Source organism: Mycolicibacterium moriokaense (assembly GCF_010726085.1).
Classification (GTDB): domain Bacteria; phylum Actinomycetota; class Actinomycetes; order Mycobacteriales; family Mycobacteriaceae; genus Mycobacterium; species Mycobacterium moriokaense.
Genome location: NZ_AP022560.1, coordinates 5,232,887 through 5,458,862, shown reverse-complemented (window position 1 = coordinate 5,458,862; position 225,976 = coordinate 5,232,887). Strand labels below are relative to the sequence as shown.

General features: G+C 66.5%; 222 protein-coding genes, 4 pseudogenes and 1 riboswitch (1 of these 227 only partly in view). Of the genes and pseudogenes, 149 read left to right on the top strand and 77 right to left on the bottom strand.

Going from position 1 to position 225,976, the window contains the following annotated elements; translation table 11 throughout:
- The 7 genes from rplF to sppA form a co-directional block, all read left to right on the top strand.
- Nucleotides 1–53: the end of a 50S ribosomal protein L6 gene (gene rplF, locus G6N43_RS26640; protein ID WP_083156007.1), read on the top strand. It extends 487 nt beyond the left edge of the window; only the last 53 of its 540 coding nucleotides appear in the window; its start codon lies off the left edge, out of view; it ends in the stop codon at nt 51–53.
- Between the two features lie 2 nt (nt 54–55).
- Nucleotides 56–460: a 50S ribosomal protein L18 gene (gene rplR / locus G6N43_RS26635; protein WP_083156005.1), complete on the top strand. Its 405-nt coding sequence runs from the start codon at nt 56–58 to the stop codon at nt 458–460.
- Between the two features lie 34 nt (nt 461–494).
- On the top strand, nt 495–1,163 hold the full coding sequence (gene rpsE, locus G6N43_RS26630) for a 30S ribosomal protein S5 (RefSeq protein WP_179967927.1): 669 nt from the start codon (nt 495–497) through the stop codon (nt 1,161–1,163).
- Between the two features lie 2 nt (nt 1,164–1,165).
- Nucleotides 1,166–1,345: a 50S ribosomal protein L30 gene (rpmD, locus tag G6N43_RS26625; RefSeq protein WP_083156001.1), complete on the top strand. Its 180-nt coding sequence runs from the start codon at nt 1,166–1,168 to the stop codon at nt 1,343–1,345.
- Nucleotides 1,346–1,347: 2 nt separating this feature from the next.
- On the top strand, nt 1,348–1,788 hold the full coding sequence (rplO, locus tag G6N43_RS26620; RefSeq protein WP_083155999.1) for a 50S ribosomal protein L15: 441 nt from the start codon (nt 1,348–1,350) through the stop codon (nt 1,786–1,788).
- Between the two features lie 121 nt (nt 1,789–1,909).
- Nucleotides 1,910–2,254, top strand: coding sequence for a DUF732 domain-containing protein (locus G6N43_RS26615; protein WP_083155997.1), 345 nt, complete (start codon nt 1,910–1,912; stop codon nt 2,252–2,254).
- Between the two features lie 121 nt (nt 2,255–2,375).
- A complete protein-coding gene (sppA, locus tag G6N43_RS26610) occupies nt 2,376–4,172 on the top strand; it encodes a signal peptide peptidase SppA (protein ID WP_083155996.1) in 1,797 nt (598 codons plus the stop codon).
- A 45-nt stretch (nt 4,173–4,217) separates the two neighbouring features.
- Here the strand turns inward: sppA and G6N43_RS26605 are convergent, their stop codons facing one another.
- Together G6N43_RS26605 and G6N43_RS26600 are read right to left on the bottom strand one after the other, a co-directional pair.
- Nucleotides 4,218–4,874 (bottom strand): L-fuculose-phosphate aldolase, encoded by a 657-nt coding sequence (locus G6N43_RS26605; protein WP_083155994.1) that lies wholly within the window; start codon nt 4,872–4,874, stop codon nt 4,218–4,220.
- Complete coding sequence (locus G6N43_RS26600) at nt 4,871–5,845, bottom strand: NAD(P)-dependent oxidoreductase (RefSeq protein WP_083155992.1); 975 nt, start codon at nt 5,843–5,845, stop codon at nt 4,871–4,873. The genes G6N43_RS26605 and G6N43_RS26600 overlap by 4 nt, the downstream gene beginning before the upstream one ends.
- A gap of 30 nt (nt 5,846–5,875) precedes the next feature.
- On the opposite strand from G6N43_RS26600, the gene G6N43_RS26595 reads away from it, so the two are divergent.
- On the top strand, nt 5,876–7,201 hold the full coding sequence (locus tag G6N43_RS26595; protein ID WP_083156144.1) for a xylulokinase: 1,326 nt from the start codon (nt 5,876–5,878) through the stop codon (nt 7,199–7,201).
- Here the strand turns inward: G6N43_RS26595 and G6N43_RS26590 are convergent.
- The 3 genes and pseudogenes from G6N43_RS26590 to G6N43_RS26580 form a co-directional block, all read right to left on the bottom strand.
- Nucleotides 7,198–8,098 (bottom strand): annotated as a pseudogene (locus tag G6N43_RS26590) (class I SAM-dependent methyltransferase). The gene G6N43_RS26595 and the pseudogene G6N43_RS26590 sit on opposite strands and share 4 nt — an antisense overlap.
- 5 nt (nt 8,099–8,103) lie before the next feature.
- On the bottom strand, nt 8,104–9,015 hold the full coding sequence (locus G6N43_RS26585) for a class I SAM-dependent methyltransferase (RefSeq protein ID WP_083155990.1): 912 nt from the start codon (nt 9,013–9,015) through the stop codon (nt 8,104–8,106).
- On the bottom strand, nt 9,012–9,950 hold the full coding sequence (locus tag G6N43_RS26580) for a class I SAM-dependent methyltransferase (RefSeq protein ID WP_179968064.1): 939 nt from the start codon (nt 9,948–9,950) through the stop codon (nt 9,012–9,014). The genes G6N43_RS26585 and G6N43_RS26580 overlap by 4 nt, the downstream gene beginning before the upstream one ends.
- A gap of 265 nt (nt 9,951–10,215) precedes the next feature.
- On the opposite strand from G6N43_RS26580, the gene secY reads away from it, so the two are divergent.
- The 10 genes from secY to G6N43_RS26530 all read left to right on the top strand — a co-directional run bounded on the left by secY (nt 10,216) and on the right by G6N43_RS26530 (nt 19,357).
- Entirely contained in the window at nt 10,216–11,553 is a 1,338-nt protein-coding gene (gene secY, locus G6N43_RS26575; protein WP_083155988.1) for a preprotein translocase subunit SecY, read from the top strand.
- Nucleotides 11,550–12,098: an adenylate kinase gene (locus G6N43_RS26570; protein ID WP_083155986.1), complete on the top strand. Its 549-nt coding sequence runs from the start codon at nt 11,550–11,552 to the stop codon at nt 12,096–12,098. The genes secY and G6N43_RS26570 overlap by 4 nt, the downstream gene beginning before the upstream one ends.
- 3 nt (nt 12,099–12,101) lie before the next feature.
- Nucleotides 12,102–12,905, top strand: coding sequence for a type I methionyl aminopeptidase (gene map / locus G6N43_RS26565; protein WP_165761895.1), 804 nt, complete (start codon nt 12,102–12,104; stop codon nt 12,903–12,905).
- A gap of 162 nt (nt 12,906–13,067) precedes the next feature.
- The gene (locus G6N43_RS26560; protein WP_083156133.1) at nt 13,068–13,592 is read left to right on the top strand and encodes a sigma-70 family RNA polymerase sigma factor; all 525 of its coding nucleotides are present in this window, start codon (nt 13,068–13,070) and stop codon (nt 13,590–13,592) included.
- Nucleotides 13,589–14,317, top strand: a complete 729-nt coding sequence (locus G6N43_RS26555; RefSeq protein ID WP_083155984.1) for an anti-sigma factor family protein — start codon at nt 13,589–13,591, stop codon at nt 14,315–14,317. The genes G6N43_RS26560 and G6N43_RS26555 overlap by 4 nt, the downstream gene beginning before the upstream one ends.
- 48 nt (nt 14,318–14,365) lie before the next feature.
- Complete coding sequence (locus G6N43_RS26550; protein WP_083155982.1) at nt 14,366–16,096, top strand: thiamine pyrophosphate-binding protein; 1,731 nt, start codon at nt 14,366–14,368, stop codon at nt 16,094–16,096.
- Complete coding sequence (locus G6N43_RS26545) at nt 16,077–16,748, top strand: SRPBCC family protein (RefSeq protein WP_083155980.1); 672 nt, start codon at nt 16,077–16,079, stop codon at nt 16,746–16,748. The genes G6N43_RS26550 and G6N43_RS26545 overlap by 20 nt, the downstream gene beginning before the upstream one ends.
- Nucleotides 16,749–16,755: 7 nt before the next feature.
- Nucleotides 16,756–17,766 carry a 3-oxoacyl-ACP synthase III family protein gene (locus G6N43_RS26540; RefSeq protein ID WP_083155978.1) on the top strand — a complete coding sequence of 337 codons (1,011 nt, stop codon included), beginning with the start codon at nt 16,756–16,758 and terminating at the stop codon, nt 17,764–17,766.
- Entirely contained in the window at nt 17,766–18,800 is a 1,035-nt protein-coding gene (locus tag G6N43_RS26535; protein ID WP_083155977.1) for a pyridoxal phosphate-dependent aminotransferase, read from the top strand. The genes G6N43_RS26540 and G6N43_RS26535 overlap by 1 nt, the downstream gene beginning before the upstream one ends.
- A 44-nt stretch (nt 18,801–18,844) precedes the next feature.
- The gene (locus G6N43_RS26530) at nt 18,845–19,357 is read left to right on the top strand and encodes a MarR family winged helix-turn-helix transcriptional regulator (RefSeq protein ID WP_083155975.1); all 513 of its coding nucleotides are present in this window, start codon (nt 18,845–18,847) and stop codon (nt 19,355–19,357) included.
- Between the two features lie 48 nt (nt 19,358–19,405).
- Here the strand turns inward: G6N43_RS26530 and G6N43_RS26525 are convergent, their stop codons facing one another.
- Nucleotides 19,406–20,638, bottom strand: coding sequence for a GAF domain-containing sensor histidine kinase (locus G6N43_RS26525; RefSeq protein WP_083155973.1), 1,233 nt, complete (start codon nt 20,636–20,638; stop codon nt 19,406–19,408).
- Nucleotides 20,635–21,297 (bottom strand): response regulator, encoded by a 663-nt coding sequence (locus G6N43_RS26520; RefSeq protein ID WP_083156131.1) that lies wholly within the window; start codon nt 21,295–21,297, stop codon nt 20,635–20,637. Before G6N43_RS26520 ends, G6N43_RS26525 begins: the two co-directional genes overlap by 4 nt.
- 116 nt (nt 21,298–21,413) lie before the next feature.
- Here G6N43_RS26520 and G6N43_RS26515 point away from each other — a divergent pair, with 116 nt between their 5' ends.
- The 4 genes and pseudogenes from G6N43_RS26515 (at nt 21,414) to G6N43_RS26500 (ending at nt 25,867) form a co-directional block, all read left to right on the top strand.
- The gene (locus G6N43_RS26515; protein WP_083156129.1) at nt 21,414–22,217 is read left to right on the top strand and encodes an HAD family hydrolase; all 804 of its coding nucleotides are present in this window, start codon (nt 21,414–21,416) and stop codon (nt 22,215–22,217) included.
- Between the two features lie 97 nt (nt 22,218–22,314).
- Nucleotides 22,315–23,553 (top strand): serine hydrolase domain-containing protein, encoded by a 1,239-nt coding sequence (locus G6N43_RS26510; RefSeq protein ID WP_083155971.1) that lies wholly within the window; start codon nt 22,315–22,317, stop codon nt 23,551–23,553.
- 13 nt (nt 23,554–23,566) lie between these two features.
- Entirely contained in the window at nt 23,567–24,796 is a 1,230-nt protein-coding gene (locus G6N43_RS26505) for a serine hydrolase domain-containing protein (protein WP_083155969.1), read from the top strand.
- A gap of 106 nt (nt 24,797–24,902) precedes the next feature.
- Nucleotides 24,903–25,867: pseudogene (locus tag G6N43_RS26500) on the top strand (IS481 family transposase).
- Nucleotides 25,868–25,911: 44 nt separating this feature from the next.
- Here the strand turns inward: G6N43_RS26500 and mmsB are convergent.
- The 10 genes from mmsB to G6N43_RS26450 all read right to left on the bottom strand — a co-directional run bounded on the left by mmsB (nt 25,912) and on the right by G6N43_RS26450 (nt 37,208).
- On the bottom strand, nt 25,912–26,787 hold the full coding sequence (gene mmsB, locus G6N43_RS26495) for a 3-hydroxyisobutyrate dehydrogenase (RefSeq protein ID WP_083157577.1): 876 nt from the start codon (nt 26,785–26,787) through the stop codon (nt 25,912–25,914).
- Between the two features lie 10 nt (nt 26,788–26,797).
- Nucleotides 26,798–27,964, bottom strand: coding sequence for an isobutyryl-CoA dehydrogenase (locus tag G6N43_RS26490; protein WP_083157578.1), 1,167 nt, complete (start codon nt 27,962–27,964; stop codon nt 26,798–26,800).
- Between the two features lie 12 nt (nt 27,965–27,976).
- Nucleotides 27,977–29,494, bottom strand: a complete 1,518-nt coding sequence (locus G6N43_RS26485; RefSeq protein WP_083157580.1) for a CoA-acylating methylmalonate-semialdehyde dehydrogenase — start codon at nt 29,492–29,494, stop codon at nt 27,977–27,979.
- Between the two features lie 76 nt (nt 29,495–29,570).
- A complete protein-coding gene (locus tag G6N43_RS26480; protein WP_083157581.1) occupies nt 29,571–30,293 on the bottom strand; it encodes an enoyl-CoA hydratase/isomerase family protein in 723 nt (240 codons plus the stop codon).
- A 178-nt stretch (nt 30,294–30,471) separates the two neighbouring features.
- A complete protein-coding gene (gene rfbC / locus G6N43_RS26475) occupies nt 30,472–31,071 on the bottom strand; it encodes a dTDP-4-dehydrorhamnose 3,5-epimerase (RefSeq protein ID WP_083157582.1) in 600 nt (199 codons plus the stop codon).
- A complete protein-coding gene (gene rfbB, locus G6N43_RS26470) occupies nt 31,068–32,054 on the bottom strand; it encodes a dTDP-glucose 4,6-dehydratase (RefSeq protein ID WP_083157584.1) in 987 nt (328 codons plus the stop codon). Before rfbB ends, rfbC begins: the two co-directional genes overlap by 4 nt.
- A gap of 75 nt (nt 32,055–32,129) precedes the next feature.
- The gene (locus tag G6N43_RS26465; protein ID WP_083157586.1) at nt 32,130–32,972 is read right to left on the bottom strand and encodes an LLM class F420-dependent oxidoreductase; all 843 of its coding nucleotides are present in this window, start codon (nt 32,970–32,972) and stop codon (nt 32,130–32,132) included.
- 10 nt (nt 32,973–32,982) lie between these two features.
- Entirely contained in the window at nt 32,983–33,828 is an 846-nt protein-coding gene (locus G6N43_RS26460; protein WP_083157587.1) for an LLM class F420-dependent oxidoreductase, read from the bottom strand.
- Nucleotides 33,829–33,886: 58 nt separating this feature from the next.
- On the bottom strand, nt 33,887–35,389 hold the full coding sequence (locus G6N43_RS26455; protein ID WP_083157589.1) for an ATP-binding protein: 1,503 nt from the start codon (nt 35,387–35,389) through the stop codon (nt 33,887–33,889).
- A 115-nt stretch (nt 35,390–35,504) separates the two neighbouring features.
- Nucleotides 35,505–37,208 (bottom strand): NAD(P)/FAD-dependent oxidoreductase, encoded by a 1,704-nt coding sequence (locus G6N43_RS26450; RefSeq protein ID WP_083157590.1) that lies wholly within the window; start codon nt 37,206–37,208, stop codon nt 35,505–35,507.
- A gap of 304 nt (nt 37,209–37,512) precedes the next feature.
- Between G6N43_RS26450 and infA the strand changes: the two genes are divergently transcribed.
- From infA to truA, 8 genes are all read left to right on the top strand, one after another.
- Nucleotides 37,513–37,734 carry a translation initiation factor IF-1 gene (gene infA / locus G6N43_RS26445; RefSeq protein WP_003418601.1) on the top strand — a complete coding sequence of 74 codons (222 nt, stop codon included), beginning with the start codon at nt 37,513–37,515 and terminating at the stop codon, nt 37,732–37,734.
- A 31-nt stretch (nt 37,735–37,765) separates the two neighbouring features.
- Nucleotides 37,766–37,879 (top strand): 50S ribosomal protein L36, encoded by a 114-nt coding sequence (gene rpmJ, locus G6N43_RS26440; protein WP_003879483.1) that lies wholly within the window; start codon nt 37,766–37,768, stop codon nt 37,877–37,879.
- A 155-nt stretch (nt 37,880–38,034) separates the two neighbouring features.
- Nucleotides 38,035–38,409, top strand: coding sequence for a 30S ribosomal protein S13 (rpsM, locus tag G6N43_RS26435; protein ID WP_083157592.1), 375 nt, complete (start codon nt 38,035–38,037; stop codon nt 38,407–38,409).
- On the top strand, nt 38,409–38,828 hold the full coding sequence (gene rpsK / locus G6N43_RS26430; protein ID WP_083157593.1) for a 30S ribosomal protein S11: 420 nt from the start codon (nt 38,409–38,411) through the stop codon (nt 38,826–38,828). The genes rpsM and rpsK overlap by 1 nt, the downstream gene beginning before the upstream one ends.
- Nucleotides 38,829–38,843: 15 nt before the next feature.
- The gene (gene rpsD / locus G6N43_RS26425) at nt 38,844–39,449 is read left to right on the top strand and encodes a 30S ribosomal protein S4 (protein WP_083157594.1); all 606 of its coding nucleotides are present in this window, start codon (nt 38,844–38,846) and stop codon (nt 39,447–39,449) included.
- 76 nt (nt 39,450–39,525) lie between these two features.
- A complete protein-coding gene (locus tag G6N43_RS26420; RefSeq protein WP_083157595.1) occupies nt 39,526–40,578 on the top strand; it encodes a DNA-directed RNA polymerase subunit alpha in 1,053 nt (350 codons plus the stop codon).
- A gap of 92 nt (nt 40,579–40,670) precedes the next feature.
- Nucleotides 40,671–41,273 carry a 50S ribosomal protein L17 gene (rplQ, locus tag G6N43_RS26415; RefSeq protein WP_083157597.1) on the top strand — a complete coding sequence of 201 codons (603 nt, stop codon included), beginning with the start codon at nt 40,671–40,673 and terminating at the stop codon, nt 41,271–41,273.
- A gap of 4 nt (nt 41,274–41,277) precedes the next feature.
- On the top strand, nt 41,278–42,147 hold the full coding sequence (truA, locus tag G6N43_RS26410; protein WP_083157598.1) for a tRNA pseudouridine(38-40) synthase TruA: 870 nt from the start codon (nt 41,278–41,280) through the stop codon (nt 42,145–42,147).
- A 53-nt stretch (nt 42,148–42,200) separates the two neighbouring features.
- On the opposite strand, the gene G6N43_RS26405 is transcribed toward truA, so the two are convergent.
- Genes G6N43_RS26405 through G6N43_RS26390 form a run of 4 tightly spaced genes read right to left on the bottom strand, consistent with a single transcriptional unit; the run spans nt 42,201 to nt 45,439 of the window.
- A complete protein-coding gene (locus tag G6N43_RS26405) occupies nt 42,201–42,869 on the bottom strand; it encodes a cutinase family protein (RefSeq protein WP_234810324.1) in 669 nt (222 codons plus the stop codon).
- Nucleotides 42,870–42,926: 57 nt separating this feature from the next.
- On the bottom strand, nt 42,927–43,580 hold the full coding sequence (locus tag G6N43_RS26400; RefSeq protein WP_083157601.1) for a cutinase family protein: 654 nt from the start codon (nt 43,578–43,580) through the stop codon (nt 42,927–42,929).
- Between the two features lie 28 nt (nt 43,581–43,608).
- A complete protein-coding gene (locus G6N43_RS26395) occupies nt 43,609–44,370 on the bottom strand; it encodes a cutinase family protein (RefSeq protein WP_407664842.1) in 762 nt (253 codons plus the stop codon).
- 52 nt (nt 44,371–44,422) lie between these two features.
- Nucleotides 44,423–45,439: an EamA family transporter gene (locus tag G6N43_RS26390; RefSeq protein WP_083157602.1), complete on the bottom strand. Its 1,017-nt coding sequence runs from the start codon at nt 45,437–45,439 to the stop codon at nt 44,423–44,425.
- A 75-nt stretch (nt 45,440–45,514) separates the two neighbouring features.
- Here G6N43_RS26390 and G6N43_RS26385 point away from each other — a divergent pair, with 75 nt between their 5' ends.
- Nucleotides 45,515–46,069 (top strand): CGNR zinc finger domain-containing protein, encoded by a 555-nt coding sequence (locus tag G6N43_RS26385; RefSeq protein WP_083157604.1) that lies wholly within the window; start codon nt 45,515–45,517, stop codon nt 46,067–46,069.
- 113 nt (nt 46,070–46,182) lie between these two features.
- Complete coding sequence (gene eccB / locus G6N43_RS26380; RefSeq protein ID WP_280529360.1) at nt 46,183–47,466, top strand: type VII secretion protein EccB; 1,284 nt, start codon at nt 46,183–46,185, stop codon at nt 47,464–47,466.
- Here eccB and mycP read toward each other — a convergent pair.
- Together mycP and eccD are read right to left on the bottom strand one after the other, a co-directional pair.
- Complete coding sequence (mycP, locus tag G6N43_RS26375; protein ID WP_083157608.1) at nt 47,431–48,762, bottom strand: type VII secretion-associated serine protease mycosin; 1,332 nt, start codon at nt 48,760–48,762, stop codon at nt 47,431–47,433. The two genes, eccB and mycP, sit on opposite strands and share 36 nt — an antisense overlap.
- Nucleotides 48,759–50,030, bottom strand: coding sequence for a type VII secretion integral membrane protein EccD (gene eccD / locus G6N43_RS26370; protein ID WP_083157610.1), 1,272 nt, complete (start codon nt 50,028–50,030; stop codon nt 48,759–48,761). The genes mycP and eccD overlap by 4 nt, the downstream gene beginning before the upstream one ends.
- A 115-nt stretch (nt 50,031–50,145) precedes the next feature.
- Here eccD and eccCa point away from each other — a divergent pair, with 115 nt between their 5' ends.
- The 4 genes from eccCa (at nt 50,146) to G6N43_RS26350 (ending at nt 55,797) form a co-directional block, all read left to right on the top strand.
- The gene (gene eccCa, locus G6N43_RS26365; protein WP_083157612.1) at nt 50,146–53,931 is read left to right on the top strand and encodes a type VII secretion protein EccCa; all 3,786 of its coding nucleotides are present in this window, start codon (nt 50,146–50,148) and stop codon (nt 53,929–53,931) included.
- Complete coding sequence (locus tag G6N43_RS26360) at nt 53,928–55,088, top strand: type VII secretion-associated protein (RefSeq protein WP_234810326.1); 1,161 nt, start codon at nt 53,928–53,930, stop codon at nt 55,086–55,088. The genes eccCa and G6N43_RS26360 overlap by 4 nt, the downstream gene beginning before the upstream one ends.
- 79 nt (nt 55,089–55,167) lie before the next feature.
- Nucleotides 55,168–55,491, top strand: a complete 324-nt coding sequence (locus G6N43_RS26355) for a WXG100 family type VII secretion target (RefSeq protein ID WP_083157614.1) — start codon at nt 55,168–55,170, stop codon at nt 55,489–55,491.
- Nucleotides 55,492–55,500: 9 nt separating this feature from the next.
- On the top strand, nt 55,501–55,797 hold the full coding sequence (locus G6N43_RS26350) for a WXG100 family type VII secretion target (protein ID WP_083157617.1): 297 nt from the start codon (nt 55,501–55,503) through the stop codon (nt 55,795–55,797).
- Between the two features lie 132 nt (nt 55,798–55,929).
- On the opposite strand, the gene G6N43_RS26345 is transcribed toward G6N43_RS26350, so the two are convergent.
- A complete protein-coding gene (locus tag G6N43_RS26345) occupies nt 55,930–56,124 on the bottom strand; it encodes an excalibur calcium-binding domain-containing protein (RefSeq protein WP_083157619.1) in 195 nt (64 codons plus the stop codon).
- 351 nt (nt 56,125–56,475) lie between these two features.
- On the opposite strand from G6N43_RS26345, the gene rplM reads away from it, so the two are divergent.
- The 7 genes from rplM (at nt 56,476) to G6N43_RS26310 (ending at nt 62,088) form a co-directional block, all read left to right on the top strand.
- On the top strand, nt 56,476–56,919 hold the full coding sequence (gene rplM / locus G6N43_RS26340; protein ID WP_083157620.1) for a 50S ribosomal protein L13: 444 nt from the start codon (nt 56,476–56,478) through the stop codon (nt 56,917–56,919).
- Nucleotides 56,920–56,945: 26 nt separating this feature from the next.
- Entirely contained in the window at nt 56,946–57,413 is a 468-nt protein-coding gene (rpsI, locus tag G6N43_RS26335; protein ID WP_083157625.1) for a 30S ribosomal protein S9, read from the top strand.
- 348 nt (nt 57,414–57,761) lie between these two features.
- Nucleotides 57,762–58,238, top strand: a complete 477-nt coding sequence (locus tag G6N43_RS26330) for a hypothetical protein (protein WP_234810327.1) — start codon at nt 57,762–57,764, stop codon at nt 58,236–58,238.
- 143 nt (nt 58,239–58,381) lie between these two features.
- Nucleotides 58,382–59,719, top strand: coding sequence for a phosphoglucosamine mutase (gene glmM, locus G6N43_RS26325; protein WP_163658217.1), 1,338 nt, complete (start codon nt 58,382–58,384; stop codon nt 59,717–59,719).
- 44 nt (nt 59,720–59,763) lie between these two features.
- On the top strand, nt 59,764–60,072 hold the full coding sequence (locus tag G6N43_RS26320; RefSeq protein ID WP_083154097.1) for a DUF7162 family protein: 309 nt from the start codon (nt 59,764–59,766) through the stop codon (nt 60,070–60,072).
- A 3-nt stretch (nt 60,073–60,075) separates the two neighbouring features.
- Nucleotides 60,076–61,449, top strand: a complete 1,374-nt coding sequence (locus G6N43_RS26315; protein ID WP_234810164.1) for a hypothetical protein — start codon at nt 60,076–60,078, stop codon at nt 61,447–61,449.
- A gap of 54 nt (nt 61,450–61,503) precedes the next feature.
- Nucleotides 61,504–62,088 (top strand): diacylglycerol-binding protein, encoded by a 585-nt coding sequence (locus tag G6N43_RS26310; protein WP_083154094.1) that lies wholly within the window; start codon nt 61,504–61,506, stop codon nt 62,086–62,088.
- Here the strand turns inward: G6N43_RS26310 and G6N43_RS26305 are convergent.
- The 3 genes from G6N43_RS26305 to G6N43_RS26295 form a co-directional block, all read right to left on the bottom strand.
- A complete protein-coding gene (locus G6N43_RS26305) occupies nt 62,085–63,362 on the bottom strand; it encodes a DEAD/DEAH box helicase (protein WP_083154091.1) in 1,278 nt (425 codons plus the stop codon). The two genes, G6N43_RS26310 and G6N43_RS26305, sit on opposite strands and share 4 nt — an antisense overlap.
- Before the next feature lie 179 nt (nt 63,363–63,541).
- Nucleotides 63,542–64,582, bottom strand: coding sequence for an LLM class F420-dependent oxidoreductase (locus tag G6N43_RS26300; RefSeq protein WP_083154088.1), 1,041 nt, complete (start codon nt 64,580–64,582; stop codon nt 63,542–63,544).
- Nucleotides 64,583–64,637: 55 nt separating this feature from the next.
- Complete coding sequence (locus G6N43_RS26295; protein ID WP_083154086.1) at nt 64,638–65,483, bottom strand: dienelactone hydrolase family protein; 846 nt, start codon at nt 65,481–65,483, stop codon at nt 64,638–64,640.
- Nucleotides 65,484–65,538: 55 nt separating this feature from the next.
- Here G6N43_RS26295 and glmS point away from each other — a divergent pair, with 55 nt between their 5' ends.
- From glmS to G6N43_RS26230, 13 genes are all read left to right on the top strand, one after another.
- On the top strand, nt 65,539–67,407 hold the full coding sequence (glmS, locus tag G6N43_RS26290; protein ID WP_083154084.1) for a glutamine--fructose-6-phosphate transaminase (isomerizing): 1,869 nt from the start codon (nt 65,539–65,541) through the stop codon (nt 67,405–67,407).
- A gap of 78 nt (nt 67,408–67,485) precedes the next feature.
- Entirely contained in the window at nt 67,486–68,898 is a 1,413-nt protein-coding gene (locus tag G6N43_RS26285; protein ID WP_083154081.1) for an NAD(P)H-hydrate dehydratase, read from the top strand.
- Between the two features lie 13 nt (nt 68,899–68,911).
- Entirely contained in the window at nt 68,912–70,294 is a 1,383-nt protein-coding gene (locus G6N43_RS26280) for a glutamate decarboxylase (RefSeq protein ID WP_083154078.1), read from the top strand.
- Nucleotides 70,295–70,465: 171 nt separating this feature from the next.
- Nucleotides 70,466–71,644 carry an alanine racemase gene (alr, locus tag G6N43_RS26275; protein WP_179967925.1) on the top strand — a complete coding sequence of 393 codons (1,179 nt, stop codon included), beginning with the start codon at nt 70,466–70,468 and terminating at the stop codon, nt 71,642–71,644.
- Complete coding sequence (locus G6N43_RS26270) at nt 71,641–72,732, top strand: alpha/beta fold hydrolase (RefSeq protein ID WP_083154076.1); 1,092 nt, start codon at nt 71,641–71,643, stop codon at nt 72,730–72,732. The genes alr and G6N43_RS26270 overlap by 4 nt, the downstream gene beginning before the upstream one ends.
- Nucleotides 72,725–73,192, top strand: a complete 468-nt coding sequence (gene tsaE / locus G6N43_RS26265; protein ID WP_083154073.1) for a tRNA (adenosine(37)-N6)-threonylcarbamoyltransferase complex ATPase subunit type 1 TsaE — start codon at nt 72,725–72,727, stop codon at nt 73,190–73,192. The genes G6N43_RS26270 and tsaE overlap by 8 nt, the downstream gene beginning before the upstream one ends.
- Nucleotides 73,189–73,791, top strand: a complete 603-nt coding sequence (gene tsaB / locus G6N43_RS26260) for a tRNA (adenosine(37)-N6)-threonylcarbamoyltransferase complex dimerization subunit type 1 TsaB (RefSeq protein WP_083154136.1) — start codon at nt 73,189–73,191, stop codon at nt 73,789–73,791. The genes tsaE and tsaB overlap by 4 nt, the downstream gene beginning before the upstream one ends.
- On the top strand, nt 73,788–74,267 hold the full coding sequence (gene rimI, locus G6N43_RS26255) for a ribosomal protein S18-alanine N-acetyltransferase (protein ID WP_083154071.1): 480 nt from the start codon (nt 73,788–73,790) through the stop codon (nt 74,265–74,267). The genes tsaB and rimI overlap by 4 nt, the downstream gene beginning before the upstream one ends.
- Nucleotides 74,264–75,289 (top strand): tRNA (adenosine(37)-N6)-threonylcarbamoyltransferase complex transferase subunit TsaD, encoded by a 1,026-nt coding sequence (gene tsaD, locus G6N43_RS26250; RefSeq protein ID WP_083154068.1) that lies wholly within the window; start codon nt 74,264–74,266, stop codon nt 75,287–75,289. Before rimI ends, tsaD begins: the two co-directional genes overlap by 4 nt.
- On the top strand, nt 75,286–75,738 hold the full coding sequence (locus G6N43_RS26245) for a nuclear transport factor 2 family protein (protein ID WP_083154067.1): 453 nt from the start codon (nt 75,286–75,288) through the stop codon (nt 75,736–75,738). Before tsaD ends, G6N43_RS26245 begins: the two co-directional genes overlap by 4 nt.
- Nucleotides 75,739–75,939: 201 nt before the next feature.
- A complete protein-coding gene (groES, locus tag G6N43_RS26240) occupies nt 75,940–76,242 on the top strand; it encodes a co-chaperone GroES (protein ID WP_046754122.1) in 303 nt (100 codons plus the stop codon).
- A 90-nt stretch (nt 76,243–76,332) separates the two neighbouring features.
- Nucleotides 76,333–77,964: a chaperonin GroEL gene (gene groL / locus G6N43_RS26235; RefSeq protein WP_083154066.1), complete on the top strand. Its 1,632-nt coding sequence runs from the start codon at nt 76,333–76,335 to the stop codon at nt 77,962–77,964.
- A 145-nt stretch (nt 77,965–78,109) separates the two neighbouring features.
- Nucleotides 78,110–78,883, top strand: a complete 774-nt coding sequence (locus G6N43_RS26230; RefSeq protein ID WP_083154134.1) for an enoyl-CoA hydratase — start codon at nt 78,110–78,112, stop codon at nt 78,881–78,883.
- A 50-nt stretch (nt 78,884–78,933) separates the two neighbouring features.
- On the opposite strand, the gene G6N43_RS26225 is transcribed toward G6N43_RS26230, so the two are convergent.
- The gene (locus G6N43_RS26225; RefSeq protein ID WP_083154065.1) at nt 78,934–80,061 is read right to left on the bottom strand and encodes a serine hydrolase domain-containing protein; all 1,128 of its coding nucleotides are present in this window, start codon (nt 80,059–80,061) and stop codon (nt 78,934–78,936) included.
- Nucleotides 80,062–80,155: 94 nt separating this feature from the next.
- Between G6N43_RS26225 and G6N43_RS26220 the strand changes: the two genes are divergently transcribed.
- The 5 genes from G6N43_RS26220 to G6N43_RS26200 all read left to right on the top strand — a co-directional run bounded on the left by G6N43_RS26220 (nt 80,156) and on the right by G6N43_RS26200 (nt 83,284).
- On the top strand, nt 80,156–80,866 hold the full coding sequence (locus G6N43_RS26220) for a hypothetical protein (RefSeq protein WP_234810163.1): 711 nt from the start codon (nt 80,156–80,158) through the stop codon (nt 80,864–80,866).
- A gap of 9 nt (nt 80,867–80,875) precedes the next feature.
- The gene (locus G6N43_RS26215) at nt 80,876–81,241 is read left to right on the top strand and encodes an Rv1352/Rv1906c domain-containing protein (protein WP_083154064.1); all 366 of its coding nucleotides are present in this window, start codon (nt 80,876–80,878) and stop codon (nt 81,239–81,241) included.
- A 38-nt stretch (nt 81,242–81,279) separates the two neighbouring features.
- Nucleotides 81,280–81,570 (top strand): hypothetical protein, encoded by a 291-nt coding sequence (locus tag G6N43_RS26210; RefSeq protein WP_083154063.1) that lies wholly within the window; start codon nt 81,280–81,282, stop codon nt 81,568–81,570.
- Between the two features lie 118 nt (nt 81,571–81,688).
- The gene (locus G6N43_RS26205; protein WP_083154062.1) at nt 81,689–82,621 is read left to right on the top strand and encodes an NADP-dependent oxidoreductase; all 933 of its coding nucleotides are present in this window, start codon (nt 81,689–81,691) and stop codon (nt 82,619–82,621) included.
- Nucleotides 82,622–82,666: 45 nt separating this feature from the next.
- Nucleotides 82,667–83,284: an HD domain-containing protein gene (locus tag G6N43_RS26200; protein WP_110810462.1), complete on the top strand. Its 618-nt coding sequence runs from the start codon at nt 82,667–82,669 to the stop codon at nt 83,282–83,284.
- Here the strand turns inward: G6N43_RS26200 and G6N43_RS30515 are convergent.
- Nucleotides 83,281–83,631, bottom strand: a complete 351-nt coding sequence (locus G6N43_RS30515; RefSeq protein WP_234810162.1) for a cupin domain-containing protein — start codon at nt 83,629–83,631, stop codon at nt 83,281–83,283. The genes G6N43_RS26200 and G6N43_RS30515 overlap by 4 nt on opposite strands.
- Nucleotides 83,632–83,767: 136 nt before the next feature.
- Here G6N43_RS30515 and G6N43_RS26190 point away from each other — a divergent pair, with 136 nt between their 5' ends.
- From G6N43_RS26190 to G6N43_RS31140, 3 genes are all read left to right on the top strand, one after another.
- Nucleotides 83,768–84,631, top strand: coding sequence for a LysR family transcriptional regulator (locus G6N43_RS26190; protein ID WP_083154125.1), 864 nt, complete (start codon nt 83,768–83,770; stop codon nt 84,629–84,631).
- Nucleotides 84,632–84,753: 122 nt separating this feature from the next.
- Nucleotides 84,754–85,644 (top strand): DUF4349 domain-containing protein, encoded by an 891-nt coding sequence (locus tag G6N43_RS26185; RefSeq protein ID WP_407664926.1) that lies wholly within the window; start codon nt 84,754–84,756, stop codon nt 85,642–85,644.
- Between the two features lie 16 nt (nt 85,645–85,660).
- On the top strand, nt 85,661–85,831 hold the full coding sequence (locus tag G6N43_RS31140; RefSeq protein WP_163658215.1) for a hypothetical protein: 171 nt from the start codon (nt 85,661–85,663) through the stop codon (nt 85,829–85,831).
- 66 nt (nt 85,832–85,897) lie between these two features.
- On the opposite strand, the gene G6N43_RS26175 is transcribed toward G6N43_RS31140, so the two are convergent.
- Nucleotides 85,898–86,188: a WhiB family transcriptional regulator gene (locus G6N43_RS26175; RefSeq protein WP_083154061.1), complete on the bottom strand. Its 291-nt coding sequence runs from the start codon at nt 86,186–86,188 to the stop codon at nt 85,898–85,900.
- Between the two features lie 428 nt (nt 86,189–86,616).
- Here G6N43_RS26175 and G6N43_RS26170 point away from each other — a divergent pair, with 428 nt between their 5' ends.
- The 3 genes from G6N43_RS26170 (at nt 86,617) to G6N43_RS26160 (ending at nt 89,282) form a co-directional block, all read left to right on the top strand.
- Nucleotides 86,617–87,405 carry a tetratricopeptide repeat protein gene (locus tag G6N43_RS26170; protein WP_083154060.1) on the top strand — a complete coding sequence of 263 codons (789 nt, stop codon included), beginning with the start codon at nt 86,617–86,619 and terminating at the stop codon, nt 87,403–87,405.
- 91 nt (nt 87,406–87,496) lie between these two features.
- Nucleotides 87,497–88,075: a sigma-70 family RNA polymerase sigma factor gene (locus G6N43_RS26165; protein ID WP_083154059.1), complete on the top strand. Its 579-nt coding sequence runs from the start codon at nt 87,497–87,499 to the stop codon at nt 88,073–88,075.
- Complete coding sequence (locus tag G6N43_RS26160) at nt 88,068–89,282, top strand: anti-sigma-D factor RsdA (protein ID WP_083154056.1); 1,215 nt, start codon at nt 88,068–88,070, stop codon at nt 89,280–89,282. The genes G6N43_RS26165 and G6N43_RS26160 overlap by 8 nt, the downstream gene beginning before the upstream one ends.
- 27 nt (nt 89,283–89,309) lie before the next feature.
- On the opposite strand, the gene G6N43_RS26155 is transcribed toward G6N43_RS26160, so the two are convergent.
- Complete coding sequence (locus G6N43_RS26155) at nt 89,310–89,714, bottom strand: DUF5319 domain-containing protein (RefSeq protein WP_059101442.1); 405 nt, start codon at nt 89,712–89,714, stop codon at nt 89,310–89,312.
- A gap of 139 nt (nt 89,715–89,853) precedes the next feature.
- Here G6N43_RS26155 and guaB point away from each other — a divergent pair, with 139 nt between their 5' ends.
- The 5 genes from guaB to G6N43_RS26130 all read left to right on the top strand — a co-directional run bounded on the left by guaB (nt 89,854) and on the right by G6N43_RS26130 (nt 96,631).
- The gene (guaB, locus tag G6N43_RS26150) at nt 89,854–91,395 is read left to right on the top strand and encodes an IMP dehydrogenase (protein WP_083154053.1); all 1,542 of its coding nucleotides are present in this window, start codon (nt 89,854–89,856) and stop codon (nt 91,393–91,395) included.
- A 59-nt stretch (nt 91,396–91,454) separates the two neighbouring features.
- Entirely contained in the window at nt 91,455–92,612 is a 1,158-nt protein-coding gene (locus G6N43_RS26145) for a GuaB3 family IMP dehydrogenase-related protein (RefSeq protein WP_179968062.1), read from the top strand.
- A gap of 71 nt (nt 92,613–92,683) precedes the next feature.
- Nucleotides 92,684–94,420, top strand: coding sequence for a GMC family oxidoreductase (locus G6N43_RS26140; RefSeq protein WP_083154049.1), 1,737 nt, complete (start codon nt 92,684–92,686; stop codon nt 94,418–94,420).
- Nucleotides 94,421–94,600: 180 nt separating this feature from the next.
- Nucleotides 94,601–96,214: a benzoylformate decarboxylase gene (gene mdlC, locus G6N43_RS26135; protein WP_083154047.1), complete on the top strand. Its 1,614-nt coding sequence runs from the start codon at nt 94,601–94,603 to the stop codon at nt 96,212–96,214.
- Between the two features lie 18 nt (nt 96,215–96,232).
- A complete protein-coding gene (locus tag G6N43_RS26130; RefSeq protein WP_083154045.1) occupies nt 96,233–96,631 on the top strand; it encodes a tautomerase family protein in 399 nt (132 codons plus the stop codon).
- 3 nt (nt 96,632–96,634) lie between these two features.
- Here the strand turns inward: G6N43_RS26130 and G6N43_RS26125 are convergent, their stop codons facing one another.
- Nucleotides 96,635–98,989: a glycoside hydrolase family 65 protein gene (locus G6N43_RS26125; RefSeq protein WP_083154043.1), complete on the bottom strand. Its 2,355-nt coding sequence runs from the start codon at nt 98,987–98,989 to the stop codon at nt 96,635–96,637.
- Nucleotides 98,986–99,723 (bottom strand): beta-phosphoglucomutase family hydrolase, encoded by a 738-nt coding sequence (locus G6N43_RS26120; RefSeq protein WP_083154041.1) that lies wholly within the window; start codon nt 99,721–99,723, stop codon nt 98,986–98,988. The genes G6N43_RS26125 and G6N43_RS26120 overlap by 4 nt, the downstream gene beginning before the upstream one ends.
- A 98-nt stretch (nt 99,724–99,821) precedes the next feature.
- On the opposite strand from G6N43_RS26120, the gene G6N43_RS26115 reads away from it, so the two are divergent.
- The 7 genes from G6N43_RS26115 to G6N43_RS26085 all read left to right on the top strand — a co-directional run bounded on the left by G6N43_RS26115 (nt 99,822) and on the right by G6N43_RS26085 (nt 105,599).
- The gene (locus G6N43_RS26115; protein WP_083154039.1) at nt 99,822–100,070 is read left to right on the top strand and encodes a hypothetical protein; all 249 of its coding nucleotides are present in this window, start codon (nt 99,822–99,824) and stop codon (nt 100,068–100,070) included.
- Nucleotides 100,071–100,083: 13 nt separating this feature from the next.
- Nucleotides 100,084–101,643 carry a glutamine-hydrolyzing GMP synthase gene (gene guaA, locus G6N43_RS26110; protein WP_083154037.1) on the top strand — a complete coding sequence of 520 codons (1,560 nt, stop codon included), beginning with the start codon at nt 100,084–100,086 and terminating at the stop codon, nt 101,641–101,643.
- A gap of 133 nt (nt 101,644–101,776) precedes the next feature.
- Entirely contained in the window at nt 101,777–102,454 is a 678-nt protein-coding gene (locus tag G6N43_RS26105; RefSeq protein WP_179967923.1) for a DnaE2-dependent mutagenesis accessory factor ImuA', read from the top strand.
- Nucleotides 102,455–102,503: 49 nt separating this feature from the next.
- On the top strand, nt 102,504–104,045 hold the full coding sequence (locus G6N43_RS26100; protein WP_083154034.1) for a DNA polymerase Y family protein: 1,542 nt from the start codon (nt 102,504–102,506) through the stop codon (nt 104,043–104,045).
- Nucleotides 104,046–104,132: 87 nt separating this feature from the next.
- The gene (locus tag G6N43_RS26095) at nt 104,133–104,699 is read left to right on the top strand and encodes a hypothetical protein (RefSeq protein ID WP_083154031.1); all 567 of its coding nucleotides are present in this window, start codon (nt 104,133–104,135) and stop codon (nt 104,697–104,699) included.
- Nucleotides 104,700–104,734: 35 nt separating this feature from the next.
- A complete protein-coding gene (locus G6N43_RS26090; RefSeq protein WP_083154028.1) occupies nt 104,735–105,199 on the top strand; it encodes a MarR family winged helix-turn-helix transcriptional regulator in 465 nt (154 codons plus the stop codon).
- Nucleotides 105,177–105,599, top strand: a complete 423-nt coding sequence (locus tag G6N43_RS26085; RefSeq protein WP_083154025.1) for an organic hydroperoxide resistance protein — start codon at nt 105,177–105,179, stop codon at nt 105,597–105,599. Before G6N43_RS26090 ends, G6N43_RS26085 begins: the two co-directional genes overlap by 23 nt.
- A 3-nt stretch (nt 105,600–105,602) precedes the next feature.
- Here G6N43_RS26085 and G6N43_RS26080 read toward each other — a convergent pair whose 3' ends face one another.
- Nucleotides 105,603–106,637 (bottom strand): nucleoside hydrolase, encoded by a 1,035-nt coding sequence (locus tag G6N43_RS26080; RefSeq protein WP_083154023.1) that lies wholly within the window; start codon nt 106,635–106,637, stop codon nt 105,603–105,605.
- 25 nt (nt 106,638–106,662) lie between these two features.
- Nucleotides 106,663–108,675 (bottom strand): SDR family oxidoreductase, encoded by a 2,013-nt coding sequence (locus tag G6N43_RS26075; protein WP_110810461.1) that lies wholly within the window; start codon nt 108,673–108,675, stop codon nt 106,663–106,665.
- A 101-nt stretch (nt 108,676–108,776) separates the two neighbouring features.
- Between G6N43_RS26075 and G6N43_RS26070 the strand changes: the two genes are divergently transcribed.
- The 6 genes from G6N43_RS26070 (at nt 108,777) to G6N43_RS26045 (ending at nt 118,201) form a co-directional block, all read left to right on the top strand.
- Nucleotides 108,777–109,646, top strand: coding sequence for a MaoC/PaaZ C-terminal domain-containing protein (locus tag G6N43_RS26070; protein WP_083154017.1), 870 nt, complete (start codon nt 108,777–108,779; stop codon nt 109,644–109,646).
- 106 nt (nt 109,647–109,752) lie between these two features.
- Nucleotides 109,753–110,640 carry a universal stress protein gene (locus G6N43_RS26065; RefSeq protein WP_083154015.1) on the top strand — a complete coding sequence of 296 codons (888 nt, stop codon included), beginning with the start codon at nt 109,753–109,755 and terminating at the stop codon, nt 110,638–110,640.
- On the top strand, nt 110,637–112,178 hold the full coding sequence (locus G6N43_RS26060) for an APC family permease (protein ID WP_083154012.1): 1,542 nt from the start codon (nt 110,637–110,639) through the stop codon (nt 112,176–112,178). Before G6N43_RS26065 ends, G6N43_RS26060 begins: the two co-directional genes overlap by 4 nt.
- 153 nt (nt 112,179–112,331) lie before the next feature.
- Nucleotides 112,332–113,714, top strand: coding sequence for a DUF222 domain-containing protein (locus G6N43_RS26055; RefSeq protein ID WP_083154009.1), 1,383 nt, complete (start codon nt 112,332–112,334; stop codon nt 113,712–113,714).
- 33 nt (nt 113,715–113,747) lie between these two features.
- Nucleotides 113,748–117,041, top strand: coding sequence for an error-prone DNA polymerase (locus G6N43_RS26050; protein ID WP_083154006.1), 3,294 nt, complete (start codon nt 113,748–113,750; stop codon nt 117,039–117,041).
- Between the two features lie 23 nt (nt 117,042–117,064).
- The gene (locus G6N43_RS26045) at nt 117,065–118,201 is read left to right on the top strand and encodes an MFS transporter (protein ID WP_234810160.1); all 1,137 of its coding nucleotides are present in this window, start codon (nt 117,065–117,067) and stop codon (nt 118,199–118,201) included.
- Here the strand turns inward: G6N43_RS26045 and G6N43_RS26040 are convergent.
- Nucleotides 118,198–118,614, bottom strand: a complete 417-nt coding sequence (locus tag G6N43_RS26040) for a TIGR03667 family PPOX class F420-dependent oxidoreductase (protein WP_083154003.1) — start codon at nt 118,612–118,614, stop codon at nt 118,198–118,200. The two genes, G6N43_RS26045 and G6N43_RS26040, sit on opposite strands and share 4 nt — an antisense overlap.
- Before the next feature lie 34 nt (nt 118,615–118,648).
- Between G6N43_RS26040 and G6N43_RS26035 the strand changes: the two genes are divergently transcribed.
- Complete coding sequence (locus tag G6N43_RS26035; protein WP_083154002.1) at nt 118,649–119,287, top strand: nitroreductase family protein; 639 nt, start codon at nt 118,649–118,651, stop codon at nt 119,285–119,287.
- On the opposite strand, the gene G6N43_RS26030 is transcribed toward G6N43_RS26035, so the two are convergent.
- Nucleotides 119,288–119,752 (bottom strand): tRNA (cytidine(34)-2'-O)-methyltransferase, encoded by a 465-nt coding sequence (locus G6N43_RS26030; RefSeq protein WP_083154001.1) that lies wholly within the window; start codon nt 119,750–119,752, stop codon nt 119,288–119,290. It lies immediately after the preceding gene.
- Nucleotides 119,753–119,772: 20 nt separating this feature from the next.
- On the opposite strand from G6N43_RS26030, the gene G6N43_RS26025 reads away from it, so the two are divergent.
- The 14 genes from G6N43_RS26025 (at nt 119,773) to G6N43_RS25960 (ending at nt 130,420) form a co-directional block, all read left to right on the top strand.
- The gene (locus G6N43_RS26025; protein WP_083154000.1) at nt 119,773–121,308 is read left to right on the top strand and encodes a recombinase family protein; all 1,536 of its coding nucleotides are present in this window, start codon (nt 119,773–119,775) and stop codon (nt 121,306–121,308) included.
- Nucleotides 121,309–122,673: 1,365 nt separating this feature from the next.
- Nucleotides 122,674–123,417 (top strand): hypothetical protein, encoded by a 744-nt coding sequence (locus tag G6N43_RS26020; protein WP_083153999.1) that lies wholly within the window; start codon nt 122,674–122,676, stop codon nt 123,415–123,417.
- A 63-nt stretch (nt 123,418–123,480) separates the two neighbouring features.
- Nucleotides 123,481–125,706, top strand: a complete 2,226-nt coding sequence (locus tag G6N43_RS26015; RefSeq protein WP_083153997.1) for a phage tail protein — start codon at nt 123,481–123,483, stop codon at nt 125,704–125,706.
- A 71-nt stretch (nt 125,707–125,777) separates the two neighbouring features.
- Nucleotides 125,778–125,951 (top strand): hypothetical protein, encoded by a 174-nt coding sequence (locus G6N43_RS26010; protein ID WP_163658212.1) that lies wholly within the window; start codon nt 125,778–125,780, stop codon nt 125,949–125,951.
- Between the two features lie 85 nt (nt 125,952–126,036).
- Nucleotides 126,037–126,357 carry a hypothetical protein gene (locus tag G6N43_RS26005; protein WP_083153995.1) on the top strand — a complete coding sequence of 107 codons (321 nt, stop codon included), beginning with the start codon at nt 126,037–126,039 and terminating at the stop codon, nt 126,355–126,357.
- Nucleotides 126,354–126,617 (top strand): hypothetical protein, encoded by a 264-nt coding sequence (locus G6N43_RS26000; RefSeq protein WP_083153993.1) that lies wholly within the window; start codon nt 126,354–126,356, stop codon nt 126,615–126,617. The genes G6N43_RS26005 and G6N43_RS26000 overlap by 4 nt, the downstream gene beginning before the upstream one ends.
- On the top strand, nt 126,614–127,054 hold the full coding sequence (locus G6N43_RS25995) for a hypothetical protein (RefSeq protein ID WP_083153990.1): 441 nt from the start codon (nt 126,614–126,616) through the stop codon (nt 127,052–127,054). Before G6N43_RS26000 ends, G6N43_RS25995 begins: the two co-directional genes overlap by 4 nt.
- A gap of 176 nt (nt 127,055–127,230) precedes the next feature.
- On the top strand, nt 127,231–128,091 hold the full coding sequence (locus G6N43_RS25990; protein WP_083153987.1) for a phage major capsid protein: 861 nt from the start codon (nt 127,231–127,233) through the stop codon (nt 128,089–128,091).
- Between the two features lie 74 nt (nt 128,092–128,165).
- Nucleotides 128,166–128,360 (top strand): hypothetical protein, encoded by a 195-nt coding sequence (locus tag G6N43_RS25985; protein WP_083153984.1) that lies wholly within the window; start codon nt 128,166–128,168, stop codon nt 128,358–128,360.
- Between the two features lie 439 nt (nt 128,361–128,799).
- Nucleotides 128,800–129,090 carry a hypothetical protein gene (locus tag G6N43_RS25980; protein WP_083153981.1) on the top strand — a complete coding sequence of 97 codons (291 nt, stop codon included), beginning with the start codon at nt 128,800–128,802 and terminating at the stop codon, nt 129,088–129,090.
- Entirely contained in the window at nt 129,083–129,244 is a 162-nt protein-coding gene (locus G6N43_RS25975; protein WP_163658210.1) for a hypothetical protein, read from the top strand. The genes G6N43_RS25980 and G6N43_RS25975 overlap by 8 nt, the downstream gene beginning before the upstream one ends.
- A 77-nt stretch (nt 129,245–129,321) precedes the next feature.
- Complete coding sequence (locus G6N43_RS25970) at nt 129,322–129,693, top strand: Gp19/Gp15/Gp42 family protein (protein WP_083153978.1); 372 nt, start codon at nt 129,322–129,324, stop codon at nt 129,691–129,693.
- Nucleotides 129,690–130,025, top strand: a complete 336-nt coding sequence (locus G6N43_RS25965; protein WP_083153975.1) for a hypothetical protein — start codon at nt 129,690–129,692, stop codon at nt 130,023–130,025. The genes G6N43_RS25970 and G6N43_RS25965 overlap by 4 nt, the downstream gene beginning before the upstream one ends.
- Complete coding sequence (locus G6N43_RS25960; RefSeq protein ID WP_083153973.1) at nt 130,025–130,420, top strand: phage tail termination protein; 396 nt, start codon at nt 130,025–130,027, stop codon at nt 130,418–130,420. Before G6N43_RS25965 ends, G6N43_RS25960 begins: the two co-directional genes overlap by 1 nt.
- 523 nt (nt 130,421–130,943) lie before the next feature.
- Here G6N43_RS25960 and G6N43_RS25955 read toward each other — a convergent pair.
- Nucleotides 130,944–131,111, bottom strand: a complete 168-nt coding sequence (locus G6N43_RS25955; protein WP_163658207.1) for a hypothetical protein — start codon at nt 131,109–131,111, stop codon at nt 130,944–130,946.
- 315 nt (nt 131,112–131,426) lie between these two features.
- On the opposite strand from G6N43_RS25955, the gene G6N43_RS25950 reads away from it, so the two are divergent.
- From G6N43_RS25950 to G6N43_RS25910, 9 genes are all read left to right on the top strand, one after another.
- A complete protein-coding gene (locus G6N43_RS25950; protein ID WP_083153970.1) occupies nt 131,427–134,201 on the top strand; it encodes an ATP-binding protein in 2,775 nt (924 codons plus the stop codon).
- A complete protein-coding gene (locus G6N43_RS25945; RefSeq protein WP_083153967.1) occupies nt 134,198–134,617 on the top strand; it encodes a roadblock/LC7 domain-containing protein in 420 nt (139 codons plus the stop codon). Before G6N43_RS25950 ends, G6N43_RS25945 begins: the two co-directional genes overlap by 4 nt.
- Before the next feature lie 7 nt (nt 134,618–134,624).
- Entirely contained in the window at nt 134,625–135,026 is a 402-nt protein-coding gene (locus G6N43_RS25940; protein WP_083153964.1) for a DUF742 domain-containing protein, read from the top strand.
- Complete coding sequence (locus tag G6N43_RS25935) at nt 135,007–135,606, top strand: GTP-binding protein (RefSeq protein WP_083153962.1); 600 nt, start codon at nt 135,007–135,009, stop codon at nt 135,604–135,606. Before G6N43_RS25940 ends, G6N43_RS25935 begins: the two co-directional genes overlap by 20 nt.
- 3 nt (nt 135,607–135,609) lie before the next feature.
- Nucleotides 135,610–136,173 carry a pentapeptide repeat-containing protein gene (locus tag G6N43_RS25930; protein ID WP_083153959.1) on the top strand — a complete coding sequence of 188 codons (564 nt, stop codon included), beginning with the start codon at nt 135,610–135,612 and terminating at the stop codon, nt 136,171–136,173.
- A gap of 27 nt (nt 136,174–136,200) precedes the next feature.
- Nucleotides 136,201–137,028: a pyridoxamine 5'-phosphate oxidase family protein gene (locus G6N43_RS25925; RefSeq protein WP_083153956.1), complete on the top strand. Its 828-nt coding sequence runs from the start codon at nt 136,201–136,203 to the stop codon at nt 137,026–137,028.
- A 100-nt stretch (nt 137,029–137,128) separates the two neighbouring features.
- Nucleotides 137,129–137,611, top strand: coding sequence for an RrF2 family transcriptional regulator (locus G6N43_RS25920; protein ID WP_083153953.1), 483 nt, complete (start codon nt 137,129–137,131; stop codon nt 137,609–137,611).
- Nucleotides 137,608–138,834 (top strand): globin domain-containing protein, encoded by a 1,227-nt coding sequence (locus tag G6N43_RS25915; RefSeq protein WP_083153950.1) that lies wholly within the window; start codon nt 137,608–137,610, stop codon nt 138,832–138,834. The genes G6N43_RS25920 and G6N43_RS25915 overlap by 4 nt, the downstream gene beginning before the upstream one ends.
- 50 nt (nt 138,835–138,884) lie before the next feature.
- On the top strand, nt 138,885–140,159 hold the full coding sequence (locus G6N43_RS25910) for an amidohydrolase family protein (RefSeq protein ID WP_083153947.1): 1,275 nt from the start codon (nt 138,885–138,887) through the stop codon (nt 140,157–140,159).
- Here the strand turns inward: G6N43_RS25910 and G6N43_RS25905 are convergent.
- Both G6N43_RS25905 and G6N43_RS25900 read right to left on the bottom strand, forming a co-directional pair.
- On the bottom strand, nt 140,131–140,967 hold the full coding sequence (locus tag G6N43_RS25905; RefSeq protein ID WP_083153945.1) for a GNAT family N-acetyltransferase: 837 nt from the start codon (nt 140,965–140,967) through the stop codon (nt 140,131–140,133). The two genes, G6N43_RS25910 and G6N43_RS25905, sit on opposite strands and share 29 nt — an antisense overlap.
- A gap of 4 nt (nt 140,968–140,971) precedes the next feature.
- A complete protein-coding gene (locus G6N43_RS25900; RefSeq protein WP_083153942.1) occupies nt 140,972–143,620 on the bottom strand; it encodes an FHA domain-containing protein in 2,649 nt (882 codons plus the stop codon).
- A 161-nt stretch (nt 143,621–143,781) separates the two neighbouring features.
- Here G6N43_RS25900 and G6N43_RS25895 point away from each other — a divergent pair, with 161 nt between their 5' ends.
- Entirely contained in the window at nt 143,782–144,243 is a 462-nt protein-coding gene (locus G6N43_RS25895) for a hypothetical protein (RefSeq protein WP_083154119.1), read from the top strand.
- Here the strand turns inward: G6N43_RS25895 and G6N43_RS25890 are convergent.
- Entirely contained in the window at nt 144,240–145,436 is a 1,197-nt protein-coding gene (locus G6N43_RS25890; RefSeq protein WP_083153939.1) for an NADH:flavin oxidoreductase, read from the bottom strand. The two genes, G6N43_RS25895 and G6N43_RS25890, sit on opposite strands and share 4 nt — an antisense overlap.
- Before the next feature lie 39 nt (nt 145,437–145,475).
- On the opposite strand from G6N43_RS25890, the gene G6N43_RS25885 reads away from it, so the two are divergent.
- From G6N43_RS25885 to G6N43_RS25870, 4 genes are all read left to right on the top strand, one after another.
- Nucleotides 145,476–146,333 (top strand): bifunctional methylenetetrahydrofolate dehydrogenase/methenyltetrahydrofolate cyclohydrolase, encoded by an 858-nt coding sequence (locus G6N43_RS25885; protein WP_083153936.1) that lies wholly within the window; start codon nt 145,476–145,478, stop codon nt 146,331–146,333.
- Nucleotides 146,330–146,620 carry a DUF3017 domain-containing protein gene (locus G6N43_RS25880; RefSeq protein WP_083153934.1) on the top strand — a complete coding sequence of 97 codons (291 nt, stop codon included), beginning with the start codon at nt 146,330–146,332 and terminating at the stop codon, nt 146,618–146,620. The genes G6N43_RS25885 and G6N43_RS25880 overlap by 4 nt, the downstream gene beginning before the upstream one ends.
- Before the next feature lie 65 nt (nt 146,621–146,685).
- Nucleotides 146,686–147,300 carry a TetR/AcrR family transcriptional regulator gene (locus G6N43_RS25875; protein WP_083153931.1) on the top strand — a complete coding sequence of 205 codons (615 nt, stop codon included), beginning with the start codon at nt 146,686–146,688 and terminating at the stop codon, nt 147,298–147,300.
- A complete protein-coding gene (locus G6N43_RS25870) occupies nt 147,297–148,820 on the top strand; it encodes an FAD-dependent monooxygenase (protein WP_083153929.1) in 1,524 nt (507 codons plus the stop codon). Before G6N43_RS25875 ends, G6N43_RS25870 begins: the two co-directional genes overlap by 4 nt.
- Nucleotides 148,821–148,849: 29 nt before the next feature.
- Here the strand turns inward: G6N43_RS25870 and G6N43_RS25865 are convergent, their stop codons facing one another.
- Genes G6N43_RS25865 through G6N43_RS25855 form a run of 3 tightly spaced genes read right to left on the bottom strand, consistent with a single transcriptional unit; the run spans nt 148,850 to nt 152,045 of the window.
- Nucleotides 148,850–149,578, bottom strand: coding sequence for a class I SAM-dependent methyltransferase (locus G6N43_RS25865; protein ID WP_083153925.1), 729 nt, complete (start codon nt 149,576–149,578; stop codon nt 148,850–148,852).
- Complete coding sequence (gene metX / locus G6N43_RS25860) at nt 149,575–150,699, bottom strand: homoserine O-acetyltransferase MetX (protein ID WP_083153922.1); 1,125 nt, start codon at nt 150,697–150,699, stop codon at nt 149,575–149,577. The genes G6N43_RS25865 and metX overlap by 4 nt, the downstream gene beginning before the upstream one ends.
- Nucleotides 150,699–152,045 (bottom strand): bifunctional o-acetylhomoserine/o-acetylserine sulfhydrylase, encoded by a 1,347-nt coding sequence (locus G6N43_RS25855; protein WP_083154116.1) that lies wholly within the window; start codon nt 152,043–152,045, stop codon nt 150,699–150,701. The genes metX and G6N43_RS25855 overlap by 1 nt, the downstream gene beginning before the upstream one ends.
- A 41-nt stretch (nt 152,046–152,086) precedes the next feature.
- A riboswitch (SAM riboswitch) is annotated at nt 152,087–152,208 on the bottom strand.
- Between the two features lie 242 nt (nt 152,209–152,450).
- Here G6N43_RS25855 and G6N43_RS25850 point away from each other — a divergent pair.
- Nucleotides 152,451–154,688 carry an NADP-dependent isocitrate dehydrogenase gene (locus G6N43_RS25850; RefSeq protein WP_083153919.1) on the top strand — a complete coding sequence of 746 codons (2,238 nt, stop codon included), beginning with the start codon at nt 152,451–152,453 and terminating at the stop codon, nt 154,686–154,688.
- Here the strand turns inward: G6N43_RS25850 and G6N43_RS25845 are convergent.
- The gene (locus G6N43_RS25845) at nt 154,685–155,530 is read right to left on the bottom strand and encodes an epoxide hydrolase EphH (RefSeq protein WP_083153916.1); all 846 of its coding nucleotides are present in this window, start codon (nt 155,528–155,530) and stop codon (nt 154,685–154,687) included. The genes G6N43_RS25850 and G6N43_RS25845 overlap by 4 nt on opposite strands.
- Before the next feature lie 154 nt (nt 155,531–155,684).
- Here G6N43_RS25845 and G6N43_RS25840 point away from each other — a divergent pair, with 154 nt between their 5' ends.
- Genes G6N43_RS25840 through yhjD form a run of 4 tightly spaced genes read left to right on the top strand, consistent with a single transcriptional unit; the run spans nt 155,685 to nt 159,936 of the window.
- Complete coding sequence (locus G6N43_RS25840) at nt 155,685–156,485, top strand: exodeoxyribonuclease III (protein ID WP_083154114.1); 801 nt, start codon at nt 155,685–155,687, stop codon at nt 156,483–156,485.
- A gap of 9 nt (nt 156,486–156,494) precedes the next feature.
- Nucleotides 156,495–157,850, top strand: a complete 1,356-nt coding sequence (locus G6N43_RS25835; protein WP_083153914.1) for an NAD(P)/FAD-dependent oxidoreductase — start codon at nt 156,495–156,497, stop codon at nt 157,848–157,850.
- A gap of 22 nt (nt 157,851–157,872) precedes the next feature.
- Entirely contained in the window at nt 157,873–158,883 is a 1,011-nt protein-coding gene (gene trpS / locus G6N43_RS25830; protein WP_083153909.1) for a tryptophan--tRNA ligase, read from the top strand.
- 9 nt (nt 158,884–158,892) lie between these two features.
- Nucleotides 158,893–159,936 carry an inner membrane protein YhjD gene (gene yhjD / locus G6N43_RS25825; RefSeq protein WP_083153906.1) on the top strand — a complete coding sequence of 348 codons (1,044 nt, stop codon included), beginning with the start codon at nt 158,893–158,895 and terminating at the stop codon, nt 159,934–159,936.
- Here the strand turns inward: yhjD and G6N43_RS25820 are convergent.
- From G6N43_RS25820 to G6N43_RS25805, 4 genes are all read right to left on the bottom strand, one after another.
- On the bottom strand, nt 159,933–161,165 hold the full coding sequence (locus tag G6N43_RS25820) for a D-alanyl-D-alanine carboxypeptidase family protein (protein ID WP_083153903.1): 1,233 nt from the start codon (nt 161,163–161,165) through the stop codon (nt 159,933–159,935). The genes yhjD and G6N43_RS25820 overlap by 4 nt on opposite strands.
- Nucleotides 161,166–161,333: 168 nt before the next feature.
- The gene (locus G6N43_RS25815; RefSeq protein ID WP_083153900.1) at nt 161,334–162,350 is read right to left on the bottom strand and encodes an SMP-30/gluconolactonase/LRE family protein; all 1,017 of its coding nucleotides are present in this window, start codon (nt 162,348–162,350) and stop codon (nt 161,334–161,336) included.
- Between the two features lie 11 nt (nt 162,351–162,361).
- Nucleotides 162,362–163,747 carry an aspartate aminotransferase family protein gene (locus G6N43_RS25810; protein ID WP_083153897.1) on the bottom strand — a complete coding sequence of 462 codons (1,386 nt, stop codon included), beginning with the start codon at nt 163,745–163,747 and terminating at the stop codon, nt 162,362–162,364.
- Nucleotides 163,744–164,253, bottom strand: a complete 510-nt coding sequence (locus G6N43_RS25805) for an Lrp/AsnC family transcriptional regulator (RefSeq protein WP_083153894.1) — start codon at nt 164,251–164,253, stop codon at nt 163,744–163,746. The genes G6N43_RS25810 and G6N43_RS25805 overlap by 4 nt, the downstream gene beginning before the upstream one ends.
- 122 nt (nt 164,254–164,375) lie before the next feature.
- On the opposite strand from G6N43_RS25805, the gene G6N43_RS25800 reads away from it, so the two are divergent.
- A complete protein-coding gene (locus tag G6N43_RS25800; protein ID WP_083153892.1) occupies nt 164,376–165,881 on the top strand; it encodes a gamma-aminobutyraldehyde dehydrogenase in 1,506 nt (501 codons plus the stop codon).
- A 77-nt stretch (nt 165,882–165,958) separates the two neighbouring features.
- Here the strand turns inward: G6N43_RS25800 and G6N43_RS25795 are convergent, their stop codons facing one another.
- Together G6N43_RS25795 and G6N43_RS25790 are read right to left on the bottom strand one after the other, a co-directional pair.
- Complete coding sequence (locus G6N43_RS25795; RefSeq protein ID WP_083153890.1) at nt 165,959–167,047, bottom strand: PrsW family intramembrane metalloprotease; 1,089 nt, start codon at nt 167,045–167,047, stop codon at nt 165,959–165,961.
- Nucleotides 167,044–167,565 (bottom strand): hypothetical protein, encoded by a 522-nt coding sequence (locus G6N43_RS25790; protein WP_083153887.1) that lies wholly within the window; start codon nt 167,563–167,565, stop codon nt 167,044–167,046. The genes G6N43_RS25795 and G6N43_RS25790 overlap by 4 nt, the downstream gene beginning before the upstream one ends.
- A 252-nt stretch (nt 167,566–167,817) precedes the next feature.
- On the opposite strand from G6N43_RS25790, the pseudogene G6N43_RS25785 reads away from it, so the two are divergent.
- A pseudogene (locus tag G6N43_RS25785) lies at nt 167,818–169,188 on the top strand (amino acid permease); the annotation flags it as partial.
- Between the two features lie 8 nt (nt 169,189–169,196).
- Here G6N43_RS25785 and G6N43_RS25780 read toward each other — a convergent pair.
- Nucleotides 169,197–170,057: a universal stress protein gene (locus G6N43_RS25780; RefSeq protein WP_083153885.1), complete on the bottom strand. Its 861-nt coding sequence runs from the start codon at nt 170,055–170,057 to the stop codon at nt 169,197–169,199.
- 16 nt (nt 170,058–170,073) lie between these two features.
- Complete coding sequence (locus tag G6N43_RS25775) at nt 170,074–171,582, bottom strand: APC family permease (RefSeq protein ID WP_083153883.1); 1,509 nt, start codon at nt 171,580–171,582, stop codon at nt 170,074–170,076.
- Nucleotides 171,583–171,694: 112 nt separating this feature from the next.
- On the opposite strand from G6N43_RS25775, the gene G6N43_RS25770 reads away from it, so the two are divergent.
- Nucleotides 171,695–172,660, top strand: a complete 966-nt coding sequence (locus G6N43_RS25770; protein ID WP_083153880.1) for a sigma-70 family RNA polymerase sigma factor — start codon at nt 171,695–171,697, stop codon at nt 172,658–172,660.
- Here G6N43_RS25770 and G6N43_RS25765 read toward each other — a convergent pair.
- Entirely contained in the window at nt 172,581–173,198 is a 618-nt protein-coding gene (locus tag G6N43_RS25765) for a carboxymuconolactone decarboxylase family protein (RefSeq protein ID WP_083153878.1), read from the bottom strand. The genes G6N43_RS25770 and G6N43_RS25765 overlap by 80 nt on opposite strands.
- Nucleotides 173,199–173,269: 71 nt before the next feature.
- Here G6N43_RS25765 and G6N43_RS25760 point away from each other — a divergent pair, with 71 nt between their 5' ends.
- Complete coding sequence (locus G6N43_RS25760; protein ID WP_407664840.1) at nt 173,270–176,545, top strand: ATP-binding protein; 3,276 nt, start codon at nt 173,270–173,272, stop codon at nt 176,543–176,545.
- A gap of 50 nt (nt 176,546–176,595) precedes the next feature.
- Here G6N43_RS25760 and G6N43_RS25755 read toward each other — a convergent pair whose 3' ends face one another.
- From G6N43_RS25755 to sdhC, 4 genes are read right to left on the bottom strand one after another with little or no spacing between them, the layout of a single operon-like run.
- On the bottom strand, nt 176,596–177,375 hold the full coding sequence (locus G6N43_RS25755; protein ID WP_083153872.1) for a succinate dehydrogenase iron-sulfur subunit: 780 nt from the start codon (nt 177,373–177,375) through the stop codon (nt 176,596–176,598).
- A gap of 2 nt (nt 177,376–177,377) precedes the next feature.
- Complete coding sequence (gene sdhA, locus G6N43_RS25750; protein WP_083153870.1) at nt 177,378–179,132, bottom strand: succinate dehydrogenase flavoprotein subunit; 1,755 nt, start codon at nt 179,130–179,132, stop codon at nt 177,378–177,380.
- A gap of 13 nt (nt 179,133–179,145) precedes the next feature.
- The gene (locus tag G6N43_RS25745; RefSeq protein WP_110810463.1) at nt 179,146–179,565 is read right to left on the bottom strand and encodes a succinate dehydrogenase hydrophobic membrane anchor subunit; all 420 of its coding nucleotides are present in this window, start codon (nt 179,563–179,565) and stop codon (nt 179,146–179,148) included.
- A gap of 56 nt (nt 179,566–179,621) precedes the next feature.
- The gene (gene sdhC, locus G6N43_RS25740; RefSeq protein ID WP_083153864.1) at nt 179,622–180,050 is read right to left on the bottom strand and encodes a succinate dehydrogenase, cytochrome b556 subunit; all 429 of its coding nucleotides are present in this window, start codon (nt 180,048–180,050) and stop codon (nt 179,622–179,624) included.
- Between the two features lie 241 nt (nt 180,051–180,291).
- Between sdhC and G6N43_RS25735 the strand changes: the two genes are divergently transcribed.
- The 4 genes and pseudogenes from G6N43_RS25735 to G6N43_RS25720 all read left to right on the top strand — a co-directional run bounded on the left by G6N43_RS25735 (nt 180,292) and on the right by G6N43_RS25720 (nt 183,508).
- On the top strand, nt 180,292–180,714 hold the full coding sequence (locus tag G6N43_RS25735; protein WP_083154109.1) for a cytidine deaminase: 423 nt from the start codon (nt 180,292–180,294) through the stop codon (nt 180,712–180,714).
- Nucleotides 180,715–180,721: 7 nt separating this feature from the next.
- Entirely contained in the window at nt 180,722–182,026 is a 1,305-nt protein-coding gene (locus G6N43_RS25730; protein ID WP_083154107.1) for a thymidine phosphorylase, read from the top strand.
- Between the two features lies 1 nt (nt 182,027).
- Nucleotides 182,028–183,128 (top strand): adenosine deaminase, encoded by a 1,101-nt coding sequence (locus tag G6N43_RS25725; RefSeq protein WP_083153861.1) that lies wholly within the window; start codon nt 182,028–182,030, stop codon nt 183,126–183,128.
- Between the two features lie 33 nt (nt 183,129–183,161).
- Nucleotides 183,162–183,508: pseudogene (locus tag G6N43_RS25720) on the top strand (VOC family protein).
- 2 nt (nt 183,509–183,510) lie between these two features.
- On the opposite strand, the gene satS reads toward G6N43_RS25720, so the two are convergent.
- The 3 genes from satS to G6N43_RS25705 all read right to left on the bottom strand — a co-directional run bounded on the left by satS (nt 183,511) and on the right by G6N43_RS25705 (nt 186,450).
- Nucleotides 183,511–184,779, bottom strand: a complete 1,269-nt coding sequence (satS, locus tag G6N43_RS25715) for a protein export chaperone SatS (RefSeq protein ID WP_083153858.1) — start codon at nt 184,777–184,779, stop codon at nt 183,511–183,513.
- Nucleotides 184,780–185,056: 277 nt separating this feature from the next.
- A complete protein-coding gene (locus G6N43_RS25710; protein WP_110810456.1) occupies nt 185,057–186,139 on the bottom strand; it encodes a C40 family peptidase in 1,083 nt (360 codons plus the stop codon).
- 2 nt (nt 186,140–186,141) lie between these two features.
- A complete protein-coding gene (locus G6N43_RS25705; protein ID WP_234810158.1) occupies nt 186,142–186,450 on the bottom strand; it encodes a hypothetical protein in 309 nt (102 codons plus the stop codon).
- A gap of 127 nt (nt 186,451–186,577) precedes the next feature.
- Between G6N43_RS25705 and upp the strand changes: the two genes are divergently transcribed.
- Complete coding sequence (gene upp / locus G6N43_RS25700; protein WP_083153853.1) at nt 186,578–187,201, top strand: uracil phosphoribosyltransferase; 624 nt, start codon at nt 186,578–186,580, stop codon at nt 187,199–187,201.
- A 10-nt stretch (nt 187,202–187,211) separates the two neighbouring features.
- Here upp and G6N43_RS25695 read toward each other — a convergent pair whose 3' ends face one another.
- Complete coding sequence (locus tag G6N43_RS25695; RefSeq protein WP_083153850.1) at nt 187,212–188,852, bottom strand: phospho-sugar mutase; 1,641 nt, start codon at nt 188,850–188,852, stop codon at nt 187,212–187,214.
- 29 nt (nt 188,853–188,881) lie between these two features.
- Nucleotides 188,882–189,328 carry a MarR family winged helix-turn-helix transcriptional regulator gene (locus G6N43_RS25690; RefSeq protein WP_083153848.1) on the bottom strand — a complete coding sequence of 149 codons (447 nt, stop codon included), beginning with the start codon at nt 189,326–189,328 and terminating at the stop codon, nt 188,882–188,884.
- A gap of 88 nt (nt 189,329–189,416) precedes the next feature.
- Between G6N43_RS25690 and G6N43_RS25685 the strand changes: the two genes are divergently transcribed.
- On the top strand, nt 189,417–190,535 hold the full coding sequence (locus tag G6N43_RS25685) for an AbrB family protein (RefSeq protein WP_179967922.1): 1,119 nt from the start codon (nt 189,417–189,419) through the stop codon (nt 190,533–190,535).
- Here the strand turns inward: G6N43_RS25685 and G6N43_RS25680 are convergent.
- Nucleotides 190,481–191,275 (bottom strand): purine-nucleoside phosphorylase, encoded by a 795-nt coding sequence (locus G6N43_RS25680; protein ID WP_083153845.1) that lies wholly within the window; start codon nt 191,273–191,275, stop codon nt 190,481–190,483. The genes G6N43_RS25685 and G6N43_RS25680 overlap by 55 nt on opposite strands.
- A gap of 56 nt (nt 191,276–191,331) precedes the next feature.
- On the opposite strand from G6N43_RS25680, the gene G6N43_RS25675 reads away from it, so the two are divergent.
- Nucleotides 191,332–192,513 carry a M20 family metallopeptidase gene (locus tag G6N43_RS25675; RefSeq protein WP_083153842.1) on the top strand — a complete coding sequence of 394 codons (1,182 nt, stop codon included), beginning with the start codon at nt 191,332–191,334 and terminating at the stop codon, nt 192,511–192,513.
- Nucleotides 192,510–193,679 carry a M20 family metallopeptidase gene (locus G6N43_RS25670; RefSeq protein WP_083153839.1) on the top strand — a complete coding sequence of 390 codons (1,170 nt, stop codon included), beginning with the start codon at nt 192,510–192,512 and terminating at the stop codon, nt 193,677–193,679. Before G6N43_RS25675 ends, G6N43_RS25670 begins: the two co-directional genes overlap by 4 nt.
- A gap of 118 nt (nt 193,680–193,797) precedes the next feature.
- On the opposite strand, the gene G6N43_RS25665 is transcribed toward G6N43_RS25670, so the two are convergent.
- On the bottom strand, nt 193,798–194,523 hold the full coding sequence (locus G6N43_RS25665) for a TetR/AcrR family transcriptional regulator (protein ID WP_083153837.1): 726 nt from the start codon (nt 194,521–194,523) through the stop codon (nt 193,798–193,800).
- A gap of 91 nt (nt 194,524–194,614) precedes the next feature.
- Here G6N43_RS25665 and G6N43_RS25660 point away from each other — a divergent pair, with 91 nt between their 5' ends.
- Complete coding sequence (locus G6N43_RS25660) at nt 194,615–195,955, top strand: NAD(P)/FAD-dependent oxidoreductase (RefSeq protein WP_083153834.1); 1,341 nt, start codon at nt 194,615–194,617, stop codon at nt 195,953–195,955.
- On the opposite strand, the gene G6N43_RS25655 is transcribed toward G6N43_RS25660, so the two are convergent.
- Nucleotides 195,948–196,424, bottom strand: coding sequence for a gamma-glutamylcyclotransferase family protein (locus G6N43_RS25655; RefSeq protein WP_083153832.1), 477 nt, complete (start codon nt 196,422–196,424; stop codon nt 195,948–195,950). The two genes, G6N43_RS25660 and G6N43_RS25655, sit on opposite strands and share 8 nt — an antisense overlap.
- Before the next feature lie 79 nt (nt 196,425–196,503).
- On the opposite strand from G6N43_RS25655, the gene G6N43_RS25650 reads away from it, so the two are divergent.
- Genes G6N43_RS25650 through G6N43_RS25640 form a run of 3 tightly spaced genes read left to right on the top strand, consistent with a single transcriptional unit; the run spans nt 196,504 to nt 200,572 of the window.
- On the top strand, nt 196,504–197,919 hold the full coding sequence (locus tag G6N43_RS25650; RefSeq protein WP_083154100.1) for an NAD(P)H-quinone dehydrogenase: 1,416 nt from the start codon (nt 196,504–196,506) through the stop codon (nt 197,917–197,919).
- 56 nt (nt 197,920–197,975) lie between these two features.
- Entirely contained in the window at nt 197,976–199,715 is a 1,740-nt protein-coding gene (locus tag G6N43_RS25645; RefSeq protein WP_083153829.1) for a glycerol-3-phosphate dehydrogenase/oxidase, read from the top strand.
- Nucleotides 199,716–199,735: 20 nt separating this feature from the next.
- Complete coding sequence (locus G6N43_RS25640; protein WP_179967921.1) at nt 199,736–200,572, top strand: pseudouridine synthase; 837 nt, start codon at nt 199,736–199,738, stop codon at nt 200,570–200,572.
- Here G6N43_RS25640 and G6N43_RS25635 read toward each other — a convergent pair.
- Nucleotides 200,564–202,417 carry a glycoside hydrolase family 2 protein gene (locus tag G6N43_RS25635; RefSeq protein WP_083153824.1) on the bottom strand — a complete coding sequence of 618 codons (1,854 nt, stop codon included), beginning with the start codon at nt 202,415–202,417 and terminating at the stop codon, nt 200,564–200,566. The two genes, G6N43_RS25640 and G6N43_RS25635, sit on opposite strands and share 9 nt — an antisense overlap.
- A gap of 593 nt (nt 202,418–203,010) precedes the next feature.
- On the opposite strand from G6N43_RS25635, the gene G6N43_RS25630 reads away from it, so the two are divergent.
- The 3 genes from G6N43_RS25630 to G6N43_RS25620 are packed head-to-tail and all read left to right on the top strand — an operon-like array spanning nt 203,011 to nt 205,050.
- Nucleotides 203,011–203,355 (top strand): RNA-binding protein, encoded by a 345-nt coding sequence (locus G6N43_RS25630; protein ID WP_163658205.1) that lies wholly within the window; start codon nt 203,011–203,013, stop codon nt 203,353–203,355.
- Nucleotides 203,356–203,378: 23 nt separating this feature from the next.
- Nucleotides 203,379–204,275, top strand: a complete 897-nt coding sequence (locus G6N43_RS25625; RefSeq protein WP_083154420.1) for an NAD(P)H-binding protein — start codon at nt 203,379–203,381, stop codon at nt 204,273–204,275.
- A 4-nt stretch (nt 204,276–204,279) separates the two neighbouring features.
- The gene (locus G6N43_RS25620) at nt 204,280–205,050 is read left to right on the top strand and encodes an SDR family NAD(P)-dependent oxidoreductase (protein WP_083154417.1); all 771 of its coding nucleotides are present in this window, start codon (nt 204,280–204,282) and stop codon (nt 205,048–205,050) included.
- Here G6N43_RS25620 and G6N43_RS25615 read toward each other — a convergent pair.
- Nucleotides 205,019–205,804: an enoyl-CoA hydratase/isomerase family protein gene (locus G6N43_RS25615; RefSeq protein ID WP_083154415.1), complete on the bottom strand. Its 786-nt coding sequence runs from the start codon at nt 205,802–205,804 to the stop codon at nt 205,019–205,021. The genes G6N43_RS25620 and G6N43_RS25615 overlap by 32 nt on opposite strands.
- Before the next feature lie 31 nt (nt 205,805–205,835).
- Nucleotides 205,836–206,519, bottom strand: coding sequence for a TetR family transcriptional regulator (locus G6N43_RS25610; protein WP_083154412.1), 684 nt, complete (start codon nt 206,517–206,519; stop codon nt 205,836–205,838).
- 69 nt (nt 206,520–206,588) lie between these two features.
- On the opposite strand from G6N43_RS25610, the gene G6N43_RS25605 reads away from it, so the two are divergent.
- From G6N43_RS25605 to G6N43_RS25595, 3 genes are all read left to right on the top strand, one after another.
- Nucleotides 206,589–207,686 carry a ferredoxin reductase gene (locus G6N43_RS25605; protein ID WP_083154408.1) on the top strand — a complete coding sequence of 366 codons (1,098 nt, stop codon included), beginning with the start codon at nt 206,589–206,591 and terminating at the stop codon, nt 207,684–207,686.
- Between the two features lie 17 nt (nt 207,687–207,703).
- Nucleotides 207,704–208,804, top strand: coding sequence for a fatty acid desaturase family protein (locus tag G6N43_RS25600; protein ID WP_083154406.1), 1,101 nt, complete (start codon nt 207,704–207,706; stop codon nt 208,802–208,804).
- Between the two features lie 154 nt (nt 208,805–208,958).
- Entirely contained in the window at nt 208,959–209,324 is a 366-nt protein-coding gene (locus tag G6N43_RS25595) for a cupin domain-containing protein (protein ID WP_083154404.1), read from the top strand.
- On the opposite strand, the gene nei2 is transcribed toward G6N43_RS25595, so the two are convergent.
- Genes nei2 through G6N43_RS25575 form a run of 4 tightly spaced genes read right to left on the bottom strand, consistent with a single transcriptional unit; the run spans nt 209,321 to nt 216,263 of the window.
- Nucleotides 209,321–210,082, bottom strand: coding sequence for an endonuclease VIII Nei2 (gene nei2, locus G6N43_RS25590; RefSeq protein WP_083154402.1), 762 nt, complete (start codon nt 210,080–210,082; stop codon nt 209,321–209,323). The genes G6N43_RS25595 and nei2 overlap by 4 nt on opposite strands.
- Nucleotides 210,075–211,028, bottom strand: coding sequence for an NAD(P)H-dependent flavin oxidoreductase (locus G6N43_RS25585; RefSeq protein WP_083154400.1), 954 nt, complete (start codon nt 211,026–211,028; stop codon nt 210,075–210,077). The genes nei2 and G6N43_RS25585 overlap by 8 nt, the downstream gene beginning before the upstream one ends.
- Nucleotides 211,029–211,050: 22 nt before the next feature.
- Nucleotides 211,051–215,589, bottom strand: a complete 4,539-nt coding sequence (locus G6N43_RS25580) for an ATP-dependent helicase (protein ID WP_083154399.1) — start codon at nt 215,587–215,589, stop codon at nt 211,051–211,053.
- A gap of 32 nt (nt 215,590–215,621) precedes the next feature.
- On the bottom strand, nt 215,622–216,263 hold the full coding sequence (locus G6N43_RS25575) for a TetR/AcrR family transcriptional regulator (RefSeq protein ID WP_083154397.1): 642 nt from the start codon (nt 216,261–216,263) through the stop codon (nt 215,622–215,624).
- 266 nt (nt 216,264–216,529) lie between these two features.
- On the opposite strand from G6N43_RS25575, the gene G6N43_RS25570 reads away from it, so the two are divergent.
- Both G6N43_RS25570 and G6N43_RS25565 read left to right on the top strand, forming a co-directional pair.
- Complete coding sequence (locus tag G6N43_RS25570; RefSeq protein WP_083154395.1) at nt 216,530–217,630, top strand: oxygenase MpaB family protein; 1,101 nt, start codon at nt 216,530–216,532, stop codon at nt 217,628–217,630.
- Nucleotides 217,631–217,665: 35 nt separating this feature from the next.
- Nucleotides 217,666–218,100 carry an SRPBCC family protein gene (locus G6N43_RS25565; protein WP_083154393.1) on the top strand — a complete coding sequence of 145 codons (435 nt, stop codon included), beginning with the start codon at nt 217,666–217,668 and terminating at the stop codon, nt 218,098–218,100.
- An 18-nt stretch (nt 218,101–218,118) separates the two neighbouring features.
- Here the strand turns inward: G6N43_RS25565 and amaB are convergent, their stop codons facing one another.
- Both amaB and hglS read right to left on the bottom strand, forming a co-directional pair.
- Nucleotides 218,119–219,693, bottom strand: a complete 1,575-nt coding sequence (gene amaB, locus G6N43_RS25560) for an L-piperidine-6-carboxylate dehydrogenase (protein ID WP_083154391.1) — start codon at nt 219,691–219,693, stop codon at nt 218,119–218,121.
- The gene (gene hglS / locus G6N43_RS25555) at nt 219,690–220,892 is read right to left on the bottom strand and encodes a 2-oxoadipate dioxygenase/decarboxylase (RefSeq protein WP_083154389.1); all 1,203 of its coding nucleotides are present in this window, start codon (nt 220,890–220,892) and stop codon (nt 219,690–219,692) included. Before hglS ends, amaB begins: the two co-directional genes overlap by 4 nt.
- Before the next feature lie 33 nt (nt 220,893–220,925).
- Here hglS and G6N43_RS25550 point away from each other — a divergent pair, with 33 nt between their 5' ends.
- Nucleotides 220,926–221,378, top strand: coding sequence for an Lrp/AsnC family transcriptional regulator (locus tag G6N43_RS25550; protein ID WP_083154387.1), 453 nt, complete (start codon nt 220,926–220,928; stop codon nt 221,376–221,378).
- A 52-nt stretch (nt 221,379–221,430) separates the two neighbouring features.
- On the top strand, nt 221,431–222,774 hold the full coding sequence (gene lat / locus G6N43_RS25545) for an L-lysine 6-transaminase (protein WP_083154385.1): 1,344 nt from the start codon (nt 221,431–221,433) through the stop codon (nt 222,772–222,774).
- On the opposite strand, the gene G6N43_RS25540 is transcribed toward lat, so the two are convergent.
- Nucleotides 222,771–223,361 (bottom strand): restriction endonuclease, encoded by a 591-nt coding sequence (locus tag G6N43_RS25540; RefSeq protein WP_110810471.1) that lies wholly within the window; start codon nt 223,359–223,361, stop codon nt 222,771–222,773. The two genes, lat and G6N43_RS25540, sit on opposite strands and share 4 nt — an antisense overlap.
- A 108-nt stretch (nt 223,362–223,469) precedes the next feature.
- Between G6N43_RS25540 and G6N43_RS25535 the strand changes: the two genes are divergently transcribed.
- The 4 genes from G6N43_RS25535 (at nt 223,470) to usfY (ending at nt 225,609) form a co-directional block, all read left to right on the top strand.
- A complete protein-coding gene (locus tag G6N43_RS25535) occupies nt 223,470–224,147 on the top strand; it encodes a PAS and ANTAR domain-containing protein (RefSeq protein WP_083154383.1) in 678 nt (225 codons plus the stop codon).
- 69 nt (nt 224,148–224,216) lie between these two features.
- Nucleotides 224,217–224,588 (top strand): hypothetical protein, encoded by a 372-nt coding sequence (locus tag G6N43_RS25530; protein WP_083154381.1) that lies wholly within the window; start codon nt 224,217–224,219, stop codon nt 224,586–224,588.
- A complete protein-coding gene (locus tag G6N43_RS25525; protein ID WP_083154379.1) occupies nt 224,585–225,208 on the top strand; it encodes a flavodoxin family protein in 624 nt (207 codons plus the stop codon). The genes G6N43_RS25530 and G6N43_RS25525 overlap by 4 nt, the downstream gene beginning before the upstream one ends.
- Before the next feature lie 92 nt (nt 225,209–225,300).
- Complete coding sequence (gene usfY / locus G6N43_RS25520) at nt 225,301–225,609, top strand: protein UsfY (RefSeq protein WP_083154377.1); 309 nt, start codon at nt 225,301–225,303, stop codon at nt 225,607–225,609.
- A 61-nt stretch (nt 225,610–225,670) separates the two neighbouring features.
- On the opposite strand, the gene mbp1 is transcribed toward usfY, so the two are convergent.
- Nucleotides 225,671–225,910 carry a microaggregate-binding protein 1 gene (gene mbp1, locus G6N43_RS25515; RefSeq protein WP_083154374.1) on the bottom strand — a complete coding sequence of 80 codons (240 nt, stop codon included), beginning with the start codon at nt 225,908–225,910 and terminating at the stop codon, nt 225,671–225,673.
- Nucleotides 225,911–225,976: the final 66 nt, after the last annotated feature.

Genomic DNA, 225,976 nt, shown 5'->3' with positions numbered 1-225,976 from the left:
TTCGCTACGAGGGTGAGCAGATCCGCCGCAAGGTCGGAAAGACAGGTAAGTAGAAATGGCTACGAAGACTGAGGCCTCGGTGCATAAGCCCGTGGGGCGCAACGTGTCCGAGACGCGGCGCGTCTCGCGACTGCGTCGGCACGCCCGGCTGCGCAAGAAGATCTCCGGCACGGCCGAGGTGCCGCGCCTGGTGGTCCACCGGTCGTCACGGCACATCCACGTGCAGCTGGTCAACGATCTCAACGGCACCACTGTGGCGGCCGCATCGTCGATCGAGCCGGACGTGCGCGCGATCGACGGCGACAAGAAGGCTCACAGCGTGCGGGTCGGTCAACTGATCGCCGAGCGCGCCAAGGCCGCAGGTATCGACGCGGTGGTGTTCGACCGCGGCGGCTACACCTACGGCGGACGCATCGCCGCACTGGCTGATGCGGCACGCGAAGGCGGACTGAAGTTCTGATGACTGACCTCAATATTTTGGGAAGGACTGCATGATGGCCGAGCAGGCTGGCGCCGCTCCGGCGCAGGACAACCGCGGAGGCGGTCGAGGAGACCGCGACGGACGCGGTCGTCGCGACGACCGCGGCGGCCGTGGCGGCCGCGACAGCGGTGACAAGAGCAACTACATCGAGCGCGTCGTCGCGATCAACCGCGTCTCGAAGGTCGTCAAGGGTGGCCGGCGGTTCAGCTTCACCGCACTGGTCATCGTCGGCGACGGCAAGGGCATGGTCGGTGTCGGCTACGGGAAGGCCAAAGAGGTCCCGGCCGCCATCGCCAAGGGTGTCGAGGAAGCGCGCAAGGGCTTCTTCCGGGTCCCGCTGATCGGTGGGACGATCACCCATCCGGTGCAGGGCGAGGCGGCTGCAGGCGTCGTGATGCTGCGCCCGGCCAGCCCCGGTACCGGTGTGATCGCCGGCGGCGCCGCTCGCGCGGTGCTGGAATGCGCGGGCGTGCACGACATCCTGGCTAAGTCGCTGGGCAGCGACAACGCGATCAACGTGGTGCATGCCACGGTGGCCGCGCTCAAGCTGCTCCAGCGTCCGGAAGAGGTGGCGGCTCGGCGTGGGCTGTCCATCGAGGATGTGGCGCCGGCAGGCATGCTGCGGGCGCGGCGGGAGGCCGAGGCGCTCGCCGCGTCGGCTGCGCGTGAAGGAACGGCGTAACCATGGCAGAGCTCAAGATCACCCAGGTGCGCAGCACGATCGGTGCGCGCTGGAAGCAACGCGAGAGCCTGCGGACCCTCGGACTGCGCAAGATCCGGCAGTCGGTGGTCCGTGAGGACAACGCGCAGACCCGTGGACTCATCAAGGCCGTCCACCACCTCGTCGAAGTAGAAGAGGTCTGAGGATGACTATCAAACTGCACGACCTGCGCCCGGCGCCGGGGTCGAAGACCGCGAAGACCCGAGTGGGCCGCGGTGAGGGCTCCAAGGGCAAGACCGCCGGTCGCGGCACCAAGGGCACCAAGGCACGCAAGAACGTCCCCGCGATGTTCGAGGGTGGCCAGATGCCCATCCACATGCGGCTGCCGAAGCTCAAGGGCTTCCGCAACCGGTTCCGCACCGAGTACGAGGTCGTCAACGTCGGCGACATCAACAAGCTGTTCCCCAAGGGCGGCGATGTGGGTGTCGACGAGCTGGTGGCATCGGGTGCGGTGCGCAAGAATTCGTTGGTCAAGGTGCTCGGCGACGGCAAGCTGACCGTCAAGGTCAACGTCACCGCGCACAAGTTCAGCGGAAGCGCACGCGAGAAGATCACCGCCGCGGGCGGATCCGCAACCGAGCTGTAGCTCCAGTTGTACGCATGAGCCCCTGCCATTACGGTGGGGGCTCTTGTGTAATAGAAACTGGTAACAAGATCAATCGTCGGTGCGATCAATGTCGCGGGGGGCCGAGACTGCAGGAGCTGAGATGACTACTCTCCGTCGCGTCTTCACCATCGCGATGGTCGCCGTTGGTATCGCCGTGTTCGGCGCTGCGACTGCGCAGGCACAAGACTCCGACGAGCAATTCGAGAAGGCGGTCAACTCGCTCGGCATCACCGCGGGTGACGACACGGACCTCGCGGGGCTGGGGCGCAATGTGTGCAACACGCTGGCCGTCGAGATGGCGCGTAACCCCAACCCGGCGCCGCTGGTGCGAAACCTCGTCGCGTCGTTGCAGAACGCCAACCTCAGTCGTGCGCAGGCAGTGGGCTTCATGAGGGTTTCGGTGGCCGTCTACTGCCCGCAGTTCACGGGGATAATGCCGGGCTGAGCGTCCATTGGCGTTGACCCTGCGCTGACGGCTATGTTTGGCTGCATTTCGCCGCCGTGAGCGCAGAGTCAACTCGCTTCCGGCCAGCTGAGACGCCGGCGGCCGTCGGTAGGCTCAAAGGATGTTCGCATTTCTGCCAGGCATCCCGGGCATTGACGACCTTCGCGCGCTCGGCAGGCGGGTCGACACCGCCCGGCATCACGGTGTCCCCGACGGATGCGTGCTCGAACTCGACCTGATGTCGCCGCCGCAGGAAACGAGTGGCTTCGACCCGATCGCGATGATCACCGGCGGCAGCCGGACGTTGGTGCTGCGCGAGGCCGTCGACGCCATTCACCGCGCCGCGGACGACCCGCGGGTGGCGGGCCTGATCGCCCGCGTTCAACTTCCCGCCGCCGCGGCCGGACCCGTCCAGGAACTGCGCGCGGCCATCTCCGCGTTCAGCGACGTCAAGCCGTCGGTCGCCTGGGCCGAGACCTACCCGGGCACGCTGTCGTACTACCTCGCGTCGGCGTTTCGCGAAGTGTGGATGCAGTCCTCGGGCACCGTCGGACTGATCGGCTTCGCGACCAACGCGACGTTCCTACGCGACGCGCTCGACAAGGCGGGTATCGAGGCGCAGTTCGTCGCGCGCGGCGAATACAAGTCCTTCGCAAACGTTTTCACACAGGACAGCTACACCGATTCGCACCGTGAGGCCGATCGCCGACTGATCGAAAGCCTGCACGCCCAGGTCTGGCAGGCGGTCGCGGAGTCCCGCCGCCTCGACCCGGCGGAGGTCGACGCGCTCGCCGACAAGGCGCCGCTGCTGCGCGACGACGCCGTCACCGGCCGATTGATCGACCGAATCGGATTCCGCGACGAGGCCTATGCCCGCATCGCCGAACTCGTTGGCGCGCCGGGCATCTCGCCGGAAACCGGCGACGCGGATTCCGGGGATGCGCCGCCGCGGCTGTACCTGTCGCGGTACGCGAAGGCCACCGCCTCGCGGCCGTCACCACCCATCCCTGCGGTGCCCGGCCGTAAGAAGAAGCCGACGATCGCTGTCGTCACCCTGCACGGCCCGATCGTCAGCGGCCGCGGGGGCCCGCAGGTGCTGCCGTTCGGCAATTCGAGCGCCGGCGGCGACACCATCGCAGCAGCACTGCGCGAGGCCGCAGCCAACGATTCCGTCTCCGCGATCGTGTTGCGCGTGGACAGCCCCGGCGGAGCGATCACCGGTTCGGAAACCATATGGCGCGAGGTGGTCCGGATCCGGAACACCGGAAAGCCCGTCGTCGCGTCGATGGGCGCCGTCGCAGCTTCCGGCGGCTACTACGCAGCGATGGCAGCCGACGCGATTGTGGCCAACCCGGGCACCATCACCGGCTCGATCGGCGTCGTCACCGGCAAGCTGGTCGCCCGTGAGCTCAAGGACCGGCTCGGCGTCCGCTCGGATTCGGTGCGCACCAACGCCAATGCCGACGCCTGGTCGATCAACAAGCCGTTCACCGACGAGCAGCGCGCGCACGTCGAGGCGGAGGCCGACCTGTTCTACACCGACTTCGTCGAGCGGGTCGCCGCGGGGCGCAAGATGGCCGTCGAAGAGGTCGATGCGGTCGCGCGCGGCCGAGTGTGGACGGGCGCCGACGCCCACGAGCACGGACTGGTCGACGAACTCGGCGGGCTTCGCACCGCGATCAGGCGCGCCAAGGTGCTGGCCGGTCTCGACCCCGACGACGACGTCCGGCTGGTGAGCTATCCCGGCTCGTCGTTCATGGATTTTCTGCACCCCAAGCCGTCGTCGGCGCCCACGGCCGCATCGCTTCCCGAGGCGCTCGCCGTGCTCGTGGGCCGCTCCGTGGCCGGGGTCATCGGCCAGGCGGAGCGGTCGATGAGTGGCGTCAGCGCCCTCTGGCTGGGCGACTCTCTCTTCTGATTTGTGTGCGTTTAGGAGCGGTGAGCGCTCGAAAACGCACACAAATCACATGGGATTCTGGCGCAGATAGCCGTACACGGCGGCGAAGTTCGTGTTGACCTCGTCGGGGATCGGCACCGGTCCACCAAGAGCTCTTGCGCCCCAGACGATCTGGGCTGTCCGCTCGACCAGTGCGGTGACGTGCAGCACCTTGTCGGGTCGCGGGCCGACGGCCACCAAACCGTGATTGGCGATCAGCGCAGCGGCCCTGCCCTCCAACGCTTTCACGGCGTTGTGGCCGACCTCTGGCGTTCCCGATGCCGCATAGTCCGCACACCGGATGTCGCCACCGCAGTAGACGGCGAACTCGTCGACGGCGGGGGGAATCGGCTGATGTGCGACGGCAAACATGGTGGCCCACACCGGATGACTGTGGATCACACTGCCGATGTCGTCGAACGCGCGATAGCACGCCAGGTGCAGCGCCATCTCCGTCGACGGGCTCCGGCCGTCCTTGGCGGCCAGCACACCGCCGTCCGGGTCGACGAGAACGAGGTCGTCGAGAGTCATGGCGGAGTAGTCCACCGACGACGGGGTGATGACGATGTTGCCGTCCTTGCGCCTGGCTGAGATGTTGCCCGCCGTGCCCTCGACCAGGCCGCGGCGCAGCATGTCCTTGGCTGCGGCCAGTACCGCGTTCTCGGGGTCGGCGACGAATCTCACGTCAGCACCTCCGGGTTGACGATATGTGCGGGCGCGCGTCCGCACAGCAGCGCCTCGAGGCCGTCGGCGACCAGCTGCGCCTGCCGTGCCTCAGTGTTCCACGTGGCCCCGCCGATGTGAGGCGTCAGCACGACGTTGGGCATCCCGGTGAGGGGATGGTCGGCCGGCAGGATCTCGCCGACGAAGTGATCCAGTCCGGCGGCTGCGACCTTGCCGCTGCGCAGAGCGTCGACCAGGGCGTCGGTGTCATGCAGCTGCGACCGCGCGGTATTGAGGAACACCGCACCGTCACGCATCCTCGCGAACTGATCGGCGCCGATCATGCCCACGGTGTCGTCGGTGACCGGCGCATGCAGCGAGACGATGTCGGCCTCGGCGAGCAGGTCGTCGAGGCTATGGTGGGCTTCATCGTTGTACGGGTCGTAGGCGATGACCGTCACGCCGAGCCCCTCCAGCCGCCACCGCAGTGCGCGCGCCACCGCGCCGAGGCCCACCAAACCGGCCGTCCGCCCCGCGATCTCCCACGCCCGAAACCGTTGGTAGGGAATGGTGCCGTCGCGGAAAACCTCCCCGGCACGGACATCCGCGTCGGCGCCCAACACGTGGCGGGTGGTCGCGAACAGCAGCGCGAGCGCCATCTCCGCGACGGCGTCGGCGTTGCGGCCGGGCGTGTACAGCACCGGAATTCCCGCCGCGGTCGCTCCGGCGATATCGACATTGTTGGGGTCACCACGGGTGGATGCGATCGCACGCAAGGGCAGGTCGAACACCGGGCCTATAACCGAATCACTCTCCACCACAAGGATATCCGCGTGCTCGTCGGATACACGCTGGGCCAGTTGCTCGGCGGAATAGATCCGCAGCGGGCGTTGCTCGATCCACGGGTCGTAGGCGACGTCGGCCAGCTGACGCAGCTTGTCGAAGCCCGCACCGCGCAGCGGCGCCGTCACGAGGGCGCGAAGTCTGTCCACGTATGCACATGCTGGCGTACGGTGACGCCCGTGTCAGCCAAAGCGGTGACAATCGGCATCGACATCGGTACGACCGCGGTCAAGGCCGTCGCTGCCGACGAGGACGGCCAGGTGGCGGCCAGGACGAGAATCCCGCACCGGTTACGGGTGCCCGCACCGGATCGGCTCGAGCATGACGCCGACGAGGCCTGGCGGCAGGGCCCGTTGACTGCGCTATCCGAACTGCGCAGGCCCGACGCCAAGGCGGTGACGGTCACCGCGATGGTGCCGTCGCTGACCGCCGTCGACGACCAGGGACGTCCGCGGACACCCGGTCTGCTCTACGGCGACGGCCGAGGTCGGTCGACCGACGGTCCGGCCGCGTCGTTTCTGTCCGGCGAGGCCGTCGAATTCCTGAGCTGGACGGTGGGGGAGGCGCCCGATGCGCACGGCTACTGGCCTGCGACGGCGGTGGCAAACCACGCGTTGGCGGGCGCGCCGATCGTCGACAACTCGACGGCCAGCACCGCGTACCCGTTGTTCGACGGCAACGGCTGGAGTGCATCGGTCTGCGCCGAGTGCGGCACGACACCGGAGACCATGCCGCGGGTCGAGACGATGGGCACCGCGGCGGGCCAGGTCCGCGACACCGAGGCGGTGCTGGGCGCCGGGGCCGTCGACGCAGTGTGCGAACAACTCGTCGCGGGCGCCGACGAGGACGGCGACGTACTCGTGATGTGCGGCACGACCCTGATCGTGTGGGTGACCGTCGGCGAGTTCCGTGAGGTTCCCGGCCTGTGGACGCTGCCGCATCCGCGGTCCGGCAAGTTCCAGATCGGCGGCCCGAGCAACGCGGGTGGCCTCTTCCTCGGCTGGGTCGACCGCCTCGTCGCTGACGGTGGTGAGATCGAGCCCGGACGTGTGCCGGTGTGGTCACCGTATCTGCGTGGCGAACGCGTTCCGCTGCACGATCCGGATCGCCGCGGCGTGCTCGACGGGTTGAACCTCACCCACGACGGTGCGTCAGTGCGGCGGGCAGCCTTCGAGGCCTCGGGATTCGTTGTGCGGCAACTGATCGAGATGAGCGGTATGCGGGCGTCACGCGTCGTTGCCACCGGGGGCGGTACGCGGGTCGCGCCGTGGATGCAGGCCATCGCGGACGCGACGGGGCTACCCGTGAGCGTGTCGGGGGTCGCCGAAGGAGCGGCGCTCGGTGCGGCGTTTCTGGGACGAGTGGCACTGGGGTTGGAATCGTCGGTCACCGACGCGGCGCGGTGGGCAACGGTCGAAAGGGTCGTCGAGCCCGATCCAGCCTGGCGAGCGGCGGTCGACGACCGTTACGGCAGGTTCTGCGAACTGACTCAACGCGACGATTAGCGTTTGATCGCCGTCAGGTAGCTCATATCGGTGAAGAAGCCCATCGTCCCGTCCTCAGGGAACTCGAATCCGTTGGCGGCGTATGCGTCCCGCACGTTCTGCGCAGTGACGTCCCACCCGCGCGCCGTCAGGTACTCAACGACGTCGTTGCGCTTCTCGTGGTAGATCAGCTCCGACATTTCGATGTCGTGTCCGTACTTCTTGAGCCGGTCGGCGATCACCCGTGACCGCCCGTCGGAGAACGCGCTGATATCCGGGATGTGCTCGGTGGCGATGCGGCTACCAGGAGCGCTGAGCTCGTCGATACGGTCGAACAGCAGATCCTGCGCTTCGGCCCGGCAGGTAGATCAGCAGGCCCTCGGCGATCCAGGCTGTCGGTTGGGTGGGGTCGAAGCCGTTGTCCAGCAGTGCTTTCGGCCAGTCATCACGAAGATCGACCGCGATCGCCCTTCGGTCCGCCGCAGGTTCGGCGCCCAACTGGGCAAGGGTCTCGGTTTTGAAGGCGATGACCTCGGGCTGGTCCAGCTCGTAGATCGTGGTACCGGCGGGCCAGGCCAGCCGATAGGCTCGCGCGTCCAGGCCGGCGGCCAGTATCACCGCCTGACGGACACCCGCGGCGGTCGCATTGGTGAACAGGGAGTCGAAATGGCGTGTGCGGACGGCCATTCCCTCGGCAGTACGGCGCAAACTGAAGCGGGGATCGACGTCGTCGAACTGGATCTCGCCGTCAAGCGCCTTGACGAAGAAGTCGAGGCCGACGGCGCGCACGAGCGGCTCGGCGTACGGGTCGAAGATGAGACCCTCGCGGTTGCTCAGCGCCCGCTGGGCGGCGACCATCGTCGCCGTCGACCCGACGCTGGATGCCAAGTCCCATGAATCGTTGTCGGTGCGTGCCATGTCTCCTACTTTCTGGTCGCGATCACCGCGAGTGAATCGCGCAGCGGTACAAGGGCTTCGGTGTCGGGAAACTCTCGCCCGTAGCCGGCGAAGACATCCGGACGGCGACGCGCAGACACGTGCCAGCCGCGTTCGGTGAGGTACTCGACGACGCCGTTGCGCTCGCCGTCGTAGAACAGCTGTGTGATGTCCAGGTCGGGCGCGTCATCCAATTGCGCCTTGATCGCCTTCATCCGCGAGCCGATGCTGGCGGCGGCGTCCGGGTGATACTCGGTGGCCAACTGACTGCCCGGCGCGCTGAGCGCGGTGATGTTGTCGAACAGCCGGTCCTGCGCTTCTGGCGGCAGGTACACCAGCAGTCCCTCGGCGCTCCACGCCGTCGGCTGGTTGACATCGAAACCGCTGTCGCGCAACGCCTTCGGCCAGTCCTCCCGCAGGTCGATGCCGACCGTCCGATGCTCGGCTGCGGGGCGCGCACCGATCGACGTCATTGTCGCGGTCTTGAATTCGATCACTCGCGGCTGATCGATCTCGTACACGATGGTCCCGTCGGACCACGGCAGCCGGTACGCACGTGAGTCCAGACCGGATGCCAGGATCACCGCCTGCCTGACCCCTGCGGCACACGCATCCTTGAAGAAGTCGTCGAAGAACCGTGTGCGCACCGCGATGGACGTGGCCAGGAACGCCGGACCGCCCGGTTCGGCGTCGTCAGGAAGTTCGACCTCGCCGTCGACGAGTCGGGTGAAGAACTCCAGCCCGACTGCACGCACCAGCGGCGCGGCGTACGGGTCATCGAAAAGCGCGTTGTGCTCTCGACTGCTAACGGCGCGCGCCGCCGCGACCATCGTCGCGGTGGTACCGACGCTGGACGCCAGATCCCAGCTGTCGCCGTCGGTTCGGCTGTCGGTGCTCATTTTCCGAGTATGCCGGTGACGTACTGCAACTCGCCGAAGCGCGCGGCGTCCTCATCATCCTCGATAGCCGACAGGCCGTTATCCCTCAACAGCTGCTTGACGCCCTGCGACGAGATCTGCCACCCGCGATCGGCCAGATACGCCGACGCCTCGTTGCGATCGCCCATGTAGATGAGATCACCGAAGTCGAGCTCGAAGCCGTGGTTGCGCCATTGCTGCGCAGCCTCCTGCATACGCTCGATCGCCTTCTCGCTGTCCTCGGGGGAGATGCTCGGCGAGCTCTCGACCGCGACGCGACTGCCGACGGCGCTGAGCTCGGTGATGGTGTCGAGCAGCTTGTCCTGCGCCTCCGGCGGCAGGTAGCCGAGTAGACCCTCGGCACTCCACGCGGTGGGCTGGCTCGGGTCGAAGCCGGCGGCGATGAGTGCCGACGGCCAGTCGTAGCGGAGGTCGACGGCTACCGTTCTGCGATCAGCGGTCGGCTCGGCGCCGAACTCGGCGAGCGTCCTGGTCTTGAACTCGATCACCTCGGGCTGATCGATTTCGTAGACCGTCGTACCCGCAGGCCAGTCCAGACGGTAGGCGCGGGAATCGAGGCCCGACGCCAGGATGACCGCCTGGCGGATCCCCGCCGCAGCCGCATCTTGGAAGAACTCGTCGAAGAACTTGGTCCGCACCGCCATGTTGTCGGTCATCCGCGCCATCCCGACCGATGCATGGTCGACGTCGAGATCCTCGACGCGCAGTTCCCCGCTAGCCAGCTTGGTGAAGAAGTCCACCCCGACCGCGCGCACCAGCGGCTCGGCGAACGGATCGTTGATCAGCGCTTCGTCTGCCGCGGTCGCGATCGCGCGGGCCGCGGCGACCATCGTCGCCGTCGCACCGACGCTCGATGCGAGATCCCAGGTGTCGTTGTCAGTCCTTGCCATCATCAGCCCCTACGAGAGTTATTTACTTAGTGGATATAACGAGATGACCCCACGGTATGTTCCCGAGCTGAGAAGTCACTGTGAGCCCAAGTCAAGGTCACTGGATGCAGGGCAAAGGAGCTGCAACTGTTAGTCTTCTAGACTGTTTGACACGTGACTTCGCAGGCTGTGCGCCTGACGGCGGTCCGCACCCAGACTTAACCAGAACTCGCTGGTCAGACCAGCCACATTTGCATGCCGCTAGAGACAGGTCGGCTGCGCAGGAGGAAGAGTGCTTTCGGCTTTCATCTCGTCACTGCGGACAGTGGACCTGAGGCGAAAAATCCTCTTCACCATCGGCATCGTCATCCTCTACCGCGTCGGTGCCTCGATCCCGTCGCCCGGCGTCAACTATCCGAACGTTCAACAGTGCATCGCAGAGGTCAGCGGAGGGGACTCGGGACAGGTCTATTCACTGATCAACCTGTTCTCCGGCGGGGCGCTGCTCCAGCTGTCGGTGTTCGCGGTCGGCATCATGCCCTACATCACCGCGAGCATCATCATCCAGCTGCTGACCGTCGTGATCCCACGGTTCGAGCAGCTGCGCAAGGAGGGTCAGTCCGGCCAGACCAAGATGACGCAGTACACGCGCTATCTGGCCATCGCCCTGGCGCTGCTGCAGTCCACCAGCATCATCGCGTTGGCGGCCAACGGCGGTCTGCTGCAGGGCTGCACGCTGGACATCATCCAGGGTCAGAGTGAGGGCCTGAACATCTTCACCCTCGTGGTGATGGTGCTGGTGATGACCGCGGGCGCCGCGCTGGTGATGTGGATGGGCGAGCTCGTCACCGAGCGGGGCATCGGCAACGGCATGTCGCTGATGATCTTCTCCAGCATCGCATCGGCTATCCCCGGCGAGGGCAAGTCCATCCTGGACGCCCGCGGTGGGCTCGTCTTCACCGCCGTCTGCGCAGCCACCCTGGCCATCGTCGTCGGCGTGGTGTTCGTGGAGCAGGGCCAGCGACGCATCCCGGTGCAGTACGCCAAGCGCATGGTCGGCCGACGTATGTATGGCGGCACATCGACCTACCTGCCGCTGAAGGTCAACCAGGCGGGCGTCATCCCCGTCATCTTCGCGTCGTCGCTGATCTATATCCCGCACCTGATCACCCAGCTCGTCACCAGCGGTAACCCGAACGCCGCCAACGGGTGGTGGGCGCGATTCGTCGCCGAGTACCTGACGAACCCGGCGGACCCGACCTACATCGCGATCTACTTCGCGCTGATCGTCTTCTTCACGTACTTCTATGTGTCGATCACGTTCAACCCCGACGAGCGTGCCGACGAGATGAAGAAGTTCGGCGGCTTCATCCCCGGCATCCGCCCGGGCAGGCCGACCGCCGACTACCTGCGATACGTGCTCAACCGGATCACCCTGCCGGGTTCGATCTACCTGGGCATCATCGCCGTCCTGCCGAACATGTTCCTGCAGATCGGTAACACCGGGTCCGTCCAGAACTTGCCGTTCGGCGGTACCGCGGTTCTGATCATGGTCGGTGTCGGCTTGGATACCGTCAAACAAATCGAGAGCCAGCTGATGCAACGTAACTACGAAGGGTTCCTGAAGTGAGAGTCGTTCTACTCGGACCGCCGGGGGCGGGCAAAGGCACCCAGGCGCAGAAGCTCTCCGAGAAGCTCGGCATCCCGCAGATCTCGACCGGGGACCTGTTCCGCAAGAACATCAGCGAAGGCACCGAGCTCGGGATCCAGGCCAAGCGTTACCTCGACGCCGGCGACCTGGTGCCCAGCAGCCTCACCAATGCGCTCGTCGAGGACCGGATCGAGCAGGAGGACGCGGCCGCCGGCTTCATCCTCGACGGCTATCCGCGCTCGGTCGAGCAGGCGAAGGCGCTCGACGAGATGCTGAAGAACCACAACACCAAGCTCGACGCCGTGCTGGAGTTCGCCGTCTCGGAGGAGGAGCTGTTCAAGCGGCTCAAGGCCCGTGGCCGCGCCGACGACACCGAGGACGTGATCCGCAACCGGATGCAGGTCTACCGCGACGAGACCGAGCCGCTGCTGGAGTACTACTCCCACAACAACCTGCAGACCGTCGACGCGGTCGGCGCGCTGGACGAGGTCTTCGCCCGGGCCCTGCGGGCGCTCGGAAAGTAAGCGATGGGCCTGCCAGGGCTGCGGAACCGCCGGACCGTCCCGCAGCGCACCCCCGGTGAACTCGACGCGATGGCCGCCGCAGGCGCGCTGGTCGCGTCCGCCCTGCAGGCCGTCCGCAACGCCGCCGTTCCCGGTGTGTCCACGCTCGAGCTGGACCAGATCGCGGAGTCGGTGATCCGCGACGGCGGCGGCATCCCGTCGTTCCTCGGCTACCACGGCTTCCCGGCCAGCATCTGCTCGTCGGTCAATGAGCGTGTGGTGCATGGGATCCCCTCCGCGAGTGAAATCCTGGCGGCCGGCGATCTGGTGTCCATCGACTGCGGCGCGATCCTCGACGGCTGGCACGGCGACTCGGCGGTCACCTTCGGCATCGGTGCGCTGATCCCCGTCGACGATGCGCTGTCGGCGGCCACCCGCGAGGCCATGGAGGCCGGCATCGCCGCGATGGTGCCCGGCAACCGGCTCACCGATGTGTCACACGCGATCGAGGTCGGGACGCACGCCGCCGAGAAGCGGTACGACCGCAGGTTCGGAATCGTCGCGGGCTACGGCGGCCACGGCATCGGCCGCGAGATGCACATGGACCCCTTCCTGCCCAATGAGGGCGTGCCGGGACGCGGTCCCCACCTGGCTCCGGGCTCCGTGTTGGCCATCGAGCCGATGCTCACCCTCGGCACTACGAAGACGGTCGTTCTCGAGGATCAGTGGACCGTCGTGACCGCCGACGGCTCCCGCGCCGCGCATTGGGAGCACACCGTGGCCGTCACGGACGACGGACCGCGAATCCTGACCCTCCTCGCTGACTAGGGCCGCGCTCCGGCGAAATAGCATTCCGGGCTGCGAGCAGCGTCATTTCACGACCCGGAACTCTATTTCGGGGCATTCTTGAGCTGCGACGCGTCGCTTCACCACCCGCCGTGAGTGAACCAGATGAGCTGCAACCTCGTATTACCAACGGAGGTTGAAAATTTGGACGACCCGGCGACCGCGGAAGGGCAGGTCATGCGGGTGCTCTATCAGGAGCACGCCGCTGCGCTTTGGCGCTATGCCGTGCGACTCACCGGGGATACAGCTCGGGCGGAGGATGTCGTGCAGGAGACGCTTCTGCGTGCGTGGCGTCACCCCGAGGTGACTGACGACACCGAGAGATCCGCGCGGGGGTGGTTGTTCACCGTGGCGCGTAACCTTGTCATCGACGACCGACGAAGCGCGAGGTTCCGCAGCGAATCGGGCACTCCCGACATGGAACAAGCGGCGGACCGCGCAGGGCCCGACGAGGTGGAGACGGCGCTGGACCGCATGTTGCTCACTGAGGCCATGGCCCAGCTGTCCGAGGACCACCGCGCGGTCATCAGCCGCGCGTACTACCAGGGCGCCACCACCGCCCAGATCGCTGCCGACCTGCAGATCGCCGAGGGCACCGTGAAGTCACGGCTGCACTACGGCATGCGGGCCTTGCGGCTCACGTTGCAGGAGATGGGGGTGACACGATGACACGCTTGGGGCTGGCCCAAGGCGGTGAAGGCTTGAACGACGACCGCTATGCGACTTGGGACGCCGCCTACGTGCTCGGCTCCTTGACCGAGGAGGACCGCCGCGAATACGAGGCACACCTACCGACATGTGCGCGCTGCCGCGCCGCCGTCGCGGAGCTGAGTGATATCCCGCCGCTGCTCGCCACCCTCGACACCGCGGATGTCGCGGCGATCGACGGCGAGCAGTCGCAGCCGCCGCCGCACATGCTGGATTCGTTGCTGACTCGCGTGCAGGCACAACGCAGACGCTCGCGCTGGATGACCACCGCCGCGCTCGCCGTCGCGGCCGCCGTCGTGGCCATCGCGCTGGTGGTCGGGATCCGACCGCAGAGTTTCGGGCTGCAGCAGAGCGATGATCAGCCGGCCGCCGCGGCGATGGAAATGACGAAGGTGTCCGATACGCCGATCAACGCGACCATCAGCATGACCGGTTACGGCTGGGGCACCCGCATCGACATGGCATGCACGTACGGGGATTGGGGCCGACGCGACGCACCGCCGCAGAACCTCGGCATGGTCGTCGTCGGTCGCGATGGAAGCCAGAGTCAGGTTGCGACGTGGCTCGGCTTGTCAGGCGCGACGGCGTTGCCGAGCGGCAACACGCCGCTTCCGATGGATCAAATCGCTGCTGTGCAACTGGTTTCGCCCGATTCCGGACAAGTGCTGCTGGAAAAGAAGCTGTGATTCGAGACACCGGGTGAACCGAATCGGCTAGCCAATCGTGTCCTGTATATGGGCAGGCATCGGGTAGTCGACCACATCGTCGGCACTCTCGCGGGGATCGGCGTCGATTACATATTCGGCGTCGACGGCGCCAACATCGAAGACCTTTACGACGCTGCGTATTACCGCGCCGACATCACCGCCGTACTGGCAAAGCACGAGTTCTCCGCTGCGACAATGGCCGACGGCTACAGCCGCAGCGGATCTGGACTCGGTGTGATCGCCGCGACATCGGGTGGTGGATGCCTCAACACCGTGCCCGGTCTCGGTGAGGCCTTCGCGAGCCGAGTTCCCGTGCTGGCGCTCATCGGACAGGCGCCGACGTCTCTCGACGGACGGGGTGCGTTCCAGGACACCAGTGGCCTGAACGGTTCACTGGACGCCCACGCGCTGTTTTCGGCGGTGTCGGTGTACTGCAGGCGGGTAACGGCACCCGAGGACATCCTGACGGCGCTACCGGAAGCGATTGCCGCGGCACGCACGGGTGGACCGGCAGTCCTGTTGCTGCCCAAGGATATTCAGCGGGCAACCCTCACGGCGGTGAACGGATCTGCCGTGTCGACCAACCATCGCGATCGCTACACCGGCAATCCGCATCCGATCGCGCGTGCGCTGCGCCGCGTCGACGGGCCCGTGACGATCATCGCCGGTGAACAAGTCGTCCGTGACGACGCCCGCGCGGAACTCGAGCGACTGCGGTCGCTGTTACGGGCGCGCGTGGCATGCGTTCCCGACGCGAAGGACGCTGCGGGCACACCGGGGATGGGCTCATCGTCGGCACTCGGCGTGACCGGCGTGATGGGGCATCCGGGTATCGCGGACGCGATCGCCGAAAGCGCACTGTGCCTTGTGGTCGGCACCAGGTTGTCGGTGACGGCCCGCGCGGGATTGGACGACGCGCTGCGGTCGACGCAGGTCTACTCGATCGGCGCCGAGACGCCGTATCTGCCGTGCACGCATGTGCACACCAAGGATCTGCGTGGTTCGCTGGCGTCGCTCACCGCAGCGTTGACGGGTCATGGCCGCCCGGCCCGCATTCGCGTACCGGATTCGATGCTGCACTCCGAGCTGCACCCGCCAGCCCACGAGGGGCCGGGGATTCGGTACCGCGATGCGCTGACGGTGCTCGACCGGATGCTGCCCGACGCCGTCGACGTCGTCGTCGACGCCGGCAACATCGGCGCGTCTGCGATACATCATCTTCCGGCGCGCCGCGGCGGCCGTTTCGTCGTCGCACTGGGCATGGGTGGAATGGGGTACAGCTTCGGTGCCGGTATCGGCATGGCGTTCGGCCGTGCCGCCGACACCGGAGGCCGCACCGTCGTCATCGCCGGGGACGGCTCGTTCTACATGCACGGTATGGAGATCCATACGGCGGTGCAGTACCGGCTCCCGATCACGTTCCTGCTGTTCGACAACCACGCGCACGCGATGTGCGTGACCCGCGAGCAGGTGTTCTACGGCGATCACTACAGCTACAACCGATTCGGGCCGAGCCGGCTGGGCGCCGGGCTGGCCGCGATGTTCCCGGGACTGCGTTCCCTCGACGTTGCCGACCCCAGCGAGCTGCCCGATGCGCTGGCCGCCGCACTCGACGTCGATGGTCCCTCGGTTATCAGCATCGAGTGCTCCCCAGACGAGGTCCCGCCATTCGCAGCCTTTCTCGGCAACTCTGCCGATGCAGTCAGTCAACCAAGCACCACACAGAAGGAGCACGTCAATGTCGTTGCCCGCACTTGAGGACATCACCGTCCACCGCGGAACCGCCGATCCGATCGACGGGGTGATCCGCGTCGAGACGTCGCCGAGAGAGACGGCGACGCCGATCATCATGGAGATGATGCGATCGGTGTATCCGCACGACGAGGTGTTCGGAACCTATTGCACCGTAAACGATTACATCGACTGTCCACCCGATGAGTTGTTCGACTACATGGCCGACACCCGCTGCCTCGAGGAGTGGACCTACAGCCTCCGTGGCTTCGAGCCCACCGAGGAGCCCGGCCTGTGGGTCGCCTACGACAAACTCGGCGGCGAGACCGGCAGCCCGATATTCACCCGCACCGTGGCGAACAAAGAGGCCCGCACGGTGGACTACCACTGCGCGTGGGATCAGGGCAAGCACCTCTGGATGATCTATCTGATGCGCATCGTCGACGCCCAGCTGGTGTTCGACAAGCCCGGTTCCGTGGTGCTGTGGACGAACTGCCACCACCCGTTCTACGACAACAACCCCTACCCGGAGACCGCCCCGGCGCAGCGACCGGTCTGGGTCGGTGACTTCTGGGACATGTTCGGACCTGGACACCTGCTGGAGCTGAAGAACCTCAAGGCAATCGCCGAATACCGCTACCGCAACGGGCTTTCCACCACCCCGGACTGGATGAAGTGAGGACGCAATGACCGTCAGTCTGATAGATGTGTCGACTTATCTGCCCGGGGAGCCGATCAGCGCGGAGTACTACGCGCAGTTCGCCGAGTCAGATGACCTGAGGGACAACGTGATGTTCCGGGCGCCGAAGTTCCGCCACCATGTCGCCGAGGACGAGACGGCCATCGACATGGTCGAGCGCGCGGCGGCCGGTTTGATCGAACGCCACGGCCACGACGCAATAGCGGGTGCCGACATCCTCATCACGCACGCCCAGATGCCTGACATCCCGTTCTACGGTGGCGGCGGTGGAACCGCGCATCGGCTTGGCATGAAACCGAATTGGGTGCTCGATCTGCACAACGGAGGATGCGCGGCGTTCGTGCTCGGACTGAAGGTGGCACGCACCCTGATCGAGTCGGGCGAAGGGCACACCGCGCTGATCGCGATCGCTTCGAACGCGGCCGGGCAGGCGTTCAACCAGCCGACGGTGCGGCGCAAGGCGCAGGCGGCGGTGCCCGGCGACGGTGCCGCGGTGGGGCTGGTGACTCTGTCCGACGAGTCACCGATCCTCGACATCGAATGCCGTACGTACGGCGAGTACGCCGGCGATATGACCATTGCGGTCGATCCGCCGCGCAAGTGGTGGCAACCCGGTACGGGCGAGGCGTCGATCGGATTCACCGAAAGCAAGATCACCAAGGTGCTGGCCCGGGGTAACCGTCAGGTGCCCGAGGTGTCGTACGCCGTCTGCGATCGGATCGGGGTGAAGCCAAAGGATCTCGACCTGTTGGTCACCAACCAGCCGAACCGGGCGTTCCTGCGCAACTGGCGCGAGGCGTTGGAGCTTCCGCCGGAGCGGCACCGTGACACATTCGACGAGTGCGGGAACATGTTCGCCGCGGGGATACCGGTCAACCTCGACCGCGCCATCACCGACGGCCAGCTGAAGAAGGGCGACGTCGTGATGATGTCGGCCTTCGCTCACGCCGGAGACTTCGCGGGGGCCGCCGCCGTGCGGTGGGGAGGTCGTGGCTGATGGCCAGCCCGAATCATGCCGTGACGGAAGCCGCGGTCAGCGCTCTACCCAGTGCGGTGAACTCAATGGCGCTGTCTCTCAACGAGAATCCGTTCGCACCGCTGCCCAGCGTGCGATCCGCGCTGATCTCCGCGATCGATGCGGGCAACCGGTATCCGGAGTTCCTGCCGGAGCGGCTTCGCGCACTGATCGCCGACCACATCGGGGTCAGCGCCGACCAGGTCGTCATCGGCGTCGGCGCCACGGGCGTCATCATGCAGGTGCTGAGCGCCCTCACGAGCCCGGGCGATCGGATCGTGATGACGTATCCGACGTTCGACGGCTATCCGATCTTCGCCCAGATGGCCCGGTTGGAGTCGGTGACCGTACCTCTCGACAAGCACGGGCACCACGACCTCGACGCGATGGCCGACGCCGCCGCGAACGCCGAAGTGGTGGTGGTGTGCCGGCCGCACAACCCGACGGGCACCGTCGAGTCGTCGGCCGATATCGAGCGGTTCCTCGACAGCGTCCCGTCGGACACCGTCGTGCTGCTGGACGAGGCGTATGTGGAGTTCCTGTCGCCGCACCACCGGATCGACACACCCGCGCTCATCGCGCGGTATCCGAATGTCGTGGCGGTGCGGACCTTCTCGAAGGCCTACGGGTTGGCCGGGCTGCGCGTCGGTTACGGCTTCTGTGCCCCCGAGTTGGCCCGCAGGATGTGGACCATGCAGCTGCCATTCGGCATCGCCATCACCGGGCTGGTCGCGGTTGCCGCGTCCTACGATGCGGAAAGCGAGCTGCAGCAACGTATCCGGATGATCACCGCCGAACGTCGCTACCTGCGCATGCGATTGCGGGCGATGGGTGTCTACAGCACCGACGCACACGCCAACTTCGTCTATCTGCCGTCGTGGGGTCGGCAGTGGCGGGAGGTGTTCGAAGGGACCGAATTGCAAGTCCGCGGCTACGCCGACGGGGGAGTGCGCATCACGGTCGGCAGCCGACAGTCGACCCGCGCGGTGTTGGACGCGGTGGCCGCCGCGCTCTGACCGGTACTGGATCCCGAGGGCGGGCATGTGCGGTATGAAGAGGCGTGCCCTCCCAACCGTCGTGGCCGCGCAAGCGCGATCCCATCGCGTTGGCGCGCGAGAACTGGGAGCGCTTCGGCTGGGGTGATGTGGCCGACGGCATGGTCGCGGTCACGTCGGTGATGCGGGCGCACCAGATTCTGCTGGCCCGGGTTGAGAACGCGCTGCGACCCTATGACCTCAGTTTTTCCCGCTTCGAGTTGCTGCGGTTGTTGGCGTTCACCCGCGACGGGGCGCTACCGATCACCAAGGCGTCCGACCGCCTGCAGGTCCACGTCACCAGCGTCACGCACGCCATTCGGCGACTGGAGGCCGACGGCCTGGTGGAGCGCATCCCGCATCCGACGGACGGGCGCACCACTCTCGTGCGGATCACCGAACTCGGCCGGTCGACGGTCGAGGACGCCACCGTCACGCTCAACAACGAGGTCTTCGCCGACATAGGGATGTCCGAGCGCGAGTCCAGGGCGCTCGCCGAGTCGATCGAGACGCTGCGCCGCAACGCCGGCGATTTCTAGGGATTTGTGTGCGTTCGCGAGCGCTCACCGCTCCTGAATGCACACAAATCACTGGAGTTGGGGCGGCAGCGGGATCGTCGCCGTGACGGCGGTGCCCGAGCCGGGGCGGGACCGGATGTTGAGCCGGCCGCCGACGATCTCGGCGCGTTCAGCCATCGACAGCAGGCCGTAACCGCCCATCTCGTCGCTGCCCAGCGGATGCTCAAAGGTGTCGAAACCGACTCCGTCGTCGATGATTTCGAGGCGCGCGACACTGCCGTTGTCCGTCGCGTCGACGGCGAAGGTGAGCCGCGCGGACTTGGCTTTCGCGTGCTTGACGACGTTCTGCAGGCACTCCTGCGCGATCCGGTACAACGCGAGCTCGATGTGGTCGGGCACGCGGGCCTCCACCAGATCGACCTCGATGCCGATCTGCGGGATGGACCGCGCCAGGCTGGCCAGCCCACCCGCGAGGCCGAGGTCGTCGAGCACCGGGGGCCGCAGCCCGCTGATCGCCGCGCGCGCCTCCTGCAACGTCAGATCGACCAGTTCGCGCGCCTTCTCCAGCTGTTCGGCGGCAGCGGTCGGATCGTCGGACACCGAGCGGCTGGCCGCGTCGAGCCGGTACGACAGCGTGATCAGCCGCTGCGAGATGCCGTCATGAATATCGCCCGCCAGCCGCCGCCGCTCGATCTCCTGGGCCTCGATGACCTGCTCGACGAAGTTCTCGTGTGCCCGTTCGCGGGCCACCAGCTGCCGGTGCAGCCGAGCCTGATGCAGCGCGCCTGCGATCAGCCTGCCGATCACCAACAGAAGTTCGACGTCCCGTGCGGTGAACTCGCGCCGCTCGACGGTGTGGATGTTCAGCACGCCCACCAGGCCGCCCGGGTCGGTCTCCATAGGCACCGACACCATCGACGTGAAGTCGCGGCCGCGCAGCGACTGGAAGGGCATGTAGCGGGGATCGCTCTCCTTGTCCTCGGTGATGATGACGGGCTCGCGGTGGCTGGCGACCCATCCGGAAATGCCCTGTCCCAACGGGAGGCGGATCTTGCCGATCTCGGCGTCGAACGGAGGCGTGGCCCCCGCGAGCGTCAGTGACCGGTCGCTGTCGTCGAGGACGTGCACGAAGCAGACGTCGCTGGCGGTGGCGGCGGTGATCATTCGTGCCGCGGCGGCGGCCAGCGGTTCGACGCCGGGCCCCGACGACGCGGCCTGGATCAACTCGCGCAGCAGGGCGAGTTCGCGGTCGGCGTCGACGAGGTCGTGGACCGCGTTGGGCGGCCGGGGCTGCCATGTCATTGGTAGATGCCCTCCCGCAGCGCCGTGGCCACCGCGCCTGTTCGGTCGGTGACGCCGAGCTTGCGGTAGATGGAGCTCAGGTGCGTCTTGACGGTCTCCTCGCCGATCACCAGCTTCCCTGCGATGGCCCGGTTGGACAGACCGTTCACCACATACGACAGGATCTCGCTCTCGCGTTGGGTCAACCCCTGCCGCGCACCGGGCCAGAACTCGTCGCGCTGGATCCGCGCAGCGGTGTCGACCGCCCTGGCTGCCATGCTCGGGTCGATCGCGGTTTCCCCGCGATGGACGAACTCGAGCTGTCGGACCAGCTCGTCGCTGGTGATGCTCTTCAGGAGGTATCCCGACGCGCCGACGCGCAGGGCCTGGAAGAGGTACTGCTCGTCGTCGTACACCGACAGCATCACGACCTTGCGCTCCGGATTGCGTTCACGAAGTTCCATGCACAGGTCCAGGCCGCTTGAGCCGTGCATCCGCACGTCTGACAGCACGATGTCGGGATCGAGTTCGTCGACGACGCCGACCGCCCGCTCGGCGCCGATCGCCTGCCCGACCACCTCCACGCGGTTGCGGAAGGCGGCGAGCATGGCTTTGAGACCTTCGATGACCATCTCGTGGTCGTCGACCAGGACAAGCCGCACCGGAGCGCCGGATGTCATGTTCACCACCTTATGACCTGGTGTTTTCTAGTGTTTTCCATGGGTAGGAGAAGTTGGCATCGCCGATCCCCCAAATGGGGGAGGTAGGGGGCTGTGATGTGGGCCACCCTATCTGCATGCCGACAACGCAAGAGACGACTTGGCGCGCCGGCCGCTTCTGGTGGGATTCCGCCTCGCCCGCCGGAGCCCGATGTCCGCTTCGGGCGGTGATCTTCGACCTCGATGCGCTGACGGACATCGAATGCGACGGTCACCGAGTGGCGTACAACGCGGCGTTCGCCGCCCATGGACTCGACCTCAGCTGGTCCGTGACGCGCTACCGGCAGCTGCTTGCGCTCACCGATGAGCGCCAACGCGTCGCCGCCGAACTGCGCAAGCGCGGCGTGGCGACCGAGTCCGATGTGCTGACGAAGCTGCTCGCCGACGACATCTACAACACCAAGACCATGTTGTTCGACGAGCTCATCCTTGAGCGCGATCTCGCTCCGCGTCCCGGCCTCGCCGACTTCGTGATGGAGGCGTTCGCGGCCGGACTGCAGGTGGCCGTCGTGACGAGTGGTCATCGGAGCTGGGCGGAGCCGCTGGTCCGCCAGCTGGTCGGTGAGGGCATCGTCGAGACTGCGGTGACCGTCGAGGACGTCAAGCAGACGATGCCCAACCCGGAGTCTCATCGCCTCGCGCTCGGTGAGCTCGGGATCGCCGCGGAGAACGCGCTCGCGATCAGCGGGTCGGCCTGCGGATTGCGGGCGGCCACCGGGGCGGGCCTCGCGACCGTCGTCATTACCGGGGAGGGCGCCCCTGACATCCCGGCGGCGGTGAGTGTGCGTCCGGACTTCGGCGGCGATTCGCCGCTTCACGTCGCCGATTGCCAACGGATGCACGGTCGTTGGTGGGTGACGCACAAGCCGTCCGCCGCTTAGCCGGAATCACCACCTTTGCAGCGTCTGCGCAGATAAAATTCGCGCGCACGGCGGTGTGTCATTGGCTGAGTCCGCCGCGCAGGCGGTGAACTAGGTCATGGCTTCCAAAATCAGCGTCTCGCCCGAGGTCGTATGCGGTGACGTCGATGAGGGCTACGGGAAAGTCGCCGACGCATTCCGACTCAACCTCTCCAGCGGTGCGGAGGTGGGCGCCGCGGTCGCGGTCTACCGCGACGGGCGCAAGGTCGTCGACCTCTGGGGCGGATTCCGCAACGGCGACACCCGAGCCCCGTGGACGAAGGACACCCTCGTCAACACGTTCTCGACGACGAAAGGTGTTGCGGCCCTGACGGTCGCGCTGGCCGTCTCGCGTGGGCTGTTGGACTACGACGCCAGGGTGGCCGACTACTGGCCGGAGTTCGCTCAGGGCGGCAAGGAGGCCGTCACGGTGCGACAACTGCTGGGCCACCAGGCCGGGCTGCCGGTGATCAAGCCGCTGGTGACCCTCGGCGAAATCGCCGTGCCCGAGAAGCTGTCGCAGCGGCTGGCGGCTCAGGTCCCCGCGTGGCGGCCGGGCACCCGGCACGGGTACCACGGCGTGACGCTGGGCTGGTACGCCTCCGAACTCATCCGGCATGTCGACCCGCAGCGGCGCACCCTCGGCCGGTATTTCGCCGACGAGATCGCAGGGCCACTCGGGCTGGACTTCCACATCGGATTGCCCGCCGATGTCGACCGTGACCGGGTGGCGCATCTCCACGTGCCCTCTCAGCTCGCGACACTGCTGCATCTGCACGTGCTGCCGCCCCGACTGGCGGCCGCCTGGTTCATTCCGATGACGTTGACCGCGCAGGCGGGTGTCGCGTTCGAAGGGGCCACCGGGCTTTCGACGTTCAATCGCGAAGACGTGCGCGTCGTCGAGATCCCCGCCGCCAACGGAACAGGCACCGCCGAGTCCGTGGCCAGGCTCTACGGTGCTGCCGCCATCGGTGGCGCCGAGATCGGGTTGACGCCGCAGGTCTTCGATGCGTTGACGGCACCCCCCGTGCACCCGACGAAAGGCTTGCGCGACAAGGTCTTACATGTGGACACGTTGTTCTCCCTCGGTTTCGGCAGGCCCATCCCCAGAAATCCGAAGTACGTCATCGGATCGTCGGAGCGGGCGTTCGGAGCGCCCGGCGCGGGCGGTTCGGTCGGCTTCGCCGATCCCGACACCGGCGTCGGCTTCGCCTATGTGATGAACAGGCTCGGATTCCACCTGATCAGCGATCCCCGAGGACTGCGCCTGCGCCAGGCACTGTTCCGCGACATCCTGGGGACTCGGCCCCAATCCTGAGAAAGGCCACACCATGGTCCGACCGCCCCACACCCCGACAGATCTCATCGGAGGGGAGGTCGACGCCGGTTACGGTCAGGTCGCCGACGTGTTCCGTCGCAACTTCAGCAGCGGTCAGGAGATCGGGGCGGCTCTGGCGGTCTACCGCGACGGCCGCAAGGTCATCGACCTGTGGGGCGGGTACCGCAACGGACACACTCACACCCCGTGGGAGAGGGACACCATCGTCAACGTGTTCTCAACCACGAAAGGTGTTGCGTCAATTGCCGTTGCGGTCGCTGCGTCCCGAGGCCTGCTCGATTACGACGCCAAGGTGGCCGACTATTGGCCGGAGTTCGCCCAGGGCGGGAAGGGCGCGATCACCGTCCGCCAGCTGTTCAGCCACCAGGCCGGGCTCGTCGCGATCGCGCCGCCCCTGTCGCTTGCCGACATCGCCGACCCGGACAAACTTGCGGGGCGAATCGAGGCGCAGGTACCCGCGTGGGAGCCGGGCACTCGATTCGGCTATCACGCGGTGACGCTCGGGTGGTATCAGTCCGCGCTCATCCGCAAGGTGGACCCACAGGGGCGCACGGTAGGCCGGTTCTTCGCCGACGAGATCGCCGGGCCGCTCGATCTGGATTTCTACATCGGGCTACCGGAGCGGGTCGACCGTACCCGGGTGGCACTCCTGGAGCCCGTCACCCGACGCGAAATGCTGCTGCATCTCCACACGATGCCCCCGTTGTTCGTGGCGGGGCTGTTCAACCCGAAGAGTCTGATCGCCCGCGCGTTCCTGGTGACGGAGGGAATCAAGGAGGCGGGCGACTTCAACCGCGACGAGTTGCGGATCCCGGAGATACCGTCGGTCAACGGGACGGGCACCGCCAGATCGATCGCCAAGCTCTACTCGAGCGCGGCCACCGGCGACCCAAAGCTGGGCCTGAGCCAATCCGTCCGCGACGCCTTGGAAGGTCCCGCCGTGCCGGCCACGCGCGGCTCACGCGACAGGATCATGCACCTGGACTCGTCGTTCTCGCTGGGGTTCGGCAAGCCCACATCGAAGTTCGTATTCGGTTCCACGGACCGGGCTTACGGATGGCCGGGTCTGGGTGGCTCGTTCGGGTTCGCCGATCCGAACACCGGTATCGGCTACGGCTACGTGATGAACAAGCTCGGATACCACGCCTTCAGCGACCCCAGAGAGCTCGCGTTGCGTCAGGCGTTGTTCCACGACGTGCTCGGGTGCCACCCGCAGCGCTAGCTGTTCTCGGTCATGACGTTGGTAGCAGGCGTGTTGGCTTGATGTGAGGAGAACCTCCGGGTGAGGTGTGGCTTGTCGAAGGCCCATCACCACCCCGGAGGTTCTCGTGTCCCACCGTAATGCCCGCACCACGCTGCACGGCCGAATGCTGATCGTGCAGCGCCACCAGCAAGGGTGGCCGCAGGCCCATATCGCCGCGGCGATGGGCATCTCCCGCAAATGCGTCCACACCTGGATCAGCCGTTATGCCGCTGAAGGTGAGGCCGGACTGCATGACCGGTCCTCACGACCGCACCACAGCCCCTCGCGGACCTCGGCGCGGGTGGAGCGCCAAGTGATCGCCGCGCGGCGCAAACATCGTCGGGGCCAGGACTGGCTGGGTCCTGAACTGGGCATTGCGCCCCGGACCGTGGGACGGATTCTGCGCCGTCGCGCTGTGCCCTACCTGCGTGACTGCGATCCGATGACCGGTGCGGTGATCAAGTCGTCGAAGGCCACGACACGACGCTATGAGCGACAACGGCCTGGCGAGCTGGTGCATGTCGATGTCAAAAAAGCTCGGTCGTATCCCCGACGGGGGGTGGGTGGCGCGCTCACGGGCGTAGTGAACAGGTCCGCAGGCGCGGTATCGGGTATGACTACGTGCACTCGATGGTCGATGACCACAGCCGGCTGGCGTACTCAGAGATCCATGCCGATGAGAAAGGTCCGACGTGTGCCGGGTTCATTGCTCGGGCGGCGCAATACTTTCAATCGCAGGGCATTTCGCGTATCGAGCGCGTGATCACCGACAACCATCTGAGCTATCGGCGCTCGGCCCACGTCGCTGCCGTCATCGACCAACTGCACGCCAAACACCTGTTCATCAAGCCGCACTGCCCATGGCAGAACGGCAAGGTGGAACGCTATAACCGCACCCTGCAAAGCGAATGGTCCTATCGCCGGGTGTTCGCCTCCAACGCAGACCGCGCCCGAGCACTTGCGCCCTGGGTCGAGTTCTACAACACTCAACGCCGCCACAGCGCACTCGACGGGGTACCACCCATCAGCCGACTGCAACCAACGTCATGACCGAGAACAGCTAGCCCGCGTCAGATGCACAGTGGGGCAGGGGATCAGCCGTTGCGGATCAGTTCGATGACCGCGCTGAAGTCCTTGTCAGCGTTCTCTTCGTTGAACTTCGTGTAGATCTCCGCGGCATGAGAGCCGAGCGGCGCCGACGCACCGGTCGATTTCACGGCGTCCATCGCGAGGCTGATGTCCTTGGTCATCAACGCGGTGGCGAAGCCCGGCTTGAAATCGTTGTTGGCCGGTGACGTCGGAACCGGGCCCGGCACAGGGCAATTGGTGTGGATCGCCCAGCAGTTACCCGTCGCACCGGTGATCACGTCGAACAGCGACTGCGCGGACAGACCCAGTTTCTCGGCCAGCACAAAGGCCTCGCCAGCGACGATCTGCTGCACCGCCAGCACCATGTTGTTGCACAGTTTGGCGGCCTGCCCGGTGCCGGAGTCGCCGCAGTGAATGATCTTGCCCGCCAGCGGTTCCAGGATCGGCCGAGCCCGCTCCACCGCGTCGGCCTCGCCGCCGACCATGAACGCCAGCGTGCCTGCGACCGCGCCCTTCACCCCACCGGAGACCGGGGCGTCCAGCTGGGCGTGGCCCTGCTCGAGTGCCTGGGCGTGAATGGCGCGCGCGTCGTCGACCGAGATCGTGGAGGTGTCGATGAACAGCGTCCCCTTCGCGGCCGCGGGCAGCGCCTCGGCGTACACCGCCTTCACGACGTTGCCGTTGGGCAGCGACGTGATGACGACCTCGGCCCCCGAAACCGCTTCGGCCCCACTGTCGAAGACCTGCGCACCCTTCTCGGCGGCCGCGTCCTTGAGTGCGGCGACGGGGTCGAAGCCCCGCACGGTGTGGCCCGCCGCGACGAGGTTCGCCGCCATCGGCCCGCCCATGTGGCCCAACCCCAAGAACGCGACCGTGCTCATTTACTCTCCCTTACGCCGACGCGCGGGCCCGGGCCGCCTCGGCCCGACCGATGACCACACGCATGATTTCGTTGGTGCCCTCCAGTATTCGGTGCACCCGCAGATCCCGGACGATCTTCTCCAGGCCGTACTCGCGCAGATAGCCGTATCCGCCATGCAGCTGCAGCGCCTGGTCCGCCACGTCGAAGCAGGCGTCGGTGACGTATCGCTTGGCCATCGCGCACAGCTCGACCTTCTCCGGATGGTTCTCGTCGAGCGCGGATGCCGCCCGCCACAACAGCGTTCGTGAGGTTTCCAGCGCCGTCGCCATATCCGCGAGCGTGAACCTGATCGTCGGTTCGTCGAGCAGTGCACCGCCGAAGGCCTGCCGGTCCGCCACGTAGCTGCGTGCCTTGTCGTGTGCGGCCTGTGCGCCGCCCAGCGAGCACGCGGCGATGTTGATGCGGCCGCCGTTGAGCCCGTTCATCGCGATGCCGAAACCGCTGCCCTCACCCTCGACGCCGCCCAGCATCGCGTCGGCCGGAACGCGTACACCCTCGAAGATCACCTGTGCGGTGGGCTGGGCGTTCCAGCCCATCTTCACTTCCTGTGCACCGAAACTCAGTCCCGGCGTGCCCTTTTCGACGAGGAACGCCGATATGCCGCGCGGGCCGTCGCCACCGGTGCGCGCCATCACCACATACACGTCGGACGATCCGGCGCCCGAGATGAACTGTTTGACGCCGTCGAGCACATAGTCGCTCCCGGTGCGGACCGCCTTGGTCCGCAACGCCGCCGCATCCGATCCGGCGCCCGGTTCGGTCAGGCAGTAACTCGCGATGGCCTCCATGGAGGCCAGCCGCGGCAACCATGACTTGCGTTGCTCCTCGGTGCCATACGTGTCGACCATCCACGCGCACATGTTATGGATCGACAGGAACGACGCGATCGTGGGATCGGCCATCGCCAGCAGCTCGAAGATCCGCACGGCGTCCAGCCGACGCAGCTCGCTGCCCCCGACGTCCTCCCGGCAGTAGATCGCGGCCATCCCGAGCTCGGCGGCCTCGCGCAATACGTCGACGGGGAAGTGGTGGGTTTCGTCCCACTCCAATGCGTATGGCGCGAGCCGCTTTTCGGCGAACGCGGCCGCCGTCTCGGCGATCACGCGTTCGTCGTCGTCGAGCCCGAACAAGTCCATCGAATCCCAGCTCTACTTCATGGTGGGGATGACGAACTCGGCGCCGTGGCTACCCGCGGGCCAACGCTGCGTCACCGTCTTGGTCTTCGTGTAGAACAGGATCGAGTGCGGACCGTGCTGGTTGAGGTCGCCGAAGCCGGACCGCTTCCAACCGCCGAACGTGTGATAGGACACCGGCACCGGGATCGGCACGTTGACGCCGACCATGCCGACCTGCACGCGGGACACGAAGTCGCGGGCGGTGTCGCCGTCGCGTGTGAAGATCGCGACGCCGTTGCCGTACTCGTGCTCGGTGGGCAGTCGCAGCGCCTCTTCGTAGTCCTTGGCGCGCACGATGCACAGCACCGGGCCGAAGATCTCGTCGGTGTAGATCGACATGTCGGGCGTGACATGGTCGAACAGCGTGGGGCCGATGAAGTAGCCGCCCTCGAGATTCGCATCGCCGAACTGGAGGTCGTCGCTGGCGCGTTCGCGGCCGTCCACGACGATCTCGGCGCCTGCCTCGACGCCCTGGTTGATGTAGTCCTTGACGCGTGCAAGCGCGGCCTCGGTCACCAACGGTCCGTAGTCGGCCTTCGGGTCGAGGCTGTGGCCGACGCGCAGGCCGTTGACGCGCTCAACGAGCCTGGCGCGCAACCTGTCTGCGGTCTGCTCGCCGACCGGTACGGCGACGCTGATCGCCATGCAGCGCTCACCCGCGCTGCCGTAGCCCGCGCCGATCAGCGCGTCGACCGCGTTGTCCAGATCGGCGTCCGGCATCACGATCATGTGGTTCTTCGCACCGCCGAAGCATTGTGCCCGCTTGCCGTTGGCGGCCGCGTTGCCGTAGATGTACTGCGCGATGTCGGAGCTGCCGACGAAGCCGACGGCCTTGATGTCCGGATGCTCGAGGATGGCGTCGACGGCCTCCTTGTCGCCGTGCACCACCTGGAACACGCCCGGCGGCAGGCCGGCCTCGAGGAACAGTTCGGCCAACCGGACCGGCACCGACGGGTCGCGCTCCGACGGCTTGAGGACGAAGGCGTTGCCGCACGCCAGCGCGGGACCGGCCTTCCACAGCGGGATCATCGCGGGGAAGTTGAACGGGGTGATGCCTGCGACCACGCCGAGCGGCTGGCGCATCGAGTAGACGTCGATGCCGGTGCCCGCGCCCTCGGTGTACTCACCCTTGATCAGATGCGGGATGCCGATCGCGAACTCGATGACCTCGATGCCACGCTGGATGTCGCCCTTGGAGTCGGCGACGGTCTTGCCGTGTTCGAGGGAGAGCGTCTCGGCGAGTTCGTCGACATTGGCGTTGACCAGCTCGATGAACTTCATCAACACCCGCGCGCGGCGCTGCGGGTTGAAGGCCGCCCACTCCTTCTGCGCCTCGGCGGCGCCGGCGACCGCGGCATCGACGTCGGCCCGCGACGCCATCGGCACCTTGGCCTGCACCTCACCGGTGCTGGGGTTCATCACGTCGCCGGTGCGGGCGGACTCCCCGGTCGTGCGCTTGCCGTTGATGAAATGCGAAATCTGTGTGGTCATGATCGTGTCCCTCGCTGATAGATACTTGGATATCCTAGTAATGGCGGGATGGCGTGCGCAAGACGCCTCTTGTCCATCATCCGCTGCTGGGGTCGGAGCCGAGTGCGCCGAGGAGGAACTCGTCGAAAACGCGGTCGTGCTCGACCTTGAACGCCTCGTCGAAGGTGACCCCCGCGCTGGAGACCAGGTACCGCTTGGTCGCCTCAAGCGCCGGCTGCGGAGCCTCGGCGATCACCCGGGCGGTGGCTTTGGCTTCGTCCAGAAGGCGATCGGGGTCGGCGATCCGATTGACCAATCCCAGCCGATGCGCTTCTGCGCTGTCGATGCGCCGACCCGTCAGGCACAGTTCCCGCGCGATGCCCGCGCCGACGATCCACTGCAGCGGTGTGAACAATGGCGGAGCCCCGAACTTGATCTCGGGATGCGCGAACTCCGCCGTCGGTACGGCGATGCGCAGGTCGCACAACAGGGCGAGGTCGAAGCCGCCGCCGAACGCTGCACCGTTGACGGCCGCGATCACCGGCTTGGCGAAACTCCACACTGCGAGGTGGTAGCGGCGTGAACTGTCGCGGATGGTGCGGGCGAGATCGGGCTGCGCGAACTCCGTGAGATCGAACCCCGCGCAGAACGTCGTACCCGTGCCCGTGAGGACGACGACGCGCACGCGCTCATCGGACGCCCACGCCTCGAGTGTGTCGGAGATGGCGTCGCGCATCGCGATCGACAGCGCGTTGCGTCGCCGCTCGTTGTCGAGTCGCAGGACCGCGATGCCATCGGAATCGATGTCGGTCGCCAGCATCCTCTAAAGCTAGTGCGGCCCGCCTCCTCGCCGAAACTGTCCCCAGCTTCGCTATCTCCGCCCGACGACATCGACGATCGGATTAGCGCCGGTTGTAACCACATGGCGGGAATTCGGCCGCGATCGCACCATGGCGTTACGCCCGCCGCGATCTCTCAGCTGACTCGACTAGAAGAAGTCAGCGGCGGCCCGCGATGAAAGCCTGGGTCTCTTCCCACGTCGGCAGCAGCCCGGCCGCCTCGACTTCCGCCAACGTCGGCGCCGCACGGTCCCGATCCGACAGCAGGGGCCCGCCGTCGAACTCCGGCCAGACGATGCCGAGCGCGGGATCGAGCGCATTGATCGTGTGCTCCCGCTGCGGGTTGTATGGCGCCGAGCACAGGTACATGACAGTCGAATTGTCTTCCAGCGCAAAGAAAGCGTGGCCCAGACCCTCGGAGATGTAGATGGACCGCCGGTCGCGGTCGTCGAGAATCACCGAGTCCCACTGTCCGAACGTCGGCGACCCGACCCGGATGTCGACGACCACATCGAGCACCTTGCCGTGCGGGCAACCGACGTACTTCGCCTGGCTCGGCGGCACCTCGGCGAAGTGCAAACCTCGCAGCGTGCCCGCCGCCGACACCGAACAGTTCGCCTGATGCAGATCGAACCGATGCCCCGCGAACTCGGTGAACTCGGCATCCTTGAACCACTCGAAGAACCCGCCGCGCGAATCGGCGTGCACCTGCGGGGTGAGCTCCCATGCACCGGGAACCTTGAGCTCGCGGAACGTCACTGGCCCCGCCCCGCGTATCCGGCCTCGACGCTCTCCTTCAACGGCGCCCACCACGCTTCGTTGGCGCGATACCACTCGATGGTGTCGCGCAACCCGTCCTCGAAGTCGGTGTGTGCGGGGCTCCAGCCCAACTCGTCGCGCAGGACCGACGCGTCGATCGCATACCGCAGATCGTGGCCTGCGCGGTCGGTGACGTGGTCGAAGTCGTCGGGATCGCGATCCATCAACCGCAGGATCGTGCGCAGCACGGTGAGGTTGTCCCGCTCGCCGTTGGCGCCGATCAGATACGTGCGCCCGATCTTTCCGTCCGTGAGAATGCGCGTCACCGCGCTGTTGTGGTCCTCCACATGGATCCAGTCGCGCACGTTGGCCCCGGCGCCGTAGAGCTTCGGCCGTCGCCCGGTCAGCACATTGGTGATCTGGCGCGGGATGAACTTCTCGACGTGTTGATACGGCCCGTAGTTGTTGGAGCAGTTCGAAATCGTCGCGCGCACACCGTAGGAGCGCACCCATGCGCGCACCAGCATGTCGGCGGCGGCCTTCGTCGACGAGTACGGGCTCGACGGGTTGTACGACGTCGCCTCGGTGAAGCGCTCTGGGCTGCCCAACTCGAGATCGCCGTACACCTCGTCGGTGGAGATGTGGTGCAGCCGAACGTCGTGGGCCCGCACCGCCTCCAGGATCGTGAACGTGCCGATGACGTTGGCGTGCAGGAAGGGCTCCGGCCCGGACAGCGAGTTGTCGACGTGGGTCTCGGCGGCGAAGTGCACGACGGCGTCGGCATCTGCGACCAGTTTGTTGACCAAGTCGGCATCGGTGATGTCGCCCTCGATCAGTTGGATCTTGTCCTCGACCGGGGTCAGCGACTCCTTGCTGCCCGCGTAGGTGAGCGCGTCGAGGACCGTCACCTCGTGCTCGCTCACAGCCTTGTGCACGAAGTTGGCGCCGATGAACCCCGCGCCGCCAGTGACCAGCAACCGCATGGCCAAACCCTAGTCGAGGATCGCCTGAGGCCGGCATCCACCTTGGATTTGCTGTCAGGTGCCGCCGCGTCGGTGTCAGCGCTTCAGCCCGAGGGGGCCTGCGAGTTCCTCCAGCGTCGGCAGCAGTTTGTCCGGGCCACCCAACACCTGAATCGCCACGTGGTCGGCCCCTGCCTCGTTGTGTTCGTTGAGCTGTTTGGCGATGTCCTCGGGGGTGCCGTGGGCGACGACGGCGTCGATCAGGCGGTCGCTGCCCGGTTTGGCGATGTCGTCGTCGGTGAAGCCCAGCCGCTTCCAGTTGTTCAGATAGTTCGACAGGTTGAGATAGAAGTCGACGGTCTCGCGGCCGATCTTGCGTGAGGCCTCCGCGTCGCGCGCCAGCACCACCTTGTGTTCGGGGGCCAGGAACACCGTCGGCCCCAGGATGTTTCGGGCTTCGCCGGTGTGCTGCGGGGTGGTCAGGTAGGGGTGGGCGCCCGCACTGCGCTGGGCCGCGAGCTTGAGCACCTTCGGCCCCAGGGCAGCGACGACGCGCCGACTCGTCGGCACCTTGGCGCTGTCGAGCGCGTCGAGATACTCGACGAGCACGTCGTAGGGCTTGCGGTACTCCTGCGTGTGCTCCGGATGACCGATCCCGATGCCGAGCAGGAAGCGGCCCGGAAACTTGTCCTCGATCCGGTGATAGGCCTCCGCAACCTGCTCGGCCGGCGCCGTCCAGACGTTGATGATGCCCGTGGCCACCTGCAGGGCCTCGGTCTGTTCGAGGATCGGCTCGACATAGTTCAGGTCGCCCGCGGGTGACCCGCCGATCCACACCGCGCCGTAACCGAGTTTCTCGATCTCGACGGCTTCGTCGGGTGTGGGCGCACCGAAGATCCATACGCCGTAGCGGCCCAGATCGGGTTTGAGCTCAGTCATCGAAGACCCCTCACCTCAGGCCGAGCGGTCCGGCCAGTTCGGCCAGCCCGTCGACCAGTTTGTCCGGTCCGGTCAGGACCTGCACCGGGACGTGGTCAGCGCCCGCGTCGAGGTGTTCCTTCAACCGTGCCGCAATGGAATCGACGGTGCCATAGGCGACGACCGCGTCGACCAAGGCATCACTACCCGGTTTGGCCACATCCGAATCGGTGAAGCCCAGCCGCTTCCAGTTGTTCAGGTAGTTCTGCAGGTTGAGGTAGATGTCGAGGAATTTGCGGCCGACGGCGCGTGCCTTGTCCGCGTCGGTGGTGAGCACGACCTTGTGCTCGGGCGCGATGAACACACCGGGTCCGACGAGCTTGCGTGCCGCGGCGGTGTGCTCCGGCGTCGTCAGGTAGGGATGCGCACCCGCCGAGCGCCGCGCCGACAGCTTGAGCACCTGCGGGCCGAGCGCGGCTACGACTCGGCGGTTCTTCGGCACGCCGTACTCATCGAGCTTGTCGAGGTACTCGACCAGGGCGTCGTACGGCTTCTTGTACTCCTGGTGGGCCTCGGGATGGCCGACACCGATACCGAGCAGGAAGCGACCCGGATAGGCCTTCTCGATGCGGTGGAAGGATTCGGCGACCGGAGCGGCGTCGGCGGTCCAGATGTTGACGATGCCCGTCGCGAGCTGAAGCGTCTCGGTGGCTCCGAGAATCGGGTCGACCCAGTCAAGCTCAGCGGGCGGTGAGCCACCGGCCCAGATGGCGCCGTAGCCGAGCGCCTCGATGTCTTTGAGCTGCTGGGGGGAGAACTTTTGCCACTGCGAGTAGTGACCGAAGACGCCGTACTTGCCGAGATCAGGAGTCGCCATGCTCTTCCTAACTTGGTACTCGCGTGAACCTATTCCGCTCGGCGCACGGTGAGCGGAACTATTCCGTTCCGGCGGCCGACAGCTCGCCGGGCGTCGGCGCGATCGGCGCCGGTGCCACCAACGGCAGGCACACGATGAACCGGGTGTCGCCCGGTTCGGACTGCACCGACAGGTTTCCGCCGTGCTTCTCGACGACGATGCGCCACGCCAGATCCAGTCCGAGGCCGGTGCCCTCGCCGAACGGTTTGGTGGTGAAGAAGGGCGTGAAGATCCGGTCGATGATGTCCTCGGGGATCCCGGGTCCGTCGTCGCAGATCTCGACGCGGATCATCTCGTCGTTTTCGCGGGCGGTCCGGATGGTCAAGGTGCCGTGCCCGTCCATCGCCTGGATGGCGTTGTCGATGATGTTGGTCCACACCTGATTGAGATCGCCTGGATAGCACTGCAATTCGGGCAGCGTCTTGTCCATGTCCTTGATCAGGGTGACGGGCTTACCCTTGCCCTCCATGCCGATCTTGTCGCCGAACATCATGAGCGTGCTGCGCAGCAACTCGTGGACGTCGGCGCTGCCGTAGGCGCCCCGGTCCATCTGCGAGTACTGCTTGGCGCCGGCGAGCAGCGCCGAGATGCGCTTGCTGGCCTCGGCGATCTCGTTCATCCGCATTTCGTTGTCGATCGTGTACTTCAACCACCCGATCGCGCTCTGCAGCGACGCTGAGGCATCGACGTCGTCGACCAACGCAGAGACGCGCTCCAGCCAGTCGGTGTCCAGCCCCGCGTCGACGAACGTCGGCGCGTAGTCCCAGGCGCTGGCGATGCCATGGTCCTCCAGCCATTCGCCGATCTGGTCTTCGCGATCGGATGCCTCCAAGGCGGTCAGCTCGTGATCGCGGGACTTGGCTACCTGTTCGGCGACCTGGTCCTGAATGTTCACCAAGACGCGCAGCGCCTCCGGGGTGAACTGGGCCTCGGCCACCATGGCGAGCTTGTGCCGCATATGCCCGACGCTTTCGCGCAGGTCGGCGACCGCGCGGGCGGTCGCGGCGGCGGGGTTGTTGAGCTGATGGGTCAGGCCTGCCGTGATCGTGCCGAGTGCGAGTAGCTTTTCGCGTTGACCGATGATCTGGGTCTGACGGTGTCCGCCGACGAGGTGGCCTTCGAGCAGGTGGACGGCCATAGGGAACTGCGTCCGCATGAATTCCGCGAAGTCGTTGGAGTCCAGTACGAAGCAGCGCGCGGGCTTGGTCAGCCGCACCGAGGCTTGGTAGGTCTGCTCCTCACCGGGGATGTACGCCGACCACGCGCCGAAGTACACGCCGCGCTGGGAGGTGCGGTTGGTCTGGATGTCGACACCGCCGGAGCGCTTCGACATGACCAACTCGCCGTCGATCATCACGTAGAAGCAGGTCGCGGGGTCGCCCTCGCGAACTATAGGTCCCGCGGGGAAGTTCTCGATGTGGCCGGCGGCGCAGAGAATGTCGAGCTGCTCATCGGACAACTTCTCGAACAGGAAGAGCGTCCGCAGCTCGTCGCGCACGCATTCCTCTCCTTGCGTGCTCATCGGCGCCTTCCTTCCTCTGGCCTCTCAGCCTTTGCAGGCCTTATGCCTCGCCGGCGGTGCCGGCATCATGCCTCGCCGGCGCTGCCGGCATCATGCCTCGCCGGCGGTGCCGGCATCATGCCTCGGCCAAATACCTGTGCACCAGCATCACCGCCATCGACCCTTCGCCGACCGCGGCCGCAACCCGCTTCGCGGACTCCGAACGCACATCACCTGCAACAAACACACCGGGCACGCTTGTTTCCAGATGATGCGGCGGGCGATCGAGCGTCCACCCGACCTTGTCACGCAGATCCGGTCCCGACAGGATGAAACCGTGATCGTCGCGGGCTATTCCCGCTTCTTCCAGCCAATCAGTGCGCGGTGTTGCGCCGATGAAACAGCACATCCGATCGCAGGTGACGGTCTCGGTCTGTTCGGTGCGCTTGTCCAGTAGCACCAGCCCGGACAGGTGGCCGTCCTCGGCGACCGTGTCGACCACCTCGGTGCAGGTACGGACGGTGATGTTCGGCGTCCTGAGAATGCGGTCGACCAGGTACTGCGACATCCCGGCCTCCAGGGAGGCGCCGCGGATCAGCATCGTGACCGACTTGGCGGTCTGCGACATGAACATCGCCGCCTGGCCAGCCGAGTTCGCGCCGCCCACGATGTAGACGTCTTCGCCCGCGCACTCGCTGTTGTCCGAGACCGAGGCCCCGTAATAGACGCCGCGGCCGATGTAGTTGCAACTCGGATCCGCGGGATCGTCCCAGCATCCGGTGATCTGCAGTTGGCGGTAGTCGACGCCGATCGCCAGGATGACGGCCCGGGCGCCGATGGTGGTCTCGTCGTTGAGGTGGATCGTATGGGCCGCGCCGACACCGTTGACCTCGAGCCTGCCGGCTTCCTGTGTCGTGATGACCTCGGCCCCGAAGCGTTCGGCCTGCCTGCGGGCCGACGTGGTGAGCTCGGCGCCCGAGATGCCGGTGGGGAAGCCGAGGTAGTTCTCGATCTTCGAGCTCCGACCGGCCTGCCCGCCGGTGGTGGCCTTCTCGATCAGGACCGTCTTGAGGCCCTCCGATGCGCCGTACACCGCAGCTGCCAGGCCCGCGGGCCCACCGCCGATGACCGCGAGGTCGTACATCTCCAGCTGCGGGCTGGTGGACAGGCCGAGCAGGGTGGCCAACTCGACATCCGAGGGCTGGACCAGCGTCTCGCCCTTCTCGGTGATGACGACCGGGAGCCGCGTGTCGTCGAGCCCCGCGGCTTCCAGCAGCTGCCTGCCCTTGGGTTCGTCGGCGTTGATGGAGCGGAACGAGTACTCGTTGCGGGCCAGGAACTGCCGCACCTCCCAGGACCGGTCGTTGTATCGGTGGCCGATCACCTTGGTGTAGGGCATGGCCCGGTCGCCGACGGCGCGCCAGCCCTCCAGCAGGCCGTCGATCACCGGATACAGCTTCTCCTCCGGCGGATCCCAAGGCTTGAGCAGGTAATGGTCGAGGTCGACGACGTTGATAGCGTCGATGGCGGCGTGGGTATCCGCGTACGCCGTCAGCAGCACGCGGCGCGCCAGAGGGAAGAAGTCCATCGCCTTCTCGAGGAACTCGATGCCGCTCATCTGCGGCATCCGGTAGTCGGCGACGAAGACCGCAACGGCGTCGCCGCGCAGCTTGAGCTCCTTGAGGGTGTCGATGGCGTCGGCGCCGGATTCGGCGCGCACGATGCGGTATCTCTCGCCATAGTGGCGACGGAGGTCACGAGCGACGGCGCGTGAAACTGCCGGGTCGTCGTCGACAGTGAGAATGACGGGTTTTCTGGACTGCGCGGCGGGGGCGGTCATCGGTTATAAGTATGCGCCCGTCGTCCAGCGGATATCAGGGTCGAGCGCCCGTTCGCGGTCAGCGGAACCAGCTGGCCCCCGTCTAATGCGTGGTGGAGAGGCTGAGCTGGGCGTTCAGCGATTTTGGGACCGGCACCGAAGCGGGTAGTATGGACCAACGGTGCGGCTTCCGCGCCGGCTCTTGCGTGCTCTCTGTCCTCGAATTGCTGGAATTTCTGGCTACAGGCTCACGTTTCGTAGTCGGAGTGTAGCTGCGCCAGAAGGCGCCAACGATTCGCAGGACACGGAGGATCTCCGAAACATAATGGCCAAGAAAGACGGTGCCATCGAGGTCGAGGGTCGCGTGGTCGAACCCCTGCCCAATGCGATGTTTCGCATTGAGTTGGAGAACGGTCACAAGGTTCTCGCCCACATCAGCGGCAAGATGCGGCAGCACTACATCCGCATCCTGCCCGAGGACCGCGTCGTCGTGGAGTTGTCTCCATACGACCTGTCTCGGGGCCGCATCGTTTACCGGTACAAGTAACAACTAGAAGCACAGAAGGATCGACACAGTCGTGAAGGTGAACCCGAGCGTCAAGCCCATTTGCGATAAATGCAGGGTGATCCGTCGGCATGGGCGGGTCATGGTGATCTGCTCCGATCCTCGGCACAAGCAGCGCCAGGGCTGAGTTTCACCAGCCAGCTACTGCCACAACTGAATGATGAAATCCCAGTACCAATGAGCGGATAGGCCGCTTGCCCACGTCCGGTACGGAGGCCGGACCCCGACACCGTCGGGAACGGACTGGGAGCAGACCTCCGCAACGAGAAGGAACACACCACTGTGGCACGTCTAGTGGGCGTCGACCTCCCGCGCGATAAGCGCATGGAGATCGCGCTGACCTACATCTACGGCGTCGGCCGTACGCGCTCCCAGGAGATCCTGGACGCCACCGGCATCGACCGGAACCTGCGCACCAAGGACCTGACCGATGATCAGGTGACCCAACTGCGCGACTACATCGAGGGCAACCTCAAGGTGGAGGGTGATCTGCGCCGTGAGGTGCAGGCCGACATCCGCCGCAAGATCGAGATCGGCTGCTACCAGGGCCTGCGGCACCGCCGCGGCCTGCCGGTGCGCGGCCAGCGGACCAAGACCAATGCGCGCACCCGCAAGGGCCCCAAGCGCACCATCGCCGGTAAGAAGAAGGCCAAGTAATGCCACCCGCAAAGAAAAGCGCTGCTGGGTCCCCGAAGAAGGGGCAGAAGACCCGTCGCCGGGAAAAGAAGAACGTCCCGCACGGCGCCGCGCACATCAAGAGCACGTTCAACAACACGATCGTGTCGATCACCGACCCGCAGGGCAACGTCATCGCATGGGCGTCCTCGGGACACGTCGGCTTCAAGGGTTCGCGTAAGTCGACCCCGTTCGCCGCGCAGCTGGCTGCGGAGAACGCCGCCCGCAAGGCGCAGGAGCACGGCGTGAAGAAGGTCGACGTCTTCGTGAAGGGCCCGGGCTCGGGCCGCGAGACCGCCATCCGCTCGTTGCAGGCCGCCGGCCTCGAGGTCGGCGCGATCGCCGACGTCACGCCGCAGCCGCACAACGGCTGCCGTCCGCCGAAGCGTCGCAGGGTCTAGGAGGGTATAGAACACATGGCTCGTTACACCGGACCCGCGACCCGCAAGTCACGCCGTCTCGGCGTCGACCTGGTCGGCGGAGATCAGTCCTTCGAGAAGCGCCCCTACCCGCCCGGTCAGCACGGCCGCGCGCGGATCAAGGAGAGCGAGTACCGCCAGCAGCTGCAGGAGAAGCAGAAGGCGCGTTTCACCTACGGCGTGATGGAGAAGCAGTTCCGTCGCTACTACGACGAGGCGGTTCGTCAGCCGGGCAAGACCGGTGACAACCTGCTGCGCATCCTGGAAAGCCGGCTCGACAACGTCGTGTACCGCGCCGGTCTGGCACGGACCCGGCGGATGGCGCGTCAGCTGGTCAGCCACGGCCACTTCCTGGTCAACGGTGTCAAGGTCGACATCCCGAGCTACCGCGTGTCGCAGTACGACATCATCGACATCAAGGAGAAGTCGCTGAACACGCTGCCGTTCGAGGTCGCGCGGGAAACAGCGGGCGAGCGCCCCATTCCGGCCTGGCTGCAGGTCGTCGGCGAGCGTCAGCGCATCCTCGTGCACCAGCTGCCCGAGCGCGCGCAGATCGACGTCCCGCTCACCGAACAGCTGATCGTCGAGCTCTACTCGAAGTAAGACTTGCTTGGCCGTCCGGATGACGGCTGAGTTGCGCGGCATCAAATAGCGGTTGCCGCGAAGGAGGAAAGAAACAATGCTGATTTCTCAGCGACCCACATTGTCGGAAGAGGTCATCTCCGAGAACCGGTCCCAGTTCGTCATCGAACCGCTGGAGCCCGGATTCGGTTACACCCTTGGCAATTCGCTTCGGCGGACCCTGCTGTCGTCGATTCCCGGCGCGGCGGTCACCAGCATCCGCATCGACGGTGTGCTGCACGAATTCACCACGGTCCCCGGTGTGAAGGAAGACGTCACCGACATCATCCTGAACCTCAAGGGTCTGGTGGTGTCGTCCGAGGAGGACGAGCCCGTCACCATGTACCTGCGCAAGCAGGGCCCCGGTACGGTCACCGCGGGTGACATCGTCCCGCCGGCCGGTGTGACGGTGCACAACCCCGAGATGCACATCGCGACGCTGAACGACAAGGGCAAGCTCGAGGTCGAGCTCGTCGTCGAGCGCGGCCGCGGTTACGTGCCCGCCGTGCAGAACAAGGCGTCGGGCGCCGAAATCGGCCGCATCCCTGTCGATTCCATCTACAGCCCGGTGCTGAAGGTCACCTACAAGGTGGAGGCCACCCGCGTCGAGCAGCGCACCGACTTCGACAAGCTGATTCTCGACGTCGAGACGAAGAGCTCGATCACCGCTCGGGACGCGCTGGCTTCCGCGGGCAAGACGCTGGTCGAATTGTTCGGTCTGGCACGGGAACTCAACGTCGAGGCCGAGGGCATCGAGATCGGGCCGTCGCCTGCCGAGGCCGATCACATCGCGAGCTTCGCGCTGCCGATCGACGATCTGGACCTCACCGTCCGGTCGTACAACTGCCTCAAGCGCGAGGGTGTGCACACGGTGGGCGAGCTCGTCGCCCGCACGGAGTCCGATCTGCTGGACATCCGTAACTTCGGCCAGAAGTCCATCGACGAGGTGAAGATCAAGCTGCACCAGCTGGGTCTCTCGCTGAAGGACAGCCCGGCCACGTTCGATCCGTCCGAGGTCGCCGGTTACGACGTCGCCACGGGCACCTGGAACAGCGATGCCAGTTACGACCTGGACGACAACCAGGACTACGCCGAAACCGAACAGCTCTAAGCGGAGTTCATTACCCACCCCAGCTCCGCCCGCCCGAGTCCGTCCCGGCCCTACCTGATACGGGGGTCGGCCCCACATAGGAGATAGTCGCAATGCCCAAGCCCACCAAGGGCCCTCGCCTCGGCGGGTCGTCCTCACACCAGAAGGCGCTGCTGGCCAACCTGGCCACGTCGCTCTTCGAGCACGGCCGGATCAAGACGACAGAGCCCAAGGCGAGGGCGTTGCGGCCCTATGCGGAGAAGCTCATCACCCACGCCAAGAAGGGCACGCTGCACAATCGGCGCGAGGTGATGAAGAAGATCCGCGACAAGGACGTGGTGCACACGCTGTTCGCCGAGATCGGTCCGTTCTTCGCCGACCGCGAGGGCGGCTACACCCGCATCATCAAGGTCGAGAACCGCAAGGGCGACAACGCCCCGATGGCCGTCATCGAGCTGGTGCGGGAGAAGACCGTGACCTCGGAGGCCAACCGGGCCCGTCGCGCGGCCTCTTCGCAGAAGGTTGCGGCTGCCGCGGCGCCGCAGGCTGCGGTCGAGCCTGAGGCCGTCGAGGAGAGCGTCGAGGAGGTCAAGGCCGAGGACGCCGGGATCGAGGAGGCCCAGGAGGCGCAAGCCGAGGCTGAGGTCGCCGAGGAGAGCGCCGACGAAAGTGCGGAGGAGAAGGCTGACTCCGACGAGGATGCCGACAAGTCCTAGTGACATGAGCGACGAGCCCGCCATCGACAACGGTGGCGGGCTCGTTCGTCTTCGCCTCGACATCGCTTACGACGGCACCGAATTCGCGGGCTGGGCGGTGCAGGCCGGTCAGCGCACCGTCGCCGGGGTGCTCGACGAAGCGTTCTCGACGGTGTTTCGCACGCCGGTGCAACTGCGTGCGGCCGGCCGCACCGACACCGGCGTACACGCCACGGGTCAGGTCGCCCATGTCGATGTGCCGGTCAATGCCCTGCCCCACGTCTATCCCCGCACCACCCGCCCCGGCGGGAGCGAGTTTCGTCCGCTGGTGCAACGGCTGGGCCGGTTCCTGCCCCGAGATGTGCGGGTGCTCGACATCGCCCGCGCGGCACCGGGTTTCGACGCACGGTTCTCCGCGCTCCGTCGGCACTACGAATACCGGTTGTCGACCGCGCCGTACGGCGTCGAACCGCAGGACGCGCGCTTCGTCACGCCGTGGCCGCGTCCGCTGGATGTCGACGTCATGGCAGCGGCGGCACGGGATCTGGTGGGACTGCACGACTTCGCCGCATTCTGTCGCCATCGCGACGGCGCCACCACCATCCGCGATCTACAACGGTTCGACTGGGTGCGCGACGGCGACCGGGTCACCGCGTACGTCACGGCGGATGCCTTCTGCTGGTCCATGGTGCGGTCGCTGGTCGGCGCGCTGCTGGCGGTCGGCGAGCATCGCCGCGAACCCGGTTGGTGCGCCAGGCTATTGAAGGAGACGAGCCGGTCGAGCGACTTCGCGGCGGCGCCGGCGCAGGGTCTGACGCTCGTGGGCGTCGACTATCCGCCCGACGATGAGCTCGAGGCGCGGACAAAGGTCACGCGCGACTTGCGAGTCTTGTGATTTCGGCGTGCTGGGTCACGCTCAGCGAGACTTAGCACGCCGAAGCCGCCAAATCAGATGCGGGCCGCGACGAAGTCAGCTGCCTGATTCGCCATCCCCGCGTTGATGTACGCGCTCGCGAGGTGGGCGGGCCAGTTCTCTTCCCACGTGTTCGGGTCGGCCGGGTTGCAGATCGGGTCGGCACCGTGGCACAACTCGATGGTCCGATCGCGGTAAACCGGATTGAAGTTCGTGATCGGCCCGACCCAGGCGACTCCGTTGCCGAACAGCGCCACCGCGGCGATGTGCTGATCCGCACCGGGCGGCAGTGGGGCCTTGAACCCGAAGAAGTCGAACGGCAGCGCCAGCACCACGTCGGTGACCGCGGCGCCGAGGGAATAGCCGCCGAGCACCAAGCGGGTGTTCGGGCAGTTGTTCATCATGTACTGGATGTGGCCGCTCATGTCGTTCGCGCCGACGTCGATCTCGTTATCGGCCGGATACTGCACCGCATAGACGCCGATGTTCTTTTTCGACTTCTGCCGCAGCGCACTGATGAACGCATTGCCGAGGTTGCCGACCCCAGGCGATTCCAGTCGGCCGCGGGCGAATATCACCTCGACCGGAGGACATGATTGGGCATTCGCGGACGGCGTCAGCGAGGCGACAGTCTGAGGTGTGATGAGCACAGTGCCGAGAACGAGCGCCACGATGAGACCGTTGAGCAAGTGACGGCGGATCACCCCACGGATGGTAATAGAAAGCATTAACGGGCTCGCAGATAACGCTATATGGCCAGGTCAGAGGCGGGAAGCGACGAAATCGGCTGCCTGGTTGGTGGGCCCACCCACATATGCTCGATGCGCGGCGATGTCCTCACCGTTGGTCTGACAGACGGGGTCGCCCGGGTTGCACAGGTCGATGGCTCTGCCGCCGTAGACCCCGCTGACCGTGAGTGGCAGACCCAACTTCGCGGAAGGATTGCCGAAGACGGCGATGGCCGCGACGTGGTTCGGCACGTTGGGCGGCAACGGGTTGTCGAAACCGAGGCCGGGCACCGGCACTGCGCTGATCACATCGATCACCGCGGCGCCTTGGGAGTAGCCGCCGAGCACCAGCTGGGTGTTGGGGCAGGTGTTCACCATGTACTGGATGTGGCCACTGGCGTCGTTCGCCCCGGCCGCCGCCTGGAGGAAGTCGAACGTCGCGGGGTAGTTGACCGCGTACGTGCCGACGGACCTGCCGCCGACCTTGCCCTGTAATGCGTCGACGAAGGCGCCGCCGACATTGCCCAGGCCCGGTGCGTCGTTGGTGCCGCGGGCGAACACGACCTCGATGTCGGGACATCCTTGGGCTGAGGCGGTTCCGCGGCCGCCAATCAGCGCCGGCGCGGCGACCGCGGTCGCGGCGGTGAAAGTGGCGATCAGCAGGTTGCGGAGTCGATCTAACGTCACAAGATCAACAGGGTAGCGCTTGTGGCCGTCAGACCCGTCCGGCGACGAAGCTCGCCGCCTGCTGAACCAGCCCCGCGGACACGTAATCGTTGTGTGCGAACGGGTTCCTGCCGCGCGAGCAGATGGGATCGCCGTCCTTGCAGAGGTCGATGGCCCTGCCGCCGAAAACCGAACTGGTCAGCGGATTGCTGAACTTCGTTGCGGGGTTGCCGAACACGGCCACGGCGGCGATGTTGTCCTGCAGGCTCGCGGGCAGCGGGGGCGCCGAGCCGATGGAACCGATCTTGTTGCCCAGCGGTGGGACACCGGCGAGCATGTCGATGACGGCCGCGCCCTGCGAATATCCGCCGAGCACAAGCTTCGTCGACGGGCACTGCTGCGACATCAACGCGACGCGGTTCTCGGCGTCGGTGGCGCCGTCAGCAGCCGCCAGGAAGTCATACGAGGCGGGGTAGTTGACGGGGTAGGCGCTGACGGTCCTGCCGCCGACCAACGGGCGCAGCGCCTCGACGAACGCCGAGCCCGGCGTACCGAGCCCGGGGGTGTCGTCGGTGCCCCTCGCGAAGATCACCTCGATGTCGGGGCACGACGAGGACGTCGATGTCGAGGACGGCGATGAGGCGGACGGGTCAGGCCCCGGAGCGACACCAGGCCCGGGCGCAGGTCCGGGCGAATGGTCAGGCTGGGCCCCCGCCAGCGGCGCAGCGACGAGTGTCATGGTGGCGCAGACAACGGCCGAAGTAACCGTAGCCAGCCGTAATGGCATCCGGAGCAAAGTCACGTCGGCCATTTTCCCACACCGGAGGGGACCTCAGCCAACCGCTTACTGTTCGACGGCGGCGTCAATTACTGAGGTCAGCGGGCTCCGACGGCACACCCTCGGGCAACGTCACATCGGCGGACTCTTCGGTGCGGTCGCCCTGACGCGCGAGCGCCAAGCCGGCCAGCACGATGACACCGCCGACGGCCTGAATCATCGTCATCGCCTCGCCCAGCAGCACCCACGCGGCCAGGACTGCGAACATCACCTCGGACAGGCCGACCAGCGACGCGAACCGCGGACGCAGTCGCGCGATGCCCATGATGCCGAGCGTGTAGGCGACTGCGGTGGCCACCACACCCAGTGCGACGACCGGCACCATCCACGACGTCGTCAACCCCGCGATAACGGTGTCGTTGGTGGTGAAGGTCAGAGGCATGATGCCGCCGACACCGAGAAGCGTGACCGCGGCCGCGCCGACCACCAGACCGCCCGCAGCCAGCGTGATGGGGTGGACACCATCGCTGTCCGCGGCGTGCTTGCCGACGTTGGCCGACATCACGAAATAGCACGCGGCGCAGACCGCGGCGCCCAGTGCCCAGGCGACACCGATGAGATTGATGTGGGCATCGCTGAACACGTTGAGCACCAACATGATTCCGACCACCGCCATGGCCACGCCCGCCAGCGTCAGGTTGGTGGGCCGACGCCGCGTGGTGGTCCAGACCCACGCCACGACGAGGATGGGCGCGGTGTACTCCAGCAACAGTGCGACGCCGACGGACAGGTGTGAGACCGCGCAGTAGTAGAAGAGTTGCGCTCCGGCGATCGGGACGATTCCGTACACGGCGACGGTCTTCGCGTGGCGCAACGCCTCGCGAAACCAGCCGGGCCGCACGAACGTCGCGAACACGGCCATCACCAGGGCGCCGCCGGCCAGCCGGGCGACGACGGCCGCGGTCGGGCTCCAACCGGCCTCCATCAAAGCTTTGGCGAACGGTCCCGACGACCCGAATGACAATGCCGAGCCGACGGCGAGCAGCAGGCCGAGCCGGAAGTGGTCGACGGACGCGCGCACGTCGAGCTGGTTCGCGGTCACGAGGACACCTCCGAGATGTAATGAGTAAAATGAACTTTGCTCATGACGCTAGCGGGAAAGGGGGTCATGAGTCAAATGCTTTTTAGTCATGACACCGAGCTCACTTTGCGGGCGGCATGTGTCCTGGTCAACAGCGATCGGGTGGACGGTGAGCAGCTCGGTGACCTGCCTGCGCTCGACGCCTACCTGGACGGGTTCGGCTGGACCGGCAGGCGCGATCACGACGCCGCCGAGCTGGACTCGGTCCATCGCCTACGGGAACGGCTCGGCAAGATCTGGGCCGTCGCCGGCGACGAGGAACGCGCCGTCGGGCAGGTCAACGCTCTGCTGAGCGACACCAAGGCGGCGCCGTGGCTGACCCGCCATCCGGAGATGCCGGAGTGGCATCTGCACTTGGCGTCCGTGCACGACCCGCTGTGGCAGCGGATGGGAGCGGAGATGGCCATGGCACTGGCCGATCTCATCCGCATCGGCGAGCTGCGCAGGCTCAAGGTGTGCGCGGCGGCGGACTGCGATGCGGTGTTGGTGGACCTGTCGCGCAACCGTTCCGGAAAGTTCTGCGACACCGGCAATTGCGGCAATCGTCAACACGTCGCGGCCTACCGGGAGCGCCGCGCCAGGGCCGACTGAAATTCGTGACATCGCCACCTTCGGTTGGCCGTTAGGCTGGCCGCGGGGGAGGGATGGCTGGGCGGGCGACAACCAGGATCCAGGTCAGTGCGCATCGATTCCTGGTGCGGCGAATGGAACATGCGCTGGTGCGCGGCGACGTGCGCATGCTCGACGATCCGTTACGTGCGCAATCGCTTTCGTTGATCTCGGGATGCGTGTTGGCGGCCATTGCGGTCGCGGTGTGCGCGGTCCTCGCGGTCCTGCAACCCAGAGGTGATGTCGGCAATGCGGCGATCGTCATGGTCCGCGAATCCGGTGCCGTCTATGTGCGCATCGGTGACACCATGCATCCCGCACTGAATCTGGCGTCTGCGCGGTTGATCACGGGTGTGACGGAAAAGCCGGCTCTCGTCGACGCCGCTGCGTTGAACCGGACTCGGCGAGGACCTGTCGTCGGCATTCCGGGCGCCCCGGCCACGATCGGGACTCCGCTCGCCGCAGACGAACTGAGCTGGACCGTATGCGAGGACGACACTCGAGGAACCGTGGCGCTGGCCGGAACTGCTCCCGCCCTGACGGATTCGAGCGCCAGGGTGCTCGTTACCGCGCGTGGTGAGAGCGCGGCGACCACCTATCTGCTCCACGACGGGCGTCGAGCGCGGGTCGACCTGCGCAACCCGGCCGTGGTCCGTGCCTTGAAAATCGAAGGCGTTGCGCCTCGCCCCGTTTCACGGGCGTTGCTCGACGCACTACCAGAGGTTCCCGGAATCGCCACGCCCGCTATTCCACGTGTCGGCGCGCCGTCGGTGCTGTCGGGGCTTCCGGTCGGCACGGTGGTGCGGTTGACTCGCGCCGATTCCGTGGAGCACTACGTGGTGCTTGCCGACGGCGTTCAGCGCATCGGTGAGGTGGCCGCCGACCTCATCAGGTTCACCTATGCGCACCGACGTGACATCGTCACGATCGCGCCGGGGCTCCTCGGCCAGGTGCCGATCGTCGACGACCTTCCCGTGGCGACCTTTCCCGATCGCGGCGGTGTCGTCGAAAGTTCGGTTCTCTGTGTTCGAGCTGACTCCGTGCTTGTGACTGAATCATTGTCCGCGGACGGCGATCTAGTGCTGGCGCAGGCCGACGGCGCGGGACCAAACGTCGACGGCTTCGTCATGCCCGCCGGCCGCTGCGGGTTCGTCCGCGCGATGGGCTTATCCGGTGAGGGCGCCGCGACAGGAGCGCTGTATCTCGTCGACGATTCCGGTGTCGTGTTCGGGATACGCGACGAGGAGGCGGCAGGCCGTTTGGGTCTGTCGGACCCGGTGCCTACACCATGGCCGCTGCTGGCTCGACTGCCACGCGGCCCCGAACTCAGCATCGAGGACGCGTCAGTCAGCAGGGACAGCGTCGGACCGACGCCGTAGCCGATTCCATCCCAGCAGCGCCGCCGACAGTCCAACGCAGACCGCGGCGCCGCGAACGGCCAATCGGGTGGGCCGGTCGTCGGACGGCGCGTCCGCGGGGACCGAAAGGGGCAGCGACGGGTGCACGTCGTTTCCTACGGGCCTGGGACCGGCGCTTACCGCCGCCGCAGCGTCGACCGTCCCGTGTCCCACCACCGGATCCCAACCGGCGGGAGGGCGGCGAGCGGTGTCCTCGATACGCTGCATGACCTGCCGTGCGGTCAGTTCCGGCGACCGCGACCGCACCAGCGCGACGACTCCGCTGACGACCGGCGCGGCGTAACTCGTTCCGGCGATGGGTGTCTCGTCGGTGGTGAGCCTGTTGATCAGACCCTCCCCATCGGGGTCCAGGGATACGACATCCTCGGCCACGGCTGCCACGTCGACCCATGGCCCGGCAAGGCTGAACGCCGACGGCCTGCCGTCCCGGCCCACCGATCCCACGGTCAGCACATAGTCGTCATACCAGCCGGGGCTCACCACCGTTCTGACGTCAGACCAGTCGGGCTTACCGGGCACCAGAGAGTCGTTCTGTTCGGAGCACTGGCCGGCCAACCCGACATTGCCCGCGGCGGCCACTACGACGACGTTCTTGACGTCGACCGCGTAGGCCAGCGCGGCCCCCAGCGCGCGGTCGTCCAAGGCGTCACCGGTCGAAACGCATGCGACCGTCGATATGTTGATCACGGTGGCCCCTAAATCCGCTGCTGTACGCACGGCCATCGCCAGGGTGTCCACATCGCCGAAGCCGGCGTCGGCCGGCTCGTCCGTAGCGCGGAACTTATTGCTGGACTGCCGAATTCCGATGATGGTGGCGTCGGGGGCGATGCCGCTGAAGCCGTGGTCGGGATCCGGGGACGCGCCGATGATCCCGGCGACGACGGTGCCGTGACCGTCACAATCCGCGGTGCCGTCACCGGTTGACACGTAGTCGCCGCCGGGGACGAGGTGGGGGAGCAGGCGGTGTCGCGATACGCCGGTGTCGATGACCGCGACTGTCTGGCCCGCGCCACGCGTCAGTTGCCAGACATCCTGCAGATCGGGTCCTTTCGCGTCGACACCGTCCTCGGGGGCGGCGACGCACTCGCCCTGCTGTTCCGTGCGTTGCGACGGATGTGGTGATTCCGGCGCGGGCAGCATCGACATGTCGATCGTCGGCGGCGTGACCGCCGCTGCGGCAGGTGCGATCCACAGCGGCATGACCGCGAGCGCGCCCGCCGTTGCCACTCGAGCAACCCGCGCCGCAGCGGTCGTCATATTCCGCCAGCCAGCCCGAAGACACCGGCCACCCAACACGCCAATGGAACGACCGCCGCGAGGGCGATGTACTCGATGACCTCCACGGTACGTACCACGATGGGGCTGACCGTCGGCCCGGCGAGATAGGTCAAGGTCGCAGCGCCCGAAATCGTGGCGAGTGCGCTGATGACAGGGACGTGGTCCGGAACCGAGAACGCGGTAGCAGCGAAACCCGTAGCGGCAGTGAGCATCGCCGCTGCCGCAAGCCAGGCCCGGCGAGTCGGATCGACGTGGGTGCGCATCCGCAGCAGGAGCACGAGCGCGACTACTCCGGTGAAGGTAGTACCGCACAGCGCAGATCCCTCACCTACTGCGACTGATGCGGCGCCGAGCGCCGCAGCGACAGCCGAACCCACCACCAGCCCGGTCAATGTGAGATGGCATTCCTGGGTGACGTGCGCCGCGGAGTCGACGGGCGTGCGGCTGAGGATCATCGACAGCTTGGGCGCCATTCCGAGTATCGCGAGCGAGAATATGACCAGACCGGCACCGCATGCGGTGAACTCGAGTCGCCATGTGGCTGCGATGCCGGTCACTGCTGTGGTCAGTGCACTGACGGTTGCTATCGCGGTCAAATAGGTTGTGCTGCTGGTTGACTGCAGCAGGAGAATAGCCACGAAGAAGACGGCAGCGGACGCGAGCAACAATCTGGGCGCGGCAGTCTCGGAGGGAACGCTGAGAAATCCGACGGCGCCCGCGTAGAGGATTCCGACCAGGCTCAGTGGCACACATATCAGCGGATCACCGCGGACCCGCCAATGAACAATCGCCCCTCCCGCGCCGGCGACCGCCAGACACAGTCCGACGAGGACGTGACTTCTCGTGCCCGACCATGCCAACACCAACGCGCCGAGCCCGCCCAGCACTACGCAGCAGACGGCTGGCAGAACACGTAGAACCGGGGCGTCACCTCTGGGCACTCCGGAGGCGACGGCAAGACAGGGATCGCAGGCGACGCGTTTCGCGATGGGCGGCTCAGTTGCGGTGAGCAGCAACACTTCACCGTGGTGCACATCGTTGTCGTACAAGGTCGAAGAATCATCCAACGGAAGATCGCCGAGTCTCGACAGTCTCCAGTCGCGGCCGTAGGTATCGGGATGCACGATATCGACGATCTGTGGCAGGAGATGGGCGATGTGGATATCGGTCGGCAGGGCGAGATCGACCAGTTGATGCGTGTCGTCGGCGCAGGCAGCCACCGTGAGCCGGCAAAGTGAATCTGGCATCAGTCCCCCCTCGACGCTGCCGGAACAACCGTAACGCCGCTCGGGACAGGGCAATCGCGGCAACTTCGCCGGCTGGGGATGGAACGTAATCGGGGATGTCGGCGTCCAATGTTCGATGGAGTTCACCCGCAAGCCAAGAGTGCAGGTGCCGACGGCGGCGCGCGGCGCGATCGCTGTCGAGGCACCATCGCCGATTCCGGCGCCGCCGCCGGCCAACCCACTGGTCCGCCTCATGCCCATCGCCATGCTCGTTGCGGCCGTCGGGATGATGGCGGTGTATTTCAAGTCGGGCTCACAGGCGATGCGCAACCCGATGTCTGCGTTCTTCCCGGTGATGATGGTGACGTCGGTTCTCGGCACGCTGGTCTACTCCCGAGGTGCGAACCGCCCCGCCGACCTGAATACGGCGCGGCGAAAGTACCTCGACTACCTCGACACTCTTGATCAGGCGGCCGGGACGACGGCCGACGCCCAGCGGCAGGCGTTATCGTGGAATCACCCCGAGCCACGCAACCTCTGGGCGCTTGCCGGTGGCATGCGAATGTGGGAGCGACGCCCCGATGATCCGGACTTTTGCGTCGTCCGGATCGGGATCGGCGACCAACCACTGTCCACCGAATTGACGGCACCGGAGCTGGGCGCAGAGAACGAACTCGACCCTGTCACGGTGACTGCGATGCGCAGGTTGATCGACGTCCGCTCGACGGTCACCGATGTGCCGATCGTGTTGCCGTTGCGATCGTTCTCGAGGCTCACCGTTGACGGTGACGTGGACGCCGCCAGGGCGTTGGTTCGGTCGATGATCTGCCAACTGGCGTTGTGGCACGGCCCAGATCATCTCACGATATGTGCCGTCGTCAACGCCGAGACTGGTGGCGAGTGGGACTGGTTGAAATGGCTTCCCCATCATCAGCATTCGCGCGCGGGAGATGAGGTCGGCTCGGCACGATTGGTCTACCGAAGCCTGACAGTTGCCACTGAGGACTCCGGCGCTGACTCCCGGCACGTCGTGACGGTCCTGGACGGTGGCGAGTCCGCGCGAGTGTGTACCAGCAGCGGCGTCACCGTCATCGAGATCGGCGCATCGCTGGCGGCTGTTGACCGCGTGCTGCGGCTGCACGTCAGTGGCGAAGCCGTCACGGTTCGCACGCCGGACAGCGATGAGATGCTCGCCAAGCCGGACCTTCTCACCACGGCGCAGGCGTCGGCGTGCGCCCGTCGCCTGGCGCCGTACCGCCCGACCACCACAGCCACCGATCGCAGGACATCACTCGAGTGGCTGGAGCTGATGGGGATCGACGGCTTCGATGTCGAGAAGCAGTGGGCCGAAGGTCAGCACATCACGCCGGTACCAATAGGTGTCGCTGATGACGGCAGCCCGGTGACACTCGACATCAACGAGGCGGCGCGAGGAGGGATGGGGCCGCATGGGCTGTGCGTCGGCGCCACGGGCTCCGGGAAATCCGAGCTGCTGCGGACACTGGCGCTCGGGATGATCACATCCCATCCGCCAGATGTTCTCAATCTCATCCTGGTGGACTTCAAGGGCGGTGCAACGTTTCTCGGGTTGGAGCGGGCCAACCACGTCGGCGCCGTCATCACGAATCTGGCCGCTGAGGCACACCTCGTCACTCGGATGAACGATGCACTGACCGGTGAAATGAACAGGCGGCAGCAACTGTTACGGGCGGCCGGTGGATGCGCGAACCTAGGCGACTACCGGCGCGCACGGGAAGGTAATGCGAACCTGGCGCCCCTGCCCGCGCTGTTCATTCTGGTGGACGAATTCTCCGAACTGCTCAGCCAGCACCCGGAATTCGCGGAGCTGTTCGTGGCTATCGGTCGATTGGGGCGGTCGCTGGGCATCCATCTGTTGCTCGCCAGCCAGCGACTGGACGAAGGCCGACTGCGGGGGCTGGAGACACACCTGTCCTACCGGATCTGCCTCAAGACGTTCTCCGCCGGTGAGTCGCGGGCTGTCCTCGGCGTCCCCGACGCCTACCACCTACCGAGCACACCCGGCGCGGCCTACCTCAGATCCGCGGATGATGAACTCGTGCGGTTCCAGACCGCTTTCGTCTCCGGTCAGAGCAGTCCGCAACGCGACGCACCCGTGGCGACAAGGCTGGAACGCCCGCGGCTGTTCACGGCTTCACCCGTGGGAACGCGCACTGAGGCCGGCCACGACGATCGCGCGCAACAGGGGGACCGCACCGTGCTGGACACGATGCTGGACCGCCTGGCCGGCCGCGGCCCCCTCGCACATCAGGTGTGGCTGCCGCCGCTAGCCGCATCGCCGACCCTCGACATGGTGGCAGCGGCACGCGGCGGCCCCGGCCCGGTGGTCCCGATCGGAGTGGTCGACAATCCATACGAGCAGCGCCGCGACCAGCTCGTCGTCGAATTGGACGGCTCGGCAGGCAATGTCGCGATCGTCGGCGCTCCGAGGTCAGGTAAGTCCACGGCGGTGCGCACGCTGCTGCTGGCCCTGGCGCAGCGTCATGATCCGGCCGACGTCGCCTTCTATTGCCTCGACTTCGGCGGAGGAGCCCTGTCGTCGCTGCGGCAACTGCCGCACGTGGGGTCGATGGCCGGCCGTCAGGACGCCGAATTGTGCCGTCGCACCATCGCGATGGTGAGTTCGGTGATACGGGCACGGGAGTCGTCGTTCCGATGCCTGGGGATCGATTCGATGGCCGAGTATCGACGCCGCAAAGCCGCGGGTGAGGCGGTCGATGATCGGTTCGGCGACGTGTTCCTCGTGATCGACGGCTGGGCGACCTTGCGCCAGGAGTTCGACGTCCTCGAAGCGACGATCACTGCGATTGCCGCCCAGGGCCTTTCGTTCGGAGTCCATGTCGTCGTCACCGCATCGCGCTGGGCCGAATTGCGACCCGCGCTGAAGGATCAGATCGCCACGCGCGTCGAGCTCCGGCTCGGTGACCCCGCTGAATCGGAGATGGACCGCAAGCGTGCGCGTGACCTGTCCAATCGGCCGCCTGGACGTGGCATCGCCGCCAGCGGCAGGGAGTTCGCCATTGCGCTGCCGCGGTGGGACGGCAACGCCACCGCGACGGGGCTCGCCGAAGCGATCGCCACCGACGTCGAACGTCTGCGTGAGAGGTGGGCACCCAGCGCCGCACCGGAGGTCCAGTTGCTACCGACCGAACTCGGCCGTGACGACCTCCAGGTTGACGTTGAACCCCGATCTCCGGTCCTGATCGGCATCGGCGAACACGAATTAAGGACTGTGCATATCGATTTCGCGGAGCAGTCACATCTGCTCGTGCTCGGTGAAACCGGCTGTGGGAAGACCGCCCTGCTACGGCTGTTGTGTCGTGAGCTGATTCGAGCCAATACCCGCGATGAGGCTCAACTCGAGATCGTCGACTTCCGCAGAACCTTGCTCGGCGTCGTCGAGTCCGACCACCTCAGCGGGTACTCCATGTCACCAGCCTCACTGTCCTCGCGAGTGCCGGCGCTGATTAAACGTCTCGAAGCTCGGATGCCCGGCGAAGATGTCACCCAGCAGCAGCTGCGCACGCGCTCCTGGTGGTCCGGGCCAGACATCTATCTGGTGATCGACGACTACGACCTGGCGGCCGGGTCGACCGGCAACCCGCTGGCACCGCTGGCCGACTTTCTGCCCCACGCCAAGGATCTCGGTCTGCATGCCGTCGTCGCCCGGCGCTCCGGCGGTGCCGCACGCGCCATGTTCGATCCGGTACTGGCGAGGATGCGCGAACTCGGCTGCGCCGGGTTGATGATGAGCGCCAGCCCCGACGACGGTGTGCTGCTCGGGACTGTCCGGTCATCGCCGCTGCCGCCGGGACGGGGAACCCTGATCACGCGAGGCGTCACGGACCAGCTCATTCAGGTCGCCTGGACCGATCCGCCGTGACTGAAGTCGTGGTGGAGGTCGGTCCCGGAACGATCCGAGCCGCCAACGCGGCTGACCCTGAACTGGTTTCGGTCGCGCTCAGTGACATCGACGACGACATCGCCTTGCTGGCCGATTGTCCGGTAGCTGTCCAGGACGTGTGGCACGACATCATGGGCACGGTCGTTGGTTCGAACGTCGATACCGTCGTCCTCGTCTGCCCCGCCTGGTGGTCATCGACCAGAATCGAGAGAGTTCGACAGGCCGCATGCACTGCGGCGACGGATATCGTCGTCTTGGAACGAAATACCCTGCTGCGACAGGAAATCGCGGCCGGAGACACCATCGTCGAAATCGCCCCGGACATCGCCGTGGTGACCGCCTTCGGGACGATCACCGCTGTCATATCGCGAGCCGAGGGACCCGTGGCCACCGCCGACGCGGTGGTGGCGGCCGCTGGTGCCCCTACCGGCGTGGTGGTGGACGCACCGGCGGGTGTCCTCGGTGCTGACGTGCTGGCGTCAATGATCGTGACGCGCCTGCGGGCGATCGGCGTGCCGGCCAAGATCGTCGGCGACGGCTGGGTTCGGCGTGCGGCGACGACGCAATCGACGGACTTCGTCGCGCCGCGGTCGGGCACGTTTCGAGGCCGGCGGGCGATGGCTGTAGCGGCAGGCGCGTTGTGCGCAGTGGCCGTGGTCGGCGGTTTCGCGGCGATGCGCGACAACCGTTCACGCGCCGAGGACCTGCCGATGACCCTGCTGGTGGAGGGAAGGGTCGCAGCGATGGTGCCCGCCACCTGGACTGCGCAACGCGTCACGTCTGGGCCCGGATCGGCTCGGGTACAGGTGCTTTCACCGACTGACGGCGATATCGCGCTGCACATTACGCAGTCGGTGGTCCCGGTGCCGTCCACCTTGGCGCAGACCGCGGATGCGCTGCGCGCTGCGCTGGACGAGCGTGCTGGCGCCTTCGTCGAGTTCAACCCGTCCGATCGTCGTGGGGACCGGCCGGCGGTGACGTATCTAGAGATTCGACGCGAGCGGCGTATCGAGTGGACGGTTGTGGTCGACGGTCCAGTTCGCATCGCCGTCGGCTGCGAGAGCACGTCCGGACGCGAACATCTCGTCCGCGACGCTTGCGATCGTGCGATCCGATCGGCGCGCACGGTGCGGTGAAGCCATCGCAAAAACGATGGAACCGAATGGCATGCGCTCGCGTCGAACCTTAATAAGAAACACGGACGGAAGGACATCGATGACCACACCGGCAGGTGGCGCACTCAACACCGACTTCGACCTGATGACGGCGATCGCGACGAAGACCGACGCGCGAAACGAGGAGATCCGGGCGATGCTGTCGTCCTTCATCGGGCGCATGGGCGCAGTGCCCGCATCGGTGTGGGGAGGCGTGGCCGCGTCCCGCTTCCACGACGTCGTGGATCGATGGAACACCGAATCGATGAGGCTGCACGGTTCGCTGCAGCGGATCGCCGAAACGATCCGCCTGAACCAACAGACACTTCGCGAAGCCGCGGAGAGCCATTCGCACCAGATCGGCGCCGTCGCCACCAACCTCTGAGGAGTCCGCATGGAAAACGCGCTCTCGTACAACTTCGGCGAGATCGAATACACCGTCCGACAGGAGATACACACCGCGTCGGCGCGACTGAACACGGCGCTGGACGAGCTGCGCGCTCAGATCGCGCCGCTACAGGAAGTCTGGACGCGGCAGGCCGCTGAGGCGTACCGCATCGAGCAGGCCCGCTGGGAACAGTCGGCGGCCGCACTGAACGACATTCTGACCAGGTTGGGTAACGCCGTCCGCGACGGTTCCGACGAGGTTGCGGCGATGGACCGGATGGCCGCGAACGCCTGGGGCAGATAGCCCGCCAGCCGATAGCCCGCAGACTCTGCGCGGTCCCATTTGGAGGGGAGCCAGGGGATTCGCCAGGAAAAGGTTTGCGCCACCGTGGTGCGGGAGTGGGCCACGGTGGCGCAAACCCAGCTTTAGCTGCGGCTATTCGCAGGCGATGCCGTCGCCGTCGCGGTCGAGATGCGGCGCGTAGCCGTCCTCGCCCTGCATGATCGGCGCAACGCCGGCCTCGCGCGCCGCGGCGCAGTTCTTGTAGTAGGTCTCGGCGTTCGCGACCGAGGCGGCGCCGACAGCAGCCGCCGCGGCAACCAAGGCCCCGGCGATGAGAGTGCGAAACATGTGTTCTCCGTTGTGATCTTGATATTTGGATCGGTTCCTGGCTAACACCGCTCGCCGACGCAGACGAAGCTACGGCGGGTTGGTGTACGGAGAAATCAGGTGTTTCCCTATGTTTTGGACATGTTTGGACGCCCCGCGTGGGCGGCATCTGGCCGCGCCCCGCTCCAGGCCAAGGTCAGACCCCGCCGAAGGCGTTTTGACCTGCGAGGACGGGCACAGGTAAGCTGCTCCGTTGGCGTGCGGTAACGCCGGGGCCTCGGGTCAACGTCGGTCGCCGAGGGTTCCCCACCGCACACCTGACCGGCCCCCGGGTCGCTCCGGGATCCAACCCGATAGATGAGAGGTAGCGCTGTGCCTACGTACACGCCAAAGGCGGGTGACACCACGCGTTCGTGGTACGTCATCGACGCCACGGACGTGGTGCTCGGCCGGCTCGCCGTCGCAGCAGCGAATCTGCTGCGTGGCAAGCACAAGCCGACATTCACGCCGAATGTCGACGGTGGCGATTTCGTCATTGTCATCAACGCAGACAAGGTCGCCATCAGTGGCGACAAGCTCGCGAAGAAGTTCGCCTACCGCCACTCGGGTTATCCCGGCGGTCTGCGGGCACGTGCGCTCGGTGACGAGATGGCCAAGCACGCCGACCGGGTCGTCGAGCGGGCGATCCTCGGCATGATCCCGCACACCAAGCTCGGCCATCAGATCCAGAAGAAGCTGCGGGTCTACGCGGGGCCGGATCATCCGCACACCGCCCAGCAGCCCATTCCGTATGAGATCAAGCAGGTGGCCCAGTGACCGAATCGACCGATACGACCGAAGAAGTGACCGAGGCTCCCGTCGAGGAGACCGCGACCGAGACCGCCGCGCCCGAAGCAGCACCCGCGCGTGAGCCGGTCATCATCGACCGTCCCATCCAGACCGTCGGGCGCCGCAAGGAGGCCGTGGTCCGGGTGCGTCTGGTGCCGGGCAGCGGCCAGTTCCATCTGGACGGCCGCTCCCTGGAGGACTACTTCCCGAACAAGGTGCACCAGCAGCTCATCAAGGCCCCGCTGGTGACGGTCGACAGGGTTGACTCCTTCGATATCTACGCCCACCTCGATGGTGGCGGGCCGTCCGGGCAGGCCGGTGCGCTGCGCCTGGCCATCGCCCGTGCGCTGATCCTGGTGCAGCCCGAGGACCGGCCCGCACTCAAGAAGGCCGGCTTCCTGACCCGCGATCCGCGGGCCATCGAGCGCAAGAAGTACGGCCTCAAGAAGGCCCGCAAGGCGCCTCAGTACAGCAAGCGCTGATCTGTTTGGTCATTCCGCCCGGTGTGCATCACGCGCGCCGGGCGGAATGCTTATTGCCGCGCCCTGGTAGGTGACCATGGCACTGGCGAACCATCGTCTCGAGCGGCGACGTTGTCGACCGTTCCACTGCAGGTGAACACGCAATTTTCCCTGCGTTCGCGGGTTTGCATACAAGGTCGACCAGTTCACAATTGCGTGCTTTTCGTTTGGATCCCGCCCCGATCGTGAATACAGCGTCTTCGGAGGTGGCGATGCCGCATGCGCGGATTGGCCCCACAGGCCACCGGTACGGCAGTCATGCCATCGGGGGACCGGACTGTCGCCTCCCCTACTGAAAAGGAGCAATTGATGAGGAACGTCATGAAGAACGTCGCAGCAGGCACCGTCCTTGGCGGGTCGCTGCTCTTCACTGCCGGCCTGGGCATCGCTGGCGCGCAGCCCCACAACGCTCCCGCGCCCGACGGCCTGGTCAACGTGACCCTCGGCAGCGCTGGAGTCCTTGAGGACGTGAAGGCCGCCGACGCCGCGACGATCGCTGCCGGTGTCTGCGACCTCGAGGTTGACCAGGTGACCAAGCTGGCCGAGGCCACGGACACCGAGGGCACCGAGCAGTCGGTGTGCGTCAACAGCCTCGGATCGGTTCTGCTCCAGCAGAACGGTCCTGGCCAGTCCGAGAGCGCCCCTGGCCACATTCAGGGCGCGCCTGGTCAGGTTGAGGGCACCCCTGGCGAGATCGAGGGCACCCCTGGCCAGACGTCCGGGGACGAGGTTCCGACCACGGCGCCCGCCACCCCGCAGCAGCCGTCCGCCGAGCACGGCAGCTAATCAAAGCGACATCACCGCCCGTATCCACCCCGGATGCGGGCGGTGAGTGCGTCCTGTCGCATTTGGGTACCGATTCGGTGGCGGCACGGCGCGCGGTGTCCGCGGTTGGCTCTTTGGGCGCCATTTATGAGAAGTTTGTCGGCATGGGTCGACTGTTCGGCACCGATGGGGTGCGCGGCGTCGCCAACCAGGATCTGACCGCTGAGCTGGCCATGGCGCTCGGTTCGGCGGCGGCTCGACGGCTTGGCGGCGTCGGCGGTCATGCGCGTCGCGTGGCCGTGGTCGGCCGCGATCCCAGGGCCAGCGGGGAGATGCTCGAAGCGGCGGTGATCGCCGGCATCACCAGTGAGGGCGTGGACGCATTGCGGGTCGGGGTGCTGCCGACACCGGCGGTGGCCTACCTCGCCGGCGCCTATGACGCCGACTTCGGCGTGATGATCAGCGCGTCGCACAATCCGATGCCGGATAACGGCATCAAGATCTTCGGGCCGGGTGGCCACAAGCTCGACGACGCGGCCGAGGACCGGATCGAGGAGCTCGTCCACCAAGGTCCCGGTCATCGGCCCACCGGTGCGGGCATCGGCCGAGTGGTCGACGCCGAGGATGCCTTGGACCGCTATCTGCGTCATGTCGGCAAGGCGGTGACGACCCGCCTCGACGGAATCACCGTCGTCGTCGACTGTGCGCACGGCGCCGCCTCGTCGGCTGCACCCCGCGCCTATCGCGCCGCGGGTGCGAACGTCATCGCCATCAACGCGGAGCCCAACGGTCTGAACATCAACGACGGCTGCGGTTCCACGCACATGGAGACGCTGCAGGCCGCGGTCGTGTCCCACCACGCGGATCTCGGCCTCGCGCACGACGGGGACGCCGACCGCTGCCTGGCAGTCGATGCGAGCGGCCGGACGGTCGACGGCGACGCGATCATGGTGATCCTGGCGCTCGCGATGCAGGAGGCCGGCGAATTGGCGTCCAACACGCTGGTCACCACCGTCATGAGCAACCTCGGTCTGCATCTCGCGATGCGCGAGGCCGCCATCGAGGTACGCACCACCGGCGTCGGCGACCGTTATGTGCTCGAGGAGTTGCGCGCCGGCGAGTACTCGTTGGGTGGCGAACAATCGGGACACATTGTCATGCCGGCGTTCGGTACGACGGGCGACGGCATTCTGACCGGTCTGCGCTTGATGTCGCGGATGGCGCAGACGCGATCGTCGCTGGCCAAACTCGCCGAGCCGATGCAGACGATGCCGCAAGTGCTGATCAACGTCGAGGTCGCTGACAAGGCGACGGTCGCCGAGGCGCCGTCGGTGCGCACCGCGGTGGCCGAGGCCGAACGCGCGCTGGGTGATTCGGGTCGAATTCTGTTGCGTCCCTCCGGAACTGAACAGGTTGTCCGCGTCATGGTGGAGGCCGCCGACGAGGATACCGCGCGCCGGCTAGCCGCGCGGGTAGCGGAATCGGTCAGCGAACAACCCTGAAACCGGTGGGAACCGGTGGGCCGTCGATAGCGTCCTAGCTCTACATGGGAGAACGAGACGTCGCGCACGTCGATGTCGCCGCGCTGCTGCATGTCGCCGACGAGTATCAGGCTGCGGCCGACGCCGTCGATGCCGTCGTCCGCACGCGGCTCGCCGGGCTGCAATTCGGTAGCGCTTCCGCAGGCAGGATGCACGTCGCGCACGGTGCAGCCGTGCGTGCCGCGGTCGACGGTCTCGCTGACCAACTCCGGGGGTGGGTGCGGGCGTGCGCGGAGATCGCGGCGACTTTGCGTACCACCGCGGATCGTTACGATGAGGCCGACCTGCGTGCCAGCCGCCGCCTGGTGGGCTGAGGCGTGGCCGAAATATACGACGCCGCTTCGCGATTGGCCGAAGGCCGGCCTGCCGCCGAGACTGTGCAGGACTACGTGTGGGCCTGCCATCTGCTCGGCTACAAGGACCCGGATCTGACCCTGCACGCATCGCAGGTACGCGATTGGTACGGCAGCGAGGACGGCATGGACTTGTGTGCGCTCGATGCCGATTGCGAGGCATTGCGGGCAGCGGCAACCGCGGCCGAAGGGGTGCTCGCTCGCCAAGAGGCACAGCTGGTCTTCATGCCCGTGGTGTGGCGTGGTACGGGCGCGGCGGCGTCGCGGGAGTTCCTGCGACGTCATGGTGAGGCCTCGGCGGATGTGGTGAATGCCGTTCGTGCGGCGGCTGAATCGTTGATATCGCTGCGGGATCGGTTGTGGCACAGCATCGATGGGAAGGTCGCGGCGACGGTGGCGATGGAGAATCGGGGTGCGCGGCCGGATTGGCGTGCCGCGGTGCAGACCATCACCACCGGCGCAGGTGATCGTGTGGCGGCGAGCGAGCTCGTTGATCAAGAGGTAAAGCCGTTCGTCGAGAATGACATTCGCGGCGAGTGGCTGACGGCGATGCGATCGACGGTGGCCACCGTGACGGAGGCATACGACACCGCGGTGGTCGAACTGACATCGCAGTCGGCCGTTGCATTCGAAGTGCCCGGCGATTTCGGTCCGGCGTGGTCTGGTCCATCGGGCGAGGCGGTGGGAACCACACCAGCGGGCGTGGACTCGCGCGGTGGTGGAGCGATCGCCGGCGGACCGATGGGTGCGCCGACCGGGATGGCGACGGGGTGGTCGGCGTCGCCGCCGGTGGCACAGTCACCGCTGCCGGCGCCACCGCCCCAGCCGCCGCCACCACTTGCGCCGCCGGTGGAGCCTGCGGCGATGGCGCCGCCCTCAGTACCGTCGCTCGGCGGGGGAATGCCCGACATCGGAAGCGGACTGTCCGGGTTCGGAGGCCAGCTCGGCGACATGCTGGGCGGTCTACTGGGAGCGTCGCAGGAGGCACTGTCGGATCTGCCCGAAAACGACGAGCCAGACGTCCCCGAAGATCCAGAGGAACTCGACGAAGACGAGCCCGACGAGTCCGACGACGACGTGGACGAGGAACTGCTCGATGACGACGAGACGCAAGAGGGCTCAGACACCGCCGAAGCAGATCCCGCAGCCGCTGCTGTCGACGACGAAGAAGTGCCGGCGGCAGATCCACCGCCACCGGTCGCGACCGAACCGCCGGCCGAGCCGCCACCACCTATTACCGTCGTGCCTCCGCCGATAGAGCCCCTGGCGGCGCCGGATGCGCCCGCGGGGACGCCGTGTGAAATCGCGGCAGACGAACTGCCGCAGGTGGGCGAATGAGGCAGGGACTGGCAGCTTGGCGATCGGTGTGTTGGCGGGAGTAACGTCCGCTTCGTGAAGCTGCGGGTGCCCGAGGTTCTTTTTCTGTTCCTCCTGGGGGCGGTGGCATCGCTCGTCGGCGACCACAGCCACGTCGTCACCGGCACCACGCAGTACTTCACTGAGGCGGTGCCATTCGTCTGGAGCAGCCCGATCTGGTTTCCGATAATGGTTGGCGCCGCGACGGTCTCGCTGGCCGAACTGCGGCTGCATCTCCCCGAACCGCGCACCACAGTGACTGCGCGGCAGGGGCTAGCGGGTATCGCCGCGGTCATCGGCACCTATGTCACCACCGCGCTGGTGCACAGCGCGCCGACAGTACCGAGCACAACCCTCGTCATCACGATGGCGGTGATCACCTGGTGCGCGCTGGGGGACAAGCCGTCGATCGTTTGTGGCGTATTGGCCGCGATCTTCGGACCGATCGTCGAGATCGTGCTCGCCAAGGTCGGCCTGTTCGCGTACAATGCGGATTCCGACGGACTGTTCGGTGTCGCCCCGTGGCTGCCCGCGTTGTACTTCGCGTTCGGCGTAGTGGTCGCGTTGCTCGCCGAAATCGCTGTCAACGAACGCCAAGTGTCCGCGCGGCCCAACACCTAGGCGTTAGCGGGACGCCTACGCCGGTTGTTCGAGCGACGACGGCGCGCCTGGGCGGGCTTGGCCGGCGCGGGTCGACTGGGCGGCGTGGCGGGCACGATCGGCTTCCCGAAGGTGCGCTCGCCGGGGGCAATCTCATGTAGCACCGGGTGCGACGGACCGCTGAAGCGGGTGATCGTGGGCTTCACCCCTGCCCTGCGGGTCAGCTGCCGCACGTCCGACACCTGCTCGTCGAGCATCAGCGTCACCACCGTGCCGTCGTTGCCGGCGCGTGCCGTCCGGCCGGACCGGTGCAGATACGCTTTGTGCTCGACGGGCGGATCCGCGTGGACGACCAGGCTGACCTCATCGACGTGAATGCCGCGGGCCGCGATGTCCGTCGCAACCAAAACCGACGCCGAGCCATCGGAGAACGCCGCGAGGTTACGGGTGCGCGCGTTCTGCGACAGATTGCCGTGCAGTTCGACGGCAGGCACGCCGCGCGAATTCAACTGCCGGGCAAGGTTCTTGGCGCCGTACTTGGTCCGGGCGAACACGATGGTCCGGCCCGGCGAAGCGGCGAGGTCGGCCAGCACGTTGATGCGCGAGGCCTTGTCGACATGCAGGACGTGGTGGTCCATCGCGGTCACCGGCGACTGCTCCGAGTCGACGCTGTGCTCGACCGGATTGGTCAGATAGCGCTTGACCAGCACGTCGACACCGCGATCCAGCGTGGCGGAGAACAGCATTCGCTGCCCGTCACGCGGTGTCCTGTCGAGCAGGCGCTTGACGGGAGGCAGGAATCCGAGATCGGCCATGTGGTCGGCCTCATCCAGCACGGTGATCTCGACCGCCGACAGGTCGGCGTGACCTGCCTGCACATGGTCTTCGAGGCGGCCGGGGCAGGCGATGACGATATCGACACCCGCGCGCAGCTTGTCGATCTGCGGTTGGTGCCCGACACCGCCGAACACGACGACCGAACGCAGATTTGTGGCAGCGGCCAGGGGAGCGAGCGACGCCTGGATCTGAGCCACCAACTCGCGTGTCGGGGCCAGGATGAGCGCCCGGGGCCGGCCGGGGAGAGGCCTGGAGGGGTTGTTTGTGAGTCGCGTCACCATCGGCAACAGAAACGCGTAAGTCTTGCCGGATCCGGTGCGGCCGCGGCCGAGAACGTCACGGCCCGCCAACGAATCAGGCAGCGTGGCGGCCTGGATGGGGAACGGCGTATCGATGCCGGTGTCGGCGAGGACGTCGACGACTGCCTGTGGCAGGCCGAGTTCGGCGAAGGTGGGCATGGTTGAGCCACCGGGGATTTGAACAGACAAGATTGAAGCTCCGAAAGTTTGAGTGTGGTCGTCCTGCCCGGCGCGGGTGATCCCGCGGCGCTCGGTTTGACGATCGAGAAGCGGCAAAAGGCAGAACAGACGATGCCGCTGTACTCAGTCTACAGGGGTTCCGGCGATTTCCTTAATCGCTACGGCAGCAGGTCCAGCAGTTCCTCGACGAATTTCGACGTTTCACCGCGGTCGCCTGAAAGCGGTTGCAGCAACAGCGTGGTGGCACCCGCCTCTTTGAACGCCGCCAGCCGCTCCTTGACGTACCCGCGCGGACCCACCAGCGAGACGGACCGCACCAGCTCGTCGGGTACCGCTTCGATTGCCTCGGCCTTCTTGCCGTCGAGATAGAGATTCTGGATGTGATCGGCCACCTCGCCGAAGCCATAACGGGTCGCGAGTTTGTGGTAGAAGTTCTGCCCGCGGGCGCCCATACCGCCGATGTACAGCGCCAATTGTGGCTTCACCCAAGCCAATCGGTCGTCGACGTCATCGCCGATCGCCAGGGGCGCGCTCACCATGATGTCGAGCGGGCCAAGGGAAGGATCGCGCTTGGCGTACCCGGCCCGCAGTGAGTCACCCCACACGTCATCGGCCTTCTCCGGGAAGAAGAACACCGGCTGCCAGCCCTCGGCGATCTCCGCGGTGAGCTCGACGTTCTTCGGTCCGAGCGCCGCAATCGTGATCGGAATCCGGTCGCGCACAGGGTGATTGATCAAATGCAGCGGCTTGCCGAGGCCGGTGCCCTGATCGGCAGGCAGCGGAATCTGGTAGTACTTGCCGTCGTAGGTCACCCGCTCGCGGCGCCACACCTGCCTGCAGATGTCGACGACCTCACGGGTCCGTCCGAGCGGCGCGTCGAATGGAACACCGTGAAAGCCCTCCATGACCTGCGGGCCGGACGTGCCGATGCCGAGCCGGAACCGGCCGTCGGACACGTAGTCCAGGCCGGCCGCCGTCATCGCCAGCAGGGTCGGGGTGCGGATGTAGATCGGGACGACGCCCGTTCCGAGCTCGATCTTTGACGTCTTGGCCGCCAGGAAGCCCAGCTGGCTGATCGCGTCGTAGGAGTAGGCCTCGGCGACCAGTGCGATGTCGACGCCGAGTTTCTCCATGTCGACGACCTGTTCGACGGCCTCCAGAAAGCCACCTGCGTAGTTGAGGAAGATCCCGGCTCGCATGGACCGCGTTGTCGACATGTGAGAGTTATACACCCAACCGGTTGGTTGGTTGTGCTCAGGGCTTCAACAACGCGACGACCTTGTTCTCGAGATCCACCGGATCGCCGGCGAACGGGTCGAGCGTCGGGGCCTTCGGCAGCGCGATTTCGGGGTTGGAGAAGTCGCGGTAGGCCTTGTCGCCGGTCAGCATGTGCAGCAGATATCCCGTCATCAACGCCCGCACGATCTTCTGCGTACCGCGATTGGCGCCCGGCAATCCGACGACCTTCGCCAGGCGCCGGCCCTCGATGAGTCCGCCCGCCTTCACCTTGCTCACGGCCCGCAGTGTCCCGGTCTGCCATGCCCGTGCGAGCTCGACGGCGTTGGAGCGCAACGACATCGGGTCGCCGGGATCGGACAGGATCAACCCGGGCACCTTCAGCGTCGACGCGGGCTCCTCGGCGCGGGGTTTGGTGACCGTCGGAAACGCCGCCACGACCGCCTTAACCCTGGTGGGCATGCCTGCCGCCGTGAACACCGCTGCCGACGCGCCGAAACCGTGCCCGGCCACGCCGAGCTTGGTGGGATGCACGCTGATCTGGCCGGGCCCCAGCCGCACCCCGGAGATGATGTCCAGCGCGGTGCCGAGGTCGTAGGACAGATTGAGCACCGACGGCGCGAGCCCCGTCTCGGTGGCCGGCGCCGCGGCGACGATGCCCCACGACGCGAGATGCTCGAGCGTCCCGTAGTAACGGTCGTCACTCGTAAGCCAATCGTGACCGAAGGCCACGCCCGCGAGATTGCGCCCCGACTCCGGGGTGAACACGACACCGGGCAGTCCGGCAAAGGCCAGGTCACCACGTAAAACACGATGCGGACCGCGACGCTTCAACTCGTTGAAGAGCTTCGCCGTTCGCGCCACGAGACGACCGTAGCGCAGGCGGTCCCCGAACGCTCTTGCACTACCCTGAATGGCTATGTGCGGAATCGTCGGCTACGTCGGGCAGCGTGCTGCCTGCGACGTTGTTGTCGACGCGCTACGCCGCATGGAGTACCGCGGATACGACTCATCGGGTATCGCGCTGCTCGACGGTCAGGGCCACCTGACGGTACGCCGCAGGGCGGGGCGACTGGACAACCTCACGGCCGCGCTGGCCGAGACCGACGCCGCCACCTTGGCCGGCAGCACCGGTCTCGGCCACACCCGCTGGGCGACGCACGGCAGGCCCACCGACCGCAACGCCCACCCGCACCGTGACGCCGCCGGGAAGATCGCGGTCGTTCACAACGGCATCATCGAGAACTACGCCGTCATGCGGGCCGAGCTGGAGGCCGCGGGCGTCGAGTTCGCCAGCGACACCGACACCGAGGTGGCCGTGCACCTGGTCGCCCGCGCATACCGCGACGGCGAGACCGCGGGCGACTTCCCGGCGTCGGTGCTGTCCGTGCTGCGCCGGCTGGAGGGCCACTTCACGCTGGTCTTCGCCAACGCCGACGAGCCCGGCACGATCGTCGCCGCGCGACGCTCGACTCCGCTGGTGCTCGGCGTTGGCGAGGGCGAGATGTTCGTCGGCTCGGATGTGGCCGCGTTCATCGAATACACCCGCGACGCCGTCGAACTGGGTCAGGACCAGGCGGTCGTCGTCACCGCCGACGGGTACCGCATCACCGACTTCAACGGTGTCGACGATTCGGCGAACGCCCGCACCTTCCACATCGATTGGGACATCTCGGCCGCCGAGAAGGGTGGCTACGAGTACTTCATGCTCAAGGAGATCGCCGAGCAGCCCACCGCCGTCTCCGACACGCTGCTCGGCCATTTCGTCGACAACCGCATCGTGCTCGACGAACAGCGCCTCTCCGATCAGGAACTCCGAGAGATCGACAAGGTGTTCGTGGTGGCCTGCGGTACCGCATTCCACTCCGGCCTGCTGGCCAAGTACGCGATCGAGCACTGGACGCGGCTGCCGGTAGAGGCCGAGTTGGCAAGCGAGTTCCGTTACCGCGACCCCGTTTTGGATCAGCACACGCTCGTCGTCGCCATCTCGCAGTCCGGCGAGACGGCCGACACGCTGGAGGCGGTGCGCCACGCCAAGGAGCAGAAGGCCAAGGTGCTGGCCATCTGCAACACCAACGGCTCGCAGATTCCCCGCGAGTGCGATGCGGTGCTCTACACCCGCGCCGGTCCTGAGATCGGCGTCGCCTCGACCAAGACCTTCCTCGCGCAGATCGCCGCCAACTACCTTGTCGGACTGGCGCTTGCGCAGGCTCGCGGCACCAAGTACCCCGACGAGGTCGAGCGCGAATACCGCTCCCTCGAGGCCATGCCGGACCTGGTCGCCCGTGTACTCGACTCGGTCGAGCCCGTCTTCGAACTGGCCCGCCGCTTCGCGCGGTCGCAGACCGTACTGTTCCTCGGTCGCCACGTCGGCTACCCGGTTGCGCTCGAGGGCGCGCTGAAGCTCAAGGAACTGGCGTACATGCACGCCGAGGGTTTCGCGGCCGGTGAACTCAAGCACGGGCCGATCGCCTTGATCGAGGACGATCTGCCGGTCATCGTGGTCATGCCGTCGCCGAAGAACGCGCCGACGCTGCACGCCAAGCTGCTGTCGAACATCCGGGAGATCCAGGCACGGGGCGCGATCACCATCGTCATCGCGGAAGAGGGCGACGACACCGTCCGTCCCTACGCCGATCATCTGTTTGAGATCCCCGCGGTGTCAACGCTTTTCCAGCCGCTGCTCTCGACCATTCCGCTGCAGGTCTTCGCGGCGGGGGTGGCGCAGGCCCGCGGCTATGACGTCGACAAGCCGCGTAACCTGGCCAAGTCCGTCACCGTCGAATAGTCCAAGGCGAGGGCCCCGGTGTGCTCGGATACTGAAACCGCGACCAACCGCTCCGTCGGGCACGTAACGTAGACGGCGATGCGGCACTACTACACCGCCGACCAAATCCGCGAGGCAGAAGCGCCGCTGTTGGCGAGCCTTCCAGACGGTGCCTTGATGCGCCGCGCCGCGTGGGGACTGGCCACCGCGATCGCCCGTGAGCTCACCGCGCGCACCGGCGGCGTCTCCGGACGCCGGGTTTGCGCGGTCGTCGGCTCCGGGGACAACGGCGGCGACGCGCTGTGGGCGGCCACCTTCCTGCGTCGCCGCGGAGCGTCCGCCGCCGCGGTGCTGCTCACTCCGGAGAAGGCGCACAAGAAGGGGCTGGCTGCGTTCATCGCATCCGGTGGCCGGGTCGTCCAAAGCATCCCGGCAGCAACCGATCTGGTGATCGACGGCGTCGTGGGCATCGGCGCCAGTGGGCCGCTGCGGCCGAACGCCGCCGAGGTGTTCGCGGGCACCGATGCGCCCGTGGTCGCCGTCGATATCCCCAGCGGCATCGACGTGCACACCGGCGCCACCGACGGCCCGCACGTGCACGCGGCGCTGACCGTGACCTTCGGCGGCCTCAAACCGGTTCACGCGCTGGGCGATTGCGGTCGCGTCGAGCTGGTCGACATCGGCCTGGACCTGCCGCAGTCCGACGTGTTCGAGCTCGAGGCCGCCGACGTCGCCGCGCTGTGGCCGGTTCCCGGACCGAAGGACGACAAGTACACCCAGGGCGTAACGGGCGTCCTGGCCGGATCCTCGACCTACCCGGGTGCGGCGGTGCTGTGCACCGGAGCAGCGGTCGCCGCGACCTCGGGCATGGTGCGTTACGCGGGAAGTGCCGCACAGCAGGTGCTTTCACAGTGGCCCGAGGTCATCGCCACGCCGACCGTTTCGGCGGCGGGACGCGTGCAGGCTTGGGCGGTCGGCCCGGGGCTGGGGATCGACGAAGCGGGGGCGGCCGCGCTGTGGTTCACACTCGGCACCGACCTGCCGGTGATCGTGGACGCCGACGCACTGACCATCCTCGCCGCCCATCCCGACCTCGTCGCCAATCGCAGCGCGCCGACGGTGCTGACCCCGCACGCAGGGGAATTCGCACGGCTGGCCGGCTCGCCACCCGGTGACGACCGCGTCGGCGCGGCTCGCAGGCTCGCCGACCACCTCGGCGTCACCGTTCTGCTGAAGGGCAACGTCACCGTAGTCGCGGAGCCCGGCGGCCCGGTCTACCTCAACCCCGCGGGCCAATCATGGGCGGCCACAGCCGGTTCCGGTGACGTGCTTTCCGGGATCGTCGGCGCGCTGCTCGCGGCGGGGTTACCGCCCGGCAAGGCCGCCGCCGCGGCCGCCTACGTCCATGCGCGGGCCGCCAACCTGTCCGCCACAGATCCTGGCCCGCGTCCCGCGCCGACGTCGGCGTCACGCATTCTCGCCCACGTTCGCGCCGCTATCGCCAGTTTGTGACGAAAGGAATCCCATGTCCCCCAGAGGCAATAACGCTCCGCAGGTCGCCCCGGCCTACACCGGCAGGCTGGCGATGGCGCCGGTGCCGTCGTTACGACTGCCCGATGACGCGATGGATCCCGATGCGGCGTACCGGTTCATCCACGACGAGCTGATGCTCGACGGCAGCAGCAGGCTGAACCTCGCGACGTTCGTCACCACCTGGATGGACCCTCAGGCCGAGAAGCTCATGGCCGAGACGTTCGACAAGAACATGATCGACAAGGACGAGTACCCGGCGACCGCGGCGATCGAGCAGCGCTGCGTGTGTATGGTGGCCGACCTGTTTCACGCCGAGGACCTGCGCGACGACGACCCGTCCAGCGCGATCGGTGTGTCGACCATCGGCTCCAGCGAGGCGGTGATGCTGGCGGGTCTGGCGATGAAGTGGCGCTGGCGCGAGAAGGTCGGTGATGGCTGGAAGGGACGCACGCCAAATCTGGTGATGGGCTCCAACGTTCAGGTTGTGTGGGAGAAGTTCTGCCGCTACTTCGACGTCGAACCGCGGTATCTGCCGATGGCTGAGGATCGGTATGTCATCACTCCGGAACAGGTGCTCGACGCCATCGACGAGGACACGATCGGCGTCGTGGCCATCCTCGGTACTACGTACACCGGCGAGCTCGAACCGATCGCCGAGATCTGCGCGGCGCTCGACAAACTCGCCGCGGGCGGCGGCCTCGACGTCCCCGTGCATGTCGATGCCGCGAGCGGCGGTTTCGTGGTGCCGTTCCTGCACCCCGACCTGGAGTGGGACTTCCGGCTGCCGCGGGTGGTGTCGATCAACGTCAGCGGCCACAAGTACGGCCTGACCTATCCCGGCATCGGGTTCGTGGTGTGGCGCAGCAAGGAATACCTGCCCGAGGGACTGGTCTTCCACGTCAACTATCTCGGCGGTGACATGCCGACATTCACTCTGAACTTCTCCAGGCCGGGCAACCAGGTGGTCGGCCAGTACTACAACTTTCTGCGCCTTGGGCGCGCCGGCTACGCGCAGGTGATGCATTGTCTGTCGTCCACGGCGCGCTGGCTCGGCGACCAGTTGCGGGAAAGTAAGCATTTCGAGGTGGTCGCCGACGGCTCGTCGATCCCGGTCGTGAGCTTCAGGCTCAAGGGCGATTTCGGCTACACCGAGTTCGATATTTCGCAGGCGTTGCGCTCGTTTGGCTGGCAGGTGCCCGCCTACACCATGCCGGAGGGTGCCGAGGACGTCGTCATGCTTCGCGTCGTGGTCAGGGAGGGCTTCTCCGCCGACCTGGCCAGGGCGCTGCACGACGACGTCCTCACGGTCTTGGATGACCTCGACAAGCTGAAGCCTCGAGGTCAGTTCAACGATGTGCAGCCGTTCGCGCACTGACGTCCACCCACGGCTGTGGTGGGAAACACCCGTGCTGTGACGCGGGCGGAACTCAGCGAGAAACCCTAGGTCAGGCACCTGCACGCCCGTCCAGGCGGTGCTTCAGGCTGGCTCATGGCAGTTGCCGTCGGCGGCACCGGGTCCCGGTCTGGGAGAATCGGCTCCGGTGACATGACCATGCAACCAACCAGAGCGACGACGACGCCGGCAGCGGCAGTGCCGCCGTCGGCGACCCCCGAGGCGGTCATCGACCTCGACGCCGTGGCGCACAACGTGGCGCTGCTGCGCGAGCACGCGGGTCCGGCGCAGGTGATGGCCGTCGTCAAGGCCGACGGATACGGCCATGGAGCGACCCAGACGGGCCGCGCCGCTCTGGCTGCGGGTGCAGCGGAGCTGGGCGTCGCGACCGTCGACGAGGCGGTCGCGCTGCGCCGTGACGGCATCACCGCGCCTGTGCTCGCGTGGCTGCATCCGCCGGGGACGGACTTCGCGCCCGCGCTCAATGCCGACGTGCAGATCGCCGTGTCATCGCTGGGTCAGATCGGCGAGCTCCGCGACGCGGTCGAACGCACGGGCAGGGTCGCGAGCGTCACCGTCAAGACCGATACCGGACTGAGTCGCAACGGCGCAAGCCCGGCCGAGTATCGCGAGATGCTGACGGCGCTGAAACACGCTCTCGCCGAAGAGGCGTTCACGGTGCGCGGCCTGATGTCACATCTGGTGCACGGCGACGAGCCCGACAATCCGTTCAACGACGTTCAGGCGCAACGGCTGAAGGAGATGTTCGGCCAGGCACGCGATGCGGGTGTGCACTTCGAGGTGGTGCACCTGTCGAACTCGCCGTCGGTGTTGACGCGCCCCGATCTGGTGTTCGACATGGTCCGGCCCGGTATCGCGGTGTACGGGCAGACGCCGATCCCCGAGCGCGGCGACATGGGGTTGAAACCGGCGATGACATTGAAATGCCCTGTGGCGCGGGTGCGGTCGCTACAAGCCGGTGACGGCGTGTCCTACGGACATACGTGGATCGCCGAGCGTGACACCACCGTGGCGCTGCTTCCCATCGGCTACGCCGACGGTGTCTTCCGCAATCTCAGCGGCCGCATCGACGTGTTGATCAACGGCCGGCTGCGACGCATCGCCGGGCGCGTGTGCATGGACCAACTCGTGGTCGACGTCGGTACTGACGGTGATGTCTCCGAAGGCGACGAAGCGATCCTGTTCGGGCCGGGCAGCAGCGGTGAGTCCACCGCGCAGGACTGGGCCGAACTGCTCGGCACCATCAACTATGAGGTCGTCACGAGTCCACGCGGTCGAGTCGTCCGGACCTACCGCGGGTCGCAGCGTTGAGCGATCAGGGGGCTCGGTGGCTGGCGGGCGCGGCGGGGGTGACCGCTGTCGGCACTGCGACCGCGGTGTCTGTCGCCAAGTCGCTGCGTCGACGGGTCAGTAGCGATGACCCTTACGAATATGAGGATTTCGGGCTTCTCGACGCCGACCGCAGCGTCGTCATCACCACGCCCGACGGTGTCGACCTCGCCGTTCGCGAGGTGGGCGACAAGGACGCCCGGCTGACGGTCGTCTTCGCCCACGGCTTCTGTCTCCGCATGGGCGCCTTCCATTTTCAGCGAGCCCGCCTGACCGAGGAGTGGGGCTCGCAGGTGCGGATGGTGTTCTACGATCAGCGCGGCCACGGGCAGTCCGGCACGGCGCCACCGGACACCTACACCGTCGAGCAACTGGGCAAGGACCTGGAGACGGTGCTGGCGGTGATGGCACCGCGTGGGCCCGTCGTGTTGGTGGGCCATTCGATGGGTGGTATGACCGTGCTGTCGCACGCGCGGCAGTATCCACAGCGCTATCCGACCCGCGTTGTGGGTGCGGCGCTGATTGCATCTGCAGCCGAAGGGGTTTCACGTTCCCCGCTGGGGGAGATCCTGAAGAACCCCGCGCTGGAGGCGGTCCGCTTCGCCGTCCGTTACGCACCGAAGACCGTGCACCGCACCCGTGGCGCCGCCAAATCGGTCATTGCGCCGATCCTGCGCGCGGCCTCCTACGGCGACGAGAAGATCAGCCCCAGTGTCGTCGAATTCTCCGAGAAGATGATGCACGACACCCCGATCGAGACGCTGGTCGAATTCCTGCACGCACTCGAAGTCCACGACGAGTCCGAAGGGCTCAACACCCTCGCCAAGGTGCCGACGCTGGTTGCGTGCGGTGACGAGGATCTGCTCACTCCGATGGAGTATTCCCAGGACATGGCCGATGCGCTGCCGAAGTCCGAACTCGTGATCGTCGAGGGCGCAGGGCATCTCGTTGAGCTCGAACAGCCGGAAATCATCGACGAGGCGCTGGTGCGGCTGGTTGAACGCGCCACCCCCTCCAAGCTCGTCGCGCTGACCCGTCGTGTCCGGGAACGGATTCGCGACCATGGCTGAACGTGCCGCAGGCACTGCGGAGCTGTCAACCGCCGCCGACACCATCGCGTTGGGTGAGCGCCTGGGCAGCCAGCTGCGCGCCGGTGACGTCGTCGTGCTGTCTGGTCCGCTCGGCGCCGGAAAAACCGTGCTGGCCAAGGGGATTGCGCAGGCCCTCGATGTCGAAGGGCCGGTGACGTCGCCGACGTTCGTGCTAGCCCGCGTGCACCGGGCGCGCAAACCCGATGCCCCGGCCATGATCCACGTCGACCTCTACCGGCTGCTGGACGACAGCGCGGTGGACCTGCTCGCCGAACTCGACTCGCTGGACCTCGACGCCGATCTCGAGGATGCGGTCGTCGTGGTGGAGTGGGGTGAAGGTGTGGCCGAGCGCCTGTCCGACAGCCATCTCGACATCCGCCTCGAACGCGGCATCGACAGCGAGGTGCGCACCGCGATGTGGCAGTGGAGCGCACCGTGAACGGCCTGATCCTGGCAATCGACACCGCCACGCCCGCAGTCACGGCCGGCGTGGTCCGTCGTCATGACGACACGATCGAGGTGCTGGCCGAACGGGTCACGCTCGACGCCCGTGCGCATGCCGAGCAGTTGACGCCGAACGCGGTCGCCGCGCTCGCCGATGCCGGGGTCGGCGTGGACGATCTCGATGCGGTCGTCGTCGGATGCGGGCCGGGCCCGTTCACCGGGCTGCGCGTCGGCATGGCCACCGCCGCGGCCTATGGCCACGCGCTCGGTCTGCCGGTATACGGCGTGTGCAGCCTGGACGCCATCGGCATCATGGCGGGCGGCCGTCTGCTGGTCGTCACGGATGCACGCAGGCGTGAGGTGTACTGGGCGCGTTACCGCGACGGCGTGCGAGTCGAGGGGCCGGCCGTCGCCGCCCCGGCCGACGTCCCCGGCGCGGGGGAGGCGCTGGCGCAGCCGCCGCTATATCCGACCGCCGAGGGCCTGGTACGTGCAGTCGCCGACTGGACTTCGCCGCCTGCGCCGTTGGTGCCGCTCTACCTCCGTCGTCCCGATGCCAAGACGCTGGCCGAACGGGAGGCCGCCGCTCGATGACCGTCGTCTACGGGAAGCTGAAACCGTCTGACGCCGCGCGATGTGCCGAACTGGAAGCCCAGTTGTTCAAGGGTGACGATCCCTGGCCGGAGCGGGCGTTCCTGGCCGAACTCAAGGCCAAACACATCCACTATGTCGCCGCGCGCGTCAAGGATGAGCTGGGGGTCGAGAAGCTCGTGGGCTACGCGGGGATCGCGCGGCTGGGCCGGACCCGGCCCTACGAGTACGAAATCCACACCATCGGCGTCGATCCGGACTATCAAGGGCAGGGAATCGGACGCCGGCTGGTGCAAGAACTCCTCGAAATTGCTTCCGACAGCGTGGTTTTCCTCGAGGTGCGCACCGACAACGTACCTGCGATCGCGCTCTACGAAAGCTTCGGATTCGTCAATGTCGGTCTGCGTCGGCGTTATTACCGCGCCAGTGGAGCCGACGCCTATACCATGAAGCGCCTTCCTCAAGAGGATCCGTCATGACAATCATCCTTGCCATCGAGAGCTCCTGCGACGAAACCGGCGTGGGCATCGCCGAACTGGGCGCAGACGGTTCGGTGATGTTGCTGGCCGACGAGGTGGCCTCCAGCGTCGACGAGCACGCTCGGTTCGGCGGCGTGGTTCCCGAGATCGCGTCGCGCGCACACCTGGAGGCGCTCGGGCCGACGATGCGCCGCGCCCTCGAAGCGGCGAGCGTGGACAAGCCGGACGTCGTCGCCGCCACCATCGGTCCGGGCCTGGCTGGCGCCCTGTTGGTGGGAGTGGCTGCCGCCAAGGCGTATTCGGCCGCGTGGCAGGTGCCGTTCTACGCCGTCAACCACCTCGGCGGACACCTGGCCGCCGACGTGTACGACCACGGCCCGCTGCCGGAAAGCGTCGGGCTGCTGGTGTCCGGCGGACACACCCACCTCCTGCACGTGCGGTCGCTCGGAGAGCCGATCATCGAACTCGGCAGCACCGTCGACGACGCCGCCGGCGAGGCCTACGACAAGGTGGCACGCCTGCTGGGTCTCGGCTATCCGGGTGGCAAGGTGCTCGACGACCTCGCACGGACCGGCGACCGCGACGCGATCGTGTTCCCTCGCGGCATGACCGGGCCGCGCGACGATCCGTACGCGTTCAGCTTCTCCGGGCTCAAAACCGCTGTGGCGCGCTACGTCGAGAGCCATCCGGAAGCGTCGCAGGCCGATGTCGCCGCCGGCTTCCAGGAGGCGGTCGCCGATGTGCTGACCCTCAAGGCGGTGCGGGCGGCGAAACAGCTCGGTGTGTCGACGTTGTTGATCGCCGGCGGGGTCGCCGCCAACTCGCGGCTCCGTGAACTCGCCGAGGACCGCTGCGCCGAGGCCGGCCTCACGCTGCGCATTCCACGGCCGCGGCTGTGTACCGACAACGGCGCGATGATCGCGTCGTTCGCCGCCCACCTCATCGCGGCCGGCGCGGCGCCGTCGCCGCTGCATGCGGTGAGTGACCCGGGGCTACCGGTGGTGAAAGGCCAGGTCGCGTGAGCACCGTCGAGGACAAACTGGAGATCATCGAACTGCTCTACCGCTATGCCGAGCTGATCGACGCGGGTGACTTCGACGGCGTCGGCGCGCTGCTGTCGCGAGCGACGTTCGGCGGCACGGGTCCGGCGGGCGTATCCGGCGTGGAGAACATCGCCAACCTCTTCGCCGCCACGACCCGCCGCTTCCCCGACCACGGCAACACGCCGCGGACACGGCACCTGGTGCTGAACCCGATCGTCGAGCTCAGCGGCGACACGGCCGTCGCCCGCTCCACCTTCTGCGTCCTGCAGGACACCGAGACCGTGCCGATCCAGCCGATCGTGGTCGGGCGGTATTTCGACGCGTTCGGCCGCGACGGCGCGAGCTGGCACTTCACCGAGCGCAAGGTCGAGATCCAGATGATCGGCAACGTCTCCGATCATCTGATGGTCGATCCATCGAACTTCTGAACTGTTCGCCCGTCGCGATAGGCAGTGGGGCAGTCTTGAGTGCTAGCACTCTCATGTATAGAGTGCTAGGTGGCAGGCGGCCAACCCCTGCGCCGGCACCCGCGACGACGTCGCAAGGTACGGACGCTATGCCGAAACACCTGGTAATTAGGATCCCGGGATCCCCCGGGTTCGACACCCGAATTAGTGGAGGGCTCCATCGTGGCGAGCGTGAACATCAAGCCACTCGAGGACAAGATCCTCGTTCAGGCCAACGAGGCCGAGACCACGACCGCTTCCGGTCTGGTCATCCCCGACACCGCCAAGGAGAAGCCCCAGGAGGGCACCGTCGTCGCAGTCGGCCCCGGCCGCTGGGACGAGGACGGCGAGAAGCGCATCCCGCTGGACGTCTCCGAGGGCGACACCGTCATCTACAGCAAGTACGGCGGCACCGAGATCAAGTACAACGGCGAGGAGTACCTGATCCTCTCCGCCCGCGACGTGTTGGCTGTCGTCAACAAGTAAGCACCCGTGTCCCGCCCCGGAGCTTCCCGTATCGACGGGACAGTTCCGGGGCGGCACTCGTACATCCCCCATTAGTCAGAAAGCACATCCATGAGCAAGCAGATTGAGTTCAACGAGACTGCGCGCCGGGCGATGGAAGCCGGGGTCGACAAGCTCGCCGACGCTGTGCGGATCACGCTTGGACCGCGAGGCCGGCACGTGGTGCTGTCCAAGGCGTACGGCGGCCCGGTGGTGACCAACGACGGCGTCACCATCGCCCGTGAGATCGACCTCGAGGACCCCTTCGAGAACCTGGGTGCCCAGCTGGTGAAGTCGGTCGCGACCAAGACCAACGACGTCGCAGGCGACGGCACCACCACCGCGACGGTCCTCGCGCAGGCGATGATCAAGGCGGGCCTGCGCAACGTGGCGGCGGGCGCGAACCCGATCGCACTCGGCTCGGGCATCAGCAAGGCCGCTGACGCGGTCTCCGAAGCGCTGCTGGCGGCGGCGACTCCGGTCAGCGACAAGACCGGCATCGCTCAGGTTGCGACGGTCTCGTCGCGCGACGAGCAGGTCGGCGAGCTGGTGGGCGAGGCGATGACCACGGTCGGCAACGACGGTGTTGTGACGGTCGAGGAGTCCTCGACGCTGAACACCGAGCTCGAGGTCACCGAGGGTGTGGGCTTCGACAAGGGCTTCATCTCCGCGTACTTCATCACCGACTTCGACTCGCAGGAAACCGTGTTCGAGGACGCACTCGTCCTGTTGCACCGCGAGAAGATCAGCTCGCTGCCCGACCTTCTTCCCCTGTTGGAGAAGGTCGCCGAGGCGGGCAAGCCGCTGCTGATCGTGGCGGAGGACGTCGAGGGCGAGGCGCTGTCGACCCTGGTGGTCAACGCAATTCGCAAGACGCTCAAGGCCGTCGCCGTCAAGGCGCCGTTCTTCGGTGATCGCCGCAAGGCGTTCCTCGAGGATCTGGCCGTGGTGACCGGCGGGCAGGTCGTCAACCCCGACGTGGGCCTGTTGCTGCGTGAGGTCGGCCTGGACGTGCTGGGTACCGCGCGGCGGGTGGTGGTCGACAAGGACAGCACCGTCATCGTCGACGGCGGCGGTACGCAGGAGGCCATTGAGGCGCGTAAGGCGCAGTTGCGCTCCGAGATCGAGGTCAGCGATTCCGATTGGGATCGCGAGAAGCTCGAGGAGCGGTTGGCCAAGCTGTCCGGCGGCGTCGCCGTCATCAAGGTCGGCGCGGCCACCGAGACCGATCTGAAGAAGCGTAAGGAAGCGGTCGAGGACGCTGTGGCGGCAGCCAAGGCGGCAGTGGAGGAGGGCATCGTCGCGGGTGGCGGCTCGGCACTCGTCCAGTCCGGCTCGGTGCTCGCCAAGCTGCGCGAATCCCTCTCGGGCGACGAGGCTCTGGGCGTCGACGTGTTCGCCTCTGCGCTGAGTGCGCCGCTGTACTGGATCGCCACCAACGCCGGGCTCGACGGTTCGGTTGTGGTGAGCAAGGTCGCCGAGCTGCCCGCCGGGCAGGGCTTCAACGCCGCGACGCTCGAGTACGGCGATCTGGCCGCTGCGGGTGTCGTCGACCCCGTCAAGGTCACCCGGTCGGCGGTGCTTAACGCGGCCTCCGTCGCGCGGATGGTGCTGACCACCGAGACGGCGGTCGTCGAAAAGCCGGCCGAGTCGGAGGACGACGGTCATGGCCACAGCCACGGCCATGGTCATCATCACCACTAGCAGTGATTTCGGCGTGCTGAGTCACCCTCAGCATGACCAAGCACGCCGAAACCGCTGAGTCGAGCAAAACACCCCCGGTCCTGTTGGGCCGGGGGTGTTTTCGTTTCCTGTCGATTCGGTGGTGAATCGTGCATGCTTGGAGCTGATGGGAGACACGCTGCTGCTGGACCGCCGAGACGACCGCGGCGTCGTCACACTGACGCTGAACCGCCCCGGCGCGTTCAACGCCTTGTCGGAGGCGATGCTCGCAGCGTTGGGCGAGGCCCTCGACAAGCTCGCCGACGATGAGTCGGTGCGCGCCGTCGTACTCGCCGCGGCAGGCAAGGCCTTCTGCGCCGGCCACGACCTGAAGGAGATGCGGGCCGAGCCGTCGCTGGAGTACTACCAAGAGCTGTTCGCCCAGTGCACCTCCCTGATGCTGTCGATCCAGCGGCTTCCAGTCCCGGTGATCGCGCGCGTACAGGGCCTCGCGACCGCGGCGGGATGTCAGCTCGTCGCGATGTGTGATCTCGCGGTCGCCAGCGACGACGCTCGGTTCGCGGTCAGCGGTATCAACGTCGGACTCTTCTGCGCGACGCCTGGAGTGGCACTGTCGCGCAACGTGCCACGCAAAGCCGCCTTCGAGATGCTTGTCACCGGCGAGTTCATCTCCGCAGAGGAGGCGCGCGTGCTGGGGCTGGTCAACAAAGTGGCGTCGCCCGATCTCCTGGACGACGAGGTCGAAGCGCTGGTCGCGCAGATAGTTGCCAAGCCGCGGGTAGCCGTCGCGATGGGGAAGGCGCTCTTCTATCGCCAGATTGAAGTCGATATTGAGGCGGCCTACGCCGACGCGGGTTCGACGATGGCCTGCAACATGATGGACCCGAGCGCACTGGAGGGTGTCGCGGCCTTCATCGAGAAGCGCCGGCCTGACTGGTAGTCGCGTTCATCGTGGGGTCCTCTTGGGCCACAGGGGATTTCGCGCAGCCGTCAGCGGTAGACGTGGTTGGGCGAGACGATCTCGGTGATTGCGCGGGCGAGATCGGTGCCGATCTCGTGAGGTACGTCGGTGTTGGCGAAGATCACGAGCGTGCTCTGCTCCTCCGGCAATCCCACGACGACGGTCTCGAAGCCGGGCGTGACGCCGCTGTGGCCTACCCAGGCACCCGTTTCGAATGCACCGACACCGTATTTCGCGCTCTCGCTCATCGGGAGGGCGCTGCGAAAACGTTCGCGCCGCATCTCCTCGGAGATCAACTCACCCGACGACAGTGCGCGCCCCCAGATCCGCATGTCGTCGAGCGCGGAGATCATGTTGCCGGCCGACCACGCCCAGGACGGGTTCCAGTTGGTGGTGATCCGTTCGGCCCCGTCGATGACGGTGTACCCCTGCGGATGAGGATCGGGAATGGCGGTTGTGGTGGGAATGCTCGTGTGGGTCAACTTCAGTGGGACGAGGATGTGCTCGCTGACGTAGTCCGCCAGGCTCTGGCCGCTGACCTTCTCGACCACCAGTCCGAGAAGGACCGTGTTGGTGTTGCAGTAGTCGAACTTCGTTCCCGGTGGAAACTGCAGCGGTTTATCGAGTGCAAAGTCCAGCAGTTGCTGCGGAGTGAAGGTTCGTTGCGGGTCGGCGATGAACGCGGCCTCGAACTCCGGCGTGCCGTCGTAGGTGACAAGCCCGCTTTGCATCTGCGCCAGTAGCCGCAACGTGATCACATCGCCCGACGGCACGCCCGGGATGTACTCAGCGATCGGGTCGTCAAGCCGCAGCTTCCCCTGATCGACCAACTGCAGTAAGGCCGTGATGGTGAAAGTCTTTGTCACACTGCCGATTCGCGTGTAGAAGTCGGTCCGCATCGGGGCACGGCTCTCTTGGTCGGCGACGCCGAACGCTCGGACGTAGTCGCCATCTTGACCCCAGACACCAACGATCACACCCGGAATCGACTTGTCCGCCATCACCTGCTCGATTGCCGCGTCGAGTCGGTCCGTCATCGCCGGTGGAAATCCGGCCTCGGTACTCGGCGATGTGTTCGGCGCTACCGAACCACACGCACACAGTGACGCGACCAGGATTGCCGTGACGACAGTGGCGATCGTCCGACGGCTGCGCATCGCGCAACGGTACAGCCGCGCTCGGGATATCGATCAGAAAACCAGCTGTGCAGATCTCACTCGTGACTGCCATCTTGGTACGTACTATTCGCTGGTGCCGTGGCTGAACGGCGCGGCCCCGGGCCGGGGAGGTGTGGTGAACCTACGACGCAGATGGCGCACGCCCCCGGCCGATGTGGTGATCGAGGTGGCCAACGCCGACGAATTGTTCTACGCCGATCCGAGCGGCCTGCTCGCCGGAGCGCGTCGCATCGACAGCGGTATGGACGAACTGGTCGAACGGTTGCTCGCCCAGCGCGATGTCGGCCCCCAACAGCGCGTCATTCTGGACATCGCCAGTGTGTGCTCCGACGAGGAGGCCACCAAGGTGGTGGCGGCCGTACGCCGATACTGCGACCTGCGGCTGCGTCGAGCCAACCGCGAACACGACCTCATCTGGCGCCAAGGCATGCGGTCGCTGCTCAGCGGCTCGTTTCTGTTCGTCCTCGGCATCGCCTTGTCGTTCGCGTTCACGCGACCGGGAATGGGTGAGTTCGCCAACGACCTGATTGGCAGCGGCGTCTTTCTCGTCGTCGCCTGGGTCGGCCTGTGGTACCCGCTCGACTTGCTGTTCATCGCCCGTGAGCAGGCCAAGCGCGAGATCAGTGTGCTCAGCAAGATGCTCACCATGCCGGTGGTCGTCCGTGCGCAGAATCGTGCTCTGCCGGCGGCGACGATGGCCCCCTCACCGGCAAAACAGGGCTTACCGCTGAGCCTGGAGGCTCGCTTCCGACGTTTTCGAGGGCCGTCCAAGTCAGGCATATAGGAGGTGCGAATGCGCTCGATCCCGTGTTGCGCAGCGGCCGCGCTGATTGCCGCGGCTTCCGGTGTCGCGTCTGCATCACCGGACGGCGCTGCCCCGTTGGACCCGATCCCGGGCAACGGGTTCTTTCTCGTCGGTCCCGACATCGCGCCGGGCCTCTATCAAACGGCAGGCACGGCGTCGACCTTCGGGGTCTGGATCAACGATGTCCCGACCCTGGACTCGATGTGCGCGTGGTTCGCGTACAGCACACCCGACACGAACAAGGACAACGTGGTCGCGACGAACATGTCGATCGGTCCGATGTTCGCGAACATCAATTCCGAGGTGAAGGCCTTCGAGTCGCGCAACTGCCAACCCTGGACCCGCGTGCCCTGAGAGGGGTGATAACCCAGACGCCGGGGTACCCAACGCAAATGGTGGAACACGGGGGCGGCCAGTGGAATGTCGCCACGAAGGAAAATGAGGTGTACCTCGAGCGGATGTCCGAGGATAATGAGCGCATGTTCGAGGACTCGTTGGCGCCTGAAGAGGCCCGTCAGTTGGCTCGGCTGCTGACGAAGCACGCGGACGGGATCAGCGACGCGGCAAAGGCAAGCGAGAGTTCCGGCAAGGACTCCGACGGCAAGAGCGATGACTCCGGCAAGGATGACGAGTCCGACAACGACGCTGAAGACAAGGGTGAGGACTCCGACACAGACGGATGAGCGGACTGGATCTGCATCTGGATCGCCCGGGGCGGCAGGGGCCGCGGCGGCGTGATGGAGGCGATCCGCGAGGCGATTCGCCGCGCCGCCCCAGCGCCGTCACCAGAGGCTGACCGCCATGCAAGCAATCATCGCGCGTGATCGCGCCGCCGGAATCGACGGACTTGCGTTGGGGGAGATGCCCTATCCGCACGCCGCCGAGAACGACGTCATCGTCCAAGTGCATGCGGCGGCGTTCACGCCGGGCGAACTGGACTGGCCGGGAACGTGGACCGACCGCGCCGGCCGCGACCGGGCGCCGACCATTCCCGGACATGAGGTGTCGGGAGTCGTCACCGAACTCGGTTATGGGACGACCGGTCTGACGGTCGGCCAACGAGTCTTCGGGGTGACCGATTGGTGCCGCAACGGCACACTTGCCGAATTCGTCGCTGTGGAGGCGCGCAACCTTGCGCCGCTATCGGCCGGGATCGACCACATCACGGCTGCGGCACTGCCGATTTCGGGTCTGACGGCGTGGCAGGGACTGTTCACCCACGGTCAACTTCGCGCTGGACAGACCGTGTTGATTCACGGAGCCGCAGGCGGCGTCGGTTCGATAGCGGTGCAGCTGGCCGTGGAGGCGGGTGCGCGGGTGATCGGTACGGGCCGCGCAGCCAGTCGGGAGACGGCGCTCGGGCTGGGAGCCGAGGACTTCATCGACCTGGATCGGGATCGGCTTGAAGCCCTCGATAAGGTCGACATGGTCTTCGATGTGGTCGGAGGTCAAGTTCTCTGTCGCTCAGCGGCTTTGGTCCGTCCCGGCGGTGTACTCCTCAGCATCGCGGAACCGCCGCCGAATCCGCCCGACAACATCCTGTCTGTCTTCTTCGTCGTCGAACCTGATCGCGCGGGACTCGCCGAACTGGAGTTACGACTGAGAGACGGACGGTTGCACCCACTCGTCGGCACCATTTGGTCCCTCGACGAGGCCGCCGCGGCATTCGAACCGGCCCGCCGGGGTCGCGGTAAGACCGTCATCCGAGTCGTCGACGCTGTTCCAGGTCGCTGACTGCTTTTACGCAATGAAGGGAGCGCTGTGAACGTTGTGTCTGGCATGGGATCACCGATTGCCGACGTGGTGAGGTCCGACCTGACGTTTCCTCAGACGTCTGCGGCGTCCGCCGCGCTCTCGGTAGCCACCCGCTTCTACTCCCCGGCCCTGCTCCACCACTGCTTCCGCTCGTACCTGTGGGCGACGAAGTACGCGGCGGCCCACGACATCGCCTTCGACGAGGAACTGCTGTACGTGTCCGCGATGCTGCACGATCTGGGCCTGACCGAAGCGTTCGACACTCATCGCATGCCCTTCGAAGAGTCCGGCGGCAGCCTCGCCTGGGTGTTCGGCGTCGCGGCCGGGTGGCCGGCCGAGCGGGCGACACGGGCCGAGGAGATCATCGTGCTGCACATGCGCCCTGACGTCTCGGCGGTCGACGACCCGGAGTCTCACCTGTTGCAGGTCGCCACCAGCTGGGACGTCGCAGGGCGCCGGCCGGAAGAGTTCCCGGAGGAACTGCGTGCAGTGATCCTCGCGCGGCATCCACGGCAGGGGTTCGGCCCTGAGTTCATCGCGCATTTCGAGGAGCAGGCGCGGCGCAAGCCGGGCAGTGCCGCTGCGGCCTCGATTGCTAACAACGGCGCCGGACGGATCGGGGCCAACCCCCTCGACGGTTAGTCGGTCGCCACGTGCGGCGGGTCGTAGATGACGAGGAAGACCAGGTCGTCATTGCCGGTGTTGGTCAAGTTGTGTTCGGCGTTCGCGGGCACCTTGACGAAGCTGCCCGGTGTGATCGGCCAAGTCTGATCGCCGATACGCACGCATCCGATGCCCGTCAAGAAGTAGAACGCATGGTTATAGCCGTGGTGGTGGGGCGGGGATCCGCCGCCCGGGCCGAACTTCGTCAGCTGGGCGCTAAACAGTGTGGAATACCGGGCACCGACGAGGTCGTCGCTGATCCAGAAATTCTGGCCGAGGTCGGTTTCATGCCACACGATGTCCTCAGGCGCATACACGTTCGTCATGGTGATCGTTTCCTTTCGTAGGTTCGAGTCGCAGGTTCGAGCCGATTGGGTCCTACGATTACTCCAACGCATAGATCCTTGGAGGTTCCATAGCTGATTAGTTATGGAGGATTGCGTCAGCGGTATGGAGGACTCGATGACGACGCTCACGCAGCTCGAGACGTTCCTCGCAGTGTCCGATCACGGAGGCTTCACCGCGGCAAGCCACCGGCTCGGGCTGTCGCAACCGGCGGTCAGCCGCGCGATCACCGCGCTGGAGCGTGACCTCGGCCTGTCGCTGTTCGTCCGCCGTCGCGATGGCGTCGTCCTGACCGAAGCCGGCTCCGTCGCTGTGGCACATGCGCGGGAGGCGGTGCGGCACATGGCGTTGATGCGGACCGAAACCGCCGCCCTCGCGGGCGATGCGACCGGGACGTTGAGCCTCGCGAGCATTCCGACGGCCACGGCCACGTTGATCGCTCCGGAACTCCGGACGTTCGCCCGTCGGCACCCGGCCGTCACCATTCGACTATTGGAGGGAAGCGAACAGGAGATACGGGACTGGCTCGACCAGGGAGCCGTAGAAGCCGGTGTAGTTAGCCTGCCCGCCAAGGGACTTGACGTTGCAGCGCTCGGTGACCAGGAGATGGTCGCGGTGGTGCCCGACGGCAGTTGGCTGGCCGCGAAGGATGCGGTCGGCTACGCCGATTTGGCGAAGGAACCATTCGTGCGGGGTACCGGTGGCGCAGCAGATGTATTCATGCCGGTGGCGCGAAAGGCCGGTGTCCGGTTCGACTTGGCCTTCGAAGCGCGTGAAATTGCGGCGGCGCTTGAGATCGTGGCGGCGGGACTCGGCGTGAGCATCCTGCCTGGAGCAGGTCTGCCCGAGCTGCCGGGTGTTGCGGTGCGGCCGTTGGTTCCTCGTACCGTCAGACACCTCGGTGTTGCCGTGTCGGCGAGTGCATCTGTGGCTGCACGAGCCTTTCTCAAGCAGGTAGCCGAACGGATGGATGTCCTCTAGAGCTATCCAACCAGCGAAAATGGTCGAAGTTCACAGCGAATGGCATGGTGGCTGCCATGAGCGGGACCTCCTGCAGTTTGATCCGCCAGTGGGTGACGTTGGCGATTTCGGCTATCGCGATGTTGGGCTTCGTGACCGCATGCGGCACACAGTCCCATCGCGATGACGCGCCCAGCCCCGCGATGGCCGACGGCGGCGTCGCCGCACCCGAGGCCCCACCCGAGAAGGGACCTGCGCCATTTGATGACGTCACGCGCGACGTCATCAAAACCGCGTCGATGACCATCAGCGTCTCCAACACCTCCGATGCTGCGGACAAGGCGGCCGTCCTGGCGGAGGAGGCCGGCGGTCGGGTCGACAGCCGCAGCGAGGATGCGGGGTCAGACCGCGGATTCGCCCGCACCTCGATCGTGCTGCGAGTTCCCGCGGCCAAGCTCGATGGTGTGGTGCGCGAACTCAAAGATCTGGGCACGGTGCAGAGCGCCGAAACCACATCTGAGGATGTCACCGCGCAACGGGTCGACCTCGATGCGCGGATCAAGGCCCTGCAGACATCGGTCGATCGTCTGCTGGCGATCATGCGCGACGCCAGGGACCCCGAGGCGCTCATCTCTGCCGAGGACGCGCTGTCACAGCGCCAGGCGGATCTGGACAGCCTGCGCGCCCAGCGAGAAGCGCTCGGCGATCAGATCGAATACAGCACCGTCAACGTCACCTTCGTTGCTCAGACGATCGGTGGGCCAGCCCCCAAGGAGTATCAGGGCTTCATGGGTCAGGTCGAACGAGGATGGGACACAATGGTTTTCGTCGCCGGAAACCTGGTGTTGCTCTTCGGTCTGCTGCTGCCCTGGCTGGTCCTGCTCGCCGTTGTCGTCGGTCTCATCTACGGGATAGTCCGGGTCGCCGGGGCTCGCCGGCCCGCGCCAGTGGCGGTGTCCAGGCCGGCCGAGCAATCAGACGCCGAGCAATCAGACGTGGACGTCGCGCAGCCCGACGGCGAACCGCAGGCCTGAGCAGTTGTAGCACCCGATGCAGCCGACGCAATCGGTGCAGCCGACGCAGCCGAGGCAGGCGACGCACTTCTTGCAGAACGCGCACGCCACACAGGCAATGCTTCCGGCGACCGCGAGTGACATTGCGGTGACGACGCTTTCGGCGACGGCGGCGCTGCCCGCGGTGGCGATCGGCCCGCTGCCCTGACACCAACGAAAAGGCCCCACCCGTAACGCCCGGGTGGGGCCTTTCGCTCTGTTTAGTGGTTCTGTACTACGAGGCGCGGCGGATACCCCGCTTCAGCAACAATTCGCGCTCGGACTCGGACAGCCCGCCCCAGATGCCGTAAGGCTCTCCGACGGATAGTGCGTGCGAGCGGCACTGCGCGATCACCGGGCAGCTCCGGCACATCTCCTTGGCGCGCATCTCGCGCTGGGCGCGCGCCCGGCCCCGCTCGCCGTCGGGGTGAAAGAACATGGACGAGTCGACGCCTCGGCAAAGGCCGGCGATCTGCCAATCCCAGATATCTGCATTGGGCCCGGGAAGCTGTTGCGGCTGTGGCATTGGAAAAACCCCTCTCTACACACCCATTTCGTCAACTACGCGAGTGCGTGAGTTTTAAAACCGGTCCGAGCTCAAGTCGCCGATGACTTCTCGTGCCCACAAACTAGGGGGGCTTACGAAATTCCGTCAATAGCCTGCACATGTGCTTAACGGCATACGGGCAGGTCCAGAATTTACTTCACGTTCATCATTGGGACTCAGTCGCAACGAGTTCGATGTTAAGCAAAGGCGCCGCGGCGGTCGGCGAGGCGCATTTTTCCTGATCGCGTCGAATGGCGCCACTGTGGCAAATTTCTGCGACCCAACTCTGGCTTACATGGATTTAACATTGGCAGCACCAACTGTTAACCAATGTGATTTTCGAGGGGATTCGAAACGTGCCCGCCGGTACCGGGTATCGCGGCCGCCGTTGATAGCGTGCGGCACCGATGACCACTTCCACGGCGGTTCTGGCCGATGCTGCGTTCGGCGATGAGCCGGGTCGTTGGCCGCTGCCCGCCGCGACAACTCCGCACGAGCTCTGGCTGCGTGCCGTGGCGGCCGGCGGGCAGGGCCGCTACAGCAGCGCGCTCTCCGATCTCGCGCAGCTGCGCCGCAGCGCCCCGGACCCGTTGCAGTCGTTGGCCTACAGCACCCGCGCGTCGTTCTTGCGGCAGCTCGGCTGGCACGATCTGGCACGCGCCTGGGACGGGCGCGCGGCGGCGATCGCGGGATCCGACCGCGAGGCCGGCGCCGACGCAATGATCGGTCTGGCCGCTGACGCGTTGGGCGTGGGTCGGTTCGCGGCATCGCAGCGGGCACTGCGTCGCGCCGCCGACCTGCTTGACGCGTCGGTGCCCGCCCGACTGCACGTGCGGATTGCGTGGGTCTCCGCGGAACTGGCGATGGCCAGGGGTCAGGGCCAGGCGGCGGTCGAACATGCCGATAGAGCCGTGGCCGCTGCCGCAGCTCTCGGTTCGGCACGACACAGCGTGAAATCAGACGTGGTGCGCGCTGCGGCGCTGTGCTGCGCCGGTGACCTCGACAGCTCCCGGCGGGTCGCCGATAGCGCATTGAGCGTGACCGAGCGCCTCGGAATGATCCCGCTGCGCTGGGCGTTGGCGAGCTTGTTGGCCGGCATCGGCAGCGTGACGCGCTCAGAAGTAGAGGTGGCCGCCATCCGCGACGAATCTGCCGACACAGTCCGGTCACGGGGCGGCGTGTGGGCCGTCCGCTGAGCCCGGGCACGCCATCCTGAAAGTTATTGTTTAGCTGAGCCAACCGCCACCTGTACATGTCCTGCAAGTAACGCTGGAGAGATTGCCCACGATGACAATTTCGGGAGAACGTCTCGATGCTGTCGTTGCTGAGGCTGTAGCGGGCAACCGGGACGCACTCCGGAGGGTGCTTGAGACCATTCGTCCCATCGTCGTCCGGTATTGCCGGGCCAGGGTGGGGTCGACTGAGCGAAGTGGCCTGTCAGCAGATGACATTGCCCAGGAGGTGTGCTTGGCCGCCATCACGGCGCTGCCGCGCTACAAGGATCAGGGACGACCGTTCCTGGCCTTCGTGTACGGCATTGCTGCGCACAAGGTCGCTGACGCGCATCGCGCAGCGGGCAGGAATCGCTCCGACCCGACGGATGTCGTGCCGGAACGGTTCTCACTGGACGCAGGACCTGAGCAGATGGCGCTGGACTCCGAAGCATCGGCGCGGATGAAGAAGCTACTGGCCGTGCTACCGGAGAAGCAGCGAGAAATCCTGATCCTGCGCGTGGTCGTCGGCATGAGTGCCGAAGAGACCGCCGAGGCCGTCGGAAGCACTGCGGGCGCGGTCCGAGTCGCCCAGCACCGTGCGCTGGCACGGCTCAAGGAAGAGATCATCGCAACGGGGCACGACCATGCCTGACTTCGGACGCTGGACTTCCAACGGGGGCGATCCGTCGCTCAACGAGATCAATCGGAGCGATCGCTTCCTCGACGCGCTCGCCACCGAGCAGCCGGTGTATGCGACCGATCCCGGCGAAGCTGAGCTCATCAGCCTGTTGTCCGGATGGCGCGACGAGATTCGGCAGAAGCCGATGTCGGTGCCGGTCACGCCGCGGGACGCGGTGATCGCACTGGACGCCGCACAGCGCACGCGCCGGTCGCGCCGGACCCTGGCGCTCGTCGGGTCGACCGCGGCGGCGGTGCTGTGTCTCGGCGGGTTCGCCAGCGTCGTCGCGGGTGCGGGACCGGGCGACACGCTGTACGGACTGCGCACCATGATCTTCGGTGAGCCGGCGGCCCCGCGGGACGACGCGGTGATGCTCGCATCGCAACAACTCGCCGAGGTGCAGCAGCTCGTCGACCAAGGACAGTGGGACGCCGCCCAGCAGAAGCTGGAGACTCTGACCACGACCGTCGCGACGGTCAGCGACGATGCACAGAAGCAGGAACTGGTCAGCCAGTGGCAGGAGCTGACGGTGAAGGTCGAGGCGAAGGACGCGGCGGCGACGCTGCCGCCCGACGTGCCGCCGCCGACCTTCCCCGAGGTGGTCGTGCTCGAAACGCCCACGTCGTCCGAGACGAGTTCGCCGGAGACTTCGACGTCCACGACGTCACCTTCGGAGACCACGTCGCCGTCCGAGACCACGACGACGCCGTCGGAGACGACGCCGCCGCCAGGCCAGACTTCGTCGCCCACCCCGCCGTCGTCGGCGACAACCGCCACGTCGCCTCCGACCAGTTCGGTGGCGCAGGTTCCGCCGTCGACCATCCCGACAACGGTGCCGCCGACGTCTGAGAACAGCGCGGCGACGCCGGAGGAGGACGCGCCTGCGAGCTCGACGGTGGCGACACTGCCGCCAACCACGAGCACCACCGTGGCACTGACCACGAGAACGCAGCCCGCGCCTGCGACGACTGTTTCCGAGGCCGCCGAGGAGGCGCCGACAGCCGTGCAGGCCCCGCCGGCGACTGTGGAGGCGCCGTCGGCAACGGTTCAGGCGCCGTCGGCAACAGTCCAAGCCCCGACAGTCCAGCGGCAGGCGCCGCCGACACAGCGGCAGGCGCCGCAGACGACCATCGTGGTTCCTGAGCCGGAGTCAGGCGGCTCCGGGGGAGAGGGCAGCTAGCGCAGGCAGCTAACCCGGGTTGCGCGCTTAGCGATACCCGTCGGTGTCCGACGTGGCCTCATTGAGGGAGGCATCGGCGTAGCCGCGGCAGTAATCCCAGGTGACGTAGGCGTCGGGCTCGGGGTCGTAGGCCGGCTCGTGCGGTCGGACCGTGCCGTCGACCAGCAGCTGCAGCAGGTTGGCCCGCAGCATGTCCCAGTCGTGGTAGTGGTCCTGCTGGCATTCGTCACAGCAGACGACCAGTCCGCGAATTCCCTTGTGCGCCAACAACGCCTCGTACACCGCGAGGTCCGCGAGATCAGCTTCGACCGCGGTGCGTTCCTGCGGGTCAAGTGGCTGCCCCGGCTCGAGGGCGTCGAGCGCAGCCGAGGGATCACAGGGGTCGTCAGCGAACGGGTCGGGCGGCAAACCCGGCGGCAGGTGGTCGCGCACGCCTCCACACTACGCAGCGGTCCATATTTCGCGCCAGCCGTACAGCGGCATGGCGCAACCGGGAGTGTGGCACCGAACTGACGACGTCAATGCCGATAAGATGGGGAATCTAGCTCGTCCGTCCCGGGAGGCCCCACCCATGTCGATCGCTGAAAGCAGCCTTCCCCTCGCCGTTCCTGTGTCGACAGGCGGCGATGATCCGACGAAGATCGCGATGCTCGGCCTCACCTTCGACGACGTACTGCTGCTGCCCGCCGCCTCCGATGTGGTGCCCGCCACAGCCGACACCTCCAGTCAACTGACCAAGCGGATCCGGCTGCGGGTGCCACTTGTCAGCTCCGCGATGGACACGGTGACCGAGTCGCGGATGGCCATCGCGATGGCCCGCGCCGGCGGGATGGGCGTGCTGCACCGCAACCTCCCGGTCGCCGAACAGGCCAGCCAGGTCGAGACCGTCAAGCGGTCCGAAGCCGGCATGGTGACCGACCCCGTCACCTGCTCGCCGGACAACACCCTGGCCGAGGTCGACGCGATGTGTGCGCGCTTCCGCATCTCCGGGCTTCCGGTCGTCGACGCCACCGGCTCGCTCGTCGGGATCATCACCAACCGCGACATGCGCTTCGAGGTGGACCAGTCCAAGCCGGTCTCCGAAGTGATGACCAAGGCGCCGTTGATCACTGCGCAGGAAGGTGTTTCGGCCGAAGCGGCGCTGGGACTGTTGCGCCGGCACAAGATCGAGAAGCTGCCGATCGTCGACGGGCACGGCAAGCTGACCGGGCTCATCACCGTCAAGGACTTCGTCAAGACCGAGCAGTTCCCCCTCGCCACCAAGGACAGCGACGGCCGCCTGCTCGTCGGCGCCGCGGTCGGTGTCGGGGACGACGCGTGGACCAGGGCGATGACGTTGGTGGACGCCGGCGTCGACGTCGTCATCGTGGACACCGCACACGCACACAACCGCCTGGTGCTCGACATGGTGCACCGCCTCAAGACCGCGGTCGGTGAACGCGTCGACGTGATCGGCGGCAACGTCGCCACCCGGTCCGCCGCGGCCGCACTGGTCGAGGCAGGCGCCGACGCCGTGAAGGTGGGCGTCGGCCCCGGTTCGATCTGCACCACCCGCGTGGTCGCGGGTGTCGGAGCGCCCCAGATCACCGCGATCCTCGAAGCGGTCGCGGCCTGCGCCCCCAGGGGCATTCCCGTCATCGCCGACGGCGGCCTGCAGTACTCGGGCGACATCGCCAAGGCGCTCGCCGCCGGCGCGTCGACCGCCATGCTGGGTTCGCTGCTCGCCGGCACGGCCGAGTCGCCGGGCGAGTTGATCTTCGTCAACGGCAAGCAGTTCAAGAGCTACCGCGGCATGGGTTCGGTCGGCGCCATGGCCGGACGTGCGGGTGCCAGGTCGTACTCGAAGGACCGCTATTTCCAGGACGACGCCCTTTCGGAGGACAAGCTGGTGCCGGAGGGCATCGAGGGTCGGGTGCCGTTCCGCGGTCCGCTGTCGACGGTGATCCATCAGCTCACCGGTGGACTGCGCGCCGCCATGGGCTACACGGGCTCGGCCACCATCGAGCAGTTGCAGCAGGCGCAGTTCGTCCAGATCACCGCTGCGGGTCTGAAAGAGAGCCACCCGCACGACATCGCGATGACTGTCGAGGCTCCGAACTACTACACCCGCTGACGAGCGTTTGCGTTCACCGATGAGCGCTTGCGCGAAGAGGAGATGGCTCCGTGCGTGACATGGTCGAAATCGGCATGGGCCGAACCGCCCGTCGCACTTACGAACTCGACGACATCAACATCGTGCCGTCACGACGCACACGTTCGTCCCAGGATGTCTCCACCGCCTGGCAGCTCGATGCGTACCGCTTCGAGATCCCGGTCGTCACGCATCCGACCGACGCGCTGGTGTCGCCGGAGTTCGCCATCGAGATAGGCCGCCTCGGCGGCCTCGGTGTGCTGAACGGCGAAGGCCTCATCGGTCGGCATGCCGACGTCGAGGAGAAGATCGCCCAAGTCATCGCCGCGGCCGAGAAGGAACCGGTGGGCCCACACGTAAGTAGGGGACCCTCGGCAGCCATCCGGCTGCTGCAGCAACTGCACGCCGCGCCGCTGGATCCCGACCTGCTGGGAGCTGCGGTGGCGCGGATCCGCGACGCCGGGGTGACGACGGCGGTTCGCGTGAGTCCGCAAAACGCCCAGGCGCTGACGCCTGCGCTCGTCGCCGCGGGCATCGACCTGCTGGTCATCCAGGGCACCATCATCTCGGCCGAGCGCGTCGCCCAGGATCACGGTGTCGGCGAGCCACTGAACCTCAAGACCTTCATCTCCGAACTCGACATACCCGTCGTGGCCGGAGGCGTGCTCGACCACCGCACCGCCCTGCACCTGATGCGGACCGGCGCGGCGGGCGTCATCGTGGGCTACGGGTCGACCAGCGGCGTCACCACCAGCGACGAGGTGCTGGGTATCAGCGTGCCGATGGCGACGGCGATCGCAGACGCCGCCGCAGCGCGCCGTGAGTACCTCGACGAGACCGGTGGCCGCTACGTCCACGTGCTTGCCGACGGCGACATCCACACCTCCGGCGACCTGGCCAAGGCCATCGCCTGCGGCGCCGACGCCGTGGTGCTCGGCACGCCGCTGGCCACCGCCGCCGAGGCGCTAGGCGGCGGCTGGTTCTGGCCCGCGGCCGCTGCGCACCCGTCGCTACCGCGCGGTGCTCTGCTGCAGGTGGCGCTTGGGGAGCGGCCGTCGCTGGGGCAGGTGCTCACCGGTCCGTCCGACGATCCGTTCGGCTCGTTGAACCTGGTAGGTGGCCTGCGGCGGTCGATGGCGAAGGCCGGATACTGCGATCTCAAGGAGTTCCAGAAGGTCGGTCTGACCGTCGGGGTCTGACGCGTTTCCGTGGGTTAGCTGTAAGGGTTACCTGGGTAGTCGTTACTCATGGGTAGCGGGATACTGGGCCGATGAAGCCTGACTACGACGTGCTGGTCATCGGTTCGGGGTTCGGTGGCAGCGTCTCAGCGCTGAGGCTGACCGAGAAGGGCTACCGGGTCGGTGTGGTCGAGGCGGGCCGCCGGTTCGCTGACGAGGAGTTCGCGAAGACCTCGTGGAACCTGCGCAAGTTCCTGTGGGCACCGAAACTCGGCATGTACGGCATCCAGCGGATCCACCTGCTGCGCAACGTGATGATCCTGGCCGGTGCCGGCGTCGGCGGCGGGTCGCTCAACTACGCCAACACGCTCTATGTGCCGCCGGAGCCGTTCTTCAACGATCCGCAGTGGAAGAACATCACCGACTGGCGCGCGGAGCTGATGCCGCATTACGACCAGGCCCAGCGGATGCTCGGCGTCGTCACCAACCCGACATTCACCGACGCCGACCGGGTCATGAAAGAGGTCGCCGACGAGATGGGCGTTGGCGACACGTTCGTGCCGACGCCGGTCGGCGTGTTCTTCGGTCCGGACGGCACCAAGACCCCCGGCAAGACCGTGCCCGACCCGTACTTCGGCGGCGCAGGGCCGGCGCGCACCGGCTGCATCGAATGCGGTTCATGTATGACGGGGTGTCGCTACGGCGCCAAGAACACCCTGCTGAAGAACTACCTCGGTTTGGCGGAAAAGGCTGGGGCAGAAGTCATTCCGATGACAACCGTGACCGGATTCCAGCAGCGGTCCGACGGGCTGTGGGAGGTGCGCACGGCACGCACCGGCCTGTCGCCATTGCGCAAGCGTCGCACACTCACGGCGACCTACGTGATCCTGGCGGCGGGCACCTTCGGCACCCAGAAGCTGTTGTTCAAGATGCGCGACGCGGGCAAGCTGCCGAAGTTGTCCGACAAGCTCGGCGTGCTCACCCGGACCAACTCAGAGTCGATCGTCGGCGCCGGACGTTTCGAAGTGTCCAAGGATCTGGACCTGACGCACGGCGTGGCGATCACGTCGTCGATCCACCCGACGGCCGACACGCATATCGAGCCGGTGCGCTACGGCAAGGGCTCCAATGCGATGGGGCTGCTGCAGACCCTGATGACCGACGGCGCCGGCCCCCTGGGGACCGACATTCCGAGGTGGAGGCAGTTCCTCCAACAGGCCGCGGCGAATCCGCGCAAGCTGCTGCGACTCCTGATCGTGCGCAGGTGGAGCGAGCGGACGATGATCGCATTGGTCATGCAGCATCTCGACAACTCGATCACCACGTTCACCCGCCGCACCAGGTTCGGCTTCCGGCGGCTGGACAGCAAGCAGGGCCACGGGGAACCCAATCCGTCGTGGATTCCGGTCGGCAACCAGGTAACCCGGCGGATCGCCGAGAAGATCGACGGCGTCGCGGGCGGCACCTGGGGCGAACTGTTCAACATCCCGCTGACCGCGCACTACCTCGGTGGTGCGGCGATCGGTGACTCTGCCGAGCACGGCGTCATCGATCCCTATCAGCGGGTGTACAACTACCCGACGCTGTCGGTGCACGACGGGGCGTCGGTTTCGGCGAATCTTGGTGTCAATCCGTCACTTTCGATCACCGCGCAGGCCGAGCGCGCGACGTCGTTATGGCCCAACAAGGGGCAGGTGGACCAACGGCCCGCACAGGGCGAGCCGTACAAGCGGCTAGCGCCCATCCCGCCGGAGCATCCCGTCGTGCCCGCCGACGCACCCGCCGCGCTGCGGCATCTGCCGATCGAGCCGGTCAGCTCGGCGGGCTGATCTCGAAACAAGTGGCGTAACCCGTATACCGGCTAGCGGTACCAACACTTTCCTGTCTGCCTTGCGGCTGGATGGCTGCCAGCGCCGATGACTCACGACTTCGCACAGGCGACCCTTCTTGGCAAGCTGCTGGGAAACACCTGGCAGTCGGCATTTATTCCAACTGCTAAGGGGCTAACCATGGCTGACCAGAAGACCGTTCACGACGTGACGTACGACCTCCTCCGGACCCTGGGCCTGACAACGGTCTTCGGTAACCCGGGCTCCACCGAGCAATCCTTCCTGCGGGACTTCCCGGACGACTTCACCTATGTCCTTGCGTTGCAGGAGGCTTCCGCGTTGGCGATGGCCGACGGCTTCGCACAGTCGACGGGTCGGCCGGCGCTGGTGAACCTGCACACTGCGGCGGGCACCGGCAATGCGATGGGCAGCCTGATCGCGTCCTACCGGGCCAACACCCCGCTGATCATCACCGCCGGCCAGCAGGCTCGCGAGATGTCGATCACCGATCCGTACCTGAACAATCCGCGGGCGACGGAACTGCCGCAGCCATGGGTGAAGTGGTCGTATGAGCCCGTCCGTGCCGAGGACGTGCCTGCGGCGTTCATGCAGGCGTACGCCATCGCGATGCAGCCGCCGATGGGACCCGTGTTCCTGTCGATCCCGCTCGACGACTGGGACAAGCCCGCATTGGGCCCCGCCGTCGTGCGGACCGTCAGCGAACGGGTCGCCCCGGATGCCGGCCGACTGGCCGAGTTCGCCGAGCGCATCAGTGCCGCGAAGCGTCCGATGGTGCTGTTCGGTCCCGAGGTGGACCGGGCCGGCGGCTGGGACGCCGGGATCGCGTTCGCCGAGAAGCTGGGCGCGCCCGTGTACGGCAGCGCACTGGGTGATCGCGTGTCGTTCCCCGAGACTCATCCGCTGTACGCCGGGGTCATGCCGATGACGATTGCCGAGGTCGAGCAGACGGTGCACGGTCACGATCTCGTCGTGGTGGTCGGTGCTCAGGTGTTCCGGTACTACCCCTACGTCGCGGGCGAGTACCTGCCGGAGGGCACCGAACTGCTGCAGATCACGTCCGACACCCACCTGTCGGCGGTCGCCCCGGTGGGCGACAGCCTGACCGGCGACGTCACTACGGCGCTGACGCAGCTGACCGAGCTGATCGAGGTGCCCGCCGACCGCCAGCGTCCCGCACCGCTGGTGCGTGACCTGCACTCGGATCTGCCCGCGCAGGCGCCGATGACGTCCAACGCGGTCTACGAGGTGATCAGCTCGGTCAAGCCGGACGACGCGTCGGTTGTCATGGAGTCGACGTCGACGATGGTCGATCTGTTCAACTGGCTGCCGACGACCCACTCGCAGGGCTTCTTCGCCACTCCGAGCGGCGGCATCGGTTGGGGCGTGCCCGCCGCGGTGGGCGTCGCACTGGGCGACCGGGCCCGCGGCGTCAAGCGCAACATCATCGCGACCATCGGCGACGGCTCGTTCGAGTACTCGATCCAGGCGATCTGGACGGCGGCTCAGCACAAGCTACCGATCGTGTTCGTGGTCCTGCGCAACGGTGAGTACGCGATTCTCAAATCGTTTGCGCTGCTGGAGAAGACGCCGAACGTGCCAGGTCTGCAGCTGCCAGATCTCGACATCACGTCGCTGGCAACCGGATTCGGGTGCCGTGCGGTCGAGGTCGACGACTCCGACATGCTGGCGCAGGAGTTGACGACCGCGCTGAACGCCGACGGTCCGACCGTCATTGTCGTCCCCACCATCCCTCAACTGCCGCATCTCGGCTGAGACACAGGAGTTAGACGGATGCCTATCTATACCTGCACCACTGCGCGAGGGACGTTGCGTCCCGAGGACAAGGCGGCACTCGCGGCGGAGGTGACCCGGATCCATTCCACGGTCAACCACGTGCCGAGCACCTACATCAACGTGGTGTTCAACGAGTTGCCGACCGAAGATGTCTACACCGACGGCCGTCCGGCCCGCCCGTTGATCATCAACGGGTGGGTCCGGAGCGGACATCCCGACGACGAGACCAGTCGCCTGGTCACCGAAGTCGCCGAGGCCGCAACCCGAGTGACCGGGATCCCGGCCGAGCGTGTGCTCGTCGTGATCGGCAACAGTCCGGCGCGGTTCGCCATCGAGGGCGGCCGGGTACTGCCGGATCCGGGCCAGGAACAAGCCTGGCTCGCCGGAAAGATCTGACAACTAAATCGGCTTGCGCCGCAGCGGCTCCCGGCCAGGGGGCTGCTGCGGCTCAGGCAGCAGTGGCCGTCGAGGGTGGATCGCCACCGTCGACGGCTGATCTGTGTTGAGCCTCAGATCCGACCCGGCGTGCCGGATCGTCAGACCGTGGCGGGGCCCGTCGCGCACCGTATAGGTGACGTTCTCGTGGTTGACGTCCACCGTGAGCCGGAAGTCGCGCCACCGCAACCGAAATCGCAGTCGCGTGATGCCGGTCGGCAGCTGCGGGTCGAGCGATAGCACGCCGTCGTCGTCACGCAGTCCGCCGAAGCCGGCCACCAGCGCCGTCCACGCACCTGCCAGTGACGCCATGTGCAGACCGTCGCGTGTGTTGTGGTGCAGATCGCGCAGATCGATGAGTGCCGCCTCATACGCGTAGTCGTGTGCGAGTTCGAGATGGCCGACGTCGGCACACATCACCGCCTGCGTACATGCCGACAGCGACGAGTCGCGCGTGGTGCGGCGCTCGTAGTAGTCGACGTTGCGCGCCTTCTGTTCCGGGGTGAACGCGTGGCTCTGCCAATGCATGGCCAACACGAGGTCCGCCTGTTTGAGCACCTGCGCCGGATACAGCCGAACATACGGCTCGTGCAACAGCAGGGGATAGGACGTGTTGGACGTGAAGTCCCACTCGCGAAGGGTCGTGAATCCCTCACACTGCGGGTGGACACCGAGTTCCTCGTCGAACGGGATGTGCGCGTCGTCGGCCGCGTTGCGCCAATCGGCCATCTCCGCCGCGGTGACACCCAACTCGTCGGCCCGGTCAGGATGGCGCAGGCACGCCTCGGCCGCGGTCCGAAGGTTGTGTGCCGCCATCAGATTGGTGAAGACGTTGTCTCGCACGATGGCGGTGTACTCGTCCGGTCCGGTCACGCCGTCGAGATGCCAGACCCCGTGCCGGTCATGATGTCCCAGCGAAAGCCACAACCGCGCGGTTTCGACGAGGACCTCGAGTCCGCATTCTGCTTCCAAGGACTCGTCGCCGGTGACGATGCGGTAGCGCTCGAACGCCATTGCGATGTCGGCGTTCACATGCCAGCCGGCCGTGCCGGCGGGCCAGTACGCCGAGCACTCCTCACCGCGGATGGTGCGCCACGGAAACGCGGCACCCGTGAGGTCGAGTTGGGCGGCCCGCTCTCTGGCGAGATCCAGAGTCGAGGCCCGCCACCGCAGGGCGTCGGCGGCCGCGTGCGGTGCGGTGTAGGTGAGCAACGGCAGTACGTAACCTTCGGTGTCCCAGAACGCGTGTCCGTCGTATCCGGTGCCCGTCAATCCCTTTCCCGGAATCGCGCGGCGCTCGGCGCGCGCGCTGGCCTGCAGCACATGGAACAGCCCGAACCGCACTGCTTGCTGGCTGTCGGGATCACCCTCGACCTCCACGTCGGCGCAGTCCCAGAACCGGTCGAGGTATTCGCGCTGCGATTCGAGCAGGCCCTCCCATCCCGTGTAGCGCGCGCTACTGAGCCCTGCTGCGACTTGATCGCGCAGGGCCGGGCGGGACCGCAGACTCGACCAGCCGTACGAGAGGTACTTCACGATGCGCAGACGTTGGCCGGGGCGTAGGCCACAGATCACGGTGGTGTTCGCCCAGTCCTCGCCCGCGCCGGTGCTCACCTCGACGCGGCCGGGCACCTCGACGTCGTGGTCCATGGCGGCGGCCATGAGAAGGCCGCTGACCTTGGTGCGGTGCAGCAGGATCGCGCCACGCTCGGAATGTTCGTGCTGCACCGCCTCCAACGGCTTGTCGAGTACGGCGGCCACCCTGGGGTCCTGCGAGGACACGGGTACCTCTTCGTTGGCGATCAGCTGGGATTGCACTGTGACGCGGACGAATTCGTCGACGGCCTCGACCGTGTACTCGATCGCCGCGGTACTGCGCTGCGCCAACGAGACCAGCCGGGTCGACACGACCTTGACCTGCTTGCCTGCGGGAGACCGCCACTGGGCGGTCCGGGTTAGCGTGCCCGCCCGCATATCGAGGACGCGTTCATGTTCGAGAAGATCGCCGTAGCGCAGATCGAACGGCTCGTCGTCGACGAGCAGGCGTATCAGTTTGCCGTTGGTGACGTTGACGATCGTCTGGCCGGCTTCCGGATAACCGAAGCCCGCCTCGGCGTACGGCAGGGGACGAACCTCGTAGAACGAGTTCAAGTAGGTGCCGGGCAGCCCGTGCGGTTCACCCTCGTCGAGGTTACCGCGCATCCCGATATGACCGTTCGACAGAGCGAACAGCGACTCGGATTCGTCCAAAAGGTCTAGATCCAGCGAGGTTTCGCGGATATGCCACGGTTCGATGGTGAAGTTGTCGCCGGTGATCATCGCATCAACTCCGCGAGATCGGTGACCACCACGTCGGCGCCCTTGCGCCGCAACGCCTCTGCGTGGCCGACGCGGTCGACGCCCACGACGTACCCGAAGTTGCCTGCCCGTCCCGCCTCGACACCCGAGAGCGCGTCCTCGAACACGGCGGCCTCGGCGGGTGTGACGTTCAGCAGCTGCGCGGCGTACAGAAACGAATCGGGCGCGGGTTTCCCCGCGATGTTCTGCTCCCGTATGGTCACCCCGTCCACGCGGTGCTGGACGAACTTGTCGAGCCCGGTCAGTTCGAGCACCTCGCGGGTGTTCGCGCTCGACGACACCACCGCGGTGCCGAACCCCGCGTTGACCGCCGCCTCGAGGTAGCGGCGCGAGCCTTCGAAGACCTCGACGCCGTCGGTGTGCAGGGTATGTTGGAACATCTGGTTCTTGCGGGTCCCGAGGCCGTGAACCGTGCGGGCGTCGGGACCATCATCCTGATTGCCCTCGGGTAGTTCGATGCCCCTGCTGGCGAGAAATGACCGGACGCCGTCCTCCCGCTTCTTGCCGTCGACGTACTTCAGGTAGTCGGCGTCGATGTCGAACGGCACGAAAGGGGTTCCCGTGCGCTCGGCCTCGGCCTTCAAGAAGTCGTCGAACATCGACTTCCAGGCCTTCTTGTGGACGCTGGCGGTGTCCGTCAGTACGCCGTCGAGGTCGAAAAGGGTGGCACGGATAGGTTCGGGTAGACCGAGCACTGGGTACCTCGCTTTGCTCTGACCGCGATCTTGGTTCGCACCCCTACTTCACCATTCCCCATACCATTCCCACCAACCCCCGCGGGCATACTTCACCGATGGACCTGACGGGAGTGCGCTGGGAGGCGGTCGCCGAGGTTTCGCTGAGGACCACCGCGCGCGGCCCTGTCGAGGAGGACGTGTTCTTCGTCTTCACCTATGACGACGGCACCCGCATCGCGATCGGACTCGGCGACAGCGATCAGCTCCTGCCCCGCCTGCAGGCGCTGCCCGGATTCGACAACGAGGCGTTCATCAGGGCCATGGCCACCAGCGAAGAAGGGTCGTCGGTGCTGTGGCGGCGCTGACTAGACTGTTCGGGTGACAACAGGTTCTCCCCGTCCCGTTCTGGTCGTCGACTTCGGAGCGCAGTACGCGCAGTTGATCGCCCGTCGTGTCCGCGAAGCGCGCGTCTACTCCGAGGTGATCCCGCACACCGCGACCGTTGAGGAGATCAAGGCGCGCGATCCGCGGGCCATCGTGCTGTCGGGCGGCCCCGCGAGTGTGTATGAAGAAGGGGCTCCGCAATTGAACGCCGAGGTGTTCGACCTTGGTGTCCCAGTGTTCGGCATCTGCTACGGCTTTCAGGCGATGGCACAGGCGCTGGGGGGAACGGTCGCCCGCACCGGCACCAGCGAGTTCGGCCGCACCGAGTTGAAAGTGACTGGGGGAGAGCTACATTCCGATCTGCCTTCCACACAGCCGGTGTGGATGAGTCACGGTGATGCGGTGACCGTCGCGCCAGAAGGCTTCGACGTGGTCGCCACCAGCTCCGGTGCGCCAGTCGCGGCGTTCGAGAACCGGGCCAAGCGATTGGCGGGTGTGCAGTACCACCCCGAGGTGATGCACACCCCGCACGGTCAGCAGATCCTCAGCCGCTTCCTGCACGAATTCGCCGGTATCGACTCGAAATGGACGCCGGCGAACATCGCCGACGCGCTCGTCGAGCAGGTGCGCGACCAGATCGGCGATGGGCGGGCGATCTGCGGGTTGTCCGGCGGGGTGGACTCCGCGGTGGCTGCGGCGCTGGTTCAACGGGCCATCGGCGACCGGTTGACATGCGTATTCGTCGACCACGGTCTGCTGAGGGCCGGTGAGCGGGCGCAGGTGCAGCGCGATTTCGTCGCCGCCACCGGCGCCAATCTGGTCACCGTCGACGTCGCCGACCGCTTCCTGGAGGCGCTTTCCGGGGTGACCGACCCAGAGGGCAAGCGCAAGATCATCGGTAGGCAGTTCATCCGTGCCTTCGAGGGTGCGGTCCGAGATATTGTGGGCGACAGCGGTTCTGAGGTCGAATTCCTGGTGCAGGGGACGCTGTATCCCGACGTGGTGGAATCCGGTGGCGGGTCGGGGACCGCGAACATCAAGAGCCACCACAACGTTGGCGGTCTGCCCGACGACCTGAAGTTCAAACTCGTCGAACCGCTTCGCCTGTTGTTCAAGGACGAAGTGCGCGCCGTGGGCCGCGAACTCGGCCTGCCCGAGGAAATCGTTGCGCGCCAACCCTTCCCGGGCCCGGGCCTGGGCATCCGGATCGTCGGCGAGGTGACCGCTGCGCGACTGGAGACGTTGCGGCGTGCCGACGCGATCGCACGTGAGGAACTGACCGCCGCCGGTCTGGACAACCAGATCTGGCAGTGCCCCGTCGTGCTGCTTGCCGGTATCCGTTCGGTGGGGGTGCAGGGCGATGGCCGCACCTATGGCCATCCGATCGTGCTGCGCCCGGTGTCCAGTGAGGATGCGATGACCGCGGACTGGACGCGGGTGCCCTACGAGGTGCTGGAGCGCATCTCCACGCGCATCACCAACGAGGTCCGCGAGGTCAACCGCGTGGTGCTGGACATCACCAGCAAGCCGCCGGGCACCATCGAATGGGAATGAGCTGACCGACTCCTGATCGGTCTTCTGATCGCTCTCCTGATCGCTTGACGGTTGTCGGTGCCCCGGTGTTTACTCGGGGCATCGAACATACATTCGAACATCGAATGATTCTGGTGATGCGGGAGGTGCTGTTGTGACAGCTGCCTTGAGCCTGGATCAGCGCCGCCCAGACCGCGCTGAACAGCTGGAATACCTGCGTCGCAAGATGGCGGCGGTGTCGGGAAAGGTGGGTGTCGGGCGTCGCGGGGCAGTGCCCGCCGGGGACCGGCTTTCCGACGCCGAAAGTTTGCTGCCGCTACCTGAAGAGCTGGGCGACGCGTTCCCGGCGCCGTTGCCGCGCGGGACGGTCGCGGTGTTGTCGGGTGCCCGGTCGCTGCCGTTGCGCATGGTGGCGGCGGTGACGGCGGAGGGCGGCCATGCCGCGATCGTCGGACACCCCGAGGCCGGTCTGCTGGCTGCTGTGGAGATGGGGGCGGATCTGAGCAGGATCGCGGTCATCCCCGACCCGGGAAGCGACCCGATCGAGGTGGCCGCGGTCCTGATGGACGGCATGGACATGGTGGTGCTTGGGCTGGGTGGGCGTTCGGTGCCCGCCACCCGCGCACGGGCGGTCATTGCCCGGGCGCGGCAGAAGGGCTGCACCCTGCTGGTCACCAACGGTGACTGGCAGGGTGCGTCCGCCCGACTGGACGCCAGGGTCTGCGGTTATGAGATCACCGGACATGCTCGTCCGGGGTTCGGTCGAATCGGCAAGGTACAGCTGACCTACTCCGTCAGCGGCCGGGCCGGGCTGACGACGGTTGCCCAGTGAGCGGGCTGCGGTGCCGTCTTCGTCGTCGCGCGTATTGGCCATCTGGTGCATGGACTGGCCCGCGGTCGCCGCCGCCGCGGCGGCTGGTCTGACACCTACGGCTCCGGTCGCGGTGACGTTGGCCAACCGGGTGATCGCCTGTTCGGCGTCGGCCCGTGCGGTGGGTGTGCGACGGGGGTTGCGCCGCCGGGAATCACAGGCCAGGTGCCCGGATCTGCATGTCGTTGCCGCCGATCCGGCCCGCGATGCCCGCCATTTCGAGGATGTGACGGCCGCGGTGGACGACCTGGTGCCGCGGGCCGAGGTCTTGCGGCCCGGCCTGCTGGTGCTGCCGGTGCGTGGCGCGGCGCGCTACTTCGGTTCCGAGCAGGTCGCCGCCGAGCGGTTGGTCGACGCGGTGGCCGCCGCCGGAGCCGAATGCCAGGTGGGTATTGCCGACCAGCTGCCCACCGCGGTCTTCGCCGCGCGGGCGGGACGGATCATCGAACCCGGCGGCGATGCGCTGTTTCTGTCGACGCTGTCCATCCGGCAGCTGGCTGCCGAACCCAGTCTGGCTGCGCCAGGGCGGGAGGAATTGGCAGACCTGCTGTGGCGCATGGGAATTCGCACCATTGGACAGTTCGCGGCGTTGTCCCGCAGCGATGTGGCCTCGCGGTTCGGTGCCGATGCGGTGGCCGCGCACCGGTTCGCCCGTGGTGAGTCCGCCAGGGGGCCGTCGGGTCGCGAACCCGAGCCGGAACTCGACGCGGTCATGGACTGCGACCCGCCAATCGATCGGGTGGATGCCGCGGCGTTCGCAGGCCGCTCGTTGGCCGGCACCCTGCACCGCTCGCTCCAGGCGTCCGGGGTCGGATGCACCCGCCTGGCCATCCACGCCATCACCGCCAAAGGCGAAGAGCTGGAACGGGTTTGGCGTTGTGCGGAACCGCTGACCGAGGATGCCACCGCCGACCGGGTGCGCTGGCAATTGGATGGCTGGTTGAACAGGCGCAACCGGGACGATCGACCGTCTGCGCCGGTCACCGTGATCCGGCTGCGTCCGGTGGAACTGGTTTCGGCCGAGGCGCTGCAGTTGCCGCTGTGGGGTGGCGTCGGGGAGGAGGACCGGCTGCGGGCTCGCCGCGCGCTGGTACGGGTGCAAGGGCTGCTCGGGCCCGAGGCGGTGCAGGTGCCTGTGCTCAGCGGTGGTCGCGGACCCGCCGAGCGCATCACCTTCACCCCGCTGGGTGACGAACAGGTGCCGCGTGCCGATCCTTCTCAGCCATGGCCGGGCCAACTGCCCGAGCCGTCGCCGACGGTGCTGCTCGACGATCCGGTCGAACTGTTCGACGCCGGTGGGAATCCGGTGCGGGTGACCGGTCGGGGACTGTTCTCCGCGGACCCGTCGCGTCTGGTGGCGCCCGGTTCCACCGATGCGCGCCTGGCGTGGTGGGCGGGGCCGTGGCCGGTCGACGAACGGTGGTGGGACCCCGAGCAAGCCAGAGTCGGCCGCACGGCCAGGGCGCAGGTGCTCGTCGACGGGAAGCCGGGGCGCGCCCTGCTGCTGTGTTATCGGCAGAGGAGGTGGTACCTCGAGGGGATCTACGAATGACAGGTGCTCGCTGTGAAGGCCTCGACGAATTGCGGAACAGGGGGCTGACCCGCGTGGAAAAATTTGTCCGCCTGCGAGGAGGACAAGATGCCCGACATCATCGACCCGACGAAGACGTTCCGCTTGCTCGAGCAGCGCATCGCCACGACGACCAATCCGCGTCACCGGCTCATGCTCAATCGAGTGCTCCAGCATGCGATCGGCGAGGCGAACCTGGATCTCGACCAGGTGATGTCGACGCTGTGCCCGAATCCGCGCTACATCGCCTGGGGCGCATCAGAGGACTTCAGCCCAGTGGGGACGGAAGCGGTCAGGAACTTCTACGAAGAGACGATCGTCCATGGCGGTCAGTTCTGCCTGGAGCTGGACATGGACCGGATCGTCGTCGACGACGAAACCGTAGTCACCGAGGGCAATTTACGTTCGCTGTACTATGGCGCCGACGCGCTCAAGCGGGGCTTTCCCGCTGATGATCCGACGGCTTTCTACATCCTGAAACTGCGCATGGTGACCCTCTGGCCCTTCGACGAGGAGGGCTTCATCAAAGGTGAGGAGACATACTCCGCCATCGCTACGCCCGACTTCTTCACCAAGGTCGACCCATCCGAGGTGCCGCAGGCATTCCTTGACTACATCGCCGCTCGCATAGATTAATTGTGCACAATTGAATTGCGGGCTATAGTTCTGCTATGGCCATGATGACGCTGGATCGCCACCTCTGCTTCGCCCTGTATTCGGCGTCGCGGGCGATGACGGCGGCGTACCGGCCGATCCTGTCCGAGCTGAACCTCACCTACCCGCAGTACCTCGTACTGCTGGTGCTCTGGGAGGAAGGTCCCGTCACCGTCAGCAGATTGGGTGAGCGACTCCAACTCGACTCGGGCACGCTTTCGCCGCTGCTGAAGCGCTTGGAGGCCAATGGGTTTGTCCGCCGCGAAAGGTCGCACGCCGATGAGCGCATCGTCGAGGTGACCCTGACGCCGGAAGGGCGTCGGCTCGAACGTAAAGCCCAGTGCATCCCGGAAGAATTGTTCGCCGCCACGGGTTTGACGGAGCAAGAGGCCACCGATCTACGAGATGCGATTCGAAACCTCACCGATGCGCTCAATGCATCCCTAGGAAAGGAAACCCATGAAAACCCTCTACACCGCTGAGGCTTTGGCAACCGGCGAAGGACGTGACGGCCACGGCCGCACCTCCGACGGCAAGCTCGATCTCGACCTCGCCATCCCGAAGGAAATGGGCGGCAGTGGCAACGGCACCAACCCCGAGCAGCTGTTCGCGGTCGGATACGCCGCGTGCTACCACTCCGCGTTGCGACTGGTCGGACGCCAGGAGAATGCCGATGTGTCGGATTCGTCTGTCGGAGCGCGGGTTTCGATCGGACAGCTCGAAAACGGCGGCTTCGGTCTTGCCGTCGAGCTGGAGGTCACGCTGCCCAACCTCGAACACGACGTCGCCCAGCAGCTGTCCGACAAGGCGCATCAGGTGTGCCCGTACTCCAACGCCACCCGCGGAAACATCGACGTCAAGATCGTTGTGACCGACGACTGAGCGTCAACCCAGGCGTCGGGCGAAGGCGCCCACTCGGGCGATGAAGCGGTCGAAGAACACCTTCGGATCGACTCCAACACCGATGAGCGCGTTGGGTTCTCGACCCCATCGGTTGCTCCAGTCCGCGATTGTCATGCCGCGGGTCAACGTGCCGGTCAGCTCGACATCGATCGTGGTCGGTCGGCACGTGACCAGGTCGGGATCCAGCGCCACCGCAGCGGCCAGTGGGTCGTGCAGATGCGCAAGGTAACCCTCGTCCTGGTCGAAGTGGAATTCGAAGTAGAACCGCATAGCGTCTTCGAGGACCGCGATGAGTGGATTGGAGGCGACCGATCTCGTGCCGCGGTCGTCAAGCACGCTCATCGGAATCGACGATGACTCCGCCGCCGTCGCGAGCCGGTTCAACAGCGCCGGCGTCATCGCGATGTTCTCGGTCAGGTTGAGTCCCAGCACGATCGGCAAGTGGGTCGGCTCCTGCGACCCCCACGCCGCGCCCCATGCGGCGAAGACCTCGGCGGCGGCCTCCGGGTCCACGCTGATGTTCCACTCCGCGACGGGCGTCGTGTTGCCGCGGTAGTCGAAGGAGCCGCCCATGATCACCAGACGGCGCAACAACGTGGGTAGCGTCGGTTCCTTCCGTAAAGCCAGTGCCAGGTTGGTCAGCGGGCCGGTGGCCACTCCTATCAGTTCGCCCGGATAGGCCTGCGCGGCAAGCACCCACGCCTCGGCGGCGTCGTAGGCGGTGAGTTGCCGGTTGGTCGGGGGCAACCGCGCGTAACCGATGCCCTCGGGTCCGTGGGTGTCTTCGGCGGTGCGCAACGGTGCCTTGACCGGCTGCTCGGAACCTTTGGACACCGGGATGTCCATTCCGCAGAGCTCCAGCAGTCCCAGGTTGTTTCGGCAGACCTGTTGTACGGGAACATTTCCGGCGGTCGACGCGATCCCGACGACCTCGGCGTCGTCGCTGCCGAAGAGGTACACCAGCGCCATCGCGTCGTCGACGCCGGTATCGACGTCGACGAACACAGGCAGCGTCACGCCTGAAACGATAGGGCCTTTCCGCTCACCAGTGCACGCCGGGCACCATCCGCAGCGCGCGCTTGGCCGGGCGGGTCACGGCGCGGGGGACGCGCACGGGGCGCACTGTGGTGCGCGCGGGTCGCCTCGGGCGGCGTTCTGTTACGGGCTCGGATGTCTCGATCCCGCGTGCGGCAGCCGAATCCGGATACCCCAAATAGATCTGGTGGAGGACCCGCCGCGACAGCTTGGGCGTGAAATACATACCGGCATCGGCCAGTGTCCCGATCGGCGTGTCGATCCTCGCGGGCTTCTCGACCAGACCGCGGACCACCATCGCGGCGGCGTGCTCGGCGGTGATCGGCGGTATCGGGTTCAGCCGGCGCGACGGCACGATCATCGGAGTCTTCACCAATGGCATGTGGATGTTGGTGAAGGTGATGTGATCGGAAAGAGTCTCGCTGCCAACGACTTCGGCGAACGCATCCAGGGCAGCCTTGGTGGGAATATAAGCGCTGTACTTCGGATTCCTGGCCTGCACACCGGCGCTGGACACATTGACGACGTGGCCGTACTTCCGCTCCCGCCAGTGCGGCAGCAGGGCGAGCACCATCCGCACCGCCCCGAAGTAATTGACCGCCATCACGCGCTCGTAGTCGTGTAAGCGGTCGGTGGACGCCGACACCGAACGGCGAATTGACCGTCCTGCGTTGTTCACCAGATAGTCGACGTGGTCGAACCGGCCGAGGATGTCCTTGACCGTAACCTCGACCGATGTCGAGTCGGTGACGTCGCACGTGAACGCGTGCGCCTGTCCGCCGGCCGCACGGATCTCGGCGACCAGTTCGTCGAGCGCTTCGGCGTTGCGCGCCAAGGCGAATACCGTCGCACCGCGTTCGGCGACCGCAATGGCAGAGGCCCGCCCGATCCCGCTGGACGCACCGGTGATGATGACGTGCTTACCGACCAGAGGTCCGGCGGGGTCGTTGCGGCGTGCGCGGTCGGGATCAAGGTGTTCGGCCCAGTAGCGCCACAGTTTCGGTGCGAACGTGGCGAACTCGGGCACCGCGATGCCGGTGCCGCGCAGCGCTTCGTCGGTGTTGTCGGAGGTGAACGTGGGGAACAGGTCAACGACGTCGAGCACTTCGCCGGGTATCCCCAACTGTGTCGCAGCCATGTTGCGCAGAACCTTGGCGCGCCCGGTGGCCCGCACGATCGGAATCGCGGTGCTGCGCGGCAGCGAGCCGATGAGCGGTGGTAGTCCCGCGGCTTTGGCGACGCCGCGGTAGATGCCGTGCAGCCCAATTGTTTTCGGTGCCGTGAGGTGGAACGTCTGCCCGTCGCGGTCCGGTGTGTGCATCAGTGCGACGAGCGCTTCGGCGACGAAGTCGACCGGAACGATGTTCGCCCGTCCGGTGTCGGGCAGTGCCATCGGCGTGAATCTGGGCAGACGCGCCAGCTTGGCCAGCACGCCGAAGAAGTAGTAGGGGCCGTCCACCTTGTCCATCTCGCCGGTGCGCGAGTCGCCGACAACGACGGCGGGTCGATAGATGCGGAAGCGCAGGCCCGCGGCGGAGCGCACCAGCCGTTCGGCTTCGAACTTGGTCTGGTGGTACGGCGTCGGCAGGTCCTGATTCACGTCGAAGTCGTCCTCGGTGAACTCGCCGCGGTGGGTGCCTGCGATGGCGATCGAGGACACGTGGTGCATGGTCGCGTCGAGGCGCTGTGCGAGGTCGATGACGGCGCGGGTGCCGTCGACGTTGGCCGCCCGTTGGTCGGCCTCGGTGGCGGTGATGTCGTAGATCGCTGCGCAGTGCACGACGTGGTCGACGGGGTCGAGCTCGGCGATCGCGTCGTCGGTCAGGCCCAGCCCGGGTGCAGTGAGGTCGCCGACCAGCGGTTTTACTCGATCCCGCTCATTGACGGCCATCTGTTCGAATCGCCCGAGCGACTCGCGTCGCACCAGCACCCAGACCTCGGCGTCATCGTGACTTGCCAGGATCTGCGATACCACGCGTCGGCCAATAAATCCGGTACCGCCGGTAACGACATAACGCATGCGAGTCATGGTCTCCCCTGGCGGAGGAAAGGTCAATGCTGGCTTGCCGGCCCGGCTGGCGGTCCTGTGTATCGTCCGACACATCAGCGAAGGGAGCCTCGATGCCACTCGACCCTAATGCCATAGGCAAGAAAACGGAGCCGCAGCTTTTCTCGTGGACCGACCGGGATACGTTGCTCTACGCGCTGGGCGTCGGCGCTGGAGTCGATGACCTGGCTTTCACGACGGAGAACAGTCATGACATCCCGCAACAGGTGCTGCCCACCTACGCGGTGATCGCGTGTCTGCCGTTCGCGGCGGCCGGGTTGATCGGCAGCTTCAATTTCGCCATGTTGCTGCACGGTTCCCAGGGCATCCGGTTGTTCAAGCCGCTGCCCCCGGCAGGAAAGCTGAGCGTCGTCGCCGAAGTAGACGACATCCAGGACAAGGGCGAGGGCAAGAACGCGGTCGTCATGCTCAAGGCGACGGGCACCGATCCGGACTCAGGTGAGGTGATCGCCGAAACTCACACCACCGCGGTCATCCGTGGCGAGGGTGGGTTCGGCGGCCAGCCGGGACAGCGCCCGTCGGCGCCCGAAATCCCCGACCGTGCACCGGATTCGACGATCGTGCTACCGACCCGTGAGGATCAGGCGCTGATCTATCGGCTGTCCGGCGACCGCAATCCGCTGCACAGCGATCCGTGGTTCGCGCGCGAGCTGGCCGGCTTCCCGAAGCCGATCCTGCACGGCCTGTGCACCTACGGCGTCGCGGGCCGTGCCCTGGTTGCCGAGCTCGGCGGAGGCGACGCGACGAAAGTCAGTGCCATCGCGGCCCGGTTCACGTCACCGGTGTTTCCCGGCGAGACCTTGACGACGTCGATCTGGCGGACCGAGCCGGGTCACGCGGTGTTCCGCACCGAGGCGTCCAACCCGGACGGATCGAACGCGCGCCTGGTGCTGGAGGACGGCGCCGCCGAGTACAACGCCTGATCACCCGCGAACCAATTTCTCCGAAGCGGGGATAACGGTGGCCGCGCGTTGACAGGATCACCACACAACGTCCGTACAACGGTGTGCGATCGATGGGTGGTGCGGCATGAAGCTGGTCGTTGGTTACCTGGCGACGCCGGGAGGCGCCGATGCATTGGCACTCGGCGTGCGGCTGGCCCGCACGCTTGGCGCCGAGCTCGGAGTGAGCATCATCCTGCCGCCAGACCGCGCGGGGGCCGCGCTGGTTCCGGTGGGTGGCTACGACGAGCACCTCGCCGAACAGGCTGAGCGCTGGCTCGCCGAAGCGCGCGCCGACATCCCCGCCGACATCACCGTGGGGACCCACGTCAGCTTCGACGACTCCTACGCCGACGGGTTGATCAAAGAAGCGGCACGGGTGGAAGCCGATCTCATCGTCGTCGGAGGCTCCGGCGGTGGCCTCGCCGGGAGCTACTCGCTGGGTTCGGTCGTCAACGAGCTCCTGCACTCGTCACCGGTGCCCGTCGCCGTGGCGCCACGAGGTACCCGCGAGTCGTCGATCGAACGCGTCCGCGAGGTGACGTGCGCGCTCGGTGAACGCGTCGGGGCGGATCTGCTACTCAACACTGCAGTGCGGTTCAGCCGCGCCGCCGGAACCCCGCTGCGGCTGGTGTCACTGGTTGCGCTGGATCCGATGTTCGGCACGCTCCGCGGCGACGACGAGGCGGTGCGTGAGCATGCGCTCGCACATGCGCAACATACGCTCGAAACGGCGAAAAGCAATCTGCCCGAAGGCTTCCCGGTGACATCGACGATCGTCGACGGCCACACGGTTGAAGAGGCCGTCAGCAAGCTGGAGTGGCATGATGGCGATCTGATCATGGTGGGGTCGAGTCGGCTGAGTGCACCCAAGAGGCTGTTCCTCGGCTCTACGGCCGCCAAGATGTTGCGAGTATTGGAGGTTCCGATGGTGGTGGTTCCCAGGGATCAATTCGAAGCTGCGGACCTGCCGTGAGCGAGACCGACGCCGAAAAGAAACTTCATCTAGCCGAGGAGTCTGCCGGGCTGGTCTCCAAAGGACTAGCCACCGGCAAGGTCGGCACCCTTTCCGGGGCGATCCTCGGAATCGCTTCCGTGGCACCCGGATACACGCTCACCGCGAGCATCGGACTCATCGTCGCCGCAGTCGGGCTGAAGATGCCGGCGATCTTCATCGCCGGATTCATCCCGATGTTCCTGACGGCGTACGCCTACCGTGAGTTGAACTCGCGTGCGCCCGACTGCGGCGCCTCGTTCACCTGGTCCACCAAGGCATTCGGCCCGTGGGTGGGTTGGATGTGTGGCTGGGGAATGGTGATCGCCACGATCATCGTGCTGTCGAATCTCGCGGCGATCGCGGTGGAATTCTTCTACCTGTTCATCGCGCGGGTCTTCAACAACCCTGATATCGCCGACCTGGCCGGCAACACATTCGTCAACATCCTCACGACATTGGCGTTCATCGCCATCGCCACATTCATCGCCAGCCGTGGGATCACCACGAGTGAATACGTGCAGTACGTGCTCGTGGGCTTCCAGATGGTGGTGCTACTGGCGTTCGCGGTGATGGCCGTCGTCCATGTCGGTCGCGGAGAGGCCCCCGCCGGCCTGTCCTTCACCTTCGACTGGTTCGATCCCTTCACCGGACTTACGATGGGCGCCTTCATCATTGGCGTGACGGGTTCCATCTTCGCCTTCTGGGGATGGGACACATGCCTGACCCTCGGCGAGGAGAGCAAGGATCCGACGAGGGTGCCGGGCCGGGCGGGGCTGTTGTGCGTGCTGACGATCCTGCTGACCTACCTGCTGGTCGCGGTGGCAGTGATGATGTACGCCGGCGTCGGTGAAGAAGGTCTGGGCCTTGGCAATCCGGAGAACGCGGAGAACGTATTCGGTGCACTTGCCGATCCGATACTCGGTGGCATCGGCGGTCCGGTGCTGTACCTGGCCATCTTCGCGTCGTCGGTGGCCAGTCTGCAGACGACGTTCCTACCGGCGGCGCGCACCATGCTCGCGATGGGCGCCTACGGAGCGTTCCCTAAGCGATTCGCCAGTGTCAGCCCACGATTCCTGGTGCCCGCATACGCCACCGTGGTCGCCGGAATCGTGACGGGCGCGTTCTACACCGTCGTGAGCCTGCTGTCGGAGCATGTGCTGTTGGATACCATTGCCGCGCTTGGCATCATGATCTGCTGGTACTACGGCATCACCGCGTTCGCATGCGTGTGGTACTTCCGCAGCGAACTGTTCAAGAACGTCCACAACGTGGTCTTCAAGTTCCTGTTCCCATTGCTCGGCGGGATCGTTCTTGCCTTGGTTTTCGTCATCTCGGTACGCGAGAGCATGAACCCGGAGAACGGCAGCGGCGCGGCGATCGGTGGTATCGGGCTGGTGTTCTTCATGGGCTTCGGCATCCTGTTGCTCGGCGCGGTGCTGATGATCTTCTGGCGGTTCCGCAACCCCGAGTTCTTCGAGGGCCGCACCATGAAGGCGGAGCTTCACGACTCGGCCTGATTTCGACTGAACCTCCAGGGACTTGGCACCTGGCTCTAGCACCCGGCACCGACAACTTGGCGTTTTCATCCCCAACCCAGGGTTGATCCACAGGTTGGGACTCGTGGGGTCAGGGGAGGCGTTCGTTGCGACGGATGCCGTTAGCGTTGTGGTATGGGCGAATTCACTACCGGAGCGGCAGCGTGCGAGCGGTTTCGCGCGCTGCTGGACGTGGTGGATGTTGCCTACGCCGAGATGCGCGAATTGTCCTCCGACAACGTAGGCAACGAGTTTCGGGTGGACATGGCCGAACGGCTCGAAACGCAGGAGCGCACCAACCGAGGGCTGATGTACCGGGTGTTCGGTCAGATCGCCGACCCGCCCGATGAGATCGGCTTGATCGATGGACTCATCGACAGGCTGTGCGCGCGGCTGCGGATACCACGTAACGAGATCAAGCGAAGGATGAAGGTGGCCGCGCGGATCCAGCCGCGTCGTCAGCTCACCGGCCCGCCGCTGCCGCCTGAACTGCCGCTGGTGGCCGACGCCGTTACCGCGGGGACGATCGGGGAGGATCACCTGCGGGAAATCGAAAAGGCCATGGACAGACTGCCGTCGTGCGTGTCGGCGGATGATCGGGTTGAGGTCGAACGCAGCCTGGTCCGCGAGGCGGTCAAGAACGACGCCGACATTGTCAAGTCGGTTGGACGTCGGATCGATGAAATCTTCAATCCCGATGGCGATTTCGACGAAGCCGACCGTGCACGCCGACGTGGTGTGGTGATGGGAGCGCAGGGTCCTGACGGAATGTCACGGCTCTCGGGATGGATCGATCCGGAGACCCGCTGCTACGTCGAGGCCGCCACTGCCGCGGTGCGGCCGGGCCGGCATCTGCCCGACGGGGCGCTGGCCGAGACGCGTGATGACCGCAGCCCATCGCAACGCTGCCACGACGGCATCAAGCTCGGGCTCAAGGCCGGCATCGCGTCAGGGCAGTTTGGTTCACACCGTGGACATGCCGTCACGGTCATCGCGCGCACCACGTTGGCCGAACTCAACCAGGCCGTCCACGCAGTGACCGATCCCAACGTTCCGATGCCCACTGCTGCGCGCACCGGAGGCGACACCGCGCTGCCGATGCGCGACCTGATCCGGATGGCCACCGACGGGATTCACTATCTGGCGGTGTTCGAGGACCACAGCGACCGGCCGATTTATCTGGGCCGCCAGAAACGGGTGGCCACCGCCGATCAGCGGATCATCTGCTATTCCCGCGACGGGGGATGTACCCGGCCGAACTGCACTGAGCCCGGGTATCACGCCGAGGTCCATCACAGCACGGAGTGGGCCGCCGGCGGCGCGACCGACGCCGACGTGCTGTTCTTCGCCTGCGGACCCGACCATGCGGCGGTGGGCAAGGGTCGACTGCAGACGACGGTCACGGACAGCGGGCGGCTGGCGTGGACCGACGGAACACGACCGCCCGAGATCAACCACGCCCACCATCCCGAGGAACTGCTGCGCAGCGACCCCGATCCCCCGGACGAAGACGGGTAGCGATGTCGAACATGTGTTCGATACATTGTGGGGGTGGGCTGGCATACGGGGCCACCGAGCTGGACGGAAATGGAGCGGGTGCTCAACGGCAAGCCGCGCCGCGCCGGCTGGCCCATCGACGAGCAGGTGGGCGACGGCGGGGACAGTCCTGCCTGGTCGCGCAAGCGGGGGGCCTACCAGGCGGCGGGCATCGATCGGCCCGCCTCCGCCGTGCCGTACGCGGAACTGCACGCGCACTCGGCGTACAGCTTCCTCGACGGGGCCAGCACGCCGGAGGAACTCGTCGAGGAAGCCGTCCGCCTCGACCTGCGCGCGATCGCGCTCACGGATCACGACGGCCTCTATGGGGTGGTGCGTTTCGCCGAGGCGGCCAGGGAACTGGATATGTCGACGGTGTTCGGCGCCGAACTGTCGCTGGGTGGGGGAGACAGGACCGAGGACCCTGATCCGCCAGGCCCCCATCTGCTGGTGCTGGCCCGCGGCCCCGAGGGATACCGGCGACTGTCTCGCGAGCTCGCGAGGGCGCATCTGGCGGGCGGCGAGAAGGGCAAGTTGCACTACGACTACGACACGTTGACCGAGGCGGCCGGCGGGCATTGGCACATCCTGACCGGATGCCGTAAAGGGCATGTCCGCCAGGCGCTTTCCGAGGGCGGTCCGGAAGCGGCGGCCACAGCGCTCGTCGACCTGGTGGACCGGTTCGGCCGTGATCGGGTCAGCATCGAACTCACCCATCACGGGTATCCCGGCGACGATGAACGCAATGCACTACTTGCCGAACTCGCGCCCCGGTTCGGGGTCGGCGTCGTCGCGACCACCGGCGCCCACTTCGCCGAGCCGTCCCGCGGCAGGCTCGCGATGGCCATGGGTGCGATCCGGGCGCGGCACTCCATCGACGAAGCCGCCGGTTACCTTGCTCCGCTTGGCGGTTCGCACCTGCGATCGGGGGTGGAGATGGCGCAGCTGTTCGCGCACCATCCCGAAGTCGTGACGGCGGCGGCCGACCTCGGCGAGCAGTGCGCGTTCGAGCTGGCACTGATCGCCCCGCAGCTGCCGCCCTTCGACGTTCCGGAGGGGCATACCGAGGACAGCTGGCTTCGGCACCTGGTCATGGAGGGTGCGCGTAACCGGTACGGCCCTCCCGAGCGTGCACCGCAGGCGTACGCCCAGATCGAGCATGAGCTGAAAATCATTGAACAACTGACATTTCCGGGGTATTTCCTGGTCGTTCACGACATCACCCGGTTCTGCAAGGAGAACAACATCCTGGCCCAGGGCAGGGGATCGGCGGCCAATTCGGCCGTCTGCTACGCCCTCGGGGTCACCAACGTCGACCCGATCGCCAACGAGCTGCTGTTCGAGCGGTTCCTGTCGCCGGCGCGTGACGGGCCACCGGACATCGACATCGACATCGAATCGGACCTGCGCGAGAACGCGATCCAGTACGTCTACAACCGTTACGGCCGGGACTACGCCGCCCAGGTGGCCAACGTCATCACCTATCGGGGCCGTAGCGCCGTGCGCGATATGGCTCGCGCGCTGGGGTTCTCTCAAGGTCAGCAGGATGCCTGGAGCAGGCAGATCGGTCAGTGGGGAAACCTCGCGGAAGCGACCCACGTCGAGGACGTCCCGGAGTCGGTGATCGACCTGGCGCTGCAGATCTCCAATCTGCCGCGGCATATGGGCATCCATTCCGGCGGCATGGTGATCTGCGACCGCCCCATCGCCGATGTCTGTCCGGTGGAGTGGGCGCGCATGGAGAACCGCAGCGTGTTGCAGTGGGACAAAGACGACTGCGCGGCAATCGGTTTGGTGAAGTTCGACATGCTGGGGCTCGGCATGCTCTCGGCACTGCACTACTGCATCGACCTGGTGCGCGAGCATAAAGGCATCGACGTCGACCTGGCGAAACTGGACCTGTCCGAGCCCGCGGTCTACGAGATGCTGCAACGCGCCGACTCCGTCGGGGTGTTCCAGGTGGAGTCTCGCGCCCAGATGGCCACGCTGCCCCGGCTGAAACCGCGAGTGTTCTACGACCTGGTGGTCGAGGTCGCGCTGATCCGCCCCGGTCCGATTCAGGGTGGGTCGGTGCACCCGTACATCAAACGACGCAACGGGGAAGAGCCCGTCACCTATGACCATCCGTCGATGGAACCCGCCCTGCGTAAGACGTTGGGCGTGCCGCTGTTTCAGGAGCAGCTCATGCAGCTCGCGGTGGACTGCGCGGGCTTCACCGCCGCCGAGGCCGATCAGCTGCGCCGCGCGATGGGATCCAAACGCTCCACCGAGCGGATGCGGCGGTTGCGGGGCAGGTTCTACGACGGCATGCGCGAACTGCACGGCATCACAGGTGAGGTCGCCGACCGGATCTACGAGAAGCTGGAGGCATTCGCCAATTTCGGTTTCCCGGAAAGCCATTCGCTGAGCTTCGCGTCCCTGGTGTTCTACTCGTCGTGGTTCAAGCTGCACCACCCTGCGGCGTTCTGCGCCGCGCTGCTGCGAGCCCAGCCGATGGGTTTCTACTCGCCGCAGTCGCTGGTGGCCGATGCCCGCAGGCACGGGGTCTCCGTCCATGGGCCGGACGTCAACGCGAGCCTCGCGCACGCCACCCTGGAGAACATGGGCACCGAGGTGCGGCTTGGTCTCGGCAGCGTCCGCCACATCGGTGACGATTTGGCGCAGCGCATCGTCGATGAGCGGGAAGCCAACGGGCCGTTCACTTCTCTGCTGGACCTGACACAGCGGATTCAGCTGAGCATCCCGCAAACGGAGGCGCTGGCCACCGCGGGCGCATTGGGCTGTTTCGGGATCACCCGGCGTGAAGGGCTGTGGGCCGCGGGCGCGGCCGCCACCCAACGTCCTGACCGGTTGCCCGGAGTGGGGTCGTCATCGCAGATCCCCTCACTGCCCGGCATGACCGAGCTCGAGTTGGCCGTCGCCGACGTGTGGGCAACGGGAATCTCGACCGACAGCTATCCCACCCAGTTCCTGCGCGAGAACCTCGACGCGCTCGGCGTCGTTCCGGCCAACAAGCTGCTGGAGGTGCCCGACGGGACCCGCGTGCTGGTGGCCGGTGCGGTGACTCACCGCCAGCGACCCGCGACGGCCCAGGGTGTCACGTTCGTCAACCTCGAGGACGAGACCGGGATGGTCAACGTGCTGTGTTCGCGCGGCGTCTGGGCGCGGCACCGCAAGCTGGCGCAGACGGCGTCGGCACTCTTGGTCCGCGGTCAGGTGCAGAACGCCACCGGCGCGGTCACCGTCGTCGCCGAGCGGATGGGCAAGCTCGACATGCGGGTGGCGTCGAAGTCCCGCGACTTCCGCTGACTGCGGATCGCTACTGTGGTGGGGTGCCCCGCTCGGTGTACTTCCTCGTCGGCGCGGGAACCGCCCTCATCGCCTGTTGCTACGGCTTCGCCCGATTCGCCTACGGACTGTTCACTCCGGTCTTCGCCGACGCCTTCACACTCAATGGCGTCCTCACCGGCGTCATCGGCGGCGGAAGCTACATCGGATACTGTGCCGCCATCATCCTCAGCCTGCTGCTGACGGACCGGATCGGTGCCCGACGGGTCGCGGTCCTTGCCGGAGTGGTTGCGACGGTGGGCCTTTCGATCGTCGCCGCGGCACCGTCAGCGTGGGTGCTGGCACTGGGCGTGCTGGTCGCCGGTGTCAGCACCGGCATCGTATCGCCACCACTGGCCGCGGCCGTCGCGCAATACGTTCCCGGCGAGAAGACGGACCGGGCGCAGACGGTGGTCAACGGCGGGACGGGCATCGGCGTGGTGCTGTCCGCCCCGGTTGCACTTCTGCTGCTGGATCACTGGCGCGCGGCTTGGGCGGTGTACGCGTTGATCGCGGCGACGGTGACGATATGGGTCGTCCGCTCCGTCGGATCGACATCGCGGCCGCGCCCTGCGGATTCAGCCGAATCGTTCTGGCGCCCAGGAACTGTCACGCTGTTGACCGCTGCGCTTCTGACCGGCGTCGGCAGCGTAGCGGTGTGGACATTCGGCCGCGACCTCATCACGACGGTCGGGGCTGCAGACGCAACACGTTCGTCGATCATGTGGATCGTGCTGGGCGCTGCGGGCATCGCCGGCGCGTTTGCCGGTGACGCGGTGCAACGGATCGGACTGCACTGGGCATGGGTGGCCGCCACCGCCACGATGGCCGCGGCGACCCTGGTGCTCGCCGCTGCCCCCGCCCGGTTCGTCGCAGTGATTCTGGCCGCCACGATGTTCGGCGCCGCCTACATCACGTTGACCGGCCTGGTCCTGTTGTGGAGTACGCGCCTGTATCCGGACCGAACGTCGTTCGGCGTCGGCATCGCGTTTTTCACGATCGCAGCGGGCCAGGCATTGGGAGCGCCCGCGGCGGGCGCGCTCATCGATGCGGTGGGACCGAGAACGTCGTTCGTGGTGATCGCAGCGGTCGGATTGTGTGCCGTTGCGTTACGTCCGCCGACTGATCGAAGGCCGGCTTAACCCGCGGTCGGGGTGGTCCACACCTTGTCGACGCTGATCTTCAGCCGCAGGTTGTATGCGGAGAGAAACTCGGCGGTGAAGCCGAGGCTTTCGGCGTACTCGCCGTACTTGGCCGTATACCCCTCGTCCTCCATGGGGTTGGCGTTCTCCGCGTCGATCGTCGCGACACCGCCGACCACGATGATGCCCGAGCCGTTGCCATCCGAGTCCAGGTTGAGGCTGACCCGCGGATGATTCCGGATGTGTCTCACCTTGGCTGCGCCGGGTTCGGAGTAGATGAACACGTCAGAACCGTCGAAGTAGAACCAGATCAACTTCGGGACGGGCTGCCCGGATTTCGCGACCGTCGTCAGCCAGCCGTATTTGTCGGAGGTCAGACGGTCGGAAACTTCTTGTGTCAGTTCGGCTGTCATCGTTCCAAATGTAGTCTCGCCTAGTCTTCTAGATATGACCTTGAATTTGTCTGTCGATGAAGTCCTGACCACCACGCGATCGGTGCGCAAACGGCTGGATCTGGAGAAGCCGGTACCGCGCGAGGTGCTGATGGAATGTCTGGAGTTGGCACTTCAGGCGCCGACGGGGTCCAACGCCCAGGGTTGGCAGTGGGTCTTCGTGGACGATCCGGACAAGAAGAAGGCGATCGCCGACATCTACCGGCACAACGCGTCGAAATACCTCGCCGCGCCCAAGCCCGAATACGGCGACATCCGCGACACGCAGCGCCCGCGCGTCACCGACTCCGCGATGTACCTCAACGACCACTTCCACGAGGTGCCGGTGATGTTGATTCCGTGCCTGGCCGGCAGCCCCGACGAGGCGGTCGCGGGCAGCGCCGGGTTCTGGGGTTCACTGCTGCCCGCCGTGTGGAGTTTCATGCTGGCGTTGCGCTCACGCGAGCTCGGCTCGGCGTGGACGACGCTGCATCTCGTCGGCAAGGGGGAGAAGTTGGCCGCCGACGTCCTGGGCATTCCGTTCGACGAGTACCGGCAGGGCGGGCTGTTCCCGATCGCTTATACGAAGGGCACCGACTTCCGGCCCGCCAAGCGGCTGCCCGCCGAGCAGCTGACGCACTGGAATTCGTGGTAGTCAGACAGCGCCACTGAACCCGTGCTGCCGCCACGCCTCGTACACGACGACCGCGGCGGCGTTCGACAGGTTCAATGACCGCCGACCGGCGAGCATCGGGATCCGCAGCTGCGCGGTGATGTGCGGGTCCGCGAGCGTCTCGGCGTCCAGCCCGGTGGGTTCCGGGCCGAACATCACCACGTCGTTCGGCTCGTAGTCGATCTCGTCGAATCGCGTGGTGGCGTGTGCCGTGAACGCGTACACCCGCCGCGGTCCGAGGGCTTCCCATGCCGCGGCCAGATCGCGGTGCACGGTGACTGACGCGAGGTCGTGGTAGTCCAGGCCGGCGCGCCGTAGTTTGGGTTCGGACAGATCGAATCCGAGCGGCTCGACGAGGTGCAGTTCGCATCCGGTTGCGGCGACCATTCGGATGGCGTTTCCGGTGTTGGGCGCGATGCGTGGCGAAACGAACATCACCTTTACCATAACATGGTAACCTCCTGGTCATGAGCAAAGAGCTGCGAGTACTAGGCAGGGTACGGCTCTCCCGCAGCACCGAGGAATCGACCTCGGTGGAGCGGCAGCGGGAAGTGATCGAACAGTGGGTGTCCGCCAACGGTCACACGCTCGTCGGGTGGGCCGAGGACGTGGACGTCTCCGGGTCGGTGGACCCGTTCGAGACTCCGGGTCTCGGCCCGTGGCTTACCGAGCGGTTCCCGGACTGGGACGCGGTGTGCGCCTGGAAGCTGGACCGGCTAGGCAGGAATGCCATCCAACTGAACAAGCTCTTTGGCTGGTGCCAGGAGCACGACAAGACCGTGGTGTCGTGCTCGGAGTCCATCGACCTCGGCTCGTGGGCGGGTCGGATGCTGGCCTCGGTGATCGCCGGTCTGGCCGAGGGCGAGCTTGAGGCGATCCGGGAGCGCCAGCGGTCCTCGCGGGCGAAGCTGCGCCAGTTGGGCCGGTGGCCTGGAGGTAAGCCACCGTTCGGCTACCGTGCCGTCCGCACCGAGGACGGCTGGGGTTTGGAGATAGACCCCGAGGCCCACAGGATCGTCAAGCGGATCGTGGACAGCGTCATAGTCGATGAGAAGCCACTGTCCCGTATCGCGGCGGAATTGACCGCCGAGGGGATTCCTACCCCTGCGGCGTACTACGCGGCCAGCAAGGCTGGACGCTCGAAGGAGGGGGCTACCGCTCCCTCCGACGCCCGCCAGAAGGGCGATCAGAGCCGAGAACCGGGGCGCTGGCACCTGTCCCCGCTGCGGAACATGCTGCGGAGCAAGGCCCTTCGCGGGTTCGCCCACCACAAGGGCGAGACCGTGAGGGACGACTCGGGTATGCCGGTGCAGATAGCGGAACCGCTTGTGTCACTTGACGAGTGGGTGCTGCTGCAGGCGGCTCTAGACAAGACCAAGGCCGCTCACCGCCCAGCACGTCGGGCCGAGGCCAGCCCGCTGTCGGGCCTGGTGTACTGCCTCGGTTGCGGTGCTCCGCTGCACCACGAGGCGAACTCGGTGAAGCGTCCCCAGTACGGCAAGGAGTACGAGTACCGGTACTACCGCTGCCGGGACCGGTGCTCGGTGATGATCCCCGCCGAGGACCTGGAGCAGCTAGCCGGGGAGGTGTTCCTGGAGCAGCTTGGGGACACCGAGGTACGCGAGAGGGTGTGGGTCCCCGGAGACAGCCGTGAGGCCGAGCTACGGGAGGCCGTGACGGCACTGGACGAACTCACCCAGGCCGCTGGCCGTGCGAAGTCGAGGACGGCCAAGCAGAGACTCCAGCGGCAATTGGACGCCCTGGACGAGCGGATCGCGGAATTAGAGTCCGCTCCCGCTCGGGAAGCTCGGTGGGAATGGCGGGGGACCGGTGAGACGTACCGGTCGGTGTGGGAGACGTCAGACAGCGATGCCCGCCGGGAGCTTCTGGCTCGCTCGGGCATCACGCTGGCGGCGGTAATCGAGGGCATCGAGGGGAAGCGGTCGGCCCGGAACGCGGGAGCGTTCAGGTTCGAGCTGCGAGTCCCTGACGGGATCAAGTGACATCCACCACATTTCACTCCGTACAGTCAAAAATCAGAGGTACATACAGGGTGAGGGGTCGTTGCAGACGCCTATATACCTAGTGGAGGGGTAAGCCCCCGGAGAGACCAGTTCTGGTGATCTCCACCACATTTGGCCCCGTACAGTCAAAAATTACAGGTACATACAGGGTGAGGGGGTACGGAGCCGGGGAGGGACCTTCCCGTCGTCCCGGTGAGCTTGGTCACGGGGTGGTACTAAAGGCCACATTTCACGCCCATATCCATATGAAGGGGTTCAGGGCCGAGAGGCCCTGACCCCGAATGAGTCCGCTCACATTTTGGAGAACTTTCAGATTTTTGCACCCATATCCATATGAAGGGGTACATCGAGAGGGGCTGTCCGAGAGGTGACTTCGGTCACTTTCAGCCCTCCGAGGGCAAAAAGTACACCTACTTAATAGGTGAGGGGTCCTGAGAGGGACTGGCTCCCAACCCAGGTGACATTCGCCACATTTGACACCGTACACGATTTGCAGACAGGTACTTATAGGGTGAAGGGGTAAGTCCCCCAGGGGGACAGGTCCTTGTGGCCTCCACCACATTTGGCTCCGGACATCCGAAATTCGTCCCTATATACCAAGTGAAGGGGTTTCCTCCCCTCCGTAGACCGAGAGGGTCTACCCCAGAGACTTCCAGTTGCCCGTTGAGGGTCCCGTGCTACCTCCCTCGACGGTTCTCCTGTTGACGCGGGTTGGTCACCCGCACCCGGACGGCCCCGGCTGGCCGTCCCCTGCCCTCCGCAGTCTGCGATGCGGAGGGCCTCAGCTTCCTTCCGCAGGGTGAGAGGCCCTGTGTCTGTTGGCTCGTCCGTCTCGGACGGGCGTTTTTTGTCGGCTGTCTTTCGATGGCCCAGCGGAGAGAGAAAGGTTCACGATGCACGAAACCACTTGCCGCTCAGGGCGGCACGTCATCCGAGGCCCGCAGGACCGCCGTCCCAACGGCGGCTGCCGGGGCTGTGCCCTGATCAACGAATCCCGGTACCGCAGTTCGCTCCGTGATGCACGGGAGCGGCTGCGCCGGATTGAGGCTCTGGTCGCCGCCTGAGCCTCCCCAAGCCAATCACCCACGGAGGGTGATGTTCGGCCCTCAGATCGCTTCTGAGGGCCTCCCCCAACAATTCCCGGTCCCGCCCAGGTGGCCCCAGAAAGGACCGGCCTACAGAAAGGAACACCGATATGGAGTTGACCGTCAAAGTTCCTGACGTAGCCGAGCAGGCGATCAGGAACCTCCGCAGAGAGTGCGCCAAGTACCGCCGACAGCGGAACGAGGCCCGTGCCGAGGTAGCTCGGCTGCGGGCTGAGCTTGCGGCTCTGCGGGGTGCTGAGTGAGCACGCCCCCGATCCTGCAGTGGGACAAGGCTTACAACCGCAACGGTGATCCGAAGCTGCCGAGGACGGTTGTCAACGTCATCCGGACGTACATGGACAACCACACTCTGACCGGGTTTGTGAAACAGGAGACCTTGGCCGAGGCAACAGGCCTCACGGTCCGAGGAGTCAGGAAGCAGATTGCCGCGAACGTAGCGGCGGGTTGGCTGGAGATTGTGTCGGTGGGCAACTCCTCCGGGAAGGCCACGGACTACCGGCTGACCATCCCCAAGGAGGAACCACAGTTCCGCCTTCCGTCATCAAAGGCGGAACCACAGTTCCCCCTTGAGGATGGAGAAGGAGGAACCACAGTTCCGGTAAAGGAGGAACCACAGTTCCTCCCTACTTCTCCTAGTACTTCTCCTAAGAGAAGTACTTCTCCTACAGAGGGGGAACCACAGTTCCCCCTTCCCGGCACCGGCCTTATGAGGCCGGGGCAGGGGATTGATCTTCCCCCGGATGCAACTGGTCAGTCCAAGGCGGAACCACAGTTCCTCCTCTCCGACGAGGACCAGGAGGCCCTAGCCGAGGAACGGCTCCTAGCCGTTCTGGCCGATGGGCCGATCCCTGCCAAGGCTGGGCAGTCGGTTACCCAGGTTCCTCAACAGATCACCAACACGGTGATCAAGCGTCTGATCCGTTCGGGCGTGATCGTGCACGACAAGGAGACACCGGTGCCGGAACTTCGGCTATCGGCATAACCACCACCAAGACCTACGGGCCTCCAGCCACACGGCTGGGGGCCTTTGTGATTGGAGAACTACATGGCAGGAGCAGGCGGTGAGGAAGTCGGTCGGATCAGTATCCGGGTCGTCCCGGACACCGACCGCTTCCGAAGCGACCTAGAGCGGGACCTGAAGTCAGCCGAACGCACGCGGGTTCACGTCCCGGTCGAGCTGGAGTTGGCGAAGGGTGAGATCGCCAAGCTCAAGAAGCAAGTCTCAGACATCGACGCCCGGATCGACGTCAAGGCCGACGTCGCGGGCCTGCGGGAGCGGATTCGTGCCGCAACCGCTGGCATGGACACCAAGGTCCGTGTCGACGTCGACCGCAACCGACTACTGAACACACTGACCGGTGTCGCGGCGAAGTTCGGTGATTCCCTCACCCAGACGCTGGGCGGGTTCCTCGACAAGGTCGCCGACGCCCAGTCGAAGATGACCCAAGGCGGGCTGCGCGGCACGTTAAGCAGCCCCGCCGGCCTCGCGGTCCTCGTGTCGTTGCTCGGCGCGATCACCCCGCTGATCGCCGGGGCGCTCGGGGCGGTCGTCACGGCGGTGACCGCGCTTCCCGGTCTGATCGCCTCGGTGGCGGTGCCTATCGGGGCGATGGCTCTCGGTATGGACGGCCTGAAGAAGGCGGCTGAACGCCTTCGGGAGCCGTTCGAGTCGCTGAAGGCGACGATGTCGGCGGCGGTGGAGGACCAGATCGGCCCGGTGTTCGACAAGCTGGCCGTGATTTTCCCGACGCTGCAGCAGGCCCTGCCGAAGGTGACGCAGGGCCTCGCCGATATGGCGAAGTCGTTCGCCGACGTCATCACCTCCCCCGAGGGTCTGGCGAAGATCAGGGGGATCATCGCCGACATCAGTTCGGCGCTGAGTCAGGCCGCGCCGGGGATCGCCGACTTCACCAAGGGCTTCCTCGGCCTGGTGAAGGGGTTCACCGGCAACCTGCCGGATGTCGCCGGGTGGTTCAACGACACCGGTAAGTCGTTCGCCAAGTGGGTGACCGACTTCACCAAGGTCGGACCCGACGGGATGTCGAAGTTCGACAAGGCCCTTCAGGGCCTGGGCGACACCCTGAAGATCGTCGGCGGCGGGCTGACCGACATCGCCGGGAAGGCCCTGGACTTCTTCTCCAACCCGGAGAAAATCCAGTCCTTCAAGACGGAGTTGGACGCGATTGTCGCGTCGTTGCAGAACGTCGTCACACTGATCAACACCCTGGCGTCGGCTATCTCGAAGGTTCCGGGGTTCAAGGACGGCGCGTTTGACAGCCTGTTCGACTTCGCCCCGGTGCAGATTCAGCTTCTGACGGACGCCCTGAGCAAGATCGACCTGTCGGGTCTGTGGCAGAAGGTCACGACCGGCGCTCAGACAGCGTTCGCCACCGTTCGCAACATCGCGGTGTCGGCGCTGACCGGACTCGCGGCGGCGGTGGTACCGGCGCTCTCCACGATGTGGAACGGCCTCACCACAGCGGCCCAGGCCGCGTGGAACGGTGTGACCGGTGTCGTCCGGGGCGCGGTGCAGACGATCCTCGGGGTCGCCCGAGGGATCGGCCCCGCGCTCTCCGGTATCTGGAACGGCATCGTCGGTGCCGCCCAGTCAGCGTGGTCCCAGGTTGTCGCTGCGGTGCAGTCGGCGCTGGCGCAGGCGGTGGCGGCGGTGGTGTCCGGTATCGGGCAGATCGTGTCGGAGATGAGTGCCCTCGGCGGCAAGGTCGCCTCGGCGGTGGGCAACCTCGGCGGGGTGTTGGTCGGTGCCGGTAGGGCACTGATGGACGGCCTGCTCGCGGGTATAAAGGCCGGGTTGCAGGCGGTGCTGGACTTCGCATCCGGTATCGCCGCGAAGATCGCGGCGGTCAAGGGTCCGCTGGAGTACGACCGCAAGGTGTTGACACCGAACGGTCTGGCTCTGATGGACGGTCTCGAAACCGGACTGGAGAAGGGCATGGTCTCCGTGCTGGATCGCGCTCACGGCTTCGCCGACGAGCTAGCCGAGGCGATGGCTCCCACGAAGGCCGCTCAGGAGTCGATGCAGAAGTGGGAGAAGCAACTCCTCGGCATCGGCAAGGACTTCGCGATGGCGAACGCTGACCAGTTCATGCGGGACCTCGGGTTCTCCGGTGACGGTGCGCTGCAAGCGATTGCGGACTACGGCCTGCAGTTGGGCGAGCAGTTCATCTTCAACGTCAGCAACGTCGATGAGGCGATTGCCATCAAGAACAACCAAGTGAACAAGAAAGCCCTGCAGTTCAAGGGGCGCTAACCGGGCTGATGAACCCCTCGGGGCCTACGGGCCTCGGGGGGTTCGTCGTCTCAACCGAAAGGAAGGAAGGAATGAACGAACTGGAGAAGAAGCTGGCCGAATACCTGGCCCACGACCCGGACGACGGGCCGGTGTTCCCGGAGAGGACGTGGAAGGTCCCGGAGTCGGCCCAGGTGATCCTCGGCCCCGACCGAGGGACCTCGCTGCTGGACGGCGCAACCATCACCCACTGGAGCGAGGACTGAGCGTGAGCCAGTTGCTAGTGCCCGTGGTGTGGGACGCCGCATTGCTCGGCTGGATGTTCTACGCGATGCGAAGGGAGAGCCGTCGATGACTCCCCGTGTCGGTGACCGGGTACGGATCGAACGAGACGAGACCCGCTACCCCTCCAAAGGGACGTGGCCCCGCTTCCGGGGAAAGGTCGGGACCGTGGTCGAGGTCAACGAGGACCGCAACCGACCTCACCTGAACGAGTACGGGGTGGCGCTGGGCAAGGTGACCGAGCGCACGGACGGTCGCGGGAGGTTCCGATACAACGCCACGTCGGTGGCGTGGTTCAAGGCCCACGAGATGGTAGGGGCAGGCTCTCAGCGGGCCGCTGACGCCCGTTCCGCGGTTCCCGCAATGGATTCCCTTCGGAGGGCCGCATGAAGCTGTTTCGGGTCGCCGAAGCGCCGTGGGTCACGGCGGTCGGTGACGGGACGCAACTGACCGTCGCCCGGAGTCTGGCCTGCAGCGTGAGTGACCCGAAGTATCTGCCGGTGGCGGCGTACATCGAGGACCACGGACTTGTGCTGTTCGAGACCGCCATCCGACCCGAGCAGGGCATGTACGGGCGCTGCGAGGTCAGCCACTACACGACACCGGAGGTTCGCAGCCTCCTTCTGATGAACCTTGAGGAGAACCGATGACGGACGAAAACACCACTGCCACAGACGCTGAGAGCGTCGTAGACGACTTCAACGGCACCCCCGAAGGTGAGGGTGCCGGGGAGCAGAATCCCCGCAACAAGGAGGCCCGATACCGCCGTGAACGCAACGAGGCTCGGGCCGAGCGTGATGCGCTGGCCGAGCGGCTGTCGGTCCTGCAGCGGGCCGAGGTCGAACGGCTCGCCTCGGCGGGGCTGTCGCAACCGAGCGACCTGTTCACGCTGAGCGGTAACGAGCTAGCCGACTACCTCACCGAGGACGGTCTGGTGGATGCCGAGAAGGTTCGGGCCGACGTCGAGGCGATCATCGCCGAGCGGCCCGGTCTGTCGGCGCACCAGCGTCCGGTTGACCACACGCAGGGCTATCCCGGCGGTGGTGGTAAGGCCAAGCCGTCCTGGGCGGGTCTGTTCGCACCGTGAGACTTTGGTCGCTGCACTAACCGTCGGTGGCGGTGGCAGTGACCGCGTAGTGCCTGTGGCACAACCCAATCCCGAGTCGGTGGCTCGGGGTGTGTCCATCAACCATCAGAGGCCCTGCGCCGAAGTCCCGCAACGGGATTCGGCTCGGGGCCGAACTCATTTAAGGAGCCACTTCTATGGCATTGACCAACGTCAAGACCGGTACCGGCTTCACCCAGGTTGCGGGTGCGTACACCCCGGAGGACCTGGGGTCGCTGGTCGACGTCGCCCTGAAGGGCGAATCGGCTGCGGCTCGGGCCTTTACGGTCACCTCGACCGATAGGGACCAGGTCCGGTACCCGAAGCTCACCGGCAACCCGGATGTCGCTCACTACGCCGAGTTGGACCTCATCCAACTGGACGACCCGGAGACCGACGAGGTCGTCGTGCCGATCTACCGCACGGCGGGCGCTACCCGGCAGAGCCGGGAACTCGCCGACGACAGCACCCCGGACACGGCGGAACTGGTCGGTAGGGCGTTGACCCAGCAGATCATTCGCTCGGTGGACGCTGCGGCTCTGGGCAACACCACGGCCAAGGGTCCGAACGGTCTGCTCAGCACGAGCTACACCGAGGTCGATACGACCGACGGTCTGACCTCGCTTGATCCGTTCATCTCCGCTGTGTTCGCTGCTCAGGCGAACCAGGGCGAGGTCACCTCGTGGATCATGCATCCCGAGAAGGCCGAGGTTCTGTCCAAGCTGAAGAAGCAGACCACGGGGTCGAACGAACCGCTGATCGAGATCGTTCAGGACGGTTTCCGCATCCTGGGCCGTCCGGTGATTCTGTCGACTGCCGTTGACACGGACACCGACTTCTGGGGTATCTCCAAGGCGCACAACGTCCTTGTGATCCGTACGGGTACCTCGGTCGAGCGTTCGACCCAGTCCGCGTTCCTGAACTACGCGGTGGACGTCATGGCGAACTTCCGCTACGGGATCGGCTTCCTGCACGAGGCCGCGAACGTGCGTGGCTACGCCGTGCCGGATGAGGGCTAATTCGCCCCTCTCCCAACCGAAGTGAGGCCCCCGGCCCAGCCGGGGGTTCTCCCTCGAATGACAGACAAAGGACAATGATCAGAATCGACAACCCGGACAAGGTGGTGAGTATCGCCACCCCCAACGGCAAACCGTGGTACGTCAAACCGGGCACGCTTACCGTCAAGGACGGGGTAGTTACCTTTACCCTCAACCGATCCAACCGGGTGATGAGCATCTACCTGGACGAGATCGCTTACGTTGTGTCCGAAGGGAATTCAAAAGAATGACCCCGTCCCCGCTGGATGTACCGCAGAAGAAGCCCGTCCCGAAACAACGCAGGGGCAGTCGGGGCGGCAAAGGCAAACCGACGTGCAGGCGTGAGGGCTGCAAGCGCCAGCGTCCGGATGATCGCAGGTACTGCTCCGGTGCGTGCTGCACCGTAGCGATGTTGGTGGACAAGGCCGAGCGTCTGTGCCGCACGGCACGGCAGCACGGTGGTGGTGCGGCTAGTGGTGTTGATGTTCGCGAATTATGGACGGCTGCTGCCGATCTCAACGACACACTGACACGAGTGCAGGTGATGGTGGACGAGGCTGTCACCGGGTCGACCACCCCCCACGGGGGGTTACCCTCCGGCCCCGGCCCTCGACCGGCCCGTAATGCGCCTCAGCCATCCGTTGAGACTTAAACCTCTATTTTTCGATGTCAGTAAGGTTTAGGAGAAATATGCGTTGCCCAGCGGGTTTACAGAAACCCGGTAGGACCCTGTGGCGCAAAATCACAGGTGAGTTCGCGCTCGAAAACGACCCAGACAAGGCCGAATTGCTGTACCAGGCGTGCAAAACCGCCGATCAGATCGCGGAACTCGATGAGGCCGCTGCGGAGGCCCCGCTGACCGTGAAGGGCAGCATGGGCCAGCCGGTCATCAGTCCGTTCATCGCCGAGGCACGCGTGCAGCGGGCACTGCTCGCCCAGTTGTTGGCTCGGCTGAACTTCGAGGAGGCCGCTAATGAGTAGGGCCGCTCGGAAGACCCGTCGCCGGAAGCGTCGGGTCGAGGCCCGGACCCCGACCGTGACGGTGGCCGACTGGTACCGCGCCATGCTGACCGGCGCGATCCCGGCCCCAGCCACCCCGACCTACGAGGAGTACCTGGCGTATGCCGCGTCGTAACGGCAAGAGAAAGCCGCACAAACCGTTGAGCCTGAAGAAGTTACGTACAGAACTAAGCCCTAATCGAGTGAGGTCAGATGACGTACGCGTCCGCAAGTGATGTATCCGCCCGTCTCGGGCGTGAACTGACGCCCGAGGAGACCACCCTGGTCAACACCCGCCTCGCTGACGCTGAGCGGATGCTGTCCCGGAGGGTGGACCTCGCCGCCGGTATCTCGGCTGGCACGTTTACACAGGCCGATGTCGTTCAGGTCGAGGCCGACATGGTCCTCCGGATCGTGAGAAACCCCGAGGGTCACGTCTCCGAGACCGACGGCAGCTACAGCTACATGCTGAGCTACTCCGTCGCCTCCGGGAAGCTGGAGGTTCTCCCCGAGGAGTGGGAGACCCTCGGGGTCCGTACCGGTGGGCCGATGGTCCTCTACCCGTCGTTCGGAGGCTCAGCATGAGCCTCCTTAACCGGGGGACGGAGACGGTGACCGTCTTCCCCGAGGAATCCGCTACGGACGCGGACGGCAACACGATCACCCGTGCCTCGGCTACCGGTGTCGTCTGCCGGGCGGTGGTGCAGCCGCTCGGCTCGCCGACCGAGACCCTGGACGGCGGGTTCCTGTCCGAGACGAAATACCGTCTGCGGCTTGTCGGTTGGGCCGGTGACGTCCTGGGGCCGCAGTCGCAGGTCGAGTGGCGGGGTAACCGCTATTCGATCCACGGTGAGCCGCGCATCTACAACGGCTCCCGGCGCACGGCTCACGTTGACTACGTCCTGGTGAGGGCCTGATGAGGCCCCAGCCGGTGGTCCTGCCGCTGCTGCGGCAGGCCCTCGGGGACGGTGTCTCGGTCGTCTCGGTGATCCCGAATGTGGAGCACCGGACGTACCCGCTGGTGCTGGTGACCCGTGCCGGTGGTGTCCGTAATCCCAAGCGGCCCCGCAAGCTGTCGGTGCCGCAACTGGACCTCATGGTCGTTCACCACATCGGCCTGGTGGAGGCCGAGGAACTGTACGACGTCGTACTAGACGCCCTCTACGATGCCGTCTCCGCTCAGACGGTGGTGGAGGGTGTCGGCTACCTCCACAGCGTGCGAGAAACGAAGGGAGCCACCAGTATTGGCTCCCCGCTCCCTGACACGTTCGCCGTGCAGGGCACCGTGCTGGTCGGGGTTCGGCCCGTATGAGAACACCCCGCCGGGGGTCTCTCTGGCGGTGTACGAGACGGGGCCACAAGGACCCCGCCTCGCACAACCGGCCTATTTAGTTGTCGCCTCCCTTGTTGTCGGCTGCCTGATCCAGCGCAGACGAAGGTGGCGAAGGTGCCCAGGACACCCAGCAGCAGACCGGCGGCAATCAGCGCCCTCTGCTGCTCATCGTTGAGTTCCGCCATGAGCGGGCCTCCTGTTTCTTTCCGTGCCGAAACACAGGAAGAAATGTCCTTGTTCTCATCCGGAGAACCCGCAGCGATCGAAGGTGCTACCCTTTCGTCGCATCCCCACAAATGCAAACAGGTTGACCCTCGGCCCCGGTGGACTACCCCCAGGGAGGGGGTCTTCCTTTTTGCCGTGCCTCGGCGGTCCAAACGCTACACCTGGTGTCCGACATTGCCAGGGAATACAAGATGTTCTGAATGACATTCTTGAAACTCCCAGCGTGTCCCTACCGAATCACCACGCGTTCGGGCGTGTCGCGGTGTCGAGGGTTTCGTCATCCCAAGGGCTGGATCGACGGGTGCGGGCCGGGGATGTACCTGTCCGGGTCCTCGGGATGCCTGAGAACCATCCCGTCACGGATCAGCCAGTCCACGAACACCTCTACCGACACCCCGCACTCACGGGCCGCGTCTTCGATGCTCACCACTTCGTTGTCGTCCACAGGTCTCCCTCCATGTTTTGTGATCAGTGATATTCGCTGAGTAGAAGAGCACGCGAAACATCCGTAGATCATCGCGTCGGCGGGGCAGCGATCCAAAACGTGTTTGCTCCGTTACCACAATGGGACTCGGTGCAGCCGCTGTGGTGTCTGTCTGTTCAGTAAGAATTGTGGAGCTGGTCGAGCAGGACTGGCATACTCGACCAATTGCCAGGCGCACAACGCAGCTTGCGGCTGCCGGCGAATGAGCAGGAAACGTATGAATCACTCTCCAAAAGTGAATTGCCGACATGCAACCGGAGATGCGGGCATGCGCCGATGAGCGCGTTCTCGCAGCCCGAAGGGACACCTGACAACTTCGAATTCAAAGCTGCACCGCCGCCCAAGCGGCCGAGCCGGTGGGCAGTGTCCAATTGGCCGGTCGGCTGGAAGGTCTTCGCCATCGTTCTGGTGCCGCTTGTGCTGGCCGGAACATTCGGCGGATTGCGCATCTACAGCAGCTTCACCGAAGCCACCGACTTACGTCGCGCCGCCGATCGCACCGAGATGGTGCCGGCGATCGTGAACTACATGGCCGCTCTCGACGGCGCGATGCTGGCGACTTCCACCGGAGGCGATCCGCAGGCCGCGCTCACCGAGTTCGATTCCAGCAAGGCCGAATTGCAGCGCCGACTGTCCGACACCAACGTCGCGGCCGACGTCAGCAAGGGCGTGACGAGCATGATCGCCGGCGGCCAGGCGCTGGTCGACAAGGTCACGTCCAACAGCATCGGCCTGTTCGACCGCATCACCACCTACGCGCCGATCCTGCTGTCCGCCGAGGACGCCATCAACGGTTCAGTGCGTGTCGACGACGAACGCATCACCGCCGAGACCCTCGGATTGTCCCGCGCGGTCGGCGCCCGCGGCCAGATGATGATGCAGCAGCTCCTGGTGAACCTCGGCGCTGAACTGCCCGAACCCGAACTGCGAACCAGGATGATCGCGCTCGCTGGCACCGAACCGTCGACATTGTTCGGGATGAGCCAGGTGCTCGGTGTCGGGTCAGCGGAGGCCCAGCAGCTACAGGGCGAGATGGTCAAGCGGTTGGCGATCATGTCGGATCCGACCGCCGTCCTGGTGAACAACCCGGACCTGCGTGCCTCCGAGGCGGTCACCGACAAGATCGCGAGCCAGATCATCACGAACACCACCGAGTCGGTGACGTCGACGGTGGCAGAACGGGCCGCCGCGCAGCGGACAACGGCGATTCGTGACGCGGCGATCGTCGGCGGTGCGATCCTGCTCGCGCTCATCGTCGTGTTCGTGGTCGCGCTTTCGCTCGTGCGGCCGCTGCGCCGACTGCGCGACAGTGCGTTGAAGGTCGCCCACGACGACCTCGCCCGCGAGATCAAGCACGTACGCGCAGGTGGCGACCCGGGACCCGTCGCGCCGATCCCCGTGTACACCTCTGAGGAAGTCGGTCAGGTCGCGCACGCCGTCGACGAGCTGCACGAGCAGGCGGTGCTGCTGGCCGGCGAGCAGTCGCGGCTGCAGCTGCAGATGGGCGACATGTTCGAGACGCTGTCGCGGCGCAGTCGCTCGCTGGTCGACCAGCAGCTGTCGCTCATCGATCGCCTCGAACGCAACGAAGAGGACCCCGAGCGGCTGGAGAGCCTCTTCCGCCTCGACCACCTGGCCGCCAGGATGCGACGCAACGGCGCCAATCTTCTGGTGCTCGCGGGCGCGAAGGTGCCCCGCGAGCAGGCCGAGTCGGTGCCGGTGTCGGCGGTCATCAATGCGGCGGCTTCCGAAGTCGAGGACTACGCGCGCGTGGTCACCGCGACGGTGCCCGACAGCGAGATCGCCGGCTCCGTCGCGGGTGACCTGGTGCACCTGCTGGCCGAACTGCTCGACAACGCGCTGCGCTACTCGCCGCCGACCGCACAGGTGCGGGTGTCGGCGGTGCACACCGGTAACGGCGGACTGGTCATCGAGGTCAGCGACATCGGACTGGGCATGACCGAATCGGATCTGCGGGTGGCCAACACGCGTCTGCAGTCGGGCGGCGAGGTCAACGCCTACACCGCGCGGCACATGGGTCTGTTCGTGGTCGGGCGCCTGGCGGCGCAGCACGGTCTGGTGGTCAGGTTGCGTAGCACCATTGCGGGCGAACCGAATTCGGGCACCACCGCCGGGGTCTATGTACCCAAGGAGTTGCTCGGCGGAGCAGAAGCGCCCCACCAATTCGGCGAACCCGCCTCACCCGCCGACGCGCACGCGGGCATCGCGACCGCCTTGGCCCTCGACGAGGACCATGGCGATGCGTGGGGTGACTATGAAGAGGACACCGACGAGGACCACCATGGCACCGCCGAGATTCCAGTCGCGTTGCTGCCCCAACGTCGCCCCGGCGCCAGCGGCATATCCGACATCCCGGCGTCGTTGGCCCCGCCGGTAGCACCACCGCAGGCTTATATCGATGACGAGTGGGGAGCGCCCTCGGCGCCTGCGGGTCGGCCGCCCGCGGCCGACCGGCCGACCGACACGTCGGGGTTCTTCGCCGCACGGCGGCAGGTGGCGGCCGAACCGGAACCACCGGCACCACAACCCGAACCGGAGCCCGCCCATCACGCGGCACCCGAACCGTCGAGCACCGCCGGTTCCGACGACGCCATCTACCAACGGATGCTCTCGGAATGGCTGGTCGACCCCGCCGAACTCGCCAACAGCTCGGACCTCAACTGGGAATCGGTGTGGGACAGCGGTTGGTCGGCGGCGGAGGCGGCGGCCGAGGCGCCCGTAGAGCAGCACACCGAAGACGGCCTGCCGGTGCGCGAGCCCGGGGCCCGGCTGGTGCCCGGCGCGGCCGAACCCGCAGGTAGCGGCGGCGAACAGCGCCGTAACGGCGGCGCTCACCGCAGCACTGACGGCGACGACGAGGTAGCATCGGCGGCTGAGTTCGGCTCCGCAGGGCCGGGCGCATCATCCGCAGGCGGGGCCCAACCGCGGCGCGACCCCGATGCCGTCCGCGCGAGTATCAGCAGCCATTTCGGTGGTGTGCACGCGGGCCGCTCGCACGCGCGAGAGACCAGAGGAACAGATAGCCAATGACCTACCCGCCACGCTCGACGCAGCGTGACTCGCTCGACTGGCTGGTCTCCAGGTTCGCCCGCGAAGTATCCGGAGTGACCCATGCGGTCCTCGTCTCCGCCGACGGGTTGTTGATGGCGTCCAGTGAGCACATCCCCGTCGAACGTGCCGACCAACTGGCCGCGGTGGCCTCGGGACTGGCCAGCCTGTCGACCGGCGCTGCGCAGCTGTTCGACGGCGGCTACGTCTTGCAGTCGGTCGTCGAGATGGAGAACGGGTATCTGCTGTTGATGCGTGTCGGCGACGGGTCGAATCTGGCGACGCTCGCCTCGCGAAACTGCGACATCGGCCAAATCGGTTACGAGATGGCGATTCTGGTGGAACGGGTCGGCACCGTGGCGCAGTCCTCACGACGGCGTGCACCTCAGCATTCGTGAGCGACCGATGGGCCATCCGGAGGACAGGGCGTGCGGCAAACCGCTGTGGGAGCGGGAGGTCTCGGATGAGCCGAGCCTGGTCCGGCCGTACACGCTGACGGCCGGTCGCACCGAACCGGAGATTTCGCTGCCGCTGGAGGCGCCGATCGGCAAGCCGGCCGCGGACAAGCCGCCACGATGGCCCGGCAACGACGTGCGCGGCCAGATCCTGTCCATGAGCGCCGATCTGCCGTCCGTCGCCGAGATCGCCGCAGGCTTGGCGTTACCGCTCGGCGTGGCCCGGGTACTGATCGGTGATCTCGTCACGCAGGGATACCTGCAGGTGCACACGACACTCGGCGATTCGGCGAGCAACGACGAACGTCGCGACCTCATAGGAAGGACGCTGCGTGGCCTCAAGGCACTCTGAGCGGCATGCCTCGACGCACCCCGCGGCGAGACGGGCCGCCGCCTCCACGAAGATCGTCATCTCCGGCGGGTTCGGCGCAGGCAAGACCACGTTCGTCGGCGCGGTCAGCGAGATCATGCCGCTGCGGACCGAGGCGTTGGTGACCAACGCGTCCGCCGGCGTCGACGGCCTGGAAGCGACGCCGTCGAAGACCACCACGACGGTCGCCATGGACTTCGGTCGCATCACCCTCGATGAGGATCTGGTGCTCTACCTGTTCGGCACGCCCGGCCAGCGCAGGTTCTGGTTCATGTGGGACGACCTGATCCGCGGCGCCATCGGCGCGATCATCCTCGTCGATGTCCGGCGACTGCAGGACAGCTTCGCGGCGGTCGACTTCTTCGAGGCGCATCGCCTACCGTTCCTGATCGCGATCAACGAATTCGAAGGAGCGCCAAGATATTCCGCACAGGCGGTGCGTAAGGCGCTGGCGCTCACCGACCACGTCCCGGTGATGTCGATCGACGCTCGCGACCGCAACTCGGCGAGGGACGCACTGATCGAGGTCACCGAGTACGCGCTCAGCATCCTCGCCGGCTGATCCGTGGACAACCGCGAAGAGGTCTGGACCGAAAGGGAATTCGTCGCCCACGACTTCCGCGACGAAGACCTCAGCCGGTTGCGCACCGAGCGTGTCGTGTTCGACGAGTGCGACTTCCGCGGCGTCGACCTCACCGAGTCCGAGCACGCAGGCTCTGCCTTCCGGAACTGCCGTTTCGAACGGGCCACCTTGCACCACAGCATGTTTCGGCAATGCAGCATGCTGGGATCTGTCTTCACCCAATCGCGCCTGCGACCGCTGAAACTCGTGGAGGTCGACCTCACACTCGCCGTTCTCGGTGGCTGCGACCTGCGAGGTGTCGACCTGTCCGGCTGCCGACTGCGCGAAGCCAGCCTCGTCGAAGCAGACCTGCGCAAGGCGGTGTTGCGCGGCGCCGACCTACGCGGCGTGCGATTAGAGAAGTCGCGGCTCGACGAGGCCGACCTGCGCGGCGCCCGCACCGACGCGACGTTCTGGACCACCGCCACATTGCGGGGCGCCAAGATCGATGTCGACCAGGCGCTCGCCTACGCCGTCGCGCACGGACTCGACATATCGGGGGAATAACCGCCGTAGAGTCCCGTTGAGAGCAACATGACGGGGTTTCACGAGGGCGAACTCGCGGTGCAGGAGCGTGCAGGTGTTCGTGCGCAGGCAGCCCGCCTCGGCGACGCCATGCTCGCCACCCCGGACTTGGACGGCGGCATGGGCCGCTTTCTCGCCCACCGCGCCTTCGCCGTGCTCACGGCGCGCGATGCCGACGGCCGCCTGTGGACGTCGCCGCTGTTCTCGTCGCCCGGCTTCCTCGAAGCACACGGCCGCGAACTGCGAGTTCACGCCGCGCCGGGTCCCGGCGACCCGCTGGAGGGTCTCGCTGCGGGCCAGCCGGTCGGCCTGCTCGCCATCGAGTTCGCCACCCGCCGCAGGGTCCGGGTCAACGGGACGCTCGTCGAAAGCGATGCCGGTCTGGTGATTTCGGTCGACCAGGCATATGGCAACTGCCCCAAGTACATTCATCCACGCCAAGTCGAACGAGTGGGCAGCGCGGACCAGCATGCCGAACGGTCCTCGGCGCTGCTCCCCGAGCACGAGGCGCTCATCACCAACGCCGACACGTTCTTCCTCGGCACCATCCACCCCAGCCGGGGAGCGGATGCCTCTCATCGCGGCGGCCCTCCGGGGTTCGTCCGCGTCGACGGCGACACACTGTGGTGGCCGGACTATCCGGGCAACAACATGTTCAACAGCTTCGGCAATCTCGCCGTCGACCCGACTGCCGCGCTGCTGTTCATCGACTTCGACGCCGGCGCGACGCTGCATGTCTCGGGCAAGGCGACCGTCGAATGGGTGCGACCCAGTGACATCGACGGCGGCACCGGACGGCGTGTAAGCGTGTCGGTCGAGGCGGTCGTTGCCCGCTGAGCAGGGGTAATCCCTGATAAAAAAACCGCACGTCACGGAGTGTTTAAGCCCACATCGCAAAAAGTCGCATCCGAGATGCCGAATTACTACCGTCCGTAGTATGCAACTCACCCGCTTCACCGACCTCGGCTTGCGCACCATGATGCTGCTGGCCGCCGGGGAGGCCGGGGACCAGCGAGTCACCACCCGTTCGATCGCGGTCGGTGCCAACGCCTCGGAGAACCACGTCGCCAAGGCGGTCGCCCGGCTGGCCGACCTCGGCATGGTGCACGCGCGGCGCGGTCGGGTCGGCGGGCTGACGCTCACCGACGCGGGCCGGCATGCATCGGTCGGTTGGCTGGTGCGGCGCCTGGAGGGTGACCGCGAAGTCATCGAGTGCGATGGCTCCGATCCGTGCCCGCTCGTGCCCGGATGCCGACTGCGCCGCGCTCTGGCCGAGGCCAAGGAAGCGTTCTATCGCGAGCTCGACCGTTACATGATCAGCGACTTGACCAGGGACACAGGGTTACTCGTGATCTCTGGACCACCGTCTCGTGCCGGGCATCCGTCCGGCCGCGAACCCAACGAAGGGATTGTTCAATGACCGCCATCGCCGCTGCCCCCGTCGAACTCGACGCCCAGCACGCCGAGATCGTCTCCGCTACGCTGCCGGCGATCGGCGCGCACATCGACGAGATCACCCACGAGTTCTATCGGCGGATGTTCGAAAGTCACCCGGAACTGATTCGCAACCTGTTCAACCGCGGCAACCAGGCGCAGGGAGCGCAGCAGCGCGCGCTGGCGGCATCGATCGCCACCTTCGCCGCCCACCTCGTCGACCCCGACCTGCCGCATCCGACCGAATTGCTCTCCCGGATCGGGCACAAGCACGCGTCGCTGGGCGTCACCGCCGACCAGTACCCGATCGTCCACGAGCACCTGTTCGCCGCGATCGTCGCGGTGCTCGGCGCCGACACCGTCACCGATGAGGTCGCCACGGCGTGGGACCGGGTGTACTGGATCATGGCGCAGACGCTGATCGACATGGAGCACGATCTCTATGCCGCCGCCGGTGTCGCCGACGGCGACGTGTTCCGCCGCGCGCGCGTCGTCGCCCGCATCGACGATCCGTCGGGAGCGGTGCTGCTGACGGTCCGGCCCATGGCCGGTGTATTCCCGAATTTCGCTCCGGGACAGTATGTTTCGGTTGGCGTCACGATGCCCGACGGCGCCCGTCAGCTGCGCCAGTACAGCCTCGTGAACGCACCGGGCGCCGAGGAGCTGACGTTCGTGGTCAAGCCGGTCGCCGCGATAGACGGCCAACCCGCAGGGGAGGTGTCGTCGTGGATCACCTCGAACGTGTGCGTGGGCGACATTTTGGATGTCACCGTGCCGTTCGGTGACCTGCCCGCGCCCGCGGGCGACGAGCCGCTGGTCCTGGTCTCCGCCGGTATCGGAATCACCCCGATGATCGGCATTCTCGAGTACCTCGCCGCCGAGGCGCCGGACACCGCCGTGCAGGTGTTGCACGCCGACCGCAGCGACCAGAGTCACCCGCTGCGCGAACGGCAGCGCGAACTGCTGGATGCGCTGCCCAACGCGACCCTCGACATCTGGTACGAGGACGGCGTCACCGGCGGTCAGGCAGGTGTGCATCCGGGGCTGCTCACACTGGGCGGCATGAAACTGCCGGAGAGCGCGCAGGTCTACCTGTGCGGCAACAACGGCTTCGCGCAGGCGGTACGTACGCAACTCGTCGCGTCCGGGATCCCGGCCTCCCAGGTGCACTGCGAGCTGTTCTCTCCCAACGACTGGCTGTTGTCCTGAACTCGTCCAAAGTGCCTTGATCCGACGCGGTCAAAGCGGAGGATGGGGGAATGGCAGCCACCTGGGACACGATCGACCGCTACGTGGTCATCTCGACCGACACGCACGCAGGCGCGGACCTCTACGACTACAAGGAATACCTGCCGAAGGGGCTCCACGACGATTTCGACGCGTGGGCGAAGACCTATGTCAGCCCGTTCGACGATCTGATCATCGCGACCGCCAAACGCAACTGGGATTCGGATCTGCGGATGTCGGAGATGGACGCAGACGGGGTGGCCGCCGAGGTGTTGCTGCCCAACACTGTGCCGCCGTTCTTCCCCACTTCGCCGAACATCACCATCAGCCTGCCGCGCACCCGCGAGGAGTTCGAACATCGGTGGGCGGGCGTGCAGGCCCACAACCGGTGGCAGGTCGACTTCTGCGCCCTGGCACCGGACCGCCGCCGCGGCCTGATCCAGATCTTCCCCAACGACATCGAGTTGGCGATCGACGAGATCCGCTGGGGTGCAGAGCAGAAGTGCTTCGGCGGGGTGCTGCTGCCGGCCGTCTCGCCGGGTGACCCGAACGTCGCCCCGCTCTTCCACACCCGCTACGAACCGATCTGGGCGGCGTGCGCGGAGCTCGACCTGACGCTGGTGCAGCACGCCGGCGCGGGCAGTCCCGCCATGCCGATGGATCAGCCGGCGTCCAACGCCGTTCTCGTGACGGAGATGGCGCTCTGGGCGCAACGGACGGTCAACCACCTCATCCTCGCCGGGGTGTTCGAGCGCTACCCGACGCTGCGCTTCGTTCCGACCGAGCAGGGCACCATGTGGCTGCAGGACCAGATGACGCTGCTCGACGTCATGGTGCCCAGCATGAAATCCGAAGCGGGCAACCGCACTTACGGCATGTTCGGCGGTTCGTCGATCGACTCGCTCACCATGGCGCCGAGCGAATACGCCAAGCGCAACTGCTATCTGGCCTCCGAACTCACCCCGTATGAGAAGTCGATGATCGACTACATGGGCGCCGACCACATGATGTGGGGCAGCGACTATCCCCACGAGGAGGGCTTCACGCCGCATTCGAAGCTGGCCATCCGGTGGGCACTGCACGGTCAGTCGGAGGAGAACTGCCGAAAGATCCTCGGCGGCAACGCGGCCCGTCTCTACCGCTTCGATCTTCACGCTCTGACCCCGATCGCCGCCAAGATCGGCCCGACGGTCGAAGAGGTCGACACACCCCTCGGCGACACGGGTTACGTCTCGCCACCCGCGTTCGGTTACCGGCCGTTCGAGGGTGGGCTCGCGCTCAAGCGGCTTGCGCCGGCGCGGGTTTGACGAGAATCGTGCGGGTGTAGAGCAGTTCGAATCCGCGCCGCTGCACGTTTTCCTGCGACTTCGATCCCGGTGCAGTGGTGACGACTGCGATGTCGCAGCCCGCCGCCGAGCAGTCGACGAGCCGGGCCGCCAGTAAGGCCGTCTGGATCCCGCGCCTGCGATGCGCGGGCGACGTGGCGGCACCCGCGAGTTGAGCGATGCCGTCGACCATGTGCACACTTGCCCCGCCCGCGACCGCGCCGTCGCGCAGCGTGATGTACCGGGTCGCGCCCGCGGCGGCCATATCGCGTGTCGCAGAGGCGATCACGTCACGCGGGAACTCTTCGTGCGGGGTGACGCCCTGCGTGTCGGGGCTGGCGAAACCGTCGACCACCACGTCGAGCCAGGCCTCGAACTCGTCGTCGCCGCTGCGGCGAATCTCGACCCCGGGCGGCGTGACCCGCTCCACCGCGTCATCCAAACGACAGCCGAGCACGTTCTCGAAGCCGACGAGCCGGTAGCCCCGCTCGGTCAGCATCGACCCGATCTCGGGATCGCCGAGATGCGCCAACTCGACCTGGCTATCGCTGCCCACCTCCGCGTACGCCCGCTCGATCCCGGCGATTGTCGTCTCGGAAGGGACACCGCCGAAGCCGAGCCCGACGACCTTGTTGAACGGTGAGTGCTCCCCGGCGAAACACGCCGCGCCGCCCGCGACCGGCATCACGAAACCCGCAACGCCGCGGTCGCCGGCCGCCCTGGTGCCCGCGGCGATGAGACCGGCCTCGGCGCGCTCGATGCGCTCGGCCAATGCCGTAGTGCAGAACATCGGGTCAGTTCGCGGCGGACAACCGGATCTTCCAACGCACGAAGCTGGTGTAGCCGATGCAGATCACGGCCAGCATCGCCATGTCGAACCACCACGCGCCGGGGGTGTGGTGCCAGTGCGAGTCGTTCGGTGACAGCGGACTCGGCACGAGTCTGGTGAGGTCGATCGTGGCCGCCGAGGACGCGAAGCCCCAGCGAGCGGGCGTCAACCAGGCCAGCTGATCCAACACGATCCGGTCGGTCACCGGGATCATGCCGCCGGAGAACACCAGCTGCGACATGATCGCCACCACGAGCAGCGGCATGATCTGTTCCTGCGACCGGGCCAGCGCCGACAGGGCGAGGCCGACCATGCCCGCGGCGATCGTGGTCGCCGCGATGTCGATGAACAACTCGAGGCTGCGGTTGGGAATCACCACGCCCGATTCGGTGGCGCCAGGTCCCCAGCCCTTACCCCAGACGGCGATCCCGGTGACGATGGCCGACTGGATGATCGCGAACACCGTGAAGACCGCGATCTTCGCAAGCATGTACGCGGTGGTCGACAGGCCGACCGCCTGCTCGCGCAGGAAGATCGCCCGCTCGCCGATCAGCGCCCGGATGGTCAACGCGGTGCCCATGAAGATGGCGCCCACGTTGAGCATCACGAGGATCTGACCGGGCTCGTTCGGCGCCGGGCCGCCCTTGATGGCGGGAATGGGCACACCGAAGCCGACGTCACCGGGCACCGATAGCGACAGCACACCCATGATGAACGGCAGGAACATCAGGAATATGAAGTAGCCGCGGTCCGACACGATGAGTCGGACCTGACGCCGCGCGATCGTCGAGAACTGTCTGCGCAGGCTCGTCTTGGTCGGCTCGCCGAGGTCGGACGGTTTCTCCGCGGGCGGTGGCGGAGGCGGCGGCCCGTGCTGGGCGAGGTACCGCGCCTTCGCCGCATCCGGATCGCCTGCGACCGTGCTGAAGATGTCGGCCCAGTTGGTGGTGCCCATCGACGGGCCGATCTCGCTGGGCGGCCCGTAGAACGCGGTCTTACCGCCGGGTGCAAGCAGCAGCACCTGATCGCAGACGTCGAGGTAGGTCAGCGAGTGCGTCACCACCAGCACCACGCGGCCGGCGTCGGCCAGCTGGCGCAGCATCGTCATGACCTGGCGGTCGAGCGCCGGGTCGAGGCCCGAGGTGGGCTCGTCGAGGATCAGCAGCGACGGGCCGGTCAACAGCTCGAGGGCGACCGAGGCGCGCTTGCGCTGGCCGCCGGAGAGCTTGTCGACGCGGGTCTCGAGGTGGTTGGTCATCTCGAGTTCCTCGAGGACCTGCATGACGACCTGCTCGCGGTCTTTCTTCGTGGTGTCCGGCGGCAGCCGCAGCTCCGCGGCGTACATCAACGCCTGCCGGACGGTCAGCTGACCGTGCACCACGTCGTCCTGCGGGACCATGCCGATCCTGGACCGCAGCGACGCGTACTCGGCGTGGATGTTGTGGCCCTCGAACGTCACCGTGCCGGTCGTCGGATGGGTGTAGCCCGCGACCAACTTCGCGAACGTCGACTTGCCCGCACCGGACGGTCCGATGACCGCGGTGAGCGTGCCGGGGCGTGCGGCGATCGAGATGCTGTCCAGCAGAGTCTTGTTACCCTCGATCGTCCAGGTGACCGAATGTACTTCGAGGCCACCCGTCTGGGTGGCCGCGGCGGTCTCGGTGCGACGGGTGAGCGTGCCGCCCGTGAATACCAGGTCGATGTTGCCGATCGTGACGGTGTCGCCCTCGTGCAGCAGCGCCGAGTCGACGCGCGCACCGTTGACGAACGTGCCGTTGATGCTGCGGTTGTCGCGGATCTCGGTACCGCCAGCGACGGGCACCAGGGTCGCGTGATGCCGCGATGCGAGCACATCAGGGACGACGATGTCGTTGTCCGTCGCGCGGCCGATCTTGATGGCACCCGGGACACCCGCGGCGGCGGGCTTACCCGGCCGCAGGATCTTCAGCATGCTCGTCGCGAGGTTGCCCTCCGGCGTACGCGGGGCAGCCGTCGGGCCCAGCGCCGTCACCGACTCCAGCGCCGGTTGCGACATCGGCTGCGAAACCTGAGGCGGCCGCACCGGCGCTGACGGGCTGGACGAATACGCAGCTGCGCCGCTACGGGCGGCCGGTTGCTGCGGCGCCGAGGGGTAGCGCTGAGGCTGCGGCCCGGAAGGGGGGTATCCCGGCGGGCGCGGGCCGGTCGGGGGCACCGCTTGCGGCCGGGAGATCTGTGGTTGCCCCTGGGCGGTGGGGTACGAGGTGTCGGCGCGGTGGAGGCTGATGGGCACCGATTGCGTCGGCGTCCGGCCGACGGCGCCCTGGTGCCGCCCGATCTCGAACGTCAACTGCGGACCGTCGGGGTTGCCGATGTTGACTTGCTGACCGTCGTGCAGATCGACGGACGAAACCCGCCGATTGTTGACGTACATCCCGTTGAGGCTGCCGTTGTCGATGGCGACCCACCGGCCCTGATCGAACCGCAACACCAGGTGGGCGCGGGAGATCAGCGGATGTGCAATGCGGATGTCGGCCCGAAGGTCGCGACCGACGACTACGTCGTTCCCCGGCGCGAAGGTTCGGGTCGATCCGTCGTAGCGAACGGTCAGCGCGGGCGGGGCTGGTCGGCTCATCGCGACCAACTCTATCGGTAGGACTCCAATCGCGACGTACGTCTCGGTGGTTGCCCGCGCCGTCGTCGCGCTACGCGGGCCGGGTCGCGCCGCACCTCGGCGCAAAAACACAAATATTTGCCGGCCTGATCGGCGAGTCGTGCGCTGTCACAGCCGCGTTCGTGGTCTCGTTGATCATGGTGTCTTTGGCGCCTGTAGGCCTGGTGGCGAGTGCCGCGGTGACCGTGGGTCTGGCGGCGACGATCACGTCGCCGATGGCCGCCGCAGAACCTACGTATCCCACAGATGATCGGGGCTTCATCGGCACCCAGATCCGCTGCGACGCGCCACAGACGGCGGTCGCGTTCAGCCGTACCGAGCAGTCGATCGTGGCGATCTGCGTCGACGAGGCCGGTCATTACCAGTACCGCGGAGCGCGGCTGGCCGACACGGACGCGGTGCTCACCGTGGTCGCCGAGCCCACCGTCCCCGGCGAGTTCTTCGCTCAGAAGGACGGCGCCACCTACACGGTCAGCAGCAAGGCTCTGGTTATCAAGACCGACGAGTGGGTGCGCACCGAACCCGTGGTGCAGTTCGGGGCGCAGCCGCTGCTGCCCATCGAGATGCCGACCCCGCCGACCTAGCCGGGCGAGCCCGTCACCACGCAGTGCGTGTGGCTGTAGATCGTGGCCATGCACTTGTTGCAGTGCGTGCACAGCGATCGGATCGAGTGCGCGTCACCGTCGTCCTTGATGCGGTTGATCAGGTCGGGTTCGGCGAGCAGCGCCCGGCCCATCGCGACGAAGTCGAAGCCCTCGGCCATCGCCAGGTCCATCGTTTCGCGATTCGTGATGCCGCCCAGCAGGATCAACGGCATCTTGAGCTCGGCGCGGAACAGCTTGGCGTCGCGCAGTAGATACGCCTCCCGGTACGGGTACTCGCGGAGGAACTTCTTGCCTGTCATCCGGATGCCCCACCGCAGCGGCGGTTTGAAGGCGCCCGCGAACTCCTTGATCGGCGCGTCGCCGCGGAACAGGTACATCGGATTGACCAGGGAGCTGCCCGCGGTGAGCTCGATGGCGTCCAGGCCGCCGTCCTCCTCGAGCCATTTCGCGGTCTGCAACGACTCCTCGACCGTGATGCCGCCGCGCACTCCGTCGGCCATGGTCAGCTTCGCGGTGACCGCGATCGGATTGCCTTCCCTCTCCACCGCGCGACGGACCGCCATCACCGTGCCGCGCGCCACCTTGGCGCGGTTCTCGAGTGACCCGCCGAACTCGTCGGTCCGCCGGTTGATCAGCGGGCTGAGGAACGAGCTCGCAAAGTAGTTGTGCCCCAAGTGAATCTCGACGGCATTGAAGCCGGCCTCGATCGCGAGTCGGGCGGCGTTGGCGTGCGCCTCGATGATGTCGTTGATGTCATCGCGCGACGCCTTCCTGGCGAAGCGCATCGACATCGGGTTGAAGAATCGCACCGGCGCGTACGCCGTCGCCTTGGTCGAGCGGGCATTTGCCACCGGGCCGGCGTGGCCGATCTGCGCGCTGATCGCCGCACCTTCGGCGTGGATCGCGTCCGTCAGTTTCCGCAGCCCGGGCATGGCCTCGGGACGCCACCAGATCGCGTTGCCCTCGGTGCGGCCGCCCTGCGTCACCGCGAGGTAGGCGACGGTCGTCATCCCGACGCCGCCGGCGGCGGGCAGTCGGTGATAGGTGATCAAGTCGTCGGTGACGAGCGCGTCGGGCGATGAAGCCTCGAACGTCGCGGCCTTGATGATTCGGTTGCGCAGCGTCACCGGGCCGAGCTTGGCCGGGGTGAACACATTGGGCTGTGTGTTCATACCCGGGAGCCTGCCACACGACGTGTCAGACTTGCTGCCGTGGGTGCGATCACTTTGGACGGTAAGGCCACGCGCGACGAGATCTTCGTCGACCTCAAGGAGCGGGTCGCGGCGCTGACCGCCGCAGGCCACACTCCGGGACTCGGAACGGTGCTGGTCGGCGACGATCCCGGGTCACATGCGTATGTGCGGGGTAAGCACGCGGACTGCGCCAAGGTCGGCATCAACTCGATCCGGCGCGACCTACCCGCCGACATCAGCCAGGCCAAGCTCGACGAGACCATCGACGAGCTGAATGCCAACCCCGAGTGCACCGGCTACATCGTGCAGTTGCCGCTGCCCAAGCACCTGAACGAGAACGCGGCGCTGGAACGGATCGACCCCGGCAAGGACGCCGACGGCCTTCACCCGACGAATCTGGGCAGGCTGGTGCTCAACGAGCCGGCGCCGCTGCCGTGCACGCCGCGCGGCATCGTGCACCTGTTGCGTCGCTACGACGTCGAGATCGCCGGCGCGCACGTCGTCGTGATCGGCCGCGGTGTGACAGTCGGGCGGCCGCTGGGCCTGCTGCTGACCCGTCGGTCCGAGAACGCCACAGTCACGTTGTGCCACACCGGAACTCGTGATCTTCCCAGCCTCACCAAACAGGCCGACATCATCGTCGCCGCGGCCGGTGTACAGCACCTGGTGACCGCGGACATGGTGCGCCCCGGTGCGGCCGTGGTGGACGTGGGGGTCGCCCGCGACGAGAACGGCAAGCTGGTCGGCGACGTCCACCCCGACGTGTGGGACGTCGCGGGTCACGTGTCGCCCAATCCCGGTGGGGTCGGGCCGCTCACCCGGGCGTTCCTACTCACCAACGTCGTCGAGCGGGCAGAGGCGCTGGCAGCGACGTGACGCTGCGGGAGTTCGCGCGCAAGGTCCGTCGACAGTGGCCCATCCTGCTGCCCGGCGTGATCCTGATCGCGGCATTCGCGCTGGTGATCGCCGGGTACTGGCGCCGCGGGGCGCTGGTGCTGGCCATCGGGGTGGCTGTCGCCTCGGTGCTCCGGCTCACCCTGCCCGAGGACCGGGCCGGGCTGCTCGCGGTCCGCAGCCGCGCCATCGACGTCGCCACCACCGCCAGCGTCAGCGCGACCATCCTGTACATCGCCTGGACGATCGACCCGTTGGGCACCAGCTAGCGAAGCGAAGATCTTGCTCATCAGGCAATCTTGCACGGCAGGCAAAAATTCTTTACCTTGGCTGTATGACCGGACTTCGGGAGCGCAAGAAACTCGACACCCGGCGCGCGCTCAGTGACGCCGCACTGAAGCTGGCGTTGGAGGGCGACTTCGAGGTGGTGACGCGCGAGGCGATCGCCGATCTGGCGGGTGTGTCGTTACGCACGTTCAACAATTACTTCACGGGAAAGTACGAGGCTCTGGCGTACCGCCAGACCGAACGCCTGCGGCGCAGCATCGCCGAGCTGCGTGCACGTCCCGCCGACGAGCCGTTGTGGACATCGATCACCGAGTCGGTGCTCACGCCGCTCGAAGACGACTTTCGCGATGCTGAGAAGCAGGCCGCCAGCCGCGAGGACCTCGCCAAGATCCGGAAACTGTTGATGCGGACCGAGATTCGCGATGCCGTCTCAAAGGACCTGTTCGACGAATGGACTCAGGCGGTTGCCGAGCGCACCGGCACCGACCCTGAGGTGGACATGTATCCCCGTCTCGTCGCTGCGGTCGTGCGGGCGGTCGGTGACGCGGCGACGGAGATGTACGTGCGCGCCGACCCGCCCGTCGCGGTCACCGAGCTGATCCGCGAGGGCTTCGCGCAGGTGTCCGTCGGGCTGCCCGAACCGCGGAGGAGGAATTCATGAGCGATAGCCATACCCATGTCGCCATCGTCGGTGCCGGACCCAACGGGCTGATGCTCGCCTGTGAGCTTGCGCTCGCCGGCGTGCGCCCGGTGGTGCTCGACCAACTAGCCGGACCCAGCGACGAGCCCAAGGCCAACGGCCTTGCTGGACAGGTTGTTCGACAGCTGGACATGCGTGGGCTCTACCATGCGTTCGGCGGTGATGACGGCCCGCCGAAGCCGGTTTTCGGGTGGCACTTCGCGGGCATGCCACTCAGCTTCCTCAACATCGATGACAATCCGATGTACGCGCTTCTCATCGCCCAGCCGCGGTTGGTCCGCCTGCTCGAGAAGCGAGCTCTTGATCTCGGTGTCGACATCAGATGGGGTCATCGGCTGGCCGAAATCGACACGAGCGGTGAGAAAGTGGCGGTGGCAGTTGATTCCGATGGCGGCGGCTATCGGTTGGAAGCCGACTACCTCATCGGCGCCGACGGTGGGCACAGCACCGTGCGCAAGAGTCTGGGTATCGGATTTCCCGGTTACACATCTCCCGTTGTGAGCCGGTTGGCGCACGTCCAATTTCCTGAAGAGTCGCTGATCCCGGGTCGCGGCTACTTGATTCCCGGCTACGGCCTGCTCCCGTTCGGGACGAACAGGTTCGGCGACGGGACGCTGATCCTGGTGCCGCTCGAGCCGGACCGCCCGCTGCTCGGCACGATGGAGTACGGCTGGACACCGGGCAGTGCGAAGGGCGCGATGACGTTCGACGAACTTCGCGCCAGCGTCCGTCGACTTGTCGGTGTCGACGTTCCGATCGAGGTTCCGAAGCGCCCAGGCGTACATGCGTTGCGGCGGTTGGACGGAACGAACTCGCGCCAGGCCGAGACGTATCGCGCAGGGCGGGTGCTTCTGCTGGGGGATGCCGCGCATGTGCACTCGCCGATGGGTGGTCCGGGGTTGAACCTCGGTATGCAGGACGCGGTCAATCTCGGCTGGAAACTCGCGGGCGTCGTCAACGGCTGGGCTCCCGACTGCCTGCTCGACACCTACGAGACCGAACGCTATCCGGTAGGGGAGCGTGTGATGATGCATTCGCGGGCACAGCTGGCCCTCGCGGCTCCGGGGCCCGAAGTCAACGCCCTGCGTTCGCTTTTCGGCGAGCTCGCTGACATTCCGGAGGTGTCCGCTCACCTTGCCCGGTTGCTGGCAGGCTCGGATATCCGCTACGACGTCGGCGATTCTCATCCGCTGTCCGGCCTGATGGTGCCCGATCTCGTGTTCGACGACGGCGCGCGCGTCGCCGACCTTCTGCACGCGGCGCGCCCCGTCTTGGTCGATCTGTCCGGGGGTGCGGTGAGTCCGGTGGCTGATGGCTGGACAGAACGTATCGACGTGGTGACGGCGGCGATGAGCGACCCACCCGCCGCCGCGATGCTCATCCGGCCCGACGGCTATGTAGCCTGGGCCGCAGACGAATTCGGCGACTGCGACGCCGACCGGCTGCGTGCAGCGTTGACTCGCTGGTTCGGTTCGCTCTGATCCGAGATCGCGAACAGGGGGCTCTGATCTCAGGACAGCGTGGCGCGCGTGCACACCGTGATATACGGCAGCGCCAGGCCGTTGGAGTTGGCCAGCGCGGGGTGGGTGGCGAGCAGCTCACGGACCCGGTCGAGGGTGCGGGTGCGCACCTTCTCCGGCGACGTGATGCAGTAACTGCGCGAGGCGACCAGGTCGATGAGTGCCTGCGGCGTCAGGTAACTCGTCCAGTCGACGCGGTGATGTTCGACGTCGGTGAACACGTCAGGAAGTGACGTCTTCTCGTTGAAGTGGGCGTCCTCGTGGCCGATGATCTTGCCGAGATCCTTGACCCAGCCCATCCGCTCGTCGCGGGCGTTCCACACCAGGCCCAGCCGGCCGCCGGGCCGCAGCACCCGCGCCACCTCCTTGACGGCGCGCTCGGTGTCGAACCAGTGCCACGCCTGCGCGACAAGCACCGCGTCGACGCTGTCGTCGGGCAGCGGAATCTCCTCGGCGGTGCCCAGCAGTGCGGGCGTGTCGGGCAGCGAATTGCTGAGCAGTTCAAGCATTTCCGGAATCGGGTCGACGGCGATGACGTCCAGTCCGCGCTCGACCAACCGCGTCGTCAACTTGCCCGTGCCCGCCCCGAGATCGAGGACATCGCGGGCGTCGGCAGGGAGCAGCCAGTCGATCGCTTCCGGTGGATACGACGGTCTACCGCGCTCGTACGCCGCGGCTTCTGCACCGAAGGACAGAGAGCGCTGCTGGCTACGAGTCATGAGCGTGAAGCCAACTCCAACGTCTTGCGGATCAACTCGCCCACCGCCTCCGTCTCGACAAGGAATCCGTCGTGGCCGTAGATCGAGTCGACCACGTTCAATCCCGTACAACCCGGCAACAGCGCCGCCAATTCCTCCTGCAGCCGCAAGGGATACAGCCGGTCCGAGGTGATACCGCCGACCACCACGGGCACCGGGCAGCTGCGCAACGCGGCCTCGATGCCGCCGCGATCGCGTCCCACGTCGTGGCTGGACAGCGCTTCGGTGAGGGTCACGTAGGTGCCCGCATCGAACCGCGCCAACAGCTTGCGTCCCTGGTATTCGAGGTAGCTCTGGATCGCGTAGCGGCCACCCCGCCCCGGGTCTTCATCACCCTGCGGGTCGTTGCCGAACCGATCGTCGAGTTCGGTCTCGCCGCGATACGTCAGATGCGCGAACCGGCGGGCGATCTGCATCCCGGTGTCCGGCGAGAGGCCCGTGCCGTAGTAGTCGCCGTTGCACCAGTTCGGGTCGGACTTGATGGCCGCGATCTGCGTGCTCTGGGTGCCGATCTGATCGGCCGTAGCCCGCGCCCCGACCGCCAGCACCAGCGCCGCGCGCACCGTGTCGGGATGGCCGATGATCCACTCGAGTGCCCGCGCGCCGCCCATCGAACCGCCGACGACCGCGGCGACCCGGGTGATGCCCAGCGCCTTCAACGCGGCGATGTCGGCCTCTACCTGGTCGCGCACGGAGATCAGGGGAAACCGTGAGCCCCATGGCTTTCCGTCCGGGTGCAGTGAGCTCGGACCGGTCGAGCCACGGAAGCCGCCGAGCACGTTGGTGGCGATCGCGCACCAGCGGGTGGTGTCGATCGGCGCGCCGGGGCCGGCGACGCCTTCCCACCAGCCTTCGGTCTCGTCGCCGGGCCCGGTGGGACCCGTGATGTGCGAGTCGCCGGTGAGCGCGTGCAGCACGACGACGACGTTGTCGCGGCTCGGTGACAGCTCGCCCCACCGCTGCACGGCGATGGTGACGTCGTCGATGACCGCGCCGTTCTCCAGCGTCAGATCGCCGATGTCGACATAACCGACCTCTCCCTCGGCGGGGAGGGTCGCCGTTCGCACGTCCAGAACCGTCATCAGAACGCTGCCGTGGCCTTGGGATCCGCAGATTCCGCGGAGTTGAACGGCTTGGCCGCGGCGAAGCCCTGCTCGAGGTCGGCGAGGATGTCATCGATGCCCTCGATGCCGACCGCCAGCCGCACGAGTCCCGGTGTCACACCGGTGGCCAACTGCTCCTCGGGGGTGAGCTGGGCATGCGTCGTGGACGCTGGGTGGATGACCAGCGACCGCACATCGCCGATGTTGGCGACGTGGCTGTGCAACGTCAACGCGTTCACGAATGCCTTACCCGCGTCGATGCCGCCGGCAAGCTCGAAGGCCAGCACCGCACCGGTTCCCTTGGGCGCCAGCTTCTTTCCGAGCTCGTACCACGGCGAGCTGGGCAGCCCGGCGTAGTTCACCGAGACGACGTCCTCGTGTGCGTCCAGGAACTCGGCGACGCGCTGGGCGTTCTGCACGTGCCGCTCGATGCGTAGGCTCAGCGTCTCCAGTCCCTGCGCCACCAGGAACGCGTTGAACGGCGAGGCCGCCGACCCGAGGTCGCGCAGCAGCTGCACGCGTGCCTTCAGCGCGAACGCGGGCGGACCGAGTTCGGCGAACACCACACCGTGGTAACTCGGGTCGGGTTCGGTGAAGCCGGGGAACCTGCCGTTGGTCCAGTCGAACTTGCCGCCGTCGACGATCACGCCGGCTATCGCCGCGCCGTGTCCGCCGAGGTACTTGGTCGCCGAGTGCACGACGATGTCGGCACCGTGCGCCAGCGGCTGGATCAGATACGGGGTGGCGACGGTGTTGTCGACGATCAGCGGGACGCCCACGTCGTGCGCGACCGCGGCGACGCCGGGGATGTCGAGGATGTCGTTCTGCGGGTTGGAGATCGTCTCGCCGAAGAACGCCTTGGTGTTGGGTTGCGCCGCCGCACGCCACGACTCGAGGTCGTCGGGGTTCTCCACGAAGCTGACCTCGATGCCGATCTTGGGCAGCGTGTAGTGGAAGAGGTTGTAGGTGCCGCCGTACAGGCGCGGGCTGGACACAATGTGGTCGCCCGCGTTGGCGAGGTTGAGGATCGCGAAGTGCTCGGCGGCCTGACCGGAGGCCAGGAACAGCGCCGCGACGCCGCCTTCGAGGGCTGCAATGCGCTGCTCGACGACGTCCTGCGTCGGGTTCATGATCCGGGTGTAGATGTTGCCCGGCTCGGCGAGGCCGAACAGCGCCGCGGCGTGCTCGGTGCTGTTGAACGTGTACGACGTCGTCTGGTAGATCGGCAACGCCCGCGCGTTCGTCGCGATGTCCGGGGTCTGGCCCGCATGGACCTGCTTGGTTTCGAATGCCCAGTTCTGGGTGGGGTCGTCTGACGTGCTCATGGCACGGCCCTCCATCTGTCTGTCAGGGGGCCCGCCCAGCGGACCCGCGCTTGCCGGTAACCCGTCCTAATGGCTACTCAACCTGGTCATCACCCGGGGCACCCCACCGCGGTTGGAGGGTTGCCGGCCAGCAAGCCGGGGCTTGACGCTGGCGCTCATGACCGAGGACAGAGTATCGCACGATCTCGACGGCGTGCCAACGGACCTTTTCGGAGTCGCCGGCCACCAGGAAATGGTCGCCCGACCAGCCGCTACCGGTCATGGGGTGGATGTACCTAATTTGCAGACCCCGGCAGGTCCGGATGCGGCGGTGGGAGCCCTGATGAGAACCCCACCTCGGGCGTAGCGTCATAGCTGACGCGATACTGATAGCCGACTACAGATCAATAGCGCCGGGAGACACATATGAGCGACAAGCAGCCGACCATCATCTACACCCTGACCGACGAGGCGCCGCTGCTTGCGACCTATGGCTTTCTGCCGATCATCCGGACGTTCGCGGACCCGGCGGGCATCAACATCGAAACCAGCGACATCTCGGTCGCGGCCCGCATCCTGGCCGAGTTCGGCGACTACCTGACCGAAGAACAGCGCGTGCCCGACAACCTGGGCAGGCTCGGCACGCTGACGCATGAGCCCGACACCAACATCATCAAGCTGCCCAACATCAGCGCGTCCGTCCCACAGCTCTACGCCGCGATCAAGGAGCTGCAGGAGAAGGGCTACGCGGTGCCCGACTATCCGGCGCAGCCCAAGAACGACGAGGAGAAGGAACTCAACCGGCGCTACGGCAAGGTGCTGGGTAGCGCCGTCAACCCCGTTCTGCGCGAAGGGAATTCAGACCGCCGCGCGCCTAAGGCCGTCAAGGAGTACGCGCGTAAGCACCCGCACAGCATGGGCCAGTGGTCGCAGGCGTCGCGCACCCACGTCGCGACCATGAAGCGCGGCGACTTCTACCACGGTGAGAAGTCGATGACGCTGGACCGTGACCGTCGGGTCCGGATGGAGCTGAAAACCAAGAGCGGCAACACGATTGTGCTCAAGCCCGAGACGGTGCTGGACAACGGTGACGTCATCGACTCGATGTTCATGAGCAAGAAGGCGTTGGTGGCTTTCTACGAGGAGCAGATCGAGGACGCCTACAAGACCGGCGTGATGTTCTCGCTGCACGTCAAGGCGACCATGATGAAGGTCAGCCACCCGATCGTATTCGGTCACTGCGTGAAGGTGTTCTACAAGGAGGCGTTCGCCAAGCACCAGAAGGTGCTCGACGAGCTGGGCGTCAACGTCAACAACGGAATGGTCGATCTGTACAACAAGATCGAGGCGCTGCCCTCGTCGCAGCGTGAGGAGATCATTCAGGACATTCACGACGTCCACGAGCACCGGCCCGAGCTCGCGATGGTGGATTCGGCCAAGGGCATCACCAACTTCCACTCGCCCAGCGATGTGATCGTCGACGCCTCGATGCCCGCCATGATCCGCCTCGGCGGCAAGATGTACGGCGCCGACGGACGGACCAAGGACACCAAGGCCGTCAACCCCGAGTCGACGTTCTCGCGCATCTATCAGGAGATGATCAACTGGTGTAAGACCAACGGCCAGTTCGATCCGACGACCATGGGTACGGTGCCGAACGTCGGCCTGATGGCACAGCAGGCCGAGGAATACGGCAGCCACGACAAGACATTCGAGATCCCCGAGGACGGCGTCGCGGACATCGTCGACATCGACACCGGCGAGGTGCTGATGTCGCAGAACGTCGAAGAGGGCGACATCTGGCGGATGCCGGTCGTCAAGGACGCGGCGATCCGCGACTGGGTCAAGCTGGCCGTCACCCGGGCTCGCGCGTCGGACATGACAGCGGTGTTCTGGCTGGACACCGAGCGCCCGCACGAGATGGAACTTCGCAAAAAGGTGAAGGCCTACCTGCAGGACCACGACACCGACGGTCTGAAGATCCAGATCATGCCGCAGGTCTGGGCGATGCGGTACACGCTCGAGCGGGTGACCCGCGGACAGGACACCATCGCGGTGACCGGAAACATCCTGCGCGACTACCTGACCGACCTGTTCCCGATCCTGGAGCTGGGCACCAGCGCCAAGATGCTGTCGATCGTGCCGCTGATGGCCGGCGGCGGCATGTACGAGACCGGCGCGGGTGGCTCGGCCCCCAAGCACGTGCAGCAGCTGGTCGAGGAGAACCATCTGCGGTGGGATTCGCTTGGCGAATTCCTCGCGCTGGGAGCGTGTTTCGAGGACATCGGCCGCAAGAACGACAACAAGCGCGCCGCCCTGCTCGCGACCACACTGGACGCAGCGATCGGCCAACTGCTGGAAAACGACAAGGGGCCGTCGCGCAAGACCGGCGAGCTCGACAACCGGGGCAGCCAGTTCTATCTCGCGATGTACTGGGCGCAGGAACTCGCCCAGCAGACCGAGGACAAGGAGCTGGCCGACCACTTCGCCGCGCTGGCCAAGTCGCTGGCCGAGAACGAGGACGCCATCGTCACCGAACTCGCTGAGGTACAGGGCGATCCGGTCGACATCGGCGGGTACTACTACCCGGATCCCGAGAAGACCACGGCGGTGATGCGGCCGAGCAAGACGTTCAACTCGGTGCTGGAGTCCGCTCGGGCCTAGCCGATGGCCTGGCTCGGTTTGTCGTCTCGGGCTGGCGCCGCGTAGCGATCGGTGAACTCGACGATCAGGTCGGCGATCTTGCGCGGCGCCTCGAACATCGGGATGTGCCCGACGTCGTCGAGATGCGTCACCTGTGGGGACTCTGGCAGGTGTCTGGTGAAGTGCCGGGTGAACCGCGGATGCGGTAACACCCTGTCCTTCTCGCAGATGACGAGATGCGTTGGCGTCTTCGCCTCGGCCAGTTCCATCAGGCCGGGCATCAACAGCGACTTGACCAGTAGCTGGTAGTACGCCGGGCAGTGGGTGACGTCGTCGATGATGTCGAACCACTGCTCGTCGCTGAGCCGGTCGGCCCTTGCGCTGATCGGCACGAACGCGACCTGGCGGACATACGGCAACCGCAGCGAGCGCTGGCCCAGCGCCTTCGCCGTCAGCCAGACCGGCAGGCCCGCGACGAACTTGAACACGATCTCGAACTTCGCGGGGGTATAGCGGGTCCAGCCGCCGGCCGGTGCGATGCCCGTCAGCGTGCGGGCCCGGCCGCGGCGCGCCAGCTCGAACGCCACCCAGCCGCCGAGGGAGTTGCCGACGATGTGGGCGGTGTCCCAGCCGAGGGCGTCCATCCGGCGTTCCATGTCGTCGGCCAGCTCGGGGGTGTCCAGGAAGAACCTGCCCTTGATGCCGCCGTTGTGGCCGGGCATGGTGGGCGCGAGCACCTCGTAGCGACCCGTGTCAGCAACCAGTGGGGCGACGCCTTTCCAGACGTTCTGGGACATCATGAAGGGATGCAGCAAAAGCATCGGCTCACCTGATCCCAGGTGTATCGGTGCGCGCTCGATCATCTGCCCGACACTAAGGTGATACCGCCGGTACCGCAAGCGGCCCTCGAACGAACGTGACGCCAGGGCTGTGAAAAGGGCGGCCCAGCGACCCGGAACGCTATTTCGCGCAGAGGTGAGCTGGAGCGGCTCGATAGGGTCTGACCTCGTGTCTTCGCTGATCGTCTCGACCATCAACGTCAACGGCATCCGCGCAGCGATCAAACAACGCTCGCCGGAAAACCTCGGACTGCTGCCCTGGCTCGCCGACACCACCGCCGACGTGGTGTGCCTGCAGGAGACACGCGCCGACGACGAGCAGCTCGCGACCGCACTGGCGCCCGCACTGGCCGACGGTTGGCACCTCGCGTCGGCGGAACCACACATCAAGGGGCGCAGCGGCGTCGCGATCCTGTCGCGCCATCCGATCGAGGCGAGCCGGCTGATCGAATCCGACGAATTCGGTTCGCACGGACGGTATCTGGAGGCCGACACCGCGGGTGTGACCGTTGCCAGCCTGTACATCCAGACCGGTGAGGCGGATACCCCGCGCCAGCTGGAGAAGGAGCGGTTCATGGCGACCCTCGGGGCGCGGATGGCGGCGCTGCAGGCGGCTGGCCGCGACGCGGTCCTGTGCGGCGACTGGAACATCGCGCACACCGAGGCGGACATCAAGAACTGGAAAGGCAACCTGAAGAAGTCAGGCTTTCTGCCCAGCGAGCGGGCCTGGCTGTCCGAGCTGCTGGCGTCCGGCTGGGTCGACGTGGTCCGCGCGCTGCACCCCGACGTCGCGGGGCCGTACAGCTGGTGGTCGTGGCGCGGCCGGGCATTCGACAACGACGCCGGCTGGCGTATCGACTACCACCTGGCCACCGCGGAGCTGGCGGTGCGTGCAGTGTCGGCCCGGGTCGAGCGCGCGGCGGCCTACGCGCTGCGCTGGTCTGACCACGCCCCGGTGACGGTCGAATTTTCGGGCTAAGGTCCGTGAATGACCGTCGACAACAACGCCGGCCGGCGCCATCGCGTCGTCATCATCGGGTCCGGTTTCGGAGGGCTATTCGCGGCGAAGGGTCTCAAGCGCGCAGACGTCGACGTCACACTCATCGCGAAGACGACCCACCACCTGTTCCAGCCGCTGCTCTACCAGGTTGCCACAGGCATCCTGTCGGTCGGCGAGATCGCGCCCGCGACGCGAATCATCTTGCGTAAGCAGCGAAATACCCAAGTGCTGCTCGGCGACGTGGTCGGGATCGACCTCGAGAAGAAGACCGTCACCTCCAAACTGCTCGACTGGGAGCGCGTCACGACGTACGACAGTCTGATCGTGGCCGCCGGTGCGCAGCAGTCCTACTTCGGCAACGACCACTTCGAGGCCTTCGCCCCCGGGATGAAGACCGTCGACGACGCGCTCGAGCTGCGGGGGCGGATCCTCGGCGCCTTCGAGGCGGCCGAGGTGACGACGTCTGAGGAGGAGCGCAAGCGCCGGCTGACGTTCGTCGTCGTAGGTGCGGGACCGACCGGCGTCGAGGTCGTCGGCCAGATCGCCGAGCTCGCGGACCGGACGTTGAAGGGCGCGTTCCGGAGCATCGACCCGACCCATGCCCGGGTGATCCTCATCGAGGCCGCGTCCGCGGTGCTGCCGCCGATGGGGCCGAAGCTCGGGCTCAAGGCGCAGCGCCGGCTCGAGAAGATGGGCGTCGAGGTCAAGCTCAACACGATGGTCACCGACGTCGACTACATGGGCCTGACGGTGAAAGAGGACGGCGAGGAGCACCGAATCGAGTGCGCGGTCAAAGTGTGGTCCGCCGGGGTGCAGGCCAGCCCGCTCGGCAAGCTGATCGCGGACCAGTCCGACGGCACCGAGGTCGACCGGGCCGGCCGTGTCGTCGTCGAACCCGATCTCACCGTCAAGGGCCATCCAAACGTCTTCGTCATCGGCGACCTGATGAGCGTGCCTGGTGTGCCGGGGATGGCCCAGGGGGCGATCCAGGGCGCGGTTTACGCCACCAAGCAGATCAAGGCGGAGCTCAAGGGCGCGCAGCCGGCCGACCGAAAGCCGTTCAAGTACTTCAACAAAGGCAGCATGGCCACCGTGTCGCGGTTCAGCGCGGTATGCCAGATCGGCAAGATCGAGTTCGGCGGCTTCCTGGCCTGGCTGGCCTGGCTGGGGCTGCATCTGTACTACCTCGTGGGCAGCCGCAACCGCATCGTCGCCGTGTACTCCTGGTTCATCACCTTCCTGGGCCGGGGCCGGGGCCAGCTGGCGATCACCGAACGGTGGGTGTTCGCCCGCAGGGCGCTGGAGCAGTCGCGGGACCAGAGCGCCCAGAAATCCATTGGGTGACGCGTGCCAAGATTGACCCATCATGAGCAACTCCCGCCCCGTCGTGTTCTCCGGCGTCCAGCCGACCTCTGACTCCCTGCATCTCGGCAACGCGCTGGGTGCGATCAAGCAGTGGGTGGGTCTGCAGGACTCCTACGATGCGTTCTACTGCGTGGTCGACCTGCACGCGATCACGATTCCGCAGGACCCCGAGCGGCTCCGGCAGCGCACGCTGGTCACCGCCGCGCAGTACCTCGCGCTGGGCATCGACCCGTCGCGCAGCACGATCTTCGTGCAGAGCCACGTGCCCGCACACACCGAACTGGCTTGGGTGCTCGGCTGTTTCACCGGCTTCGGCCAGGCATCGCGGATGACCCAGTTCAAGGACAAGTCGCAGAAGGAGGGCAGTGACGCCACCACCGTCGGGCTCTTCACGTACCCGGTGCTGATGGCCGCCGACGTCCTGCTCTACGACACCGAGCTGGTGCCCGTCGGCGAGGACCAGCGTCAGCACCTCGAACTGGCCCGCGACGTCGCGCAGCGGTTCAACGCCCGTTTCCCCGACACCTTCGTGGTCCCCGAGGTGATGATCCAGAAGGTCACCGCCAAGATCTACGACCTGGCCGACCCGACATCGAAGATGAGCAAGTCCGCGGCCACCGAGGCGGGGCTGATCAACCTGCTCGACGATCCGAAGAAGACCGCGAAGAAGATCCGCTCGGCGGTGACCGACAGCGAGCGTGAGATCCGCTACGACCCGGTCGCCAAGGCCGGTGTCTCCAACCTGCTGACGATTCAGTCCGCGATCACCGGTGTCGACGTCGAGAAGCTCGCCGAGAGCTACGCCGGGCGCGGGTACGGCGACCTCAAGGTCGACACCGCCGACGCCGTCGTCGAGTTCGTCCGCCCAATCCAGGAGCGCGTCGACGAACTGCTGGCCGACCCCGCCGAACTCGAGTCGGTGCTGGCGGCCGGCGCCGAGCGGGCCAAAGACGTGTCTGCGAAGACGCTGCGACGGGTATACGACCGGTTAGGGTTTCTCCTCGCGCCGTAGGGGGCTTGAATGACACCTCCGGTCCAGCCGGACACCTCGGAGAGCAAACCCGGGATTCTCGATCGCTATCGCGCGAAGTACCACTGGTTCGACCACGTGATGCGCGCCCAGGAGCGGTATCAGGACAGCAAGGGCGACTTCTACGCCGCAGGCATCACGTATTTCACGATCTTCGCGCTGTTCCCCATGCTGATGGTCGGCTTCGCAATCGGCGGCTTCATCCTCGTGAGCCAGCCCGAACTGCTCGCCGACATCCAGGACCGGATCAAGGCGTCGGTGACCGGCGACATCGGAAACCAACTCATCGAGCTGATGAACTCGGCGATCAACTCGCGCACCTCCGTCGGGATCATCGGCCTCGCCACGGCCGCGTGGGCGGGCCTCGGCTGGATGGCGAACCTGCGCGAAGCGCTGAGCCAGATGTGGGGGATGGCCCGGCGCGAGTCCAAAGGGTTTGTCCTCACCAAATTGTCGGACCTGACGGCAATGGTCGGCCTGTTTCTCGCACTCGTCTTCACCATCGGGCTCACCGTGCTGAGCGGATCGAAGCCGATGGAGCAGGTGCTGGAATGGTTTGGGCTGCAAGACCTTCCGGGCGTGAGTTTTGCGCTGCGGGTGGTGTCGTTCGTGGTGTCGGTGCTCATCACTTGGCTGTTGTTCACGTGGATGATCGCGCGGCTGCCCCGCGAGTCGGTCAGCTTCCGCAGCGCGCTGCGGGCGGGGCTGATGGCCGCGGTGGCCTTCGAGATCTTCAAACAGGTGGCATCGTTCTACCTGCGGTCGGTGGTCACCGGGCCCGCCGGAGCGACGTTCGGCCCCGTGCTGGGTCTGATGGTGTTCGCCTACATCACCGCGCGGCTCATCCTGTTCGCCACCGCATGGGCCGCGACGGCGCAGGACAACCTGGAGGCCGCGCCGGTCGACCCCCCCGGCCCCGCGCAGATCGCTCCGCGCGTGCAGTTCCGTGAGGGCCTGGGTGTCGGCGGGACGCTCGCCGCAGTGGCGGTGGGGGCCCTTGGCGCGCTGAGCCTTTCGCGGTTGCGCAAGCGCTAGTGCTGGGGGCGGCGGTTCAGCGAGCGGGCCGTCATGATGAGCCCGAACACGATGATCGAACCGACGATGCCGACCCCGACGCGCACGGGCGTGGCATCGACGTCGGACAGCATCGGTGCAGCGTTGACACCGGGGGCGCCTGCGGCGGTCTCGAGCTTCGGCGCGACCAGTGAGGGGTCGGGTTCGACCAGTGTGCCGATCTGGGTGCCCGGCGGGGTCGCGAAGCCGTAGTCCAGCAGATGCGCCGCCTGCTCCCAGGGCGCGATCGGCTGGCGGGTGCCGTGCAGCAGCACCGCCACCAGACGGCGGCCGTCACGTTCGGCCGCCCCGACGAACGTCTGGCCCGCGTCGTCGGTGTAGCCGGTCTTGCCGCCGAGGGCGCCTGGATAGTTGAGCAGCAGCTTGTTGTCGTTCTCGATCGGATAGCCGGCGTCCCCGCGGCCGGGGAAGTCGAAGGTGCGGGTGCTGACGATGTCGGCGAAAATCGGGTTCTGCCAGGCGTATCGGTAGAACAGCGCCATGTCGTACGCCGACGTGCTCATGCCGGGGCCGTCGAGGCCGGACGGCGTCGCCACCCGCGTGTCGTACCCGCCGAGTTTCTTCGCGAGGTCGTTGAGCTTGACCAGGGTGGCGTCCATCCCACCGAGTTGTCTCGCCAGCGCGAAGGCCGCGTCGTTGCCCGAGTACATCAGCAGCCCGTGCAGCAGGTCGTTGATGGAGTAGTGGCCGTTCTCGCCGACGCCGACCTTGGTGCCCTCCTGCGCGGCATCCTCGGCGGTGCCCGCCACGACCTTGTGGATCGGCAGGTCCTTGATGGCCTGCATCGCGACGAGGACCTTGATGATGCTCGCGGGGCGATGACGTCCGTGCGGGTCCTTGGCGGCGATGACCTCGCCGGTGTCGAGGTCGGCGACCAGCCACGCCTCGGCGGAGATGTCGTTGGGCACCGGCGGTGTGCCGGGCGCGGTGATGACGCCGCAACCGGCGAGCGCGTCACCGCCCATCGGCTTGGCCGGGACGGGGAGCGGAGCGGGCGGACTCTGGCCGGGCTTGGGAACCTCGGACGCGTCGACGGCCGGCGGCGTCGTCTCTTTGTACGGGCAGGCGTTGGTGTCCGGCGCGGCGTCGGGCTGGGCGGACGCGATCGCGGGGGAGACCAACGAGGACAGTGCCAAGACCAGCGCCGCCGACAGGGCCGCAGCGCGAGACGCGGTTCGAACATTCCCCATGGTGAGCGCAGATTAGGTCTTCACGAGCGGGTTTGCCGGGAGGCGCGCTGTGACAGCTGTGATTGATGTTTCAAATGTGACTCGGTGGGAGTGGCATATGCGTCGCTGTCCACGAGCTGCAGCAGAAGTGCCCAGCAGAACGTTGATAGCGATGACGAGCGGCGGGTTTCAGCGCAGCGCCGTCGCCGCCAGGTCGACGTACGCGACGGCCGGGCCGCCGATCGAGCCCATCCACAGCTTGCCGTCGGCTTCAACCAGCCCCGTCACCAGGCCGAAACTGGGATGCTCGGTGCGCACTCCCGCGACGGGGTTGCCCGTATCCGGGTCGAATGCCACCGCCCACACCACTGGCTTGATCTTCGGCTGCAGCCGGTCGGGCAGCCGCCACAGCAGCTTGCGTATCGCGGGCAGAGTCCTCGGCAATAGCTCCGCAACGGGATTGATGGCTGTCACCATCGCGCACCAGATTCTTCCGTCGGCGCCCGTCGACAAGTTGTCCGGGCTGCCCGGCAGATTGACCGCCAGCGCCGTCACCGTGCCCGCCTTGTCGCCGGTGAGCCAGTACTTCGACAGCCGCCGCGCCTGCGTCTCGGCGAACACCAGCGCGGACCCGTCGGCCGTCGGCGTGATGCCGTTGGCGAAGTAGAGACCGGCGGCGACGGTGAGCACCGTCCCGTCGGGATCGCGTCGGAACACGCTGCCGCGGTTGCGCGCCTCGAAGATGGGCCCGAGGAAGTGCTCGTAGGTGAACGCGCTGGTGGACTCCGTGAAATAGATTGTGCCGTCAGCTAATTCGGTGACATTCGAGCAGAACATCAGCTTCCGACCGTCGACCTCTGCGACCAGCGTCTCCACGGCACCGGTCGCCGGGTCGAGCGCCAGCAGGCCGCCCGGACTACTGCACACCAGTATGCGGCCGTCGCGGGCGACATGCATGCCGAGCGGTCGGCCGTCGATCTGCGCGACCACCACCACCTCGCCGCCGTCCGGGGCGATGCGCACGATCTTGCCGTCGATCAGACCCGCCCAGATGTGGCCGTCAGCGTCGACGACCACATCCTCGGGCGCGTCGCCGCCAACCGGGACCACAGTCAGTTCCGCAGCCGGAAAATCCGGCAACGGATCGACCGGAGGCGGGGTCCAGCGAACAGGGTCGATCGGCGGCTTGCGCGTTTTCGAAGTCACCGCTCGAGCGCCTACAGCAGCCGACTGGCTTCCTCGAGGACCCCGCGCAGGATCTCGTAGATCGCGTCGAATTCCTTCTGCCCGCTGATCAGCGGCGGCGCCAACTGCACGACTGGGTCGCCACGGTCGTCGGCGCGGCAGTACAGGCCCGCGTCGAACAACGCGGGAGTCAAGAAGCCGCGCAGCAGCCGTTCGCTCTCCTCGTCGTTGAAGGTCTCCTTGGTGGTCTTGTCCTTGACGAGCTCGATGCCGTAGAAGAACCCTTCGCCGCGAACGTCGCCGACGATCGGCAGATCGTAGAGCTTCTCGAGCGTCGCGCGGAACGCAGGGGCGTTCTGCTTGACGTGGTCGTTGAGACCTTCGCGCTCGAAGATGTCGAGGTTGGCCAGCGCTACCGCCGACGACACCGGATGACCGCCGAACGTATAGCCGTGGCCGAACGTCGTCTTGCCGTCGTTGAACGGCTCGAACAGGCGATCGGAGGCGATCATCGCACCGATCGGCGAGTAGCCCGACGTCAAACCCTTTGCGCACGTGATGATGTCGGGCACATAGCCGAAGTCGTCACACGCGAACATCGAACCGATGCGGCCGTACGCGCAGATCACCTCGTCGGACACCAGCAGCACGTCGTACTCGTCGCAGATCTCGCGGACGCGTTCGAAGTACCCGGGCGGCGGCGGGAAGCAGCCACCTGCGTTCTGCACCGGCTCGAGGAAGACGGCGGCGACGGTGTCGGGGCCCTCGAACTCGATCGCCTCGGCGATGCGATCCGCGCAGTACTCGCCCCACGCCTTGATGTCGGTGTCGTACGGCGCGGGCGCGCGGTAGAAGTTGGTGTTCGGTACCCGGAAGCCGCCTGGCGTCAGCGGCTCGAACGGCTGCTTGAACACGGGCAGGCCGGTGATCGCCAGCGCACCCTGCGGTGTGCCGTGGTAGGCGATCGACCGCGAAACCACTTTGTACTTACTGGGTTTGCCCGTCAGCTTGAAGTAGTTCTTGGCCAGCTTCCACGCCGATTCGACGGCCTCGCCGCCGCCGGTCGTGAAGAAGACGCGGTTGAGATCGCCTGGTGCGTAACCCGCGATGCGCTCGGCGAGCTCGACGGCGGGCGGCGTGGCGTAGGACCACAGCGGGAAGAAGGACAGCGTCTCGGCCTGCTTCGCGGCGGCCTCGGCGAGTTCTTTGCGGCCGTGGCCGACCTGGACGACGAAAAGCCCCGACAGGCCGTCGATGTAGCTCTTGCCCTTGTCGTCCCAGATGGTGACGCCTTCGCCGCGGGTGATGATCGGCGGCGTGATACCTGCGCCGTGGCGGGCGAAGTGCCCCCACAGGTGCCGGTTGGCCTTGGCGCCGAGGTCGGTTGAGAGATCTGAAGTGATATCGGTAGCGGTCATCTTGTGCCCCAATTGTATTGCTGTTTAACGAGTTTCAGGTAAACGAGTGTCTCGGTGGATATCACTCCCGGTAGTGCTCGGATTTGGGTGTTGAGTAGGTCGAGTAGATCGTCGTCGTCCGCGCAGACGACCTCACAGATGGCGTCGAACGAGCCCGCAGTGAGCACGACGTAGTCGACGGATTCGATGGCAGCCAGTTTCTCGGCGACGCGGGTGGTGTCCCCGGTGCATTTGATGCCGATCATCGCCTGGCGGGCGAACCCCAGCTGCATCGGATCGGTGACCGCCACGATCTGCATGACGCCCGCATCGACCATCCGCTGGACGCGCTGACGGACCGCGGCTTCAGAGAGGCCGACCGCCTTGCCGATGCCGGCATAGGAACGACGGCCGTCCTGCTGCAACTTCTCGATAATCTGCTTCGACAGGTCGTCAAGCTGGAACGCCGCGCCAGGCCTGGATTGGTTGACGCGGAACGATACGGGTCCGAGACCCGGGTTAGCCATGCCCAAGATTGTGCACGGAATCCGTCGTGGCAGGCAACTACAACCATGAAATCACGCGTTGTGGACCCCTCGGGCTGCGGGAATACGTAGCTTCACCGGTCGGGGTGGACTAAATTTGGCCCATGACTGTGGTTTCTCCCAACACTGTGTCCACGAACGTGGCGAGCAGCTGGATCGACGGAGCCCCGGTGGTCACCGGCGGAGCCCCGCATCAGGTGATCAATCCGGCCAACGGCGCGACCGTCGCCGAGATGACCCTCGCAACGCCCGCCGACGTCGACCGCGCCGTCGCCTCCGCCCGCGCGGCGCTTCGCGACTGGGCGACGGCCACTCCCGTGGACCGTGCGGGGGTGCTCGCCAAACTCGCCGAACTGGTCGAGGCCAACGCCGAGCAGATCGTCGCCGAGGAGGTGAGCCAGACCGGCAAGCCGGTGCGGTTGGCCACCGAGTTCGACGTGCCGGGCAGCATCGACAACATCTCGTTCTTCGCAGGAGCGGCACGCCATCTCGAGGGCAAGGCGACCGCCGAGTACTCCGGTGATCACACCTCGAGCATCCGGCGCGAGGCCGTCGGCGTCGTCGCGACGATCACCCCGTGGAACTACCCACTGCAGATGGCGGTGTGGAAAGTGCTGCCCGCGTTGGCCGCCGGGTGCAGCGTCGTGATCAAACCCGCTGAGCTGACGCCGTTGACGACGCTGACGCTGGCGCGGCTGGCCAGCGAGGCGGGTGTGCCCGACGGAGTGTTCAACGTCGTCACGGGTGCGGGCGGCGACGTGGGCACGGCGCTGGCCGGGCACCCCGACGTCGACGTGGTGACGTTCACGGGGTCAACGCCGGTGGGCCGCAAGGTGATGGCCGCCGCCGCTGTGCACGGTCATCGCACCCAGCTGGAGTTGGGCGGCAAGGCGCCGTTCGTGGTTTTCGATGACGCTGATCTGAATGCCGCGATCCAGGGCGCGGTGGCCGGGGCGTTGATCAACACCGGCCAGGACTGCACGGCGGCGACACGCGCGATCGTGGCGCGCGAGCTGTACGACGACTTCGTCGCGGGCGTCGGCGAGCTGTTCTCCAAGGTCGTCGTCGGCGACCCGCAGGATCCGAACACTGACCTCGGCCCGCTGATCTCGATGGCGCACCGCGCCAAGGTCGCGGGCATGGTCGAGCGTGCGCCCGGTCAGGGTGGCCGCGTCGTCGCCGGCGGGGCCGCACCCGATCTGCCCGGTTCCTTCTACCTGCCGACGGTGATCGCCGACGTCGACGAGCAATCAGAGGTGTATCGCGACGAGATCTTCGGACCCGTCCTGACCGTGCGCTCGTTCACCGATGACGACGACGCGCTGCGTCAGGCCAACGACACCGCGTACGGGTTGGCGGCCTCGGCGTGGACTCGTGACGTGTACCGGGCGCAGCGTGCGTCGCGGGAGATCAATGCGGGCTGCGTGTGGATCAACGACCACATTCCGATCATCAGCGAGATGCCGCACGGCGGCGTCGGTGCGTCCGGATTCGGCAAGGACATGAGCCAGTACTCGCTCGAGGAGTACCTCACCATCAAGCACGTGATGAGCGACATCACCGGCGTGGCCGAAAAGGAATGGCACCGCACGGTTTTCGCCAAGCGCTAGGTTGCGCCGAGACTACGGTTGTTGACGCGTTTCGGGCGGTTTCCCGTCAATAACCGTAGTCTCGGCGAGCGCGGGAGTCAGTGGGTCAGCGCTGGAACCGGTGGGGTTGCCGATGCCTGGACACGGTCGAGCGCCTCGCGCTGCTGCGCTTTGACCGCCTTGGCGGCGGCGCGGCCCCCGGTCCGTTTGGCCGACTTGCGCAGGGCCCGGCGTCGGCGACGCGTGGGCAGCGATTCCAGCACCTCATCCGGGATGGTGGAGAACTCGCCGCTGGCGCGGCCGGCCTCGATGCGGGCGATCACCCAGCGCCGCTCGTCACGCAGCAGCAGGATCGCGATGACGAGGAAGAACGCCAGGCTGCCAAGCATCTTCACCGGCATCAGCCACAGCGGACCCGGCGAATCCCAGATGAAATGCAGCAGCGGACCGCTGAGCAGCAACCCGGCCGCGACGGCCACCCGGCGCCCGGTCGACCAGCGGGCGCGGTCGCTGAACGACGGCAATAGCAGCAGGACGCCGACCGTCGTCAACGCCGTATAGGTCCAGTGCGCCGGCACGGCGGTGAAGAACCGCAGGAGGAGATTCCCGCCCGCACCGGTCACATCGGAATCGAGATCTTGCAGCGCACTGTTGGCCGCGTAGGACAGGTCCTCCATCAGGTCGAATCCGAACCCGACGAACATACCGACCATCAACGCGTGCGAAATCCGGTGCAGCGCATGTGCGCCCAGCACGAGTATCACCGCTGCGCACAACGCCTTGGATGCCTCTTCGATGAACGGCGCGGTGAGCGAGGCCGACCAGTCGGTCAACGTCTCCGGTGAGAGCACCAGGCTCCAGAGCTGGCCGAGTCCACCGTTGCCGTTCATCGCCATCGCGATCGCTGTGGTGCCGCCCAGCGCGAAGCCCGCCACCAGTGCCTGCGGATACTGCCGCCCGGCGCGGAACGGGTCGAACCGGAAGAGCAGCCACACCATGAACACGATGAACAGCAGCCATAGCCACGCCAGGTCGAGGTGGGCGTCGAGGGTCGCCCGGATCACCGGGCCGGAGTCGTCGAGCAGCGCGAATGTACCGACGATAAGCGCCACCACGAACACCCAGAACACCGCCGACTCAGGGCGATACACCACGGGGCGCGGTGTTTGCAGCGTCTGCTCGGTCACTGCTGCTCCCTTCCGATCGGTGCCAGCACGACGTCCAACGGCGGCGCGGGCTGGTCGACGGATCCCAGGGTCTGAACCCACACGATCACGTCGTCATCGGCCAGGAATGCGCATTCGCCCAGCCGGTCACCGGCCACGAGTTCACACGCCTGGCCGGTCAGGCTGCTGTCGGCGGTCGCGACATCTTCGCCGGTCAGCGCGGCGCTGGCACCGGTGATGCGGTCGGCGCGCATGAGCCGTTGCGCGACCGCGCCCACGTCGCGGCCGTCGCGGTCGAAGACCTGCACGATGACGAGCTCGTCCCCGTTGCGGTAACTGATTCCGTTGCCGAACTCGCGTTCATCCCAGCCGGGCGGACCGGCGACGACGATCTGGTTGCCGTTCTCGCTGGCCACCACGGCCGTTTCGGACGCCGCTTGCCAGGCGTCGTCGTCCATCATCGAGGCCGCGGCCATCGGGATGCCCGGCACCGCGATCAGCCCCGCGGCCAGCAGCAGCGCCGCCCGTTTCTCGATCAACCGAGTTCTCCCCTCCGTCTCTGACGAGGTCGAACCCTAGCAAGCAGCATGCCGTGCAGCAGCGGGTGGTTCCCCGCTGGAAGTGTTGGCGCGGACGATGTTTCGTGGCGGTGTGCCCGCGTTGCGCCGAGACTGCGATTGTTGACGGAAAATCACCCCACCCGTCAATACCGTGTTTCGACGCGGGGAGTCCGAGGTAATTCGACGCGCGAAACGGGTATTCAGCCCCTGTTCTGCGACGGAGGGGTGTTCATGAGCGCGACGACAACGGAATCGACCGGCCCGCAACTGAAGAAGGCGCTGAGCCAACGGCAGTTGCGAATGATCGCGATCGGCGGCGTCATCGGCGCCGGCCTCTTCGTCGGGTCCGGCGTGGTGATGGCCGATACGGGTCCCGGCGCCTTCATCACCTATGCGCTGTCCGGCGTCCTGATCATCATGGTGATGCGGATGCTGGCCGAAATGGCGGTCGCCAAGCCATCGACCGGGTCCTTCGCCGATTACTCACGCGATGCGCTTGGCGAGTGGGCGGGCTTCTCGGTCGGCTGGCTCTATTGGTACTTCTGGGTGATCGTCGTCGGCTTCGAGGCGATCGCGGGCGCGAAGATCGTGCAGTACTGGATCGATATTCCATTGTGGCTGTGCGCCTTGATCTTCATGGTGCTGATGACCGCGACGAACCTCTTCTCGGTCAGGTCCTACGGCGAGTTCGAGTTCTGGTTCGCGGGCATCAAGGTGGCCGCGATTCTGGTCTTCATCGCGATCGGTGCGTGCTTCGTGCTCGGGCTGTGGCCCGGTACGTCGATGGACTTCTCCAACCTGACCCGTCACGGCGGATTCCTGCCGCTGGGTGCCGGCGTCATCACCGTCGGCATCGTCACGGTGATCTTCTCAATGGTGGGCCCAGAGATCGCGACGATCGCCGCAGCTGAGTCGTCGGACCCCGAGAGGGCAGTGGCCAAGGCCGCCAATTCGGTCATCTGGCGCATCTTGATCTTCTACGTCTGCTCGGTGTTCCTGCTCGTGACGATCGTGCCCTGGAACGACCACGAGCTCGAGGGCTCACCATTCGTAGCGGCGTTCACCCAGATGGGAATCCCGTACGCGGACCACATCATGAACGCTGTCGTGCTGAGCGCCGTGCTGAGCTGCCTCAACTCGGGCATGTACACGGCATCGCGCATGCTGTTCGTGCTCTCAGCCCGCAGCGAGGCGCCAGATCGCCTGATGCACCTCAACCGTCGCGGCGTACCCGCCAACGCGATTCTGTTCTCGTCCATCGTCGGCTTCGCCTGCATCATCGCCGCCGCGTTCGCCGAGGACACGATCTTCGCGTTCCTGCTCAATTCGAGCGGTGCGATCATCCTGTTCGTCTATATCCTGATCGCCGTGTCGCACATCGTGCTGCGCTACCGCAATCGCGATTCTGAACTGACACTGAAGATGTGGCTGTTCCCGGTGCTGTCGATACTGACGACCGTTGCGATGCTGGCGATCCTGGTGCAGATGTCCTTCGACGAAAAGCTGCGCTCGCAGCTCCTGTTGAGCCTGCTGTCGTGGGGTGTGGTGCTGGTGCTGTTCTTCGTCGCCAAGCGGTTCGTCGAGCGTCGGCACAAAGCGGAGGCCCGGCGTTAGTCGGCTTTCGGGACCACGATCACCGGGAGGTCGACACCCGCCAGGATGCGGGCGGCGGTGGAACCCAAGAAGATTCGTCGTGGTGCGGCGAATCTGCTGGACCCCACGACGAGCAGGTCGCCGTCGTTCCACCGCAGCTTCTTCAGCGCCGACTCCAGCGTCATGCCGCCTGCGACAAGCGATTCGATGTCGGGTGCGTCCGGCAGCGCCCGTGCGGCGACCTGCAGATTCTCCTCGGCGGCCTGCACCTGGAGCTGGCGTACTTCGCGCGCGCTGTCGGCTTCTGCGAGATTTTCGGCGGACACCAGAGACAGCATCCGGATGGCGAGGTTGCCTGCGCTGGCGAGGGTGATCGCGAACGGCAGTGGGTTGTCGTCTCCGGGCCGGGTCGGCACCGCGGCGGTCACTGCGGAGAAGAACTCGTCGGGGTCGTCGGCGTACCCGCGCGGCGCCAGCGCGACCGGAATCGGCGAAGAGTGCAGCAGCGCACCGGTAACCGGTCCGATGGTATGGCCGCCGAAGAAACCGTCGCGCGCGCCACCGACCACGATGAGGTCCGAATTCTTCGCCTGCGCGAAGTCGATGAGTGACTGTGCGAACGACTCGCCGACGAGTACGGTCGACGATGCGCTGACCCCGTTGGCCGTGAGCCGGTCGATAGCCCGGGAGATCCATTCCTCGCCGCGTTCGACGAGCAGCTGCTGATACTCGGCGCGCCCCGGGTGGCCATCCGGAAGTTCTTGTCGCACAACCAGTACGACGTCGACGTCCGCATCGAAGGTCTTGGCGAGGGCGCTGGCCAGAGCGACGCCGTCGTCACCGGTGCTGGTGGCGAGGTATCCGACTGTCAAATGCATTGCTGTTCCCGCGCTTTCAGTAGACGTCGAGCACCTTGACTTCGGTTTCGGCAGTGAGCGTCTCGCCGCGGAAGAACCGCTTCGTGCCGAATGCGAAGCACGCCAGCATCAGCGGTATACCAAGTACGAGCATGCCGACGCCGAGTACGAACACCCCGCCGATCGGTCCGAACGCGGTGTACCCGTAATCCGGGGCGATCATGTCCTTCGCGCTGATCCCGAACGCGAACGTCATCGCCAGTCCACCCAGCAGCGGGAAAACGCCTCGGAAGAACAGGTTTCGGGCTGACGAGAACAACGTCCTCCGGAAGTACCAGACGCACGAGAACGCGGTGATGCCGTAGTAGAACGCGACCGCGAGCCCCAGCGATGCCACCGAGTCGGCGAGCGCATTCTCCGACAGGAACGTCAGCAGCAAGTAGAAGAACAGCGCCGCCAACCCCATCACGATGGTGCCGAAAGCCGGGGTCATGTAACGCGGATGCACGCGGGCGAAGCGCTTCGGAATCGCCTCGTACACAGCCATCGACAGCGTGCCGCGTGCGGTCGGCAGGATCGTCGTCTGGGTGGACGACAGCGCCGAGATCGAGACGGTGAGCAACAGCAGCGACGCAGCGATGGTGCCTGCGACCGGCTTGCCCAGCACGGTCAGCACGTCGTCGGTGTTCATCGGATTGTTCAAGCCGATGCCCACATAGCCGAAGCCGGAGAACGACTGCACCGCATACGCGACGAGCACATAGGTACACACCAGGATCAGCGTGGTGATCACGGCGGCGATGCCCGGAGTACGGCCGGGGTCCTTGGTCTCCTCGCCGACCGCCAGGCAGGCGTCCCAGCCCCAGTAGATGAAGATGCACAGGATGATCGCCTGCACGATCGAGGACACGTCGAGACCGCTGGGCCACAGCCACGACCACTGCGGCATGATCGCTTGCGCGCCCGCGGTGTCGGAGAACACCCGCACCAGCGCGATGATGCTGACGACGATCAGCACGCCGAACTGGATGGCGATCAACACGTTCTGAAACCGCTCGGAAACCACGATGCCGCGGGCGCTGATCAGTGTCATCGCGATGATGAAGAAAGCGCCGAGGAACACCTTGGCGAGGACGTTGTCGGCGAGGTCGTCGAGGCCGAGGAACCTGAACAGATAGATCGCCGCGATCTCGGCCACGTTGGCCAGCACGATGATCGCGGACACGGCCAGGCCCCAGCCGCCGATCCAGCCGATCCACGGCCCGAATGCCTTGGTGCCCCAGGTGAATGTGGTGCCACAGTCCGGGGTGTCCTGCGACAACTCCTTATAGGCGAATGCGACCAGCAGCATCGGGATGAACGCGAGGACGAACATCGAGGGCGCCTTCTCGCCGACGGCGAGCACGACGTAGCCGAGCGTGGCGGCCAGGCTGTACGCAGGGGCCACGGCAGCGAGGCCGATGACGATGTTGCCAACGAGACCGAGGGCACCCGCCTGCAGGCCCTTGTCACCGACGACCGGGGCGTCGGGTTCCTTGATTGCCATGTGCGGAATATACGGTTCCGTGGTTTCCGTGTGGGTTCATCGCGAGAATCGAGCCATCCGGGTTGTTCTGCAACGAAATCAGTCATCTGTGCGACGGCTCTAGACTGGGCTCATGCCCCGGTCCCCGGGAAGTACGCGCGTTGACGAGTTCGAGGTGTTGCGGCCGCACCTGCTCTCGGTTGCCTACCGGCTGACGGGAACTGTCGTCGACGCGGAGGACGTCGTCCAGGACGCCTGGTTGCGGTGGGATCGCGCGAACACCGATGAGGTCACCGATCTGCGCGCCTGGCTGACGACGGTGGTCAGCAGGCTGGCGCTTGACCGGCTGCGCTCCGCGTCGCATCGCCGCGAAACGTATTACGGCGAGTGGCTGCCGGAACCGGTCGTGACACCGCTTGACGGCGACGACCCGCTGGCGGCGGTGGTCGCGGGGGAGGACGCGCGCTTCGCCGCGATGGTGGTGCTGGAGAAGCTGAACCCCGACCAGCGGGTGGCGTTCGTGCTGCACGACGGTTTCGCCGTGCCGTTCAGTGAGATCGCGCCAGTGCTGGGGGTCAGCGAGGCCGCCGCGCGTCAGCTGGCGTCGCGAGCTCGACGGGCGGTGGCGGCGGCGCCGCCGGCGGTGAGTGACGAGATGCACAACGAGGTGGCCGGCGCGCTGATGCTCGCCCTCGCCGCCGGCGACATGGAAGCCGTTGTGCGACTTCTGCATCCGGAGGTGACGTTCACCGGTGACTCGAACCGCAAGGCGCCGACCGCCGCGCGGGTCATCCGAGGCCCGGACAAGGTGGCGCGGTTCCTGTTCGGGCTGGCTGCTCGCTACGGGCCGGGTTTCCTGTCGTCGAGTCAGCTGGCGAAAATCAACGGCCAGCTGGGCAGCTACCTCGTCGGCTCACCGGCGAACGACGGTTATCCCGAGGTGATGCCGCGTGTCACCGCGATGACGGTGCGTGACGGAAAGGTCTGCGCGATCTGGGATATCGCGAACCCCGACAAGTTCACCGCTTCGCCGCTGCGCCCTCAGCGTCGTCCGAGGTCTCTGAAGCCCACGGCACCCGGCACGCGTCGCCGGAGCTGAAGCCCTGTTCGGTGATGCCCAACGCCGAGTACATCCGCGCCCGCATGTTCTCCACGCCGATCTGGTACGTCAGCTCGATCACCCCGTCGTCGCCGAAGCGGCGCTTGAGGTCCTCAACCTGTTCGTCGGTGATGGTGTGCGGATCCTTGGTCATGGCATCGGCGTAGTTGATGGCTGCGCGTTCGTCGTCGGTGAAGAGCGGTGACGTGGTGTAGTCGTCGATGTGCTTGAGCCGGTCGACGTCGAGGCCGTCGAGACGCTGCAGCATCGACCCGAAGTCGACGCACCAGGAGCATCCGACCGTGCGCGCGGTCCAGAACACCGCCAACTCGAGCACATTCTTCGGCATCTTCTTCGACGCCGACCCCAGCATGCCCTCATGGACCACGTTGGCGAGCATCAGCCGGGGGTGATGCGCGGCGACGGCGAACGGTTCGGGCACCTCGCCGAACCTGCGCTTGGCCATCCGGTAGAGGAGCTTCGTCATCAGCGAGGCTTGTTTGGGGGAGACCGGCGTAATGCGTGGTGTTTGCGTCATACCCCCTAGACGCGACAGCCCGCCGATGTGTGACAGGTTTTGCGACTTCGGCGTGTTAAGTCTCGCTGAGCGTGACCCAGCACGCCGAAATCGCTCTAACGCGCGCGTGCCGGTGCCACGATATTTACGTGAACGATGGAGGAGGTCCCGGCGGGACGGTGACCGCGCCTGACCTCCGCTGTGCAAGTTGTCAGGCTCCTCTGCCGGCGACCGCGAAGTTCTGCAGCGAGTGCGGTGCCCCCGTTGAGCAGTCAGCCCGATCCGCCGAGTACAAGCATGTGACGGTGCTGTTCGCAGACGTAGTGCGGTCCATGGACATCGCAGCGGCGGTCGACGTGGAGCGGCTGCGGGAGATCATGAACGACCTCGTCGAACGCTGCGCCGCCGTGATCCGGCGGTACGACGGCACGGTGGACAAGTTCACCGGCGACGGGCTGATGGCGGTGTTCGGCGCGCCGGTGGCCCTGGAGGATCACGCCGCGAGCGCCTGTCTGGCGGCTCTGGGTGTGCAGGAGGAGGCCCAACGCCTGGCAGCTGAGGTCGCCGAACGCGACGGGGTTGAGCTTCGGCTGCGCGTCGGGCTGAACTCCGGTCGGGTCATCACCGGCGAAATGGGCTCTGGCGCATTCGGTTACACCGCGATCGGCGAGCAGGTCGGGATAGCGCAACGCATGGAGGCGGTCGCTCCGCCGGGCGCGGTGATGCTCAGCGCGTCGACGGCCCGACTGGTCGACGATGCGGCCGTCCTCGGTGAGCCCGAGCAGGTCCGGATCAAAGGAACAGATGAGCCGGTGGTGGCGCGGCGGCTGATCAGCATCGGGAAGGTGCACCATGCAGAGCGCCGTGACGAATCACCCTTGGTGGGTCGACGGTGGGAGCTCGCCGCGATCGAGGGCCTGCTCGAAAGCGCGATCGACGGCCACGGCACCGTGGTCGGGTTGGTCGGGCCGCCGGGAATCGGCAAGAGTCGGCTCGTTCGTGAAGTGGCCTCGATGGCTGATCGACACGGCGTCGAGGTGGTGCGGGCGTTCTGCGAATCGCATACCAAGCAGGTGCCGTTCCACGTGCTGACGGCGTTCCTGCGCGCGGCGACCGGTGTGGAACGCCTCGACTCCGTGACGGCTCGCACGCGAGTTCGCGCCGGCTTCCCCGATGCCGATGCCGAGGACGTGTTGTTGTTCGAAGACCTGTTAGGCGTCGGCGAGCCGAACGCGGCGTCGGCGACGATCACTCCGGACGCCCGTCGGCGACGGCTGACTGCTCTGGTCAACACGTTCTCCCTCGCTCGCAAGACTCCCGCCGTCTATGTCTTGGAGGACGCACATTGGATCGACGAGGTCAGCGAGTCGCTGCTGGCCGACTTTCTGACGGTGGTCCCCCAGACGCACCTGCTGGTGGTGATCACGTATCGCCCGGAGTACGAAGGTGCTCTGAGTCGCGTGCGAAGCGGCCACACCATTGCGCTGGCGCCGCTTCGTGATGCCGAGAGCCGTGCGCTCGTCGACGGGCTGATCGGCTCAGCTGACTCGGTCGCCGGGCTGCGAGACGCCATTTGCCAACGGGCGGCAGGCAATCCGTTCTTCGTCGAGGAGATCGTGCGTGAGCTCGCCGAGCGTGGGGTGCTGAAGGGCGAGCCGGGTCAGTACCGATCCGAAGCGGACCACGCTGAGGTGAGTGTGCCTGCGTCCCTGCAGACGACGATCGCCGCACGTATCGACCGGCTCAACCCGAACGCAAAGCGCACGCTTTGCGCCGCGGCGGTAATCGGCTCCCGGTTCGGCGTCGACCTGTTGAGCGCGCTCGGGGTAGAAGCCGTGGTGGACGATCTGCTCGAGGCGCAACTCATCGAGCAGGTCCGGTTCGGCCGCCGGCCCGAATTCGTCTTCCGCAATCCGCTGATCCGCACGGTGGCGCTGGAATCGCAATTGAAATCCGAACGCGCCGAATGGCATCGGCGCCTGGCTTCCGCCATCGAAGCACGCGGGCCGGCGGACGAGGACGCGGCGCTGATCGCCGAACACCTCGAGGAGGCCGGAGACCTACGCGAGGCGTACGGCTGGCATATGCGCGCCGCCGAATGGTCCGAGCAGCGTGACATCCGGGGAGCACGTGCGGGTTGGGAGCGCGCGGCAAAGGTGGCCGATGCGCTGCCGGCAGTGGATCCCGACCGCACGGCGTTACGTATCGCGCCGAAGACGATGCTCTGCATGTCGACCTGGCGAGTCGGCGGCGGCCTTGCCGACACCGGATTCGATGAACTCAGGACGCTGTGTGAGAGTTCTGGAGACCACGGCTCGCTGGCGATAGGGATGTACGGCCAGATCGCATTGCTGAGCTTTTTGCACCGCCACCGGGAAGCGTCCGCACTCGCGTCCGAGCAGTTCGAGCTGCTTCAGAAGTGCGAGGATGCGGTGAGGGCGGTCGGGTATTCCCAGGCGTCCGTGATGGCGAAGATTCTCGCAGGCGAAGCGCAGGAAGCCCGCCGCATCGCGCAGTTCTCGGTGGGTGTGCTTGAGGGCTACAACGGAAACGACGTGAGCGATGAGCAGATCGGCTTTGCGCTGGCGATCTGTCTGATCTGGGGGGCAGTCGCCGATCGCGTCCTGGGCGATTCCCAGGCTTGGCAGCGGAGTTCTCGGCGAAGTATCGGACTTGAGCGCCAATATCATCCTGGCGGTGCAGCTCTGGTGTTCTTGATCGGCATCGGATACGGGTTCGGCATACATATGAAGGCTGTCGTGCCCGACGACCGGGTCATCGCCGAAACCGCGGAAGCGGTGCGGAAGGGTGAAGAGATCGGCGACAACCTCGCCCTCGCCACCGCATGTCAGGCCTACGGTATGGCGTTGAGTTACAGCACTTCCGAGGCGGAGCGCAGCCTCGGACTGCAGACTCTGCAACGGGCGCGCGATCTGTACGAGGAGTGGTCGATCTTCGCGCCTGCCATGCTGGCGAGGATTCGAATCGCCGAAATCGCAGCCGAATCAGGCGATCTCGACCGTGCAATCGAAGACGCGAGGTCTATCCTCGACACCCTCGTCGCGAGCGAAGAGAAGACCGTGCGAGCTGAAGCTACCGCCGTCCTCGTGGAGTCGCTGCTGGCGCGCGGCAGTGCTGACGACATCAGGGAAGCGGGCGCGCATATCGAGCGTTTGGCCGCCGTACCCACCGATCCGGGCTTCGTTATCAACGACATTCAGCTGCTGCGGATGCGCGCCAGGATGGCCAAGGCCCGCGGCGACGACGCCGGTTACCGCGACCTCGTCGACCGCTATCGCGCGACGGCGGTCTCGCTCGACTTCCCGGGACACGTGAAAATCGCCGACGTAATGCGCCAAAAAGTGTGATTTCGGCGTGTTCACTCTCGCTGAGCGTGACCCAGCACGCCGAAATCGCTCTAACGCGCGAACATCAGTGCGCGCTTGACCTCCTGGATCGCCTGCGTCACCTGGATGCCGCGCGGGCACGACTCGGTGCAGTTGAACGTCGTGCGGCAGCGCCACACCCCGTCGACCTCGTTGAGGATGTCCAGGCGTTCGGCGGCGCCCTCGTCGCGGCTGTCGAAGATGAACCGGTGCGCGTTGACGATCGCCGCGGGACCGAAGTAGCTGCCCTCGCTCCAGTACACCGGGCAGCTCGTGGTGCAGCAGGCGCACAGGATGCACTTGGTGGTGTCGTCGTAGCGGGCGCGGTCGGTCTGGCTCTGGATGCGTTCGCGCGTCGGCTCGTTGCCCGAGGTCATCAGGTACGGCTTGATCGCACGGTAGGCGTCGAAGAACGGCTCCATGTTCACCACGAGGTCCTTCTCCACGGGCAGGCCGCGGATCGGTTCGATGGTGATGGTCAGCTGCTTGCCGGGCTTCTTGGGCAGCAGGTCGCGCATCAACACCTTGCACGCCAGGCGGTTGACACCATTGATGCGCATGGCGTCGGAGCCGCACACGCCGTGTGCGCATGAGCGCCGGAACGTCAGCGTGCCGTCCAGATACCACTTCACGTAATGCAAAAGGTTGAGCAGCCGGTCCGTCGGCAGGCACGGCACTTGGAAGCTCTGCCAGCCCTGCGAGTCCGGATCCTCCGGGTTGAATCGGGCGATCTTCAACGTCACCATCACCGCACCCTCGGGCACCGGTGGCAGTTCAGGGTCCTTCGTCGAAACCTCGGGAGCGATCGTCATTGTCAGTACTTCCGTTCCATCGGCTCATACCGCGTCTGCACCACCGGCTTGTAGTCCAGCCGGATATCGGAGAGCAGTTCCTTGCCCTCCTTGTAGGCCATGGTGTGACGCATGTAATTGGTGTCGTCCCGGTTCGGGTAGTCCTCGCGGGCGTGTCCGCCGCGGGACTCCTTGCGGTTCAATGCCCCGACGACCGTCACCTCCGCCAGCTCGAGCAGGAAGCCCAGCTCGATCGCCTCCAGCAGATCGCTGTTGTAGCGCTTACCCTTGTCGTGCACCGTGATTCGCGAGTAGCGCTCCTTCAGTGCATGAATGTCGGTCAGGGCCTGCTTCAGCGTCTCCTCGGTGCGGAACACCGCGGCGTTATTGTCCATCGACTGCTGTAGCGCGCTGCGGATGTCGGCGACCCGCTCGTTGCCGTGCTCGGACAGGATGTCGCCGACCCAGCCGACCACCATGCCCGCGGGATCCGGCGGCAGGTCGACGTGGTCGTGGCCCAGCGCGTAGTTGGCCGCCGCGATGCCCGCACGCCGTCCGAACACGTTGATGTCCAGCAGCGAGTTGGTGCCCAACCGGTTCGCGCCGTGCACCGACACACATGCGCACTCGCCCGCGGCGTACAGGCCGGGCAGCGGAGTGACGTTGTCGCGTAACACCTGTCCGCTCACCGTCGTGGGGATGCCGCCCATCAGGTAATGGCACGTCGGATAGACCGGCACCAGCTCCTTGACCGGGTCGACGCCCAGGTAGGTGCGGGCGAACTCGGTGATGTCGGGCAGCTTGGCCTCGAGCACGTCCTCGCCAAGGTGACGCACGTCGATGTAGACGTAGTCCTTGTTGGGACCGGCGCCGCGGCCCTCGAGCACCTCGAGCACCATGGACCGGGCGACGATGTCACGCGGCGCCAGGTCGACGATCGTCGGCGCGTAGCGCTCCATGAACCGCTCGCCGTCCGCGTTGAGCAGCCGGCCGCCCTCACCGCGCACCGCTTCCGAGATGAGGATGCCCAGCCCCGCCAGACCCGTCGGATGGAACTGGTGAAACTCCATGTCCTCCAACGGAAGTCCCTTGCGGAACACGATGCCCAGGCCGTCGCCGGTCAGGGTGTGCGCATTGGACGTGGTCTTGTACATCCGGCCCGACCCGCCGGTGGCGAACACGATCGCCTTGGCATGGAAGACGTGGATGTCGCCGGTCGCGAGCTCGTAGGCGATGACGCCGGTGGCGACGGGACCGGATTGCGTCTCGGTGATCGCGATGTCGAGCGCGTAGAACTCGTTGAAGAACTGGACGTCGTGCTTGACGCAGTTTTGATACAGCGTCTGCAGGATCATGTGGCCGGTGCGATCGGCGGCGTAGCACGCCCGGCGCACGGGCGCCTTGCCGTGATCGCGCGTGTGTCCCCCGAACCGGCGCTGGTCGATGCGTCCCTCCGGCGTGCGGTTGAACGGCATGCCCATCTTCTCGAGGTCCAGCACAGCGTCGATGGCTTCCTTGCACATGATCTCGACGGCGTCCTGGTCGGCGAGGTAGTCGCCGCCCTTGACGGTGTCGAAGGTGTGCCACTCCCAGTTGTCCTCTTCGACATTGGCCAGTGCCGCGCACATGCCGCCCTGCGCCGCGCCGGTGTGACTGCGGGTCGGGTACAGCTTGGTCAGCACCGCTGTGCGCGCCCGGGGTCCGGCCTCGACGGCGGCCCGCATACCTGCGCCGCCTGCGCCGACGATCACTACGTCGTAACGATGTTCAACAATCATGTGCTCTCGCCCCCTACGAGATGCTCGCGTCGAAGGTGACCAGCACGTAGCTGCCCAACACGAGAGTGAAGCCGGTCGCCAGCAACAACAGCGAGTTCAGATAGAACTTCGTGACGTTCTTACGGGCGTAGTCGCCGATGATCGTCCGCATGCCGTTGGCGCCGTGAATCATGGCCAGCCACAGCAGGGCCATGTCCCAGATCTGCCAGAACGGTGAGGCCCAGCGCTGTGCGACGTAGTTGAAGTCGATGCGATACACCCCGCCGTCCCAGACCAGCATGATGAACAGGTGGCCGAGCGCCAGGAACACCAGCGCGATGCCCGAGAACCGCATGAACAGCCAGGCGTACTTCTCGAAGTAGGGGATACCGCGCGGACGCCGCGGGGCGCGGGGGTGGTCCAGGCTGGCCGGCCGGTCGTGCTCCTTCTCCATGACCGGCGCGATGCGGCCCTCCTTGTGGTGCGGAGTCCAGGCTCCGCCCGGCGCGCTCACAGGAACCGCTCCACCATGTGCATGCCGATCACGCTGACCATGGGGATGAAGACCGCCAGGAAGATGCCGATGACGACCCAGAGCATCGCTCGTTGATAGCGAGGGCCGTGCTGCCAGAAGTCGATGAGGATCACCCGGATGCCGTTGAGGGCGTGGTAGAGCACGGCGACGACCAGGCCGATCTCCATCAGGCCGACGATCGGCGTCTTGTAGGTCTCGATGACCTCGTTGTACGCCTGCGGGCTGACCCGCACCAGCGCCGTGTCCAACACGTGTACGAACAGGAAGAAGAAGATGGTGGCGCCGGTGATCCGATGCAGCACCCAGGACCACATCCCGGGATCACCGCGATAAAGGGTGCGTCTGCGCGACGGTTCGGGTCGCGGCGCCGGCACCGTCGCGCTCCCTGCAGTCTGAGTACTCATTTGGCCTCCAACGCCTTCGGTGGACGCTCGGGGCGGGGGTCCCACAGGCTTCGCGATCAGACCGGTCGTGGACCACTGCCCCAAACCTCGGGGCGACTCTAAACCCAGTTGTACTGCTAAACGAACTACCGTTTAGCCGTCGGCGCACGCAAAACGGCCAAAATTAGGGTTACCTTTCTCACGTGGCCGGCGCTGCGACGGGAGTTCGGAATGCATTCAGAGCCGAGTGGACGAGGGTGAAATGACATCCGAAATCGACTGGAAGATGTTGCGGCACAGGGCAACTGAAGCCACGGCGCACGCTTACGCCCCGTATTCGGGGTTCGCGGTCGGAGCGGCGGGCCTGGTGGACGATCATCGGATCGTCTCGGGCTGCAATGTGGAGAATGTCTCATATGGTCTTGGTCTCTGTGCCGAGTGCTCAGTGGTCTGTGCCCTGCATTCCGGAGGCGGCGGCAAGCTGATCGCGCTGTCGTGCGTCGACGGCGCGGGGGAGGTGTTGATGCCCTGCGGACGGTGCAGGCAGGTCCTGCTGGAGCACGGCGGCGCGGAAATGTTGATCGATCATCCCTTGGGGCCGCGCCCGTTGGGGGAGCTGCTACCCGATGCCTTCGGGCCGCAGGACCTGGCCCGCCTGGAGATCCCGCACGAAGAAGTACCGTAATCCCGTGATGCAGTTCACATTCGACGCGCCCACCATCATTCGGACCAAGCGCGACGGTGGAGTGCTGTCGGACGCGGCGATCGACTGGGTGATCGACGGCTACACCCACGGCCGGGTCGCCGACGAGCAGATGTCGGCACTGCTGATGGCGATTTTCCTGCGTGGCATGACCAAGCCGGAGATCGTCCGCTGGACGACGGCGATGGTGAACTCCGGCGAGCGGATGGACTTTACAGATCTTCGCCGTGATGGAAAGCCATTGGCGTTGGTGGACAAGCATTCCACGGGTGGGGTCGGCGACAAGATCACCATCCCGTTGGTCCCGATCGTGATGGCGTGTGGCGGGGCGGTGCCCCAGGCGGCGGGTCGCGGGCTGGGCCATACCGGCGGCACGCTCGACAAGCTGGAATCCATCCCCGGTTTCTCCGCCGAGTTGTCGAAAGCCCGGATTCGCCAACAGCTTTGTGATCTTGGTGCGGCGATTTTCGCCGCCGGGGAGCTGGCGCCCGCCGACCGCAAGATCTATGCGCTTCGGGACGTCACCGGCACCACCGAGTCGCTGCCGCTGATCGCGAGCTCGGTGATGAGCAAGAAGATCGCCGAGGGCACCAAGGCGCTGGTGCTCGACTGCAAGGTGGGTTCGGGCGCGTTCCTCGACACCGAGGCGGAGTCCCGTGAGCTGGCCCGCACGATGGTCGAGCTCGGCGCCGCGGAAGGGCTGGTGACGCGCGCGCTGCTCACCGATATGGAGACGCCGCTGGGCCGAACGGTGGGCAACGCCGTCGAGGTGGCCGAATCGCTTGAGGTGCTGGCCGGCGGCGGTCCGGCAGATGTGGTGGAACTGACGCTGGCGTTGGCCGCCGAGATGCTCGACGCGGCAGGTATCGACGGCACCGACCCGGCGCAGACCTTGAAAGACGGCACGGCCATGGACCGATTCCGCAAGCTCGTCGCCACCCAGGGCGGCGACCTCGAGCAGCCGTTGCCGATCGGCCCCCATAGCGAGACCGTCACCGCCCCGCGAAGTGGCACGATGGAAAGCATCGATGCGATGGCGGTTGGTCTTGCGGTGTGGCGGCTCGGTGCGGGCCGCTCCGTCCCAGGTGGACGCGTGCAGTCCGGCGCCGGCCTGCGCATCCATCGTCGCCCCGGCGAGCCCGTCGCCGCCGGCGAGCCGTTGTTCACCCTGTACACCGAGACGCCGGAGCAATTCCAGGCGGCACTGGCCGAACTGGACGGCGGCTTCAGCATCGGTGACGAGCCGCCGCCGCAGCGGCCGCTGATCATCGATCGGATCACGAGCGGAGATTGACATGGCGCCTACTGGTTCACTGCCGCTGACGTTGGAGAACATCCGGCAGGCTCCCAAGGCGCTGTTGCACGACCACCTCGACGGCGGGTTGCGCCCGGCCACCGTGTTGGAGCTGGCCGACGCGACCGGCTACGGCGATCTGCCCGCCACCGACGTCGACGAACTCGCATCGTTCTTCCGCACCGCAGCGCACAGCGGATCGCTGGTGCGCTACCTGGAGCCGTTCGCACACACCGTCGGGGTGATGCAGACACCCGAGTCGCTGCACCGGGTGGCGTACGAGTGCGTTGAGGACCTCGCGGCCGACAACGTGGTGTACGCCGAAATCCGGTTCGCGCCCGAGCTGCACATCGACGCCGGCCTGTCGCTGGACGCGGTCGTCGAGGCCGTGCTCGCCGGGTTCGCCGACGGTGAGAAGGCCGCCAACGCCGAGGGCCGCTTCATCGTGGTGCGATGCCTGGTCACCGCGATGCGGCATCAGGCGCGATCGCAGGAGATCGCCGAGCTGGCAATACGATTCCGCGACCGCGGCGTGGTCGGATTCGACATCGCGGGCGCGGAGGCCGGCTACCCGCCGACCCGGCACCTCGATGCGTTCGAATACATGCGAGACAACAACGCCCGCTTCACCATTCACGCGGGGGAGGCCTTCGGGCTGCCGTCCATCCACGAGGCCATCGCCTTCTGCGGCGCGGACCGTCTCGGTCACGGCGTCCGGATCGTCGACGACATCACCGTCAGCGAGGATGGCGAAGCGAAGCTGGGCCGGTTGGCCGCGTTGTTGCGGGACAAGCGGATTCCCTTCGAGCTCTGTCCCTCGTCGAACGTCCAGACCGGCGCCGTGGCCAGCATCGCCGAGCATCCGTTCGACCTGCTCGCCCGGCTCCGGTTCCGGGTCACCGTCAACACAGACAACCGGTTGATGAGCGACACGACCATGAGCGACGAGATGTGGCGCCTCGTCGAGGCCTTCGGCTACGGCTGGAGCGACCTACAGCGGTTCACGATCAACGCGATGAAGTCGGCGTTCATCTCGTTCGACGAACGTCTGTCCATCATCGACGACGTGATCAAGCCGCGCTTCGCCGTTCTCATCGGCTGACATCGGGGCCGGTGGGCCGGTACGGTGACGTTCGTGATCACCGGTGCTCACGCCATCATCTACAGCAGCGATGCCGACGCCGACCGTGCCTTCTTCCGGGACGTGCTCGGCTATCCCAACGTGGACGCGGGCGGTGGCTGGTTGATCTTCAAACTGCCGCCGGCCGAGGTGGCCGTACATCCGGCCGAAGGCGCCGGGTCGCATGAGCTGTACCTGATGTGCGACGACGTCAACACACCATCGACGAGCTCAACGCCAAGGGCGTGACATGTGGCCCTGTGAGCGACGAGGGCTGGGGCCTGCTGACCAGTATCATGCTCCCAGGCGGCGGGGAACTCGGGCTCTACGAGCCACGTCACCCGAAAGCGACTGAGCTCTAACGCTATTCGGGCCGCAGCCGGGATTCGACGAAGGCTTCCAGCGCCTCCCACTGCTCGACGGCCTTGGCGTATGGCGGTGTCGGGCGGCGCACCTTGTCGGGATCGAGCACGTACGCGACGATCCTGCCCAGCGGCTGGTCGGCGTCCAGAGACTCCTCGACGATGGTGTCCTCGGCGTATTCGCCTACGTCCCTGAGCAATTCGACGGCGAGATCGAGCTGGTCACGGTCGATCGCGTCGGGACCGTCCGCGAGATAGTCGACGATCTCGGTGAGTACGTAGACGTTCTCGTCGGTGACGTTGACCCGGAGTGACCCGTCGTTGGCCGCCGTGCGGATGTCGTCGTACGTGGCGAGGTTGGAGAGATCGTGGTCGTGCTCGTCGGCCAGGTAGCGCGCGAGCGCCCGTTCGGATCCGAACACGCTGATCCGGCCGTTGCGGCCGAGGAAGACCGGCTGGTCATCGAGATAGCACCGCAGGGTGTAGTACGTGCCGCCGGTGGTCATGATCCGCACCGGGTCGATGCCGACCTTGACCCAGAAGTCCTCGTCGCTGCCGAGCACCGCGCCGCCGGCGTGGTCCTCGAGCTCGTCGGTCTCCTCGACGTCGCTGTCCTCGGCGTCGTCGCTCTCCGCGAGCTCCTCGACGATCTCGTCTTCCTCGGGTTCGGGGGGATCTTCGGCCAGTTCGCCGCTGGCCTTCTTCGACGCGGCCTCGTCGACGTCGGGGGTGCTGACCAGTTCATCGATGGCGTCGACGACGTTGTCCCAGCTGCGGGCGATCGCCGTCTCGATCTCGCCCCAGCGCTTGCGGCCGGCCCGGCCGCTGAACGCGTCGACCCCGCCGCCCAGCTGGGCCAGCCCCGGGTTGCCGTTGAAGAACTTGCTGATGGCGGGGAGCTCGCACACCGATCCGATGGACGATGTGATGGCCAGCGCTCGGTGCAGCTGGGTCACCGTCTCCTCGCTGGGCTTCTCGGCGGCCAGCTCGGGAACGCCGACGATGTCGTACTGCCGCTCCTCGGCGGGGTCGAAGCGATGCGCGTTGGCCTGGGTGAGCTTTTCCCAGGCAGGATGGTCGGTCAGATCGTTGTCGTTGTTGGTCCGGACGAATGCGACCAGGTCTGCCACGGTTTCGAAGACGTAGAGGTCATCGTCCTTTCCGAGGAAGGCCTCCCACTCGTCGCCCTCATCACGCCACCGCGGCGCCCATAGCGTGTAGAAGTCGCCCTTGGTCAGCCCAAGCCGGATCGGCACGATGTCAGCAGCCATGGCGCACAGAATAGCCATCGACCTTGCCGGTCAGGTCGGCAGTCGTAGCTGGACGCGTTGATCTTGGCTTAAAGGATTTGTCGAGAATCGGCCATGGGGCCGGCGCTGGGCCACCTCATGGATACGACGGTTCCGTCCCGGCTGGCTTGGGTGACGGCGAACCCGCGTTGCATCTATGGTGACGCATCCGGCGACGACGGGGCTACCCGATGTGCTGCAACTGGCCTATGGCGCATACGTCGAGTCCGGTGCCGAAGCCGTCACCTGGGATTCCTGATCACGCCGTGGGCCGCCAGAACCCTTGAAATCCCTGACCCGCGTTGTCGGTTCGGATCGGCGACAACTTCACCGGGTCGCCGGCCTCGATCATCGTCCCGTTTCCGACGATCATCGCGACGTGGCCGTCCCACACCGCGAGGTCGCCCGGCCGCAGATCGCCTGCTGACACCCGTGCACCCACATCCTGCTCCTGCGCCAGACGCGGAAGGTTCAGTCCCGCTTCGGAATACGCCCACTGTGTGAGTCCGCTGCAGTCCAGGCCGACGCCCGGTGTCGTGCCGCCCCAGTCATAGGGCACACCCAGTTGGGTCAACGCGTGCCGGACGGCGCTGGCCGCCACCGCATTCGGGGCTGTGACCGTACTGCCGTCGGGAAGCCGGACGGCGACACCATCTCCGAACGCGGCGGCTTCCGGCATCGATTCGGGGGCATCCCGCCTGAACAGCTCCGCGAGGTCCCCGAAGCCCGACGCGGTGGACCCGTTCGGCATCGGCCGCATCGGCGCGCCGCCACCGAACCCCGAGCCCATCGACGGCATCGCAGAGGACCCGAGACCGGCTGGTGTCGTGGCGGGCGAAGGTGCCGCGGGATTGGGCAACGCAGCGGTGTGCCCGTCCAGTTCAGCCTCGAGTTCCTCGACCACCGCGACGGCCTCTGCCAGCGAGCGCTGCGCCTCGGCCCGCAGGGCGGCGGCAGCCTCCGGTGAGTCCAGGAACGGCTCCAGCGCCTCAGCGCGCGCCTCGAAACCGGCGACGATCTCGGCCAACCGGGCGTGCGCCCGCGCCACCGCGGCACCCGCAGCCCGTGCCGCCCCGTTCATCTGATCGGTGTGCTCGGCGAGCCGGTCGATGGCCGCAGCCGTTCTGGCGATGAAGTCCGCGGCCCCGTCGGCGCCTGTGCCGGTCCAGTCCGTCTGTCTCCAGGACCTCCTGGTAGCCGCCGAGACGTCGAAGAGGGCGTCGCGTGCGCGGGCCAACGCCACCGCCGGCCCATCGACGAGGTCATCGGACCACCCGGGGCCCACCATCGACTGCACGGCCCGCAGGGGCGCCGCGAGCGTCGTAACCAGGGTGCTGGCCACGGCTAGACGCCCGCGATGCGCGCACCCGCGCCGCTGTCGACGGACTCGTACGCAGACGCAACGGCATACGCCGTCGCGTTCGACCTCGAGAGCTGGGCGCTCAGCGCGAGCACCGTCCGGGATCCGTCGGCAGCGGCGTGAGCCAGAGCGGAGAGGAACCGGGCGCCCACGGGGCCCAGGGACGATCCCTCGGCCGCAACCGGCAGTGCCGAGAGGGTGCTGGCGATGTGCGCGAGCTCGTCGGCATGAGACGAATTGGTGGATCCCAGCGCGCGGATAGCCACGGTATCGACGAAGGTATCGGCGAACATGCGCTTAGGACGGTGCGTGCCCCGCCCCGGTTCCATCGATGCGCCACCGATGGATGCACGCCAGCGCTAGACGCGAAGTCCGTCAGGTCCGCTGCCGCGTCGCACCCCTTCCACTAGTGTGCGGCCCATGGATGTGCGCGTCGTGGATCATCCCCTCGCCGCGGCGCGGCTCACCACGCTGCGTGATGCGGCCACCGACAATGCGGCGTTCCGGGCGGCCCTACGAGATCTGACGCTCATGCTTGTCTACGAAGCCACCCGTGACGCCGCCACCGAAGAGATCAGCGTCCGCACTCCGCTGGCGGAGACGACGGGTTACCGGCTGGCCCGTCCGCCGTTGTTGGTCCCCGTCCTGCGCGCCGGCCTCGGCATGGTCGACCAGGCTCACGCGTTGATCCCCGAGGCGCGCGTCGGTTTTGTCGGCGTCGCCCGCGACGAGGAAACCCATCAGCCCACACCGTATTTGGAGTCGCTGCCGGACGATCTGAGTACCCAGCCCGTGATCGTGCTGGACCCGATGCTCGCGACCGGCGGATCGATGGCTCACACCATCAAGCTGTTGCAAGCCCGCAATGTTGTTGACGTGACGGCGATCTGCGTGGTGGTCGCACCCGAGGGGCTCGCCGCGCTGGAAGCGGTGGCCCCGAGCACGCGCCTCTACACGGCGACGATCGATGAAGGACTCAACGAGGTCGCCTACATCGTGCCGGGGCTGGGCGATGCGGGCGACCGTCAGTTCGGGCCGCGCTAGCGAGCGGCTGTCACCACCGCTGCGCGCGCTCCCGCAGCTCCGTCTGCAATGTCGCGGCGCGCTGCCGGGTCTCATCCAGATCGCTCACATCTCCGCAGCGAACCTCGATGTACGACTTGACTTTCGGCTCGGTGCCCGACGGTCGCACGACCACTCGGAACGTCGTTTCGCCGTCGCCGCCCGACAGCACTACCGCGTCCGTGCGCAGCGGGCCCGTTGCGTCCCGCATATCGGTGACCGTCACGTCGAAGCAGGCGAGCCTGTCCGGCGGCGCCGTACGGATGCGGTGCATCAGCGCCTGCGCCTCATCCACGTTTGCGACCTGTCGCGACACCGCGGTCGTGGTGTGCACTCCGTGGCGACGGGCGAGATCGTCGAGCGCATCCAGCAGCGTGCGGCCGTGCTGCCTCAGTGCCACCACGAGATCGCACACCAGCACCGCGGCGCTGATTCCGTCCTTGTCGCGCACCGACGCCGGATCCACACAGTGTCCGATCGCCTCTTCGTAGGCGTATACCAGCGTGCAGGCCGGCAGGTCGACGTCAGCGCGTGCCAGCCACTTGAAACCGGTCAGCGTCTCCACATGGCGGGCGCCGTGCTCACGTGCGATCGATGCCAGCATCCGCGACGACACCAGCGAACTTGCCACCACGGTCGCTGCCGTGACCGGGCCGGGCTCAATTTGGGAAAGTATGTAATCGCCTAGCAGCCAACCCGTTTCGTCGCCGGAAAGCATTCGCCAGCCGTCGGGTGTCGGCACCCCGACCGCACACCGGTCGGCATCGGGATCCAATGCCAGCGCGATGTCGGCGTCGACGTCCGCGGCCAGTTCCAGGAGTGCGGCCACGGCGCCGGGCTCTTCCGGATTGGGCAGCGCCACAGTGGGAAAGTCAGGGTCGGGCGTGAACTGACTCTCGACGACGTGCACATCGGTGAACCCGGCGCGCACCAACGCGTCGAGGATGAACTCACCACCCACCCCGTGCAACGGCGTGACCGCCACTCGCGCCGCACCGTGCGTGTGGCGCACGTGCGCCGCCCGGTCGATGTAGCGCTGGACCTCGTTGACTCCGGACGGGGTGACTGCCCGCCTGGGAATCTCATCGGCGTACGGCGCATCGGCCATCGCCTGCTCGATCTCTCGGTCGATCGGCGGCACGATCGGGAACCCGTCTTCGAAGTAGACCTTGTAGCCGTTGTCCGTCGGAGGGTTGTGTGACGCCGTGATCTGTATTCCCGCCGCCGCGCCGCCGTGGCGGACGGCGAAGGCGACCACCGGAGTGGGCACGGCGGTGAACATCAACGTGACGGAAAATCCCTGAGCGGAAAGAACTTCCGCAGCAGCGAGCGCAAACTCGTCCGAACCGTGCCGGGCGTCGCGGCCGACCACGACATCGCGGCCGTGTAGGCCGTGGTCTTTGAGCACCTTCGCGACGGCCCAGGTGGCGCGCAGCACGACTGCCAGGTTCATCCCGTTCGGACCCGCGCGCAGCGGGCCGCGCAGGCCGGCGGTGCCGAAGGTCAGGGGGTGTGCGAATCGTTCATCGAGCTCAGCGTCGCCGCATTCGAGTAGTTCGGCGACAGCGCTCGGATCGGGATCGTGGGCGATCCATTCTTGCGCGATGCTCGAGGTCCACTCTCGCGCGGTCATCCAGTAAGTGTGCCCAGTTTTAAGTCGGCTTATGTGGAGTCGGCGTATGCGATCTTGCGCAGCACCGGCGCGACGAGCATCACCAGGTCGAACTCGAGCTCCGACAGGTTGTCGCGCATGGTCGCGTGCAGCCACGCGTCACGTTCGGCGCGGTCGGCCTCCAGCAGTTCGGTGCCCACGGCGGTGATCTCGATGAGCTGACGACGCCGGTCGACCTCATCTGGCCGACGAGCGATCAGCTGCCGGTCCGCCAACGCGTTGATGCTGTCGGTCAGCGACTGCACCCGCACGCCTAGGCGTGACGCGAGTTCAGCGGGCGTGGTGACACCGGTACGGCTCACCTCGCCGAGTAGTTGCATCTGGCTCAGCGTCAGCCCGTGGTCCGGGCGGTGCCGACGCATCTGCTGGTTGACGGCGACGATCGATTCCCGCAGCTCGGTGGCGGCCGACCTGCGACTTGACTCACCACGGTCCATATACAAGTTATACCTTGGTAATTCTGCGGATGTCACGTATATAACAGCGGGTTGCATGGACAAGTTAGTAAGAGAATACTTGGGATCAATGGTGATAAGACAGCTGCTCAGATGGTCACTGCTGGTCGCGGTGACAATCGGCGTCACCTACCCCCTCGATCTCCTCGGCGTCCCGTCGGCCGCGCTGTTCGCCGCGCTTGCCGTGGGCGTCGTGCTTGCCCTGTTGGCGCTGGCACCCAGTCGCGTACCCCGTCCTGCCGGCGTCGCCGCGCAGGGTGTCCTCGGTGTCTACATCGGCACGATGGTTCAGGAGAACGCGGTCGATGCGCTCGGACCGCACTGGCCGATCGTCCTCATCATCGCCGTCGCCACGCTGGCGCTCAGCGTCGTGTGCGGGGCGGTCCTCGCGATGCACCGTGACGTCACCCCGCTGACGGGCTCGCTGGCGTTGGTGGCCGGCGGGGCGTCCGGGCTGGTCGCGATCGCCCGCGAACTCGGCGGCGACGATCGCATCGTGTCGGTCGTGCAATATCTGCGCGTCGCGCTCGTGACGGCGTCGATGCCCGTGCTCGTGACGCTGATCTACCACGCCGACAGGTCGCATCCGAGTGCGACGATGTCCCAATCCGACAGCGCACCTTGGTATCTGAGCATCGGCATGCTCGTCGCGCTCGTGGTTGTCGGCGCCACCGTCGGTCGGTGGATCCGGCTGCCCGGTGCGGGTCTGCTGGGACCATTGGCGCTGACGGTGGTCCTCGAGGTGTCCGGCCTGTCCTTCGGCTTGTCGGTGCCGGTGCTGCTGGTGCAGATCGGCTACGCCGTGATCGGCTGGCAGGCCGGGCTGGCGTTCACCCGCGATTCGTTGCGCGCGGTGGGACGCATGCTTCCCACGGCCGTCGGCCTCATCGTCGTACTCAGCGCCGCGACCGCGGGGTTGGGCGTGGTGCTGGCACACGTCGCGGGGGTGAGTCCGCTGACCGGCTATCTGGCCACCAGCCCCGGCGGCGTCTACGCGGTGCTGGCCACCGCAGTCGAGACGGGGTCCGACGTCACCTTCATCATCGCCGCGCAGGTGGTGCGGATCCTGCTCATGCTGTTCGCCGCGCCGCTGCTGGCCCGGGGCATGGTGTGGCTGAGCGGACGGCTTACCCCTCAGAGCCGGGAGATCACCCCGGCGAGCAGGGAACCCATCTGCGTCGCGGACTGACGGCCCGCCGTCAACACCTCGTCGTGGCTCAGCGGCTGCCCCGTTATCCCCGCCGCGAGGTTGGTCACCAACGACATCGCCAGCACCTGCGCCCCCGCGGCGCGCGCGGCGATGGTCTCGTGCACGGTCGACATCCCGACGAGATCCGCGCCCAATGTGCGCAGCATCCGAATCTCGGCCGGCGTCTCGTACTGCGGTCCGTTCAGTCCGGCGTAGACGCCTTCGGCGAGCGACGGATCGATCTCGTGAGCGACGGCGCGCAGCCGCGGAGAGTAAGCGTCGACCATATCGACGAATTGGGCGCCGACCAGCGGTGACCGGCCCGTCAGATTCAGGTGATCGCTGATCAGCACCGGCTGACCGACGGCGAAGTCCTCGCAAATGCCGCCCGCCGCGTTGGTCAGCACGATCGTGCGCACCCCGGCCGCGCATGCCGCCCGCACCGGATGGACGACGTGGCGCAGGTCGTGGCCTTCGTATGCGTGGATTCTGCCGACGAACACCAGCACTCGCCGGTCGCCGTGGCGCAGCGACAACAGCTGGCCGCGATGCCCCTCCGCTGCGGGCGGGGTGAAGCCGGAAAGCTCTGCGATCGGCACCACCGCGACCGGGTCACCGAGTTCGTCGGCGGCGGGGGCCCAGCCTGAGCCGAGGATGACTGCGACGTCGTGCTCGTCCACGCCGGTGCGCTGACGGATCTGTTCCGCCGACCTCGCGGCTTCCGCATCCGGCGTCGTCACGGTGGGCAGCTTAGCCGTCCCACCGGCGTCGCCCGATGCAGTGAGATACTTCGAGGATGCCCACCGCCACCGCGTCGAGTTGCGTCGAAGACGCTGTCAACCGACGCCATGGCGATCTGGTCGAGCTGTCGCACTCGATTCACGCCGAACCCGAACTCGCGTTCGCCGAACACCGCAGTTGTGCGAAGACCCAGGCGCTCGTCGCCGAGCGCGGTTTCGAGATCACCAGGGCGCCCGGCGGTCTGGACACCGCCTTCCGTGCCGAGTACGGCAGCGGCCCCCTGGTCATCGGGATCTGCGCCGAATACGACGCGCTGCCCGGCATCGGACATGCCTGCGGACACAACATCATCGCCGCGTCGGCGGTCGGCACCGCACTGGCGCTGGCCGAGGTAGCCGACGAGCTGGGGCTGACGGTGGCCCTGCTCGGCACGCCCGCCGAAGAGGCCGGCGGCGGAAAGGTGTTGCTACTCAACGCCGGAGCGTTCGACGACATCGCCGCCACCGTGATGCTGCATCCCGGCCCGCTCGACATCGCCGCGGCCCGTTCGCTGGCCCTGTCGCAGGTCGCGGTCGAGTATCGAGGCAAGGAATCACATGCGGCCGTGGCACCGCACCTCGGCGTCAACGCGGTCGACGCGATCACCGTCGCGCAGGTGGCGATCGGGTTACTGCGTCAGCAGCTGGCACCTGGCCAGATGATGCACGGCATCGTCACCGATGGCGGCCAGGCCACCAACATCATCCCGGGCCGCGCCGAGATGCATTACACGATGAGGGCCAACGACAAGGCGGCGCTGCGCGACCTCGAGAAGCGGATGTCGGACTGCTTCCTCGCGGGGGCGGTGGCCTCCGGTTGCGACTACGCGGTGTCCGAGACCGAACCGCCCTATGACGAGCTCACACCCGACTCCTGGCTGGCTGAGGCGTTCCGCGACGAGATGACGCGGGTCGGCCGCTCACCAGTTTCCGCCGAACTCGAAGCGGCTTTTCCGCTGGGCAGCACCGACATGGGCAACGTCACCCAGTTCATGCCCGGTATCCATCCGATCGTCGGGATCGACGCGGGTGACGCGTCGGTGCATCAGCCGGCATTCGCCGAGGCCGCAGCCCGGCCGGGTGCGGACAAGGCCGTGGTCGAGGGTGCGATCATGCTGGCGCGCACTGTGGTCAGGTTGGCCGAGACGCCGGCCGAGCGCGATCGGGTGCTGGAGCTGAAGGCGAGGCGGGCGTCATGACGCTGCACGACGCCACCGAATTGTGGCTGGACGCGCACTATTCCGATCTGGTCGCCTGGCGGCGCCACCTGCACACCCACCCCGAGCTGGGCCGTCAGGAGTTCGCCACCACCCAGTTCGTCGCCTCCCATCTGGCCGACGCGGGCCTCAACCCCAAGGTGTTGCCGGGCGGTACCGGTCTGACGTGTGACGTCGGTCCGGAACACGGGCCGAAGATCGCGCTGCGCGCCGACATGGATGCACTGCCCATGGCCGAGCGCACCGGGGCGCCGTATGCGTCGGTGGTCCCCAACGTGGCGCATGCCTGCGGTCACGACGCGCACACCTCGATCCTGTTGGGCACCGCGCTGGCGCTGGCGTCGGTCCCCGAACTGCCGGTCGGCGTGCGGCTGGTCTTCCAGGCCGCCGAGGAGTTGATGCCGGGTGGTGCGATCGACGCGATCGCGGCGGGCGCGCTGACGGGGGTGTCGCGGATCTTCGCGCTGCACTGCGACCCGCGGCTGGCCGTCGGGAAGATCGCGGTTCGCCCCGGCCCGATCACGTCGGCCGCCGATCAGCTCGAGGTGACGCTGCATTCGCCCGGTGGGCACACCTCGCGTCCGCACCTGACCGGAGACCTGGTGTACGGGATCGGCACGTTGATCACCGGTGTGCCGGGGATCCTGTCCCGGCGTATCGATCCGCGCAACAGCACGGTGATGGTGTGGGGCGCGGTCAATTCGGGCACCGCGGCGAACGCGATCCCGCAGACCGGAACGCTGGCAGGAACCATCCGCACCGCGAGTCGCGAAACTTGGGAGACCCTGGAATCCGTTGTCCGCGAAGCGATTACCTCGCTGCTAGCGCCGCTGAACATCGAGCACACCCTGCAATACCGTCGCGGGGTGCCGCCGGTGGTCAACGAGGAGATCTCGACGCGCATCGTCACCCATGCGATCGAGGCGATCGGTCCCGACGTGCTGTGCGATACCCGTCAGTCCGGTGGCGGCGAGGACTTCTCGTGGTATCTCGAGGAGGTGCCGGGCGCCATGGCGCGGCTGGGGGTGTGGACAGGCCGCGGGCCGCAGTTGGATCTGCACCAGCCGACGTTCGACATCGACGAACGCGCACTCGCGGTGGGCGTTCGGTTCCTGGTGAACATCATCGACCAGGCCGCCCAGTTCTAAGACGGGTGGGAGTCACCGCCGCCCACGACGAAAGTTGCAATCTCGGCCCTATGGTCGAGATTGAACTCATGGTTGTTGTCGCACCCACAACCCTCTGTTCAATCCGTCTCTTGCGGGACTAGTGGGCGTCTGAGATCCGCGGCAACGGAACTCGTTCTCCCACTTCACCATTGGCATCGCGCAGCGAACTGGTGGCCAGCCCTTCACGTAACAGCCAGCGCGCGAGTTCCAACGTCTCGGTGATCTCCTTGTCGGAGATGCGCAGTCCGTCGGGCTGCTGACGCAGGGCGATCACGCCGTTCCACGCACCCCACAGGTAGTGGGTCAGCCGCAGTGAATCCACCGGCCGCGCCTCACCGGCGGCGATCGCATTGTCGATCTGCCCGGCGAACCGGCGCAGCAACAGACCGACCCGGTCGCGGATGCGCGCCTCGGTGTCGTCGTCTCCGGACAGCGGTTGGGCGCCGGGGCTGCGATACGCCAGGAAATGAAACGCGCCGGGATGGTCGAGATGGAAGCGCAGATACGCGTCGCCGCCTGCCAGCACGCGTTGCAGCGGGGTCAGCGAGGGATCCTCACTGCGTTCCATGTACTCGGTGAACAGGCCGAGAGCCCGATCGACGAGCTGCAGATACAGCCCGCGTTTGCCGTCGAAGTGGCTGTAGATGGAGCCGACGGACACGTCGGCGCGCTCAGCGATCTCCTCGATACGCGCACCCTCGTAGCCTTCGCGTCCGAAGACCACCTCGGCGGCGTCCAGGATGGCCGTCCGCGTACGGGCGCGACGCCGACCCGCTCGGGCGGCCGCCATCGTCGGTGCGGTCTCCAGCGGCCCGGCGGACATCCGGCAAGGATAGGCCACCAGCGCAATTTACAAGTCGATTCAAAAAATGAAAAGACTTACAAAATTGGGTTTGAGCTGGCATCCTGTCGCCATGCCTGAGCAGACCGATGTTGTGATCGTCGGCAGTCGCTGTGCCGGGTCGGCCGCGGCGATCGCGCTTGCCCGCCGAGGGCGCAGCGTCGTCGCACTCGACAGCGCCAGCTTCCCCTCCGACACCCTGTCGACACACCTGTTCTTCACGCACCACTGGGCCGAGCTCGAGCGGCTCGGCGCCCGCGACCGGGTGACCGCCCTTGGCGCGCCTTTGCACACCCGCGCAGGTCTCGGCGCCCCCGGCGTCGAGGTCGTCGGTGCGCCCAGCGTGTACGAGGGCTTGGCCGCGGGCGGCTGCGTCCGCCGACCCGGCCTCGACATGGCCCTCGTCGAGACCGCGCGTGAGGCGGGCGCCGACGTGCGTGAGCGCGTCCGCGTCACCGACCTGCTCCGCGATCCCTCGGGCCGGGTCTCGGGGGTGCGCTACCGGCAGCGCGACGGCTCGACGGGCGAGATCACCGCGAAACTGGTCATCGGAGCCGACGGGCGCAAGTCAACCGTCGCTCGCCTCGTCGATGCGCGCACCCACCACCACTGGCCAAACCAGCGCATGATGGCCTACGCCTACTACGAGGACGCGCACGACGACCTGCGTGACCTGGCCATGCAATGGCGTGAGGACGACGACCTCGTCACCGTGTTCCCTTGCGACGGAGGGCAATTGGTGGCATTGCAGATGCCGCCGGTGCGTCGCGCCGACGAGTTCCGTGCCGACTCCGAGGCGGCGTTCGAAGCGACGATCGCGCGCGTTGAGCCGTTCGCCAAACGGCTGACCGGCTGCACGCGCGTCAGCAAGATCCTGATCTCGTATGAGCACCCCTCCTACTTCCGGCACTCGCACGGTCCGGGGTGGGCGCTGGCGGGCGATTCCGGGCATTTCAAGGACCCGGTCACCGCGCAGGGCATCCGCGATGCGCTGCGCTTCGGACGGTTGCTCGGCGAGGCTGCCGCCCCGGTCCTCGACGAACCGGCCAAACTCGACCGCGCACTGCAGGCGTGGGAACTCGACCGCGATGAGCAGTGTCTGCCGATGTACCAGTGGGCCAACCTGCTGGGACGCGACGATGCGGTCTCGCCGATCGAGTTCGCCGCCTACCGCTGGTTCGCGGCCCGGCCGGACGGGATGACCGAACTCACCGACGCCTTCTGCCGGGTCGTCCCACCGCAACAGGTCTTCTCGCCCGGCCGAGTCCTGCGCTGGGCTGCCGCGGCCGCGCGCGATCCTGGTGTCGACCGGGCGCACCTGTGGCGGACGATCCGCCGCGATGTCCGTCGAGAGGTCGAGCGCATCGTCGAGCAGCGCATGTTCGCGCGTCGGCGGGCGGCGTCGCTCAGCTAGTGCCGGGGCCGATGTTGCGGGCCGGGCGGGTGCGCAGGTTGTGCACGTATTCCGATGGTGCGCCGGCAATTTCGGCGGCATCGGCCATGACGCCGAGATAGCGGGCCGACGGCAGGCCGCCCTCCCACGCGTCGACGACGTACAGCCAGGCCAGCACCGGTTCGAAGCTGGTGTCCGACGAGGTGCGATGCACGCGGCAGCGGATCTTCTTGTGGATGCCGAGCTCCGAACCCTCCCAGCGGTCGAGGTTCGCCTCGTCCTCCTTGGTCATGTCGTAGAGCACGACGAACACGCTGGACGCCGGGTCTTCGACGACGGTGGCGAGCGCGCCTTCCCAGCCGATGTCCTCGCCGCCGAACGTCAGCCGCCAGCCGTGCAGCCACCCCGTTCCCGCCATCGGCGAATGCGGTGCCCGCTCCAGCATCTGCTCGGGATGCATGTTGGATCCGTAAGCGGCGTAGAGCGGCACCAGGAAACTTTAAAGCCTCCTCAACCGGCTTCGCCGACAGGCTGCGCGATCAGCGAACCGCTTGACTAGCGTTGTGGCCGTGGCAACGCGCATCGTGATCATCGGCGGCGGCCCGGCCGGCTACGAAGCGGCACTCGTGGCGGCGGCCCGCGGCCCCGAGGTTGCCGAGGTCACGGTGGTCGACTCTGACGGCATCGGCGGTGCGTGCGTGCTGTGGGACTGCGTCCCGTCCAAGACGTTCATCGCCTCGACCGGTGTGCGCACCGAGCTGCGCCGCGCTGCGGGTCTCGGGTTCGACATCGCCATTGAAGACGCCAAGATCTCGCTGGACCAGATCCACAACCGCGTCAAGACGCTTGCGAAGTCCCAGTCTGCCGACATCGGCCATCAGCTGCTGCGCGAGGGCGTCACGGTGGTGCAGGGGCGCGCTGAGCTGGTCGACGACATCGCCGGCATGGCCCACCACCGGGTCAAGGTCACCACCCCCGGCGGCCGCGTCGGCATCCTCAAGGCGGACGTCGTGCTGATCGCCACCGGAGCCAGCCCGCGAGTGTTGCCGAACGCCAAACCCGATGGCGAACGGATCCTGAACTGGCGCCAGCTCTACGACCTCACGGAACTGCCCCGTCACCTGATCATCGTCGGATCCGGCGTCACCGGAGCCGAGTTCTGCAACGCCTACACCGAGCTCGGCGTCCCCGTCACCGTCGTCGCCAGCCGCGACCAGATCCTGCCGCACGAGGACTCCGACGCGGCGGCCGTCCTCGAGGAGGCGTTCGCCGCCCGCGGCGTGAAGCTGGTCAAGAACGCCCGCGCCGAATCCGTCACCCGCACCGAGGACGGAGTCCTGGTGACGATGGCCGACGGCAGAACCGTCGAGGGCAGTCACGCGCTGATGACCGTGGGTTCGGTGCCCAACACGTCGGGGCTGGGACTGGAGAAGGTCGGTATCGAGCTCGCCCCGGGCGGCTATCTGAAGGTCGACCGGGTGTCGCGGACATCGGCGGCCGGGATCTATGCGGCGGGTGACTGCACGGGTCTGCTGCCGCTGGCCTCGGTGGCCGCCATGCAGGGACGCATCGCGATGTATCACGCGCTCGGTGAGGCGGTGGCGCCGATCCGGCTGCGCACCGTCTCGGCAGCCGTGTTCACCAGGCCGGAGATCGCCGCGGTCGGGGTGCCGCAGACGGCCATCGACCGTGGCGACGTCCCCGCGCGGACGCTCATGCTGCCGCTGAACACGAACGCCAGGGCCAAGATGTCGCTGCTTCGCCTGGGTTTCGTGAAGATCTTCTGCCGCCCCGCCACCGGTGTCGTGATCGGCGGTGTCGTGGTCGCCCCGATCGCCTCGGAGCTGATCCTGCCCATCGCCCTGGCGGTGCAGAACAACCTCTCCGTCACCGACCTGGCCCAGACGCTGTCGGTGTATCCGTCGCTTTCCGGGTCGATAATCGAGGCGGCTAGAAGGTTGATGGCGCACGACGATCTGGACTAAGTCCACGTAATCTGGGACCGGGCGAACCGTACCGACCAGTAACTAGGAGCGATTCAGTGAGCGACCCGATCCCCGCGAACGGGCAGACACTCCTGGGTCCCGAGCAGCGGGCTGAAGCCTGGGCGCGCCTCGGCAAAGAGCAGTTCGACGTCATCGTCGTCGGCGGTGGCGTCGTGGGCGCGGGCGCCGCGCTGGATGCGGCGACGCGCGGGCTGAAGGTGGCCCTCGTCGAGGCGCGCGACTTCGCGTCGGGCACCTCGAGCCGTTCGTCGAAAATGTTTCACGGCGGCCTGCGCTACCTCGAGCAGTTGGAGTTCGGGCTGGTGCGTGAGGCACTGCACGAACGCGAACTGTCGCTCACCACGTTGGCCCCGCACCTCGTCAAGCCGATGCCGTTCCTGTTCCCACTGACCAACCGTTGGTGGGAGCGGCCCTACGTCGCGGCGGGCATCTTCCTCTACGACCAACTCGGGGGGGCGAAATCCGTTCCGCCGCAGAAGCACATGACGAAATCGGGTGCCCTGCGACTGGCGCCCGGCCTGAAGCGTTCGTCGCTGATCGGCGGTATTCGCTACTACGACACCGTCGTTGACGACGCGCGCCACACCATGACCGTGGCCCGTACCGCGGCGCACTACGGCGCGGTGGTGCGGACCTCGTCGCAGGTGGTGTCGCTGCTGCGCGAGGGTGACCGGGTCGTCGGCGTGGAGGTGCGTGACTCCGAGGACGGCCGTGTCACCGAGGTGCACGGCCACGTCGTCGTCAACGCCACCGGGGTGTGGACCGACGAGATCCAGGCATTGTCGAAGCAGCGCGGACGCTTTCGGGTGCGCGCGTCCAAGGGTGTGCACATCGTCGTCCCGCGTGACCGCATCGTCAGCGAGGTCGCGATCATCCTGCGCACCGAGAAGTCGGTGCTGTTCGTCATTCCGTGGGGTACGCACTGGATCATCGGGACCACCGACACCGACTGGAACCTGGACCTGGCCCACCCGGCGGCCACCAAGGCGGACATCGACTACATCTTGGAGACGGTCAACGGCGTGCTCGCGACGCCGTTGACGCACGACGACATCGACGGGGTGTACGCCGGACTGCGGCCACTGCTGGCGGGGGAGAGCGAGGAGACGTCCAAGCTGTCGCGTGAACACGCGGTCGCCGTGCCCGCCCCCGGGCTGGTGGCGATCGCGGGCGGCAAGTACACGACCTACCGGGTCATGGGTGCCGACGCGATCGACGCCGCCGCCGAGTTCGTGCCTGCCCGGGTGGCGCCGTCGATCACCGAGAAGGTTCCGCTGATGGGCGCCGACGGCTACTTCGCGCTGATCAACCAAACCGAAAGCGTCGGAGCGCATTACGGTCTGCACCCGTACCGGGTGCGCCATCTGCTCGACCGGTACGGATCGTTGATCGGTGAGGTGCTGCAGATGGCAGAGGGCAGGCCGGATCTGCTGGCGCCGATCACCGAGGCGCCGGTGTATCTCAAGGTGGAGGCGCGGTACGCCGCCGCCGCCGAGGGCGCGCTGCACCTCGAGGACATCCTGGCCCGCCGGATGCGGATCTCGATCGAATACCCGCACCGCGGCGTGGACTGCGCGCGCGAGGTGGCGGAAGTGGTTGCGCCCGTACTGGGTTGGACCGACGAGGACGTCGATCGCGAGGTCTCCACGTACCTCGCCCGCGTCGAGGCCGAGGTGCGTTCGCAGCAGGAACCCGACGACGAGTCCGCGGATGCGCTGCGTGCCGCCGCGCCCGAGGCGCGTGCCGAGATTCTCGAGCCGGTGCCGCTCAATTGAGGCGTGTCCCACCCTTGCCGGTGCGCGACGGGCTCGGCCCGGCGCGTCTGCGGTTACGGGGCGGGTCGGTCCTCGTCGAGTTGGCCGACCGGTTCGGGGAGAGCGCGGCGGCGAAGGTCCGCAACGGCGAGGTGGTGATGCCCGACGGCACCGTCGTCGGCGTCGAGACGGTGCTTCCGCCGGGTGCGCATGTCTACCTGTATCGCGAACTGTGCGAAGAGGTTCCGGTTCCGTTCGACATTCCGATCCTTTACCGCGACGACGACATCGTCGTGGTCGACAAACCGCACTTCCTTGCGACGATGCCCCGCGGCCGCCACGTCGCACAGACGGCGCTGGTGCGGCTGCGACGCGAACTCGACATGCCCGCGTTGTCGCCCGCACACCGGTTGGACCGGTTGACGGCCGGCGTACTGGTGCTCACGACGCGACGTGAGGTGCGGGGCGCGTACCAGACGATGTTCGCGCGGGGCCTCGTCCACAAGACGTACCTGGCGCGCGCCTGCGTCAACCCGGAGTTCGCGCTGCCGACCGTGGTGCGTAGCCGGATCGTCAAGCAGCGCGGCCGGTTACAGGCCGCGGAGGTGCTGGGCGAGCCGAACGCCGAGACGCGGGTCGAGCACTTGGGAGACGGGCTGTACCGGCTGACGCCGCGTACCGGACGCACCCATCAGCTGCGGGTGCACATGGCCTCGCTGGGGTTGCCGATCGCGGGGGACCCGTTGTACCCGAACGTGGTCGACGTGGCACCCGACGACTTCTCGACGCCGTTGCAGCTGCTCGCACACCGTCTCGAATTCGACGATCCGATCACCGGCGCACGTCGGGTCTTCGTCAGCGGTCGAACGCTAGCGTGACCCCGCGGCGATGACCGCCCGATTGCGTCCCGCCACCACCGGCAGATCGAGCTTCATCACCTGCCGGTCGTAGGTCATGTACCCGTTGACCTCGTTCTCGACATCCGTTGTCTGGGTGTAGATCGCGCCCGACAGGCCGACATCGTGCACGATGCGTTCGAGGTCGACGCTGACCTCCACGTAGCGTTGGGTCAGCCTCTCCCTGCTGTCGGCCATCTCGTAGGCCATCGGCGGTCCTGGCCACCGGTTGGCCTCCTCTATCAGGCCCAGGCCGCCGTATTCGCCGTCCACGGTCACCCGGCCGTCACGGACCAGCGGCCGGCCGGGACCCACATACGTGTGGTCGTCGAAGATGTCGCCCGCCCTGCTGTCTCCGCGGGACTTGCAGCAGTTCGCCCCGCTGTTCGGCACCACCATGCGGGTCGGGTCCTCGGCCTTGACCGCGCGCGCGATCCTGGCGGTGTCGTACTCACCCCAGCCCTCGTTGAACGGCACCCAGCCGATGATCGATGTGACACTGCTCAATTGATGGACCATCTCGGAGAGTTCGTTCTCGAAATGCCGCTGCGCGTCGCGGCGTGGAGTCGGCGCGGGACCCGTCGGGATATCGAGCGACACGTCCAGTGACGGCATGTCCTGCCAGACCAGCAGCCCGAGCTTGTCGGTCCAGTAATACCACCGGGCCGGTTCGACTTTCGCGTGCTTGCGGACGAAGTTCATTCCGAGCGCCTTGATCTGCTCGAGGTCGAACCTCAGTGCCTCGTCGGTGGGCGCGGTGTAGATGCCGTCGGGCCAGTAACCCTGATCCAGCGGACCGTGCAGGAACGTGATCTTGCCGTTCAGTGCGATTCGCGACCTGCCCTGCGCGTCCTTGACGGTGCCGATGGTGCGTAGGCCGCCGTAGGAGGACACCTCGTCGACCACCTTGCCGGACCGGGTCACCAGCCGGGCCGTCAGGTCGTAGAGGAACGGATCCTCGGGTGTCCACACATGCGGGGACGGCACCAAAAGCCGCAGCGTGGCGCCGGGCTTACCCGATGCGCGGGCCACGACATCGCCGCCCGGTCGGGAGACCACCACCTCGGTGCGCTGATCGGTCGCACCTGAAACACGCGGTGTCACAGTGAAACTGGTCAGATCCGGGGTGACATCGAGTTTCTCGATATGTGCCCTCGGCACCGGCTCCAGCCACACCGTCTGCCAGATGCCCGATGCCCCGGTGTAGAACAGCCCGGCCGGGTTGTAGCGCTGCTTGCCGACGGCGAAGCCGCCCTTTTCGTTGCGATCATCGACCCGTACGACCAGCTCTTGTGGTCCCGACGCCCGAAGTGCGCTGGTGATGTCGGCGCTGAACTCGGTGTAACCACCCTCGTGACGTGCCACCTGCCTGTTGTTCACCCACACGGTGGCGATCTGGTCGACGGCGCCGAAGTGCAGCAGCACCTGTTGATCGTCCCAGTCATCGGGAACCTGAAACACCTTGCGGTACCACATTTGATCGTCGTGGCGGCCGATTCCGGACAGCGCCGACTCCGTCGGGAAGGGCACCAGGATCTGGTCGCGGTAGTCGCGTTCCGCGGGCGGTGTGCTCGTCGTCGCCGAGGCGGGCCGGCCGGTGTAGCCCCACAGTCCGTTGAGGTTCAACCACTTCGCCCGCGCCAGCTGTGGGCGCGGGTATTCCGGAAGCGCGTTGTTGGGCCCCACCAACGGGGTCCACCTGGTCGACAGCGGCGGCTTCTTCGGTTGCCACACGTCGGCCGCGTTGGCCGGCGCATTCGCGATCGCGATGCTGCCCAGTAGTGCCACCCCCATGGCCACGGCGATGAGGGTGAGTTGAACCCGCATCGACCCGGTGGACCGTCGACGGCCTGATGGTGTCTTCGGGGCGTTACCACGCATTGTGCGTGTCGGGGAGAGCGACCCGCGCGTGGGTGCGACGGGTGATTCGAGCAGGCATGAGCATTCCCGGATTGGCTGAACAGATGGGCCGACCTGGCGGCGCCACACCCCTGAGGTCCCCCGGCACGCCGTTGCGTCGCAGCAAACATACTCCGAAGTCGTTGCACACGGAAGTGGATGAACCTGGCAATTTGGCCAGAGTCTGGGTCGGATCCGAGGCCCGAGACTGGCCAGCAAACCCGGTTTCCCGTCCGTGCAGATCCCCGATGAGAGCAGAAAGCCCATTCTTTCCGATCACAGCTATGCGCAGCGGGGCGAGACGATCGGTCTGTCCGCAATCACAGCATCCAGAATGCGAAAAGCTGGCTGGTGTCGCGATCAACTCGGTCTCGCAGCCCGATCAGCGGGTTCGAGAGCGTTGATACAGCAAAGGATCGGTACGTCCTGGAGAAACGCCGTGTCGATACCGACACAGCAGCCGCGATAACTGCGACAATCGCATCCCGTCCTATCGACGGCGGTCACGCGAAGGAGCGAAAGTGCGCAAGATTTGGATGTGTGCCGCGGCGGTGCTGTTCGCCGGTGGTTTGGTCAACGTGCCACCCCCGACCGCCGACGCCACGGTGTGCGGATCCGTCGGTGGCAGGTTCGTCGACGTCTCCGGATGCAGCGACCCGTTCTCCTATCTCAACCAGGCCCTGGCGCCACCGCCGCCACCACCCCCGCCGCCTGCCGCACCGCCGCCCCCGCCGCCGTCGGATGCGCCACCGCCACCCCCGCCACCCCCGCCGCCTCCGGCCTACGTCCCGCCGCCTCCGCCGGCGCCGAACGTCAACGTGTGCGCCAGCGTCGGCCGGCGCATCAGCGTCAGCGGATGCATCTAGCGTGAGCCCGCGCGGCTAGTTGTATGTACCTGATCACCGGCGCCGGTGGCGGAGTCGGCAGCGTCAGCCGCACGGTCGTCGAGTTGCTGCTCGGCGACGGTGAGCAGGTGCGGGCCATGGTGCGTCGCGATGACGAACGGGCGCAACATCTTCGGGACGTCGGCGCCGACGTCGTCGTCGGTGATCTGACGCACGCCGCGGACATCGCGGACGCGCTGACAGGGGTGCGTCGCATGTTCTTCAACATGAGTGTCGCGGCGGACTACCTGCTGGCCACCGCCGAGGTGTGCGCGACGGCGCTGGACCGCGGCCACCTCGAAGCGATCGTGAACATGTCGCAGATGACGGTGTCTCAGATGACCCTGACCAGTACCGGAGAGTCCAAGCACCAGCGTTTGCACTGGCTCGCCGAGCATGTGCTCAACTGGTCGGGACTGCCCGTGATCCATGTCCGCCCAACGGTTTTCCTGGATAACCCGCTGTTCACGATGCTCGGCGCAACCACGGTGAAGGAACGCGGCGTGCTGGCGCTGCCGTTCGGGGCGGGCCGTACATCGCCCATCGCCGCGGTGGATGTCGCCGCGGTCATGACAGCGTTGCTTCGCGATCCCGCCGACCACATCGGAGCGGTGTACGAACTGACCGGACCGCAGGCGCTCGACATCGACGGTCTCGCCGCGCAGTTCGCCGAAGGGCTCGGACGGCCGATCATCGGCGAGAACCTCCCGGCCGATGACGAACGCCGCCTGCTCGACTCCGTCGATGTGCCCGAGCACGTGCGGCAGCACATCGCCACGATGGCGCGGTTGCATCGCGAGGATCGCTACAACCGTTCCACCGACGACGTCGAGCGCCTCATCGGCCGACCTGCTCAAACCGTCGCGCAATACGTGTCCGCTCATCGCGATCTGTTTGACTGATCGCGTGGACCGCACAACATTTGACCGTCTCTTCGACATGACCGACCGCACCGTGATCGTCACGGGCGGCACTCGCGGCATCGGGCTTTCGCTCGCCGAGGGATTCATTCTGGCCGGGGCCCGCGTGGCCGTCGCCAGCCGCAAGCCTGACGCCTGCGAGGAGGCCGCCAAGCACCTGCGCGAACTCGGTGGACAGGCCATCGGCGTCCCGACCCACATCGGCGACGTCGGCGCGCTCGAGGCTCTCGTGGACAGGACGGTCGAGGAGTTCGGCGGCATCGACGTGGTGGTGAACAACGCGGCCAACGCGCTGACCCAGCCCGTCGGCGCGATGACGCCAGATGCCTTGACGAAATCGTACGAGGTCAACGTCCGGGGACCGGTGTTCCTCGTGCAGGCGGCGCTGCCGCATCTGAAGGCCAGTTCCCATGCCGCGGTGATCAACATGATCTCGGTCGGGGCGTTCAACTTTGCGCCGGGGACGGCGATCTATTCGTCGAACAAGGCGGCCCTGATGTCCTTCACCCGATCGATGGCCGCCGAGTACGCATCGTTCGGAATCCGGGTGAACGCCATCGCGCCCGGCCCTGTCGACACCGACATGATGCGCAACAACCCGCAGGAGGCGATCGACCGGATGTCGGTCAGCATGCTGATGAAACGCCTCGCCCAGCCGGATGAGATGGTGGGCGCGGCACTGCTTCTGGCCTCCGACGCCGGAAGCTATATGACCGGAACGGTGATCATCGCTGACGGTGGCGGAACGCCTCGGTAGCCTCGGCCATCACCCCGCCCGTCGACGCCAGGATCTGGCTGCGGTTCTCGACATGCAGCGCGGCCTCCAGGCTCGACGCCTCGAGGTTGGCCCACAGCACCTGTTTCGTCGACTCCACCCCGAATTTCCCGTAACCACATAGGGTTTCGGCGATCGCCATCGCCTCGTCGACCACGGTCGCGTCGGGGCACACCCGCGACACCATGCCGATTCGGAGCGCCTCGTCGGCCTCGACCACCCGCGCGGTCAGAATCAGGTCGAAGGCCGGCCCCGCCCCGACAATGCGGGGGAGCGTGTAGCTCACGCCGATGTCGCAGCCGCCGAGCCCGAGTTTGATGAACTGGGTGCAGAACCGCGCCGACTCGGACGCGATCCGGATATCGCAGGCCAGTGCGATCCCCATGCCGCCGCCGTAAGCCGGGCCGTTGACCGCGGCGATCACCGGCTGGCGGAGGCGATGGATCTTCGTGGTGAGGTCGGCGATGCGTTCCTGCCATCGCATACCCGCACGCGGGAACTCCGTCCCGCCACCGGCTTTGTTCGGGTTCGGGTCCGTCAGGTCCAGACCCGAGCAGAACCCTCGTCCCGCACCGGTGAGCACCACGACCCGGCACTCGTTGTTGTCGCGGATCGCGTCGAGGGTCGCGTGCAGGTCCTGCACCAAGTCATAGGAGAGCGCGTTGAGCTTCTCCGGCCGGTTCAGGGTCAGGACGGCGATGTCGGGCCGGGGATACGTCAATTCGAGATGAGGCATGGGCGACACGTTAGCCCTGTGCCGGACGGCGTCAGATGGTGCTACGCCAGCCGGCGACGCCCACGACGATCATCCGAAGCTGCTTGACCGCGATGCGCCTGATCTCGTCGAGCGCGACGGAGTCGCTGGCGTCCTCGATGGATTCGGCGATCGAGATCATCGCGTTGACGATCAGGCTGGCCAGGATGTTGAGATCCTCGCCGCTCCAGGTGTTCAGCCCGGGAAAGCGGGCGAGGTCGATCGCCAGCTCCGACGTGATCAGCCGGATCTCGGTGCGGATGGCGTACCGCAGCACGCTCACCCCGCTGGAGCGCTCGCGGCCGATGAAGCGCCAGTGCTCCCGGCGCTCGTTGACGCCCTCGATCAGGATGTCCACCGACGACTCGATGACCCGGTTCGGATCGAGCCGGCCCGCCCGTGCACCGCGCAGCATGTCGCGAAGCGCGCGGAAGGACTCGTCGATGAGGACGAGTCCCAGCGCCTCCATCGAATCGAAATGGCGGTAGAACGCCGCGGGCACGATGCCCGCCTCACGAGTGACTTCTCGCAGGGACAGGGTGGCGAAGGAGCGGTCCTCCAGGAGGCGCAGGGCAGCGGCGACGATCGCCCGCCGGGTGGCCTCCTTGCGTTGCTCTCTGGAGAGGGTGTCGCGGGTCCGGGACTTGCTTGACCTGCCTGAACGGCTCGTTCGTGAACTGGGCGTACGACTGTTCACTCTGTGAAACCTACCACAACCTGGGCGAATCTGTTGACGCCGACCTCTTAGGCGGCGCACGGTGTACACATGTTCACCCAAACTTTGACACGCGGTTGGCGGGGCAAGGTGCTCCGCTCGCCGCTGGTCGACCTGCTCACCGGTCCGCACGGCGTCGACCGGTACACCGAGCTAGTCGAACCGACATGGACCGAGCGCGACCCCCGCGCGAAAGTGGTCGCCGTGCGCAGGCAGACGCCGCGCAGCGTCACGCTCACCCTCGAGCCGAATCAGGCGTTCACCGGGTTTTCGGCCGGGCAGCACATCAACCTCACGGTCGAGATCGACGGCCGTCGCCGCACCCGCCCGTACTCTCCGGCCAGCGCCGAGGGGTCCCCTTACATCGAGCTGACCATCGGCCACCACGACGGCGGGCTGGTCTCGACGTACCTGAATCAGCACGCCCGACCGGGCATGGTGGTCGGCCTCGATTCGGTCGGCGGCGACTTCGTCATGCCCGCGGTTCGGTCCGGGCAGAATGTCGCCGTCGGGGCGGCTCCGCGGAGCATCCTGTTCATCTCGGGCGGCAGCGGCATCACCCCGGTGATGTCTATGCTGCGCACGCTGCGGGCGGAGGGCACCGACCGCGAGATCACGTTCGTCCACTACGCACGCACCCGCGAGGAGGCGTGTTACGCCGACGAGCTGTCCGCGATGGCGGGCGTGCGGGTGCTGCACGGTTACACCCGCGGCGACGGGGGCGACCTCACCGGACATTTCGGCGCCGAGCACCTCGCGGTCATCGACCCCGGACCTGACACCGACACCTACGTGTGCGGACCGCCGGCGCTCGTCGAGGCGGTGCGTGCGCACCTTCCCGGCGCGAAGTCGGAGAGCTTCGTCCCGCCGGTCTTCACGGTTCCGGCCGAATCCTCCGGTGGCCGGGTGACATTCACCGACGCGGCCGTCGACATCGCCGACGACGGCCGACCGCTTCTCGAACAGGCGGAGGCCGCGGGCCTGAACCCGGAGAGCGGATGCCGAATGGGCATCTGCCACAGCTGCACCCGCCGCAAGACCCGCGGTGCAGTGCGCAACCTGATCACCGGCGCGGTGTCGACGACCGACGAGGAGGACGTGCAGATCTGCGTGTCCGTGCCCGTCGGCGATGTCGACCTGACGCTCTGAGCAAAGGAGTCATTTCAATGACAACTGCTATCGGCACACAGCCGCAGACCATCAGCAAGACCGTCGCGGGCAAGACCGTGACGATGTCCCCCGAGCAGGCGGACGCGTTCGGTCGTGAACTCGACGCGCTCAAGGAGCGGATCATCGCCGATCTGGGGGAGTGCGACACCACCTACATCCGTCGAATCATCAAGGCGCAGCGCGGTTTGGAGGTAGCGGGTCGTGCGCTGCTGTTCGGCGGCATCTTCCCGCCGTTCTGGCTCGCAGGTACCGCGATGCTGGGGTTGTCGAAGATCCTCGACAACATGGAGATCGGCCACAACGTGATGCACGGCCAGTACGACTGGACGGGCGATCCGGCACTGTCGAGCAAGAACTTCGAATGGGACACCGCATGCCCGGCCGACCAGTGGCGTCACTCGCACAACTTCATGCACCACACGTACACGAACATCGTGGGCATGGATCGCGATGTGGGCTACGGCATTCTGCGGATGAGCGAAGACCAGAAGTGGCGGCCGTACTTCCTCGGCAATCCGGTGTACGCGTTCCTGCTGATGGTGCTGTTCCAGTACGGCGTCGCGCTGCACGAACTGGAGACCGAGCGAATCACCGCGGGAGAGATCTCGATCGCGGACAAGCGCGATATCCTGGAAGGGATTTGGCGTAAGACGAAGCGGCAGACGCTCAAGGACTACGCGGCCTTCCCGCTGCTGGCCGGACCGTTCGCACCGTGGGTGTTCGCGGGCAACATGACCGCTAACCTGATGCGCAACGTCTGGTCATACATGATCATCTTCTGCGGCCACTTCCCAGAAGACGTCCAGGAGTTCTCGATCGAGGAGACCAAGGCCGAGACACGCGGCCAGTGGTACTTCCGTCAGATTCTCGGGTCGGCGAACCTGACCGGTGGCAGGCTCTTTCACATCCTCAGCGGGAATCTGTCGTTCCAGATCGAGCACCATCTGTTCCCCGACATCCCCGCCCATCGTCATGCCGAGATCGCGCCGGAGGTGCAGGACATCTGCCGCCGGTACGGCATCCCGTACAACAAGGGCCCGCTGCTGCGCCAGTTCGGGACGGTCGTGCGCAAGATCGTCAGGCTGGCCCTGCCGTAGCGGTCATAGCCACTCGGCGCCCCCTCGCCGCTCGCCGAGACTACGGTTTCTGACGAGAATCGGCCGAAATCCGTCAGAAACCGTAGTTTCGGCGAAGGGCTTGCCGTGAGTTTTACTGTGGCCGGCGGCTGTCGCGCGTGATACGAATCGCCGAATGGGCAACTATCACCCCGCAATGCAGAAGGCCCGCTTCGCCGATATCGAAAGCGACGTCCACGGACTGATCTCCAAGCGCACCGCCGTGCTGAACGGGGTGTCGGTGACACAGGTGACCTTCGATACCGGGGCCCGATGGTCCAACGACCTGAAGGAGTACGCGGGCACTGACCTGTGCGAGCTCCCGCACGTCGCCGTCGTCACGGGCGGTGCACTCGCGGTGCGGATGGCCGACGGCTCCGAAGAGGTGTTCTCGGCCGGTGACGTCATGTTGCTGCCGCCCGGGCACGACGCGTGGACGGTGGGCGAGCAGGCGTGCACGTTCGTCGAGTTCTCCCGCGGTAACGACTACTACGAGAGCTAGGTCTGACAGTTCGGGCACCAGAAGCTGATGCGGTCGCCGGTGTTCTCGGACTTGATCGGTGTGCCGCAGCGGCGGCACGGTTCACCGGCGCGGCCGTAGACCCAAACCTGTTGGCCGCGCCGGGTGTCGCCGGTGGTGGTGCGGTTGGTGCGGGATCGGTTGAGCCACAACATGTCACGTGCCCGCTGAACCAACCGCAGCGGATCGCGGACGTCATTGACCGGTGAGGTCGGCAGGTGGCCGAAGACGAAGCACAACTCGTTGGCATACACGTTTCCGACGCCTGCGAGAACGCGTTGGTCCAGCAGCGTCTCGGCAAGCGGTCGGTCCGGGTCGGCGGTCAGGTTGGCTGCTGCGATGCGTGGCTCCCAGTCTGATCCCAGCAGATCGGGGCCGAGGTGCGCGACGACGTCCATGTCGTCGGCGCGCGGCAGGACCTCCAGCACGCCGAGGTCGATACCCGCGGCCTGAACGTCGGCGGTTTCCAGGATGATCCGGATGCGGTGCCCGGCGCGACTGGGCCTGTTAATCGGGTTGACCTTCCAGCTGCCGTCCATCTTCAGATGGGAGTGGATGCTGGCCTGGCCGACACGGATGAACAGATGCTTTCCGCGGCTGAGAACCTCGTCGACGACCTGGCCGGTCAAGTCGACGGTCGCGTACTTGGGGACGCGAATATCGCAGCGTGTCAGCGTTTTTCCCTCCAGCGCTTCGCGCAGACGGGCTGCGGTGTGCCAGACGGTGTCGCCTTCAGGCATGTTTGCCCGCGACGGCGAGTGCCCGCTCGGCCTGCTCCGCGATCCGGCCGACCAGGACGCTTGCGCTTTCCTGTTCGGCGATCAGGTCGACGGCTTCGCCCGCCCAGATCGGCACGTAGTCGAAGTCCCGTCGTTCGACCCCCGCGCGGTACTCCTGCCGCACCGCATCGTCGAGCTCGGCGACGCGGTCCTGCCATTCGTCGATGAATCGGTTGCGCAGCGTGCGGGCTGGATACTGCGCCGGCCAATCCGCGCCTGCGGCGATGTCGACGGCCCTGCCTCGGGTGGTGTCGCTGGCTTCGGCTGTCAGGATCGCCTTGACCTCGTCGGCGTCCAGCAGCGCTTCGGGAGTGGCTTCGAAGCGGGTTCCGAGCATCGCCCCTGCGGCACCGAGCGCCAGGGCGGCAGCGAGACCGCGACCGTCGGCGATTCCGCCCGCCGCCAGTACCGGTGTGCTGCCCGCGATGTCGACGACCGCCGGCACGAACGGCAACGTCGCCCGGCCACCACCGTGGCCGCCGGCCTCCATCCCTTGCGCCACAACCACATCAGCGCCGACGTCGAGCGCGCGCCTGGTCTCGTCCATCGACGAGACCTGCACCATCAGCGCAATGCCCGCCGCCGAGATCGTGTCGGCGAACGGTGCCGGGTCACCAAACGAAAGCATGATCGCCGACGGAGACTGGTCGATCGCCGCCTCGAGGACCTCAGGTGTCACGCCCCAGGTCAGGAATCCGATACCCCACGGTCTGCTGGTCGCAGCCTTCGCGATGCCGCATTCGCGTTCGACCCATCGCTGGTTGCCGCTTCCGGCGCCGATCAGACCGAGTCCGCCGCCCTCGGAAACGGCGGCGGCCAGCGCGCCACCCGCGACGCCTCCCATCGGGGCCAGTACGACGGGATGCTCGATCCCGAACATCTCCGTCAGAGCCGTACGCAGAGGCATACCTCGAACTGTAGGCGTCCCGTCACCGCAGTCGTAGACCCCTTGGTGTGCGCGAGAAGCCCGCGCCCAACAGCGCTTCCTGGACTGCGGCCCGCTGGCTGTCGGTGCCCGGGTCCAACACCGAGACGCCGTTGACCTTCTCGATGAGGAACCCCTGTACGCGGCCTGCACTCACCAGATCGGCCAGCGCGGCGGCGGCCGCGACGTGGGCCTCGGCGTCGTCGGTGAACGACAGCAGCGACCGACCGCCGCGCTCGACGAACCACACCAGTTCACCGTCGACGACCGCGACCAGTGCGCCAGCCTTGCGGCCTGGTCGGTGCGCCACGTCTGTCGCGTCGTCCTCGGCGATTCTGCGGGTGGGCCACGGCAACGCCGCACCGTAGGGATTCGCCGGGTCGGCGGCGGCCATCACCACCGCGTGGTACTCGCGATGGTCGGGATCGACGCCGTCGAGATATGAACGTAGCCGGTCGACCGTCGAGGCCACCGCGAACTGTGCGCCGCCAAGCGATTCGACGAAGTACCCGCGCTGGCATCGGCCCGCGTCCTCGAACGCCGTCAGCACCTTGTAGAGCATGGCGAAGCCGCCCGGCACCTCTTCCGCGGCGACGGCGCCCTTGGTCAGCACACCGTGGCGGTTGAGCAGCAACTCGGCCTGAAAGTGTGCGCGCACAGTGGATTCCGGTTCTGCGGTGGGCAGCGCGGACCAGCGGCCGGCGACCGTCGGGTCGGATGGTCGGCCCTGAGCATGCGCGACGCTGTAGCGGCTCAGCCGCGGGGGGCGCTGACGCTGCCGGTGCGCGGGCGCACCGCGGCGGCCGGTCGATCGGCGGGGGCCCGACAGCAGGGCCCGCACCGGAGCGAAGGTATCGCCCGTGACCCAGCCCGCCCAGATCAGTTCCCACAGCGCCTGTTTCAGCTCGTCGTTCGGGTTGTCCGCCAGCTGTCGGAAGAAGTACGCCCCGCCCCGTCCGAGGGTGTCCATGATTGCGCGGTGCGTGTCGGTGAACTCGATCTCGGCAGGTGGCGCGAGCGTCAACGGCGCCGTATCGGCCTGGTGGAACGCGATCCAGCCGTCGCCGCCGCCGATCTGACCCACACCTGACCACGTGACCTCACCCGATGCCAGCAGCTCGTCGAGCATCGCCGGCTGATAGTCGCGGACGCGCTGCCCGAACACCAACGGCTCGACGGAAGACGCCGGTATCGGCACACCCGCCAGCTGCTCGATGACCTGAGCCAGGCCGTCGACCCCCGAGTTGTGTGTCGAACCGACCTGTTGCCACGCGGGCAGGAACCGGCCGTACGCGGCGGTGCTGACCGGCTCGACCTGCGCCCGCAGCGCGGCCAACGACCGGCGACGCAGTATCTTCAGCACGTCGGCATCGCACCACTGGTCGCCCTCCGCCTCAGTGGTGAACTCGCCGCGAATCAGCTTGCCGTCGATCGCCATTCGGCCCAACACGTCGGCGGCGACGCGCAGGCCGAGCCCGAAGCGCGCGGCGGCGTCGTGGCTGGTGAACGGTCCGCGCGTGCGGGCGAAGCGGCCGAGCAGCTCGCCAAGCGGATCGTCGACCGAGTCGGTGAACGCCGTCGGCACCCCGACCGGCACGGCCACCCCGACGCCGTCGCGCAGCAACCCGATGTCTTCGATGGCCACCCACCACACCTGGTCGGCGAACGACACCGTCAGCGCTCGTTTGGCGGTCCGCAGACCGTCGAGCCATCCGCCGATCTCGGTGGTGGTGCACCGTTCGGCGATCTCCGCCTCGGTCAGCGGTCCCAGCACCCGCAACAGGTCGGCCACACCCTCGGCGTCACGGGCTCGGCGGTCCTCGCTGAGGTGCTGCAGCTGACTGGTGGTCGTGGCGATGACTTGCGGATCGAGTAGCTCGCGCAGTTCCACGCGGCCGAGCAGCTCGGCCAGCAGGACGCTGTCCAGCGACAGGGCGGCGGCGCGGCGCTCCGCAAGGGGGCTGTCGCCCTCGTACATGAACGCGCCCACATAGCCGAACAACAGGGACGCCGCGAACGGCGAGGGCGTGGGGGTCTCGACCTCGACCAGCCGCAGACGGCGCTGCGCTACGCGGTGCATCAGCTCGGTGAGCGCGGGCACGTCGTACACGTCCTGCAGGCATTCGCGCACCGCCTCCAGCACGATCGGAAAGTCCGGGTACTTGCGGGCGACGTCGAGAAGCTGTGCAGCGCGCTGGCGCTGATGCCACAGCGGTGAGCGCTTGCCGGGATGCCGACGCGGCAGAAGCAGTGCGCGGGCGGCACATTCGCGGAACCGCGACGCGAATAGCGCCGAGCCGCCGACCTCGGCGGTGACGATGGGCTCGATCTCGTCGGCGTCGAACACGAACAGGTCGGCCCCGGGTGCCGTGTCTTCCGTATCGGGCAGCCGCACGATGATGCCGTCGTCGGAGGCCGTCGGCTTCTCGTCGATGCCGTACCGTTCCCGCAGCCTGCGGGATACCGCCAGCGCGAGCGGTCCGTGCACGCGAAGTCCGTAGGGGGAGTGCAGAATGACTCGCCAGTCGCCAAGTTCGTCGCGGAACCGCTCGACCACGAACGTCGTGTCCGTCGGCACCACGCCGGTGGCCTGGCGCTGCTCGTCGAGCAGCTGCCACAGGTTGTCCGTCGCGAACTCGTTGAAACCCATTGCGCGGCAACGTTCGGTGAATTCGTCGCGGCCCAGCTGGGCCAGCTCACCAGTGAACGCACCGACCGCTGCCCCCAGTTCGGGTGGTCTCCCGACGCTGTCGCCCCGCCAGAACGGCAGCCGGGCCGGCTGTCCCGGCGCCGGAATGACCAGCACCCGGTCATGGGTGATCTCGGTGATGCGCCAGCTCGTGGCACCGAGCGAGATGACATCGCCCGGGCGGGACTCGTAGACCATCTCCTCATCGAGTTCGCCTACCCGAGAGGGCTTTTCGGAGTCAGTGGCCAGGTACACCGTGAACAGGCCCCGGTCGGGGATGGCGCCGCCGGATGTCACCGCGAGCCGTTGCGCGCCGGGGCGGGCGGTCAGTGTGCCCGTATCACGGTCGTAGACCAAACGCGGCCGCAGTTCGGCGAACTCGGTGGACGGGTACTTGCCCGACAGCAGGTCCACCGTCGCCTCGAAGGCGCTGCGCGGCAGCGTCGCGAACGGGGCGCTGCGCCGGACCGCGTCGAACCAGCGGTCGGCGTCGAGTGGTTCGAGGGCGCATGCCGCGACGGTGTGCTGCGCCAGCACGTCGAGCGGATTCGCAGGCACCTGCATGGTCTCGATCTCCCCGGCGAGCATCCGCTTGACCGTGACCGCGCACCCGATGAGATCGGTTCGGTGCTTGGGAAACAGCACGCCCTGGGAGATTTCGCCGACCTGGTGACCCGCGCGACCGATCCGCTGCAGACCACTGGCCACCGACGGCGGCGCCTCGACCTGGATCACCAGATCGACCGCGCCCATGTCGATGCCCAGCTCGAGGCTGGACGTCGCGACGACGGCCTTGAGCCGGCCGCTCTTGAGGTCGTCCTCGACCTGCGCGCGTTGCTCCTTGCTGACCGATCCGTGATGCGCGCGGGCCAGCAGTGTGGGGGCGCCGTACGACGCTCCGCTGGCCATCAGCTGCGCAGGGAAGCCACCACCCACTTTCGGGTTGTGCTCCATGGACAACTCGACACCCGTGCGGTCGGCGTGAATCTCGTTGAGGCGCGAGGTGAGTCGCTCGGCCAGTCGCCGCGAATTGGCGAAGACGATTGAGCTGTTGTGCGCCTCGATCAGATCGACGATGCGTTCCTCGACGTCGGGCCAGATGGTGTTGTTCTCGAGGTTGGCCATGTCGGGAACGGGCACCGTCACGGACAGGTCGAACGTCTTCGCCGCGGGCGGCGACACGATGGTGGTGCGTGCCTGGCCGGACAGGAAGCGCGCCACCTCTTCCGGCGGGCGGACCGTCGCGGACAGCCCGATGCGCTGGGCGGGCTTGTCGAGAAGCTGGTCGAGCCGTTCCAGCGAAAGCGCCAGGTGCGCCCCGCGCTTGGTGCCGGCCACGGCATGGACCTCGTCGACGATGACCGTCTGCACCTCGGTCAGCGTTTCGCGCGCCGCCGAGGTGAGCATCAGAAACAGCGATTCCGGAGTGGTGATGAGGATGTCCGGCGGCCGCGTAATGAGTTCGCGGCGCCGGGCGGGGGTGGTGTCACCGGAGCGCACACCGACAGAGATGTCGGGTGCGGCGGTCCCGCTGCGCTCGGCGAGGCGGCCGATACCGGTCAACGGTGTCCGCAGGTTGCGCTCGACGTCGACGGCCAGCGCCTTCAGTGGCGATACGTACAACACCCGCGTGCCTGCGCCTGCGGGCCGGGGCTCCGACGCTGCGAGACGGTCGATGGCCCACAGGAACGCGGCAAGTGTCTTACCGGACCCAGTGGGGGCGATTACCAACGTGTTGTCGCCGTCCGCAATTGCCGACCAGGCCTGCTCCTGGGCGGGCGTCGGTTCCGCGAACGTGCCCGCGAACCACTGACGGGTAAGTGGGCTGAAGCGGGCGAGCGCGGTGGAGCTCATTCAGCCATCGTGCCGGAGGGCACCGACATATTTCAGGGACGTGCGGCCGCGATGGCTTCCGCCAGCGATTCCGGAATTCCCGGCACCCGTGCGACCAGGTCGAACAGGGCGTGCGTACAGGCGTCGGCGACGGTGTTGACGTCGGTCGACGGATCCAGCATCCGCTGCCGGCACATCTCCAGAACGAAGGCCAGCCATCCGTAGACGACGATGCGCAGGTCGCGTTCGACCTTGGCGTCAAGTTGGTCACCCGCGAGACCGCTGACGATGCGTTCGGCCTGCCGGTCGTTGTCGACGTCCTCGATGCCGCGCAGCACGGGGTCGGAACGGCCGATACCGACGTGGGCCGCCCAGGCGACGTTGGGGTTCGCCTCGTAGTAGCGGAGGTAGGCGAGGACGCCCTCGCGAACCTGCTCGAAGAGACCCAGGCCGGGCTGAAGCGGTGCGTTGGTCGCTTCGAAGAGCCGTTCGCTCTCGGCGCTGACGACGGCCGCGAAGAACGCTCGCTTGTCCGGGAAGTAGTGGTACATCAGCGCGCGGGAAACGCCTGCCTTCTCGGCGATTTCGTCGATGCGGACCTCGTCATAGGGGCGTTGGCCGAAAACCTCAGCGCCGAGCGCGAGTAGCTCTTTGCGCCGGTCCTCGGGCGACAGCCGGCGGCGAGGCTCAGACATGCCGATAGTCTAATTGACACATGTCCAACAAGTGTGGAACGCCCATATCCGCCCCGTTGTGACCGGCGTCGCACTGCGCCGCTCAGCAACCTTCTCGTAGTTCGACTCGATATTGGGGTGACGGCATTTCAATATCATCTCTGATGTGCGACTATGCCCAATTGACATGTCAATTGTTGTGTGATGAGGACAGGCGGTCAGCTACCCGGTCTCGGCCAGGTACTGAGTCAGCGAAGTAACAGGTATCGGCAACGTAAGGGGGTTGCATGGCGGTCCGGGGTATCAGGGCACTGATCAAAATTATGAAGACAACGTTCGATCCAGAGCTGGTGATTCCTAAAGAAGCGAAGGTGACGGAATTCACCGGCGATGACAGTTTGTCGCGGAAAGATCTTGCGCAGCACCCCATTCCGGCCCATTCCCTGATCTGGAAGTACTGGGCCCGCGTTGATTTGATGTTCTTCGGCAACGGTGTACTTCCACCCATCGCGGGGGCGTGGCCGCAGATGGGGCAAGCGACTGCGGGTTCTGTTCTTTTTACCGGTGACAGTTCTCTTCGCGCACGGAACAAGATCTATAAAGCTCGGCGCCAGAGATCTCGGGAGTACATCTACGGCGCGGTGTACGAGGCTCCCGAAGAGGCGAAGAAATACGGGCTGAAGACTCGGAATATGCACAAGCCCGTCAAGGGCACACTCCATGGCGGCACGTTCCACGCGTTAAATGCGGAGACCTTCTACTTTGGCCATGTCAACTTCTTCTACCACCTACTGATCAACGTAGCCGAGCAGTTGTATTTCGAAGGCTCCATGCCGCGGGCGATGAAGGAGCAGATCTTCGAGGAATCCAAGGAGTGGTACAGCATCTGGGGAGTCGACGATCGTTCCCAGCCGGAGACGTACGACGACTTCGAGCGGTATCTAGAAAACATCGAGCGCAATCATCTGGTGAAGTCACAGGTGACTGAGGCCATGCTGGAACAGTTCATGGAGCGTCGTCTGGCGCCATCGTGGTGGCCCCCCGTTATGAAGAAATATGTGTGGCCGTGGGTGGCGGCGCGGCGGCAGATCGTCGTCAACAGTTACCCGCCCCATGTGCAGGAGCTGTTCGGTTTGGAGTGGACCCCCGAGGACGAGGAGATCTTGCGCCGCTTCATGCGGATGTATCGGCGGGTCAACGCGGTCCTCGAGCGTCTCCTCCCGCTGAAGTTCTTCTACTTGCCGATTGCGGTTCAAGGCTTTGAGCGCGAAGGGGTTGATCCACGCACCATCACGCTGGAGTCCGCACGGCAAGCGCTCCGGGAAAGCCGTGCCCGTCGCGCCGCCCGAGAGGCCACTCCAACAGCTGAGGTGATGACTTCCAACTGATGATCCGCCGGCGACACCGGCCGTAAGCTGACCCGGTGATCGAACTGCACGTCGAACGCGCCATAGCGGCGACACCAGAGCGCGTCTTCGACTGGCTGGCCGACCCGAAGAGCCTCAAGGCGGCGCCGCTCGTCCTCGGCGCGAGGCTGGCGAACGGCTCTTCGGAGCCGAAAGCAGGCGCGGTGCGCGTGGTGACCGGCACAGGCATGTGGTTCGAAGAGGAGTACACGGCCTACGACCCGCCGCGCAGCTTCTCCTATCTCATCCTGCGGTCGGTCCCCGGCTTCATCCACGAGGGCGGCACATTGACGTTCACACCTCAGGGCGAAGGCACCCACGTCGACTGGATCACCAAGTACACCCATCCGCTGTGGTCGGGTGGCAAAGCGTTCGAGCCGGTGAGTTCGCGACTGCTGCGGTGGAGCTTTCTCGCCGTCCTCGACGGCTGTGCCAAGGCGTTGGAGTCCTAGCCCGGCGTACGAAGCGCGCTAGCCGAAGTGCACGCCCTGCGCCAACGGCAGCTCGGACGAGTAGTTGACCGTGTTGGTCGCCCGGCGCATGTACGCCTTCCATGAGTCCGAGCCGGACTCACGCCCACCCCCGGTCTGCTTCTCGCCACCGAACGCGCCGCCGATCTCGGCGCCCGACGTGCCGATGTTGACGTTGGCGATACCGCAGTCCGAGCCGTCGGCGGACATGAAGCGCTCCGCCTCGCGCACGTCCGTTGTGAAGATCGACGACGAAAGACCCTGTGGTACCGCATTGTTCAGCGCGATCGCCTCATCCAGGTTCTCGTAGGTCAGCACGTAGAGAATCGGTGCGAACGTCTCGGTATGCACCACGTCGGTCTGTGCGGGCATGCGGACGACGGCGGGCGCGACGTAGTAGGCGCTCTCGTCTCCGAGTTCGTGGCGCTCACCCCCGATCACCTCACCGCCGTCTGCGCGGGCCTGCTCCAGCGCCTTGACCATGTCGCGGTAGGCGGTTTCGTGGATCAGCGGGCCGACCAGCGTGCCGTCGGCCGCCGGATCGCCGATCGGCAGCTGCCGGTACGCCGACACGATCCGGCCGACGAGTTCGTCGGCGACCGAGGAGTGCACGATCAGGCGGCGCAAGGTCGTGCATCGCTGTCCGGCCGTGCCTGCGGCGGAGAACACGATGCCGCGCACCGCGAGGTCCAGGTCGGCCGACGGCGTGACGATGGCGGCGTTGTTGCCGCCGAGTTCGAGCAGCACCTTCCCGAACCGCGCCGCGACCCGCGGCCCGACCTGCTGCCCCATCCGCACCGAACCCGTCGCGCTCAGCAGTGCCACCCGCGGATCGTCGACGAGGCGCTCGCCGATCTCACGGCCACCCTGAATGAGCCGGCTGACCTCCCGCGGCGCACCCACCTCGTCGGCTGCGCGTTCGATCAACGCCTGACAGGCCAGCGCCGTCAATGGGGTGAGCTCCGAGGGCTTCCATACGACGGTGTCGCCGCACACCAATGCGATCGCGGTGTTCCAGGCCCAAACCGCCACCGGGAAGTTGAATGCCGTGATGACGCCGACGACGCCGAGCGGATGCCAGGTCTCCATCAGCCGGTGGCCGGGACGCTCGGAGGCGATGGTCTTGCCGTAGAGCTGACGTGAGAGGCCGACGGCGAACTGGCAGATGTCGATCATCTCCTGCACCTCGCCGAGGGCTTCTGAGGTGATCTTGCCGGCCTCCACCGTGACGAGCGTCGCGACGTCGGCCTTGTGCTCGATCAGCAGCTCGCCGAGGCGCGCCACCAGCGCACCGCGAACGGGTGCCGGGGTGGTACGCCACGACGTAAACGCCTGCGCGGCTTCGGCAATGGCGGTATCGGCCTGCTCGGGACTGGTCTCCGCGATCGTGAACAGCACGTCGCCGATGATGGGCGTGCTGGCATGCAAGCGTGAACCGGATGTCGCCGGCCGAGCGGCTCCGTGTTGGCCCGGCTCGCCGAGTTCTACCCGCGAACCCACGGCCGCCAGTGCGTCACGGACGCGGGCGCGCAGATCGTCGGCGGTGGGGAGCTGTGATTTCTGCATAGTGGTCATGATGACGCGGCCTTCTCATAAAGATCGTAGGGATCGTGAATGTGATGACCGATCTGTCCGGCCATCCAGTGCATGCTGTAGTCCGACCCGTCTGCCCCATCCGAGGTCTGCGCGTCGGTGTCGAGATTCGATCGGAAGATGCCCGCCGCCGAGGCAGGCAAGAAGTCCTCGTAGACAACGGGTTTCGCCGGATCACCGCCGTGGTAGTAGGCGAGCCCCGCTGCTGCCATCTCCTCATGGGTGGCGGGGAAGTGGTCGGCCCAAGCCGCGGCCGGATCAACGGTCCTCATCGCGGCCTCATACCGTCGCCTGCCCTCGGGAGTCAGCGCCACCCCTCGCGACTCGACCTCACCGAAGCGCACCCGCAGCGTGCCGTCGGACACCACACCATTGTCATCGCGGAAGCGGCGCGGCTCGGCCAGCGCCCGAAAAGACGTCTGCCGCAACAACACATCCGGTCCCGAGGTGCGGGGCGGGCCCTGTATCGCGTCGATCATCGCGACTCCGCGCTGCGACATCCGCCGATACAGCTCATCGATGTCGAGCACACGCGGCGTCAGGTGATTGATGTGCGTCGTGGCGACACCGGCGATGTCGGCGGCCACCGCCGATACGCGGCTCAGCTCGTCGTACCACCCGCGATCGATCGGCTCCCGTGACAACGCGAACGCGGCGACGGCGGCGGCGACGAAGCGCTGCGCGGACTCTCGGTCCGTGCCGCCCTCGGCGGCTATACGGCGCGCCTCGTCGATCAGCGCGGGCTCGAACAGCTGCCGGTGAGCCAGGCGGCGCTCGACGCGGGCGCGCAGGTCGGGGGAGAAGAAGCGCTGATCGGACGTCGCCAGCATGGAGGTGAACACCCGAAACGGGTTGCGCTCCAACTCGTCTGCATCAATCGGCCGGAAAGCCGTCGACACCACCGGCACCGGCGATTCGGCGTCGCGCAGATCGTAAAAACCGACCGGATACATGCCGAACGCCGCGAAGAGATCTGCCACCTCCTCGAGTTCGCGCGGGCTGCCGACCCGGATCGCGCCGTGGCGCTCCGTGGTCACCCGCTCGGTCGCGCCCAGTTCGCGGTTCACCTCCGTACTGACCTCGAGGAGCTTGGAGTAAAGCGGCACTTCGGCGGCGTAAAGGCGCGACAATGCCGCCGCGAACCGCGCACGCAGCCGCCACGTCGGGACAGTCAAGCTCATCGCCAAACGTCCTTGCTCGGATACAGTGCGGCCATGAGCGAACCGCTCGACGACATCGACCGGGTGCTGGCGCGCGAGTTGGTCGCCGACGGACGGGCCACGCTGGCCCACCTCGCGTCGGTAGCGGGGCTTTCGGTGTCGGCGGTCCAATCACGGGTCCGACGTCTCGAGGCTCGAGGCGTGATCGTCGGATACTCGGCCAGGATCAACCCCGAGGCCGTCGGCAACATGCTGTCGGCGTTCGTCGCCATCACCCCTCTCGATCCCTCTCAGCCCGATGATGCTCCTGCGCGGCTCGAACACATCGACGCCATCGAGTCATGTCACTCGGTGGCCGGCGAGGAGAGCTATGTGCTGCTCGTGCGTGTCGAGTCCGCGCGTGCGCTTGAAGACTTGCTGCAGCGAATCCGAACGGCGGCGAACGTACGCACTCGAAGCACCATCATCTTACAAACTTTTTACGATAGACGCGACTCGGTGCCGTAACTGTTACGGTCAGATGGTCAGAATGCCGTAAATCTTCTGTTAAAGTGGGTTTATGACCGCTGTTCTGTCGCATTCTGCCCACGATGCCTCCGCGGCCTCGCCGGTCGGCCCGGACGACGTCCGTGACGTGCTGGCCCGCAGCATCCTGGCCGACGGCCTGGACCTCGTCCTCGACATCGACCGCTCGCGCGGCTCGCATCTCGTCGACGCCCGCACCGGCAAGCGGTATCTCGACATGTTCACGTTCTTCGCGTCGTCGGCGCTGGGGATGAACCATCCGGCGCTGGCCGACGACGACGGCTTCCGTGCCGAACTCGCGGTGGCCGCGATCAACAAACCGAGCAACTCCGACGTCTACAGCGTGCCCATGGCGCGTTTCGTCGCGACGTTCGCGCGCGTGCTCGGCGACCCCGCACTGCCTCACCTGTTCTTCGTCGACGGCGGAGCGTTGGCCGTCGAGAACGCGCTGAAGGTGGCGTTCGACTGGAAGAGCCGGCACAACGAGGCTCGCGGAATCGACCCCGAGCTCGGGACCAAGGTGCTGCACCTGCGCGGCGCATTCCATGGCCGCAGCGGCTACACGCTCTCGCTGACCAACACCGACCCGAACAAGGTCGCACGCTTCCCGAAGTTCGACTGGCCCCGCATCGATGCGCCGTACCTGCGGCCAGGGGTCGATATGGATGCGGTGGAGGCCGAGTCGCTCCGTCAGGCGCGCGCGGAGTTCGAAAGCCACCCGCACGACATCGCCTGCTTCATCGCCGAGCCCATCCAGGGTGAGGGCGGCGACCGTCACTTCCGGCCGCAGTTCTTCGCAGCGATGCGGGCTCTGTGCGACGAGTTCGACGCACTGCTGATCTTCGACGAGGTCCAGACGGGCTGCGGGATGACCGGAACCCCTTGGGCCTACCAGCAATTGGGAGTCGCACCCGATGTGGTCGCATTCGGCAAGAAGACCCAGGTGTGCGGCATCATGGCCGGACGACGCGTCGACGAGGTGTCCGACAACGTCTTCGCCGTCAGTTCCCGGATCAACTCGACGTGGGGCGGCAACCTGGCCGACATGGTGCGTTCGCGGCGCATTCTGGAGGTCATCGAGTCGGACCACCTGATAGCGCGCGCGGCAGGGACGGGCCGGTACCTGCTCGACCGACTCCTCCAACTCGCGGAGGAGTTCGCCGGCGAGGTGCTCGACGTCCGAGGTCGTGGGTTGATGTGCGCGTTCAGTCTGCCGTCCTCCGCGCAGCGCGATGAGCTGCTCGCCAAGTTGTGGGATCGAGGGGTGATCATGCTTGGCAGCGGTGCCGACAGTGTGCGGTTCCGGCCGGCGCTGACGGTGTCGCGGGAGGAGATCGACGCCGCGGTCGATGCGGTGCGCGACGCGCTGCGCGCCTAGACCCCGGTCGGTGTTGAGGGCTCGGTCAGCCGTCGGATCGTCGCGCGGAGGCGACTGAGCTCCGCTCCGCTCACCAGTTCGCAGCCGTGCAGTTCCGCGAGTTTGCGTGCAGCAGGGGTGAATTCGTGGTTCGTGACGACCATGGTCCTGGCGCACTCCTGCATCGGTGCACCGGCGACCACTTCCTGCACCGCACTTGCGCCGACAGGGCGCGACTGCCGTTTGCATTGGATGGCAAGACGATTCGGCCGCTTCCCGACGATGATGTCGACACCCCAGTCACCGCTGAGCGGGGTCATGATGACCGGCGCACCACTCGACCGTGCGATCCGCGCGACGTAGTCCTCGAATTCGGTGCCGGTCAACGTGGCGGCCGGGTCCTCGCGTGGGTGCGGGGTGCGCAAGCCGACGAGCGCCCCGCGGACGAAGCGCGGCGCCGCTGCAAGGGTCATGGGCGCGACGACGGCCACCACAAGGCTCCATGAAGGTGAGGCCCCCAGCGCCCAAGTCGACAAACCGGCCGCGACCCCGGCGAGCAACAGCCACTTCAGCACCACGCGGCGAATCGTAAGGGCGCGCACCGACATTGCCGACATGCCTCGCCGCTCGGCCCGCGGTCGAACCTTCTGTCCGATATGCGAAGTTTCATACCAGCTGCAATGTTCCGTCGCAGGTAACCGGGTTAATCTGCACTTATGACCGACGACGCGGCCGGAGGGGAAGGGCAGACGCCTATCGAGCATGCCGACGGTGGCGGGGAGCCTCAGCGCGTCGGGTCGTTCAAGTACTTCTTCGCCGATGAGCGCTGGGAGTGGGCACCCCAGGTTCAACGGATGCACGGTTACGCGGGCGACGTCGTGCCCACCACGGAACTGGTGCTGTCGCACAAGCATCCCGACGACTACGGCCAGGTCGCCGCCACACTCGACGAGATCCGCCGGACGGCGGGCGCGTTCTCCACCAGGCACCGCATCGTCGACACCCACGGCGAGGTGCACCACGTCGTCGTGGTCGGTGACCAGATGTTCGACGACACCGGGACGGTGATCGGGACCCACGGCTTCTACGTCGACGTCACGCCGTCGGTTCAGCAGCGCCACGACCGGATCGTCACCGAGGCGGTCGCGGAGATCGCCGAGGCGCGGGCACTGATCGAGCAGGCAAAGGGCATGCTGATGGTCATCTACCGGATCAGCGCTGACTCCGCGTTCGAACTGCTCAGGTGGCGTTCGCAGGAAACCAACACCAAGTTACGGGCGTTGGCCGAGCAGATTGTCAGGGACTTCCTCGAACTGCGCTACGACGATGAGTTGCCGCCCCGAAGCGCGTACGACAGGCTGCTGCTCACCGCGCATAACCGCGTCGCATCCTGAGGTTTACCCGCTCCTGGCGCCGGGAATTCTCTGCCTCGTCTTGACCAGCGAATTCGGGAGAGTCCGTCCGTGTATCAGAGTCCAGGACGTGTCCAACAGGACGACGCAGGAATCCGCGATGCCGTGCGTTTCGGCGCGATCGTCGCCGTCGTGGGAGTTGCGTTCGTGGTCACCGCCATCGTGTGGGTGAGTACCTGCAGCGGCGCGACGGCAGACACAGTGGCGTGCGGAGCTCCGCAACGCACAATGCTGGCGCTCGGTGCACCGGTCGTCCTGTTGATCGGCTCATTGCGCGCCTTCTTCCGGACCTACCAGACCAGGCGCAGGGGTGAGACCTGGTGGGCATGGCAGGGCGTCGGCTGGTTCCTGCTGACGATGACACTGCTCGTTTTGACCATGAGCATGCCGCCCATCGCCGGGCCCGCGTTGGTCGGAGGATGACCGCCCCGCGGCCGTCGCTGACGGCCGTCGCGCTGGTGTGCAGCCTCAAACGCAGTCCGGCACAGTCGAGTAGCGAGTTGATCGCCGAGCACGTCTGCGCACAACTGCGCACCCGCGGGGTGAAGACCGAGTCGCTGCGCTGCGCCGACTACGCGATTTCGCCTGGCGTGGAGGCGGATATGGGGGAGGGCGACGAATGGCCCCGCATCCGCGAGAAGCTGCTGGAATGCGACATCCTGGTCCTGGCGACACCGGTGTGGCTCGGTCACCCCTCCAGCGTCGCGCAGCGCGTGCTCGAGCGCTTGGATGCCGAACTGTCCAACACCGACGACGCCGAGCGGCCGGTGATGGTCGGCAAGGTGGCGCTGGTCGCGGTCGTCGGAAACGAGGACGGGGCGCACAAGGTCGTCGCCGACTGCTTCCAGGGACTCAACGACATCGGCTACACCATCCCCGCCCAGGGATGCACGTACTGGAACGGCGAGGCCATGCAGTCCGGCGACTACAAGGACCTCGACGAGGTGCCCGAGGCGGTCGCTTCCACCACCGCCGCCGCGGCCCGCAACGCCGCCCATCTGGCGACTGTCCTGCGTGAACGGCAGTACCCGCCGTATCAGTGATGTCGTTTCTGGCACAACGCCGTCCGGTAGGCCTACCGTGGATATCAGCCCACGCAGGGCGGCTTCAGGGTACGTCGGAGAAAGGAGTACCGATGAAAGGCCCGAAAGATCCCGTCGACCACGCCAGGACAACGCGCCCGCACGCCGGGGAGTCGATGAAGGACAACAAGATCATGCCGGGGCTCATCGTGATCGGGGTGGCCCTTGTGCTGTTCGTCTCGTGCTTGGCGGCGTTCGCCACGCGTCACCAAGATGTCGGCCTGACGCTGGCGTCCGTCGCCGTTGCGGGATTCATCGTCGGCGGCGGCTGGCTGCTGGTCGAACACCTGCGGGTGCGGCGGATCGAAGACCGTTGGTACGCAGAGCATCCCGATGCACTGCGGCAACGGCCCAGCAGTTAGAGACGAACACGAAAAGGGCCCAGCCGAACGAGTCGGCTGGGCCCTTCCGCGTTAGGTCTTACTATCGCTGCTCGGCCTCTTGGCGCTTCTCAGCAGCTTTGGCGCCTCCGCGGGCGGCTTCGGCCTCGGCTTCCTTCTGCGCCGCATCTTGCTGCGCATCGGCCTTGTCCTGCTGAGCCTTGCCCTCGCGGACCATGTCGTCACGCCCGGTCACGGTGCCAACCGCTTCCTTGGCCTTACCCTTCACGTCCTCGACGGCGCCCTTGATGCCTTCTTCGGGACCACTGTTCTTCTCGGTCATAGTTGCCTTTCCGCTATTTGCAGTGGATTGGCCGTGCCCACTTTTCTCCAGCGGGGGCCACGGGGA

What these genes read in the sequence shown, in the direction of transcription:
- G6N43_RS25965 (WP_083153975.1), top strand. Translation starts at nt 129,690, where the DNA reads ATGAGCCTCCTTAACCGGGGGACGGAGACGGTGACCGTCTTCCCCGAG.
- G6N43_RS26170 (WP_083154060.1), top strand. Translation starts at nt 86,617, where the DNA reads ATGACCACTTCCACGGCGGTTCTGGCCGATGCTGCGTTCGGCGATGAG.
- G6N43_RS26230 (WP_083154134.1), top strand. Translation starts at nt 78,110, where the DNA reads ATGGGAGACACGCTGCTGCTGGACCGCCGAGACGACCGCGGCGTCGTC.
- G6N43_RS25780 (WP_083153885.1), bottom strand. Translation starts at nt 170,057, where the DNA reads ATGCATTTGACAGTCGGATACCTCGCCACCAGCACCGGTGACGACGGC.
- G6N43_RS25635 (WP_083153824.1), bottom strand. Translation starts at nt 202,417, where the DNA reads ATGCGGGTTCAACTCACCCTCATCGCCGTGGCCATGGGGGTGGCACTA.
- G6N43_RS26100 (WP_083154034.1), top strand. Translation starts at nt 102,504, where the DNA reads ATGGACTGGCCCGCGGTCGCCGCCGCCGCGGCGGCTGGTCTGACACCT.
- G6N43_RS26480 (WP_083157581.1), bottom strand. Translation starts at nt 30,293, where the DNA reads ATGCTGGCGACCGACATCGATTCCGATGGCATCGCGGTCCTGCGACTC.
- G6N43_RS25745 (WP_110810463.1), bottom strand. Translation starts at nt 179,565, where the DNA reads ATGGAGAAGGAGCACGACCGGCCGGCCAGCCTGGACCACCCCCGCGCC.
- G6N43_RS26550 (WP_083155982.1), top strand. Translation starts at nt 14,366, where the DNA reads ATGGGCAGGCATCGGGTAGTCGACCACATCGTCGGCACTCTCGCGGGG.
- rpsK (WP_083157593.1), top strand. Translation starts at nt 38,409, where the DNA reads ATGCCACCCGCAAAGAAAAGCGCTGCTGGGTCCCCGAAGAAGGGGCAG.
- G6N43_RS26515 (WP_083156129.1), top strand. Translation starts at nt 21,414, where the DNA reads ATGCCGACAACGCAAGAGACGACTTGGCGCGCCGGCCGCTTCTGGTGG.
- G6N43_RS26305 (WP_083154091.1), bottom strand. Translation starts at nt 63,362, where the DNA reads ATGCCCACCTTCGCCGAACTCGGCCTGCCACAGGCAGTCGTCGACGTC.
- infA (WP_003418601.1), top strand. Translation starts at nt 37,513, where the DNA reads ATGGCCAAGAAAGACGGTGCCATCGAGGTCGAGGGTCGCGTGGTCGAA.
- G6N43_RS25765 (WP_083153878.1), bottom strand. Translation starts at nt 173,198, where the DNA reads ATGACGCAAACACCACGCATTACGCCGGTCTCCCCCAAACAAGCCTCG.
- G6N43_RS25890 (WP_083153939.1), bottom strand. Translation starts at nt 145,436, where the DNA reads ATGAACACACAGCCCAATGTGTTCACCCCGGCCAAGCTCGGCCCGGTG.
- G6N43_RS25855 (WP_083154116.1), bottom strand. Translation starts at nt 152,045, where the DNA reads ATGAGCACGTCAGACGACCCCACCCAGAACTGGGCATTCGAAACCAAG.
- G6N43_RS26030 (WP_083154001.1), bottom strand. Translation starts at nt 119,752, where the DNA reads ATGGTAAAGGTGATGTTCGTTTCGCCACGCATCGCGCCCAACACCGGA.
- G6N43_RS26585 (WP_083155990.1), bottom strand. Translation starts at nt 9,015, where the DNA reads ATGAGCACCGACAGCCGAACCGACGGCGACAGCTGGGATCTGGCGTCC.
- usfY (WP_083154377.1), top strand. Translation starts at nt 225,301, where the DNA reads ATGAAAGGCCCGAAAGATCCCGTCGACCACGCCAGGACAACGCGCCCG.
- rimI (WP_083154071.1), top strand. Translation starts at nt 73,788, where the DNA reads ATGACCGTCGTCTACGGGAAGCTGAAACCGTCTGACGCCGCGCGATGT.
- G6N43_RS25820 (WP_083153903.1), bottom strand. Translation starts at nt 161,165, where the DNA reads ATGGGGAATGTTCGAACCGCGTCTCGCGCTGCGGCCCTGTCGGCGGCG.
- G6N43_RS26035 (WP_083154002.1), top strand. Translation starts at nt 118,649, where the DNA reads ATGACCTTGAATTTGTCTGTCGATGAAGTCCTGACCACCACGCGATCG.
- G6N43_RS25755 (WP_083153872.1), bottom strand. Translation starts at nt 177,375, where the DNA reads ATGACGATCGCTCCCGAGGTTTCGACGAAGGACCCTGAACTGCCACCG.
- G6N43_RS25975 (WP_163658210.1), top strand. Translation starts at nt 129,083, where the DNA reads ATGAGTAGGGCCGCTCGGAAGACCCGTCGCCGGAAGCGTCGGGTCGAG.
- G6N43_RS26015 (WP_083153997.1), top strand. Translation starts at nt 123,481, where the DNA reads ATGGCAGGAGCAGGCGGTGAGGAAGTCGGTCGGATCAGTATCCGGGTC.
- G6N43_RS25625 (WP_083154420.1), top strand. Translation starts at nt 203,379, where the DNA reads ATGTACCTGATCACCGGCGCCGGTGGCGGAGTCGGCAGCGTCAGCCGC.
- G6N43_RS25525 (WP_083154379.1), top strand. Translation starts at nt 224,585, where the DNA reads ATGACCGCCCCGCGGCCGTCGCTGACGGCCGTCGCGCTGGTGTGCAGC.
- G6N43_RS25920 (WP_083153953.1), top strand. Translation starts at nt 137,129, where the DNA reads ATGCAACTCACCCGCTTCACCGACCTCGGCTTGCGCACCATGATGCTG.
- G6N43_RS26005 (WP_083153995.1), top strand. Translation starts at nt 126,037, where the DNA reads ATGACTCCCCGTGTCGGTGACCGGGTACGGATCGAACGAGACGAGACC.
- mycP (WP_083157608.1), bottom strand. Translation starts at nt 48,762, where the DNA reads ATGACGACCGCTGCGGCGCGGGTTGCTCGAGTGGCAACGGCGGGCGCG.
- G6N43_RS25915 (WP_083153950.1), top strand. Translation starts at nt 137,608, where the DNA reads ATGACCGCCATCGCCGCTGCCCCCGTCGAACTCGACGCCCAGCACGCC.
- G6N43_RS25910 (WP_083153947.1), top strand. Translation starts at nt 138,885, where the DNA reads ATGGCAGCCACCTGGGACACGATCGACCGCTACGTGGTCATCTCGACC.
- G6N43_RS26210 (WP_083154063.1), top strand. Translation starts at nt 81,280, where the DNA reads ATGGTGGAACACGGGGGCGGCCAGTGGAATGTCGCCACGAAGGAAAAT.
- G6N43_RS25990 (WP_083153987.1), top strand. Translation starts at nt 127,231, where the DNA reads ATGGCATTGACCAACGTCAAGACCGGTACCGGCTTCACCCAGGTTGCG.
- G6N43_RS25775 (WP_083153883.1), bottom strand. Translation starts at nt 171,582, where the DNA reads ATGGCAATCAAGGAACCCGACGCCCCGGTCGTCGGTGACAAGGGCCTG.
- G6N43_RS30515 (WP_234810162.1), bottom strand. Translation starts at nt 83,631, where the DNA reads ATGACGAACGTGTATGCGCCTGAGGACATCGTGTGGCATGAAACCGAC.
- G6N43_RS25665 (WP_083153837.1), bottom strand. Translation starts at nt 194,523, where the DNA reads ATGTCCGCCGGGCCGCTGGAGACCGCACCGACGATGGCGGCCGCCCGA.
- G6N43_RS26490 (WP_083157578.1), bottom strand. Translation starts at nt 27,964, where the DNA reads ATGGACTTGTTCGGGCTCGACGACGACGAACGCGTGATCGCCGAGACG.
- G6N43_RS25535 (WP_083154383.1), top strand. Translation starts at nt 223,470, where the DNA reads ATGACCGACGACGCGGCCGGAGGGGAAGGGCAGACGCCTATCGAGCAT.
- G6N43_RS26055 (WP_083154009.1), top strand. Translation starts at nt 112,332, where the DNA reads ATGGGCGAATTCACTACCGGAGCGGCAGCGTGCGAGCGGTTTCGCGCG.
- G6N43_RS26395 (WP_407664842.1), bottom strand. Translation starts at nt 44,370, where the DNA reads ATGGCCGACGTGACTTTGCTCCGGATGCCATTACGGCTGGCTACGGTT.
- alr (WP_179967925.1), top strand. Translation starts at nt 70,466, where the DNA reads ATGACCATGCAACCAACCAGAGCGACGACGACGCCGGCAGCGGCAGTG.
- G6N43_RS25985 (WP_083153984.1), top strand. Translation starts at nt 128,166, where the DNA reads ATGATCAGAATCGACAACCCGGACAAGGTGGTGAGTATCGCCACCCCC.
- trpS (WP_083153909.1), top strand. Translation starts at nt 157,873, where the DNA reads ATGAGCAACTCCCGCCCCGTCGTGTTCTCCGGCGTCCAGCCGACCTCT.
- glmS (WP_083154084.1), top strand. Translation starts at nt 65,539, where the DNA reads ATGTGCGGAATCGTCGGCTACGTCGGGCAGCGTGCTGCCTGCGACGTT.
- G6N43_RS25810 (WP_083153897.1), bottom strand. Translation starts at nt 163,747, where the DNA reads ATGACCGCTACCGATATCACTTCAGATCTCTCAACCGACCTCGGCGCC.
- G6N43_RS26040 (WP_083154003.1), bottom strand. Translation starts at nt 118,614, where the DNA reads ATGACAGCCGAACTGACACAAGAAGTTTCCGACCGTCTGACCTCCGAC.
- truA (WP_083157598.1), top strand. Translation starts at nt 41,278, where the DNA reads ATGAGCGACGAGCCCGCCATCGACAACGGTGGCGGGCTCGTTCGTCTT.
- G6N43_RS26535 (WP_083155977.1), top strand. Translation starts at nt 17,766, where the DNA reads ATGGCCAGCCCGAATCATGCCGTGACGGAAGCCGCGGTCAGCGCTCTA.
- yhjD (WP_083153906.1), top strand. Translation starts at nt 158,893, where the DNA reads ATGACACCTCCGGTCCAGCCGGACACCTCGGAGAGCAAACCCGGGATT.
- G6N43_RS26090 (WP_083154028.1), top strand. Translation starts at nt 104,735, where the DNA reads ATGGCCATGATGACGCTGGATCGCCACCTCTGCTTCGCCCTGTATTCG.
- G6N43_RS26145 (WP_179968062.1), top strand. Translation starts at nt 91,455, where the DNA reads ATGGTCGAAATCGGCATGGGCCGAACCGCCCGTCGCACTTACGAACTC.
- hglS (WP_083154389.1), bottom strand. Translation starts at nt 220,892, where the DNA reads ATGAGCTTGACTGTCCCGACGTGGCGGCTGCGTGCGCGGTTCGCGGCG.
- G6N43_RS26095 (WP_083154031.1), top strand. Translation starts at nt 104,133, where the DNA reads ATGCCCGACATCATCGACCCGACGAAGACGTTCCGCTTGCTCGAGCAG.
- G6N43_RS26460 (WP_083157587.1), bottom strand. Translation starts at nt 33,828, where the DNA reads ATGGCGACTCCTGATCTCGGCAAGTACGGCGTCTTCGGTCACTACTCG.
- G6N43_RS26355 (WP_083157614.1), top strand. Translation starts at nt 55,168, where the DNA reads ATGACCACACCGGCAGGTGGCGCACTCAACACCGACTTCGACCTGATG.
- G6N43_RS25995 (WP_083153990.1), top strand. Translation starts at nt 126,614, where the DNA reads ATGACGGACGAAAACACCACTGCCACAGACGCTGAGAGCGTCGTAGAC.
- satS (WP_083153858.1), bottom strand. Translation starts at nt 184,779, where the DNA reads ATGGCTGCTGACATCGTGCCGATCCGGCTTGGGCTGACCAAGGGCGAC.
- G6N43_RS25950 (WP_083153970.1), top strand. Translation starts at nt 131,427, where the DNA reads ATGAGCGCGTTCTCGCAGCCCGAAGGGACACCTGACAACTTCGAATTC.
- rpsE (WP_179967927.1), top strand. Translation starts at nt 495, where the DNA reads ATGGCCGAGCAGGCTGGCGCCGCTCCGGCGCAGGACAACCGCGGAGGC.
- G6N43_RS25970 (WP_083153978.1), top strand. Translation starts at nt 129,322, where the DNA reads ATGACGTACGCGTCCGCAAGTGATGTATCCGCCCGTCTCGGGCGTGAA.
- mbp1 (WP_083154374.1), bottom strand. Translation starts at nt 225,910, where the DNA reads ATGACCGAGAAGAACAGTGGTCCCGAAGAAGGCATCAAGGGCGCCGTC.
- G6N43_RS25615 (WP_083154415.1), bottom strand. Translation starts at nt 205,804, where the DNA reads ATGCCTCATCTCGAATTGACGTATCCCCGGCCCGACATCGCCGTCCTG.
- nei2 (WP_083154402.1), bottom strand. Translation starts at nt 210,082, where the DNA reads ATGCCTGAAGGCGACACCGTCTGGCACACCGCAGCCCGTCTGCGCGAA.
- rpmD (WP_083156001.1), top strand. Translation starts at nt 1,166, where the DNA reads ATGGCAGAGCTCAAGATCACCCAGGTGCGCAGCACGATCGGTGCGCGC.
- G6N43_RS25660 (WP_083153834.1), top strand. Translation starts at nt 194,615, where the DNA reads ATGCCTGAGCAGACCGATGTTGTGATCGTCGGCAGTCGCTGTGCCGGG.
- G6N43_RS26345 (WP_083157619.1), bottom strand. Translation starts at nt 56,124, where the DNA reads ATGTTTCGCACTCTCATCGCCGGGGCCTTGGTTGCCGCGGCGGCTGCT.
- G6N43_RS25695 (WP_083153850.1), bottom strand. Translation starts at nt 188,852, where the DNA reads ATGACCGCGCGAGAGTGGACCTCGAGCATCGCGCAAGAATGGATCGCC.
- G6N43_RS25850 (WP_083153919.1), top strand. Translation starts at nt 152,451, where the DNA reads ATGAGCGACAAGCAGCCGACCATCATCTACACCCTGACCGACGAGGCG.
- G6N43_RS25800 (WP_083153892.1), top strand. Translation starts at nt 164,376, where the DNA reads ATGACTGTGGTTTCTCCCAACACTGTGTCCACGAACGTGGCGAGCAGC.
- G6N43_RS26065 (WP_083154015.1), top strand. Translation starts at nt 109,753, where the DNA reads ATGAAGCTGGTCGTTGGTTACCTGGCGACGCCGGGAGGCGCCGATGCA.
- G6N43_RS26520 (WP_083156131.1), bottom strand. Translation starts at nt 21,297, where the DNA reads ATGACATCCGGCGCTCCGGTGCGGCTTGTCCTGGTCGACGACCACGAG.
- G6N43_RS26130 (WP_083154045.1), top strand. Translation starts at nt 96,233, where the DNA reads ATGCCTATCTATACCTGCACCACTGCGCGAGGGACGTTGCGTCCCGAG.
- G6N43_RS25580 (WP_083154399.1), bottom strand. Translation starts at nt 215,589, where the DNA reads ATGAGCTCCACCGCGCTCGCCCGCTTCAGCCCACTTACCCGTCAGTGG.
- G6N43_RS26070 (WP_083154017.1), top strand. Translation starts at nt 108,777, where the DNA reads ATGCCACTCGACCCTAATGCCATAGGCAAGAAAACGGAGCCGCAGCTT.
- guaB (WP_083154053.1), top strand. Translation starts at nt 89,854, where the DNA reads ATGTCGATCGCTGAAAGCAGCCTTCCCCTCGCCGTTCCTGTGTCGACA.
- G6N43_RS26350 (WP_083157617.1), top strand. Translation starts at nt 55,501, where the DNA reads ATGGAAAACGCGCTCTCGTACAACTTCGGCGAGATCGAATACACCGTC.
- G6N43_RS25685 (WP_179967922.1), top strand. Translation starts at nt 189,417, where the DNA reads ATGGTGATAAGACAGCTGCTCAGATGGTCACTGCTGGTCGCGGTGACA.
- G6N43_RS26215 (WP_083154064.1), top strand. Translation starts at nt 80,876, where the DNA reads ATGCGCTCGATCCCGTGTTGCGCAGCGGCCGCGCTGATTGCCGCGGCT.
- G6N43_RS26505 (WP_083155969.1), top strand. Translation starts at nt 23,567, where the DNA reads ATGGTCCGACCGCCCCACACCCCGACAGATCTCATCGGAGGGGAGGTC.
- G6N43_RS26140 (WP_083154049.1), top strand. Translation starts at nt 92,684, where the DNA reads ATGAAGCCTGACTACGACGTGCTGGTCATCGGTTCGGGGTTCGGTGGC.
- G6N43_RS25865 (WP_083153925.1), bottom strand. Translation starts at nt 149,578, where the DNA reads ATGACTCGTAGCCAGCAGCGCTCTCTGTCCTTCGGTGCAGAAGCCGCG.
- G6N43_RS26465 (WP_083157586.1), bottom strand. Translation starts at nt 32,972, where the DNA reads ATGACTGAGCTCAAACCCGATCTGGGCCGCTACGGCGTATGGATCTTC.
- eccCa (WP_083157612.1), top strand. Translation starts at nt 50,146, where the DNA reads ATGGAGTTCACCCGCAAGCCAAGAGTGCAGGTGCCGACGGCGGCGCGC.
- G6N43_RS26000 (WP_083153993.1), top strand. Translation starts at nt 126,354, where the DNA reads ATGAAGCTGTTTCGGGTCGCCGAAGCGCCGTGGGTCACGGCGGTCGGT.
- G6N43_RS26025 (WP_083154000.1), top strand. Translation starts at nt 119,773, where the DNA reads ATGAGCAAAGAGCTGCGAGTACTAGGCAGGGTACGGCTCTCCCGCAGC.
- G6N43_RS26165 (WP_083154059.1), top strand. Translation starts at nt 87,497, where the DNA reads ATGACAATTTCGGGAGAACGTCTCGATGCTGTCGTTGCTGAGGCTGTA.
- G6N43_RS26160 (WP_083154056.1), top strand. Translation starts at nt 88,068, where the DNA reads ATGCCTGACTTCGGACGCTGGACTTCCAACGGGGGCGATCCGTCGCTC.
- tsaE (WP_083154073.1), top strand. Translation starts at nt 72,725, where the DNA reads ATGGCTGAACGTGCCGCAGGCACTGCGGAGCTGTCAACCGCCGCCGAC.
- eccB (WP_280529360.1), top strand. Translation starts at nt 46,183, where the DNA reads ATGGAACATGCGCTGGTGCGCGGCGACGTGCGCATGCTCGACGATCCG.
- G6N43_RS26085 (WP_083154025.1), top strand. Translation starts at nt 105,177, where the DNA reads ATGAAAACCCTCTACACCGCTGAGGCTTTGGCAACCGGCGAAGGACGT.
- G6N43_RS25575 (WP_083154397.1), bottom strand. Translation starts at nt 216,263, where the DNA reads ATGTCTGAGCCTCGCCGCCGGCTGTCGCCCGAGGACCGGCGCAAAGAG.
- G6N43_RS25690 (WP_083153848.1), bottom strand. Translation starts at nt 189,328, where the DNA reads ATGGACCGTGGTGAGTCAAGTCGCAGGTCGGCCGCCACCGAGCTGCGG.
- rplR (WP_083156005.1), top strand. Translation starts at nt 56, where the DNA reads ATGGCTACGAAGACTGAGGCCTCGGTGCATAAGCCCGTGGGGCGCAAC.
- G6N43_RS31140 (WP_163658215.1), top strand. Translation starts at nt 85,661, where the DNA reads ATGCAGCCGACGCAATCGGTGCAGCCGACGCAGCCGAGGCAGGCGACG.
- G6N43_RS25900 (WP_083153942.1), bottom strand. Translation starts at nt 143,620, where the DNA reads ATGAGCCGACCAGCCCCGCCCGCGCTGACCGTTCGCTACGACGGATCG.
- G6N43_RS26540 (WP_083155978.1), top strand. Translation starts at nt 16,756, where the DNA reads ATGACCGTCAGTCTGATAGATGTGTCGACTTATCTGCCCGGGGAGCCG.
- G6N43_RS26615 (WP_083155997.1), top strand. Translation starts at nt 1,910, where the DNA reads ATGACTACTCTCCGTCGCGTCTTCACCATCGCGATGGTCGCCGTTGGT.
- G6N43_RS26075 (WP_110810461.1), bottom strand. Translation starts at nt 108,675, where the DNA reads ATGCGTTATGTCGTTACCGGCGGTACCGGATTTATTGGCCGACGCGTG.
- G6N43_RS25980 (WP_083153981.1), top strand. Translation starts at nt 128,800, where the DNA reads ATGCGTTGCCCAGCGGGTTTACAGAAACCCGGTAGGACCCTGTGGCGC.
- G6N43_RS26205 (WP_083154062.1), top strand. Translation starts at nt 81,689, where the DNA reads ATGCAAGCAATCATCGCGCGTGATCGCGCCGCCGGAATCGACGGACTT.
- G6N43_RS25725 (WP_083153861.1), top strand. Translation starts at nt 182,028, where the DNA reads ATGGCGCCTACTGGTTCACTGCCGCTGACGTTGGAGAACATCCGGCAG.
- G6N43_RS26510 (WP_083155971.1), top strand. Translation starts at nt 22,315, where the DNA reads ATGGCTTCCAAAATCAGCGTCTCGCCCGAGGTCGTATGCGGTGACGTC.
- G6N43_RS26450 (WP_083157590.1), bottom strand. Translation starts at nt 37,208, where the DNA reads ATGACCGCCCCCGCCGCGCAGTCCAGAAAACCCGTCATTCTCACTGTC.
- mmsB (WP_083157577.1), bottom strand. Translation starts at nt 26,787, where the DNA reads ATGAGCACGGTCGCGTTCTTGGGGTTGGGCCACATGGGCGGGCCGATG.
- G6N43_RS26320 (WP_083154097.1), top strand. Translation starts at nt 59,764, where the DNA reads ATGGGAGAACGAGACGTCGCGCACGTCGATGTCGCCGCGCTGCTGCAT.
- G6N43_RS25675 (WP_083153842.1), top strand. Translation starts at nt 191,332, where the DNA reads ATGCCCACCGCCACCGCGTCGAGTTGCGTCGAAGACGCTGTCAACCGA.
- groL (WP_083154066.1), top strand. Translation starts at nt 76,333, where the DNA reads ATGAGCAAGCAGATTGAGTTCAACGAGACTGCGCGCCGGGCGATGGAA.
- G6N43_RS25870 (WP_083153929.1), top strand. Translation starts at nt 147,297, where the DNA reads ATGAGCGATAGCCATACCCATGTCGCCATCGTCGGTGCCGGACCCAAC.
- G6N43_RS26385 (WP_083157604.1), top strand. Translation starts at nt 45,515, where the DNA reads ATGCTTTTTAGTCATGACACCGAGCTCACTTTGCGGGCGGCATGTGTC.
- G6N43_RS26175 (WP_083154061.1), bottom strand. Translation starts at nt 86,188, where the DNA reads ATGCCACAGCCGCAACAGCTTCCCGGGCCCAATGCAGATATCTGGGAT.
- G6N43_RS26300 (WP_083154088.1), bottom strand. Translation starts at nt 64,582, where the DNA reads ATGCGAGCCGGGATCTTCCTCAACTACGCAGGTGGCTTTCTGGAGGCC.
- rplQ (WP_083157597.1), top strand. Translation starts at nt 40,671, where the DNA reads ATGCCCAAGCCCACCAAGGGCCCTCGCCTCGGCGGGTCGTCCTCACAC.
- G6N43_RS25600 (WP_083154406.1), top strand. Translation starts at nt 207,704, where the DNA reads ATGACAACTGCTATCGGCACACAGCCGCAGACCATCAGCAAGACCGTC.
- G6N43_RS26280 (WP_083154078.1), top strand. Translation starts at nt 68,912, where the DNA reads ATGTCCCCCAGAGGCAATAACGCTCCGCAGGTCGCCCCGGCCTACACC.
- G6N43_RS26545 (WP_083155980.1), top strand. Translation starts at nt 16,077, where the DNA reads ATGTCGTTGCCCGCACTTGAGGACATCACCGTCCACCGCGGAACCGCC.
- G6N43_RS25960 (WP_083153973.1), top strand. Translation starts at nt 130,025, where the DNA reads ATGAGGCCCCAGCCGGTGGTCCTGCCGCTGCTGCGGCAGGCCCTCGGG.
- mdlC (WP_083154047.1), top strand. Translation starts at nt 94,601, where the DNA reads ATGGCTGACCAGAAGACCGTTCACGACGTGACGTACGACCTCCTCCGG.
- G6N43_RS26555 (WP_083155984.1), top strand. Translation starts at nt 13,589, where the DNA reads ATGACACGCTTGGGGCTGGCCCAAGGCGGTGAAGGCTTGAACGACGAC.
- metX (WP_083153922.1), bottom strand. Translation starts at nt 150,699, where the DNA reads ATGACGGTTCTGGACGTGCGAACGGCGACCCTCCCCGCCGAGGGAGAG.
- G6N43_RS25550 (WP_083154387.1), top strand. Translation starts at nt 220,926, where the DNA reads ATGAGCGAACCGCTCGACGACATCGACCGGGTGCTGGCGCGCGAGTTG.
- glmM (WP_163658217.1), top strand. Translation starts at nt 58,382, where the DNA reads ATGGGTCGACTGTTCGGCACCGATGGGGTGCGCGGCGTCGCCAACCAG.
- G6N43_RS25940 (WP_083153964.1), top strand. Translation starts at nt 134,625, where the DNA reads ATGGGCCATCCGGAGGACAGGGCGTGCGGCAAACCGCTGTGGGAGCGG.
- lat (WP_083154385.1), top strand. Translation starts at nt 221,431, where the DNA reads ATGACCGCTGTTCTGTCGCATTCTGCCCACGATGCCTCCGCGGCCTCG.
- G6N43_RS25735 (WP_083154109.1), top strand. Translation starts at nt 180,292, where the DNA reads ATGACATCCGAAATCGACTGGAAGATGTTGCGGCACAGGGCAACTGAA.
- map (WP_165761895.1), top strand. Translation starts at nt 12,102, where the DNA reads ATGGGCCTGCCAGGGCTGCGGAACCGCCGGACCGTCCCGCAGCGCACC.
- G6N43_RS25925 (WP_083153956.1), top strand. Translation starts at nt 136,201, where the DNA reads ATGACGGGGTTTCACGAGGGCGAACTCGCGGTGCAGGAGCGTGCAGGT.
- G6N43_RS25605 (WP_083154408.1), top strand. Translation starts at nt 206,589, where the DNA reads ATGTTCACCCAAACTTTGACACGCGGTTGGCGGGGCAAGGTGCTCCGC.
- G6N43_RS25945 (WP_083153967.1), top strand. Translation starts at nt 134,198, where the DNA reads ATGACCTACCCGCCACGCTCGACGCAGCGTGACTCGCTCGACTGGCTG.
- G6N43_RS25540 (WP_110810471.1), bottom strand. Translation starts at nt 223,361, where the DNA reads ATGTCGGTGCGCGCCCTTACGATTCGCCGCGTGGTGCTGAAGTGGCTG.
- G6N43_RS25585 (WP_083154400.1), bottom strand. Translation starts at nt 211,028, where the DNA reads ATGCCTCTGCGTACGGCTCTGACGGAGATGTTCGGGATCGAGCATCCC.
- G6N43_RS25570 (WP_083154395.1), top strand. Translation starts at nt 216,530, where the DNA reads ATGGCGGTCCGGGGTATCAGGGCACTGATCAAAATTATGAAGACAACG.
- G6N43_RS26200 (WP_110810462.1), top strand. Translation starts at nt 82,667, where the DNA reads ATGGGATCACCGATTGCCGACGTGGTGAGGTCCGACCTGACGTTTCCT.
- G6N43_RS26125 (WP_083154043.1), bottom strand. Translation starts at nt 98,989, where the DNA reads ATGATCACCGGCGACAACTTCACCATCGAACCGTGGCATATCCGCGAA.
- G6N43_RS26285 (WP_083154081.1), top strand. Translation starts at nt 67,486, where the DNA reads ATGCGGCACTACTACACCGCCGACCAAATCCGCGAGGCAGAAGCGCCG.
- G6N43_RS25705 (WP_234810158.1), bottom strand. Translation starts at nt 186,450, where the DNA reads ATGTTCGCCGATACCTTCGTCGATACCGTGGCTATCCGCGCGCTGGGA.
- G6N43_RS26330 (WP_234810327.1), top strand. Translation starts at nt 57,762, where the DNA reads ATGAGGAACGTCATGAAGAACGTCGCAGCAGGCACCGTCCTTGGCGGG.
- G6N43_RS25845 (WP_083153916.1), bottom strand. Translation starts at nt 155,530, where the DNA reads ATGATCGAGCGCGCACCGATACACCTGGGATCAGGTGAGCCGATGCTT.
- G6N43_RS26420 (WP_083157595.1), top strand. Translation starts at nt 39,526, where the DNA reads ATGCTGATTTCTCAGCGACCCACATTGTCGGAAGAGGTCATCTCCGAG.
- rfbB (WP_083157584.1), bottom strand. Translation starts at nt 32,054, where the DNA reads ATGCGGTTGCTGGTCACTGGCGGCGCGGGGTTCATCGGCGCCAACTTC.
- G6N43_RS26455 (WP_083157589.1), bottom strand. Translation starts at nt 35,389, where the DNA reads ATGAGCACGCAAGGAGAGGAATGCGTGCGCGACGAGCTGCGGACGCTC.
- upp (WP_083153853.1), top strand. Translation starts at nt 186,578, where the DNA reads ATGGATGTGCGCGTCGTGGATCATCCCCTCGCCGCGGCGCGGCTCACC.
- G6N43_RS25770 (WP_083153880.1), top strand. Translation starts at nt 171,695, where the DNA reads ATGCCCCGGTCCCCGGGAAGTACGCGCGTTGACGAGTTCGAGGTGTTG.
- tsaD (WP_083154068.1), top strand. Translation starts at nt 74,264, where the DNA reads ATGACAATCATCCTTGCCATCGAGAGCTCCTGCGACGAAACCGGCGTG.
- G6N43_RS26190 (WP_083154125.1), top strand. Translation starts at nt 83,768, where the DNA reads ATGACGACGCTCACGCAGCTCGAGACGTTCCTCGCAGTGTCCGATCAC.
- G6N43_RS25670 (WP_083153839.1), top strand. Translation starts at nt 192,510, where the DNA reads ATGACGCTGCACGACGCCACCGAATTGTGGCTGGACGCGCACTATTCC.
- G6N43_RS26010 (WP_163658212.1), top strand. Translation starts at nt 125,778, where the DNA reads ATGAACGAACTGGAGAAGAAGCTGGCCGAATACCTGGCCCACGACCCG.
- sdhC (WP_083153864.1), bottom strand. Translation starts at nt 180,050, where the DNA reads ATGAGTACTCAGACTGCAGGGAGCGCGACGGTGCCGGCGCCGCGACCC.
- G6N43_RS25805 (WP_083153894.1), bottom strand. Translation starts at nt 164,253, where the DNA reads ATGGCTAACCCGGGTCTCGGACCCGTATCGTTCCGCGTCAACCAATCC.
- G6N43_RS26485 (WP_083157580.1), bottom strand. Translation starts at nt 29,494, where the DNA reads ATGACCACACAGATTTCGCATTTCATCAACGGCAAGCGCACGACCGGG.
- rplO (WP_083155999.1), top strand. Translation starts at nt 1,348, where the DNA reads ATGACTATCAAACTGCACGACCTGCGCCCGGCGCCGGGGTCGAAGACC.
- G6N43_RS25875 (WP_083153931.1), top strand. Translation starts at nt 146,686, where the DNA reads ATGACCGGACTTCGGGAGCGCAAGAAACTCGACACCCGGCGCGCGCTC.
- G6N43_RS25905 (WP_083153945.1), bottom strand. Translation starts at nt 140,967, where the DNA reads ATGTTCTGCACTACGGCATTGGCCGAGCGCATCGAGCGCGCCGAGGCC.
- G6N43_RS26225 (WP_083154065.1), bottom strand. Translation starts at nt 80,061, where the DNA reads ATGCGCAGCCGTCGGACGATCGCCACTGTCGTCACGGCAATCCTGGTC.
- G6N43_RS25730 (WP_083154107.1), top strand. Translation starts at nt 180,722, where the DNA reads ATGCAGTTCACATTCGACGCGCCCACCATCATTCGGACCAAGCGCGAC.
- G6N43_RS25595 (WP_083154404.1), top strand. Translation starts at nt 208,959, where the DNA reads ATGGGCAACTATCACCCCGCAATGCAGAAGGCCCGCTTCGCCGATATC.
- G6N43_RS26115 (WP_083154039.1), top strand. Translation starts at nt 99,822, where the DNA reads ATGGACCTGACGGGAGTGCGCTGGGAGGCGGTCGCCGAGGTTTCGCTG.
- sdhA (WP_083153870.1), bottom strand. Translation starts at nt 179,132, where the DNA reads ATGATTGTTGAACATCGTTACGACGTAGTGATCGTCGGCGCAGGCGGC.
- eccD (WP_083157610.1), bottom strand. Translation starts at nt 50,030, where the DNA reads ATGCCAGATTCACTTTGCCGGCTCACGGTGGCTGCCTGCGCCGACGAC.
- G6N43_RS25835 (WP_083153914.1), top strand. Translation starts at nt 156,495, where the DNA reads ATGACCGTCGACAACAACGCCGGCCGGCGCCATCGCGTCGTCATCATC.
- amaB (WP_083154391.1), bottom strand. Translation starts at nt 219,693, where the DNA reads ATGACCACTATGCAGAAATCACAGCTCCCCACCGCCGACGATCTGCGC.
- sppA (WP_083155996.1), top strand. Translation starts at nt 2,376, where the DNA reads ATGTTCGCATTTCTGCCAGGCATCCCGGGCATTGACGACCTTCGCGCG.
- rpsD (WP_083157594.1), top strand. Translation starts at nt 38,844, where the DNA reads ATGGCTCGTTACACCGGACCCGCGACCCGCAAGTCACGCCGTCTCGGC.
- G6N43_RS26525 (WP_083155973.1), bottom strand. Translation starts at nt 20,638, where the DNA reads ATGACATGGCAGCCCCGGCCGCCCAACGCGGTCCACGACCTCGTCGAC.